Annotated in this window: 195 protein-coding genes, 1 tRNA gene and 7 pseudogenes (1 of these 203 cut by a window edge); 107 read left to right on the top strand and 96 right to left on the bottom strand. The window is 70.7% G+C overall.

Annotation, left to right across the window (positions count from 1 at the left end; translation table 11 throughout):
- Nucleotides 1-672, top strand: partial view of a SpoIIE family protein phosphatase gene (locus tag OG440_RS36935; protein WP_406011115.1) — the 3' end only. It extends 1,041 nt beyond the left edge of the window; only the last 672 of its 1,713 coding nucleotides appear in the window; its start codon lies beyond the left edge, outside the window; its stop codon occupies nt 670-672.
- A 25-nt stretch (nt 673-697) separates the two neighbouring features.
- On the opposite strand, the gene OG440_RS36930 is transcribed toward OG440_RS36935, so the two are convergent.
- The 5 genes from OG440_RS36930 to OG440_RS36910 all read right to left on the bottom strand — a co-directional run bounded on the left by OG440_RS36930 (nt 698) and on the right by OG440_RS36910 (nt 5,073).
- Complete coding sequence (locus tag OG440_RS36930) at nt 698-1,597, bottom strand: alpha/beta fold hydrolase (RefSeq protein WP_406011114.1); 900 nt, start codon at nt 1,595-1,597, stop codon at nt 698-700.
- A gap of 200 nt (nt 1,598-1,797) precedes the next feature.
- Nucleotides 1,798-2,991, bottom strand: coding sequence for a PP2C family protein-serine/threonine phosphatase (locus OG440_RS36925; RefSeq protein ID WP_406011113.1), 1,194 nt, complete (start codon nt 2,989-2,991; stop codon nt 1,798-1,800).
- 341 nt (nt 2,992-3,332) lie between these two features.
- Nucleotides 3,333-3,701 (bottom strand): low affinity iron permease family protein, encoded by a 369-nt coding sequence (locus OG440_RS36920; RefSeq protein ID WP_406011112.1) that lies wholly within the window; start codon nt 3,699-3,701, stop codon nt 3,333-3,335.
- 17 nt (nt 3,702-3,718) lie between these two features.
- A complete protein-coding gene (locus tag OG440_RS36915) occupies nt 3,719-4,141 on the bottom strand; it encodes a hypothetical protein (RefSeq protein ID WP_406011111.1) in 423 nt (140 codons plus the stop codon).
- A gap of 80 nt (nt 4,142-4,221) precedes the next feature.
- Nucleotides 4,222-5,073 (bottom strand): RNA polymerase sigma factor SigF, encoded by an 852-nt coding sequence (locus OG440_RS36910; protein WP_406011110.1) that lies wholly within the window; start codon nt 5,071-5,073, stop codon nt 4,222-4,224.
- A gap of 341 nt (nt 5,074-5,414) precedes the next feature.
- Here OG440_RS36910 and OG440_RS36905 point away from each other — a divergent pair, with 341 nt between their 5' ends.
- The 9 genes from OG440_RS36905 (at nt 5,415) to OG440_RS36865 (ending at nt 17,966) form a co-directional block, all read left to right on the top strand.
- Nucleotides 5,415-6,167 (top strand): hypothetical protein, encoded by a 753-nt coding sequence (locus tag OG440_RS36905; RefSeq protein ID WP_406011109.1) that lies wholly within the window; start codon nt 5,415-5,417, stop codon nt 6,165-6,167.
- A gap of 261 nt (nt 6,168-6,428) precedes the next feature.
- Nucleotides 6,429-7,298 carry a peptidoglycan-binding protein gene (locus tag OG440_RS36900; protein WP_406011108.1) on the top strand — a complete coding sequence of 290 codons (870 nt, stop codon included), beginning with the start codon at nt 6,429-6,431 and terminating at the stop codon, nt 7,296-7,298.
- A gap of 195 nt (nt 7,299-7,493) precedes the next feature.
- Entirely contained in the window at nt 7,494-10,103 is a 2,610-nt protein-coding gene (locus OG440_RS36895) for a glycosyl hydrolase family 65 protein (RefSeq protein WP_406011107.1), read from the top strand.
- Between the two features lie 66 nt (nt 10,104-10,169).
- Nucleotides 10,170-11,867 carry a trypsin-like peptidase domain-containing protein gene (locus tag OG440_RS36890; RefSeq protein ID WP_406011106.1) on the top strand — a complete coding sequence of 566 codons (1,698 nt, stop codon included), beginning with the start codon at nt 10,170-10,172 and terminating at the stop codon, nt 11,865-11,867.
- 9 nt (nt 11,868-11,876) lie between these two features.
- The gene (locus OG440_RS36885) at nt 11,877-14,006 is read left to right on the top strand and encodes a protein kinase domain-containing protein (RefSeq protein WP_406011105.1); all 2,130 of its coding nucleotides are present in this window, start codon (nt 11,877-11,879) and stop codon (nt 14,004-14,006) included.
- A gap of 67 nt (nt 14,007-14,073) precedes the next feature.
- Nucleotides 14,074-15,522: a vWA domain-containing protein gene (locus OG440_RS36880; RefSeq protein WP_406011104.1), complete on the top strand. Its 1,449-nt coding sequence runs from the start codon at nt 14,074-14,076 to the stop codon at nt 15,520-15,522.
- A complete protein-coding gene (locus tag OG440_RS36875; RefSeq protein WP_406011103.1) occupies nt 15,519-16,367 on the top strand; it encodes a hypothetical protein in 849 nt (282 codons plus the stop codon). Before OG440_RS36880 ends, OG440_RS36875 begins: the two co-directional genes overlap by 4 nt.
- The gene (locus OG440_RS36870) at nt 16,364-17,608 is read left to right on the top strand and encodes an ABC transporter substrate-binding protein (RefSeq protein WP_406011102.1); all 1,245 of its coding nucleotides are present in this window, start codon (nt 16,364-16,366) and stop codon (nt 17,606-17,608) included. Before OG440_RS36875 ends, OG440_RS36870 begins: the two co-directional genes overlap by 4 nt.
- A gap of 28 nt (nt 17,609-17,636) precedes the next feature.
- A complete protein-coding gene (locus OG440_RS36865) occupies nt 17,637-17,966 on the top strand; it encodes a CU044_2847 family protein (protein ID WP_406011101.1) in 330 nt (109 codons plus the stop codon).
- Nucleotides 17,967-18,039: 73 nt separating this feature from the next.
- Here the strand turns inward: OG440_RS36865 and OG440_RS36860 are convergent, their stop codons facing one another.
- The 7 genes from OG440_RS36860 to OG440_RS36830 form a co-directional block, all read right to left on the bottom strand.
- Nucleotides 18,040-18,441: a gas vesicle structural protein GvpA gene (locus OG440_RS36860; protein ID WP_406011100.1), complete on the bottom strand. Its 402-nt coding sequence runs from the start codon at nt 18,439-18,441 to the stop codon at nt 18,040-18,042.
- A gap of 139 nt (nt 18,442-18,580) precedes the next feature.
- Complete coding sequence (locus OG440_RS36855) at nt 18,581-19,051, bottom strand: hypothetical protein (RefSeq protein ID WP_406011099.1); 471 nt, start codon at nt 19,049-19,051, stop codon at nt 18,581-18,583.
- A gap of 104 nt (nt 19,052-19,155) precedes the next feature.
- A complete protein-coding gene (locus tag OG440_RS36850; RefSeq protein WP_406011098.1) occupies nt 19,156-19,464 on the bottom strand; it encodes a hypothetical protein in 309 nt (102 codons plus the stop codon).
- Between the two features lie 313 nt (nt 19,465-19,777).
- On the bottom strand, nt 19,778-22,057 hold the full coding sequence (locus OG440_RS36845; protein ID WP_406011097.1) for an MMPL family transporter: 2,280 nt from the start codon (nt 22,055-22,057) through the stop codon (nt 19,778-19,780).
- Nucleotides 22,058-22,225: 168 nt separating this feature from the next.
- Entirely contained in the window at nt 22,226-23,275 is a 1,050-nt protein-coding gene (locus OG440_RS36840) for a hypothetical protein (protein WP_406011096.1), read from the bottom strand.
- Between the two features lie 983 nt (nt 23,276-24,258).
- On the bottom strand, nt 24,259-24,480 hold the full coding sequence (locus OG440_RS36835; RefSeq protein ID WP_406011563.1) for a hypothetical protein: 222 nt from the start codon (nt 24,478-24,480) through the stop codon (nt 24,259-24,261).
- A 375-nt stretch (nt 24,481-24,855) separates the two neighbouring features.
- Nucleotides 24,856-25,017 (bottom strand): hypothetical protein, encoded by a 162-nt coding sequence (locus OG440_RS36830; RefSeq protein WP_406011095.1) that lies wholly within the window; start codon nt 25,015-25,017, stop codon nt 24,856-24,858.
- Nucleotides 25,018-25,238: 221 nt separating this feature from the next.
- Between OG440_RS36830 and OG440_RS36825 the strand changes: the two genes are divergently transcribed.
- Nucleotides 25,239-25,676 (top strand): Tat pathway signal protein, encoded by a 438-nt coding sequence (locus OG440_RS36825; RefSeq protein ID WP_406011094.1) that lies wholly within the window; start codon nt 25,239-25,241, stop codon nt 25,674-25,676.
- Here OG440_RS36825 and OG440_RS36820 read toward each other — a convergent pair.
- The 6 genes from OG440_RS36820 to OG440_RS36795 all read right to left on the bottom strand — a co-directional run bounded on the left by OG440_RS36820 (nt 25,673) and on the right by OG440_RS36795 (nt 32,165).
- Nucleotides 25,673-26,656, bottom strand: a complete 984-nt coding sequence (locus tag OG440_RS36820; protein ID WP_406011093.1) for a helix-turn-helix domain-containing protein — start codon at nt 26,654-26,656, stop codon at nt 25,673-25,675. The genes OG440_RS36825 and OG440_RS36820 overlap by 4 nt on opposite strands.
- A gap of 524 nt (nt 26,657-27,180) precedes the next feature.
- A complete protein-coding gene (locus tag OG440_RS36815) occupies nt 27,181-27,702 on the bottom strand; it encodes a flavin reductase family protein (RefSeq protein WP_406011092.1) in 522 nt (173 codons plus the stop codon).
- A 217-nt stretch (nt 27,703-27,919) separates the two neighbouring features.
- Nucleotides 27,920-28,903, bottom strand: coding sequence for an alpha/beta hydrolase (locus tag OG440_RS36810; protein WP_406011091.1), 984 nt, complete (start codon nt 28,901-28,903; stop codon nt 27,920-27,922).
- On the bottom strand, nt 28,900-30,030 hold the full coding sequence (locus OG440_RS36805) for an LLM class flavin-dependent oxidoreductase (RefSeq protein WP_406011090.1): 1,131 nt from the start codon (nt 30,028-30,030) through the stop codon (nt 28,900-28,902). The genes OG440_RS36810 and OG440_RS36805 overlap by 4 nt, the downstream gene beginning before the upstream one ends.
- Nucleotides 30,031-30,169: 139 nt before the next feature.
- Nucleotides 30,170-30,397 carry an SDR family NAD(P)-dependent oxidoreductase gene (locus OG440_RS36800; RefSeq protein ID WP_406011089.1) on the bottom strand — a complete coding sequence of 76 codons (228 nt, stop codon included), beginning with the start codon at nt 30,395-30,397 and terminating at the stop codon, nt 30,170-30,172.
- 703 nt (nt 30,398-31,100) lie between these two features.
- Nucleotides 31,101-32,165, bottom strand: a complete 1,065-nt coding sequence (locus tag OG440_RS36795) for an alpha/beta hydrolase (RefSeq protein ID WP_406011088.1) — start codon at nt 32,163-32,165, stop codon at nt 31,101-31,103.
- Between the two features lie 682 nt (nt 32,166-32,847).
- Here OG440_RS36795 and OG440_RS36790 point away from each other — a divergent pair.
- Nucleotides 32,848-33,117, top strand: coding sequence for a hypothetical protein (locus OG440_RS36790; protein ID WP_406011087.1), 270 nt, complete (start codon nt 32,848-32,850; stop codon nt 33,115-33,117).
- Entirely contained in the window at nt 33,114-34,793 is a 1,680-nt protein-coding gene (locus tag OG440_RS36785; RefSeq protein ID WP_406011086.1) for a sodium:solute symporter family transporter, read from the top strand. The genes OG440_RS36790 and OG440_RS36785 overlap by 4 nt, the downstream gene beginning before the upstream one ends.
- Nucleotides 34,794-34,872: 79 nt before the next feature.
- On the opposite strand, the gene OG440_RS36780 is transcribed toward OG440_RS36785, so the two are convergent.
- The 6 genes from OG440_RS36780 to OG440_RS36755 all read right to left on the bottom strand — a co-directional run bounded on the left by OG440_RS36780 (nt 34,873) and on the right by OG440_RS36755 (nt 44,054).
- Nucleotides 34,873-36,408 carry a sensor histidine kinase gene (locus OG440_RS36780; protein WP_406011085.1) on the bottom strand — a complete coding sequence of 512 codons (1,536 nt, stop codon included), beginning with the start codon at nt 36,406-36,408 and terminating at the stop codon, nt 34,873-34,875.
- Nucleotides 36,405-37,148: a response regulator transcription factor gene (locus tag OG440_RS36775; protein ID WP_406011084.1), complete on the bottom strand. Its 744-nt coding sequence runs from the start codon at nt 37,146-37,148 to the stop codon at nt 36,405-36,407. Before OG440_RS36775 ends, OG440_RS36780 begins: the two co-directional genes overlap by 4 nt.
- Before the next feature lie 28 nt (nt 37,149-37,176).
- Nucleotides 37,177-39,495, bottom strand: coding sequence for an ArnT family glycosyltransferase (locus OG440_RS36770; protein ID WP_406011083.1), 2,319 nt, complete (start codon nt 39,493-39,495; stop codon nt 37,177-37,179).
- Nucleotides 39,496-39,541: 46 nt separating this feature from the next.
- Nucleotides 39,542-40,825 (bottom strand): glycosyltransferase, encoded by a 1,284-nt coding sequence (locus OG440_RS36765; RefSeq protein ID WP_406011082.1) that lies wholly within the window; start codon nt 40,823-40,825, stop codon nt 39,542-39,544.
- Between the two features lie 768 nt (nt 40,826-41,593).
- Entirely contained in the window at nt 41,594-41,896 is a 303-nt protein-coding gene (locus OG440_RS36760) for a hypothetical protein (RefSeq protein WP_406011081.1), read from the bottom strand.
- A gap of 718 nt (nt 41,897-42,614) precedes the next feature.
- The gene (locus tag OG440_RS36755; protein WP_406011080.1) at nt 42,615-44,054 is read right to left on the bottom strand and encodes a carotenoid oxygenase family protein; all 1,440 of its coding nucleotides are present in this window, start codon (nt 44,052-44,054) and stop codon (nt 42,615-42,617) included.
- A 251-nt stretch (nt 44,055-44,305) separates the two neighbouring features.
- Between OG440_RS36755 and OG440_RS36750 the strand changes: the two genes are divergently transcribed.
- The 8 genes and pseudogenes from OG440_RS36750 to OG440_RS36715 all read left to right on the top strand — a co-directional run bounded on the left by OG440_RS36750 (nt 44,306) and on the right by OG440_RS36715 (nt 53,114).
- Nucleotides 44,306-45,538: an aromatic ring-hydroxylating dioxygenase subunit alpha gene (locus OG440_RS36750; protein ID WP_406011079.1), complete on the top strand. Its 1,233-nt coding sequence runs from the start codon at nt 44,306-44,308 to the stop codon at nt 45,536-45,538.
- The gene (locus OG440_RS36745; RefSeq protein WP_152772607.1) at nt 45,538-45,891 is read left to right on the top strand and encodes a hypothetical protein; all 354 of its coding nucleotides are present in this window, start codon (nt 45,538-45,540) and stop codon (nt 45,889-45,891) included. Before OG440_RS36750 ends, OG440_RS36745 begins: the two co-directional genes overlap by 1 nt.
- 41 nt (nt 45,892-45,932) lie before the next feature.
- A complete protein-coding gene (locus OG440_RS36740) occupies nt 45,933-47,282 on the top strand; it encodes a Rieske 2Fe-2S domain-containing protein (RefSeq protein WP_406011078.1) in 1,350 nt (449 codons plus the stop codon).
- Entirely contained in the window at nt 47,279-48,514 is a 1,236-nt protein-coding gene (locus OG440_RS36735; RefSeq protein WP_406011077.1) for a M24 family metallopeptidase, read from the top strand. The genes OG440_RS36740 and OG440_RS36735 overlap by 4 nt, the downstream gene beginning before the upstream one ends.
- A gap of 100 nt (nt 48,515-48,614) precedes the next feature.
- Nucleotides 48,615-50,027: an aldehyde dehydrogenase family protein gene (locus tag OG440_RS36730; RefSeq protein ID WP_406011076.1), complete on the top strand. Its 1,413-nt coding sequence runs from the start codon at nt 48,615-48,617 to the stop codon at nt 50,025-50,027.
- A 255-nt stretch (nt 50,028-50,282) separates the two neighbouring features.
- Nucleotides 50,283-50,555 (top strand): annotated as a pseudogene (locus tag OG440_RS36725) (hypothetical protein); the annotation flags it as partial.
- Nucleotides 50,556-50,665: 110 nt separating this feature from the next.
- On the top strand, nt 50,666-51,868 hold the full coding sequence (locus OG440_RS36720) for an MFS transporter (RefSeq protein WP_406011075.1): 1,203 nt from the start codon (nt 50,666-50,668) through the stop codon (nt 51,866-51,868).
- 418 nt (nt 51,869-52,286) lie between these two features.
- Nucleotides 52,287-53,114, top strand: a complete 828-nt coding sequence (locus OG440_RS36715) for an IclR family transcriptional regulator (RefSeq protein ID WP_406011074.1) — start codon at nt 52,287-52,289, stop codon at nt 53,112-53,114.
- 692 nt (nt 53,115-53,806) lie between these two features.
- Here OG440_RS36715 and OG440_RS36710 read toward each other — a convergent pair.
- Both OG440_RS36710 and OG440_RS36705 read right to left on the bottom strand, forming a co-directional pair.
- On the bottom strand, nt 53,807-56,434 hold the full coding sequence (locus tag OG440_RS36710; protein ID WP_406011073.1) for an MMPL family transporter: 2,628 nt from the start codon (nt 56,432-56,434) through the stop codon (nt 53,807-53,809).
- A gap of 1,008 nt (nt 56,435-57,442) precedes the next feature.
- Nucleotides 57,443-57,529, bottom strand: a pseudogene (locus tag OG440_RS36705) (helix-turn-helix domain-containing protein); the annotation flags it as partial.
- Nucleotides 57,530-57,834: 305 nt separating this feature from the next.
- On the opposite strand from OG440_RS36705, the gene OG440_RS36700 reads away from it, so the two are divergent.
- The 10 genes from OG440_RS36700 to OG440_RS36655 all read left to right on the top strand — a co-directional run bounded on the left by OG440_RS36700 (nt 57,835) and on the right by OG440_RS36655 (nt 70,877).
- Entirely contained in the window at nt 57,835-58,329 is a 495-nt protein-coding gene (locus OG440_RS36700; protein ID WP_406011072.1) for a VOC family protein, read from the top strand.
- A gap of 43 nt (nt 58,330-58,372) precedes the next feature.
- Nucleotides 58,373-60,145 carry a bifunctional 3-(3-hydroxy-phenyl)propionate/3-hydroxycinnamic acid hydroxylase gene (locus OG440_RS36695; RefSeq protein WP_406011071.1) on the top strand — a complete coding sequence of 591 codons (1,773 nt, stop codon included), beginning with the start codon at nt 58,373-58,375 and terminating at the stop codon, nt 60,143-60,145.
- Entirely contained in the window at nt 60,142-60,984 is an 843-nt protein-coding gene (locus OG440_RS36690; protein ID WP_406011070.1) for a fumarylacetoacetate hydrolase family protein, read from the top strand. Before OG440_RS36695 ends, OG440_RS36690 begins: the two co-directional genes overlap by 4 nt.
- A gap of 44 nt (nt 60,985-61,028) precedes the next feature.
- Complete coding sequence (locus OG440_RS36685) at nt 61,029-61,817, top strand: IclR family transcriptional regulator (RefSeq protein ID WP_406011069.1); 789 nt, start codon at nt 61,029-61,031, stop codon at nt 61,815-61,817.
- 617 nt (nt 61,818-62,434) lie between these two features.
- Nucleotides 62,435-63,898 carry an aldehyde dehydrogenase family protein gene (locus tag OG440_RS36680; protein WP_406011068.1) on the top strand — a complete coding sequence of 488 codons (1,464 nt, stop codon included), beginning with the start codon at nt 62,435-62,437 and terminating at the stop codon, nt 63,896-63,898.
- A gap of 85 nt (nt 63,899-63,983) precedes the next feature.
- Nucleotides 63,984-65,543, top strand: coding sequence for a carotenoid oxygenase family protein (locus tag OG440_RS36675; protein ID WP_406011067.1), 1,560 nt, complete (start codon nt 63,984-63,986; stop codon nt 65,541-65,543).
- A 661-nt stretch (nt 65,544-66,204) separates the two neighbouring features.
- Nucleotides 66,205-67,038, top strand: coding sequence for an alpha/beta fold hydrolase (locus tag OG440_RS36670; RefSeq protein WP_406011066.1), 834 nt, complete (start codon nt 66,205-66,207; stop codon nt 67,036-67,038).
- Nucleotides 67,039-67,057: 19 nt separating this feature from the next.
- Nucleotides 67,058-67,963 (top strand): alpha/beta fold hydrolase, encoded by a 906-nt coding sequence (locus tag OG440_RS36665; RefSeq protein WP_406011065.1) that lies wholly within the window; start codon nt 67,058-67,060, stop codon nt 67,961-67,963.
- Entirely contained in the window at nt 67,960-69,492 is a 1,533-nt protein-coding gene (locus OG440_RS36660; protein WP_406011064.1) for an FAD-dependent oxidoreductase, read from the top strand. Before OG440_RS36665 ends, OG440_RS36660 begins: the two co-directional genes overlap by 4 nt.
- 59 nt (nt 69,493-69,551) lie before the next feature.
- Complete coding sequence (locus OG440_RS36655; protein WP_406011063.1) at nt 69,552-70,877, top strand: amidohydrolase family protein; 1,326 nt, start codon at nt 69,552-69,554, stop codon at nt 70,875-70,877.
- Between the two features lie 342 nt (nt 70,878-71,219).
- Here the strand turns inward: OG440_RS36655 and OG440_RS36650 are convergent, their stop codons facing one another.
- Complete coding sequence (locus OG440_RS36650) at nt 71,220-72,728, bottom strand: MFS transporter (protein WP_406011062.1); 1,509 nt, start codon at nt 72,726-72,728, stop codon at nt 71,220-71,222.
- A gap of 241 nt (nt 72,729-72,969) precedes the next feature.
- Between OG440_RS36650 and OG440_RS36645 the strand changes: the two genes are divergently transcribed.
- The gene (locus OG440_RS36645) at nt 72,970-73,575 is read left to right on the top strand and encodes a TetR/AcrR family transcriptional regulator (protein WP_406011061.1); all 606 of its coding nucleotides are present in this window, start codon (nt 72,970-72,972) and stop codon (nt 73,573-73,575) included.
- Between the two features lie 88 nt (nt 73,576-73,663).
- Here the strand turns inward: OG440_RS36645 and OG440_RS36640 are convergent, their stop codons facing one another.
- The 5 genes from OG440_RS36640 to OG440_RS36620 form a co-directional block, all read right to left on the bottom strand.
- Nucleotides 73,664-74,335 carry a response regulator gene (locus tag OG440_RS36640; protein WP_406011060.1) on the bottom strand — a complete coding sequence of 224 codons (672 nt, stop codon included), beginning with the start codon at nt 74,333-74,335 and terminating at the stop codon, nt 73,664-73,666.
- A complete protein-coding gene (locus OG440_RS36635) occupies nt 74,332-75,672 on the bottom strand; it encodes a sensor histidine kinase (RefSeq protein WP_406011059.1) in 1,341 nt (446 codons plus the stop codon). Before OG440_RS36635 ends, OG440_RS36640 begins: the two co-directional genes overlap by 4 nt.
- Nucleotides 75,673-75,697: 25 nt before the next feature.
- The gene (locus tag OG440_RS36630) at nt 75,698-76,579 is read right to left on the bottom strand and encodes an ABC transporter permease (RefSeq protein WP_406011058.1); all 882 of its coding nucleotides are present in this window, start codon (nt 76,577-76,579) and stop codon (nt 75,698-75,700) included.
- Nucleotides 76,579-77,508 (bottom strand): ABC transporter ATP-binding protein, encoded by a 930-nt coding sequence (locus tag OG440_RS36625; RefSeq protein ID WP_406011057.1) that lies wholly within the window; start codon nt 77,506-77,508, stop codon nt 76,579-76,581. Before OG440_RS36625 ends, OG440_RS36630 begins: the two co-directional genes overlap by 1 nt.
- 242 nt (nt 77,509-77,750) lie before the next feature.
- Entirely contained in the window at nt 77,751-78,377 is a 627-nt protein-coding gene (locus OG440_RS36620) for a TetR/AcrR family transcriptional regulator C-terminal domain-containing protein (RefSeq protein ID WP_406011562.1), read from the bottom strand.
- Between the two features lie 410 nt (nt 78,378-78,787).
- Here OG440_RS36620 and OG440_RS36615 point away from each other — a divergent pair, with 410 nt between their 5' ends.
- Both OG440_RS36615 and OG440_RS36610 read left to right on the top strand, forming a co-directional pair.
- Entirely contained in the window at nt 78,788-79,438 is a 651-nt protein-coding gene (locus tag OG440_RS36615; RefSeq protein ID WP_406011056.1) for an alpha/beta hydrolase family protein, read from the top strand.
- A gap of 60 nt (nt 79,439-79,498) precedes the next feature.
- A pseudogene (locus OG440_RS36610) lies at nt 79,499-79,618 on the top strand (IS630 family transposase); the annotation flags it as partial.
- 56 nt (nt 79,619-79,674) lie between these two features.
- On the opposite strand, the gene OG440_RS36605 reads toward OG440_RS36610, so the two are convergent.
- On the bottom strand, nt 79,675-80,883 hold the full coding sequence (locus tag OG440_RS36605; protein ID WP_406011055.1) for a PAS domain S-box protein: 1,209 nt from the start codon (nt 80,881-80,883) through the stop codon (nt 79,675-79,677).
- 362 nt (nt 80,884-81,245) lie between these two features.
- Between OG440_RS36605 and OG440_RS36600 the strand changes: the two genes are divergently transcribed.
- The 3 genes from OG440_RS36600 to OG440_RS36590 are packed head-to-tail and all read left to right on the top strand — an operon-like array spanning nt 81,246 to nt 86,073.
- Complete coding sequence (locus tag OG440_RS36600) at nt 81,246-82,619, top strand: acetyl-CoA carboxylase biotin carboxylase subunit family protein (protein WP_406011054.1); 1,374 nt, start codon at nt 81,246-81,248, stop codon at nt 82,617-82,619.
- Nucleotides 82,616-84,622 carry a PEP/pyruvate-binding domain-containing protein gene (locus OG440_RS36595; protein ID WP_406011053.1) on the top strand — a complete coding sequence of 669 codons (2,007 nt, stop codon included), beginning with the start codon at nt 82,616-82,618 and terminating at the stop codon, nt 84,620-84,622. The genes OG440_RS36600 and OG440_RS36595 overlap by 4 nt, the downstream gene beginning before the upstream one ends.
- Entirely contained in the window at nt 84,619-86,073 is a 1,455-nt protein-coding gene (locus OG440_RS36590) for an MFS transporter (protein WP_406011052.1), read from the top strand. Before OG440_RS36595 ends, OG440_RS36590 begins: the two co-directional genes overlap by 4 nt.
- 217 nt (nt 86,074-86,290) lie before the next feature.
- Here OG440_RS36590 and OG440_RS36585 read toward each other — a convergent pair whose 3' ends face one another.
- Both OG440_RS36585 and OG440_RS36580 read right to left on the bottom strand, forming a co-directional pair.
- Nucleotides 86,291-86,932 carry a hypothetical protein gene (locus tag OG440_RS36585; RefSeq protein ID WP_406011051.1) on the bottom strand — a complete coding sequence of 214 codons (642 nt, stop codon included), beginning with the start codon at nt 86,930-86,932 and terminating at the stop codon, nt 86,291-86,293.
- Between the two features lie 195 nt (nt 86,933-87,127).
- A complete protein-coding gene (locus tag OG440_RS36580) occupies nt 87,128-88,156 on the bottom strand; it encodes an SDR family oxidoreductase (RefSeq protein ID WP_406011050.1) in 1,029 nt (342 codons plus the stop codon).
- Here OG440_RS36580 and OG440_RS36575 point away from each other — a divergent pair.
- On the top strand, nt 88,122-88,355 hold the full coding sequence (locus tag OG440_RS36575) for a hypothetical protein (RefSeq protein WP_406011049.1): 234 nt from the start codon (nt 88,122-88,124) through the stop codon (nt 88,353-88,355). The two genes, OG440_RS36580 and OG440_RS36575, sit on opposite strands and share 35 nt — an antisense overlap.
- A gap of 368 nt (nt 88,356-88,723) precedes the next feature.
- Here OG440_RS36575 and OG440_RS36570 read toward each other — a convergent pair whose 3' ends face one another.
- Nucleotides 88,724-89,359 (bottom strand): hypothetical protein, encoded by a 636-nt coding sequence (locus tag OG440_RS36570; RefSeq protein ID WP_406011048.1) that lies wholly within the window; start codon nt 89,357-89,359, stop codon nt 88,724-88,726.
- A 185-nt stretch (nt 89,360-89,544) separates the two neighbouring features.
- On the opposite strand from OG440_RS36570, the gene OG440_RS36565 reads away from it, so the two are divergent.
- Nucleotides 89,545-89,967, top strand: a complete 423-nt coding sequence (locus OG440_RS36565) for a DUF6924 domain-containing protein (protein WP_406011047.1) — start codon at nt 89,545-89,547, stop codon at nt 89,965-89,967.
- 361 nt (nt 89,968-90,328) lie between these two features.
- On the opposite strand, the gene OG440_RS36560 is transcribed toward OG440_RS36565, so the two are convergent.
- The 7 genes from OG440_RS36560 to OG440_RS36530 form a co-directional block, all read right to left on the bottom strand.
- A complete protein-coding gene (locus OG440_RS36560) occupies nt 90,329-90,811 on the bottom strand; it encodes an iron chaperone (RefSeq protein ID WP_406011046.1) in 483 nt (160 codons plus the stop codon).
- Between the two features lie 58 nt (nt 90,812-90,869).
- On the bottom strand, nt 90,870-91,535 hold the full coding sequence (locus OG440_RS36555; protein WP_406011045.1) for a glyoxalase: 666 nt from the start codon (nt 91,533-91,535) through the stop codon (nt 90,870-90,872).
- A gap of 180 nt (nt 91,536-91,715) precedes the next feature.
- Nucleotides 91,716-92,387, bottom strand: a complete 672-nt coding sequence (locus OG440_RS36550) for a response regulator (RefSeq protein WP_406011044.1) — start codon at nt 92,385-92,387, stop codon at nt 91,716-91,718.
- Nucleotides 92,384-93,751 carry a sensor histidine kinase gene (locus tag OG440_RS36545; RefSeq protein ID WP_406011043.1) on the bottom strand — a complete coding sequence of 456 codons (1,368 nt, stop codon included), beginning with the start codon at nt 93,749-93,751 and terminating at the stop codon, nt 92,384-92,386. Before OG440_RS36545 ends, OG440_RS36550 begins: the two co-directional genes overlap by 4 nt.
- Before the next feature lie 150 nt (nt 93,752-93,901).
- Entirely contained in the window at nt 93,902-96,022 is a 2,121-nt protein-coding gene (locus OG440_RS36540; protein WP_406011042.1) for an MMPL family transporter, read from the bottom strand.
- 649 nt (nt 96,023-96,671) lie between these two features.
- Entirely contained in the window at nt 96,672-97,076 is a 405-nt protein-coding gene (locus OG440_RS36535; protein WP_406011041.1) for an ATP-binding protein, read from the bottom strand.
- Between the two features lie 461 nt (nt 97,077-97,537).
- Entirely contained in the window at nt 97,538-98,203 is a 666-nt protein-coding gene (locus OG440_RS36530) for a nitroreductase (protein WP_406011040.1), read from the bottom strand.
- A 288-nt stretch (nt 98,204-98,491) separates the two neighbouring features.
- Here OG440_RS36530 and OG440_RS36525 point away from each other — a divergent pair, with 288 nt between their 5' ends.
- Entirely contained in the window at nt 98,492-99,781 is a 1,290-nt protein-coding gene (locus OG440_RS36525; RefSeq protein ID WP_406011039.1) for an FAD-dependent monooxygenase, read from the top strand.
- A 174-nt stretch (nt 99,782-99,955) separates the two neighbouring features.
- Here OG440_RS36525 and OG440_RS36520 read toward each other — a convergent pair whose 3' ends face one another.
- Nucleotides 99,956-100,627: a TetR/AcrR family transcriptional regulator gene (locus OG440_RS36520; RefSeq protein ID WP_406011038.1), complete on the bottom strand. Its 672-nt coding sequence runs from the start codon at nt 100,625-100,627 to the stop codon at nt 99,956-99,958.
- Nucleotides 100,628-100,714: 87 nt separating this feature from the next.
- Here OG440_RS36520 and OG440_RS36515 point away from each other — a divergent pair, with 87 nt between their 5' ends.
- The 5 genes from OG440_RS36515 to OG440_RS36495 all read left to right on the top strand — a co-directional run bounded on the left by OG440_RS36515 (nt 100,715) and on the right by OG440_RS36495 (nt 104,250).
- Nucleotides 100,715-101,191: a nuclear transport factor 2 family protein gene (locus OG440_RS36515; protein WP_406011037.1), complete on the top strand. Its 477-nt coding sequence runs from the start codon at nt 100,715-100,717 to the stop codon at nt 101,189-101,191.
- Nucleotides 101,188-101,682 (top strand): DUF3237 domain-containing protein, encoded by a 495-nt coding sequence (locus OG440_RS36510; RefSeq protein WP_406011036.1) that lies wholly within the window; start codon nt 101,188-101,190, stop codon nt 101,680-101,682. Before OG440_RS36515 ends, OG440_RS36510 begins: the two co-directional genes overlap by 4 nt.
- A gap of 270 nt (nt 101,683-101,952) precedes the next feature.
- Complete coding sequence (locus OG440_RS36505; protein ID WP_406011035.1) at nt 101,953-102,342, top strand: hypothetical protein; 390 nt, start codon at nt 101,953-101,955, stop codon at nt 102,340-102,342.
- 331 nt (nt 102,343-102,673) lie between these two features.
- On the top strand, nt 102,674-103,540 hold the full coding sequence (locus OG440_RS36500) for a class I SAM-dependent methyltransferase (RefSeq protein ID WP_406011034.1): 867 nt from the start codon (nt 102,674-102,676) through the stop codon (nt 103,538-103,540).
- On the top strand, nt 103,540-104,250 hold the full coding sequence (locus OG440_RS36495; protein WP_406011033.1) for a GNAT family N-acetyltransferase: 711 nt from the start codon (nt 103,540-103,542) through the stop codon (nt 104,248-104,250). The genes OG440_RS36500 and OG440_RS36495 overlap by 1 nt, the downstream gene beginning before the upstream one ends.
- Before the next feature lie 346 nt (nt 104,251-104,596).
- Here the strand turns inward: OG440_RS36495 and OG440_RS36490 are convergent.
- A pseudogene (locus OG440_RS36490) lies at nt 104,597-105,870 on the bottom strand (M1 family metallopeptidase).
- A 289-nt stretch (nt 105,871-106,159) separates the two neighbouring features.
- Here OG440_RS36490 and OG440_RS36485 point away from each other — a divergent pair.
- The 3 genes from OG440_RS36485 (at nt 106,160) to OG440_RS36475 (ending at nt 112,396) form a co-directional block, all read left to right on the top strand.
- Nucleotides 106,160-109,330 (top strand): NACHT domain-containing protein, encoded by a 3,171-nt coding sequence (locus OG440_RS36485; RefSeq protein ID WP_406011032.1) that lies wholly within the window; start codon nt 106,160-106,162, stop codon nt 109,328-109,330.
- Nucleotides 109,331-109,940: 610 nt separating this feature from the next.
- Nucleotides 109,941-110,387 carry a hypothetical protein gene (locus OG440_RS36480; RefSeq protein ID WP_406011031.1) on the top strand — a complete coding sequence of 149 codons (447 nt, stop codon included), beginning with the start codon at nt 109,941-109,943 and terminating at the stop codon, nt 110,385-110,387.
- Nucleotides 110,384-112,396, top strand: coding sequence for a hypothetical protein (locus OG440_RS36475; RefSeq protein ID WP_406011030.1), 2,013 nt, complete (start codon nt 110,384-110,386; stop codon nt 112,394-112,396). Before OG440_RS36480 ends, OG440_RS36475 begins: the two co-directional genes overlap by 4 nt.
- Here the strand turns inward: OG440_RS36475 and OG440_RS36470 are convergent.
- The 5 genes from OG440_RS36470 to OG440_RS36450 all read right to left on the bottom strand — a co-directional run bounded on the left by OG440_RS36470 (nt 112,329) and on the right by OG440_RS36450 (nt 118,899).
- Nucleotides 112,329-113,624 carry an MFS transporter gene (locus tag OG440_RS36470; RefSeq protein WP_406011029.1) on the bottom strand — a complete coding sequence of 432 codons (1,296 nt, stop codon included), beginning with the start codon at nt 113,622-113,624 and terminating at the stop codon, nt 112,329-112,331. The two genes, OG440_RS36475 and OG440_RS36470, sit on opposite strands and share 68 nt — an antisense overlap.
- Nucleotides 113,625-113,743: 119 nt before the next feature.
- A complete protein-coding gene (locus OG440_RS36465; protein ID WP_406011028.1) occupies nt 113,744-114,949 on the bottom strand; it encodes an acyltransferase family protein in 1,206 nt (401 codons plus the stop codon).
- 99 nt (nt 114,950-115,048) lie between these two features.
- Nucleotides 115,049-116,677: an FAD-dependent oxidoreductase gene (locus OG440_RS36460; protein WP_406011027.1), complete on the bottom strand. Its 1,629-nt coding sequence runs from the start codon at nt 116,675-116,677 to the stop codon at nt 115,049-115,051.
- Between the two features lie 253 nt (nt 116,678-116,930).
- Nucleotides 116,931-117,533, bottom strand: a complete 603-nt coding sequence (locus OG440_RS36455) for a hypothetical protein (protein ID WP_406011026.1) — start codon at nt 117,531-117,533, stop codon at nt 116,931-116,933.
- Nucleotides 117,534-117,816: 283 nt separating this feature from the next.
- On the bottom strand, nt 117,817-118,899 hold the full coding sequence (locus OG440_RS36450; protein WP_406011025.1) for a VOC family protein: 1,083 nt from the start codon (nt 118,897-118,899) through the stop codon (nt 117,817-117,819).
- 426 nt (nt 118,900-119,325) lie between these two features.
- On the opposite strand from OG440_RS36450, the gene OG440_RS36445 reads away from it, so the two are divergent.
- The 6 genes from OG440_RS36445 to OG440_RS36420 all read left to right on the top strand — a co-directional run bounded on the left by OG440_RS36445 (nt 119,326) and on the right by OG440_RS36420 (nt 124,259).
- Nucleotides 119,326-119,769 carry a MarR family winged helix-turn-helix transcriptional regulator gene (locus OG440_RS36445; protein ID WP_406011024.1) on the top strand — a complete coding sequence of 148 codons (444 nt, stop codon included), beginning with the start codon at nt 119,326-119,328 and terminating at the stop codon, nt 119,767-119,769.
- Between the two features lie 417 nt (nt 119,770-120,186).
- A complete protein-coding gene (locus OG440_RS36440; RefSeq protein WP_406011023.1) occupies nt 120,187-121,440 on the top strand; it encodes a sedoheptulose 7-phosphate cyclase in 1,254 nt (417 codons plus the stop codon).
- The gene (locus OG440_RS36435; RefSeq protein WP_406011022.1) at nt 121,437-122,240 is read left to right on the top strand and encodes a cupin domain-containing protein; all 804 of its coding nucleotides are present in this window, start codon (nt 121,437-121,439) and stop codon (nt 122,238-122,240) included. Before OG440_RS36440 ends, OG440_RS36435 begins: the two co-directional genes overlap by 4 nt.
- Entirely contained in the window at nt 122,237-122,623 is a 387-nt protein-coding gene (locus tag OG440_RS36430) for a cupin domain-containing protein (protein ID WP_406011021.1), read from the top strand. Before OG440_RS36435 ends, OG440_RS36430 begins: the two co-directional genes overlap by 4 nt.
- A gap of 154 nt (nt 122,624-122,777) precedes the next feature.
- Nucleotides 122,778-123,695: an NADP-dependent oxidoreductase gene (locus tag OG440_RS36425; RefSeq protein ID WP_406011020.1), complete on the top strand. Its 918-nt coding sequence runs from the start codon at nt 122,778-122,780 to the stop codon at nt 123,693-123,695.
- Between the two features lie 66 nt (nt 123,696-123,761).
- Entirely contained in the window at nt 123,762-124,259 is a 498-nt protein-coding gene (locus tag OG440_RS36420; protein WP_406011019.1) for a MarR family transcriptional regulator, read from the top strand.
- 36 nt (nt 124,260-124,295) lie between these two features.
- Here the strand turns inward: OG440_RS36420 and OG440_RS36415 are convergent, their stop codons facing one another.
- Nucleotides 124,296-124,904 (bottom strand): TetR/AcrR family transcriptional regulator, encoded by a 609-nt coding sequence (locus tag OG440_RS36415; protein WP_406011018.1) that lies wholly within the window; start codon nt 124,902-124,904, stop codon nt 124,296-124,298.
- A 98-nt stretch (nt 124,905-125,002) separates the two neighbouring features.
- Here OG440_RS36415 and OG440_RS36410 point away from each other — a divergent pair, with 98 nt between their 5' ends.
- On the top strand, nt 125,003-125,770 hold the full coding sequence (locus OG440_RS36410) for an SDR family oxidoreductase (protein ID WP_406011017.1): 768 nt from the start codon (nt 125,003-125,005) through the stop codon (nt 125,768-125,770).
- A gap of 100 nt (nt 125,771-125,870) precedes the next feature.
- Nucleotides 125,871-126,224: a hypothetical protein gene (locus tag OG440_RS36405; RefSeq protein WP_406011016.1), complete on the top strand. Its 354-nt coding sequence runs from the start codon at nt 125,871-125,873 to the stop codon at nt 126,222-126,224.
- A 295-nt stretch (nt 126,225-126,519) separates the two neighbouring features.
- On the opposite strand, the gene OG440_RS36400 is transcribed toward OG440_RS36405, so the two are convergent.
- The 5 genes from OG440_RS36400 to OG440_RS36380 form a co-directional block, all read right to left on the bottom strand.
- On the bottom strand, nt 126,520-127,248 hold the full coding sequence (locus OG440_RS36400) for a class I SAM-dependent methyltransferase (protein ID WP_406011561.1): 729 nt from the start codon (nt 127,246-127,248) through the stop codon (nt 126,520-126,522).
- A gap of 375 nt (nt 127,249-127,623) precedes the next feature.
- Nucleotides 127,624-127,935 (bottom strand): type II toxin-antitoxin system PemK/MazF family toxin, encoded by a 312-nt coding sequence (locus tag OG440_RS36395; RefSeq protein WP_406011015.1) that lies wholly within the window; start codon nt 127,933-127,935, stop codon nt 127,624-127,626.
- Nucleotides 127,932-128,117, bottom strand: a complete 186-nt coding sequence (locus tag OG440_RS36390; RefSeq protein WP_406011014.1) for a hypothetical protein — start codon at nt 128,115-128,117, stop codon at nt 127,932-127,934. Before OG440_RS36390 ends, OG440_RS36395 begins: the two co-directional genes overlap by 4 nt.
- Before the next feature lie 276 nt (nt 128,118-128,393).
- A complete protein-coding gene (locus OG440_RS36385; RefSeq protein WP_406011013.1) occupies nt 128,394-129,938 on the bottom strand; it encodes a DUF4038 domain-containing protein in 1,545 nt (514 codons plus the stop codon).
- A 317-nt stretch (nt 129,939-130,255) separates the two neighbouring features.
- On the bottom strand, nt 130,256-131,356 hold the full coding sequence (locus tag OG440_RS36380; protein ID WP_406011560.1) for a LacI family DNA-binding transcriptional regulator: 1,101 nt from the start codon (nt 131,354-131,356) through the stop codon (nt 130,256-130,258).
- A 109-nt stretch (nt 131,357-131,465) separates the two neighbouring features.
- On the opposite strand from OG440_RS36380, the gene OG440_RS36375 reads away from it, so the two are divergent.
- A complete protein-coding gene (locus OG440_RS36375; RefSeq protein ID WP_406011012.1) occupies nt 131,466-133,646 on the top strand; it encodes a glycoside hydrolase family 36 protein in 2,181 nt (726 codons plus the stop codon).
- Between the two features lie 124 nt (nt 133,647-133,770).
- On the opposite strand, the gene OG440_RS36370 is transcribed toward OG440_RS36375, so the two are convergent.
- Nucleotides 133,771-134,784, bottom strand: coding sequence for a hydroxyacid dehydrogenase (locus OG440_RS36370; RefSeq protein ID WP_406011011.1), 1,014 nt, complete (start codon nt 134,782-134,784; stop codon nt 133,771-133,773).
- Nucleotides 134,785-135,140: 356 nt separating this feature from the next.
- Between OG440_RS36370 and OG440_RS36365 the strand changes: the two genes are divergently transcribed.
- The 7 genes from OG440_RS36365 (at nt 135,141) to OG440_RS36335 (ending at nt 144,973) form a co-directional block, all read left to right on the top strand.
- Complete coding sequence (locus OG440_RS36365; RefSeq protein WP_406011010.1) at nt 135,141-136,466, top strand: ABC transporter substrate-binding protein; 1,326 nt, start codon at nt 135,141-135,143, stop codon at nt 136,464-136,466.
- A 39-nt stretch (nt 136,467-136,505) separates the two neighbouring features.
- On the top strand, nt 136,506-137,459 hold the full coding sequence (locus OG440_RS36360; RefSeq protein WP_406011009.1) for a carbohydrate ABC transporter permease: 954 nt from the start codon (nt 136,506-136,508) through the stop codon (nt 137,457-137,459).
- Nucleotides 137,456-138,337 carry a carbohydrate ABC transporter permease gene (locus OG440_RS36355; RefSeq protein ID WP_406011008.1) on the top strand — a complete coding sequence of 294 codons (882 nt, stop codon included), beginning with the start codon at nt 137,456-137,458 and terminating at the stop codon, nt 138,335-138,337. Before OG440_RS36360 ends, OG440_RS36355 begins: the two co-directional genes overlap by 4 nt.
- A gap of 10 nt (nt 138,338-138,347) precedes the next feature.
- Entirely contained in the window at nt 138,348-141,299 is a 2,952-nt protein-coding gene (locus tag OG440_RS36350) for a Tat pathway signal sequence domain protein (protein ID WP_406011007.1), read from the top strand.
- Nucleotides 141,300-141,403: 104 nt separating this feature from the next.
- Nucleotides 141,404-142,585, top strand: a complete 1,182-nt coding sequence (locus OG440_RS36345) for an alginate lyase family protein (RefSeq protein WP_406011006.1) — start codon at nt 141,404-141,406, stop codon at nt 142,583-142,585.
- 25 nt (nt 142,586-142,610) lie between these two features.
- Entirely contained in the window at nt 142,611-144,191 is a 1,581-nt protein-coding gene (locus OG440_RS36340; RefSeq protein ID WP_406011005.1) for a glycoside hydrolase family 43 protein, read from the top strand.
- Nucleotides 144,188-144,973 (top strand): alpha/beta fold hydrolase, encoded by a 786-nt coding sequence (locus OG440_RS36335; protein WP_406011004.1) that lies wholly within the window; start codon nt 144,188-144,190, stop codon nt 144,971-144,973. The genes OG440_RS36340 and OG440_RS36335 overlap by 4 nt, the downstream gene beginning before the upstream one ends.
- A 561-nt stretch (nt 144,974-145,534) precedes the next feature.
- Here OG440_RS36335 and OG440_RS36330 read toward each other — a convergent pair.
- Nucleotides 145,535-146,044: a hypothetical protein gene (locus OG440_RS36330; protein WP_406011003.1), complete on the bottom strand. Its 510-nt coding sequence runs from the start codon at nt 146,042-146,044 to the stop codon at nt 145,535-145,537.
- A gap of 580 nt (nt 146,045-146,624) precedes the next feature.
- Between OG440_RS36330 and OG440_RS36325 the strand changes: the two genes are divergently transcribed.
- The 4 genes from OG440_RS36325 (at nt 146,625) to OG440_RS36310 (ending at nt 150,165) form a co-directional block, all read left to right on the top strand.
- Entirely contained in the window at nt 146,625-147,290 is a 666-nt protein-coding gene (locus OG440_RS36325; protein WP_406011002.1) for a TetR family transcriptional regulator, read from the top strand.
- Nucleotides 147,291-147,525: 235 nt separating this feature from the next.
- Nucleotides 147,526-147,684, top strand: a complete 159-nt coding sequence (locus OG440_RS36320) for a hypothetical protein (protein ID WP_406011001.1) — start codon at nt 147,526-147,528, stop codon at nt 147,682-147,684.
- Nucleotides 147,685-147,993: 309 nt separating this feature from the next.
- Nucleotides 147,994-148,755, top strand: coding sequence for an isocitrate lyase/phosphoenolpyruvate mutase family protein (locus OG440_RS36315; RefSeq protein WP_406011000.1), 762 nt, complete (start codon nt 147,994-147,996; stop codon nt 148,753-148,755).
- Between the two features lie 804 nt (nt 148,756-149,559).
- Complete coding sequence (locus tag OG440_RS36310; protein WP_406010999.1) at nt 149,560-150,165, top strand: DUF4232 domain-containing protein; 606 nt, start codon at nt 149,560-149,562, stop codon at nt 150,163-150,165.
- Between the two features lie 257 nt (nt 150,166-150,422).
- On the opposite strand, the gene OG440_RS36305 is transcribed toward OG440_RS36310, so the two are convergent.
- Together OG440_RS36305 and OG440_RS36300 are read right to left on the bottom strand one after the other, a co-directional pair.
- Nucleotides 150,423-151,169, bottom strand: coding sequence for a hypothetical protein (locus OG440_RS36305; RefSeq protein WP_406011580.1), 747 nt, complete (start codon nt 151,167-151,169; stop codon nt 150,423-150,425).
- Between the two features lie 516 nt (nt 151,170-151,685).
- A pseudogene (locus OG440_RS36300) lies at nt 151,686-151,844 on the bottom strand (helix-turn-helix domain-containing protein); the annotation flags it as partial.
- A gap of 878 nt (nt 151,845-152,722) precedes the next feature.
- Between OG440_RS36300 and OG440_RS36295 the strand changes: the two are divergent.
- Nucleotides 152,723-153,313 carry a TetR/AcrR family transcriptional regulator gene (locus tag OG440_RS36295; RefSeq protein WP_406011559.1) on the top strand — a complete coding sequence of 197 codons (591 nt, stop codon included), beginning with the start codon at nt 152,723-152,725 and terminating at the stop codon, nt 153,311-153,313.
- A gap of 438 nt (nt 153,314-153,751) precedes the next feature.
- Here the strand turns inward: OG440_RS36295 and OG440_RS36290 are convergent.
- The 9 genes and pseudogenes from OG440_RS36290 to OG440_RS36250 all read right to left on the bottom strand — a co-directional run.
- A pseudogene (locus tag OG440_RS36290) lies at nt 153,752-154,007 on the bottom strand (alcohol dehydrogenase catalytic domain-containing protein); the annotation flags it as partial.
- Nucleotides 154,008-154,080: 73 nt separating this feature from the next.
- Nucleotides 154,081-154,992 (bottom strand): alpha/beta hydrolase, encoded by a 912-nt coding sequence (locus OG440_RS36285; protein ID WP_406010998.1) that lies wholly within the window; start codon nt 154,990-154,992, stop codon nt 154,081-154,083.
- A gap of 71 nt (nt 154,993-155,063) precedes the next feature.
- Entirely contained in the window at nt 155,064-155,879 is an 816-nt protein-coding gene (locus OG440_RS36280) for an oxidoreductase (protein WP_406011558.1), read from the bottom strand.
- A gap of 680 nt (nt 155,880-156,559) precedes the next feature.
- On the bottom strand, nt 156,560-157,519 hold the full coding sequence (locus OG440_RS36275; protein WP_406010997.1) for an anti-sigma factor RsbA family regulatory protein: 960 nt from the start codon (nt 157,517-157,519) through the stop codon (nt 156,560-156,562).
- Entirely contained in the window at nt 157,516-158,298 is a 783-nt protein-coding gene (locus OG440_RS36270; RefSeq protein WP_406010996.1) for an MEDS domain-containing protein, read from the bottom strand. The genes OG440_RS36275 and OG440_RS36270 overlap by 4 nt, the downstream gene beginning before the upstream one ends.
- A 273-nt stretch (nt 158,299-158,571) precedes the next feature.
- Nucleotides 158,572-158,922: a hypothetical protein gene (locus OG440_RS36265; RefSeq protein ID WP_406010995.1), complete on the bottom strand. Its 351-nt coding sequence runs from the start codon at nt 158,920-158,922 to the stop codon at nt 158,572-158,574.
- A gap of 158 nt (nt 158,923-159,080) precedes the next feature.
- Nucleotides 159,081-161,639 carry an FtsX-like permease family protein gene (locus OG440_RS36260; protein WP_406010994.1) on the bottom strand — a complete coding sequence of 853 codons (2,559 nt, stop codon included), beginning with the start codon at nt 161,637-161,639 and terminating at the stop codon, nt 159,081-159,083.
- A gap of 3 nt (nt 161,640-161,642) precedes the next feature.
- Nucleotides 161,643-162,398, bottom strand: a complete 756-nt coding sequence (locus OG440_RS36255) for an ABC transporter ATP-binding protein (protein ID WP_406010993.1) — start codon at nt 162,396-162,398, stop codon at nt 161,643-161,645.
- Nucleotides 162,395-162,640 (bottom strand): hypothetical protein, encoded by a 246-nt coding sequence (locus tag OG440_RS36250; protein WP_406010992.1) that lies wholly within the window; start codon nt 162,638-162,640, stop codon nt 162,395-162,397. The genes OG440_RS36255 and OG440_RS36250 overlap by 4 nt, the downstream gene beginning before the upstream one ends.
- A gap of 226 nt (nt 162,641-162,866) precedes the next feature.
- On the opposite strand from OG440_RS36250, the gene OG440_RS36245 reads away from it, so the two are divergent.
- Together OG440_RS36245 and OG440_RS36240 are read left to right on the top strand one after the other, a co-directional pair.
- On the top strand, nt 162,867-164,132 hold the full coding sequence (locus tag OG440_RS36245) for a sensor domain-containing protein (protein WP_406011557.1): 1,266 nt from the start codon (nt 162,867-162,869) through the stop codon (nt 164,130-164,132).
- A gap of 64 nt (nt 164,133-164,196) precedes the next feature.
- Nucleotides 164,197-164,856: a response regulator gene (locus OG440_RS36240; protein ID WP_406010991.1), complete on the top strand. Its 660-nt coding sequence runs from the start codon at nt 164,197-164,199 to the stop codon at nt 164,854-164,856.
- Between the two features lie 187 nt (nt 164,857-165,043).
- Here OG440_RS36240 and OG440_RS36235 read toward each other — a convergent pair whose 3' ends face one another.
- Both OG440_RS36235 and OG440_RS36230 read right to left on the bottom strand, forming a co-directional pair.
- The gene (locus OG440_RS36235) at nt 165,044-165,640 is read right to left on the bottom strand and encodes an NADPH-dependent F420 reductase (RefSeq protein WP_406010990.1); all 597 of its coding nucleotides are present in this window, start codon (nt 165,638-165,640) and stop codon (nt 165,044-165,046) included.
- Between the two features lie 41 nt (nt 165,641-165,681).
- The gene (locus OG440_RS36230; RefSeq protein WP_406010989.1) at nt 165,682-166,500 is read right to left on the bottom strand and encodes an inositol monophosphatase family protein; all 819 of its coding nucleotides are present in this window, start codon (nt 166,498-166,500) and stop codon (nt 165,682-165,684) included.
- Nucleotides 166,501-166,652: 152 nt separating this feature from the next.
- Between OG440_RS36230 and OG440_RS36225 the strand changes: the two genes are divergently transcribed.
- Both OG440_RS36225 and OG440_RS36220 read left to right on the top strand, forming a co-directional pair.
- Nucleotides 166,653-167,546: a LysR family transcriptional regulator gene (locus OG440_RS36225; RefSeq protein WP_406010988.1), complete on the top strand. Its 894-nt coding sequence runs from the start codon at nt 166,653-166,655 to the stop codon at nt 167,544-167,546.
- Between the two features lie 93 nt (nt 167,547-167,639).
- A complete protein-coding gene (locus OG440_RS36220; RefSeq protein ID WP_406010987.1) occupies nt 167,640-167,753 on the top strand; it encodes an LPXTG cell wall anchor domain-containing protein in 114 nt (37 codons plus the stop codon).
- A 167-nt stretch (nt 167,754-167,920) separates the two neighbouring features.
- Here the strand turns inward: OG440_RS36220 and OG440_RS36215 are convergent, their stop codons facing one another.
- The gene (locus OG440_RS36215) at nt 167,921-168,412 is read right to left on the bottom strand and encodes an ATP-binding protein (RefSeq protein WP_406010986.1); all 492 of its coding nucleotides are present in this window, start codon (nt 168,410-168,412) and stop codon (nt 167,921-167,923) included.
- Between the two features lie 157 nt (nt 168,413-168,569).
- On the opposite strand from OG440_RS36215, the gene OG440_RS36210 reads away from it, so the two are divergent.
- Nucleotides 168,570-168,938, top strand: a complete 369-nt coding sequence (locus OG440_RS36210; RefSeq protein WP_406010985.1) for an STAS domain-containing protein — start codon at nt 168,570-168,572, stop codon at nt 168,936-168,938.
- Nucleotides 168,939-169,074: 136 nt separating this feature from the next.
- Here the strand turns inward: OG440_RS36210 and OG440_RS36205 are convergent, their stop codons facing one another.
- The 5 genes from OG440_RS36205 to OG440_RS36185 form a co-directional block, all read right to left on the bottom strand.
- Nucleotides 169,075-169,920 carry a carbohydrate ABC transporter permease gene (locus tag OG440_RS36205; protein ID WP_406010984.1) on the bottom strand — a complete coding sequence of 282 codons (846 nt, stop codon included), beginning with the start codon at nt 169,918-169,920 and terminating at the stop codon, nt 169,075-169,077.
- Nucleotides 169,917-171,275 carry a carbohydrate ABC transporter permease gene (locus OG440_RS36200; RefSeq protein ID WP_406010983.1) on the bottom strand — a complete coding sequence of 453 codons (1,359 nt, stop codon included), beginning with the start codon at nt 171,273-171,275 and terminating at the stop codon, nt 169,917-169,919. The genes OG440_RS36205 and OG440_RS36200 overlap by 4 nt, the downstream gene beginning before the upstream one ends.
- A gap of 6 nt (nt 171,276-171,281) precedes the next feature.
- On the bottom strand, nt 171,282-172,610 hold the full coding sequence (locus OG440_RS36195) for an ABC transporter substrate-binding protein (protein WP_406010982.1): 1,329 nt from the start codon (nt 172,608-172,610) through the stop codon (nt 171,282-171,284).
- A 55-nt stretch (nt 172,611-172,665) separates the two neighbouring features.
- Complete coding sequence (locus OG440_RS36190) at nt 172,666-174,297, bottom strand: glycoside hydrolase family 13 protein (RefSeq protein WP_406011556.1); 1,632 nt, start codon at nt 174,295-174,297, stop codon at nt 172,666-172,668.
- Between the two features lie 225 nt (nt 174,298-174,522).
- Nucleotides 174,523-175,791, bottom strand: coding sequence for an ABC transporter substrate-binding protein (locus OG440_RS36185; RefSeq protein WP_406010981.1), 1,269 nt, complete (start codon nt 175,789-175,791; stop codon nt 174,523-174,525).
- Between the two features lie 124 nt (nt 175,792-175,915).
- Between OG440_RS36185 and OG440_RS36180 the strand changes: the two genes are divergently transcribed.
- From OG440_RS36180 to OG440_RS36165, 4 genes are all read left to right on the top strand, one after another.
- Nucleotides 175,916-176,431 (top strand): PadR family transcriptional regulator, encoded by a 516-nt coding sequence (locus OG440_RS36180; RefSeq protein ID WP_406010980.1) that lies wholly within the window; start codon nt 175,916-175,918, stop codon nt 176,429-176,431.
- Nucleotides 176,428-177,177: an ABC transporter ATP-binding protein gene (locus tag OG440_RS36175; protein ID WP_406010979.1), complete on the top strand. Its 750-nt coding sequence runs from the start codon at nt 176,428-176,430 to the stop codon at nt 177,175-177,177. The genes OG440_RS36180 and OG440_RS36175 overlap by 4 nt, the downstream gene beginning before the upstream one ends.
- 3 nt (nt 177,178-177,180) lie before the next feature.
- On the top strand, nt 177,181-179,475 hold the full coding sequence (locus OG440_RS36170) for an ABC transporter permease (RefSeq protein WP_406010978.1): 2,295 nt from the start codon (nt 177,181-177,183) through the stop codon (nt 179,473-179,475).
- Nucleotides 179,476-179,658: 183 nt separating this feature from the next.
- Nucleotides 179,659-179,979, top strand: a complete 321-nt coding sequence (locus OG440_RS36165; protein WP_406011555.1) for a hypothetical protein — start codon at nt 179,659-179,661, stop codon at nt 179,977-179,979.
- A gap of 68 nt (nt 179,980-180,047) precedes the next feature.
- On the opposite strand, the gene OG440_RS36160 is transcribed toward OG440_RS36165, so the two are convergent.
- The 6 genes from OG440_RS36160 to OG440_RS36135 all read right to left on the bottom strand — a co-directional run bounded on the left by OG440_RS36160 (nt 180,048) and on the right by OG440_RS36135 (nt 186,799).
- Complete coding sequence (locus OG440_RS36160; RefSeq protein ID WP_406010977.1) at nt 180,048-181,037, bottom strand: NAD(P)-dependent alcohol dehydrogenase; 990 nt, start codon at nt 181,035-181,037, stop codon at nt 180,048-180,050.
- Nucleotides 181,038-181,179: 142 nt separating this feature from the next.
- Nucleotides 181,180-181,884 (bottom strand): TetR/AcrR family transcriptional regulator, encoded by a 705-nt coding sequence (locus tag OG440_RS36155; RefSeq protein WP_406010976.1) that lies wholly within the window; start codon nt 181,882-181,884, stop codon nt 181,180-181,182.
- A gap of 23 nt (nt 181,885-181,907) precedes the next feature.
- Nucleotides 181,908-182,723 carry a DUF427 domain-containing protein gene (locus tag OG440_RS36150; protein WP_406010975.1) on the bottom strand — a complete coding sequence of 272 codons (816 nt, stop codon included), beginning with the start codon at nt 182,721-182,723 and terminating at the stop codon, nt 181,908-181,910.
- Between the two features lie 299 nt (nt 182,724-183,022).
- Nucleotides 183,023-183,493: a DUF5959 family protein gene (locus tag OG440_RS36145; RefSeq protein WP_406010974.1), complete on the bottom strand. Its 471-nt coding sequence runs from the start codon at nt 183,491-183,493 to the stop codon at nt 183,023-183,025.
- Between the two features lie 159 nt (nt 183,494-183,652).
- A complete protein-coding gene (locus OG440_RS36140) occupies nt 183,653-185,224 on the bottom strand; it encodes a glycoside hydrolase family 43 protein (RefSeq protein ID WP_406010973.1) in 1,572 nt (523 codons plus the stop codon).
- Between the two features lie 90 nt (nt 185,225-185,314).
- Complete coding sequence (locus OG440_RS36135) at nt 185,315-186,799, bottom strand: MFS transporter (protein ID WP_406010972.1); 1,485 nt, start codon at nt 186,797-186,799, stop codon at nt 185,315-185,317.
- A gap of 249 nt (nt 186,800-187,048) precedes the next feature.
- On the opposite strand from OG440_RS36135, the gene OG440_RS36130 reads away from it, so the two are divergent.
- From OG440_RS36130 to OG440_RS36110, 5 genes are all read left to right on the top strand, one after another.
- Complete coding sequence (locus OG440_RS36130) at nt 187,049-187,672, top strand: TetR/AcrR family transcriptional regulator (protein WP_406010971.1); 624 nt, start codon at nt 187,049-187,051, stop codon at nt 187,670-187,672.
- 356 nt (nt 187,673-188,028) lie between these two features.
- Complete coding sequence (locus tag OG440_RS36125) at nt 188,029-190,332, top strand: family 78 glycoside hydrolase catalytic domain (RefSeq protein WP_406010970.1); 2,304 nt, start codon at nt 188,029-188,031, stop codon at nt 190,330-190,332.
- Between the two features lie 173 nt (nt 190,333-190,505).
- Nucleotides 190,506-192,260, top strand: a complete 1,755-nt coding sequence (locus tag OG440_RS36120) for a glycoside hydrolase family 3 protein (protein WP_406010969.1) — start codon at nt 190,506-190,508, stop codon at nt 192,258-192,260.
- A gap of 114 nt (nt 192,261-192,374) precedes the next feature.
- The gene (locus OG440_RS36115; RefSeq protein ID WP_406010968.1) at nt 192,375-192,794 is read left to right on the top strand and encodes an ATP-binding protein; all 420 of its coding nucleotides are present in this window, start codon (nt 192,375-192,377) and stop codon (nt 192,792-192,794) included.
- A gap of 97 nt (nt 192,795-192,891) precedes the next feature.
- A complete protein-coding gene (locus OG440_RS36110) occupies nt 192,892-193,167 on the top strand; it encodes a DUF3253 domain-containing protein (RefSeq protein ID WP_406010967.1) in 276 nt (91 codons plus the stop codon).
- A 97-nt stretch (nt 193,168-193,264) separates the two neighbouring features.
- On the opposite strand, the gene OG440_RS36105 is transcribed toward OG440_RS36110, so the two are convergent.
- A complete protein-coding gene (locus OG440_RS36105; protein ID WP_406010966.1) occupies nt 193,265-194,845 on the bottom strand; it encodes an acyl-CoA carboxylase subunit beta in 1,581 nt (526 codons plus the stop codon).
- A gap of 415 nt (nt 194,846-195,260) precedes the next feature.
- Between OG440_RS36105 and OG440_RS36100 the strand changes: the two genes are divergently transcribed.
- Nucleotides 195,261-195,788 carry a SigE family RNA polymerase sigma factor gene (locus tag OG440_RS36100; protein WP_406010965.1) on the top strand — a complete coding sequence of 176 codons (528 nt, stop codon included), beginning with the start codon at nt 195,261-195,263 and terminating at the stop codon, nt 195,786-195,788.
- A gap of 160 nt (nt 195,789-195,948) precedes the next feature.
- Entirely contained in the window at nt 195,949-197,145 is a 1,197-nt protein-coding gene (locus OG440_RS36095) for a hypothetical protein (protein WP_406010964.1), read from the top strand.
- A gap of 282 nt (nt 197,146-197,427) precedes the next feature.
- Here the strand turns inward: OG440_RS36095 and OG440_RS36090 are convergent, their stop codons facing one another.
- Nucleotides 197,428-197,805, bottom strand: coding sequence for an amphi-Trp domain-containing protein (locus OG440_RS36090; RefSeq protein ID WP_406010963.1), 378 nt, complete (start codon nt 197,803-197,805; stop codon nt 197,428-197,430).
- A 194-nt stretch (nt 197,806-197,999) separates the two neighbouring features.
- Nucleotides 198,000-198,491 carry a flavin reductase family protein gene (locus OG440_RS36085; protein ID WP_406010962.1) on the bottom strand — a complete coding sequence of 164 codons (492 nt, stop codon included), beginning with the start codon at nt 198,489-198,491 and terminating at the stop codon, nt 198,000-198,002.
- Nucleotides 198,492-198,811: 320 nt separating this feature from the next.
- Here OG440_RS36085 and OG440_RS36080 point away from each other — a divergent pair, with 320 nt between their 5' ends.
- Together OG440_RS36080 and OG440_RS36075 are read left to right on the top strand one after the other, a co-directional pair.
- The gene (locus OG440_RS36080) at nt 198,812-200,341 is read left to right on the top strand and encodes a hypothetical protein (protein ID WP_406010961.1); all 1,530 of its coding nucleotides are present in this window, start codon (nt 198,812-198,814) and stop codon (nt 200,339-200,341) included.
- Nucleotides 200,342-200,483: 142 nt separating this feature from the next.
- Nucleotides 200,484-201,287, top strand: a complete 804-nt coding sequence (locus tag OG440_RS36075; protein WP_406010960.1) for a maleylpyruvate isomerase family mycothiol-dependent enzyme — start codon at nt 200,484-200,486, stop codon at nt 201,285-201,287.
- 64 nt (nt 201,288-201,351) lie between these two features.
- Here OG440_RS36075 and OG440_RS36070 read toward each other — a convergent pair whose 3' ends face one another.
- Complete coding sequence (locus OG440_RS36070; RefSeq protein ID WP_406010959.1) at nt 201,352-202,533, bottom strand: hypothetical protein; 1,182 nt, start codon at nt 202,531-202,533, stop codon at nt 201,352-201,354.
- Nucleotides 202,534-202,673: 140 nt separating this feature from the next.
- Here OG440_RS36070 and OG440_RS36065 point away from each other — a divergent pair, with 140 nt between their 5' ends.
- From OG440_RS36065 to OG440_RS36050, 4 genes are all read left to right on the top strand, one after another.
- Nucleotides 202,674-203,435 (top strand): ZIP family metal transporter, encoded by a 762-nt coding sequence (locus OG440_RS36065; RefSeq protein ID WP_406010958.1) that lies wholly within the window; start codon nt 202,674-202,676, stop codon nt 203,433-203,435.
- A gap of 202 nt (nt 203,436-203,637) precedes the next feature.
- Nucleotides 203,638-205,263, top strand: a complete 1,626-nt coding sequence (locus OG440_RS36060; RefSeq protein ID WP_406010957.1) for a PP2C family protein-serine/threonine phosphatase — start codon at nt 203,638-203,640, stop codon at nt 205,261-205,263.
- Complete coding sequence (locus OG440_RS36055) at nt 205,263-206,369, top strand: B12-binding domain-containing protein (RefSeq protein WP_406010956.1); 1,107 nt, start codon at nt 205,263-205,265, stop codon at nt 206,367-206,369. Before OG440_RS36060 ends, OG440_RS36055 begins: the two co-directional genes overlap by 1 nt.
- Nucleotides 206,366-206,752 carry an STAS domain-containing protein gene (locus tag OG440_RS36050; protein WP_406010955.1) on the top strand — a complete coding sequence of 129 codons (387 nt, stop codon included), beginning with the start codon at nt 206,366-206,368 and terminating at the stop codon, nt 206,750-206,752. The genes OG440_RS36055 and OG440_RS36050 overlap by 4 nt, the downstream gene beginning before the upstream one ends.
- A gap of 46 nt (nt 206,753-206,798) precedes the next feature.
- Here OG440_RS36050 and OG440_RS36045 read toward each other — a convergent pair whose 3' ends face one another.
- From OG440_RS36045 to OG440_RS36035, 3 genes are all read right to left on the bottom strand, one after another.
- Nucleotides 206,799-207,146, bottom strand: coding sequence for a PRC-barrel domain containing protein (locus tag OG440_RS36045; RefSeq protein ID WP_406010954.1), 348 nt, complete (start codon nt 207,144-207,146; stop codon nt 206,799-206,801).
- A gap of 87 nt (nt 207,147-207,233) precedes the next feature.
- A complete protein-coding gene (locus tag OG440_RS36040) occupies nt 207,234-208,292 on the bottom strand; it encodes a dipeptidase (protein ID WP_406011554.1) in 1,059 nt (352 codons plus the stop codon).
- A 5-nt stretch (nt 208,293-208,297) separates the two neighbouring features.
- The gene (locus OG440_RS36035) at nt 208,298-209,686 is read right to left on the bottom strand and encodes an amidohydrolase family protein (protein WP_406010953.1); all 1,389 of its coding nucleotides are present in this window, start codon (nt 209,684-209,686) and stop codon (nt 208,298-208,300) included.
- Nucleotides 209,687-209,822: 136 nt separating this feature from the next.
- Here OG440_RS36035 and OG440_RS36030 point away from each other — a divergent pair, with 136 nt between their 5' ends.
- The 6 genes from OG440_RS36030 (at nt 209,823) to OG440_RS36005 (ending at nt 215,459) form a co-directional block, all read left to right on the top strand.
- Nucleotides 209,823-210,593, top strand: coding sequence for an IclR family transcriptional regulator (locus OG440_RS36030; RefSeq protein WP_406010952.1), 771 nt, complete (start codon nt 209,823-209,825; stop codon nt 210,591-210,593).
- Nucleotides 210,590-211,534 (top strand): ornithine cyclodeaminase family protein, encoded by a 945-nt coding sequence (locus OG440_RS36025; RefSeq protein ID WP_406010951.1) that lies wholly within the window; start codon nt 210,590-210,592, stop codon nt 211,532-211,534. The genes OG440_RS36030 and OG440_RS36025 overlap by 4 nt, the downstream gene beginning before the upstream one ends.
- Nucleotides 211,535-211,823: 289 nt before the next feature.
- A complete protein-coding gene (locus OG440_RS36020; RefSeq protein ID WP_406010950.1) occupies nt 211,824-212,258 on the top strand; it encodes a DUF485 domain-containing protein in 435 nt (144 codons plus the stop codon).
- Nucleotides 212,255-213,865: a cation acetate symporter gene (locus OG440_RS36015; protein ID WP_406010949.1), complete on the top strand. Its 1,611-nt coding sequence runs from the start codon at nt 212,255-212,257 to the stop codon at nt 213,863-213,865. The genes OG440_RS36020 and OG440_RS36015 overlap by 4 nt, the downstream gene beginning before the upstream one ends.
- A gap of 175 nt (nt 213,866-214,040) precedes the next feature.
- Nucleotides 214,041-214,607, top strand: a complete 567-nt coding sequence (locus tag OG440_RS36010) for a hypothetical protein (RefSeq protein WP_406010948.1) — start codon at nt 214,041-214,043, stop codon at nt 214,605-214,607.
- 90 nt (nt 214,608-214,697) lie between these two features.
- A complete protein-coding gene (locus OG440_RS36005; protein WP_406010947.1) occupies nt 214,698-215,459 on the top strand; it encodes a hypothetical protein in 762 nt (253 codons plus the stop codon).
- 28 nt (nt 215,460-215,487) lie between these two features.
- Here the strand turns inward: OG440_RS36005 and OG440_RS36000 are convergent, their stop codons facing one another.
- Nucleotides 215,488-216,378 (bottom strand): LysR family transcriptional regulator, encoded by an 891-nt coding sequence (locus OG440_RS36000; RefSeq protein ID WP_406010946.1) that lies wholly within the window; start codon nt 216,376-216,378, stop codon nt 215,488-215,490.
- Nucleotides 216,379-216,474: 96 nt separating this feature from the next.
- Here OG440_RS36000 and OG440_RS35995 point away from each other — a divergent pair, with 96 nt between their 5' ends.
- Complete coding sequence (locus OG440_RS35995; protein ID WP_406010945.1) at nt 216,475-216,840, top strand: YybH family protein; 366 nt, start codon at nt 216,475-216,477, stop codon at nt 216,838-216,840.
- 18 nt (nt 216,841-216,858) lie between these two features.
- A pseudogene (locus OG440_RS35990) lies at nt 216,859-216,991 on the top strand (SMI1/KNR4 family protein); the annotation flags it as partial.
- Between the two features lie 8 nt (nt 216,992-216,999).
- Here the strand turns inward: OG440_RS35990 and OG440_RS35985 are convergent.
- Nucleotides 217,000-217,809, bottom strand: coding sequence for a GNAT family N-acetyltransferase (locus tag OG440_RS35985; RefSeq protein ID WP_406010944.1), 810 nt, complete (start codon nt 217,807-217,809; stop codon nt 217,000-217,002).
- 59 nt (nt 217,810-217,868) lie between these two features.
- Nucleotides 217,869-218,432, bottom strand: coding sequence for a TetR/AcrR family transcriptional regulator (locus tag OG440_RS35980; RefSeq protein WP_406010943.1), 564 nt, complete (start codon nt 218,430-218,432; stop codon nt 217,869-217,871).
- A 92-nt stretch (nt 218,433-218,524) separates the two neighbouring features.
- Between OG440_RS35980 and OG440_RS35975 the strand changes: the two genes are divergently transcribed.
- Entirely contained in the window at nt 218,525-220,162 is a 1,638-nt protein-coding gene (locus OG440_RS35975) for an MDR family MFS transporter (RefSeq protein WP_406010942.1), read from the top strand.
- Here OG440_RS35975 and OG440_RS35970 read toward each other — a convergent pair.
- Both OG440_RS35970 and OG440_RS35965 read right to left on the bottom strand, forming a co-directional pair.
- Nucleotides 220,144-220,217, bottom strand: a tRNA-Met gene (locus tag OG440_RS35970). The two genes, OG440_RS35975 and OG440_RS35970, sit on opposite strands and share 19 nt — an antisense overlap.
- Nucleotides 220,218-220,273: 56 nt before the next feature.
- Entirely contained in the window at nt 220,274-220,477 is a 204-nt protein-coding gene (locus OG440_RS35965; RefSeq protein ID WP_009192932.1) for a cold-shock protein, read from the bottom strand.
- Between the two features lie 243 nt (nt 220,478-220,720).
- Here OG440_RS35965 and OG440_RS35960 point away from each other — a divergent pair, with 243 nt between their 5' ends.
- The 4 genes from OG440_RS35960 (at nt 220,721) to OG440_RS35945 (ending at nt 225,971) form a co-directional block, all read left to right on the top strand.
- A complete protein-coding gene (locus OG440_RS35960) occupies nt 220,721-221,017 on the top strand; it encodes a hypothetical protein (RefSeq protein ID WP_406010941.1) in 297 nt (98 codons plus the stop codon).
- A 114-nt stretch (nt 221,018-221,131) separates the two neighbouring features.
- Complete coding sequence (locus tag OG440_RS35955) at nt 221,132-222,715, top strand: FMN-binding glutamate synthase family protein (RefSeq protein WP_406010940.1); 1,584 nt, start codon at nt 221,132-221,134, stop codon at nt 222,713-222,715.
- A 13-nt stretch (nt 222,716-222,728) separates the two neighbouring features.
- On the top strand, nt 222,729-224,492 hold the full coding sequence (locus tag OG440_RS35950; protein ID WP_406010939.1) for a thiamine pyrophosphate-dependent enzyme: 1,764 nt from the start codon (nt 222,729-222,731) through the stop codon (nt 224,490-224,492).
- A 216-nt stretch (nt 224,493-224,708) separates the two neighbouring features.
- Nucleotides 224,709-225,971, top strand: coding sequence for an NAD(P)/FAD-dependent oxidoreductase (locus OG440_RS35945; protein ID WP_406010938.1), 1,263 nt, complete (start codon nt 224,709-224,711; stop codon nt 225,969-225,971).
- Between the two features lie 12 nt (nt 225,972-225,983).
- Here OG440_RS35945 and OG440_RS35940 read toward each other — a convergent pair whose 3' ends face one another.
- On the bottom strand, nt 225,984-226,886 hold the full coding sequence (locus OG440_RS35940) for an NAD-dependent protein deacetylase (protein ID WP_406010937.1): 903 nt from the start codon (nt 226,884-226,886) through the stop codon (nt 225,984-225,986).
- A gap of 326 nt (nt 226,887-227,212) precedes the next feature.
- Between OG440_RS35940 and OG440_RS35935 the strand changes: the two genes are divergently transcribed.
- The 3 genes from OG440_RS35935 (at nt 227,213) to OG440_RS35925 (ending at nt 230,488) form a co-directional block, all read left to right on the top strand.
- Nucleotides 227,213-228,580, top strand: a complete 1,368-nt coding sequence (locus OG440_RS35935; protein ID WP_406010936.1) for an MFS transporter — start codon at nt 227,213-227,215, stop codon at nt 228,578-228,580.
- A 312-nt stretch (nt 228,581-228,892) separates the two neighbouring features.
- Nucleotides 228,893-229,171 carry a GlsB/YeaQ/YmgE family stress response membrane protein gene (locus tag OG440_RS35930; protein ID WP_406010935.1) on the top strand — a complete coding sequence of 93 codons (279 nt, stop codon included), beginning with the start codon at nt 228,893-228,895 and terminating at the stop codon, nt 229,169-229,171.
- A gap of 210 nt (nt 229,172-229,381) precedes the next feature.
- Nucleotides 229,382-230,488, top strand: coding sequence for an AI-2E family transporter (locus OG440_RS35925; RefSeq protein WP_406010934.1), 1,107 nt, complete (start codon nt 229,382-229,384; stop codon nt 230,486-230,488).
- The last annotated feature ends 198 nt before the right edge of the window (nt 230,489-230,686 follow it).

Genomic DNA, 230,686 nt, shown 5'->3' with positions numbered 1-230,686 from the left:
GTGTCCGGGCTGCAGATGGCGGTCCGCTACCTGCCCGCGCCGGACGCCTCGCAGGTGGGCGGTGACTGGTACGACGCCTTCTCGCTGTCCGACGGCGCCACCGCGCTGGCCATCGGCGACGTCGTCGGCCACGACCTGGAGGCCGCGGCCGGCATGGCACAGGTGCGCAACATGCTCCGCGCCTACGCCTGGGCCCTGCGGGAGCCGCCCAGCCGGATCGTCGAACGCCTCGACGAGGCGGTCACGCACATCACCGACGTCACCATGGCCACCATGATCCTCGCCCGGGTCGAAGAGGCCGACGAAGGCGGGTGGAAACTGTCCTGGACCAACGCGGGCCACCCGCCGCCCCTGCTCATCAGCCATGACGGCCTGGCCGACTACCTCACCGCCGGGCACGGCATCCTGCTGGGCACCGGAGCCGGCAAGCCCCGCGTCGACGCCACCGCCCTGCTGCCGCCCGGATCCACCCTCTTGCTGTACACGGACGGCCTGATCGAGGAATCCGGCCACAGCCTCGACGAGGGCCTGCACCGACTGCGCCGGCACGCCGCGGCCCTCGCCCATCGCCCCCTGGCGTCCTTCACCGATCAGCTGCTGCGCAGGGTCCGCCCGTCCGCGAACGACGACGACGTCGCCCTCCTCGCCTTGCGGGTGCCCACCCTGACGTGACCACGTACTCCGGCGGCGAATCGCTCTATGCGGGGCCGCTGTCCGGATCCGAGGCCCCGCGCATGGCCGGCCGGAGGAACTCGGTCAGGGCGGAGGCCAGTGCTTCGGGCGCCTGCTCGGCGACGTGGTGTCCGGAATCGATGCCATGGCCGCGGACGTCGTCGGCCCACCGGCTCCAGACCGCGCGCGGATCTCCGTGGAGCTCCTCCAGGTCGTCCCTGAGCGACCAGAGGACCAGCGTCGGGCAGGCGATGCGCGTGCCGGCGGCGCGGTCGGCCTCCTCGTGCCGCCGGTCGACGGTGAGGCCGGCGCGGTAGTCCTCGAGCATCGCGCGTACGACGTCGGGGTCGCGCGTGGCCCGCCGCCACTCCTCGTGGTTCTCCCGCCCCATCACCTCGGGGTCGCCGTGGTACCAGCGGTCGGGGTCGGCGGTGATGACCCGCTCCGGGATGTCCGGCTGCGCGAAGAAGAACCAGTGCCACCACCGGGTGGCGAACTCGGTGGTGATCCGCGACAGGTGCTCCGTCAGCGGCAGACAGTCCAGGAACGCCACCCGGGAGACGCTCCGCGGATGATCGAGGGTGAGGCGCAGCGCCACGCTGCCCCCGCGGTCGTGTCCGGCCAGCGCGAACCGGTGATGCCCGAGGTGGCGCGCCACGGCCACCACGTCCGCAGCGACCGCGCGCTTGGAATAGCCCGTGTGGTCGGCGGTGAAGGCTGGTCCCCTCGACCGGCCGTAGCCGCGCAGGTCCGGGCAGATGACCGTGTGCCCGGCGCGTACGAGCAGCGGGGCGACCTTGTGCCACGTCGCCGAGGTGCGCGGATGGCCGTGCAGGAGCACCACCGGCGGACCGTCCCCGCCGTAGCGCACGAAGACGGAAGCGTCACCGACGTCGATCTGCGCCGTCTCGAACCCTTCGAACACTGCGGTCTCCCTCGGTCTCGGCTCATGCGACGCGTCGTACCGCCGGTGCCGTTCGCGTACCGCCGGAGCGGTTCGTCGTGCCGCCGGAGCGGTACGGGCTTCACTCGTGCCCCGGTCGGGGACGGCCATGTGCGGATGTGGGGGCCGGGTGTGGCCGATCGCCGGCACGGCCACGGGGGCGTGCCGGCGATCGCCGCGGCTCATCGCTGCTGGTCGGGTCTTGTCTCGTCCGGTCGGCGACGGGTGCCGTGCCAGTCCAGTATCAGAACCGTGGCGTCGTCCTTGAGGTTGCCGCGGCAGGCGTCGAGCACCGCGGCCGTCAGGCTCCGGACGGCTTCACGGGGGTGCAGCGCGCGGGTGTCGTGGATGACCGACGCCAGGTCGACGCCCGCGGCACCGCGTTCCTGCATTCCGTCGGTGAGCAGGACCAGGCGGTCTCCGGGATTCAGTTGCAGTTCCTGCAGGCGGTAGCTGGTGGGTGCCACCACTCCGAAGGGCAGGTTGACGGCGAGTCTGACCTCTTCGACGACGCCGTCGCGCAGCCGCAGCGGCCACGGATGGCCGGCGTTGACCAGTTCGCACAGGCCCGTTGCGAGGTCGACGCACAGCAACAGTCCGGTGGCCAGGCCTCGGCTGTGGCTCAGGAGGGCCTGGTGGGCGTGAGCGGCCTGCTTGAGGGCGTCACAGCCGCTGCGGCGTGCCCGGCGCAGCGCGCCGACCAACAGGGTGGCCAGCAGGGCCGAGTTCGTGTCGTGGCCCATGGCGTCGGTGATGGACAGGTGCAGGGTGTCGCGGTCCAGGGTGTAGTCGTAGGTGTCGCCACCGATGTCGTCGGCCGGGACCAGCCCGGCGGCGAGGGTGAACTGGTCCGCCTCGCAGCAGGGGGCCGAGGGAAGCAACTGGTGCTGGATCTCCGCGGCCAGGCTGGTCTCGGTGGTGCGCCGTCCCAGGTGGTACAGATCCGTGAAGCGGCGGTCCGTGACGATGATGTAGGCCAGGGCGTGTGCCGCTTCGCGGACCTGCCGCAGCACGGTGTCGTCGGCGGACTGGAGGGTGAGCTCCAGGACGCCGATGCAGTCGCCTCGGTTGGTGACCGGTGTGATGACGCGCCGTCCGCCCTGCCCGTCCGGTTCCACATGCTGACGCTGGTCGCGCAGAACGGTGTCGTAGACACTGCCCTGCAATTCGATCGGCTCGGCAGCGTCCGCGGCTTCAACGTCGGCCGCGGCGAGGCGTACCAGCCGCTGACCGATGAGGTCCACGAACAGGAACGACACACGCTCGGCACCGAACCGCTTCTGCAGATCGTGTGCCACCACGTCGACGGACTCGCCGGGCGGCGCCGCCTCCGCGGCGGCCAACAGCTCGCCCAGTTCCAGATCTCCACCCTCCACGACAACCTCCTATCGGTTGCCGCAACTTCTTCCCCGAGTCTCCGCAACATCACCTAATTCGACCATTTTGCCTGGTCAGGGCGGTGCAAAGATTTTCCCAGGATCAGATCAGGGGGTCCGGCGTCGAAGCCGTCGGCGGCCCACCATGGAGCCGCTCGCCCCTCGTCCCGGTGCGGCGGCACGGGCAGCCCGGCTTCCGGCGAGCCGGTGACCGGCGACCGCGAACCAGACGAGACATGCGGGGACTTCAGGACCGATGTCGGCACATGTCCCGTCGATGAGGGAGCGCGGTGCCGGCCGCGCCGGCGGCGAAGAAACACCCGTAGCCCGTTCCTACGGGGTCAGATCTGCTTCTCCATCCTGATGGCCTCGCGGAGTTCCTCGCTCGCCGCTCCCGGTTCCTGCCGCTGCATTTCCAGCAGGGCGGCGGCGATCGCGTCGAGCTTGCGCTGAATGGCGTGCTCGGCTCGCCGTTCGGAGTTCTTGAGCAGTGCCAGGAGCAGCAGTGAGACGGCGGACATCGCCTCGCCCACCAGGAGCAGCCACGACGTGGGCAGCTTCAGCACGTGCGCGGTGATCGCGCCGGCGACCAGCACGAGGCACACGCCGAAGAAGGCGGGTGAGCTGGTGAAGTTCGAGGCGTGCTCGGCCAGGCGCGTGAAGCGGCCCGGCCGGTCGCCGTCGCGATGCGCGGGGTGCTGAGGTGCCATCAGGTCACCGGCGGCCTTCACGAGGCCTGCCGGTCGACGGGCGCGCCCAGGGCCCAGCCGGACACATCGGCCAGCCGTCCACGCCACAGCGGGGCGGTCGCCGTCCCGGGCACGGACAGGAACGTGACGTCCACGAGGTGGATGAACCCGTGCAGCCCGTCGCCCGTACCCGGCTCCGACTCGGCCTCCTTCAGGGCGGACCGGACCTCGTGCGCCAGGTGTGCCATGTGGTCGGCCGCGTCGTCCGCTCCGGTGGCCGTCGACACCACGTGCTCCCACCGGTCGGCCCATGCCCGGGACCCGACCAGGTTGCCCGCGACGATTCCACCGGGCGTGGTCAGGCAGATCGTGAGGGTGGCCTCGGGCTGCGCGTCGACCAGCCGCAGCAGGATCTCCAGATGCGCGTCGATCGGCGGGAGCGCGGCACCGTGTTCGCTCACCACAGGTCCTCTCTGGTACGTGCCCGGGCCCGGGGCGGGCGTCCGCGCCCCGGGCCGCGGGTCTCGCCGCGGGTATCGGTTCACTGGGTGGTGAGCATGCCCTTGCGCAGGCGCTTCAGGGTGCCGGAGAGCAGGCGGGAGACATGCATCTGCGAGCAGCCGAGCCGTTCGCCGATCTGTGCCTGGGTCAGTTCCTCGACGAATCGCCAGTGCAGGATGCGCCGTTCACGCTCGTCGAGTTGGGCGAGCAGCGGGGCCAGCGTGTGGAAGTCCTCCACCAGTTCCATGGCGGCGTCGTCGGACCCGATGAAGTCCGCCAGAGCCGTCTCGCCGTCGGGGCCGCTGCCGATGGTGGCGTCCAGGGAGGCGGAGTTGTAGCCGTTGGACGCGAGGCGGGCCTCGATGACCTCTTCCTCGGTCAGGTCCATCAGCTCCGACAGCTCCTTGACCGTGGGGGTCCGGCCCATGCGGCTCTGGAGCTCCTCGGTGGCCTTCGCCAGCTGCACACGCGCCTCCTGCAGGCGGCGCGGCACATGGACCGACCAGGAGGTGTCCCGGAAGAAGCGCTTGATCTCGCCGACGATGTACGGGATGGCGAAGGAGGTGAACTCGACCTCACGCGATATCTCGAACCGGTCGATGGCCTTGATCAGCCCGATGACGCCGACCTGGACGATGTCCTCCATCCCGTCCGCGCCGCCCCGGTTGCGGAACCGCCCGGCCGCGAAGCGGACCAGGGACATGTTCATCTCGATCAGGGTGTTGCGCGCGTACTGGTACTCGGGCGTGCCTTCCTCGAGCACCGACAGCTTCGCGAAGAACAGCTTCGAGAGGGATCGTGCGTCCTTGGGCGCCATCTTGCCCGGTTCCGCGATGGCCGGCAGTGCCGCTGTCGTCTGATCCTCGGCTGCCTGTGCGATCGTCGCCGACATCTTTGTTCTCCCCACCCGGCCGGTACCTGCGTGCGAGCTGCTGCTGTGGCCGCGACTACCCCGTCACCGGAAGAGCATGCACATGCCCCGAGAAGATGCCCGGGCCGGGCGCGCAGACCGAGGCACCGCCCCTTCGTGGCGGGGTCGCGCTGAGGCTGCGGGCACGAGCGACGAATTCGGGCAGCGGATCAGGTCCGCCCTGGTACGACTCGCATCATCACCGAGGATCCCACGCGTAGGGGTGATCGCCGCCGGGCTGCGGCCGGAGGGGGGCGGGGATAGCGTGGACAGCACCTGTCCTGCTCGTCTTCCCATCCCCATGATGTGCTGGGAGCGCTGTGATGAGCCTGTTGCCGGTCGAGATCAAGGTCAATGTCGAAGGTGACGTGGCGGACGCGCTGTCGGCCCTGAGTGGTTCGCATGCTGCCATGACGACGCGTCGGATCTGGTTCGCCGAGGACCGGAACGGCGTCGCGCAGGGGCGGGTGCCGCTGCTCGAAGGCGGCGTGATCGTACGCTTCCGAACCGGTGCGGGCCCGGACGACCTGACCGTCAAGTTGCGTCCCTGTACCCCGCAGGCGCTGCTCGGCCGGTTCTCCGCACCCTTCGAAGCGGAGCCGCTCACCTACCGGATCGAGGAGGACTGGTCCGGCACCGGCCGTTCGCCGGCAGCCTCCCTGGTGCACGCCCACCCGTCGGGGGCGCTGGCCGCCGCGGTGGCGCAAGGAGCCGACCCGTCCGCGCCGATCGACGCGGTGCAGAACCAGTTCGTGCGTGCCTGCGCTCCTACCGTCCCGTTCGACGGGCTGGTCGCGTTGGGGCCGATCCACTCGACGAAGGCCGACGACGTTCCGCTCGACGACCTGGAGGTGGACCTGGAGGCGTGGTCGGTCGCGGGTCTGGAGTTCCTGGAAGCCTCGATCCGGGTGAAGCCCAAGGCCGAGGACGATGCCGAGGAGTTCGCCGCACGGGCGGAGCGCAAACAGCGGAAGCTGGAGGACGCGGTGAGGGATCGCGGGGTGACGCTCTCCGAACACCCCGACAGCAAGACCAAGCGCGTCCTCGAAGCCCTGGCCCGCGCCGAGCAGGACTGAGACGCCCGTCCGGCGCGACACGCGTCGGGACGGATACGTGTCCCGTGGAGGGACGCACCGTCCCCACCTGCTCCGGTGAGCGGTCCGCGCCCCCGGACGAACACGCTCCCCGTTTGCCGCCCGCCCCCATCCGACGCATCGTGGAAAGCGGGAGGGTCTGCTGGAGGGCCCCGTCGCGGGCCCGGCGTCCGGCGTTCCCGCTTCACCCTGCGGCACCCCAGGCCCCGCGGCCTTGTGCGGTGCGAGGAGGGAAGGTTCACCATGCCCGATCCGTGGATGCCCCAAGCCGTGAAGGCGGACCTCGGGGACCATGCGCCGTGCGACCCCACGTTCCCCGCGAGGGCGATCGCGCACATCACGGCGGACGAGGAGGCCACCGCGGAGGAGCCCCTGGATCTGCTCCCCTTCGCCAACCTGAAGAGCTTCTTCACCGGCAGCGGCAAGGGCCACGCTCCGCACATCCTCTGGGATCCCTTCACCGGAGCGTTCGCCCAGTTCTTCCCCGCCACGTCGCGCAGCAAGGCCGTGTTCGATGCCGACGGCGGCTTTCGCACGAACCGGACCGGCAAGGTCGTCCTCCAGGTAGAGGCGCTGTTCTTCCCGCACTGCCGTGTCAACGGCAAGGTGTTCGCCCGGCTGGTCGACACTCCCTGCGAGGGCTGGGCGGTGCTGCACGCGTGGATCGGCTCCTGGGGCGTACCGGACGTCTGGCCCATGGGCCGTCCGACCTCCTTGACCCGTAACACGTGCCCGGCCGACAAGTGGACCTCGCAGGGCGGGTGGTATGCCCATGCCCACGTCCCGGAGAACACCCACGTGGACCCCGGCACCTGGCCGGCGCTCGACTCGCAGCCGCCTGAACCGCTCCCGGTGGGGCCCCGGTTCGAGCCGTTCCCGGGTGCGTCGTTCTTCCGGGCGGGACGAACGTCGCCCGTCATCGCGGCCATGCACGCCCGGCTGGTCGCAGAGGACTGTGACCGCTACACGTCCAGCACCCATGTCGACGTGTGGGGACCGGGCGATGTGCGGTCCTACACCGCGTGGCAGCAGAAGCTGGGTCTCGAGGGCGGCGCCGCCGACGGCGTGCCCGGCCGGTCCAGCTGGGACAGGCTGGGTGTCCCCCACGTCTGACTCCGGGCGGGAACGGCCCGAAAGCCGTGCGGCGGATCGTGGGCGGGGGTGCGGTTGTGGCGGGCGGGGGACGTTCCACGCTCCGGGCGGGCGGAGCACCGACTGACTGTGGAGAGGCGGCCGTCGGCGCCCCGTACGTGGTAATTCCCCGTGTATCTCCCCGCTTCGGCGCCTTGCCGCCTGCATCGTCGACCCGTGAAGAAAGCCCGCCTCATCGCACCCCTCCTGACCTCCGCCCTGCTCCTGCCCCTCCCCCCGGCCCACTCCGCGCCCCGCTCCTCCCCCGCCGACGGGTGCACGGCACCGGGCTGGGCGCCCGCCGCCACCCGCATCGACACGAAGGACTCCCACCACCCGTACGTCGGCAACGGGTACCTCGCCACCCGGGTCCCGCCCGCCGGCGCCGGCTACGCGGCCTCCGGGGAGAAGACCGGCTGGCCTCTGTACACCCCGCGCTACGACGGCACCTTCGTCTCCGGTCTCTACGCACGGGGCCCCGAGACCACCGCCGGTCGCGAGGCGCTCGCCGCGCTCCCCCAGTGGACCGGGCTCGACGTGACGGCCGGCCGCGAGACCTACGGCGCCGGCAGCCGGATCGACCGGTACCGGCAGACGCTCTCGCTGCGCTGCGGCCTCCTGCGGACCAGCCTCACCTGGACCGGCTCCGACGGCCGCCGCACGGACCTCACGTACGACGTCCTCACCTCCCGGGACGACCCGCACACCGGAGCCGTACGGCTGCGCGTCACTCCGCACTGGGACGGACGGCTCACCCTCACCGACCGCATCGACGACCGGGGCGCCCGCCGTGTCGCGCAGACCGCGGCGGGGCCGGTCGACGCGCGCACGATCGGCGTGCCGTTCCGCACGGACGGCACCAGGATCGCCGGCGCGGTGGCGTCCACGTTCGAGGCCCCGGGCCGGCGCGGTGGTCGACACGGCTCCGGCGAGGGCAAGTTGAGTACCCGTCAGTCCGTTTCCCTGCCTGTCCGCTCCGGGCGCACCTACACCGCCACGAAGTACGTCGGCGTCGACACCGCCCTCACCTCCCACGACCCCCGCGCGGCCGCCGGCGCCGCCGCGCACCGGGCCGCCGGGCGTGGCTGGACGGCGTTGTTCCGCTCGCACCAGAAGGCCTGGCGTGCCCTGTGGGACGCCGACATCGCGGTGCCCGGCCACCCCGACGTGCAGCTCTGGGTGCGCTCGGCGCAGTACGGTCTGCTGTCGTCGCTGCGGGCCGGCGGCCGTGACAGCATCGCGCCGACGGGACTGACCAGCGACAACTACGCGGGCATGGTCTTCTGGGACGCGGAGACCTGGATGTTCCCGTCGCTGCTCGCCACCCGCCCCGAGCTGGCCCGCCCGGTGCTGGAGTACCGGTACCGCACCCGTGCGGCCGCCGCCGGGAACGCGGCGAAAACCGCCGTGAAGGGGCTGTTCTATCCCTGGACGAGCGCGAGTCACGGCCGGCTGTGGAGCGAGTGCCAGAGCTGGCGGCCGCCGCACTGCGTCACCCAGAACCACCTCCAGGGCGACATCGCGCTGGCCGCCTGGCAGTACTACCTGTCCACCGGTGACCGGAACTGGCTGCGGGGGCGGGGGTGGTCCCTGCTCGAAGGGCTCGCCCGCTACTGGGCTTCGCGTGTCACACCGAACGCCGACGGCTCCTTCTCCGTCAAGGAGGTCGCCGGTCCCGACGAGTACAGCAACGGCGTCGACGACGGCGCCTACACCAACGCCGTCGCCGCGACCGCGCTCCGCGCCGCGGCCGACGCCGCCCGCGTGCTGGGCAGGACCGCCCCGGCGGACTGGCGGCGCATCGCCGGACGGCTGCGCGTCCCGTACGACGCCCGGCGCAAGGTCTTCCTGCAGTACGAGGGCTACGCCGGTTCGCCGATCAAGCAGGCGGACACCGTGCTGCTCGTGTATCCGCTGGAGTGGCCGATGCCGGACGGCGCCGCGGCCGCCACGCTCGACTACTACACCGCGCGCACCGATCCGGACGGTCCGGCCATGACCGACTCGGTGCACGCGATCGACGCGGCCGCGATCGGCGAGCCGGGCTGTGCCGCGTACACCTTCCTGCGACGCGCCTACCAGCCCTTCGCGCGGGGCCCGTTCGCGCTGTTCTCGGAGTCGCGCGGCGAGAAGGCGGGGGCGGCCGATCCGCTCGCGGGCTCTCCGGCCCAGGACTTCCTCACCGGCAAGGGCGGGTTCCTCCAGGTCTTCACCCACGGCCTGACCGGGCTGCGGCTGCGTCCCGACGCACTGCACCTCGATCCGACACTCCCGCCCCAACTGTCGGACGGGGTAAGCCTGTCGGGGCTGCGGTGGCGAGGGCGGGTGTACGACATCGGGATCGGGCCGGAGACGACCACGGTGCGGCTGCGCTCGGGTGACCCGATCCCCCTGGAGACTCCCGAGGGCCGCTACACGCTCTCCGGCACGGTCACCCTCAAGACCCGCCGCCCCGACCTCTCCCCCACCCCCGACCTGGCGCGCTGCCGCCCGGCGACGGCGACCTCGGCCGAGCCGGGACTGTACCCGGAGGCGGCCGTGGACGGCAGCCCGGCCACCGTCTGGTCACCTGCCAGCGAGCGCGCCGCCCTCACCGTCGACCTGGGACGCGGGGTGCACGTCGGAACGGTCCGGCCGATCTGGCGCAAACAGCCGGCCGGGTTCGTCGTCGAGGTGTCGGCGGACGGCCGGGCCTGGCACCGGGCCGACAAGAGGGCGATCCGGTACGTGCGGGTGAGCGTGCGCGGCACGTCGGTCGCGCTGGCCGAACTCAACGTACAGCAGTGACGGCCGGGACCGACCCCGTCTCGCCAACCCGGCGAAATGTGAGGCTCGTTGCCATACCGTGGGCCTATGGCGCTGCATCACCACAGTGACCGTCCGTGGCGCGTGAGAGTGGACGACGGGGAAGGCACACCCTACGGCGCCGGAGTGCTGCTCGACGACCGGCATGTGCTCACCTGCGCGCACGTGGTCCGGTACGCCGGTGCGGCACCCGGGGGCCCCACGTCTCACGTGCGGATCAGCAGTGTGGCGTGCCGCCCGGAGTGGACGCGCACCGCGCGCGTGGCTCCGGGCACCTGGGTGCACGACCACGAGACGCAGCGCGGCGACGTGGCACTGCTCGAACTCGACGAACCCGCCGGCTGCGGCACCCGGACCACCCTGTGGAAGGCGCCCCTCTCCGGCGCCGTCCAGGTGTACGGCTTCCCCCACGACGAGCCGTTCGGCATGGGGGCGGACGCGCGGCTGGCGGGATCCGGCCACCGGCAGGGCGAGTGGGGGCTGCTGAAGCGGGTGCGCGAGGGCGACCCGTGGATCGAGCGGGGGTACTCGGGTGCCGGGGCGATGGCGGTGGGCGGCGAGTTCGACGGCCGTGTCGTCGGCATCGTGGTGGCCGACTACGTCAACGGCGAGGCGAAGGCGGCCTGGATGCTGCCGACCGAGACGATCCTGACGTACCTGCCCCGGATCGAGGAGTTCACCGGCGGCGACCGCAACAACGAACTGGGTCCCTCCCCGGGCGAGTTGCCCGGGGACGCGCTGGGCGACCCGTTGCGGCTCGCGCTGACACAGGAGCTCACCCGGCTGCTCGACAGCGACTGGGCCGGCACCGTCGTCGTCGGTACCGGCGGCACGACGGCCGTGGGCGACTCCTGGCTCGTCCGGCTGGTGCGCACGGCGGATCCCGCGGCCCGGGCCACCGTCACCGACGCCGAGCTCACCGGCGCTCCCGGGGACACCGTGCTGCGGCTCGGCACCATCGACGCGGCCTACGACGCGCGCGACAGGTCGGTCGCCGACCTCAGCGGCTATCTCACGGGCCGGTTCGGGCTGCCCGGCGGGGACGCCCGGGAGGTGGGGCGGCAACTGCTGCGCCGTCTGCCGCCCGCCTGCCTGGTGGTGGGCCGCGTCGACCGGGCCCGGGATCCGGAGGCCCTGGTGCGGGACCTGCTGGGGCAGTTGGCGGCCCGCGCCCGGTCGCGTGGCGTGCGTCTCGTCCTCGGGTTCGAGGGAACGCCGCCGGCCGACCTCGCCCACGACGTCTGCCTCGACCCCGAACCGTTGCGCGGGGGCGCGGCCCGGGGGGTGACCGCCGCCGAGGTCCACACGGTCGCCGGACGGCTCGCGGCGGAGGAGGACGCCGCGTCCGCGCTGGATCAGGAGTGGGGCGTACGGTTCTTCGCCGCGCCCAGGCTGCCGCCCCGGGCCTCGCCCCGGCTGCGGGTCCGGCTGGCCGTGGCCCGGGTGACGGAACCCAATCCCGAACTCGCCGCGATCCACGACCAGGCGGACAAGGCACGCGCCGACCTGGCGCTGTTCGATCACGACCTGCGCCGCATGATCACGGACTGCCAGGACCTCGGCACCGCACTGGAGTTGCACCGTCTGCGGGCCGCGCGGTACTTCGGCGCCGAGGACCGTCGACTCGCCGAGCGGTACTCCCCCGCCGTGCGTGCGCTGAGGACCGAACCGATCGACCTCGGCACCGCCCGCACGCTGGTCAGGCGCTACATCGACGAGGTCAACCGACGGTTAGAGGAAAGGTGACACACGGGGATGAGCCGTCAGATGTGCAACCGCCCCCCTTGCGGGCTGGGCGAGATCGACGAACAGGGCTTCTGCGAGGTGTGCGACCACCCGCCGCTGCCGCGGGACGGTGCCGCGGCGGGGCACCGCGTCCCGGAACCGCAGGCGCGGGGCGGGGCGAGCGTCGGTGTGGCGCAGGTCCGCCCGGACCCCTGGTACGGCCTCGCACTGGTCGATTCCGACCAGGCCCCGGACATGCCGGTGAGTTCGTCCGGCCCGGTCGCCGAAGAGCACCGCTACTGCCCCAAGCCCGCCTGCGGGAAGCCGGTGGGCCGCGGCCACGACGGCAAGCCGGGCCGGATCGCCGGCTTCTGCGAGGCCTGCGGTACCCGGTTCGACTTCGGCCAGCCCGGCGGCCTCACCATCGCCGGCCGCTACGAGGTGTTACGCGTCTTAGGTTCGGGGGCCTACGGGGCCGCCTACCTCGTCCACGACCGCAATCTCGCGACCGAGGTCGTCCTCAAGGCGCTGCACAAGTCGGTCGCCAAGACGGCCCGGCACGAACGGGACGTCCTGGTCGGGCTGCGACACGACAGCATCGTGCGCATCCTGGGCTACGAGCACGAGGGCCCGCACCTCGTCCTCGAGTACGTGCCGGGGGAACCGCTCAACGCCCGCGAAGGCGACCGCCTCGAAAGCCTCCTCGCGCACGGCGTCCGCGTTCTCCAGGCGCTCGACTACCTGCACGCCCGGGGCCTGTTGCACTGCGACGTCAAGCCCCTGAACATCATCCGCTTCCGGGAGGACGGCCCGACGGGCGCGCTCGACCGGGTGCGGCTCATCGACTTCGGCGCGGTGCGCAGTCACACGAAGGACACCGGTCCGGTCGTGGCGTACACGCGCGCGTACGCGCCGCCGGAGACCGATCCGGAGCATCTGCGCCCCACCCCCGGCTTCGACCTGTACGGGCTGGGCATGACCCTGCGCGAGGTCTGCCGCGCCCGCTGGACGGACCGCTCCGCTCCGGGCGTCGACTCGCTCCACCTGCTGCTGGACCGGGCCACGGACCCCCTGCGGCCATGGGCGCGGTTCGTGTCGGCACGGCAGTTCGCGGAACAGCTCAGCGGTGTCATCCGGCAGGTCGTGGCGGCCCCGCCGACGCGTCGGCAGGTGTCGCGTCCCTCGGCCCTGTTCGGCTCGATGCCCGAACCGCTGCACGGCGGGCTGGGCGCGGCCCGGCCCCTGGCCCACTGGGTCGACGCCCAGCCGGACGAGACGGGGCTGCTACGGATACCCGCGCCGTTCTCCTCGCCCGAGCCCGCCGACATCGCGGCGGCCCTCCCGGCGCCCCTGTCCGATCCCGACGACCCGGGCGTCACGGGAGCGGCGGGCGGCGCGCTCGCCGAGAGCCGGCTCGCCCTGCGCCGAAAGGACCATGCGGCGGCGGCAGGACAGCTCGCGGCGGCGGGCCTGCCCGACTGGCACTGGCTGGCCGACTGGTACTGCGGTCTGATCGCGCTGGCCGACGGGCGCCCGAAGCGCGCATCCGTCGTGCTCACCCAGGTGCGCAGGGCGCTGCCCGGTGAGCTGCTGCCGCCGCTCGCCCTCGGTCTGTGCGCCGAGCTGCGCGGGGACCATACGGTCGCGCGGTCGCACTACGGCACGGCCTTCGGCACCACCCCCGCGCTCGGAGCGGCCGGTTTCGGCCTGGCCCGGGTACTGATGCTGGCCGGCGAGCGGGCGAAGGCGGTGGAGGTCGCCGAACAGCTGGCCGAGGAGTTCCGCTACGAGCGCGAGGCGCGCGTGGCGGCCGTACGTCTGCGCGTCATGGTCCTCGCCGAGCCGGGCCACCCGGCGCCGACCGAGCAGGACGTGGCCAGAGCCAGGGCGGCCCTGCCCGGTCTCGACGTGGACGAGGCGGCGGCGGCCGCGCTGGGTGCCGAGATCCAGTACGCGGAGTTCCTGCGCACCCACGACCGGCTGAAGCTGTCCGAGGCGATCCGTGCCCTCGGCCCGCACGCGCCGACCGAGCGGGAGTACGTCGCACTGGTGGACCAGGCCAACCGCCTTCGCCCGGCGCTGAGTTGGCGGTGGCCGGGAAAGCATGGCAGAACGGGTCATTCACGTGTCGAAGCCACGCCGGGCAGGCTAAGCTCCTGACACGTTCCGTCGAGAACGCTTACACGCTCCGTTAGTCCACACGCAGAGACATGAACGGATGGTGCCGGTGGCGGACAGGTCACCCTTGGGGCTCGGTTTCGCCCTGGAAGTGGACGCACCCTCGGATCTGCCCTACGACGAGCGCCGCGTGGACGCCCTGATCACGGTCACGGCACGCTCCACCGCAGGCTCGGCCGCGCAGACCCCGAGTGCCGAGATCCTCATCATGGACCGCTCGTTGTCCATGACCGGACACAAGCTGGACGAGGCGAAACGCGCGATGTGCGCGGCCATCGACACCCTGCGGGACGGGAGTCTCCTGGGGATCGTCGCGGGCAACCACAAGGCCGACGTGATCTTCCCGACGACGGGCGGCCTGGCCCGTGTCGACGCCCGGACCCGGGCGGACGCCAAACTCCGGGTACTCGGTCAATTCCCGGATGGAGGCACGGCGATAGGCCAGTGGCTGGCTCGCGCCCGCCGCCTCTTCGCGTCGGTGGAGTCCGCCGGCACGGTGCGTCACGCGGTGCTCTACACGGACGGCAAGGACGAGCACGAGACACCCGAACAGCTCGGCGAGATCCTCTCGATGTGCACCGACCACTTCGTCTGCGACGCGAGGGGGCTGGGCGACGACTGGCACTACACCGAACTCCTGCGGGTCACCGAAGCCTTGCACGGCTCGGCCGAGGCCGTCGTCACCATCTCGGACCTGACGGAGGACTTCACCCGCCTGATGCGCGAGGCGCAGCGGATCGTCGTACCCCGGGTGTATCTGGGCCTGCGTCTCAACAGCCGCTTCCAGCTCTCGTTCGTGCGCCAGACCCGTCCCGTCGAGGCAGAACTGACGGCACGTCAACAGCGGGAGAGCGAGACGCACATCCCGCTCGGCTCCTGGCCTCCTGAGAGCCGTCAGTACCAGATCTCCCTCCGTGTGGACCCCGACAGCCTGACCGTCGACGAGGCTCTGCGCGCCGCCCGCATCACACTGCACGCCGAGTTCCCCGACGGGACCAGGCGGCCCTGCTCCGAGACCGCGGCCCTGGTCGTACGCCGCCGCTCGACACCCGACTTCGGCATCGCCCGCTCCCCCGAACTCACCCGCGTCGAGAACGAACGCGAGCTCGGCATGGCCATGCGCGCCTGCGCCGACGCCCACCTGCGCGGAGACCTCGACCGCGCGGACCGCGAACTGCGCCTCGCGATCGGTCTCGCGGAATCCCTCCGGGACGCCACCCGCCTGCGACTGCTGCGCGCGGTGGCGTCCGGTGGCCCCGACGGGCGGATCCGGGTGCGGCAGGACGTCACCCGGGGCCAGATACTCGGAATCGGCGTCGACTCGACCAAGACCGCGAGACGGCCGGTCGACGCGCTCGAACTGCCTCTCCAGAACACCGGGTTGCAGCGTGTGTGCCCGCGGTGCAATACGACGTCCACGTCGTCGACGGCCAAGTTCTGCGAGGAGTGCGGGCATCGCTTCGGGGACGCGGCCGGTGAGCCGGTGGACGCGCTGTGACCGGCGTACGGCTGCGCACGCTGCATCCGATCGTGGTGCTGCGGTGGCTCAGGGTGGGCGTGCTGGGCACGGTGGCGCTGACGACGCTGCTCTACCTGGTGGTGGCGAACCGGGCGGGTGAGCAGACCGCCGCCGCCGAGCGCACGGATCAGGCCATCGTCCACATCCGGAATGCGCACGAACAGGCCCTCAAGGCGAACGAGGCGCTCGAAGCCGTCTCCCAGATCAAGGCGATCAACCTGACCGGCACCGGCGCCGATTTCGCGAACGCCACCGCCCGCATGAGCTCCCATCTCACGTCGGCGACGGAGGGCAACGCGGCCGGGTCCCGGGGGCTGAGCCACATCCAGTTCGTCCAGGGCCAGTTGGCCACCTGGGTGCAACTGGCCGACACGGCGGTGCTGGAGGGGACATCGGGCGTGGAGAGAGCGCGGAAGGCGCTCCTCGCGGAGCCGGCACTCGACGGCCGCACGCCCGTCGCCTTCACCGGAGGCCTCCTGCAATCGCTGGCGGATCTGGAGAAGGTGGAGGAGGAAGCCAAGGAGAAGCAGCTCCGATCGGGCTGGCGCGACCCCGACCTGCTGAAACCCCTGTTCGAAGGGCCGTTGGCCGTCATGCTGCTGCTGGTCTGTGCGAGCGGCTTCATCGTCGCCCGACGCTTCCGGCGGTACCCCAGCCCGGCGCTCGTCGTGGCCCTGCTGGCCACCGCGTCGATCGGGATCCGCATGAGCAGGACCGCCCACCTCACCATGGCGATCGCGCTGCCCGTGCTCGCCGGCGCCGGTGCGCTCGCGTATCTGGCCTACCGTCCCCGGCTCGCGGAGTACAGGTTCCCCCGCTCATGAAGAGACTGACGACACCTCTCGTACGCTGCGCCCTGATCCTCGGGCTGCTGCTGGCACCGGTCGCATGCGGCGAACCCGGGCAGGACAAAGTGACGATCATGATCCCCTGGTCCGAGGACGAGTTCGGGGCGTTCTACACGGTCGTCAAGAACTTCGAGCGGGCCAACCCCGGTATCGACATCGAACCCCAGGTCACCCGCGCCCTGACCCAGCAGCTCGATGCCGCGGTGGCCGCGGACGCGAGGCCCGACCTGGCGGTGCTGCCCAGCGTGGGAGCGATCGCCAAGTACCGGACCGAAGGACCACTGCAAAAACTCGATGTCGACACGAGCGACTACGTGGAGCCGTTCCGCGGGCTGGGCATGGAGGGGGACGACGTCTACGCCGTCCCCGTGAAGGCCGACGTCAAGAGCCTCATCTGGTACGACACCAAGGGCCCCACCAAAGTGTCACGATCGGCGGACTGGGACGATCTCCGGTCCCGTCACTACCGCTGGTGCCTGGGGCTGGAGTCCGGCCCCACCTCCGGCTGGCCGGGCGCCGACTGGATAGCCGACATACTGCTCGCCGAGAAGGGTGTCGACGTGTACACCAACTGGGCCTCGGGTGCCGTCGACCGGCAGAGCAAGGCCGTCTGGAAGAGCGAGGCCGTCCGCGAGGCGTGGACCACCTGGGGCGACCTCGTGGGAGACGCCCGTGAGCATGCGGCCACCTCCCCTTTCCTCGACGCCACCAAGGGGATGGCCGGGCAGAAGTGCTCCCTGAGTCACGGCGCCCTCTCGGTGATGTCCTTCGATCGGGACCAGGTCGACGAGGGCAGGTACTCGTACGTGCCGCCCGCCGACAAGGCCTTGCAGGTCTCGGCGGACTTCGTCGGAAAGTTCACCGGGAACACGAGCGCCGACAAGTTCATCGCCTACCTGGCGGGCACGCCCGCCCAGCAGGCGTGGGTGGACGAACCCGGCTTCGCGCTCTCCGCCAACCGCAAGGTGACGAGCTACGCCATCGGCACGCAGGGCGAGATCGCCGGGCTGCTCCGCGCTCCCGGCCACACGCTCTGCTTCAGCGCCGCCGACGCGATGGATCCCGACGTGTCCGCCGCCTTCTACCGGGCGGTCATGGAGTACGCGAGCGGCAAAGCGGAAGGTCCGCTGCTCACGGCACTCGACGAGGTCCAGAACGCACTCGGACAGGTACGCCCCGAGTCGGAGCCACCCCTTTGCCATCGCCAGAGTCCCTGAACCATCCCGGATTCCCTCAGGAGCCCCCATGCCGGACGCCGTCCAGTTCACCCTCGACGACGGCACCGTCGTCCTCGTGGCCCCACCCGCCCGCACCGGAACCGGAGCGGTGGGTCTGGGAACGCGTCTGGAGAGCGCGGGGAGCAGCCTGCGCGCGGCGCTGACGCCGATCACCACCGCCGCCTCCGAGGTGATCGGCCAGTTCCGCGGCGTCGCCGAGCGGCCCGACGAGGTGGAGGTCACGTTCGGCGTCGTCCTGGACGCCAAGCTCGGCGCGGTGCTGTCGAGTGCCGGCGTGAGCGCCCATCTCGACGTCACACTCCGCTGGAGCGGCACAGCGCCGACACCACCGGAATGATCCGCGAACCGATCCCGGGACGTGTCGCCACGCCCACTGGTCGGCACGATGGCTCCGGTTCACGCGTCCGGGGTCAGTCGGCGGGCCGCCGACGCGGCGACCGGGTGCTCTGACGCTTCTGGCCCTCTTCACGGGCCTGCTGATACGCGCCGAAGATGGTTTCCGCGGCGCCGGACAGAGCGCCCTTGGTCTTGCCTCGGGCGCCCGATTCCATGACCTTCTCCGAGAGCTCGGTCAGCCCGGCCGGCTTGCGTGGCCCCGCCTCCAGGTCGAGCCGGTTGCACGCCTCGGCGAAGCGCAGGTAGGTGTCGACGCTGGCGACCACGATCCGTATGTCGATCTTGAGGATCTCGATGCCGACCAGGGAGACACGCACGAACGCGTCGATCACCAGCCCGCGGTCCAGAATGAGCTCCAGAACGTCGTAGAGGCCACTGGAACCGCCCCCGCCGCCCTGCTGTGTTGCGACGGTCATGACGACCCCCTTGTCCTCTCTCCGTGGTTCTGTCGGCGCTCCCCCTGGCGGGGACGCGGGTTCCCTGTGCAAGTAGCCCGGGCCCGCGGGACCAAACGCGTGTACGAGTCTTCGGTACGGCCGATCCGACGGCGAGCGCTCACATACCGGCGGGGGCGACGACGCCCGGCCGGCCGTGGGAGCAGCTGCCCGCCACGGCCGCCCTGGGGATGCGCATCCGGTGCAGAAGATCGCGCGTGAGCCGGCGGTCGAGCGTGGTGCGCCAGGTGATGTCGGGATGCCTGGAGCGCAGGTGGGACAGCGCCCTGGTGCCCAGCCCGCAGTCGCGGAACGGCTCGTCCAGGACGACGTCGGTGATCACACCCTCGGCGCACTCGGCGCACGCGCGATAGGTGACCCGTCCGACCACCTTGCGGATGTGCACCAGGAGCAGACACTCCTCACCGGCGCCGCCCTCCGGGGAGGAGGACGGCAACAGCTCGACGTCGCGATAGGAGAGCCACCTGCGGTGCCACCGGCCCGCTCGTCGTCCCGCGCGCCGGTGCCGTCCCTCGGTCCGCCGTGGTGAGGCGCCTTCCCGTGATCCAGGCCGGCCGTGCGTGTCGCTCATGGCATACGTCTGGTTTCCCTGCATTCCATCGCGTGTGCCCACTACCCCGGACCCCATGTCACCCCGCCGCGAACGCGTCCCGGTGCGTGCCCGCCGCGCCCGGCTCAGTCGAGTGCCCCGAGCCCCTCACGCCAGCGGTTACGGCGTTCCTGGTCGCTCTGCTCCCACCAGGGGGTGCCGCGCTCGCCCAGGGCGACCTTCGCCAGCTGCACGCGAGCGCGGGCAGCGCTTTCGGCTTCCGGGTCCTGAGCTCGACGTGCGGCCGCGATCGCGCGCCGGGCCGCCATGAGGTGGGAGCGCAGCCGCGAGGCCTCCTCCTCGGGGATGAGCGGATCCGTCGCCCGCCAGCGTCGTCCGCCCACGATCACGAACCGTCCGTCAGGGGTGCGCTCGGGCTGCGCGTCGGGGGTCACGGCACGAGTCTGCCGGTGGGCGACGGCGGTTCGAGGGAGCCACAAGAAGCGCGGCTCCGATTCGTGAATCGACCGTCTCTACGTCGGCATCACTCCGAGTCTTCAGCGCGCCATTCCTCTTCGAGAATGCAGAACCTCAGGGAGTCCCGCCAGCCGTCCCGTATCCATGCCGTGTGTCGAAGGCGCCCCTCGTACGTCATACCGAGCTTGGCCGGCACTCGGGCGGATCTGATGCTGATGGGGCTGTCCGGCTGTTGGTGGATGCCGAGAGAAGTGGTGTGACCCCTGGGGCGGAGGATGGCTTGCGCCTGTCTCATTCCAGGACGCCCGGGTCCGTCCCGTCCTTCGATACCGCCGCGCGCACGCCTGGGTGCACGCCTCCGAACGGCGGTATCTCCAGGTCATGGCCGACCGTCGCCCGTATCCGAGTGATCTGTCCCGGGGACTGCGTGACCTGGTCGGGCCGCACGGCGGTGCGGCCCCTTTGCTTCTCGGTGAACCTCCTCGGCACCCACCAGTTGGCCCGCCCGGCCAGACACATCACGGCCGGCACGAGGACGCCGCGGACGATAGTCGCGTCGACGAGGACGGCGAGGGCCAGGCCGAACCCGAGGACTTTCAGGGAGGTGACGCCGGACACGACGAGCGTGCCCACGCTGGCGGCGACGACCGAGGCGGCGGCGGTGACCAGACGTCCCGTGTGCGCGACTCCGAAGACCACGGCTGCACGGTTGTCTCCGTGCGCGATGTAGTCCTCCTTGATCCGGGAGAGAAGAAGCAGTTCGTAGTCGACGGAGAGCCCGAAGGCGATGCAGAACAGCAGGGGCGGGATGCTGGTGTCCAGTTGTCCGGTGGAGGTGAAGTCGCCGACCAGCCAACCGGCGCGGTCCTCCTGAAAGATCAACACCATCGTGCCGAAACTCGCGGTCAGGCTCAGGAGTCCGACCACGATCGCCTTGACCGGCAGGAGCAGGGACCTGGTGAAGATCAGCAGCAGCACGAACATGCCGGTCAGCGTGATCAGGGCGGCGAGCGGCAGGGCATCGGCCATCGCGTCCACGGTGTCGGCTCCAAGGACGGCCAGGCCGCCGACCAGGCGGGGCGCCGGTGCGGGCACTGCGCGGATGTCCGCCACCAGGTGCACGGCGGCGGCGCTGCCGGGGACCTGGGGCGCGGTGACGGTCAGCAGTGTCGCGTCCTGCCCTCGGTACGCGGCCGACGCGGCCGCGGACGGTCGCGCGACGAGGGTCCCGGCACGGAAGACTCCCGCCGGCGAGCGCACGTCGGTGACGCCGGGGAGGCGGGAGAGCCGTCGCGCGTAGTCGGCCACCGACGCGTCGTCCGCGGCCCTGGTGAGTACCACGGTCAGGCGGCGGTCGGGCGGGGAGGTGAAGGCGGCGTGGACCCGGTCGGCCGTCGTGTACGCGGAGGCCGTGGAGGGCAGGGTCCGTTCGTCGACCAGGCCGAATCTGGCGTGCCCGAAGGGCAGCGCCATCATCACCAGCAGTGTGCAGCACGCGCCGCCGAACAGCGCCGGCCGGCGTGCCACCACGGTCCCGATGCGCCGCCAGGCGAGGCTCTCCGCGGACGCCCCCATGCTGCTCCTGCGCAGCCAGCGCCACACGTCGCCCCGGTCCAGGTGGGGGCCGAGTACGGCGAGCAGTGCCGGCACGACGCACAACGCGGCGACGGCGGAGAGGGTCACCACCACGATCCCGGCCCACGCCAGGTGTGTCAGGAAGGGCTGGGGCAAGGTCATGAGCCCGCTGAAGGCCAGGGCGACGATGGCAGCGGAGAACACCACGGTCCGCCCCGCCGTGCGGGTGGCCTCGGCCACTGCTTCGGTGCTCGGCAGCCCGGCGGCGACGCCCTCCCGGTAGCGCGCCACGATGAACAGGCCGTAGTCGCAGGCCAGTCCGAAGCCGAGCGCGGTGGTGATGTTCACCGCGAACGCGGAGACTTCCGTGAAGGTGCTGAGCACGCGCAGCACGGCGAGGGCGCCGACCATGGCGAGGAGCCCGATCGTCATCGGGACCAGGGTAGCGACGAGCGTGCCGTACACGGAGATGAGCAGCAGCATTACCAGGGGCGCCGCGAGCAGTTCGGCCCGCAGCAGGTCCTCGTGGCTCTGCTCCACCGCCTCCGCGCGCATCCAGGCCGCGCCCGTCGCCGACACCGTCAGCGCGCCCTGTCCTGTGGTGAGCCGGGGCACGATGCGGGCTGCCGTGCGCACCCTGTCCGACTCGCTGCCCCGCAGTTCGGCGATGATGAGCGCTGAGCGGCCGTCGCGTGAGCGCAGTGTCGGATCGCCCGCCGTCCAGTAGGACGCCGCCCGGCGCACGCCGTCCAAGCCGGCGACACGTTGGGTCAAAGCGGCCCCGGCCGTGCGGGAGGAGATGTCGTCGGTCGTGAGCGGTGTGTCGATCAGGAGCACCAGATCGCCGTCAGGAACGGTGAACCGGCGGGATACCAGCTGCTCGACGCGTTCGGCCTCGGTGTTCCCCGGGGTGTAGCCACCCTGGCCGAGCCGGTCGAAGGAACCGGCGGCGAGGACCGCACAGACCGCGGCGACCAGGGCAGCGGCACATAGCACTCGCAAGGGCGAGCGCACAGCGATACGCGATCCGCGCATCCGGGAGTGACGCGTCCGCGACAGAATCACTCATATCTCCAGTGCCACGGCCGGCGGGTAGGGGCTCGTGGCTGTGGGTGAGGCGACAGGCCGGCCCGAGTCGCTTGAGCACCCAGCGCGGCCAGAACTTCAGGGGGGGGTGAGTTCCGTGCGCTCAGGTTGAGAGCAGGAGCGTTCGGTCGGGCTGCAACAGCATGCGGAGGGCAGAGTCCCGTCCCACGCGTGGCCCTTGCCGTTGAAACGCGGAGTGGACATCGTCCAGGCGAAATGGCCTCCGACGTTGGCCTTCATCGTGTCCGTGTAGAGACGCATCGTCTGCGCGTGGGCATCGTCGCCTTCGGACAGTGTCCGGGCGTGGTGGGCCAGATCGCGCTCAGCGTCTCGAATGCGATCGCACACCTGGTCCACAGCGCCCTGCAGGGAGATTCCCCGGCCCCGGCGCAGAAGGTTCAAGGCGTTCGCGACGTCGGCGTCCCCGGCCTCCTTGCGGTAGGAGAAAAGGTCGTTGACCAGCGACATGTGGACGCCGCAAGCAGCGTCGAAAGCTTCCAGGTCAGGCGAGGGCGGTACGAGGCTCATATCGATGTCGAGGGCGTATTCCACGAATCCCCGCAGGCAGTCGAAGCCGAGGTTGCAGCGTCGGTACTCCAGGTAGGAGTCCACATCGTCGAACGCCTGAGGGGGGCTTTCGAGGCTGCGGAGCCACTGCTCGAAGAATCCGGTCAGGCGCTGGAACACTCCGTCCGAAGTCCGCGACCGCAAGTGCTCCATCGCCTGCTGCCAGAGCACGAGTTCGCTGGACATGCCCGCTACGGGGGCACCGTGCATGACCTCGATGAAGTCACCGACGTCGTTGCCTGCCGCCTCGGTGCTGTCGAAGACGTCGTCGACCACGATCGCCGCGGACAGCGAGATCGCCGTATTCGCCACCTTCTCCACAGGCGCACGAGGGGAGACGAACGAGGCGAGACGAAAGAGATCGTGCCGGTTCACACTCTCCAGAACCACCTCCCGCCGCAGATCACGGAGAACGGGGAGGAACCACTGATCGTGCAGGGCACGTGCGGCCGCACTCTCAGGATGCTCAACTCCCAAGGGGAGGACGCCGTCCGGCAGAGAAAGAGCGAGGTCGATAGCGATCACATCGAGAGCGAACCAGAAACGGACCGTCAGCCACACGCCGAGACCAGTGAAGTCACCTGTCCGGCGTAACCGTGGCAATAGCCGTTCGCGACCACGGGGCGGGCAGGGCGCGAGCTGCGTCGGCGGTGAGAACTCCTGGGCTGGATCCGACGACGCGTGAGGTGAGAACCACCCACGCGGGCTCGTGGACGTCGGCGAACGCGGCGACCTGCCGGGCCGCCTCGGCACGCCGGGCCGGGTCGAAGATCTCATCCAGGCCGTCGAAGACAACCAGCGCCGGCCGGTGAGCGTGCTTCAACAGATATTCGAAGACATCCCGAGGCGAGCCCATCCGTCCGGTGGTGTAGTTGTGGCTCGGCGACGAAGAAGGCCACCACGCGGTGTGCAGGGAGCGCCGGCTGACCGCTCCAGGAGGCCCGAACGGCCGCCTACGAGAAGTTCTCAAGCCTTCGGAGCCGTGGAAATGGAGCTACGCGAAGCGTTCGTGGACAGACACCCGCGGTCGTCTGGGCACCGTTCAATGCCGCTCTTCAGTCGATGTCTCTGGTGGCAAGCCAGGAGGCCATGGCCGCCGCTGAGCAGATCTGCGACGCCATCGAGGAGTTCACGATCCTGTTCCACGGCCGCCAGCCGGCGGATCTCGAAGAGCTCCGCCCCATTCACGGCGGGTTGTACGAAGCGCACGTGAAGTTCGTCAACGCGGCCCGCCGCTCACTCGACTCCTCGCGGGAACACCTCGTGCGGGCCCTGGGCGGACCTTCACCGTGGCACGGCGTCGAGTCGGCTTGGGCGCCAGGAGACAGGCGGCCTGCGGGACAGGGCCTCCTGCCCTCAGGGCTCAGTGGTAGGGCGTCAGCACTGAACGGACAGGTCGCGGCCAAGCGTGCCAGGCCCTGGCCCGCTCCTCAAAGGTCGCCATCCGCCGCGCTGCTGATCACCGCTACAGGTGACGGGCACGCCCGCGCCTACGAATCCGCGCACGTCGTTGGGCAGACGCCGATGTCAACTAGGAGGCAGCATCAGTCCTCATCCTCAGGCAGGTGGAAGTAAACGGTGCCCGACCGCCAGGGGCCGTGCTCGGTCACCTCGGACGCAATCACCACGTCCTGGATCTCGGCGGGGCCCAGCGCCTCGATGGAATCCGCCAGCCGCCGCAAGAGGGCTGGAACGCTGTCGCAGCCGGGACCGGCGGGGTTGGCCTGCGAGAAATGGCGCACGGTCCAATGCGTAGGGGTATCCATCACGGACCGATGGTAAGGCCTGTCATCGCCCGGTCAGCAAGCGATGGCGTGGCCAGGCAACGCATGCGGAACAGTAGAGACGGTGATCGCCCGGACAAGTTCCGGGCGGAGACAGCAACTCCCTGGACGCCTTTGTCTCCTTCACAGCCGACCATCCGGAGGACGGCGCCCTCCACGTCGGCCCGCTGACTCAGCTGAAACCCGAGACCGCAGCCGAGTCACTCATCCGCCTCCCCGCCGAAGCGGTACGAGTACTCGACGCGAGGGAACACTACGCTTCGGCCCGGAGCCGCCCCATCCATGTGCGACGAGGATTTTCCGTGGGCGCAGAGGAGAGATGGTCGGCACCAAGATCAATGGTCGGCGGCGATCACCTCATTCGTCGATGACGGCGCAGGCGAGGCGGATGCCGCCCAGGTAGTCGGAGATGCAGTCATCGCCGCGCATGTGGGGAGCGTCCTCGAACCGGCCTTCGCCGGACTCGGGGCAGCCGTTGCCCGGTTGCGACAACTCGAGGTGCGTCAACTCAAGGGTCACTCATATGCCGACGGTGACGTCCGTGCCCGAAGGATCAGGTCAACTCCAAGTTTCCCGGCCGCACCGGCCAGTTCCCGCGCGTCGAATGGGGACGGGAGCGGCGCAAACACAAGTGGGCAGGAATCGTCAATGCGTTGGCGCACACTGTCAACGGATCGCCGGGTGAGCGTCGGCATACTCGTGCTGTTCCTGCTCATACTCCGACCCTTGAGGAGACGACGATGGCACGACGCCTCTCGTTCGGCGGTACGTGGAAGAAGCTGGCGGTGGCGGCCGCCTCAGCCGGCCTTGTGATCGGCCTGTCCGGCCAGGCGCAGGCTGCAACTTACTGGCAGTCGACCTGGGACGGCTGTGCCTCCGTGGACGGCGACTACTCATACTGGAAGGTCTCGAACGACGGCGGCGGCGTCTACAACACGAGCTGGAACTTCACCATCTGGGACAACTGCGCCGACGGCAAGGGCGCGGGGCTTTACACCACCTTCTCCAAGTGGGACAACAACACCTGGACGCCCCACGGCTACACCAAGCTCGGCTCCGACAGCGACGGCGCCAACGGCACTCCCGGCTACGCCAGTGGCAACGGGTACAGCCTCAAGGACGTCCGCCTGTACGTCTGCTTCGTGGGCGACCCCGGATCGTGCCGCGCGCTGTTCTAGGCGCTGAGGTCGGAGGTGGAGGAACGTTCCCGGCATTCACTGGGCGACATGCCGTAGGCGGCGCGGAAGACCCGGCTGAAGTGCGCAGGGTCGCCGAATCCGTAGCGTGTGGCAATGGAATGTACGGTGCGTGACCGGAGGCGCGAGTCCGTCAGATCGCGGCGGCAGCGGTCTAGCCGCTGCCGCCGAATCCAAGCAGCCACCGTCATACCTTGGGCCTTGAAAAGCCGGTGCAGATGGCGGTCGGAGACCTTGTGGGCCGCCGCAATCGCGGCCGGGGACAACCCGGGGTCACCCAGGTTCGCATCGATGTACGCCAGGACGCACAGGACCAGGGCGTGCTCGCGGGTCTGCAACGGTGTCTCGCCCTCGACATCGAGTTCGCGGGCGAGAGTTACGGTGATCAGATCGACCAAAATGCCGGCCAGTCGGACAGCGTCCGACGGCCGGTAGTCGACGGTTTCGTCGGCCAGCCCGGTGAGCACCTTGGCCAGCATGGCACCCACCCCCTGCCGTCCGGACAGCCGAGCGCCCAGCAGTCGGTCGAAGGTGCGCGCCGGCAGCAAGGCCTTGGGGAACTGCGCGACGACCGACCGCGCCTGTGAACTCCCCTGAGGGGCCACCTGTGCGTCGAAGGGGTGTGACGTGTCGAAGAAGGTCAGGTCTTGAGCATTGGCCAGGCTCACGTGGTCAGCCTGAGAGATACGCTGGTTGCCGCCCAAGATCAGCGCGACGCTGTAGCGCTCCGGGTCGCTGCTCCGGATCATCCTTGGCGTGCGCGCCGACCGCAGTGCCGAATAGGCCATAGAGACCAACTGCACGGTGCCCAAGTCCAGGTGGCTCATCCTCGCCTGAAAAGTCACGGGATCGTCGACTCTGATGACCGTCGGCGCCAGCGCCAGCCTGGCCGTCTCCTGCCAGCGGTCGAGGCGCTCGCACGACGGGTGTTCCGCGCTGTCGAAAGCCGTTCGCATCTTCATCCCGCCCCCGTCCACCAGCAGTGAGCGTGCTCGCCCGCTCCGGCTTTCTTATGACGCTACATTGACGCTGGTCAGCAGAAAGAGGCCTTACCGATGCGCGGCGAGAATGGCCGGAACCTGCCGGATCTGCCGCACGATCGGGCTGACATCCAAACTGGCTTGCCCTGTGGGGCGGGTGAGAAGGATGTCGCTGTACCCAAGCCTTATCCGATGGAGTGCCGCCAGGGTGGCGTGCGGATTGCGAGGAACCGCGGTCCATGTGACGGTCGAGCAGGTGGCCACCGACTTCGCAGTCCATCCGATGACGTTGTGGAAGTGGAAGCGCCCGGCGGACGTCGACGCACGGACGCAGGGGTGCCGTCCTGCTTCGCGGTCCAGGACAGACGGCCCGGTACGCCGTCGGCCGGGGCCTGGAACTCGGTGACGAGCGCGGCCAGGGGCGGGAAGCCAAAGGTCCCGAGCCGAAGACGAACCGAGCCGCCTTTCGCGCCGTCCGGGCGGAGTTCACCCCGGTTCCTCCACGATCACGGGTCGCCGTCCAGCACCGTGTGGGTGCCGAAGCTTCGCGCGTGGTAAGTCAAGGGCGTGCCGTCGCGATGGTCGGCGTGCAGGACCTTGCCCAGTAGCAACATATGGTCCCCGCCGTCGACCATCGACTCGATCTCACACGCCAGCCAGCCGAGCGCGTTCGGCAGTCGCGGCAGTCTGTGGTCGAGCAGCCACCGGGTGTCCGCGAACTTGGCGGCCCCGCCCTTGCGGGCGAAGCGCAGGGCGACATCCGAGTGCGCCGAGCCCAGCACGTTGACTCCGAACCGGCCGGACCGACCCACGATACTCAAGAGCTCACTCGTCCGGTCCAGGGAGACGAGAACCATCGGAGGGGAAAGCGACAGGGACGCGAACGCGCTGACCGTTGTACCGTGTGGAAACCCCTCCTGGATTCCCGTCACGACCGTTACCGGCGTGACGACTTGGGCCATCGCGTCGCGGAACATCCGTGACAGGTAGCCCGGATCAGAGCTGCTCGCCGTGGAAATCGCCGTCATCACCACACCTCCGAGTGTCCGTTTCCCCGCCCCGTCGCGGGCTCCCCCGAGGGCCGCACCCTGCAACTGAGCCCGGGGCCGGTCCCGCGTCAGCGGCCCGGCCAGGCAGCCACTGCCGCTCTCCACTGTCATCGACGAGCAGAAGGGCGACTTCGCCCGAACAGCCTGCCCAGGGCGCTCGTCGTGGGCTGCCCTGGGCTCGTCGACAGCGATGTGGTCACTGCCGACGGACTTCGGTGGGAGGCGCCTCCGGCCCGCGCCCGACCTGGCGGAGAAAGGCATCGATGCGGTCGTTCGCCTGGTCCGCGAGGGGGATGGGGGCTCCGGTGAAGACATGCCCGCCGCCGGGATAAACAGCTATTTCGGCCTCGTTGCCGGCCGCGATCCAGCGGGCGTGCATGAACAACGAGTCGTCCAGGAACGGATCCAGAGTGCCCACCGTGAACAACGCCGTCGGAAGATCCCGCAGATCCGCGAACAAGGGCGACAGATCCGGATCCTGGCGTTGTTCGCTCAGGGGCGCGACCGCGCTCGTACATGCTCGGATCATGTCCACCGAAACCGGCACCGCATCGGCGCCGAGCAGGGTCTGGCTCGGGGTCATCGAGAGGTCGAAATTCCCGAAGACCAGGTTCGCCGCCTGGAACCCGGTGGACCCAAGTCGCTCGCGCAGCCGGACCAGGACGGAGGCCGCGAGTGTCGCGCCCGCCGACTGGCCACCGATCGCGAGCGCATCGGTGCCGAACTCCGACTTCGCATTCTCGATCAGCCACAGCGCCGCGGATTCGGCGTCATCCCAGGCCGCGGGGTGAGGGTGCGCGGGCGCCAGCCGGTAGTCCACGTCGATGCAGGCGAGCCCGGTGTTCCGCGCGATCCGCTCCAGCTCCTGATCCGACTGTGCCGCACTGCCACTGACGAACCCGCCGCCGTGGAAGTTCAGGTAGACGCCCTTGGGGCAGTCCGGAGCGATGATCCGCAAAGCCAGTTCGTGACCGCCCCGCCCCGCTATCCGAAGGGTGCGTGCCGGCTCCGAAGGCTGCGTGGGAGGCATCGGAATGCCGCCCCCCGCCTCGGGACCTGGCCGGCCCTTCACCAGCTCGCGAAGCCGCAGGTTGAACTCGGCCGTTTCGGGCGCGATCGCTTCCGCTCGGAACAACGTCCCGTCAAGCCCGCTCACCCGGACCGGTTCGGATGTCGTCATCGCGAACCGGCCTCACACGCGTCGGCCGAGGACTCCGTGGCATCCCCGCCGATGCTGCTGGACGCCGGCCAGCTCTTGATCTCCGGCACGCAGTGCTCGGCGAAGCACCGCATGTTGCGCACCGCCTCGTCGTGAGGCATCCCGCCGAAGAACAGCTGCGGGAACATTCCCTGCGGATGGATCTGGTCGCACGTCTCCTCCAGACGTTTCAGCACCTGGTCCGGAGTACCCGCGATGATCTGCGAGACGAAGCCGTCCACCATGCGCTCCACTTCCTCGTCGGTCTCGATCGCCGGGATGGGCCCGTAGGCCGGACGGCCACGCATCTGGTAATGCCAGATGCCGACGCGCTGCGCGTTGCCCCCGTACAGGCGGGCGATCTCCTGCGCACGGTCTGCGCTCTCGTCCACCACGATGATGCTTGAGGCGAAAGGCGCCGGAGGCTTGTTGTCGGGGCCGTGCGCTTCCCGCCAAGCGTTCAGGTAGCTCTCGATCGGCAGCCCGCCTTCGGGCACCTTGAACGGAAGTGTGGTGGTCGTCAGCTGCCCCAGTCCCAGCCGGCCGGCCTGGCGCTGGCTGTCGGGAGAGCCGAGGGCCGCGAACAACCGCCCCTTGAACGAACGGCCCGGTCGCGGGCGCAGCTCCACCCGCGGCTGCTGGAAGAACTCGCCGCCCTCCATCACGCCGGTCTCCAGTCCGTCCACGAGGAGCTGCAGCATCTCGTCGTAGCGCTGTCGCGCCGCCTCCGGGTCGATGCGCAGGCCCTTGTACTCGCGCGGCGCCATGCCACGCCCGAGCCCGATGATCGCCCGGCCGTTGGACACCTCGTCGAGGGTGATGATCTGTTCGGCCAGGCGGACCGGGTCGTGCCAGGGCAGGACGAGCACCTGGGTACCCAACCGGATCCGCCGCGTGCGGCCGGCGAGGTAGGACAGGAACATCAGAGGGTCCGGAGCGAGGGAGTGGCGGGTGAAGTGGTGCTCGGTGAGCCAGACGGAGTCCAGACCTAGTTCCTCCGCGAGCACCCACCGTTCGACCTCCTCGCGTACGAACTGCCCGTCCGGGTAGTCGGCCTCCTCGCCGTCCGGACCGTAGTGCTGAAGACCTGTGGCTATTCCTACGTGCATGCTGCTGCCTCCGAGCAATCGATTACTGGTTGTCGCACGTGTAAGCCCGACACGAGGAGACGGAGAGCAGGGTCGGCAAGAACGGACCGTGCTTCAGCCAAGCAATCCGGTGAAGGCGGGCCCGAACACGTGCTCAGCCTCATCCGCCGCCCGCTGCCAATCGTTTGCGATCGGTTACGTCCAGAGGGATGAAGCGGAAGGAGCCGCCGTCCTGCGTCAGCAGGTCGCGGGCCTCGGCAAGGTGATCCTCACTTTCGCCGGTGACGACGACCTGCATGCCGCTTGCCGCGAAGGATCGGGCTATTCCCGGACTGGTGCCACTGGCCGCTCCGGCAACGAACGCGACCTTGCCTGCAACGTCTCTCATCGTGCATGACCTCCTCACCAAGCAGTTCGCGTCCTGAATAGTCGGACTGCAATATCGCTCGATAGGACAAGTGAAGTCGAGAGAGGTCGGCAAGTCAAGCGCGGGTGACCATCAAGCGGGACAGGTGCGTCCCGCACAGCGGTCACTCCCTGGCGAGCGCCCCCGCGCCGCGCGCACGAAATCCGCCTCACGACAGGCCGGTGGCGGCGACGCCGAGATCAAGATCACCGAGCGGTCACCGCGATACTCCGGCCCCTCGCCGGACAAGGTGTCGCTTCGCTGGGACGCGTGGAACTCGCACAGGCCGCGTTGTCCGCGTGGGCGCCGACCGTACCCATCGCCCCTGCTCGGTGGAGGCGCGGCAGGACCGCGGCGAAGCAGGAGCCGTCGGGCAGCGGGCGCCGTACAGTCGGGCGCCGCTTGCGGCCGTAGCGCGGCACGGAACGGCCCCCAGTGCCCTGCACGACCCGAAAGACAGGGGGTACCGTCCACGGCGAGCAGGCGTAGGCCCTGGTAGAAGACTTTCAGCGGCGGCCGCGACCGTAAGGCGTACCTCCGACGATCAGTTCGCGAGTTCGGCTGGGCGTGTCAGGAACGGCGCGTGGTCCGTGGGCCACTCGATGACCTCGGATGCGTGCGCTGCCATCTTGCGTTGCGACATAGACCGAGCCGGGCCACCGGAAGGCCGGTCGCAGCCTGCACGTCACCTGCGCACGGACGAAGACTGGTGGCGGTCGATCCATTCGAACATCAACCCAAGTACCTGGGGCATCTTGGAAGCGGCGCAGTGCCCGGTGTCCGAAAGCAAGTGGACTTCCGTGTCCCGGCGGCCGACGAAGACAAGGGTGTCCCGCTGTGGAACATGGACGTCACCGGCACCGTTGATGACCAGCATCGGCACGTTCGTGTCGAGGTCGAGCAGCGGACGCAGATCGAACGGCCGCCAGATCCGGGCCAGTTGCGCATCGCTCGGTTCATGGTCGAATCCCAACGCATTGCCGACGCTGCCTTCCGTGCCATACGCGAAGGTCCGGTCCTGGGCGAATGCCGCTTCGATGGGACCGCCGATGACGATCGCCGCGTCGACATCCCCCGCCAGGCCCGAGCAGGCCGAGAAGTGACCGCCCATCGATATGCCCAGATGCAGGACGCGCCCATTGCCCAGCGCCCGCGCCTCGATGGCCAGGGCGCGCACCAGGTCAGCGCCGTCCTCCGAGTCCATGGGGCCGGCACATTCGCCCGTGCCGGGAATGTCGAAGGCCAGCACTCCCATACCGGTTCGCAGGGCGACCGCCTCGAAGAGCCCGTGGAGATCCATTTTCCAGGTGTCCACTCCGCCGCTGGCGAGCAGGACGGGGGTATCGCCTGACCAGCCCGGCGGAGTGAGAAAGTGCACGGGTACAGCGGTGACCCCCTCGCCGCAGGGCACCTGGACGGCCCGGCGCTCAAGCCCGACCTTGAATCCGGGAGCGGCGAGCAGGTATTGCTCGAGCTGCCGCTCCGACGCCGTGCGTTTGGCGTCGTCGGCCAGCGTGGGAAACTTCGCCCAACCGTAGGCCAGCGCCGCTGGGCGATGCTGACCAAGCTCCGCGTATCCGGCGGCCAGTCGTGACCACTCGTACACCCAGCCCCCCGGCTCGTCGAGCCACATGTCCGTGACCGCCGATCGGACGGTGTCGACGTCCGCGATGGGCAAACCGCTGATCACCATCTGCCAGTACCGCTCGACGAACAGGTCCTCGGGGGCGACCTTCCACCGGTAAGGCATGCGGATACCTACTTCCCAAACAGCGCTGATACGGGATTTTCGCTTTGGATGCCGCAGGGAGCACACCACCGGCCCTGTGGGGACCACGACATCGAGCCGGCTGAACCGTCGGCCGGTCGGCGACCGAGACACACGGGTGAGGGGCGGCCTCCTGACGGAGGAACACGTACGCGCGTGACCGCACCGGACGAAAGCTGCCGCTCTGTCACACAGGTCCTCCTCACCCCGGCCACGGGCTGGTTCCACGCATCCGACCGGCTCACCGGTCCTCGACAGAAGTGCTCAGCGCTCATCGCTCGTGATACATCCACTCCACCCCACCGACACTATTGTCCCGCTTAATAGAACTCAAGTTTCGCATCAGAGGACACCGGCTAACGCTTCCGGTATTGTCTGCGCCTGCGTCGACACCCCGCCGGCGGCTCTCGGCCGCGTTTGCCGCCACCCCGGCCGCTCGACGACGACAGCCTTCCTCATGTCCGGACGCCAGAAGCCGCTGCCCGTTGTCCAAGAGCTGCCCTGCGGCTCGGGGTCGGCTCCCAGAGCGGCCGCCGTCCGACCCACACCCGACCAGCACGTGAAGGTAGCGATGCGACTCTCAGCTCGGCCACCGAAGCACCACAGGTTCCCCGATCACCCCGCCCCGTCGCCGCTGTCTCAAGCACGTCGACAGGCAGTACAGGTGGACTTGGCTTACCTCGTACCCAACGCCCTGTGCTTCGGCACCGCGGTCACCCTGATCGCGCTCCCTGGCGATCTGCTCGCCGTGCGACTGTTCAGCACCGACATGACCGCGGGCCTGTCGCTGTATCTGCTCCAGGCAGTGGCCCTGCTGGCAACGGCCCGCCGCTTCGACCGTCGCAGTGCCCGGCTGCTGGATCCGCTGCAGCACGCAACCGCCGAGGCGATCGCAACCGCCGTGCCCGTCCACCAGATCGGAGGGTTCAGATGAAGCACAGCAGCACCTTCCTCGCGGCGACGGCCGATGATCCTTACGCCTTGGTCCTCAGCTCCTTCATGCTCTTCATGGTCCTCGCCCTCTTCGGCTCGGTCTTCGCGGGCCTGCGCGGAGACTCTCCGTCCGAGTTCTACATCGGTGACCGGCAGGGTTCGGCATGGAAGAACGGCCTGGCCTTGGCGGGATGCTACGTCTCCACATCTTTGCTGCTCAGCGTGACCGGTGTGGTGGCAACCGTCGGCTTCGACGGCATCACGGCCGCGACCGGCGTGCTTCTGTCGATGGGTGTCCTCCTCCTGCTGGCACGCCCTCTGCAGCTCAGCGGCTCCCTCACACTCGGCGACCTCTTCTCGCTCCGGGCGCCGGGCACCGCGCCCCGGGTGGCCGCGGCGGCCGCCACCCTCGCGGTCACCGCTCCGTACCTCGTGGCTCAGCTCATGGCCGCCGGAAACGTCACCGCGGCACTCCTCGGGTTCTCCGGCATCGGGGTGCAGCAGATGTGCACCGTGCTCATCGGAGGCCTGGTGGTCACCTGCGGCATGCTCAGCGGCGCCAAGGGGCTCACCGTCATACAGGTGATCGCCGCTGCCGTCACGCTCGCGGCCATGATCTTCGCGTCCCTCGCCGTGCTCCGCCTCTTCCACGGAGATGTCGGATCCCTGCTCAGCGCCGCGGACGCGCACAGCACCCGTCCCGGCCGGTACCTGAGTACCGGTGGCCTCCTCAACGTCGGACCGACACCACGTCTGGACATCGCCGCGGGCCAGGTCATGACCGTCCTGGGCGGCGTCTGCATGCCTCACGTCCTCAGCCGCGTCTCAGCGGCCAAGGACACCGCCACAGCACGACGCTCCGTCCGGTACGCGACCGGTGTCGTCGCGCTCGTGTGTGTCACCGTGGTCATTCTGGGCATGGGGGCAGCGGCCCGCGTCGGTGCCGACACCATTCTCTCCGGACACTCCCATGCGGACGACTCGCTGATGCTCGTGGCCGGCAGTCTGGACGACGGGCTGGGAAGTGGCACGAACCGTCTGCTTTTCACCGCGCTGGCCTGTGCGATCTTTCTCAGCGTGCTCGCCGTCGTGGGCGCCGCCACGCTGGCAGCGGCCGCCGCCCTGGCCCGGGACACGTACCGCCATCTCGTTCAGCGAAGGCAGTCCGACCCCACGCATGAACTGATGGTGGCGCGCATAGCCGTCCTGCTCTTCGGCGTCCTCGGCATCCTGCTCGCCGTATTGGCGCAGGGACGCTCCGCCGCTTTCCTGGCTCAGCTCGCCACGGCAGTGGCCGCGTCGACCGTGGCCCCGGTTCTGCTCTACACGTTCTACTGGGACCGCTTCAACCGGACGGGCCTGCTGTGGGCCGTGTACGGCGGCATCATCCTGAGTGGCGGCCTGGCGGTGTTCTCGCCTTCCGCCTCAGGCAGTTCTCAGGCCTTCTTGCCGAACGCCGACTTCGCCTGGTTCGACCACAGCACCCCGGTTCTGGTCTCCGTCCCGGCCGCCTTCCTGCTGGGATGGGCGGGCAGCCTCGTGGGGCACCGTCGAGCCCGCGGACACCAGGCAGAGGACGCATCGGTGACCAGCGCTGTCCTGCTCGTCGGGCGGACGGCCGCCACAGCGGTGGCAGCTGGGCGCACAGCTGGGCGGCGACCCGAGCGAAGTGACTGAGCAGGGGCCTGGATACCTCAGGGTCACCCTCCTCGCCACCCACCTGCGTGCCGGCGCACAGTGGCCGGACCGGCGGCGATCAGCCGGAGACGCCACTGGATCGCCCGTCCGAACGCCCCGCGGGGAGGACGAGGCGGAAGGTACATCCCCTGCCCGGCACGGTGTCGAGTTCGAGGCGGCCACCGTGGCCTTCCGCGACCGCGGCGGCAATGGAGAGGCCCAGGCCACTGCCACCGTGGGTGCGAGAGCGGGAAGGGTCAGCACGGTAGAAGCGCTCGAAGACGTGCTTGGCGTCCTGGGCCGTGAGCCCAGGCCCTTCGTCCGCCACTTCCACCACGCTGACGGGCGCACCGTCCGGCAAGGGCGGTGACGCGCCAACGACCCCCGGGCGGTCGGATCCGCAGGTGTCCACGGCCACCCGGGTCCCGCCCACCCTGACGTGGACCGCAGTGCCAGCCGGGGTGTGGACGCGGGCGTTGGACAGCAGATTGTCGAGGATCTGTCTCAGCCGATGAGGGTCGCCGACGACCTCGACCACATCCAGGTCGCCATTGCCCGCGGGGTCCGACAGGGGGCCCAGATCGACCGGATGGCTCGCCCCGTGCAGGGCGGCGGTCCGCACGGCGTCCGCCGCCAGGGAGAGCAGGTCCACCGGGTTCCTGTCGTACGACGGTTCCCTGTCCAGCTGGGCGAGAAGTTGGAGGTCGTCGACGAGGAGGCCCATCCGCTCCGCGTTCTGGGCGATCAGCTGGTGGGCCTCGTTCTGCTCATGGGCCGACAGACGCTCCCTGCGCAGTGCGAGCTGTGCGTAGCCCTGGATGGCGGTGAGCGGAGTGCGCAGTTCGTGACCGGCGTCGGCGACGAAACGCCGCATGCGGGCCTCCGATGCCTCCCGTTCGCGGAGCGCCGACTGCAGCCTCTCCAGCATGGAGTTCAGCACCCGGCCGAGCCGGCCGATCTCGGTGCGCGCGTCGATGTCGGGGAGTCGCAGATCCAGTTGCCCCGCTCCGATGCGCTCGGCGGTGTGCTCCATACGAGTCAGCGGGAGCAGGCCCAGTCGTACCACCCAGCGGCCCAGCGCGAGCAGGGCGGCGACGGTGACGACCAGCAACACCGCGTTCAGCCAGAGAATGCTGGACGTGGTGGCGTCGACGGTGTCAAGCGGCAGAGCCACGACGGCGTGCATGTCCTCCGGACCGGAACTCAGCAGAACTCTCCAGCGGCCGTCGCCGCTGACGGATTCCACCGTTTCCGGACGGCCGCCGTGCAGACCGAGCCTCGCCACCGAATTCCCGATCCGTGGGCCCGGCTTGCCGTCGGCACCGAGCGACATGGCCATCCGCCGACCGGAGACGTCGTAGAAGTAGACACGGAAGTCCGAGGGCAGGACGCCTGGCCGGTCCCCGGGGTCGTTCTCCTCGAGAGCCTCGAGGTAGGCCGGTCCGGGTGGGTGGAAGTCCGCCAGTTGCTGGTCGACCCGGTCCAACAGCCATGAGCGCAGCACCACGAACCCGATGAGCTGGGAGACGACGACGGCGACCGTCGCCAGCAGTGCCGCACCCAGGATCAGGCGCCGCCGCAGGGACCCGGGGATTCGTGGCAGCAGCCGACTCACGGCTCCGCCGTCCCACCCGGCTGGCGTGGCAACCGCAGGCAGTAGCCGATGCCGCGCACCGTGTGGATGAGTGGCGGCCCGAGGCGGTCGACCTTCTTGCGCACGTACCTCACGTACGTCTCGACGATCCGGGCATCTCCGGCGAAGTCGTAGCTCCACACGTGATCGAGGATCTGGGCCCTGGTCAGGACCCGGCCCGGGTTGGCCAGCAGATAGGCGAGCAGCTTGAACTCGGTCGGCGACAACGGAACGTAGTGCCCGGCGCGGTGCACCTCGTGAGCACTCTCGTCGAGCTCGAGGTCGGCGTAACGCAGCACGGTCTCCGCGATGAGCGGTGCCGAACCCTGGACGACCGTGCGGCGCAGGATGGCCTCGATGCGGAGCAGCACTTCGTCGATGTGGAACGGCTTCGTGACATAGTCGTCGCCGCCGGAGCTCAGCCCCTTGATGCGGTCGTCGACGTCGATGCGGGCGGTGAGGAACAGCACGGGTACGTCGTTCCCGGCCGCCCGCAATCGTTGTGTGACCTCGAAGCCGTCCAGGTCGGGGAGCATCACGTCGAGCAGCACCAGGTGCGGCTCCCGTCGCTGGATCTCGACCAGGGCGGACTGGCCGTTCTCCGCGGCGCTCACCTCGTATCCGGTGAGCCGGAGCGTGGACTCCAACAGGGTGCGGATGCTGGGTTCGTCCTCGACCACGAGGAGCCTGTATCGCGCCCTGTCCGCGGGCTGCTCTGTCATCGTGCTGTGCGGTCCGTTCTGTTGCCGGTCACCGAGCGGCGCAGTCGTAGAGCACCGAGGCGCCGAAGATCGCCGCACTGCCCGTCTTCTGCTGAGACGTCCTGCTGCCTCCGTACGCCGACGCCGAGACCTTGGTGCAGTTCTTGGAGATCCACTCCGAGCGGTCAGTGGCGTTCTCCTGCGACATGCCGGGCCTCGTCATCGCTCCACCGCCGGCGTCGTCCGATCCAACGATGTAGCGCAGCTCACCGTTCCCGGTCCATTGCTTCAGCTGGTCGACCGAGGGCGCGTCGTCGGCGCCCATGAAGCCGCCCATGCCGATCACCGTCTCGTCACTGTTCAGGAGGAACGCGTTGGCGGCGCTGGCGCCGCCTGACACAGCGAGCTTGATCCGGGCCTTCGGTGAGTGCTTCACGGCGTAGTCGAGCATCTTGCGCTGGTCGTCGGTGAGTGCCGAGCCGCCGAATCCGCCGGACATCGCCGCTGATCCACCGGGGAAGGCGGGCAGACCACCGGAGGCCGAGCCTGAGCCACCGGACGCACCGGGCAACCCGCTGGGGAGGCCGCTCGGCAGACCGCCCTGGTCACCACTCGGCAGACCGCCCTGGTCACCACCGGGCATCCCCGACGGCATCGCTGACGGCATTTCGGTGGGCATTCCGGAGGGCATCCCACCCGACGGCTGCCCGCTCTGCTGCCCCGAGCCGGAACCCCCGCCGGGGAAACCCTCCATGTCCGAGGGCATCCCGGAAGGCATTCCCGACGCCCCTTGGTCCCCGGACGAGCCCTGCCCGGGTATGCCGGACATTCCGAAGGCCGACAGCGAACCCCCCGGACCCGCTGTCGGGTTGGCGCCGCCCATGAGACTCGACGAGCCCGAAGAAGCCGACACGTTGGCCGCCCACGCCCCCGGCGCCACGAGCATCGACACCACCGCGGCAGCCGCCCCGGCCAGGAGCAGGTTCCCACCGCGCCGGGACAGAAGGAGTGCGATCGCCGCGCAGCCGATCAGCAGCACGGGCCAGATCAGCCACCCGTTCCAGTCCGGCGTACGGCGGACGAGAACCATCGCCCAGCCAGCCGTCACCGCCACGGCCGCCGCGCCGGCCCAGGGAGCCCACGTCACGCCGGCCCGGTGGACACGGATCAAAGTGGCCAGCATCCCACCGCACAGCGCGGCGATCGCCGGGGCCAACTGGGTGGTGTAGTACGGGTGGAAGATGCCCTTCTGCGTGGAGAACACGGCCACGCACACGATCAGCCAGCTCCCCCACAGCAGCCAACCCGAGGCGGGCAGCACGCCGGACCGGTCCAGTCGTCCGCGGCGGCACAGCACGGTGCACCCCACTGCGAGTGCCAGGGCTACGGCACAGGTCGGCAGCAGCCAGCTGATCTGTCCGCCGACCTGGGTGTTGAACATCCGGCCGAGACCCGCCTCGCCGCCGAATCCCCCACCCATGCCGGCCATGGCCTGCGACGAGCCGTCGCTGGAGCCGAAGACCCGGCCGAGTCCGTTGTAGCCGACCACCAGGTCCCAGGCCGAGCCGTCCGTGCTTCCGCCGATGTAGGGCCGGTCCCCCGGCCAGAGCGCCACCATCGCGACCCACCACAGTGAGGACACTGCCAGCACGGCACCCGCGGTCAGCAGCCTCCACACCCGTGCGGCCCATGTTCCGCCTCCGCCCACGAGCCAGGCGAGGGCGAACGCGGGGACGACCATCCAGGCCGCGAGCATCTTGGCGAGGAACCCGCACCCGATCAGGAACCCGCTCGCGCACAGCCACCAGGTCGCCGCCCGGCCCTCGGTCTGCAGGGCACGGGTGAGCGCGTACGCCGCGGACACCAGCAGCAGGACGAGAAGGGTGTCGGGATTGTTGTCCCGGTTGATGGCCACGGTGATGGGAGTGAGGGTGAGCACCACGGCGGCCGGCAGTGCGGCCTGCTCCCCCGCCCAGCGGCGCACGGTGCGATGCAGCACGAACACCGCGGCCACGCCCTCGATCACCTGCGGAAGGATCAATGCCCACCCGTGCAGCCCGAAGATCTTGCTGTTGATGACCTGGGGCCACAGGGCGGCGGGCGGCTTGTCGATGGTGACGACCCCGGCCGGGTCGTAGGAGCCGAAGAGGAAGTAGGTCCAGCTCTTCCCCATCGACTTCACGGCCGCGGAGTAGTAGCTGTTGCCCCAGCCCAACGAGCCGAGTGCCCAGCCGTACAGCACGGCTGCGACGAGCAGGATCGCGCCGAGAGCGGCCGGCGCCGCCCAGGCGGGCAGGGAGCGAGGAGGAGTTTCCGAGGGACCGTCGGACACCGGCGCGACGGACAGGGTCCGGTGGGACTCGTTCATGGAAGGGAATCAGCTCTCGTCAGAATTCTCGGTGGCGGGGCTTGGGTCAGGCGGTGGTGTTGCGGCGGAAGACAGCGAGCCGCAGCACGGCGAAGCGGACGGCGGTGACCGCGACGGACGCGGCGGCCAGGACGGCGGTCTCGGCGGCCGCGGAGGCCCCGGGGTCGGTGTGCTTGAACCACAGCACCGCTCCGGAGGTGACCAGGTAGCCGAGTACGAACAGGGCGCCCGCGCCCAGATGGGCCCGCGCGGGCCGGGTTTCGGCCTGCCGGAAGGTGAGACGGCGGTTGGCCTCGGTGTTCAGCACCGTCAGGATCAGCAGTGACACCAGGCTGGCGGCAGCGGGCTGCCACCAGCCGCGCAACAGCCAGTACAGCAGCGCCTGCCCGATGGTGGAGACGATGCCGATCGCGATGAAGCAGCCGATCTCCCACGACAGCACGCCCCGCCCGGTGGGCGGCGCCAGGACGGCGTCCGGGTGCTCGGCGGCCGGTGCGGGGCGGCGGGGCAGTTCGACGCGAGCGGCGCCGGACGCCTTCAGCCGCGCCATCCGCCACAGCCCCTTGAGGTCATCGGTGGCCGTGCTCACCACGTCGACCCTCGTGTCGACGTCCTCCACCCAGTCGACCGGCACCTCGTGGACGCGCAGCCCGTTGTGCTCGGCGAGCAGCAGCAGTTCGGTGTCGAAGAACCAGTCGTCGTCCCGGGTCACCTTCAGCAGAGGGCCCAGCACCTCCGTACGGGCGGCCTTGAATCCGCACTGGGCGTCGGTGAAGCGGACGCCGTGGGTGAGCCGGATGATTCCGTTGTAGCAGCGGGAGACGAACTCACGGCGCGGCCCGCGCACGGTACGCGCACCCGGCGCCAGCCGACTGCCGATCGCGATGTCGGAGTGCCCCGTGGCGAGCGGGGCGACGAGCGGCAGCAGCCCGTCGAGGCCGGTGGACAGGTCCACGTCCATGTAGGCCACGATGTCCGCGTCACTGCACCCCCACACGCTGCGCAGGGCGAGACCCCGGCCTTTGCGTTCCAGGTGCACGGCGTCAACGCCAGGCAGTTCCTCCGCGAGGCGGCGGGCGACGGTCAGCGTGCCGTCCGTGCTGGCGTTGTCGGCGACGGTGATGCGCCAGGGGAACGGAAAGCCCTCGGTCAGCCGTGTGTGCAGGGTACGCAGGCAGCCCGGCAGAGCGCGTTCCTCGTTGTAGACGGGCACGACGATCTCCACGCTCGCCGTCCCGGAGCCGGCGTGGGTGGGCCCGCCAAGGCATTGGAAGGCGACGGTCCGGTCGGGGCTGTGCGTGAAAGCCGTGCTGTGGGGGGTGGGTGACATGGCTTCCTCAGGCGAGACGGGACATGCGGGGCGGCTGCGCAGGACTGATCGCGAACAGAGCCCGACTCTCACCCACTCCACTGGGAGACCCGGGAGAGGAATGCGAGAACTGACAGAGAGTCAGGAAACCGTGGCCGGATCACAGCGCTGCGTCAGGCATGCGCAGCCCGGTCGGCGCTGCCTCCACCCCCCTTGCTGCCCTACAGGGTCCGCCGCAGCCCAGGGCCCGGCGCCTGACCGCCAGTGGCTGGAATGTTTTGCCGGTCCTTGCTCTGGGGATGTCGCGGCAGGGCGGCGAACCTCGGCTGGAGGCGGCAGCGGATCCCGGACCACGCCAGTCCTCGTCTCGGCACGAATCCGATACGGCCGCCATTCCGCCTCTCGGCCAACTCCCACGGATCTCCCGGTGAACGCCCAGCAGCAGCTGCCACTGTCGGCTGTCACTCCGGTACCGCCTCGTCCATCCGGACGACGGTGCCCTGCACGACCTCGATGAGTCCCGGCCTGTCAAGCGCCGTTCGGCATGGTCACGAGCCGGTCCCCAGTGGGTGGTTAGTGGGTGGTTCTCGTCGTCGGGATCGGCTGCCTCGCGGCCCGGCGAACGACGCTTCCTCGCCCTCCTGCCCTCAGCCGCCTTCGTCTGACCGCCGGGATCGGTCCAGTGACGATCAACCCCGAGGCGGTCAGTGCTCGCGCGCGGAATCGATTGTCGGCCACCGCTACGGGCCGGGCGGTAGCGGTGGCCGACAATCGGACTGCTGCATGCCGCTACGCGGCCGCCCGGCGGCCGCTGAACGACGTTTTGGGAAAGAATCCGGCCTTGGCATGGCCGGAGATCTCGTCTCCGTCGACCTTCGCGGTGAACGACACTTTCACGGCCACCGGTTTGGTCGCGTCGACCTTCCACGTCGCCTCGTCGCCGTCGACCGTGCCGTCCTGGATCTCGGTGGTCTCGCCCATGGACGACTGTGTGCCGGTCAACGTTTGACCGTCAGACCGCAGTTCCAGCTGAAGCACCTGGGCTCCCATCGGGGTCTTCATGGTGATTTCCCAGCTTCCGTTGACGCTCAATGCCGGCAACCTTTCTCAATATTCACTGGATGACGCGAACGATGGTTCGCATATGAGCACTCGGATTCACAGCTCGCCGTGGCTGGTGTCCGAAGCCGCCTGGTTGAGTCGGCATGCACACTCAGCTCCGATGAAGCGCGGTTTCCCTCGGTGACCCTCCGCGGATGGCGTGCAGGACCTTGGAGTTGGTGGGGCCCGTCCGTGTCGCCGCGGCCCGGACCGTCCCTGGGTCCTCGCACGAGCTGGCGCAGGCCGCAGCGGCCGAAGGGAACTACACCAAGCTCCACGGGGCAGGCCTCGTCGGCGTTCCGGTCAGACCCGCGAGCAGCCCGACGTAGACCCATACTCTATTTCTGCAAAACAGGACTACTGTCTTGCCAAAAAGGACAGTAATGCTCCGGCGGTTCGAGGTCAACAAGCCGCCGGCAGCTCAACCGCCGCCCCTGGGGCCGGGGCGGCCGGCCGCGGGATCCCGGCCGAGGCCGAGCCAGGTTTGTTCACCCGGCATCGGCCGTAGTCGACGACGTCGCCGCTACCTGCCCGCTTGTCCCGCACGAAACGAAGAGTCGGGCATCAAGTCATACCGACCTCTGAAGTGCGTGCCGGACGACATGCCGAACCTTCAGATGGCCCTGCGAGCGAGTCGCCGGGCCGAGTGCGGGCATGCGATGGTCGGCGGGGAGCCGTGGCACCCCGCCGACCAGGGATCACCGATGACTCAGGCGCCGCGCACCGCGGCGTCGAGCTCGGCTGCGTCGGACCAGCTGCCGTGGAAGCCCATGGGGACCCGGTGGTTGAGCTTGATCCGGGCGATGGGCGTGCCGGTGAAGTCCTGGGCTTCCTGGACGATGACCTCGCTGCGGTCGGTGGTCGGGTCCCACCAGACCGACAGCAGCCAGCCGTCGTCCTCGGCCTGGGCGCCGGGGCGGGGCACGAAGACGGGCTCGCCCGGGGAGGTCAGGACACCGTCGAGTGTCTGGATCGACGTCTCGCCCGTGCGGTAGTCGTGCTTGGCCAGGCCGTCGGTGAACCAGTCGCCGGCTCCGCGTGTCGTCGTGTAGTAGCCGTACTGGTGGGACAGCCCGGTTCGCTGGTCGTTGATCCTGGGGAACTCGCCCTGGATATCGGTGACCTCGATGTCCCTGCTCTTCCCCGTGGCGAGGTCGAGTTCCCAGCGCCAGGGGGTGGTGATGATCTCCTTGAACCACCAGTTCCAGTCCCCGCCGGGCGGCGGTGACTCCAGGTCCTTCAGGGTGGGACCGAACTGGCCGACGCGGTGCCCGTCGACGACGATCTTCGTGCCGTCCTGGTAGGCGTTGAGGAAGTGTGACGTGGAGAAGGCGTCGGAGGCTTCTATCGTCGTCACCTCGCCTGTCCTGCGATGCAGGACGACCCAGCGGCATGCGCCTAGCTTCTCCGGCTCCCAGACCGTCGAAGGCTGACCGCTGAAGATGCGCTCGAAGCGGGCCGTCGCCGGGCTGACCAGCCAGATCGCGTAATCGGTGGTGACGGCGTAGTCATGAGTGAGGGCGGGGAACCCCAGGTCGACCGAGTGACGGTCGAGGATGTTCCCGTCGCGGTCGGCTCGGTACCACGTGACCGCGCCGTCCATGTTGCCGAAGGTGAGGAAGTCGCCGTTCGTCGGATCGACCTTGTGGTGCGCGGTCAGGGGACCGACGAGTCCGCCGCGGAAGTTGTACTGCTCGCTGACCGTCTCCAGGGTGTCCGGTCGCAGCTCGCGCGGAGGGTAGCCCTCACAGAAGGCCAGCAGACGGCTGCCGTACAGCTGCACGTGCGTGTTGGCGGGGTTGTTCGGGAACTTGCCGGGCGGCAGGGGGGTGTCCCTGCCGTTCATGAAACCGCCGTAGATCGACCGGCCCAGCTCCATCTCCTCCTTCAGGCCCGCGGTCTGCACGTAGCGGTTGCGGTAGGTCGCCCGGCCGTCGCGCAGGAAGATGCCGTGAACCATGCCGTCGCCGTCGAACCAGTGGTACCTGCTCGGATTCTGCGGGCGGTGGAGCGGGCTGGGGCCGACCCGGAACAGGGCACCGCTCAGCCCGTCGGGGAGCCGGCCCTCGATCTCCAGGTCGAAGGCCTCGCCCTCCTCGCGCCAGGGTGCGTACGGCCCGTTGAGAAACATGTTGCTGGGGTCCCACATGGACGCCTCCTCTTGCCATGTACCTGAGCGTGTCCTGATAGTCAGGAATTTAATCTGCATTCTTAGGACACAATGGGGACGGTATAGCCGCGCCAAGAAGAGGTCAAGTCGGACCGGAGTGCAGTCCGGATGCCAGACACAGTCAACCTGCCTGCAGAAAACGTGTCCCGGGCCGCCTCTCTTGCCACGCGGGCTCCCTTTCCCATACGGTCCCATGTGACAGGACTAGCGTCCTAACTTATGGAGTTCATATGTCTGAAGCCGCTGTCAGCCCTGCTTCCCCACTCACCGGCGGGACCCCGTCACCGCCCAACCCGTTCGCCGGCCTGCGTGACGTCGTGTCCGTCAAGGACAAATTGACGCAGGAGTATCACGACGCGGTCGTCGAGAAGGTCTTCCGTCCGTCATGGTTCCTGATCGGAAACCTCAACGACCTGCCGAAGCCGGGGAGTTACTACGTCCTGGACGTGCCCACCTTCAACATCTCGGTGCTGGTCCAGCGGGGCCGGGACGGGGAGGTGCGAGCGTTCCACAACGTGTGCCGCCACCGCGGCAAGAAGGTGATCCCGACGGACTGCGGATTCGCCGAGGGGACGTCGTCCGCGCACACCTGCTGGCTCCACGGCTGGTCGTACACCGGCGACGGGAAGCTGCGCTCGGTTCCGGACGAGCAGCAGTTCCGCTCCGTCGACAAGTCCCGCCTCGGGCTGGTGCCGATCCGCATCGAGGTCCGGTACGGCCTCATCTACGCCAACTTCAGCGACAACCCCGAGCCGCTCGACGACTGGCTGGGGGAGCTCGCCGAGGGCTTCGACGGCTACTACAGCGAGATGGAGAAGGTCAGCTGCTGGTCCATCGACGTCCGGGCCAACTGGAACATCGCCATGGACGCCTTCTCGGAGGGGTACCACACCGTCTTCCTGCACCGGCGCACCCAGCCGAAGCTGGCCGGCAAGAGCAACCCGATGCGGCACAAGCCCGTGGTCGACATGTACGACCGACACATCCGCTCCAGCAACCCGTCCAACCCCGACTACGTCAGCCCGCCCGTCGAGGGTGCCCTGTACGACCTCGGGTACAAGCAGACACCGGCGGTCGAGACCGACTTCTCCATGCTGCCGCCGGCGGTGAACCGCACCCGCTACCACCCCTGGTTCTTCGACATCGTGTGGCAGTTCCCCAACGTGGCCGTCCTCAACGGCTCGCACTGGTACAGCACCGTCACGGTCTGGCCGATCGACCGCAACCACTCCCGCGTCGTCTTCGACGTCTACGGCCGCAAGGCCCGGCACGCCGGCGACCGCCTGGCCCAGGCGTACAGCCGGGCCCTGCAGTACACGGTGTCCCGGGAGGACCTGGCCGCCATGGAGGACGTGCAGCGCGGCCTCGAGTCGGGTGCCATCAGCGACATCTACCTCTCCCTGCAGGAGTTCGCGCTCCAGCACCGCTACGGACTCATCGACGAACTGATCGGAGCCAAGTGATGGAGCTCTCCGCAGAAGCCGGACTTCCCGAAGGATTCGCCGACCTGGAGCGCTTCCTGGAGCGGTGGCGCCTGCGCGACGCGCAGGAGCGGATGGAGGCGATGGTCGCTGCCGACATCGAGGAGCTGCGTGACCTGTGCGCCACCATGCTCCCCCGTATCGAAGCGGTGGTGAACCATCTCAACGCCTTCCCCCTCGACGACATGCCCCCGCGGGAGCAGGCCCTCTTCGAGCTAGCCCTGACCTTCGCCGAGGTCACTCACCCGGTCGACCTCGGATGGGCAACCCCAGAGGTCAGCGACCTGTATCCGCTGGACGGGATGAACCTGGTCGGGCCCGCGCGCGCCTGGTGATCCGGATGAACCATCGACCTCGTACAGAGATGGATCGCTCCATGACCGACCCCTTCGCCAAGCTGACACAAGTCGGCCCCGGCAGTCCGACCGGAGAGTTCTTCCGCCAGTTCTGGCTGCCGATAGCCCGGTCCTCCGAGTTCGAGGCCGATGGTGCCCCGATCCGCCTGATGGCGCTGGGCGAGCGCCTCGTCGGCTTCCGCGACAGCGACGGCCGGATGGGCATCTTCGACCACCGCTGTCCGCACCGCTGCGCCTCCCTGTTCTTCGGCCGCAACGAGAACGGCGGGCTGCGCTGCTCCTATCACGGCTGGATGTTCGACGTGGAGGGCCGCGTCACCGACATTCCGAGCAGTGCGGGAGGACGTGTGCCCACCCGTGTGCGCGCCAAGGCCTACTCGGTGCGGGAACGCAACGGCCTCGTCTGGATCTACATGGGGTCGCGCGAGACCCCGCCGCCGCTGCCCGTGATCGGCGTGGTCGCCGACGACGAGGAGCTGGAGATCCAGATGTGGCTGCGCGAGTGCAACTGGCTCCAGGGCATGGAGGGGGACATCGACGCGGCCCATCTCGCCTTCCTCCACCACGGCGGCCATGACCCCGAGGACGTCGGCGAGCACTTCGTCCTCAAGTGGGTCACCAGTGGCAGGGCAGTGGAGACCAAGGTCGTCAACACGGCCGGGGGGACCATGGAGGCCCACCGCAGGCCGGAGAGCTTCGCCCCCGACTACTGGCACTACACCCAGCAGCTGCTGCCGTCCTGGACCATCCCCGGCCAGAACCCCTTCGAGGTCGAGGAGCCCGTCGTGCGGTTCTGGCTGCCGATGGACGACACCCACTCCATGATCTTCCAGCTCAGCCGGCCACGGGCGCTGGTGGACGGCAGGTCGGCGTTCCTCTCCACCGTCGGGGAGCTGCCGGGTGTCAAGGTCCGCATGGCGGACCTGCTCCAGCCCGACAACGACCAGGACTGGTACGGCAGATGGCGGCTCACCCCCTCCGAGGAGAACAACTATTTCCTCGACCGGGACGCCCAGGCGAAGGGCAACTACACCGGAGTGCAAGGTATCCAGATCCAGGACAAGATGATCACTGAAAGCATGGGACCAGTCGTGGACCGAACCCACGAGCACCTGTCCGCCTCGGACCTGATGGTCAGCCGGACGCGCCGGCGCCTCCTGAAGGCCGTCGACGCGTACGCAACAGCCGGGGACCTCCCGGCCACCCTGGACGACACCGAGCTCACCCGCGGCCTCATGGCCGGCGGCGGTCACGTCCCCGAGGGCACCGACTGGGTGCAGTACTACCGGGACGTGGCAGAGGCGGCGGGCGCCGATCCGAGGATCCTGGAGAGCGATCTCGTCGAGGCGACCGAGGGGGTAGGGGCATGACCGCGAAACAGTACCCCGTCCTTCCCTTCGCCGCCCGCGAACTGCGCTGGCAACGCACGCGTGACTTCATGCGGGACAAGGACCTCGACTGTCTGCTCGTCTTCGGGCTCAAGGGCCGCGAACGGTACGAGGGTTACCTCGCCAACGAGGTTCTCGACGGCGTCGTCGTCTTCTTCGCCGAACGCGACCCCGTTCACCTCACCTGGACCCACCACCGCTACACCCGCCGCCTGGCCGCGAACATGCGGGATGTGCGCTTCTGGATCGACGATGTACGCGTCGGTCCGTTCGGCCGCGGGGTGGTCCAGGCCCTCACCGAAGAGGGACTGACGTCCAGTCGTATCGGTGTGGTCGGCATGACCGGGAGCTCGGCAGGGGAAATGGAGGGCCTCATCACCCACATGATGTGGGACTACGTCCTCAACAACCTGCCTGAGGCCGAATTCGAGGACATGTCCCTCGACTTCGCCCAGACGATGCTGCCCAAGACGCCACAGGAACTGGAACTGGTCCGCTTCGCCGCACAGGCGGCCGAGGAAGCCTGCCAGACCATGTTGGAGATGATCCGGCCCGGTGTGCGCGAGGCCGAGATCTACGCGGCAGCCGTGGAGGTCCTCCACCGCAACTCGTGCACCACCACTTACCCCCACGTCATCATGAGTGTCGGCGCGGACGACCCGGGTTGGGCGCCGCCCTACTGGACCTACGCCGGCGGCGTCTCCCGGACGGTACAGCCCGGCGACCTGGTCCAGGCCGAGATCATGTCCTGCTACGGCGGGTTCGAGACACAGGTCCAGATGTCCGTCGCGGTCGAGCCGGTACCGAAGGTGCTGCACACGCTCCACGACGTCGCCCGTGACTGCTACGACGCCGGCCTCCGGGCCCTGCGTCCGGGAGCCGCGTTCCTCGACGTCGCCCGGGCCATGAGCGAGCCGCTCCTGAAGGCCGGCCACTACAACATGACCCCCCTGGTGCACAGTCTCACTCCCGCGGCCTTCGCGGGGCACATCGCGCTGAACGCCGAACAGATCCCCGGCCAGGACAGCCGTCGTGTCTTCCGTACCGTCGAGCCGATCTCCGACCTGGAACTCGTCCCCGGCATGGCGTTCGCTTTCGAACCCAACGCCTGTACGGGACAGCACCGCGTCAACATCGGCGGCACCGTCGTCGTGGGCGAGAACGGACCGGACGAGCTCAACACCGTTCCCTGCCGCATGCACGTCGTGTCCTGACGGAACTCCGACCCCGTTCCGTCCGCGGTACTCGCTGATCTCACCGCCACGTTCCCCACCTTCCTGACGGCTCCGGCCGCCCCTCACTCCAGGAGACACCGTGTCCGAGCACAGCCACCCGATGACAGTGGGCGGCAAGGACGTCCACACTGTCGATACCTTCGGGGTGCACAACCCCGCCACCGGCCGGGTGTTCGCCCAGGCGCCCGACTGCTCACCGGCCCAGCTGGACGACGCGGTGCAAGCGGCCGCCGACGCCTTCCCGCTCTGGCGCGACGACATGGACGCTCGCCGCAGCGCGCTGCTGGCCGCGGCCGCACGCATCGAGGAGAGCGCCGAGGAACTCGCCACCTTGCTCACACTGGAGCAGGGCAAGCCTCTGGCCGACGCCCAGTTCGAGGTGATGGTGGCCGCGATGACCCTGCGGGGCACGGCCGCCCTCGACGTGCCCCGGGAGGTGATCCGGGACGACGACCAGGAGCGCATCGAGGTGCTGCACCAGCCCATGGGCGTGGTCGCGGCGATCACTCCGTGGAATGTCCCGCTGATCCAGGCCGCGATGAAACTTGCGCCGGCCCTGCTGGCGGGCAACACGGTGGTACTGAAACCGTCTCCTTTCACGCCGCTGTCCTCGCTCGCACTCGGAGTCGTTCTGCGTGACGTGCTGCCGCCGGGCGTGCTGAACGTCATCAGCGGCCGGGACCCGCTGGGTGCGCAGCTCGCCGAACACCCCCTGGTCCGCAAGGTGACGTTCACGGGTTCGGTCGCCACCGGAAAGCATGTGGCGGCGTCGGCTGCGCCCGACCTCAAGCGCATCACCCTGGAGCTGGGCGGCAACGACGCGGGCATCCTCCTCGACGACGTCGACCTCGGCGCCATGGCCGACAAGTTGTTCTGGGGCGCGTTCGTCAACTGCGGGCAGATCTGCATGGCGCTGAAACGTCTCTACGTACCACGCGCCCGGTACACCGAGGTGGTCGACGCCCTGGCGGACCGGGCACGGTCGGTCGAAGTCGGTGACGGCATGCTCCCCGGCGTCCAGATGGGCCCGCTCGCCACCGCGCCGCAGTTCGCCAGGGTCCAGGAGCTGGTGTCGGACGCGCTGGCCGGCGGTGCCACCGCGGTCGCCGGAGGCCGGCGCCTGGACGGTGACGGCTACTTCTTCGCGCCGACCATCCTGAGGGATCTCGAGGACGGCGTGCGCGTCGTCGACGAGGAACAGTTCGGGCCCGTTCTGCCGGTGATCCCGTACGACGACGTCGAAGAGGCGGTGGCCCGGGCCAACAGTACGCACTTCGGGCTCGACGGCTCGGTGTGGAGCGCGGACCCGGAGCGGGCCGCGGCGGTGGCGGCCCGGCTGGAATGCGGGACCTCCTGGGTCAACACGCACGGCATGCCGGCACCGGGCGTGTCTTTCAGCGGGCACAAGTGGAGTGGCCTCGGCGTGGCGGGCGGACTGGCCGGCCTGCTGTCCTACACCGAGGCCAAGGTGCTGCACGTCGTGCGCGGTTGATGAGCGCAGGCGTCCGCGTACATGCTCGATGAGCAGCCGGCGTCTGTCGATCCCCTCGAAGTGTGGAGCCCTTCCTTTGCGGCCAGCCCCACGGTGGGTCCGGCCCAGTACTCGTTCCCGTAGTCGATCCGGCTCGTGAACCCGCACATGCTCTGTAGGTGACGGGTGGTGTGGACAGCCGCTTGCGAAACCGCCTGACGCCCGGGCGGAACACGCCCCAAGCGGCCGGCCGCCCGTCACCGAAGGACTCTTCCCATGCCCACCACGCCTTCCTCCGCCACTCCTGCACCGGCGCCGTCCCTACGCTCCGTGCCCCGCCGGGCCGCCGCCGCGGGATGGCTGATCGCGGGCACCGTGGCCGCGATCATCGCCGACGCGCTGATCGCCGTGGTCTCCCGGGCGGCCGGAGCCTCCGACGACTTCGAGCCCCTCCAGCCCGGGCCATACGTCACCTTCACCGTCCTGGGCGTCACCATCGGCGCAGTCGGATGGGCGGTGATCCGCCGGTGGTCGGCCCGGCCGCGCGCCCTGCTGTCCTGGCTGGTCCCGGGCGTCGTGGTCATCTCCTTCGACCCCGACCTGCTGATGCTCGTCAGCAACGCTGGTCCCTTCCTTCCGTTTCCCATCTGGAGGCCGGCATGCCGTCCGACACCGTCACACCCCCTGTTGGCCGCAGTCTGGTTCCACTCGGACTGTTTCTCCTGGCCGCACAGAGTTACCAGCTCGTCGCGTTCCCCAACTTCCTCGATTCCCTGCAGACCGAGCCCGGCTGGCACCTGTCACCGAGCGCTGCGGGACTGATCGGGAGCACAGCTTTTCTGGGCGTTCTGGCAGGCGTCCACGCCGCAGTGGCGCTGGCCCGGCGCCTCGGGCTCCGGCAGGCGACGCTCGCCGCACTCCTGTGGCTCACGCTCTGGTCCGGGGCTTGCGCACTCGCAACCGCCCCTTGGCAACTGGGACTTCTCAGCATGCTCGCCGGAATCGGCACAGGCGTCGCGTTTCCACTGACCCTGAGTCTCGTCAAGGACTCCGCCACCAGGATCGGGGCCGCGCGCCGAAACGCCGCCCCCGAAGGCAGGCGCGCCCGCGCGGACGCTGCCACCCGCGCCAGGCGTTCACTCGCCATAGTTCCGCTGGGAATACCCATCGCGGGATTCGTCGCCCAGAACACGGCGGGCGCGCTGCCGGTCGAGAACGCGTGGCGCCTGATCACTGCCATGGGAGCGGGCCTGGGGATCATCGCCGTTGCCCTGTGCCTGTGGCTACTGCCGCGCGGCACCGACGTGCCCGTCCTGGCCCCTGGCCAGAACGGACACCGCGAGCCGGGCCGGCGGGTCATCGTGTGGACGGGCGCCCTCGTGATCGGAGCGAACCTGATCGCCTGGTCAGGCCTCACCGGACTCGCCTCCGTCGACCTGCGCTTCAACGCCGCGCTGAGCGCGGGCGCGGTCGTGGCGATCTTCGTCGTGGCGTGCACGGCGATCCATCGGAACGAGACGTCCACCTCCCGCTCGGAGACCGCCCGGGCCACCATGGCTTTCATCCTGCTCTATCCGCCGGTCACGGTACTGACCGCGGCTGTGGTGCTGAGCCTCCTCGCAGGCCAGCCCCTCTCCTTCGTCATGCCGCTGATCGGTGTGTGGATCGCCGACGGCTACCTTCGGTCGCTGACGCTCTGTGCGGCGCCGCGCGTGCTCGATGGCCGTCCCCACCCCGCCCTTCGGGAGCACGTCGGCACCGTCGCGGACGCCGGGCACATCACCCCGCTGCCACCACCGTTTCACCCGGGCCCGAAATGTGACGGCGAGTTCACCACACCACCCCGCCCGAACCTGCCGTAGTCGATCGAGACGCTCCCCGCCGTGACGCGCGGCCGGGCGTACGCGGACACTCTCGACCTGGCGCTGTTCGAGGCGCCGTTCTGCTTCGGCCGCCAGGAATTCCGGATGCGGGGAACCGCCGTGCCACGCGCACCGGCCAAGCAGTTCTTCGACGCGGGTGCCCCGCAGGCGCACACCCTCCTGGCCCTCTTGGGCGAGGCGGCACCGTCGCCGGTCGGCCCCAGTCACTCGACAGGTGGCTCATCCGGTACAGAGACGAGAACATACCGATCGCCGTACGGTCCTGATCCCCGCGTCGTTCGCCAGGACGTGGGCATGCCCGAACGCAACAGGTGAACGAAAAAGGCCGAGCCCGTCAACCGGCAGTGCCCGCTACGCGAGACGCCGTTGTCCCGCGCGGCAGTCGCATACTGGGCGAGTGACACCTGACGCTACACACAAGGAAGCCGCCGCACAGGACGGTGGCGAAGCCGGAATCAAGATCATCGGGCGGGCTGTCGCGGTACTCCGCGCTCTCGCCGGCGAGCGGGAGGGACTCAGCCTCTCCCAGCTCGCTGAACGCACCGGGCTCCCGCGCTCGACGATTCACCGGCTGGTGTCCGCACTGGAGGTCGAGGGCGTGCTGGTCGCAGCCTCCGCTACGGGTCGCGTCCGCATCGGTCCCGAATTGGTGCGACTGGCCGAGGCCGGCCGACCGGAGATTCGCGCCCTCCTCCGGCCGGCGATGGAGCATCTCGCCCAGACCCTGGAGGAAACGGTCGACCTCGCGGTCCTGGAATCCGGCCGACTGAGGATCACCGATTCGATACAGGGGCAGCACACATTGCGTGCCGTGTCGGTGGTAGGAAGCACCTTGCCGCTGCACTGCACCGCCAACGGCAAAGCCGTCCTCGCGAAGTTGAGCGATGCCGAGATCGCGCGCCTGCTCCCGGCACGACTGACTCGGCTCACCCCCTCCACGATCACGCGACGGGCCGCTCTCGCGGAAGAACTCACGCAGGTTCGGCGGACAGGCACGGCCTTCGATCTGGAGGAGAGCACTCCCGGCGTGTGTGCCATCGCCATCGCCGTCCAGGACACCTACGGCACGCTGGCGGCGCTCTCCGTGCCGATCCCCGCCATTCGCTTTCATGGCCGCGAGCAAGACATCGTCGCCGCCCTCAACACGGCACGGGAGCGGCTCTCGTCGGTGCCGTCCGACACGCTGTCCCCATCCGACACATACGACGCACCCCCTCCCTCATGACCGCGAACAGCGCCTACCGACCCGGCAGTCACCAGCCGGCACAGCGATCCGCGCCTGGGTCCAGAACCAGGGGGACAGCACTACGGCGCAAGTGGAGAGCGTGATGACCTTGCTGCGGACCGTCCTCGGCCCCTGACCCCCACGTGGCCTCATCGGTTCGCCCTGCCTCGCCCCTCCACCACGGCCCCCCTCCATCTTGGAGCACGTGATGGCGGATACACCTTCTTGCTCGGCGCCGGCGTCGGTCTGGCCGTGCAGAACCTGGTCCTGACCGTGCAGGACGCGTTCCCAGCAGGTGGAGAAGAGCGGCAAGACAGCAACCCGCACCTGAGGCCTCTCGTCGGCCACCTGGCTGGTTGGTCCGCCTCGCCTCCTCCAAGCGTCTTCGTGCACGGCTTCGTCGATGTGAGATTACGACCGGGTAATCCGACAGCCGGTCAGTTTCGGCGGAGGCATGACCGAGCAGCGCACCGTCCCACCTCCGCCGCATCGACCGATAGCGCCCAGTGGTGCAGCCAGGTGCAGCGGTAAGCCACTTCACCCGGGGGCCGGTCCCCGGGTGAAGTGGCCTTTCGACGATCAGCGAGTGGCGTGCGGTGGGGTCACTGCCGCCGGTTCGCCGACGGAGCATGCAACCTGGGGAACGGACCTGACCGTCGCCGGCACATCTCCGCGCACATCGGTGACAACCATCAACGCGCCCTCGGCAGGCCCGCGTCGTCCGGCCCGCCGGTCCCGGCAAGCAGCACGTCGTACGCCAGCGGCTCCTCGCCCACCTCCAAGGTGGCCGACCGCGGTTGATGGCCGTCGGCCGCGGCGGTCAGGACGTACGAACCGGAGCCCGGCGTCGGCATCGAGTATCGGCCGTCCGGCCGGGTGGTGGTACGGCCAAGTTGACGTCCGGTCAAGGAGATGAGTTTCATCGTGGCGCCGTCGACGCCCGTGCCCTCCGCGTCGCGCACCTGACCCTCGATGGACGGCCCGCTCGTCGCGGGAACCGGGGCGGGCGCGCTCTCGATGGAGCCGTACGCCGCCTGTGGCTCGGCCTCCGTCGACTTCCGCAGGGCACCGGCGCCCACCAGCGCCGGCTGCCGCTCCGACTGCGGGTCCGTGGACGGGGCCTGCGTGTTCCCGCTCTGGTGCTGGTCCTGTGCCCGGAGCCGCTCGCCCTCGACGTCCACGTTGGGCAGGGCGCGGTCCAGCCACCCGGGGAGCCACCAGGCGCTCTTTCCGAGCAGCGTGAGGACGGCCGGGACGATGGCCATGCGGACGATGAACGCGTCGAAGAAGACCGCGGACGCCAGCCCGACGCCCATCATTTTGATCATGGACTCGCTGGAGCTGATGAAGCCGGCGAAGACGGCCATCATGATGATCGCGGCGGCCGTGACCACGCGGGCGCTGTGCCTGAAGCCGGTCACCACCGCCTTCTTGGGCTCCTCACCGTGGACGTAGGCCTCACGCATCCGGGTCACGAGGAACACCTCGTAGTCCATCGCCAGGCCGAAGATCACGCCGATCATAAAGATCGGCACCAACGACATGATCGGGCCGGATTCCTCGACACCGAGCAGACCCGCCAGCCAGCCCCACTGGAAGACCGCGACCACGGCGCCCAGCGCCGCCAGCACCGACAGCAGGAAACCGAGGGCCGCCTTCAGCGGGACGAGGATCGAGCGGAAGACCACCATCAAGAGCAGGAAGGCGAGGCCGACCACCAGCGCCAGGTAGGGGATCAGCGCGTTGGTCAGCTTTTGCGAGAAGTCGATGTTCATCGCAGTCGTGCCGGTGACCAGCACCCGGGCGTCCGTGTCGGCCTTGATGCCGTCGGCCTTGTCACGGATGGCGTGCACCAGGTCCTCGGTCTGCGTCGAGGACGGCTTGGAGTCCGGGATGACGGTGATCGTCGCCGTGTCGCCGGCCTTGTTGAACAGCGCGGGGGTGACCGTCGCGACGTCCTTCAGGCCCTCGATCTCGTCGGTCACCGTGCCGGCGGCCGCCTTCGGGTCACTGCTCTCCTTCGTGTCGACGACGATCATCAGCGGGCCGTTGAAGCCGGGGCCGAAGCCTTCCGAGAGGAGGTCGTAGGCCTTTCGCTGCGTCGTGGACTCCGGCTTCGTGCTGTCGTCGCCCAGCCCGAGCTGCAGCTGGGTCACCGGGAGGGCCATGACCCCCAGGGCGACCACGCCCAGCACCAGGACGGCGGCGGGACGGCGGACGACGAAGCTTCCCCAGCGGGTGCCCATGTTGGGCTTGCCCTCGGTGTTCTGCCGCGCCTTCCTGCCGACGGACCGCTTGCTCTTCCGGCCTGTCGGCTGGATCTTCCGGCCCACGTAGCCGATCATCGCGGGGATCATCGTGAGGGCGATCAGCACCGCGAGCACGACCGTGCACGCCGCAGCGATACCCATCTTGGTCAGCACCGGGACGTCGACGACCGAGAGCCCGACGAGTGCGATCACGACCGTCAGCCCGGCGAAGACCACTGCCGAGCCCGCCGTACCCGTGGCCCGTCCGACCGCGTCCTCGCGTTCGCGGCCCTCGGCCAGTTCACCCCGGTAGCGGGAGAGGATGAACAGGGCGTAGTCGATACCGACGGCGAGGCCGATCATCATGGCCAGGATGGAGGTGGTGTCGCCGAGGTCGAGCGCGTTGGCGAGGGCCGTGATGCCCGCGACGCCGATACCCACCCCGATGAGGGCGGTCAGCAGTGGCAGTCCGGCCGCGACGAGCGAGCCCAGTGTGACGACGAGGACGACCGCGGCGACGGCGACACCGATGACCTCTCCGATCCCGGTCGCGGGCGACTCGTCGAGCACGTCACCGCCTATCTCGGCGGTCACCCCGGAGTGCCGGGACTCCTCCACCGTCTTCTCCAGGAAGTCCTTGGTGGAGTCCTTCAGTTCCTTGGCCGGGGCGGTGTACTTCACCTGCGCGTAGGCGATCGTCCCGTCCTTGCTCACCGCGTTGTGCTGGGTGAACGGGTCGGTGACGGAATCGACCTCGGGCCCCTTGCCGAGGTCCTTGACGGTCTGCTCGACGAGGGCCTTGTTGTCGGCGTCTGTCATCTTCTCGCCCGCGGGAGCCTTGAAGACGACGTTCGCGTTCCCTCCGTCGGCGCTCGAGCCAGGCGACCGCTGCGCCAGCAGGTCGTAGGCCTTCTGGGACTCGATGCCGGGGATCGAGAAGGACGATGAGCCTGCGGCGGGCGCGTTGAAGGCCGCGACGCAGGCGGCGGCCAGCAGGGCGGCCCAGAACAGGACGATGTAGTGCCGTCGCCGGAAGGCGAATCGGCCGAGTTTGTACAGGAAGGTAGCCACGGGACGTGCTCCGGGTCAGTCGTGGATGGTTCAGGGCAACGAGCAGGCCCGACGACGATGGGGGCCGTCACAGGCCCTGGAGGTAGGGGGGAGGTTGCGCCAAGTACGGCTGGAGAGCGGCTTACTGCCGGGGACTGGAGGAAGGGGAGAGCCGGACGCCGAGGGCGGGGAAAGCACGGCGTCGGCATACTCGGCCGGGAACGCCCGCGTCGGCGGGCGATCGTCGATCAGGTCGATCAGAGTGCGGGCGAAGCAGCCGCCGATGAGCATCTGCGCCACATATTCCAACTCCTGCCTCGGACGTGGACTCGGCGCGGATGCTCCGCGGCGTCGTTCTTCGAAGCTAGGAGCGCACCAGGCCAAAACCCTGGGACCGGAGGGGAATCTTCGGTGCCCGAGTGGTACCGCGGTACCACTCAGCCGACCGCGCCGAGGGGCCCCAGCGAGGACTCGGCTGACTCTCGGCGCATTCCCGTGTCGCCTCTTCGGACGAGGAATCCATGCCCCAGACCTCCAGCGGCCTGGGCATCACAGGCGGCTTCCGGCGCGGTGATGCGTCGTTCGAAGCGGTTGAATTCGGCCTGTTCCGGGTGGGTCGATGAGCAATGCCCGGAACGCCCGCCCGAGGTCAGGACTGTGGTGTACCTCCATGGCCAGGCCGCCATCGGCACGGAGTTCCGTGCCATGACGGAGTCGTCCTCGACGGACAGCTCAGCCGGGGACGTCTCCCCGCAGCGCCCGGTGTCAACGCCCCTGACGCCGGCGGGCTGTTGTGACGCATCGCCTTGACGATCAGCTCGGCCCGGCCGACAACTGTCGGTAGAGCGTCGCCTTGCTGCAGCGGGTGCGTGCGGCCAGGCGTCTGGAAGCGTCCGAGCAGGCAACCAACGACGCCATGTTCATCTGCGTGTCCCGGACGGCCTGTCCCAGGCTGCTGCTCGACCTGTGAGGGCAAAGAGAAGACTCGTCGCACACGATCGAGGCAGCCTGGACGTGTTCCTACCCCCTACGCGTCCCTAGCTGCCCGGCCGGCCCCGCTCCACAGGGCCGGTGATCCAGCACGGCCTGGCGGACCGCCTGTTGCTCGGCCCGACTACCTCGGTCCGTCAAACGGCAGGCAGGCGTCCGCGACCTCCTGGACCACGGTCTGCGCCGCGAGCCGCCGGTCGAGACTGGCCATCAACAGAACTACGGCGCCAAGCATGTCCTGAACATGACCTTTTCTGGCACCTCGATCGCGAGAGACGCGGGGTCGGGACACGCGCCCTCCCAGTCCGCACCCCTCCACAGCATCAGCGCCACACACCGCGCACATCCCCCGGTCGACGGTTGACGTCTAGCTCAGCATCCACCTATTGTCCTGTAAAACAAAACTCTGATCCTGAAAAAGGAGACACGCCATGGCGATTACCGGTCTCGGCCACACCGGTTTCTGGGTTCACGACCTCGACGCGATGCGCGACTTCTACACGCGGGTCCTTGGTCTGACCGTGACCGACGAGGACGAGGAGTTGGGCATCGTCTTCCTCTCCTCCTGCCCTGAGCGGGAGCACCACGAGTTCGTCCTGCAGCGCGGGCGGACCGCTCACGACGGCGCCAAGCTCACGCATCAGGTGTCGTGGCGGGTGGACTCACTGGAGGCGGTCATCGAGTTCCACCACCGGTTCCGCGCCGAGGGCATCGAGGTGCAGCAGGAAGTCACCCACGGCAACGCGATCGGTATCTACTTCTTCGACCCCGAGGGCAACCGCAACGAGGTGTATCTGCGGGTGGAGCGCGACGTGCGGCAGCCGTTCCGCAAGACCCTCAACCTCGACCAGGAGCCCGCCGACGTGATGGCGGACGTGGAACGGCTGCTGACCGAGGGCGGCCGGGCGTACCAGCCGGTCCAGTAGCCCACCGCACCCTCACACGCAGCCGATCGATGGAGTTCCGCCCATGAGCAATCCCCAGACACCGCATCCGGAACCGGAGCGAAGACTCGCTTCGGCCACCTTGGTGCAAGCCGACGTACTCGTGGTCGGCGCCGGTCCGACGGGGCTCACGGCCGCCCATTTGCTCGGCTCGTTGGGCATACGCGTCCTGCTCGTCGAGCGCAATCCGACAACGAGCAACGACGCCAAGGCGATCAGCCTGGACGACGAGTCGCTGCGCACGCTACAAGCGGCCGGCATCGACGGGGCGGTGTACCCGATCATCGTGCCCGGCACGGGAACGAAGTACTACGGCGTCGGCAACCGACCCCTCGTGCACGCCCGCGGCCTCGGCGACCAGCGGTTCGGGCACCCGTTCAAGAACCCCTTCGCCCAACCCGACCTGGAGCGGGTGCTGGTTGAGGAGTTGCGTGGCCGCCCCGACGTCGAAACCCGTTTCCACACACGGCTGTTCTCGCTGGAACAGCACTCCGACCGGGTACGGGTCGGAGTCGGACCGAGTGATGGCACGGGACCGGTCGAGCACTTCGACGTCTCGTACGTCCTCGGATGCGACGGCGGACGCAGCACCGTCCGTGAACTGCTGTCCATCCCCATGCGGGGGCGCAGCTTTCCCGACGTGTGGCTGGTCGCCGACACAGTGGGAGATCCCCACGACCAGCGCTACGGCATGCACCTGGGCGACCCCAGCCGCCCCACGGTCGTCGTGCCGGGCCGCGACGGTCGGTGCCGCTACGAGTTCCTGCTGCACCCCGGGGAGGGCCTGCCCGGCGACCCCCCACCGTTCGAACTGGTGCGCGATCTGTTGCGACCGTACCGCGAGATCGACCCGGACCAGGTCGAGCGCGCCGTGTCGTACACCTTCCACGCCCTGCTGGCCGACCGCCTGCGCGACGGACGCTGCTTTCTTCTGGGCGACGCCGCCCACATGATGCCGCCTTTCGCGGGCCAGGGACTCAACTCCGGCGTGCGAGACGCGGCCAACCTCTGCTGGAAGCTCGCCGACGTCCTGGCCGGACGGGCGGGAGACACCCTGCTCGACACCTACGACACCGAACGCCGCCCACACGCCCAGGCCGTCATCGACCTCTCGGTCCGGCTCGGCCGCATCGTCATGACGACGAGTCGCAGCCGGGCGCGGCTGCGCGATCTGCTGGTGCGTACCGCCATGCACACCCCGCAGGGGCGCCGGTACCTCACCGAGATGCGCTACCGGCCGAACACCCGCGTCCGCTCGGGCGCCGTCGTCCCCTTCGACGGCAAGAACAGGTCGCCGGTGGGCACCGCTCTTCCGCAACCATCCGTCCTGCACGGTCCTCGCCTTCAGGTCACCCGGCTCGACCATGTGCTCGGTCGCGGCTGGAGCCTGCTGGGCGTGGGCGTCACCGACGCCGACTGGAACACCGCCGCACACGCCGGTCTGCCCGCAGGCAAGCGGGTCTCCGTCGTCCTCGGCGACCGCTACCCGCACGAGCGCCCGGGGCGCACCGCCGTAGCCGACGCCGACGGCCGGCTCCAGGCCCTGTTCGGCGGCCTCGAAGGACGCTTCGTGCTGGTACGCCCCGACCGGCTGATCGCGGCCGTGTTCCGACCCGACCAAGCAGAGCGTGTCTCGCACAGCCTGCGCCGCTTCGCGCCCGGTCCAGGGCGCGATGTCCCCGTTCCCGTGTCAGACGGCCCGGCACAGATCGACCACGAGGCCGTCCCACCGCGGCCCGCACCGGTCGCGCACCCCGTCATCAAGAGCGCTGCCAAGACCCAAGGAGGGCCCCGATGAGGCTCAGCACCGTCCGGCTGTACGACGAGCGCGGCACAGCCGCTGCCCGCCAGGAAGGGGACGAGCTCGTTGTGCTGCCCTACTCCGACATCGGCGAACTGCTGTCGAGCGGCGACGACTGGCCTGAACGCGCGGCCGCCGAGGACGGCGACCGCATCTCCCTGTCGACCGCGTCCCTCGCTCCCGTCGTCCCTCACCCGAACAAGATCGTGTGCCTGGGCCTCAACTACGCCACCCACATCAAGGAGATGGGCCGTGCGACCCCAGCCCATCCGACACTGTTCGCCAAGTACGACGGCTCTCTCGTCGGAGCCTACGACGACGTGCACATCCCGCCGGTGAGCGATGACCTGGACTGGGAGGCCGAGCTGGGTGTGGTGATCGGACACCGCGCGCGTCACGTGTCACCGGACCAGGCGCTGTCGCATGTCGCGGGCTACACCGTCCTCAACGACGTCACCGTCCGGGACTGGCAGCATCGCACCCGTGAGTTCCTGTCCGGCAAGACCTTCGAGGCCACCACCCCCGTGGGACCCTCGCTCGTCACACCGGACGAACTGCCGCGCGGTGCGTCCGGGCTGACGATCAGCTGCCTCGTGGACGGCTCCACGATGCAGAAGTCCAACACAGCGGACCTGCTCTTCGACGTCGCCGCGGTCATCGCGTACGTCAGCACCATCATCACGCTGCTGCCCGGCGACCTGATCGCCACGGGCACGCCGGGAGGCGTGGGTGCCGGCCGCGATCCCAAGATCTTTCTCCAGCCGGGGCAGGAACTAGTCACGGTCGTCGAGGGAATCGGCGAACTGCGCAATACAGTGGTCAAGGACCGATGGTGACGCCTGGTGCCCACGACCCCCCGACACCCGTTACGATGTCTCGCATGTCAGGAGCAGCGTCCACCAGCTATCGCGAGCGTAACTCCACGGCCGACCGGGCCCTGGACATCCTGCTCATGTTCACCGACACTCACCTCGTCGTCTCCGGCACCGCTGTGGCCGAGCGACTCGGCGTGGCCCGCTCGACCGCGTACCGGTACCTCCAGAGCCTCGTGAGCAGCCGCTTCCTCGAAGAGGCGCCGGGTGGAGGCTTCCGGCTGGGGCTGCGCGTCATGGAGATCGCCCGGCTGGCACGCCGCAGCTACGGCCTGTCCGAAGTCGCCCTCCCGGCGATGACGACGCTCGCCGAGGACGTGCGCGAGACGGTCCTGCTCACCAGGCGGACCGGAGAGCTGGTCGTGTGCGTCGACCGGGCCGAAGCGGGGACGGGCGCCGTGCGTATCTCCTACGAGAGAGGCAGCACCCTCCCCCTCAACGCGGGTGCCGCGGCACTCGTCCTGCTGGCCTGGATTCCCGACGAGGAAGCCCGACGGCTTCTTGAATCAGCAGACCTGCGCCGTTTCACTCCCGCGACCCTCACGGACGTCGACACTCTCATGCAGCGACTGGCCCACATCCGGCGCGCCGGCTACTCGGTCACTCGTGGCGAACTCGACGCGGACGTGATGGGTGTCGCAGCTCCCGTCCGCGACGAGCAGCAGCAGGTGGTGGCAGCGGTAAGCATCGCGGCCTTGGCCTCTCGTGTGTTCCCCGAGGCGGAGGCGGAGCTGGCCGGGAAGGTTCAGGAGACGGCGCGGGAGATCAGCGAGCGCCTGGCAGCCGTCGGGGGCTGACACCCGGGCGGTGCCGAACGAGGCGTACCTGAAGGAAGGGTTCCGCTCACGACGTATACCGGGCCGCCGGCAGCGGTCCCGGTATCCGGCGGTTGTCTCCGGTCCGAGGCGTCGACCGTGGCACGCCGTCGGGGAGTCCCCGTCCAGGGCGCAGTCCCAGGCCGCCATCCCATGGCGCCGGGCACCCTGTCGCTCCTGGCAGGCATGGAAGAAGGGCGTCGGGGCGGAGCCGTCGGACGCCTCGATCCAGGCGTGGGCCCCTGACCCACCTTCGCCATCGCGCGATTCGCCACATGCATGCACCTGTGCTTGCCGCAGGCTTGCCGCGTCCCGGGGCTCCTCCGGAACCGACACTGCGGCACTACGGCACTGCGGCACCCCGGGCATGCCGGCGCGGCGACCCGTCGTCGACACCTTCGGCATACCTCTTGACATTCAGCGGCAACGTCCTGTTAATCAAGATGCGAGTCCTACTCAACGGGACATCCCAGTCTTCCCGAGCGGGCCGCGGCCGGGTTCCGACCGACTGATCGGCGGTGCCGGGCGCGATGCCTCCGGGACCGAGGGGCGGCGCTGACGGTGTGGCTTCCCATGTCACCTACGCAGAACGGAACACCATGACCCTTCTCGATGCAGCCGACTGGCAGGAGCGGATCTTCTCGGGAGGATGGGTCAAGGGCTCGGGTGAGCCGTACGACTCCACCGAGCCGGCGACCGGAAAGACGCTGGGCCGCGTGGGCGCAGCCTCTCCCGCCGATCTGGACCGGGCCGTGGCGCACGCGCAGCAGGCCCAACGCGCATGGGCGGCGGTGCCGTACGTGGAGCGTGCGCAGGTGCTGCGGCGCGCGGCGGCCCTGTTCGAGCGGCACCAGGAGGAGATAGCCGAGTGGATCGTGCGCGAGTCGGGCGCCCCGCGGCCGTTCGCGGACACTCAGGCGACCGATGGCGGGGCCGAGGAGTGCTACGAAGCCGCCGCACTCGCTGCGGCTCCCTACGGTGAAGTGCTCCGGTCAGCCCAGGACCGTCTGTCGTTCTCGCGGCGGCGCCCGGTGGGCGTGGTCGGTGTCATCTCCCCGTTCAACGCGCCGATGTTGCTGGCCATGCGTGCGGTGGCCCCGGCGCTGGCCCTGGGCAACGCGGTCGTCCTCAAGCCCGACCCGCGCACCGCGATCTGCGGCGGTGTCACCATCGCGCGGGTCTTCGAGGAGGCAGGGCTTCCCGAGGGCGTCCTGCACGTCCTGCCCGGTGGCGCCGCCGTCGGCGCGGCGCTGGTGGACCACCCGCGCGTGCCCGTCATCGCCTTCACCGGGTCCACCCGGGCGGGGAAGGCCATCGCGGCGGCAGCCGCGCAGCGGCTCAAGCGGGTCCACCTGGAGCTGGGCGGCAACTCGGCGCTGGTCGTCCTCGACGACGCCGACCTCGACAAGGCCGTGTCCGCGGGCGCTTTCGGCTCCTTCTTCAACGCCGGGCAGGTCTGCATGGCCGCCGGCCGTCATCTCGTGCACTCCTCGATCGCCGACGAGTACACAGCCCGTCTCGCCGAGCACGCCGACGCGACACCCGTGGGTGATCCGATGACGGGCACGGTCCTCATGGGCCCCATGATCGACGAGGGTCAGCTGCGGGCCGCCCATGCCGTGGTCTCCGACAGTGTCACCGCGGGAGCACGGCTCGCTGCCGGTGGTACCCATGAAGGACTGTTCTACCGGCCCACCGTCCTGGCCGACGTCCCGCTCACCGCCCGCGCCTACGCGGAGGAGATCTTCGGCCCTGTCGCGCCCGTAGTGACCTTCCAGGATCTCGACGAGGCCGCTCGGCTGGCCTCCGACAGCGAGTACGGGCTCTCGCTCGGCATCCTGACCCGCGATGTGGCCAAGGGCTTGGCGCTGGCCGACCGCATCCCGACCGGCCTTGTACACATCAACGACCAGACCGTGAACGACGAATCGACCATCCCGTTCGGCGGCGTCGGCGACTCGGGCAACGGCTCCCGCCACGGAGGCGCCGCCGCCAACCTCGAGGCCTTCACCGAGCAGCAGTGGGTCACCGTCCGCCGGGAGATCCCCTGCTACCCGTTCTGACCATGGCCTCCCGGACAAGGCGGCCCGGCAAGGGCCGCTCCCGCTCCCGCTGATCAACTCTCCCACCCGCACCTGGAGCACTCCGATGACCTCAGGCACCTCCGGCCCGGGCCTGGTCCCACCCGACCCGATGACGATCGCGCCGCGTGCCGTGCTCCCGCCGTCGGTCCCACGGCTCGCACAGGACGCCGCCGGTTGGGCGCACCACAACAAGTTCCTCGACGGCCCCTTCACCCCCTGGACGGAGGAGACCGAGGCCTACGACTTGGAGGTGGACGGGGAGATCCCGGCCGACCTCGCTGGGGCTCTGTTCCGGGTCTCGTCCAATCCCCGTTTCCCGCCTCGCGATCCCGGCCGCTATCACTGGTGGGAGGGCGACGGCATGGTGTGCGGAATCTATCTGCGCGAGGGCCGGGCCGCGTTCCGCACCCGCTGGGTGATGACCGATTCCATGAAGTTCGAGGTCGAGCAGGGCAAGGCCGTCTACAGCGGATTCGCCAACGGCGGCACCCCCGGTCCGCTCCCCCAGGGCGCTCCACCCGCGAAGAACGTGGCGAACACCAACGTCGGTGTCTTCGGTGACCACCTGCTCGTCTATTACGAGGGCGGTCTGCCGTACGCGATGCACCCCGAGACCCTGGAGACGTACGGCAGCCACGATTTCCACGGCGGCATCGACGTACTGTGCACCGCGCACTACAAGATCGACCCCGACAGCGGCGACATGCTCTTTTTCGCCGCGACCGGGCCGGTCATCACCTGGTACCGGGCGGACGTGAAGACCGGGCAGGTCGTGGAAAGCCACAGCCTCGACATCGAAGTGCCCGTGCTGATGCACGACTTCGCCGTCAGCGAGAACTACGCGATCTTCTTCGTCACCCCGGCACAGTTCCGGCTGGACCACATCATGCAGGGAAAGCCGGGAGTCGTATGGGACGAGGCATCGCTCCCCCACGGCGTACAGATCGTGCTGATGGACCGCCGCACCCACACCGCCACCTGGCACGAGGTGGGCGGCCACTGGGCCAACACCCACTTCTACAACGCCTACGAGTGCAATGGGCAGGTCATCGTCGACGGGCACCGCATCACCCGCCTGGGCACTCCTGCCGACCGCCTCGACACCCCCGTCACCTCCCACTCCTGGTTCCCGCCGTCCCTGCCTCACCGCTGGCGCGTCGACCTGGCCAGCGGCTCGGCAACGGAGGAGATGACCAGCGGTGTCGCCGGTGAGTTCCCGCGGATCAACGACGCGTACACCGGCCGGGAGCACCGCTACGGCTACTTCGTCACCACGCGCGCGTTGGCCGAGGACACCATGAGCGACGGCCTGGCCAAGCACGACTTCCTGCGCGACGCCACGACCGTGATCGAGGGTCCTGAGGCGCTGACCAGCCCTGGTGAACCCGTCTTCGTGGCCCGCCAGAACGCCACCTCGGAGGATGATGGTTACCTGCTGACCCTGTGGTGGAACCGCCTCACCGGGTTGTCCGAGTTGCTCGTCCATGATGCCGCCGACCTGCGCCGTACTCCTCTGGCAAGGGTCAAGCTCCCGAGTCGCGTTCCCTTCGGCTTCCATGGCAACTGGGCCGATCGCGCAACCCTGGACCGTGCCGTCTCGGCCTCGCGCGGCGGCACTGACTGAAACTCTCGAAAGCGGCCGGCCGCATCCGTCGCCGGGCGCTCGGCTTCCGGGGAACGGCACGTCCCGGCCACGGTGAAGCTCGGGACGATCGGTGTGAAGGAGAGTTGCACGCCCGGCATCACGTGAGATCGGGCCGCGTGCCGTGACCCACTCCGTGCTGCGGACGATCACCTCCCTCCCCGAGCCTCGTCTCGTCGGCGCGCAGGGGCTGCCGTCACCGGTGGCGCACACACCCGGCTCCACGGTGGCGCAGGTGTGGTCGCTGCCGACGCCCGTCCGATCGGCGAGGCCCGTTGCCGGCCGGCCCGTCCGTACTCGGTGCTCCCCCTCCCAGGTCACCACGAGGTCGGCGGTGAGCTCGCTGTCACCTCGGGCACCAGACGCCTTCCGGCAGACTGCGGGCGCCTACGCCTTTCACGATCGTCAGAGCCACCGCGGGCGGACTGCCGCCCCCGGCGGCGACCTCGAGCCGCCGAACATGCCGGTCGACCGCCGACCGACCCAGCCCGAGGACATGCCGGGACGGGCGTCGCACACGGCTCCGGACGCCACGCCGGCGAGGCGCCCCCGAAGCGGGCGCTCGACGTCGCGGGCCGCGAAGCCGCGACTTCCGAGGACTTGCACTTGACACGATCACCTTATCGGCAACAGTGTATCCATTATGACTACCTGGTCTGAGCCGCAGCCCGATTCCCGGTTCGTCGTGGTGGGTGGACTGCGGATCCACTACAAACGCGCCGGCGGCGGCCCGGCACTCGTCCTGCTGCACGGCAGCGCGTCGTCGCTCCAGCACTTCGACCGAGCGGCGGACCTGCTGTCGGAGTCGTTCGACGTCATCCGCCCCGACCTGCCGGGGTTCGGCCTGACAGGCCCTCGCATGGACCGCGACTACCGCATCCCGGCCTATGGCGTGACGGTGACGGACTTCCTGGAGGCCCTGGGCGTGCCGCGCTACGCGGTGGCCGGCAATTCGCTGGGCGGCAACATCGCCTGGAACCTCGCGCTGGACCACCCGGAGCGGCTGACCGGCCTGGTGCTGGTCAATGCCACCGGATACCCGCAGAAAGAGATACCGGCAGGCATGCGCCTGACACGCAACCCACTACTGCGTCCCCTGTTGCGGCGGGTGATGCCGCGCGGGGCCATCGAGCGCAGCCTGCGCTCGAACGTCGGCTCGCACTCGACGATCGTGGACGACGCCATGGTGGACCGCGCCCACCAGCTCATGAACCTGCCCGGGAACCGCTCGGCCTTCGTCGACTTCTGCAACACGGACCAGCCCGACCGCAGCACGCAGATCCCCCGCATCACCACACCCACGCTCGTACTGCGCAGCGCGGGCATCGATGGCCAGCACTTCACCCGTGACATCCCCGGCGCCGCAGAGCTGGTGCACCCCCGCGGCGGCCACCTGCTGCCCGAAGAGGAGCCCCACTGGGTCTCGGACGCCATCGCGGAGTTCCTGCGCTCCTCCACCGACACCCCCACGCACTGAGGCCAAGGAGGCCCGTTCCATGAAGTACTTCGTCGCACAGGGCGAGGACCGACAGCTCACCGCCGAATCGCGGCAAGCCCTGCGCGGCAGTTTCGTCGAACTCTCCGACGGCGTCACGCACTACGAACTGAAGGGCCCCGAGGACGGCGAGATGGTCGTGATGGCGGGCGGCCTGACCATCCCGCTCTTCTACTGGGACGGCCTCGTCACCGAGCTCAACGCCCGCGGGCTGCGGACTCTGACCTGCAGCGCGTACGGCCGCGGCTACTCGGACCGGGTGCGGGCGCGATACGACGAAACCCTCTTCGCGCGGCAGCTGACCGAGCTGACCGAACGGCTCGGCCTGACCACGCGCCCGCTGCATCTCGTGGGCACCTCCATGGGCGCGCTCGTCGCCATGACCTACGCCGCCCGGCACCGCTCGTCGGTGTCCACCCTGACCATCGTCGGCCCCGCCGGTCTCGCGAAACCGCGGCCGGCCTCCCCTCACCGGATACTGCGCAACGATCTGCTGGCCGGTATCGTCGCCCGGCGGCGCGGCCGCCGGATACTCCAGGAGCACCTCGGCCACAACGTCCGCGACCCCGAACTCGGCGCGAAACTGACGGACATGGTCCTCGACACCTTTCGCTTCGAGGGTTCGCTGTACGCGGTCTTCGACACGCTGCAACACCTGCCGGTCTCCGGCCGTGACGACCTCTTCCGGCAGACGGGCGCACTGGGCATTCCCACGCTGCTCCTGTGGGGCGCCGAGGACGACGTCACGCCCCTGAGCCACCTCGACACGGCTCGCGCCCTGCTGAAGCCCCGGCATCGTCATGTCATTCCCCACTGTGGGCACATGGCCCCATTCGAACGCCCGCGCCACGTCGCCGATCAGATCGTCCCGTTCGTGGCCGCACCCGCCGAAAGGCTCGACTCATGAACAACCCGCAGCAGGTCATCGACGTACTGGTCATCGGTGCGGGCCCTTCGGGCTCCGCCGTGGCGATCGACCTCGTACGGCGGGGACTCGACGTACGGATCATCGACAGGTCTCCCCATGCCTTCGAGGGGTCCCGCGCCAAGGGCGTCCAGCCCCGCAGCCTCGAAGTCCTCGAAGACCTCGGTGCCCTGGACGAAGTGCTGGCCGGCGGCAGCACCTATCCCAAGCTCGGGATCCATGCGGGCCCCCTCGCCGTGCCCTGGAAGATGTTCACCCACAGGGACGCGACCCCGGACGTCCCCTACCCGAACACCTGGCTGATCCCTCAGTTCCGCACGGACCGCGCACTGCACGCCCGGCTCGGCGAACTCGGCCGTGAGATCGAGTTCGGCAGGGAACTGACCGAGCTGACTCAGGACGAGGACACGGTGGTCGCCAAGGTGGCGGGCGCGGACGGCGCCGAGGAGATCGTCGCCCGGTACGTCGTAGGCGCTGACGGCGGTTCCAGCGCGGTGCGCAAGCAACTCGGCATCGGTTTCGTCGGGACGACGCACGAGAGCGACCGGATGCTCATCGTCGATGCCACCGTGACCGGGCTGGCCCGCAACCGGTGGCACATGTGGCCCGGCCGCGGCGGCAAGCGCGTCGGCGCCTGTCCGCTCCCCGGCAGCGACATGTTCCAGTGGATGATCAGCCTCGGGCCCGACGAGGAAGCGCCCTCGGACAAGGACGACATCCTCCAGCGGATCCGCTCCCACACCCGCGACCGGCGCATTCAGCTGCACGACATCCACTGGACGTCGGTGTTCCGACCGAACATCCGCCTGGCGGAGAACTATGGCCGAGGACGAGTCTTCCTTGTCGGCGACGCCGCCCACGTCCACACCCCGGCCGGTGCCCAGGGCCTGAACACCGGCATCCAGGACGGCTACAACCTAGGCTGGAAAATCAGTCAGACCCTCGCCGGGGCGAGCGCGGCACTGCTGGACACCTACCAGGCGGAACGGCAGCCGATCGCCGCCGGGGTCCTGGGCCTTTCCACGGAGAAGTGGGGCGGCATCGCCAAGCTCGACCCGTCGAGCATGAGACGAGGCAAGGACGAGCAGCAACTCGCCCTGACCTACTACGGCGGTCCGCTCGCTCCCGCCGACGGCATGCGTACCTCGACGCTGCGCGGCGGTGACCGCGCCCCGGACGCCCGGCTTCTCCGCGCCGACGGCACCGGGACCCGGCTGTTCGACGTCTGCCGCGGGCCTCATTTCACCGCCATCGCCTACGGCGCGGGTGCCGCCCGCGACCTCGCGGTGCTCCCCTGGCCGACAGTCGGCGCTCAGCTGAAGCGGCTGGCGGTCGGGGCGCGTGCCGCCGAACACCTCACCCTTTCCGACCCTGAGAACGCGCTGAAGGACGCTTACGGCCTGGACGGCGACACGCTGGTGCTGATCCGTCCCGACGGCTACATCGGGCACATCGCCACCCGGGACTTCCTCACCACCACACAATCCGCCGCGCGGGCAATGACGCCATAAGCAAGGAGCCGCACCATGTCCCAGCAGAGCCACACCTCCCCCGGCCGGCGGTTCATCGCATGAGCCGCGTACTGCTGCGCGGGGCGCAGGTCATCACGATGGTGCCGGGCCGTCCGGACGCCGAGCACGCCGATGTCCTCGTCGACGGTGACCGTATCGCCGCCGTCGGCGAGAACATCGAGGCGCCCGACACCGAAATCGTCGACTTCTCCGGCCGCATCGTCATCCCCGGCCTGGTCAACGCCCACCTGCACACCTGGCAGACCGCGCTGCGCTCCGTGGGCGCCGACTGGACACTGATGGAGTACCTCACCCACCTCCACGGCGAGTGCGTCGGGCACTACACCCCGGCCGACATGCACATCGGCAATCTCGCCGGCGCACTGAACCAGCTCAACTGCGGTACGACCACCCTTGGCGACTGGTGTCACAACGCCCTGTCGCCCGAACACGCCGACGCCGCCGTCGAAGGCCTGGCCCAGGCAGGGATCCGCGCCGTCTTCCTGCACGGCACGCCCTACCGTGCCCCGGCCACCCCCCACCCCCTCACCGAGATCGACCGGCTTCTCGACGGCCCCGTCCGCGACCACGCCCTCGTCACCCTGGGCATGGCCCTCCAGGGGCCGCAGTACTCCTCGCCCGAGACGGCGGTGGCCGATTTCCGAGCCGGCTCGGAACGCGGCCTCGTCGTTTCCCTGCACCAGAGCGGCGGAGAACCCGCACCCGGCTGGGAAGCCGTGCGCGCCGCCGGACTGTTCAGCCCTCTGACCAACGTCGTGCACGGGACCGACCTGCCCGCCGACTGGCTCAAGACGCTTCTCGAAGCGGGCGTCACCTTCACCACCACCCCGGAGAACGAACTGGGCCAAGGACACGGCACACCCATCACCGGGTCCCTGCTGCGCCTGCACGCGGCGCCCTCCCTGGGCACCGACATCGACACCGCCGTTCCCGGCAAGCTCCTCACCGCAGCCCGCATCGCCCTGGCCCACCAGCGCGGCCTGGATCACGCCCGACACCGACAGGAGACCGGCATGCACGCCGACACCGCTTCGGTCACCTCCAAACAGGCACTGGCCTGGGCCACGGTCGAAGGGGCAAAGGCGCTGGGCCTGGCCGACCGGGTGGGCCGGATCGAGGTGGGCATGCAAGCCGACCTGGTCGCCGTCGACGCCCGGGCGTTCAACCTGTGGCCGGCACACGACCCGGTCGCCACGGTCCTGCACGCCGACATCGCCAACATCGAAGCGGTGATGGTCGCCGGCACCTGGCGCAAACGCGATCACGCCCTGCTCACGTCGCGACTCGACGACGTCAAAGACCGGCTCCGCGAGTCCGGAGAGCGGCTGCTGCGCAGCATCGGGCCCGCAGGCCCTCAGGCCTGACACCCTCGACAGGCTCAAAGCAGGAACCGCGTGCCGGGCGGGCACGGCACTCCGTCCTCGCCGGCACGACGGCCGCCGTCCCCAGCCCTCGGATCCGCCGCCGCACACAGCAGAGGGTGACGTGAACAGGCCCACGACGGCGACGGCAGGCACGACCCGCGATGCTCTGCGTCAGGAACGGATCGTCGAGGCCGCCGTCGTCCTTCTCGACGCCCCGCATGACACGCGCGCCCTGGCGCCGGCCCGTCCTGTCGCTCACCGGTCCGGCCGGCGTCGGCCCGCCGGACTCCCACCGGCCCTCGCCGACGAGGCCCGGCCGCGCTCCCCACGGGTGAGGGGACCTCACATGTGCACCACGGGTGCGGCATCCGCGTCCACCTCGGGCGCCCCACGCCGGTACAGCAGCACGCTGACAACCAGCCCCGCCACGAAGAACGCGGCCGACCACCCGTAGGCAGTGGAGTAGGCCTCCAGACCGGCCTGGGCGACGACAGCGGGGTCCTTGGGGTTCCTGCCGGCCAGATAGTCCGTGGCGGCGCTGGTGGAGAGGGTGTTCAGCAGGGCGGTACCGAGGGAGCCGCCCACTTGCTGCATGGTGTTGACGGCGGCCGAGGCGACACCGGCGTCCTCCGCGCCCACGCCTGCCGTGGCCAGGCTCATGGACGGGGCCATCACCAGACCGAGACCGAGGCCCGCCACGACCAGCGGGGGCAGGACGTCCGTGGCGTAGCCGCTGCCCAGATCCAGCGCGGTGAGCCAGGCCATGCCGGCCGCGGCCATACCCATCCCCAGCGGCACCACCGGCTTGGGCCCGAACCGGGGGATCAGAGCGGTGGAGGCGAGGGTGGAGGCGAGCATGAGCCCGGCGACCATCGGCAGGAAGGCCAGCCCGGTCTCGACGGGGGTGTAGGCCAGGCTCTGCTGCAGGTAGTAGGTGAGGAAGAGGAAGACACCGAACATGCCGGCGCCGATGATGAGCACGGAGATGAACGAGGCGCCCCGGTTGCGGTCGAGCAGGATCCGCAGCGGCAGCAGCGGGTGGGCCGAGCGTGTCTGCCACCAGGTGAATGCGGCGAGCAGCACGGCTCCGGCGAGCAGGAAGCCCCAGGTGGCCGAGGAGTCCCAGTCGTGGCTCTCGGCGTTGGAGAGGCCGTAGACCAGGCAGAACAGACCGCCGGAGACCAGAACGGCACCAGGGATGTCGATCGTCACGCTCTTGTCGCGCCGGGCACGCTGGAGCAGCAGCGCACCGCCGACGAAGGCGACCCCTGCGAAGGCGAGGTTGACGTAGAGGGTCCAGCGCCAGTCGAGGTACTCGGTCAGCACGCCGCCGAGGAGCAGCCCGATGGCACCGCCCGCACCGGCGATGGCACCGTAGACGCCGAAGGCCTTGGCTCGTTCCTTGGCGTCGGTGAAGGTCGTGGTCAGCAGGGACAGGGCGGCCGGGGCGAGCAGCGCGCCGAACAGACCCTGCGCGGCCCGGGCGACGATGAGCATCTCGAAGCTGCTCGCGGCCCCGCCGAGTGCGGAGGCACCGGCGAAGCCCACAAGGCCGACCAGGAAGGTCATCTTGCGGCCGAAGAGGTCGGCTATCCGACCGCCGAGCAGCAGAAGGCTGCCGAAGGCGAGCGCGTAGGCGGTGACGACCCACTGCCGGTCCCCGTCGGAGAATCCCAGGTCTTTCTGGGCGGACGGCAGAGCGATGTTCACGATCGTCGCGTCCAGCACGACCATCAGCTGGGCGACGCCGATGACGGCGAGGATCCACCAGCGGCGGCGGTGGGACGGATGGCCTGACGGCAAGGCGGTGACGGCCGGACCGGCGGCCGTGTCGGTGGGCGTCCTGGGCATGGCGAGAACTCCGAAGCGTGGGCGAGGGGAGTGCACTACGTGCTCGGCGCACTGGGCCGACACACATCCTGACATCTGTCAGATTAAAGATAACCTGACAGATGTCAAGTAATCATCCGAGGCCTCCTAAGATGGCCTTTCACAGTCCGGGTCAGGGTCACAGAAGGAATCGGAGGCATCGGTGGGCGCACGAGACGAATCCACTCGACGCCCGGGACGCCCCGGCGCGGACACTCCCGCGGTGCCCGACGAGGAGAACATCCTGCTGCGCGGCTTGGAGGCCTTCGCGGAGCTCGGGTACGACCGCGCCTCCGCGCGCGAGTTGGCCCGCCGTCTGGGCGTGAGCCACAACTTCATCAACGACCGGTACGGGTCCAAGGCCGCGTTCTGGCGGGCGGTGATGGACGCCGCCATGGGGGCTCAGCTGGAGAGCCTGCCCCGGGTGGACGCATCGGTCGACGACGCCGAGTACCTGCGGCGAGTCATCACCGGCTTCTACCGGTCCGCCGTGGACACCCCCCTGATCGGACGGGTCGTCGTCGTCGAGTTCTCCCAGGACACCGACCGGCTGGACTACCTGTACGAGCGCTACATCACTCCGACCCTGCGGCTCATGACCCCCAGCATCGAGCGGCTCGTGGCCGCCGGGCGTATGGCACCCGTCCCGATGGACGTGCTGTTCTTCGCCGTCGTCCCGCCCGTCTCGGGCATGGTCGACACCCCGCTGGCAAGGCGCCTCGGCAGGCCGGAATCCGCCTCGCCGGAGCAACTCACGGCCACGGCGGAGTCGTTGGCGGCCCTGGTGGTCAACGGCCTGCTCGCGACGGGGACGGCGGACCCCTCCTGAGGGGGTACGGAGACCGTGTCTGTCTCCTCTCTGGTGGCGATGGGAGCCACCCCGGTCATGGCTCAGGCAAGGGCTCGTACGTGAACGGCTACCGGGGCTTCGCCCGGACCAGCCCGACGTCGTAGGCCATGATCACGGCCTGGATCCGGTCACGGGCGCCGAGCTTGGCCAGGACCCGTCCGACGTGCTTCTTCACCGTGGACTCGCTGAGCACGAGCCGCTCGGCGATCTCCGTGTTGGTCCAGCCGTTGCCGATGGCGACCAGTACCTCTTGTTCGCGGTCGCTGAGGGCTCGCAGGCGCGGATCCCGAGGCTCGGGGGCGTGGGCCGGGGCGAGGACCTGGTGGGCGTAGGCGTCGAGCAGGCGCCGGGTCAGGCGGGGGGCCACGACGGCATCGCCGGTCGCGACCGCGTGAATGCCGGCGACGAGTTCCTCGGGGCGGGCGTCCTTGAGCAGGAAGCCGCTGGCGCCGGCCCGCAGCCCCTCGTAGGCGTACTCGTCCAGGTCGAAGGTGGTCACGATGAGGACGCGGGTGCGGCCGCCGGACGCGACGATGCGGCGGGTGGCCTCGATGCCGTCCACGCCGGGCATCCGGACGTCCATGAGGACGACATCGGGGCGGAGTTCGGCGGCCATGCGGACGGCCTCGGCGCCGTGTTCGGCCTCGCCGACCGGTTCCAGACCCGGCGTGCCTTGCAGGAGCATGCGGACGCCCATGCGCTGGAGGGGCTGGTCGTCGGCGATGAGGACGGTGGTCATGACAGGCGCTCTCCCGGCGGTACGTCGAGCACGACGTCCACGAGCCAGCCGTGGCCGGTGTCGCGCGGTCCCATGGTGACGGTCCCGCCGTACATGGCGGCCCGCTGGCGGATGCCGACCAGCCCGTGGCCGGGGTCGTCCTCCTCCGTCGTCGGCTCCGCCCGCGGGAGTGCCCCGGGCGGGATGCCGGTGTCGGTGACCCGGATCCGTACCTCGCTCCCCTCCGCGGCGAGGGTGACGTCGGCGGACGTGCCGGTCCCGGCGTGCTTGAGGGCGTTGGTCAGCGATTCCTGAACCACCCGGTACACGGTGAGCTGCACCCCGTCGCCCAGGCCGTCGAGATCGCCCACGGTCCGGTAGGTCACCGCCACTCCCGCCGCACGGACCCGCGCCAGCAGGGCGTCCAGATCCCGGATGCCGGGCTGCGGGCCGAGCAGCCGTTCGTCGTCCTGTTCCTCGCGCAGCACGCCCAGCATGCGGCGCAGTTCACTCATGGCCTGTCGGCCGGTGTCACCGAGGACGCGCAGGGCCTCGGTGGACTGCTCGTTCCGGTTGGCGGCGAGGGTCGCGGCACCGTCGGCGACCGTGACCATGACCGAGAGGTTGTGGCCGACGATGTCGTGCATCTCGCGGGCGACCCGGGCGCGTTCGGCGGCGGCGGTGAGCCGGACGCGCTGGTCGCGTTCGACCTCCAGACGCTGGGCGCGGTCCTCCAACGCCGCCAGATACATCCGGCGGATCCGCAGGGTCAGCCCGACGGCCACGGCCGCCGTCGCCGTTCCCAGCAGGAAGAACAGGCCGCGCACCGGGTTCCCGATGTCCACCAGGAAGCAGACCGCCACCGTCGTCTCGGCGACCGTCACCGCCGCTGCCCAGCCCAGCGCCCGCAACGAGCCGTGCAGGGCCAGGGAATACAGCGCGACGAGCGTGCTGACACCGGCTTGCTGCCACACCCCGAAGGACCACTGGACGAGCGACACGGACGCGATCACGAAAAAGGTCACGGCCGGGGCCCTGCGCCGCCACCACAGCGGCACGACGAGCCCCGCGGTGAAGAGGTACAGGAGGCCGTCCGGCACCTCATTACGGCGCACCGCCTCTCCGAAGGGGCCGTGGCTGACCCCGGAGAGCAGGTCGGGCAGGCCGATCAGGACAACGGCCAGTACCACCGCCGTGTCGAACAGCCACGGATGGCGGCGGTCCAGCCGCTGCCGGTCCTGCTGACCGCGCCACATGTGCCCCAGGACGGGGTGCGCCCAGTCGGCGTCGAACCCGGGTGGCGGGAGCGCCGCCCCCCGGGCGGTGTCCGCGGCCGCTGCCGCGCGTTCCGCGCTCATGGACACCATTGTCCTCACGCCCTGGTCAGGCGTCGGTCTTGCGGAGCCGGAACGCCGCACCGACGAGGGTGATCGCCACCCAGCCGGCGAAGACCGCGAGCCCCGCGCCCGGTGAGAGGGAGTCGGAGGACTCGTGCAGGGCGTAGACGGCCGACCCGGCGTTGCTGGGGAAGTAGGGGCTGAGCGTGTCGTACCAGGAGTCTGGCAACAGCGATGCCAGACCGGGCAGGACGAGTAGGATCCCGACGAGGGCCGCGATGGCACCGGCGGAGGAGCGGATCAGCATGCCCAGGGCCACGCCGAACACGGCGACCAGGCCGAGGTAGACACCGGCGCCGGCCAGGCTGCGCAGGACACCGTCGTCGCCCAGGGAGAGCGCGATCTTCTCGCCGTCCAGGCCCGGGGCGCCCAGCAGGAACGCGGCCAGCGCACCGACGGTGGTGAGGATCAGGGCGATGGGCCCGATCACGGCCGCCTTGGACCACAGCACCGGCAGCCGGCGAGGCACCGCGGCGAGGGTGGAGCGGATCATGCCGGTGGTGTACTCGCCCGCGGCCAGCAGTACCCCGAGGACGCCGATGGCGAGCTGTGCCAAGGAGACTCCGCTCAGGGCCAGGCTGACCGCGTCGCTGTCACCGCTGGAGCCCGGTCCTGGTGGCCCTGCGGTCGCGACCGCGTCGGGACTGTAGGTGTAGCTGGCGATCGCCCCGAAAAGGACGAGCAGGAAGGCGGCGACGCCCAGGGTGATCCAGCTGGAGCGCAGCGACCAGAACTTGGCCCACTCCGAGCGCAGGACCCGGATGCCGGTCACCTGGTAGGACCTCTTGCGGGCGGAGGGCGTGTCGGGATCGGGCACTGCGGACACCGGTGGGCGCTTTCCTGGACGGCGGAGTGCGGTCGTAGGCATCAGGCGGCCTTTCGTTCCGTGTCGACCGGAGCACTCTGGTACTCGACGACGTCGCGGGTGAGCTCCATGAACGCCGCCTCCAGGGACACGGCCTGCGGGGTCAGTTCGTACAGCGGTATTCCGTGCTGCGCGGAGATGGCGCCGATCTCACGAGCATCACGCCCGGTGACCAGCAGTTCCTCGGCGGAGGAGGAGCTGATCGTGACGTCCGGGCCGGCCAGCAGCGAACGCAGCCTGACGGCCTCGTCGGTCACGACCTTCACGCCGCCACCGCTTGCCTCCCGGGTGAAGTCGTCGACCGTGGTGTCGGCGAGCAGCCGACCGCGCCCGATGATCACGAGGTGGTCGGCGATCAGCGCGGTCTCGCTCATCAGGTGCGAGGAGAGCATCACGGCCCGCCCCTCGTCGGCCAGCCGGCGCAGGAGGTTGCGCACCCACAGCACGCCCTCGGGGTCAAGGCCGTTGACCGGTTCGTCGAGCATGACGATCGCAGGGTCGCCGAGGAGCGCCGCGGCGATGCCGAGCCGCTGTCCCATGCCGAGCGAGAAGGCGCCTACCCGCTTACCGGCCACGCTGGTCAGTCCCGCCAGCTCGATCACCTCGTCCACCCGGCGGCGCGGAATACCGTGGGTGTACGCGAGCGCCATCAGGTGGTTGAACGCGCTGCGCCCGGGGTGGACGGACTTGGCCTCCAGCAGCGTGCCGATCTCGTGCAGGGGCGCGGCCTGGCTGGCGTAGGAACGGCCGCCCACGGTGACCGAGCCCCTGGTGGGGGCGTCCAGACCGACGATCATGCGCATGGTCGTCGACTTGCCCGCTCCGTTGGGGCCAAGGAAGCCGGTCACCTCACCGGGCTTGACGGTGAAGCTCAGGTTGTCGACGACCGTCTTGTCGCCGTACCGCTTCGTCAGCTCACGCGCTTCGATCATGGGAGTGGGCCTTTCCTGCCTCGGACGCGGACTCGGCGCGGATGTGCCCCGGCGTCTTTCTTCGAAGCTAGGAGCGCACGAGGCCGGAACACTGGGACCGAAGGGGAATCTTCGGTGCCCGAGTGGTACTGCGGTACCACTCGGCCTGCTCACCTCCGTGGAGCTGCCACTGACCGCGGAGCGCGATCCACCCGAAGGAGCGGTCCGTTTCCAGAACTCGTCCGAGTGATCACGTCGCTCGGTCAGGCCTCGTCGCGCAGGCGGGCAAGCCCGCTGAGAAGCAGGTCGAGGCCGAATGAGAACTCGTCCTCGATCGGAACGGGCATCACCCCGGCAACGGCGACGGTGGCCGGGAACAGTTCCGGATCCACGCTCTGAAAGGCGGCCTCCGCCCGTGTGTCGTCGGATCGTCCTGCGCCGTCATGTCCGTTGACCTGTACGGCGAACCCGAGGACGTAGCGGGACAGCGTCGCGTAGGCGTACGCGGCAACTCGCGGCGGGAAACCGCTGTCGAGCAATACAGCGACGCAGCTCTCCCGCAGCGCCATGGCGTTCGGCCCCAGCGGAATCTGCTCGACGATCAGGCGCGCCGCGTTCCGGTGCCGGGCCAAGGCGTCGAACATGGTGTGCGCGACCGTCCGCAGCGCCCGCTCCCAGCCCATCGCGAGGAGCTCGTCGCCGTTCAGCTCCACGACGCCGAACATGCGGTCCACGACATGTGCGATCAGGGCCGCCCGGTTGTCGAAGTGCCGATACAGCGTCGCCGTGCCCGAGCCCAGACGCTGGGCCAGCGTCCGCATCGACAGAGCGTCGGAGCCCTCCTCGTCCACGATCAGCAGTGCTGTAGCGACGATGCGCTCCAAGGGCACCGGCGGCCGGCCAGGAGAACGCCGAGCCGACGCCGCGCCCGCCCGCGCAGGAACAGGTTCTGACACGGAACGTCCCACCTCCTCGAACAGCCATAACAGCAACACCGTAACCGATATGAAGACCAACGATCCGACGAGGAGTCTGGTCGGTCAGCAGCCGGTCGACGAACACCGGCTGGTGGCGGGCTCCGGCGCCCTCTGACCGGCGCTGTACCAAAGTGCCCACCATCTCTCCGATTCCGGGCTCCGGTCGCTGAAGCCGGTGCCGTATCAGGCAACGTCTGCCCCTGCTGACGCAACGCGAGCCGTTCGAATGCCGCGATCCACGGCGCGCTAACCTGAGGCCGTAAATGAGCGAGGCGTGACCCGCGGGCCGGCTTCGGGGAGCGGCATTGCGGTGAAGGAACGAGATGCAGGCACTGAGACTTGGTCCCACGAACCGTGAGCGTGTTGTTCTCTTCGCGGCTGGGGCAGGCGGCGACCCTGAGCGTCACCGGCCCCTCTTGGAGCACTTGGCAGCCCATGGCTGCCACGTCATTGCGCCCTGCTTCGAGCGCTTCGTCGCCCGAGAGGCGACCACCGCTGAGCTTCTCGCCCGCCCGGTGGGGCTGGTCGAGGCCCTCCACCGGTGGGCGCCCGAGGACGCGCCTGTCGTGGTGGTCGGCCACTCCATCGGCGGATGGGCCGGCCTCTGTCTCGCCGGTGCGACGCCCTGGGGGCGGGACGGCAGGCCGCTGGATGTCCCATGTGAGCCACGCGTCAGCCGTCTCGTCCTGTACGCTCCCGCGGCCGGCTGGTTCGCCGCTCCGGGCGCCTTGGACGCGGTGAAGGCACCGATGCTCGTCTACGCGGGAGAGCTGGACAACGTCACGCCCGTCGAGCAGACCGTCCGCCTGAAGGGCGCGTCGGCCCGGGTCGACCTTCGTGTCGTGCCGGGGGCCGTTCACTTCAGCTTCATGAATACGCCTCCGCCGGGCATGGCCGAAGCCGAGGGCTTCGACCATGCCCGGTTCCTCACCGACCTCGCGCAAGCGACCCTGGAGTTTGTCATCGCGCCCTGACAGGACGTGACACACCGTCCGGACGCTGTCCGGACGGCGCGGTATTGCCAGGCTGTGCGGGTGGCAGAACAAGTGCAGGTCCGCGAGATCGATGACGACGAGGGGCAGCGCCTGTTGCGGATCATCCGCAGCGGCACGGGCTCGGTGGTGACCTGGCGGCGTGCGCAGATGGTGCTGCTTGTCCGCGCAGGGCATGCAACGAGACTGCCCGGGCGAGTCTTCCCGAACCGCGGAGGTCATGCGGTGCTGAGGGGATGGGCCGCCGTGGCCGAGCGTGGGGGCCAGGTGTGGGGGGCGAGTATGCCGAGGACGTAGGCGCGGGCCACGAGGGCCGGGCGGGTGGCGGCGCCCAGCAGGTGCCGCAGGCGGCTGAGGTGGTAGTCGAGTGTCTGCCGTGACAGTTTCAGCGAGGCGGCTATGTCGCCGTTGCTGCTGCCCTGCGCCAGCAGCGACAGGATGCGGATCTGCGCTGCGGTCAGCGGCGGATGCGCCTCGTGGGCAAGGCTCTGATGGGTGATCACGGCCCACACGTGCCGTGCCCGGCTGGCGGAATGGCCGATAGTCGTCAGGTGGACCTCCGCCCGCCGGTGCAGTCCTCGGGTATCGACGAGCACGGCGGTGGTCTCGACCCGTCGGGTGCGGCGGGCTATCAAACTGTTCCAGCGGCGGTGCAACCGGTCGAGATCGGGCCCCGGTTCGGGGGCGAGCAGCGTGTGGGCGCGGCGGCCCACGAGGTCGGTCAGGCCGAGGTGGAAGAGTTCGGCGGCCGCCACGCTCGCCTCGAGCACCCGCCCGCTCGCCGACAACAGGGCACAGGGCAGCCCGCTGTGGTCACGCAGGGCGCTGAGGTTCTCCTCGGCCTCCTGGCGCTGCGCCGTCGCCCGCAGGTGGTCGGTGATGTCCACGTAGATGCCGGCGATGCACGTACGCGACTGTTCCCGCACCGGGAAGCGGTGGCCGACGGCGCGGCCCGTGGTGCCGTCCGGACGGCGGTAGCGGAGGGTGTGACGGACGGGCGTGCCTCGGGTGAGTATCTGCTGGTCCAGGGCCCGGAACCGGTCGGCCTCGGCCGGGGCGTCGAAGTCCTCGATGTATCTGCCGACCAGTTGCTGCGGCACGGTGCCGTACAGGTGTGCGTAGGCGTGGTTGGCCCACAGGTAGCGCCCGTCGCGATCCCGGATGAAGGCGGCCGCCGGAGCGAGATCCACCAGGTCCGCGAAGGCGGCGTGGCCGGGGGGCGCCGCGAGCCCCGCTCCCCGCTGGCGCCGGTCCGGGGCGCGCTGTGAGCTGCCCGGGTCGGCGGCGCCGCCGGGGTCGTCCGACTCGTCTGTCTGCTTGGGCCCGTCGGCGTTCCCCTCCCCCGCCTGCCACGGCTCGTCGACTTCGGCTTCCCTCCAGAACACGGGAAGGTTCTCGAGCAGTGTCTCGAGGCTTGGGTCGCCCACAACGGTCTCCGTCCGTATACGACCGGCTGACGCACAGTCACATGACGTGGATAGCCCGCGTGGTACAGCACAAGCTCCATTCCCGGCCGAGTTGCCGAAAGGGGGCGGGGGACCCCGCCGCCCCGCCCGCCATACCGCTCGGGCCGGGCTTCGGGGACGAATTTCCGCGAATCCCGTCTGCGACTCAGGCGTTTGCCTGAGTCTCGAGCGCCCTCCGCGGCGATATGGACGGGTACAGCCTGGTCCCCTGGAGTGTGCGGGCGGGACGCCGGACGCCGTCCCGCACGCGCCCCCGGGCCCGTCGCCGCACCAGTGGTGCCGAGGACGGCCCCTACCGACCAGATGAATGGAGACGAATTTCTGTGAGCACGGTGCTGTTGGTGCATGCCAAGGGTGGTCCGCCGCTCGGCCATGTCCTGTCCCGGACGGCTGCGAGGGCGGACGTGCACCTGCTGGCGCTCAGCGCTCTTCCCGCCGCCGTGGCGGGTTCTGCCGCCGGACTGTGCGCCTCGGTCACGACGCCGGACGACGCGGGCCGCGGCGACCTGGTCTCCCTGATCGTCTCGCGGTCCCAGGAGGTGGGCGCGGACGCCGTGATCACCTTTTCCGAGTACGCGGTCGTGGCCGTCGCCGAAGCCTGCGAGAAGCTCGGCCTGCCGGGCGCGGGCGCGGCCGCCGCACTCGCGCGCGACAAGCGGCTGATGCGCGGCACCTGGCAGCGAAGCGGCCTGCCGCAGCCCGCGTTCCGCCCCGTCGCCACGGAGGCGGATCTGCAGGCGGCGGTGAACTCCCTGTCCTGTCCGCTGCTGCTGAAGGCGGCCTGGAGCGCGGGGTCCACCGCCCACCAGATCATCACCTCTGCCGGCGAGGCGTCCGCCGCCTGGGCCCGCTCCCGGCAGGTCATGGCGGAGTCCGCCCGGTTGGGATACGCGGAGCTGCATGTCGCCGAGGCGAACGCCGACTTCGTGGTCGAGGAGATCGTCAGCGGCACGGCGGCGGACTGGTTCGACGAGCCCGGCTGGGGCGACTACCTCAGCGTCGAGGGCGTCGTGGCGGACGGTGTGTTCCACCCCGTCTGTCTCAGCGGCCGGATGCCCACCGTCGAGCCCTTCACCGAGCGCGCCGGCATCACCCCCGCCCTGCTCTCCCGGGACGCGCAGGACCGCGTCGTGGACCTTGCGCGCCGCGCGGTCGACGCGCTGGGCCTGCGCGACTGCGGGACGCACACGGAGATCAAGCTCGGCCCCGACGGGAGCATGTGGCTCATCGAGACCGCTGCCCGGTTCGGCGGTGCGATGACGGTGCCGCAGATCGAGGAGGTCTTCGCACTGGACCTGGTGGGCATGCTCGTCGACCACCTCCTGGGACGCCCTGTCGCCTGGCCGGAGCAGGCTCTGACACCGGCGCAGGGCCGGGGTGCTGCCGGCTCCCTCGTCGTCCTCGCGGTCGACGGCCGCGGCGAGGCATGGCGGGACCGCAGGGTCTGGGACTTCCCCGTGGTCGCGTCGGACGTGCCGCTGAGCCCGGACAGCGAGCTGTCGGTGGTGGCGGAGAGCTCCCTGCCCGACGGCAGTGTCGTGCCGGTCTACGACCCCGCCGCGGGTGCCAACACCATGGCGGCCCTGTGCCTGCTCTCCGCCGCCGACCCGCGGACGGTGCTGCGGGACTTCGAGACCCTGGTGGACGCCCTGCCCCGGGTGCTGCCCGCCGCGCAGTCCGAGGAGGTCCCCTCGTGAGCGTCCACCTGACCACCGGTGCCGCCGAACCCGCCACGGACCGCACGGTCGTCGGCGAGAACCTCTCCCTGCCGCTCTTCCGGACGCTGTCGGGAGTCCTGGCGGGTCACCCTTACCTCAAGGTCGTCGTCGACCGCGCGCGGAACACCTGGCACCTGCTCGACACCGGCGCGCACCCCTTCCACGTCAACTACGTCGCCACTCGCGTACTGGGCATGGACCTGGCCACGCTCGACGCGCAGCTGGACGCGTTCAACGCCTCTGTCTACACCGATCCCGAGCGCCGGTTCCTGCTCGGTGTGCTGTCCCTGCACACCGAGCAGGAGGAGGGGAGGGAGCGGCCCTTCCTCGTCCTGGAGACGACCGAGGCCGACACCATGCACGGCGAACTGCTCGCGTTCTTCCACGCGTTCGTGCGGGCCCGGGTCGACAGCAGGCTGCCGCTGCTGCTCAAGCCCGCCAACCACGGGCAGGAGGAGGAGCTGTCGGCGATCAGCGAACAGCGTGTGCCCCGCATCCTGAGCCACGAGCTGTTCGGTTCCCGGGAGCGCACACCGCTCAACCCCGGCGAGGCCACCGGTCGACTGCGGTTCTTCCGGACCGCCGAGGAGTACACGGCGGCGGAGACCGGGCTGGGCTGGGCGGACATCGTGGCGATGCCCTGCCTGCCCGACGACGTGCCGCGTGTCGCCGGGTTCATCAACACCGCGCCGATCACGCCCCTTTCGCACACCAATGTCCTCGCCTCCGGGTGGGGCATCCCCAACGCGATCGTCCGCGACCTGGAGCAACTCGTCGACAAGGACGGTCTCGACGACGCGTGGGTGCGCTACCGGGTCGACGAGGACGACATCTCCCTGCAGCGCCTCGACCACGAACCCGACCTGCGGGCGCCGGCCTGGCACCAGCAACGCATACGCCTCGAACCGCCACTGCTCGAAGACGCGCCCGTGCTGTCCCTGCACCGGCTGCGCAGTGCCGACCGCGACCGCTACGGCACGAAGGCGGCCCACCTCGGCGAACTGCACCACGTCCTCGACAGCCGCACGGTGGACCTGACCTCCTTCTACGGCCGGCCCCGTCCGCCGCGTGAGGACCTCTACGGCCACCTCGCCGCCCGCCTCGGCCTCACCTCCGCCACAGCCGAGCAACTCCGCCACAAGGCAGCCGAGTTCGTCGCCGAGGCGGTCGGCGCCCCGGAGGGCGTCGCACTCCCCTTCGCACTCCAGCAGCGGTTCCTCGCCTCCTCCCCCGCCCTCCAGCAGGGCATCGGCAAGCTGAAGATGGCCCTCGAACTCGACGCCACCGACGTCCTGGACTCGCTGTGCCTGCACCTGCAGCACCTGATCCGGCACACCCCCGTCCCCGAGGCGGTCACCCGGCAGATCGACCAGGCCTTCCCCGCCGCGGCGGCCTCGCGCGGACGGCTGGTGGTGCGATCCTCCTCCAACGCCGAGGACCTCCCCGGTTTCTCCGCGGCGGGCGTCTACGACTCCGTCACCACCGTCCACGGCACGGGCGAACTCCTCGACGCCGTACGCCAGGTATGGGCCTCCCTCGTATCGCCCCGCAGCGTGCGGCTGCGCCACCAGGTCGGCATCTCCCTCGACGACACCTACATGGGTGTGATCATCCAGGAGTACGTGCCCGCCTCCCTGGGCGGCGTCCTCGTGACCTGCAACCCGACCCGCCGGGAGGACTTCCGCAACGTCTACCTCAACTGTTCCCCGGGCTCGCCCGAGCAGGTGGTCGACGGGACGGTGCTGCCGCAGCAGTACCTGTACAACACCGTGGAGGGCGGCGGCCGTACCGTCGCGCTGGGCTCGTCGGGCCAGAAGCTGTCCGCCGACGTCCGCGCCCGGCTCGCCGACCTGTCCCTGACCGGACGGCTCCTGCAGTCCCACTTCAGCGCGACCGACGTGGACAAACCCCTCGACATCGAGTGGCTGATGACCGAGCAGGGCGACTTCCGGCTGGTCCAGATCCGCCCCTACGCGCTGTGAGGGTGCGTGCCGGCCGGCCGCGCCCCGGCATCGGAGCGGCCACTGGCCCGACCGACACCGCCCGCCGGATCATCCGGCTCAACTACGGCTTCCAGCTGCTGTTCAACCTGCTGTGGTGGATGCCGGTGTTCTACGCCTACCAGAAGGCGGCCGGCCTCTCGGACGGACAGATCTTCGGCATCCAGAGCATCTACTACGTGGCCTTCTGCCTGCTCGAGATTCCGACCGGGCTGATCGCCGACCGGATCGGAACCCGCAACTGCCTGCGGGCCGGCGCGGTGGTGATGACGGCCGCGAACCTGGCCCCGGTGGTCAGCGCCTCGTACACGGGGTTCCTCCTCCACTTCCTGGCCATCGCCGCCGGCCGGTCGCTCACCTCGGGCGCGGCGAGCGCCTACCTGTACGACGGGCTGCGGTCGCAAGGGTGCGACGAGCAATACCTGCGGGCGGAGGGCACCGCGCGGGCCCTGGGGCTGGCGGCGAAGGTGGTGTGCTGGCCGCTGGTCGGGCCCTTGATGGCTCTCGCGCACCCGGCCCCGTACCTGCTCAGCGCCGCGAGCGCGGCAGGCTCCCTCGTCTGCGCCATGCTGCTGCCCCGCCTCGCCGGAGCGGAAGCCGGAGCGGACACGGGCCGGCGTGACGGCGGGCGCCGGGGTGGCGCCTTCCTGCGGGACGCGGGGACCGCGCTGCGCTGCGTCGCCTCCTCGCCATGGCTGGCGCTGGTGATGGTGCAGGGCGTGGCGGTCTTCACGCTGTCGCGCATCTGCCAGGTCAATCTCTTCCAGCCGATCCTGCTGGACCACGGCATCGGCGAGGCCTCGCACGGTGGGGTACTGGCCGCGATGACCGTGGCGGAGGCGGTGGCGTCCGCGCGGCCCCAAGGGCTCAGCCGCAGACTGCCGCCGGTCGCCTGGGTGTCCGTCCTCAGTCTCGCGCTGGCGGGCACCCTGGCGGCCATGACCCTCGGCGGGCCGTGGGTCGTCGTCGTGCTGCTCTGCCTGTTCGCCGCCGCCACCGGGTTCGCGTTCCCGGTCCAGCGCAAACTGGTCAACGACGCGGTTCCCGCGCACGCACCGCGGGCCACCCTCCTGTCGGTGGAGAGCATCGTGGACCGCGCGGTGTGCGCCCTGGCCGCGATCGCCGCGGGCGCGTACCTGTCGGCCGGGCATCTCGACGCCCTGCTGTGGCACAGCGCACTGGCCACGGCGGTGCTGCTCGGAGCCTTCCAACTGCTGCTGCGCAGCGGGGTGGTCTCCTACGGGGGCCGGGATGGGGATCGGGCGGTGCCACAGCGGGCGGGCGCCCGCGCCGGAGCCGGTGGCCTCGCGTCGGCGGAGGTGGACGACGGTGCGCCCGACCTGGCGGACGCAGGGGACGCCGACCGCAAGGAGGCCCTCGAACCGAACCAGACTCCCGGATACCACGAACGACCCGACGACCTGACGCCCTGACGCCCTGACGCCCTGACGCCCTGACGCCCTGACGCCCCGAGGGCAGGGTCTGACTCGTCGGCCGTGTCGGGTCACCTAGACCGTCGGGCCACCGGCGGATCAGCCTGGCAAGCGGCGCCGGCACGGTAGCCGTGGCGCAGGCGCCGATCCGTCGTCGTACGCCCCGGGACCAAGGGCGTACGACGACGGGCGGTCCCGGCTGCGGCTGCGGCTTCGGTCAAGCGAGGCGACGTCCGAGGAGTTCGACCAGTCCCGCCGGCAGGAACGCGGGCCGCTGCGGCAGACCGATCTGGTACGCCACGTAGCCCAGCGAGGAGGCGACGGACACCTCCTGGGCAGTCTCCGCCTGGTAGACGACCCGGCAGCCGGCCGAGTCCTCCTTGGCACGCTGCCACAGGACCGGGGACGGCTTGCGTTCGGCCTCGGTGCGCGGTGTACGGATCCGGTCGCCGAAGTCCGCCCACGCAAAGGCCGCCGGGCCCCGCCACGTCGCGTCCACCTCCCTCCGGAGCCGTGCGGCACGCTCCGCGTCGGTCGTGCCCCAGGAGGCCGGGACATTGGTGATCAGGCCGACCTTGATGTGGCGTGCCCGCAGGGTCCGCAGGTACGAGGACGCCCCGGGCAGGTAGGTGGTGCTGCCGTCTTCGGCGGTGTGCACCAGGGTCTCTCCCAGGTCGAAGTACACGACGGGACAAGCCCGTTCGCCGTGCGCGGGCTTGGCGACGGCCGCACCCGGGCCCTCGTCGGCCTCCTCGGGGGCTGCCGCGATCGCCGGCGTACAGAGCAGCGTCGTCGACATCAGGGCCGCGCCCAGTGCGAGGCCCACACGGGCCGAACTGCTGAAGGCGGATCCGTTCATGCACACCGTCCCTTTATTGCTCTGGACATGACATGTTAATGCCTCTGCGCGGCAGGAGCCCGTGCCGCTGCTCCAAGGATTCGGGTGTGCGATGGCGGCAGCGCCAACGCGTCGACGAGGGCGGCCGACCCGCCGGAACGGCCGATCCGGTGCGGGGTCCACCGGCGTGCCTCGGCCGTCAGTGGGCTCCGGGGCTCAGCCCACCTTGCGCCCTCGCATCGGCTCGGTGGCCTCGCCCTCACCGGCCCGCAGTCCCAGCAGAAATTCTTCCAGCACCTCCGGCGCCGTGTGCTGTGGATGCCAGCCCAGCTCGACGCGGGCACGCGTGCAGTCCATCAGAGGGAGCCTGAGCACCGCGTCGAAGAGGTGCGGGGAGGCCGGGAGGAGGCGCAGACCCCAGGCGGCTGCGATCGCCGATCGGGCCGCCGTCCGGGGCAGGCGCACCGGGCGGGCGTCGAACATCTCGCCGAGCAGCTCCGCGTCGAGGGCCGGCTCGGCGGCCAGGTTGAAGGCGCCGCGCACTTCGGTACGCAGCGCGAGCCGGTACGCCTCGGCTGCGTCGTCGGTGTGCAGTGCCTGGACGCGCAGTCCCGGAATGTCCGGCAGGAACGGCAGCAGTTCGGGGCGTGCGACCGGGCCGGGCAGGAACCGGCCGCCGAAGATGCGCCGCTGCTCGCTCGCCGACTGCCGCTTGAACAGGAACGCCGGCCGCATCCGCACCACCCGGATCCCGGGATGATCGCGCTCGAAGGTGTCCAGGGTCCGCTCGAGGTAGGCCTTCTCCCGGCAGTAGGCGGCGTCCGGCCAGCCGTGCGTGGGCCAGGACTCGTCCACCGCGTGGTCCTTCGGTCCCGGCGAGTACGCGCCCACCGAGGACGCGTGCACCAGGACGGGCACCCGCGCGGCGGCCACGGCCTCGAAGACCCGGATGCTGCCCAGGACGTTCGTACGCCAGGTCTCCGCCGGATCGTGTGTGGGCTGGAACGCCCAGGCCAGGTGCACGACCGCGTCCGCATCGACGAAGGCGGCGGCGAGATCGACCCGGTCCGAGGCCAGGTCGACGGCCGTCCACTCGGTCTTGCGCGGCGACCAGTCCGGGATCCGCCGGGACAGACCCCTTATCGAGGCCACGTCCGGGTCCTCCGAGAGAAGCCGCACCACGCTCGTGCCGACATTTCCGGTGGCACCCGTGACGACGACCTTGCTGCCCGTTGCGCTGCTCACCTTCGACTCCTCTCGCCGGTCCTCGCAGGCACCGGCCGAGTACCCGGCCCCGCCGGGCGCACGCGGTGCCCCGGTTCACCGGCCGAACGCGGTCCGCTACGCCGAGCCGGCACAGCACCGGCCGGCCGATGTCCTGGACGCGGCCCGCCTGCTGCGGCCCGTCGACCGGCGCCGGCCGGCCCTGGCGAGCGGTGGCTGAAGGACCTGTCCACCATGACGGCGGTGGCCGAGCGGATCGCCCAGGCTGTGGGGGACGACACGACCCGGGCCGGACGGCTGCCGGCCGAGACCCATGCCCCGGCCAGTCGTGCACGCGCACCCCGGCAGGCCTGGGGCTGGGACGGCCGCCCTTCCCCGAACCGTCCATCGTCGACGCCACCGGCGAGCGGGGCTCAGCAACGCGGCTGCTGCGACAGCGATGCGAGACCGGCATGGTCGCCCGCGGCCTGGATCGCGACGATCGCTCGCTACGGCAGCTCGACTACGAGCTGGCCGTCCTCGGCCTCCTGGGCTTCGAGGGGTACTTCCTGGCCGTGGCCCACGCGGTGATCCCTCCAGTCCCTGGCGTCACTGCTTCCGCTGTCCCGGCACGAACGGGCCGGTCGCGGGAGCCACACACATGTCGACGACCGTCTCGGTGCCCGCCGCAGAGCCGGCCATACAGAGCCGCCCGCCACGGTCGCGCAGATCGAGGGAGAACCGTGTGGCAGTGCCCGACTGCTCAAGGCCATGGATGCGCCCGTCGGTGTAGCCGAGATCGTTCAGTATCGTCCTGACGTCGGTGGGCGTGGGATTCTCCAGCTCCCAGAAGGCCTGGGTCACACGCTCCTCATGGAGGTTCCCCGCGCACCATTCACGGGCGCTCAGCTCCACCTCCGGCCCGGCCGTGGGGGCGATCGGCTCGACCGCGTCGCTCGACAGTGTGGCGCCGGACGGCAAGCCGTTCGCAGGTCCGGACGGCGGCCCCTGCGGCGGGCCGTCGGCGGGGCAGGGCGCCGCGACCTCGTCCAGCATCTTCGAGAAGGCCGTACTGGGCCGGTCCTTCGCTCCGCCTGCGGGAGTGCTCAGGCCGGCGGTGGTGCCGGCGTGCTCGGTGCCGCACGCGGCGAGTCCCACGGTGGCCACAACTGCCGTCACAAGTGTGATGCACGAGCGGCGCAAGGCGGGGGCGGCAGTGCTGACCAGCTGGGAAGTTCGTCTCATGAGCCCAGTATCGAAGCGAGCCACGACGTCGGCATGAGTGCGTCTACTCAGGTGAGCAGGGGCATCACACTCAGCCCGGGTACGGCGGGAAGCCTGCCGCCCGGTTCATGCAGGGGTGCCTTGCTCCGGACGAGGTGGCGTGCCGGCAGCACCGGCCAACGGGCGTCGGGTGAGACGATCACGGGATGCCACTGCCTCAGCCCGATGATCTGACCTCGCTGGTGCTGCGTGCCGACTTTGATGACGACGGAGCCTGGGACACGGTTCGAGCTGCCCTCGACACGGCCGCTGAGTACCCGCATGCCACGTATGTCAGCGAGCTTCGCTTCGCCGACGTGGGGGTCCAGGCCTTGATGGATGAAGAGGCCGCTGCGGATGAAGATGCCCAGATCATGCACGTCTTCCTGGCAGACACGACCACCATGAGGGATCCAGCCCGTCCGCTTCTGGCCGTGGATCTCTCGGACGAGCCCGGGCGAACATTCAGGCTCCCCGCTCAGTGGTTTCCAGACGTCTCCGCCAACCTAAGCATCGCCAACATGGACTTCGCCGAGTTCGCCGACGCCGTGGACGGAACAGGAACCTTTCGCGGCTTCGACGGGAGCTGACACTTTCGCCGGAGTCCTGTCCCGACCAGCGATCCGCGGCGACCGACCCATTTCGCCTCGGCATCGATCATGACCTGCACGTTCGCCGAGACCAGGCTTTCGCGTGAGCAATGTTGCCGGGCAGCGGGCGGGTACCTGTGGTTGCGTGAAGTCGCTCGAACTGCCGCATCCGCAGTCCCGTAGCAGGGATACGGCCTTCCGGCGCGTTCGCTGTGCAGCGAGTCCGCCTCAGGACTGCCGAGCTGAACGCGAGGGTGGAGGGCCAGAACTGACGTCGGCCGTGGCGACGCACCGCATCCAGGCGCAGGAACGTCTTCCGCGGGTCGATCACTTTCGCGGCCGGTCCCGCTCCCGGGCGGCCTCAGCCCGCTGCCTTCTTCACAAGGGCGCTGATGAGCTGTTCGTCGGCCGCGGTCAGCTCCTTCAGGGCGTAGGCGGTCGGCCACATCGCGCCCTCGTCGAGTGCCGCCTGGTCGCTGAAGCCGAGGGTGGCGTACCGCGACTTGAACTTCTCCGCGCTCTGGAAGTGGCAGACGACCTTGCCGTCCCTGGCGTACGCGGGCATCCCGTACCAGAGCTTGGGCGCGAGGCCGGGAGCGACGGTCTTGACGATCTCGTGGATCCGCTCGGCGAGAACCCGGTCCGCTTCCGGCATCTCGGCGATCTTCGCGAGCACGTCCTGCTCTGCCGCCGCCTCCTTCTCCGCCCGGGAACCACGCCGCGCCGCCGTCTGCTTCTGCTCGTGTGCGTGCTCCTTCATCGCGGCCCGCTCCTCGGCGGTGAATCCGTTGTACGTCTCGGCGGCCGTGCCGGAGTTCTCGGCGGGCGACTTCGTGGAGGGCATGGCAGGTTTCCTCTCGTACAAGGTGAGACAGGGCGGTGCGAAAGTACAGGATCGGAAGTCAGGACGGTGTGGAGGCGGGCGGCGCGGCGGCCTCCCAGGCGAAGCCGTCCGGGTCGGTGAAGGCGTCGGCGGTGCCGCCGAGGACGATGCGGTGCGAGCCGGTGCCGTCGGCGGGGACGCCGAGGTCCTTGGCCAGCGCGGGGCGCTTGTACAGCGCCAGCTTGACGGGGCTGGACTGGCCGGGGGCGAACTCGGCGTACTTGCCGCCGAAGCTCTTGGCCACGGTCAGGCCCCGGCCTACGTAGAACTGCTTGGTGGCCTTCACGTCCTCGACACCGAGCAGCAGGACGACCTCGTCGATTTCGCGGGTGGCGGGGCCGGTGTCCTTCTTCGCCGAGGTCGCGATCTTCCAGATCGTCCCGTCCGGGGCCTGGACGACGCCGCCGTAGCCCCACAGCGACTTCGTGGCGGGCTTCAGCACCGCGGCACCGGCGTCCACGGCGGCGGCGACGAAGCCGTCGACGGTGGCCGGTCCGGACACCGTGAGCGCCAGGGTGAAGCCGCGAAATCCAGTCGAGTGCGCCTCGGACGCCCGCAGGCGTATGTACGTGTCCACGCCGAAAGCGCTGTGGAAGCGGCGGGCGGCCTCGGGGTCGGCCACCTCGAGGGTGACGGACGCGAGGATCGTGTGGGCTGCGGTGGAAGTGGTGGTTGCCATGTCCATCACGCTAAGGGCTGGGCAGTGGCCGGGGCTTCTCCATTCCTGACCGGTCTCGCCGGCCACCGGCCTCGGCGCTGGTGGGCTCGGGGACAGAGCCATGCTCGTGCAACCACAGGGAGCTGAGGAACTGTACAACCGACCCCCCGGAACGCAACCTGAACCCGGCCCGAAGGCGGCCCGAACTCAGACAGTCCCAGGTATCACCAGGCCCGACTCGTACGCCACGATCACCAGCTGTGCCCGGTCCCGCGCCCCCAACTTGCCCATGATCCGGCTGACATGGGTCTTCGCGGTCAGCGGGCTGAGTCCCAACGCGTCGGCGATCTCGGGGTTGTTGAGACCGCGCGCGACCAGCGCGAGCACCTGCCGTTCCCGTTCGGACAGCCCGCTCGGGCCGCCTACCGCGGATGTCGTCCCGGTGTTCGGCGCGCGCAGAAAGCGGGCGATCAGCCGCGAGGTGGGACCGGGCGAGAGGAGGGACTCCCCCGCGGCCACCGTCCGGATGGCGTCGAGGAGTTCGGTCGGCCTGACGTCCTTCACGAGGAAGCCGGACGCCCCGGCCCGCAGTGCCTCGACGATGTTCTCGTCGGTCTCGTACGTCGTCAGGACGAGCACCTTCACCTCCGCGAGATCCTCGTCGGCGGCGATGAGCCGGGTCGCCTGGATCCCGTCGAGGTCGGGCATGCGGATGTCCATCACGATGAGATCGGCCCGCGCCGACCGGGCCAGCACCACGGCCTCCCGCCCGGTGCCCGCCTCGGCGACGACCTCCATGTCGCCTGCCGACGAGACGAGCATCGCGAAGGAGGCCCGTACGAGGGTCTGGTCGTCGGCCAGCAGTACGCGGATGGTCATCGAACCTCGTCCTCCCGGGACAGCGGCAGTGTGGCGGTCACCTCGAAGCCCTCGGCGGTCCCCGGACCGGCGTCCAGTGTGCCGCCCACGCTACGGGCCCGCTCCCGCATTCCGATGAGCCCGAACCCCGGCGTGCCGTCGGACGGGCCCACCCCGCCGCCCGAGCCGTCGTCCCCGCCCGTCCCGTCGTCCCTGACACTCACCCGCAGTGCGCCGTCCGCGGTCCATAGACCCACTCGCACGGTGAGGTCCTCGCGGCCGCCGTGACGTACGGCGTTGGTGAGCGCCTCCTGCACGATCCGGTACGCGGCGGCGCCTACGGAGGGCGGGACGCCGTCCGCGCGGACGGACAGTTCCACCTTGGCCCCGGCCACCCGGCCGGTCTCCGCGAGATCGGCCAGCCCGTCGATCCCGGGCAGCGGCCCCCGCATGTCCTCGGCCCCGGAAACAGAACCGGACACGGAACCGGGCCCCGCTCCCGGATCCGCGCCCGCTCCCACGACCGTGTCAGGCGCCCGCAGCACCTCCAGCGTCGTACGCACTTCCGCCCGGGCGGTCCGGCAGGTCCCCGCGATGTCGTCCAGTGCCTGGGCGACGGCCTTGCGGTCGAGGCGCTCGGGGTCGGCGGCGAGGACGTGGGCCGCCACGGACGTCTGCACGCCGATGAGTGTGATGCTGTGGGCGAGCAGGTCGTGCAGGTCACGGGCTATTCGCAGCCGTTCCTCGGCGACACGGCGCCTGGCCTCCTCCTCCCGGGTGTGTTCGGCCCGTTCGGCCCGCTCGACGATGGAGGCGACGTACCGGCGGTAGTAGCGGACGTCGATACCGATGAACAGGACCGCGATGACCCAGCCGGAGATCTCCAGGGACTCCGGTGCTCCCTCGGGGTTGGTGAGGCCGTTGCCGATCGCTGTCAGGCCGAGGACGGCGGCACCGGTGAGCAGCGTGCGGCGTACGGCACCGGTCGCCGCGACGGTGTAGAGCGCCAGGACGGTCGCGGGGATGGGCGGGGCGGGGTTGTAGTCGAGGGCCTGGTACGGAGCCACGCAGGCCACCGCCCCGAGCAGGGCCACCACCGGACGGCGGCGCCGCCATACGAGGGGCACATGCCCGGCGAGCAGCAGCGTCCAGCCAAGATGGTCGGGCCGGATCCCTTCGCCGCCCATCAGGGCGATGGCTACGGCGAGCACGGCGACGCACAGGGCGAGGACCGCGTCGTTGCGGGTGCGGTGCGGTGCGGTCAGCGGTTCGCGGTTGATGGCGGACATGATGCGCTCGACGCGACGGGACCGCCCGCCGCGACCGGCCGCCGTCTCCGCCGCCGACCGGTCGCGTACCCCTGTGGTCGTTCCCCGTTCTTCCACGGCTCCATCTTCCGGTACTCGTGCGGGAACCCGGGCGCCCCTACGGAAGGAGGGGCGCCCGGGCGGGCCCGCCGAATCAAGGTGCTCGATCGGCGTGCCGGATCAGAGCGTTCGATCAGAGTGCTCGATCGAGGCGTTCGATCAGCGTGCTCAGGGTGCGCCGACGGTTTCCGCCTGCCGCGGCGGCTCGGCCGGTCCGGCCGGTGCGGTCCGTTCGGCCGGGTCGGGCTCCCGTGAGAGCACGCCCGGCCACCACACCTTCCGGCGCAGGGCGACGCTGGCGCTGGTCACCAGGTACGTCCGTACCAGGAAGGTGTCGAGCAGGACGCCGACGGCGATCACGAAGCCGAGCTGGACCAGCTGCACCAGGCCCATGTTCGTCAGCACGGCGAAGGTCGCGGCGAGGACCAGTCCGGCGGAGGCGATGACGCCGCCGGTGGTGCGCAGCGCGGTGAGTGCCGCCGCGGTCGGTTCCGCTCCCGCGAGGGACTCCTCCCTCATCCGATGCATGAGGAAGATGCCGTAATCGACGCCGAGGGCGACCAGGAACACGAAGGACAGCAGTCCGAGCCCCGGATCGGTGCCCTTGAGGCCGAGGAGCGGTTCGAAGACCAGTCCGCCGATCCCGAGGGAGGCGCCCCACACCGCGACGACCGCGACCACCAGGAGCAGCGGTGCGACCAGACTCCGCAGCAGCCCGATCAGGATGAGCATCACGGAGACGAGGACGAGCGGTACGACGATCTTCGTGTCCCGGGCGTTGGTGACCTCCAGGTCGATCTGCTGGGCACTGTCCCCGCCGACGTAGGAGCCCTTCAGTTCGTCCCGCAGGGACTTGATGGTGGCGGTCTCCCCCGCCGACTGGGGTGCGCTCTTCGCGAAGACGGAGATCTCGGTCCAGCCGTCTCCCGTGCGCCCCTTCTCCGCGCTGCCGACGCCCGGTGTGCCACGGACGGTCGCGAGGGTCTCGTCGGCGCGCCCCTGCGGGGTGATCACGTCGATGGGCCGGCTGCCCTGCCCGGGATAGGACTTGGCAAGGGTCTCCATCGCGACGACGGACTCCGGCTTGTCGACGAAGGCGTCCTCCTGCTTGAGCGGTCCCGGCAGGTTGAGCGAGCCCAGCGCGAGGGCGCCGAGCAGTAGGGCACCGCTCGCGAGTACGGTCAGCGGCCTGCGTCCGGCAGAGCTGCCCATCACCGAGAACAGGCTCCGCCGCTGCTTGGGCGTGCTCCCGAAGACGGGCACGAGCGGCCAGAACACACGCCGTCCGACCACTACGAGGATGGCGGGGAGCAGGGTCATCATCGCGATCAGCGCGCACAGCACACCGACGGTGCCGAGCGGGCCCATGCCCCGGCTGCTGTTGAGGTCGGCGGCGAGCAGGCACAGCAGTCCGGCGGCGACGGTGCCTGAGGAGGCGAGCACGGCGGGCCCGCAGCCGCGCAGGGCGGCGACCATGGCCTCGTACGGTCGCTCGAAGCGCCGCAGCTCCTCCCGGTAGCGCGAGACGAGCAGCAGCGCGTAGTCCGTGCCCGCCCCGAACACGAGGATCGTCATCACACCCGAACTCTGCCCCGAGACGGTCGTGCCGAAGGCCTGGTTGAGGCCGTAGGCGACACCCATCGACATGTAGTCGGCGATCCCGGCGACGACGAGGGGCACGAGCCACAGCACGGGGCTGCGGTAGATCAGGATCAGCAGTACGGCGACGACGGCGACGGTGGTGTAGAGCAGCGGTCCGCCGAGCGAGTCGTAGACCGCGCCGGAGTCGGTGGCCAGCGCGCCGGTGCCGCCCACGTCGACGCTCAACCCGCCTTCGCCCCGGGCGACTTCGCGGACGTCGTTGACGAGCTTGTCCCGCCGCTCCTCGTTCGCCCCGGGCTCATTGCTGGCGACCGGGTACATCAGGGTCGTGCCGTCCTTGGACGGAATCCCCTTGGGAGCACCGCCGATCAGCTCGTGCTGCCGGGTGATCTCCGCGACCTGCCCGGCCGCGGTCTTCCGGTCGGCGGCGCTGAGCCCGCCGTCCCGGTGGTAGACGAGCACCATCTCGGTGGTCTCGCCACCGGGCAACTTGTCCTCGATCTTCGCCGCTCGCGTCGAGTCCGCGCTCGCCGGCAGGTAGTCGGTGGCCTTGTCGTGCTGCACGTCGGCGAGCTTCGCCGCGAACGGCCCGACGAGCGCGATCACGGCAATCCACAGCCCGAGCACCGCCCATGGAACGGCTCGCCTGCGTCCCGTCCTCGTCGTGGTTGTCTCTGCGGCCCTCATTGACCGGTCTCCCTCCGGGTGACGTCTGCTTCGGTCCCCAGACTTCCGGTGCGAAGCACGGCTTTCGTCGGGCGGGAGGGCGAGGTGACGCGTACTGCCGGGGGTGACGGCAGGTGGGGATTACTCCCTGGGGAGTAATCCGCGGACGGCGCCGCCCCGGAAGGGGCGCGGGGAACCGCGCGATCAGCCCTCATCGACCCACAGCGGAAATGGACTGTCGTGGCCGCCGCTTCATCGCACCGCTCCAGCGCACGGCCCCGGCGCCGCAGGCCCACGCGCGTGCCCCGGTGGACCCCCTCGGGCGGCCCTGCTGTCCCGCTGCGGGCGGCGGGACAGCAGCTCCTGGGCCAGAGTGCCCGGCGAGGCCATCGACCTGCACGCGATGCACTGGTCCGACGAGTTCTAGGGGGTGAGGAGCCCAACGGCGAAGCGCCCCTCGAGAGGGGCGGGCGGGCCGACGATGGCGGGAGCCGGGAGCCCTGGAAGGGGGCAACGCCCAGAACCCGAGGACCGGCACCCGCAGTGCCGGCCGGTCTCTTGTCACCTGCCCGTCACACAGCGACACCTATGTGATCAGCGTGCGGTAGCCGTGATCGACATTCGGGGCGCCGGGACTTTCCGGTGCCGGGTCCGCGGCTCGACAGCTGGGTCAGGCGTCCAGGCTGAGTTCGGCCCAGACCGTTTTGCCAGGGTGGCGCGCGCTGACGCCCCAGCATTGGGCGAGTCGTTCGAGGAGCTGCATGCCGAAGCCGCCGGGCTCGGTGTTCTTGGCGGCACGTATGCGCGGACGAAGGTCGCTGTCATCGCTGACCGCGATGCGCAGCAAGCGGCCGTTCCAGGTAAGCCGGATCAGGGGTGGGCCTGCGCCGTGGCGGATGGCGTTCGTGATCAATTCCGAGACGAGCAGTTCGGCGGTCTGGATCATCCCGTGCCGGCGCAGCGGCTCGCCGAAACCTTCCACGCAGTCGCGGACCCAGTGCCGGGCGGCCGCGATGCTCGCCGCGACCGCGGGGAAACGTGACTCGCATGATGAGGTGGTCGGTTCGCCGTTCACGAAGTTTCTCCAGCTTCGGTGGCCGGTTGCCGCTGCTCCTGACGCTGCACAACCGGTGGCAGTGCCATCTTTCGGGTACCCCGGCTTGCCTGGTGAACCATCCAGGTCTGCCAAACGACTGGCAGATCCTGTGAAGGGCCGTGCACGGGGAGATCGACGGGACCGGTGGTGGCGAGCCGTAGGGCGCCGGCGGAATCAGATTCCGTCACAGCGGGGGATCGGCGTGAGTCTCTCCGAGGGCCGGGCGTTGGGCGCGCTGTCCCGACGGTTGCTCCGGTATGTGCGCCGCCTGGGACAGGCGTGGGGCTTCGTCGGTGGCGCAGCCGCATCGCCTTCACCGCCGCCGTCACCCCCATCCGGCCCGTCGCCGGCGCGCTGTGCGCAGTGCCGGCCAGCCTGATGAATGAGCGGAGCGGCGCCGACTGACCACCCGTCTGCTGGGATGATCACCGGTCAGCGGGTCACGCTCCGACGAAGCTCACCGTTTCTGTCATGTCCGCCCGCCCCGTACGCAGCCGGGGCACGCCTACTTTCTCGAATCCCACCGAGACACCGCAGAACAGCACGAGATCGTCATCGGCTCCGACCATCCGGCTGACGGTCTCGCGATACATCGTCCACATCACCTGCGGGCAGCTGTGCAACCCTTCCGCCCTCAGCAACAGCATGACCGTCTGCAAGTACATCCCTGCGTCCCCCCACTGCCCCGGCCCCATCGTCCGGTCGAGGTAGCAGAACAGCACGACCGGCGCCCCGAACGCCTGAGAGTTCAAGGCAGCGATCTTCACGGGCCGGGCGGGATCGTCACGCTCGATCCCCAGTGCCTCGTATCGCTGGGCGGCCGCAGCGGAAAATCGCTCCAGGTACGGTGACGCCAGTCCGGCCGGGTACATCGGATACTCCCGCTCATCACCCGGGTCTCCCGCCAGTGCCCTGACCGTCGCACGCTTCTTCAGCTCGGCCAAAGGCTCGCCGGTCACGACATACACATGCCACGGCTGAAGATTCCCGCTCGACGGAGCCCGCGTCGCTGCCGCCAGCACTCGTTCGAGAACCTTCCTGGACACCGGCTCATCGCTGAACGCCCGCACAGCCCTGCGACTGTCCACGGCTTCATACACATCCACGTCTTCTCCGTCCTCCGAGGAAGATCCAGACGACGACGCTTCATTCATCGCCCCGGACTTGCTGCTGAGCTTCTGGCGTCCGTTCGCAGCCGGCGATGAGCCGGAAGAAGAACGGGGCTACGACTTCGCGTGCTCATGCCGAGTTCAGGGTGCTTGCGGGAGCGGACGCGATTTCGGCCGTACCGATGAGTGTGGTGCGGATCCGCAGTCGATACCTCTGGATCCACCGCCAGCGGTGGGCCTGTGCGGGAAACGTTCCAGCACAGGAGGAAGCACAGGGAGAAAGTGATGAGCGTCGACGACTCCGAGCAGGAGCACACCATCCGGACCGGCGTGCGGGGGACCCGGGTGAGTGGTCCCAGGGTGTTGGTGGCGGGGGCGAGTATCGCGGGACCCGCGCTGGCCCATTGGCTGCGCCGGCGGGGGGCCGAGGTGACCGTGGTGGAGCGGACTCCCGAGCTGCGTCCCGGCGGGCAGGCGGTGGACGCGCGCGGGGTCGCCAAGGAGGTCATCGGGCGTATGGGGCTGGACTCGGCGGTGCGCGCGGCGTGCACCGACACCGCCGGCGCGCACACTGTGGACGCGGACGGGCAGGTGCTGGAGACCTTCCGCGCGGACGACGACGGTGGCGACGGGTTCATCGCTGACATCGAGATCCTGCGCGGGGACCTGTCCCAGGTGCTCTACGACGACACCCGCGACGGCGTCGAGTACATCTTCGGCGACCGGATCGCCGAGCTCGCCCAGGATGCGGACGGGGTCGACGTGGTCTTCGCGGGCGGCGACCGGCGGCGCTTCGACCTGGTGATCGGGGCCGACGGGCTGCACTCGGAGCTGCGCGCGATGATCTTCGGACCGCATGAGCGGTTCCTCCGCCACCTCGGGCACGTACTGGCCTTCTACAGTGTGCCCAACGAGTTCGGGCTGGAGCGCTGGCTGCTCGAGTACCAGGACCACGAGTCCGGGCGCTCAGCCCTCCTGCGCCCCATCCAGGACGCCACCCGGGCGATGGCCATGTTCTACCTCCCCTCGGCTGACTTCGACGTCGACTACCGTGACGTCGCGGCCCAGAAGCGCTGGCTGCGTGAGCGGATGGCGGGCCTGGGCTGGCTGACCCCGGGCATCCTCGCGCACCTGGACGACACCCCGGACTTCTACCTCGACCAGGTCGCCCAGGTGGTGATGGACCGCTGGTCGCGCGGACGGGTGGGGCTGCTCGGGGACGCGGCGTTCAGCTCGTCGCCGATGTCCGGGCAGGGCACCGGGCTGGCCCTGGTCGGCGCCTACCTGCTGGCCGGAGAGCTGGCCGCCGCCGGATGGGACCCCCACACCGGTTTCACCCGCTACGAGGCGCGGATGCGCTCGTTCGTCGAGGCCAACCAGGAGATCGGCCGATTGAACGCCCGCAGCCGCGACGTCCCCGGGCCAGACGCCGAGCCACGCCCCGATTTCGCCGGCGAATGGTTCACCGAGCTGGTCGGGCGCGCGATCAACGGCATCGAACTGCCCGATTACGCAGGGACGCCGGACTCCGCGACCCCGGCCGGATCGCCGATCACCTCGTCAGCCAAGCCGTAGGCGCAAGGCCGGCCACTCGCCGACCTTTCCGCCGCGCGTCCATCGCGTGCAAGCCCCGAGTGCGCTGGATCGCGCGTCGACGGCGGAGGCGATGAACACCTCGGGATCGGCAGCGAGCGCCGTCTGCCAGTCGCGCCTCGGTGGTCCGGTCCACCCGTGCTCCGCGGCCTCGTATCAGCCTGGCGGAGTCAGAAACCCCTCAGCCACACGACGGACCTTGCTCACCACCCCTTCGGCTTCCTCGGCGCCGAGGCGCAACGCCGTGTTCGCCGCGATGAGGACCGCATCGAGCTGAAAAGCCGTGAGGTCCGCGTCGAGGGCGGCGATCCCCCCGGAGGCGGAGGCGTGGCGCAGTTCCCCGGCCAGAAGAGCGCGCCAGTCCCGTTGACAGCGGAACAGATCGTCGCGGACCCGTCCGGGCCGGCTGTCGAAGTCGGCCAGATTCGCCGCCCAGAAGCAGCCTCCCGGGAACAGCGGCGCCGCGGCGTACTCGATCCAGGACTCGATCAGGGCGCGGAGCCGCGGCGCGCCGCGCGGCGCGCTCTCCGCGGGGCGTACGACGGCTTCGTCGAACAGCTGACGCGCGTACGCGACCGTGGCGGTCTGGAGGTTTTCCTTGGTGCCGAAGAGAGTCTGCACGCCGCTCTTGCTGATGCGGAGATCGCCGGCGAGCCGGCCGAGGCTCAGCCCGGCCAGCCCTTCCAGCGATGCCACGTCCACGGCATGGCGCAGGATCGTCTGCCTGGACCGTGCGCCCTTGAGCAGGCGCCGATCCGTGGTCGCCACGTCGATGCCGTCACGGTCGACGTCTTCGTCTTCCACCGGCCGTTGTCCGCCTTCGCTCATCACGTCATTTTGCCAGAGCCCTTGATTCAACGTACGTACGGTCGTACGTTTACTTTCTCAACGGACAAGACACGGGGGTGTGCACACTTGGACGGGCATCGGATGCTCGAACTGGCGCAGGCGTTGGCCGTCGCGAAGAGCAGGCAGGACGTGCCTGCGGCCATGGAACTCTTCCACCGGGACATGGTGCTGGAGGCACCGGCTCTCGCGACCACGGCCCGCGGTGCGGCCGAGAACGAGAAGGCACTGCTCCGGTTCTTCGCGTCTTTCCCGGACTACGCGGTGTCCTTGGAAGGCCACGCCGCGAACCGCGACACCCTCGTCTGCTGGGGTACGGCCCGGATGACCCTGACGGGCGAGCGCTTCGGCGTGACAGCCAACGGCCGACGCGCCGCGCTGCCGGTGGACATCCGATTCACCTTCAGGGACGACCTGATCGCGGGTGAGCGGTTCTCCTTCGATCTGTCGGAGCTGTGTTCCCAGTCGGGGGTTTCCACCGACGCGGTCAGGCGCACCCTGTTCCGCGGCCTCTCACGTCCCGCCACCGAGGGCGAGGGCACATGACAGCGGATCCCCGCGTGAAAGACGTCGGCACAATCACCACTCTCCCCCTCTTCGACATGGTCGTCGACCTCCACCCACGGTTGGACGTCGGTGAGGGCCCGCTCGGCCGCAGGGTCTACTTCGGGGCCGCCGGTGGCACTTTCGAGGGGCCGAGGTTACGAGGGGAGGTGATGCCGGGCGGCGGCGACTGGGCCCTGTTCCGCCGTGACGGGGTGATGGCACTGGATGTCCGGCTGACCCTGCGCACGCACGACGGCAACCTGCTGCACATGACGTACGGCGGCCGATGGGTCACCCGGCCCGAACTGCGCGGTGACCTCGCCGACGGTGCGAAGCGGCATGAGGTCGACCCCGCGAGCTACTACTTCCGTACGAATCCGCTCTTCGAAACAGGAGCACCTCGGTACGCCTGGCTCAACGACATCGTCTGCGTGGGGTCGGGATACCTCGTCGAGGGCGGCATCGCCTACCGGGTCTCGGAAGTCACATGACCGACCGCCCATCCCAGAACCCGACGCCGGACCGACGAAGTTCGAGCGTCGCTCATCTCTGACACGAACGGGGAAACAGTAAGCGTGCGTGACATACGGGCCGCTGCCCGCACGGTAGGCCGCCGAACCGCCCTTCGCTACCTCGCCATCGGTGTGGGAGCCTCCCTGCTCGCTGCGTGCAAGGCAGGGAACAGTGAGCAGGAGGACAACCGAGGCCAGGGGGCTGACGGGGGCACATCCGGTCCCGCCGGCAAGGCGTTCGCTGCCTTCGTGCGTGGCCGGTGGAACGTCGAGTCGACGTCGGTCGGCGGTGAGAAGGGCACCTACACCGTGACGGTCGGCGCCGGGGTGTGGACCATCGACTGGCCAGGCCAGGACGCATGGCGCGGGACATGGGCGCTGCAGGGCGGTCGGCTGGCGTTGCAGGTGCCCGAGTCACCGAACAGTCCCGAAGACCTGACCGACGCCGCGGCCACCGACGTGCCTGAGACGGTGAGCGACTCCATCAGTCTGGCCTTGCCGTGGCAACCGCCCGGACAGTCCGACACCGGAGAAGGGCAGAAGCTGGACGTGGACTACACGAGCAAGGCAGGCGTACTGCGCATCCGGCACATCGAAACCAGCGGCAGCACCACCATCCACACCTGCACCCGCGTCTGAACAGCCAGACCCTCTCGGGCTGCATCCCCAGGCCCTTCCGCCGTGCGGGCGCTCGGCGGCCCCCTCGGAACCCGCGGTGGCTCACGGCCGACCCGACGGCGGACATTCCGCATCCGCATCATCAGGCAAGAACAGGAGCCCGAGGTGATCGATGCGCTCACTTCTCCGGGCCGGGCGCCAAGCCGGACAACATGCCCTCTTCCTTGACCAGTCGAGGAGCGACTCAACCTTCCATCCGTTCGGGTGGTTTACGTCCTGTCCCGAGTTATCCGTGGTCGGCCCACAGGCGGTGCGGCATGTTGAGGCCGTGGATTTCTTGGGGCGGGAACCGATGACCGATTCGGTGGGTGAGACGGCGCTGTGGACGCTGTACCACCGCTCCCTGGCAGCCCGCGATCCCGAATGCGGCCTCGCCGATCCCAAGGCCATCGAACTGGTCGAGGCCCTGGACTACCCGTTCGCGCAGCGTTTCGGCACGGACAACCGCGGATGGGCCCGGGGCATGGCGGTGCGGGCGCGGTGTTACGACCGGGAGGTGCGCGCCTTCCTGGCCCGGCATCCACGCGGCACGGTGGTCTGTCTGGGCGAGGGGCTGGAGACTCAGTTCTGGCGAGTGGACAACGGCCTGGTGCGGTGGCTGGGGGTCGAACTCGCCGAGTCGGCCACACTGCGTCGCCGGTTGCTGCCGGACACCGACCGGTGCCGGACTTTGACCGGTTGCCTCCTGGACGAGCGGTGGACGGGGGAGGTCGACGCCTCGGAAGGTGTCCTCGTTCTGGCACAGGGTGTGCTGATGTATATGGCCTGGGACCGTGTGCGAGCTCTGGTGGAGGCGTGCGCGGTGCGTCTGCCGCGGGCACGGTTGGTGTTCGACACCCCACCGGCATGGTTCGCCGCAGGCACCGTCCATGGCTGGTTCCGGTATCCGGCCGGGTACCGGCCGCCGCCGATGTCGTGGGGTATGACACCCGCGCGCCTGCGCGAACTGCGGGCCTGTCCGGGGGTGGCCGCCGCGTTACCGGTGCGCGTGCCCCGCGGAGCCGGCCTGTGGTGGGGCGTGGTGGCACCTGTGATCGACCGTGTGCCCGGACTGCGCTCGTACGGGCCCCTGTCCGTGACCCGGCTGCTCTTCGCACCCGTCCCCCACCCTGGCCGGCCCGCCGCCGCCCAGCCATCACACACCCGCGAGGAGCCCTGATGACCACCCCTCCCGACAAGGCCGAGAACAGCTGCGTGAACACGCCCCGATCCGAGGCGCCGCCCCGGCCACCGACGTCCGTCCCGAAGCCTCCCCTCGTGCCGGTGGAGGGAACCGTCCTGCGCCTGCGCGAGTTGGAACACGCTGACGCCGACGCCGTGCTGGACATCTTCGGCGACCCCCGCACCACCCGCTGCTACGGCTCCCACCCATTGACCGCCGCCGACGCACGTGCCGTGATCGACCACGCCTGCACGCAAGCCCGGCAGGCCCCCCGTACCTTCTACCGGCTGGGCGTCGTCATCCGTGACACCGACGAACTCATCGGCACCGCCAAGCTCTCCCTCACCCCACCCTCCGCCGACCAATTCGTCGCCTGCAACCACCGCGCCGCCGAGTTCGGCATCGCCCTGAGCCCCGACCACACCAACACCGGCCTCGGTGCGGAGGTCGGCTCGCTCCTCGCTGTCCTGGCCTTCGACCGCCTCGCCCTGCACCGCATGTGGTGCCTCCTGATGCCCACCAACACCGCGGCGATCCGCGCCCTGGACAAGAGCGGTGTATTCATCAGAGAAGCGCGACTACGGCACTTCGCGCACGTCGATGGCATCTGGCACGACATGCTCCAGTACTCCATCCTCGAGGACGACTGGAAAGCACTGCGCCAGAACAGGCCGATCCGCGCGACATGCAGCCCCACCGCGAACTGATGACGGTCGTGCCGGCCCCCGGGCCTCCGTGGGGTGTCTGGGCGTGTCAGCCGGCCGCGGAACCACCTCCGGCACGGACTCGCCGCCGCTGTCCGGCGCCCCGTGCGCGATCCGGAGCACCGGGTCGGCCGGATGGACCCACCAGCGCCGTAGACGGTGTGCAGGGGGCGATTGCGCACCTGCTCGTGGGTCCAGCAGCCCGGACCCGCGGAAGCCGACGCGCGGCCCCGCCCGCCCGCGAGGACATACCAGGCGCCCCCTCCGCAGCATGCCTCGGCCCCGGACCCGCCGCCCACGTGCCCCCCGTCGAAGATCCGACGCGGCTCGGCCTGCGGCGAACCCGCCATCACCGGATGCGGTGGGACTCCCAGAAGGGGCCGAGGTCCTCGTCCGTCATGGACTGGGCGGCCTTCTTGAAGTCGGCGGTGCTGGAGACGCCGCCCCAGTGGTCCTGGGCGTACCGCTTGAGGAGCCGTGCCATGGTGTCGGCGCCGAGGGTGTGTTCCAGGTCGGCGCCATCGAGGCGGTGAGCGAGGCGTTGTCGTCGGGCCAGTAGACCTCCGACCAGCAGTCGCCGGTCTCCCAGCCGTAGAAGCGGGCGTTGGCGTATTGGGCGAAGCTCTCGTCCAGCCACGGTGAGGCGTACTCGTCGTTGCCGACGATGCCGTACCACCACTGGTGCGCCACCTCGTGGACGACGGCGCTCCCTTCCTCGGTGGTGCCGAGCAGGACGAGACCGGGGTACTCCATGCCGCCACCGAACCCCGGGGTCATCACGAGGTCGATCTCGCCGTACGGGTAGCGGCCGAACTCCCGGCCGAACCGGTCGATCGCGGCCTCGGCGTCCGTACGGTTGAGGCGCACGCCCCCGGGCGTGGTCCGGGCCGCCGTGCGGAACGGGCCGGCGGCCCAAGCGAAGTCCCGCACCCGGTCCGCGACGCTGAGGGTGACCGTGCGGCCGGGGCCGCCGGGGAGGGTCCGGGTGTGACCGGTCGCGGGCACCTTCAGGGCCGACGGGTGGTCGAGACGGACTCGGAAGTCGCTCGTCAGGGCGTAGAAGCTCTCACCGAGCGCCACGTACGGGTCGAGGTGCCACCCCTTCGCGTCGTGCACGGCGAGCACCGGCAACGCGTTGCCGAGGAAGCGGTAGGCGTCCTCACGGCCGAAGCGGGCATTGCGGTCGGGCACGGCGATGGAGACGTCGAACGCGACGGACGTCCGCTCGCCGCGCACGAGCGGTTTCGGCAAGGCGATGCGCAGGGCCGTGCAGTCCACGGCGGGCCGCTCCGGTGTGCCGCCTTCCACCCTCGACACGATGACGGGGGAAGGCACACCGGGCGTGCCGCACTTGTCCTCGCCGTTGCCCCACAGCCGTAGGTACAGCTCGCGCAGAGGCCGATCGGACGCGTTGCGAAACGAGACCCGCTGCCGTCCGGTCCAGTGGCTGCCGTCGGCGTCGGAGCGCAGCACGACGTCGTAGCGGGCGCGGTCGGGCGTGGCCGCGGCCCTGGACACCCCCGGCCCGGCTGCCGCGCCGGCCTCGCTCACACAGGCTCCGACCGCCGCGAGCAGCACGAGCAGCAGGACGAACAGCACCACGAAGAGACGACGACCGGGCATGAGCGACCACACGGCTGACGGCGACACGCCAGCCGATACTGCCACAACACACGGGACACGTAACCGACTTGGGCAGACCTTCCTCCCATGTCGTCCCGCAGTCCCTCGTGGCCGAACGCGCGGTTGCCGAACGCTTCGCGCGGTGGTCTTGAGAGATCCGGTGCGACACGGACGCCTCAGCCGGCGTTGAGCACGCCGTCTCGCGATCCTCCGCATGCGGCCGACGGGCCTACCCACGCGCGGTAGCGTCGGTCTTGGCCGAGCCTGTACACATGCGGGAGTGAGGGACATGGTGGCACGCAGACTCCTGGCGTTCGCCGATGCGTTGGTGCTTCTCGGTGCCGAGCCGCCGCGGCTGGCGGCGTTGGATCGGGCGCTCGGTGGGGCGTTGAATCTGGCGACCGCCGGGGTCAGCGGCACGGTGATCGGCATGGCCGACGCCAACGGACGCCTCCTGGGCCTCGGACGTGACGCGATCCGCGGTGTCGGCGCCCGTCTGGACCGTACCCAGGGGCGTGCCGAGCGGACCGATGTGCTGCGCGCGGCGCACACGGTCATCGTCGTGGTGGCCTTCTTCGAGGCGATGGAGGAAATGGAGCTTCCGTTCACCCTCGCCGAGGTGCGACTGACCCGGGACGAGCAACTTGCCGTCGCTCGAACGGAATCGGGCTCGACCCCGCAGACGTCGGACCTGGTGTCATTGCTGCTCGCCACGGACCTGCCCTGCCCGGCACCGCACATACGGGCCTCTGCGCTCACCGCGATGCTGCTCGGGAGTTACGCGGACTACGCCCGCAGGTTCTGCGGCTTCCTGCAAGGTCTTGCTCTGTGGGAGCACCTGGACGCGGTGCGGCGCGTTCGGGCCCATGCGGCTCTCATGGATGACCTGCCGCGCGCAGCTGTCGACCGGTACCAGAGTCTGTACGTCGAGCTCGCCAGGGCGGCGCCCGAATTCGGCTTCTGGGTCACGCATGTGGCGCAGCAGGCGATCCACACAGACGTCGGCCGTGCCCTGTCCGGGATCGAGACGCTCCTCACCCGCACCGCCGAGGCGCTGCGCCCGCCGGTCGACGTGGCCTCCGCGCTGGCGCGCGCTCACCGGGCGGCGTTCGCTCACCCGGTGCTGGACGCCGCGTCGGCGCCGGACGGCATCAGGATCCCCACCCTTCAGGACCTCTACCTCGACCCGGACTTCCGTGTCAGTGCCGTTTCCGGGCAGGCCGCACCGGCCGACCACGAGTGGTGGAGCCGCCTGCCCCTCCGCCGGGACCTCACCCGCTACCTGGCGGGAGCGCTCACCTCTCCTCATCTCGCCGAGGCTCCCCTGCTGATCCTGGGCCAGCCCGGTGCCGGCAAATCCGCCCTCACCCGGGTGCTCGCCGCACGGCTCCCCTCCGTCGGCTTCCTCCCCGTGCGCGTACCGCTGCGGGACGTCCGGGTGGAGGACGAACTGCAGGACCAGATCGAACAGGCGATCCGCGCCTCCACCGGCGAACGGGTCAGCTGGCCGGAGTTGGTGCGCGCGGCGGGCGGCAGTACTCCTGTCCTGCTCCTGGACGGCTTCGACGAGTTGCTGCAGACGACCGGCGTCCACCAGACCAACTTCCTGGAGCGCGTGTCCCAGTTCCAGCGGCGTGAGGCGGATCAGGGGCGGCCCGTGCTGGCGTTGGTGACGAGCCGGACCTCCGTGGCCGACCGCGCCAGATACCCCACCGGCATGGTCGTCCTGCGCCTGGAGCCCTTCCGCGCCGAGCAGATCACGACGTGGCTGGCCGTGTGGAACGAGGCCAACACGGTCGGATCCTCGGCGCACGGCCGCGGCCCGCTCACCTGGCAGCATCTGGAACGGCACGCCGAACTCGCGGTCCAGCCGCTGCTGTTGACGATGCTCGCGCTGTATGACGCCGCCGAGGGCGCTCTGCGGCGCGCCGACGACTTCGACGTCACCGAGCTGTACGAGCAGCTGCTCTCCGCATTCGCCCGGCGCGAGGTCGGCAAGACCACCCTCCATGCCCTTCCCGATGAGGACACGGCCGCCCTCGTCGAGCAGGAGCTGCAACGTCTGTCGCTCGTGGCCTTCGCCCAGCTGAACCGGGGCCGCCAGTGGGTGTCGGCCGACGAACTCGAGCAGGACCTCACCGCCGTACTGGGCAGACAGCCCGTGCGACCTCCGGGATTCCGCACCCCGCTCACCGCCGCCGAAACGGCGCTCGGCCGCTTCTTCTTCGTCCAGCGAGCCCAGTCTGTACGCGACGGCCAGGTACTGGCCACCTACGAGTTCCTGCACGCGACCTTCGGCGAGTATCTGGCCGTGCGCCTCACCCTGCACCTGCTCACCGACCTGCTCGCACCCCGCCCCGCGCTTTCCCTCGGGGACACCCGCATCGACGACGACCTCGCCTACGCACTGCTGTCCTACACCTCCCTGGCGTCCCGGCAGATGCTGCGCTTCGCGCGGTCGCTGACCGGCAGGCTGCCCGCGGCGGAACGGCGCCGGCTGACCCGGACCCTCATCCAGGTCCTGACCCAGCACGCGACGCGCACCGGAGACCAGCACCCGACCTACCGGCCCGCCCTCCTGCGCACCACGACACGCCACGGCCTGTACGGCTCCAACCTCGTGCTCCTGACGGTGCTGTTCGCCGAGCGCTGCTCCGCCGCCGAGCTGTTCCCGGGCTCCGCGGACCCGCCGGGTGCCTGGCACCGGCACTGCCTGCTGTGGCGTTCGGCGATGAACGAGAGCCAGTGGACGGACTTCGCTCTGTCCGTCGACGTGCGTCACACGTGGGACGACGAGGGCCGGGGCCTGGAGATATCGCTGCGCTCCGAGCCGGGCGTCCCACCGCAGCCGCTCGACATGAACTGGCATTTCCGCTATCCGCGAGGGAGCGGAGGCCCAGGCTGGTCACGGTCGTACTGGGACGAGCTGTGGCACAAGACGGCCGTGTCCGGCGGAACCAACGACTCGGTGATGCGGCATGCCCTGGACCCGGTGTTCCGGTGGCTCGGCCAGGCCGTGACCGTGTTCAGTCCGGTCGACGGTGCTCCGGCCTCTTCGCTCGCCCACGACCTGCTCGAACTGCTGCTGGCCGATCGCACGACCATGAGCGGCAGGGAGCTCGGCGATCTCTACGACCGGGCGCTCCGGGGATCGCGACTGCTGATGGACATGCGCCACCCCCAGCTGGTGTCGGCCGTGCACGCCCTTCTCACGGCCTTCGGCCAGGACAGGGAGCGAATCCCCGGCGACGCACACACCGACGTCCGGCTGTTTCTGGAACGACTCGTTCAGCTCGTGTTCGGTGACAGCGAGAGGACACAGCCATTGCCGGTGACGGTCTTCGACGCACTGTCCCACGCGCTGGCGTCCCACCGCCCCCTGGTGCACGCCCTCATATCGGCGGAAGACCAGGCCCTGATCGCGCGCCATCGTGCTCCGACCACCGGCTCGCCCGAGTGAGCAGGCGGGCCGGCGGACAGCGAGGCAGTCGCCTGACGACCATGTTCGTCGGGGAGCCGTGGAAACGACCCGGGCTGCTCCACTCCTCCCCCCACTTGACCCGGATCTCGAGGGAGAGGAAGCCCGTCAGGATCTCGTGATGGACCACTTCAACGTCCTCGGTTCGCCGGCATGAGGGCTTTGAGGGTGCGTTCCGTCCGGCTGGAGATGCTCGACCCCCCAGGCGCGGAAGGGTGATGCCCGAAGCGGCCACCCCCGCCGGATCGTCCGCTCGCTGCTGCCCGAGTGAGGCGTACCGGAGCCGGCCTTCGCCGTCGAGTTGAGCGTGAGCGAGCTCGTGACCGACGTCGTCCGGCACGTGCCCGACCGCTGCTGCACGGTGCTGCCGGTACGTCGGACGGCGAGCGTGCGAGCCGGGGTGTCCGACGGCTTCACATACCTCGGTTTCGTAACAGGGCGTATCCCACTCGAAAGCGGAGAGTGGCCGTGGGCTTAGTCTGGTCGATGCCGTGGTCGACAAGTAGGGAGTTTCTGCGGGGATCGACGGCGGCAAGACCATCGGTTCGAATGCGGGAGGGAGACCCGCATGTGATGGGGGGTACACATGTCCATGGATTGGCTGAACGATGTCCCGGAGTTGGCGGCGTTCTGCGGCACCACGGTGCTCGCAGCGGCGCTGAACCACAGCTACGACGCCGGCGTGCTCCGGGTCACCCGGCTTCTCGGCCGGGGCGGCACCGAGCGGCAGAGCGAGGTGGAGGCGAGCTGGGAGGAGACCGTCGCCGCACTGGACGCAGCCCCGGACGATGACGAGCGGGAGCGGGTGCGCGCGGAGCACACCCGGAGGTGGACGGCGGAGTTCGCCGAGATGCTGGAGAGCATGGAACCCGCCGAGCGGCTCCGGGTGGCGATCGAGGCGCGGGCGCTGGCGCGGGAGTTCGCCTCCGACGGTGCCTCCGGAGGATCGGGCGTGGTCAACAACTTCCACGGTGGTTCCCCCGTGGTCCTGAACGGCGCGCGCAGCCATGCGGTGGTCAACTTCGGGACGGCCGGGTGATCAACAACTTTTTCAGGCCCGCGGTCGTCCTGAACGGCCATGGCAGCCACGCCGAAATCTGCCACACGACCGTCATGATCACCGAGAGCGAGCTGGACCGGGCCGCCAACCAGCTGGCCGATGCCGTGGACAGACATTGGCACAGGGAGGCGGGCAGCCGGGGACTGCTCAAAAGTCAGGTGCCCGTGCACTGGCAGGTGAGCCTGCACCGGCTCACGACGAGGGTCGCCGCGGCCGTGGCCGAGCGGGGCACGCCGAGATTTCCACCGCTGCCCGGGGTGGCCCCGGTGACCGAGATGAGCCTGCGTGCGGGCGGCGACCTGACCGATCTGCACCGGGTGTACGGCGGCCTGGCCTCGGGACGTTTGATGATCGTCGGGCCCGCTGCGGCCGGCAAGACGTCGGCCGCGGTCGTGCTGCTTCGAGCTGCTCTGCACCACCGCGCGGACCCGGCGAGGGCGGCGCACAGGTCTGGAATCCCGGTACCGGTGCTGATGACGCTGGACGGCTGGGCGCCGGGCGACGGGAGGAGGGACGTGGTCGACTGGGCGGTCGAACGGCTGTCCCGTATGCACAAGGGGCACAGGTATCTCCGCCCATTACTGGCCACGGGCCGGATCGCGTTGTTCCTCGACGGTTTCGACGAGGCCGGTGAGGAGGTCCGGGCCCTGGCGCTGGCCGCGTTGGAGTCCGCGCCGTTCCGTTTCGTCCTGCTCTCCCGCACCGAGGAGGCCGCGGACACGGCCAAGCGGGAGCTGCCGACCGGTGCCGTCGCCCTGGAGCTCAAACCGGTGCGGCCCGCCGACGCCGCCGAGTACCTGCTCGACTCGCTGAGCGAGCCGGCACCCGCGGCGTGGCAGGAGCTCGTCCGGCAGCTCTTGGAGGAGCCGGACAGCGCAGTGGCCCGGGCGCTGGCCGATCCCCTGACGGTGAGTCTCCTGACGGAGGTCTACGCGCCCGACGGGCCGGTCGAGGAGCTGTTCGGCCTGGACGGCCCCGACGCCGTCCGGGACCACCTGCTCGATCAAGCGGTCGCTGCGGCCTACACAAGGAAGCCGCGGCCCCACGGATGCCGCCCCTACTCCCCCGAGACGGCCGAACGGACGCTTCGGCATCTTGCCGCGCGGCTCACCGAGGAGGGCACCTGGGCACTGAACTGGTGGCGGATTCCGTCCTGGCCGGGGCGGCGGTCAAGGACGTGGATCACGGGGACCGCCGTCACCGCGGTGTACCTGACGGTCGTCGTCCTCGCCCTCGCACCGTGGATCGGACCGCTCTGGGCCGCGGGCGCCGCCCTGTCGGGGTGGACCCTGGGCACTCTCGACGCCGGTATCCGCGTGTCCCGGCTCCACTATGAGCAGCGGCTGACCAGCGCCGGCTGGCGGGATGTCCTTCCCCTCCCGGCGATCACGGGCGGGCTGTTCGACTGGATCACGGTGACCGGGCTGACCTGGCTCGTGCTGCGTCTCGCCGGCCATCCGCAGGGCCTGCTTCAGTGCTGCCTGCTGGGGCTGCCGTACGGATTCGGCGGCATACTGCTGCGGGGGCGTGCCGCGGACCTGGTGGCCAGGACCATCGTGGCGCCCTTCCCCCTGGCACGGTTCGCGCGCGACATGATCCCGGAACTGGAGACCGCGACGAGGGTCCTCGGCCCCAGGGACGTCTGGCGTCATCACACGCGCATGCTGTTCCCCCTCGGGCTGCTGGCCGGCGGCGCCGTGGGCCTCTACACCGGAGGGGTGGCGGCGATGTCGAACGGAACGGGATTCGGTCTCGCCCTCGGCGTGGCCGTAGGCAGCGGCCACGCCCTCGTGGCCGGCGTTCTCGGTAACGCGGCCGTCGCCACCGCCCTGACCGCCGTACAACTCTCCGTTCGCGAGGGCACACCCCTGCGCCTGATGGCCTTCCTGGACGACGCGCACCGGCGCGGTCTGCTGCGGGCTAGCGGGCCTGCGTACGAGTTCCGGCATGTCCGGCTCCAGGAGCGGCTGGCCCGTCGGCCGGAGTGATCAGCCGGGAGCCGCGTCCTTCGGTCGTGTCCGCCACTCGGGCCGTGGGTGGGGTGGTGGTCGCGGGGCTGTTACGCCGGCCGGGGCAGGCGGTCGCGAGCAGGACGGCCGCAGCGGTCAGCGTCGCCCCTGCTCCGGCCACCGAAGGCAGTGAGTGGCCGTGGGCCAGCAGGAAGCCCCCGAGCCAGCTCCCGAGCGCGATCCCCACGCAGAAGGCCGAGTTGTTGATGGTCAGGGCCATCGTCGGTGACGTCGGGCCGGCGGTCGTCACGGTCTGGGTGTTGAGCGCCGGGATCGTGCCGAAGTAGGCGGCTCCGAGGAGGCAGAAGAGGACGGCCACGGCCCATCGGTCGCCGGGCAGCAGGGCGAGCAGCAGAAGGCCCGTCGTGGACGCGCCCAGGGTGACGAGCACGGTCGCGTAGGGGGAGCGGTCGGCTGCCCGGCCTCCCACCGTGTTGCCCACGATGCCGCCCGCGCCGTAGATCAGTAGCAGCACGGTGACGCTCTGCGGGCCGAACCCCGCGGCCTGCGTGAGGTAGGGCGACGCGTAGGTGTAGAGGGTGAACACCCCTCCGGTGCCGAGCACGATGACCAGGGCGACGAGCAGCAGCGGGCCGGGGATGACGAACCGGGCCCGGGCGACGCCGGGGGCCGGCCGCCGGTGGTCGGGTGTCACCGGCGGGGCCTCGGGCACTGCGCGCCGTACGAGCAGGAGGGTGGCTGCCAGACTCAGCGCCGCGAGCGCCCAGAACGTCGCGCGCCAGCCGAACAGGTCGCCGATCAGAGTGCCGGCGGGGACGCCGACGACACTGGACAGACCGATGCCGAGGGTGATCTTGGCCCCCCACGCGGACCGTTGGTCGGCGGGCGCCATGTCCCGTGCCGTCGCCACGAAGGCGGCGATCAGGGTGGAGTGCGCCAGTGCGCTCAACACCCGGCCGACGACCAGCCAGTGGAAGTCCGGGGCGAGTGCGGCCAGTACGTTGCCGAGGATGAACACGGCCATCATGCCCGGCATGAGCAGCGTCCGGCGGAACCGGCCGGTGGCCGCCGTGAGCAACGGACCGACGAGGACGACCGCGACGGCGTACACGCTGATCAGCATGCCGACGGAGGTGAGTGAGACGCCGACGTCGTGCCCGATGGCCGGCAGGATGCCGGCGATGACGCTCTCGGCGGTTCCGATGCAGAAGGTGCAGAGCATCATCGCGAAGACGGGAAGCGGCATGGGATCTCCTTGGTGGCCGTCACCGCGCGGCGCGGCCGCCGTCCGGCACGGAAGCAGACGTTTCCGCGCCGGACGGGGACGCACCGCGCATTCGGCGGGTGCGACGGGAGCGTGAGGTCTCAGGTGGTGCCGACGGTGACGGGCCGGTCGCTGTCGTCGCGGGGGGAACGGACGGCTGTCGGCGCCCCGGGCGACCGGGCCGCCCGCGCGCGGCGCGCCCAGGCCCGCACCGCGGGTCGCTCGACGCCGACGTACAGCAGCCAGGCCAGCAGCAGGCTCACCGTGGCGACGAGCGCGGCCACGCCGATGGCGGCCGCGAGCGAGTCCGCCTCCCTGAAGCCCAGCCGTTCCTGGGTGAAGGACAGCAGGACCTGGTGGATCAGGTAGAAGGCGAAGGACACTTCGCCCAGCCACACCCACACACGTCCGGCCACCGCGGTTCCCCGCCCCGACGCGTCCCGTGCCGCCGCGGCGGCGATGAGCAGGGCGAACGGAATCACGACGACCGCGTTCAGCGAGAAGAGGAACGGAACGCGCAGGCTCAGCGCGTACGCGGCCACCGTGAAGGCCAGTGCGGGCAGCACGCCGAGGCCGATCCAGCGGCGGGTCAGCACGATCCGGGCCATCAGGATGCCGAGCAGGAAGTCCAGCACCCGCAGCGGCGGGAAGATGTAGACGAGCCACATCTGGGTGATCGAGTGACCGTACAGCGGGGAGTTGGCGTGGCTCGGCCCGAACGTCTCCCCCGTGGGCAGCAGCTGGACGAGCAGCGGCAACAGCACGATCGCCGTGGCGGTCCCGGCCGCCCACCACCACAGCCGCTCGGCGCGGATCCGCAGCACCGAGCGGTGCAGGAGCGGGAACAGCAGATAGAAGAGCAGCTCGCAGGAGAGCGACCAACTGGGGTTGTTGACGCTGAAGAACACGTCGGCCTTCGGTATCCACGCCTGGAGCAGCAGGAAGTTGGGCACGCCGCGTCCCCAGGTCGCCGAGGCGTAGGCGTACATGGCGAGGGCGAAGAAGAAGGTGACGACGTGGTTGGGGTAGACCTTGGCCAGGCGGCGCCCCCAGAAGGCGCGGGTGGTGTCGTTGTCCCGGGCGGACCAGGCCAGGACGAAGCCGCTGAGGATGAAGAAGAAGGTGACGCCCGCCCAGCCTCCGTTCTTCAGGGCGGAGGCGAAGGGGCCGTGGCCCTGGCCGGAGGTGGAGTAGGCGTCGAGCAGCGACAGGTGGAACAGGAACACCAGGAAGGCGGCGAAGAACCGCATCCCGGTGAGCGAGGGCAGCCGGGACGAGCGCCCGGGCACGGCGGAGTCAACGGACACGAGGGTCACCTCGAGGTGTGAGAGCGGGAGGGTGGAAGGGCGCCGGCGGGTGCGCGGGGCGCCGGCGGGCGGCCTGGTGGCGCCCGCCGGCCGACGTGATCAGGCGGGCCGGATCGACTGGGCGTGCCGGAACAGGCCGGTGGGATCCCAGGCGGCCTTGGCCTTCTGGAGCCGCCGGTAGCCGTTCTTGTAGTAGAGGTCGTGCCACGGCACGCCGGAGGTGTTCCACCGGGGGTCACCGAGGTCGACGTCGGCGTAGTTGACGAAGCATCCGTCGTTGGTCTCGTTCGGCACCGGCACACCGCCGGTGGCGGCGAACATGTCGCGGTAGCACTCCCGGACCCAGGCGATGTTGGCGTCGTCGTCCGCCGCGTCGTTCCACAGGGAGACGACCTGGTACTTGAGAACGGAGTCCCGCTGCGGCACGGCGGTGTCGGCGGAGGCGACACGGTTCACCGCGCCCCCGTACGACGCGATCATGAGCAGCGCGCTCGGGTTGTGGAAGTCGTCGCGGGTCAGGTGGTGGTGGGCCGCGGTGATCTGGACGTCCGTGTACGTGCGCCGCGCGTACACCGACTTGCCCTTGAACCTGACCGTGGGATCCGGGCCGGTGAAACCGGGCCACTGGGTGGCGTGCAGCCAGGGCACCCGCCGGTACTGGCGGACCTCGGGCTGGACGCCGAGACCGGAACCGACCTCGGATATGTAGTTCTGGAGCATGCGCTCGGCGCCGGGGGCACCGGCGTCGACCAGCGAGTCGAGCACCACCGCTCCGTTCGACTTGTGGAACGGCTTGAGCTGGCTGAACAGCGCGGTGTACGGGGAGTCGGGGGCGCTGTTGTGGGTGTGCCACTCGCCGTGGTTCCACATCAGCCGACTGAAGCGGGCCTCGGTCAGCTGCTCCCACGGCCAGGCCACCTCGCTCAGCCACACCTCGCGCGGCGGGGTGGGCAGTTGTGCGGTCGGATCGTCGCCCTCGGCGTCGTGGGAGCGCAGCCAGTAGCGGGTCACCACGCCGAAGTTGCCGCCGCCGCCTCCCGTGTGGGCCCACCACAGCTCGCGGTGGGGGTCGTCGGGCTCGCGCGTGGCGGTGACGGCGCGGGCGACGCCGTCCGCCTGCACGACCACGATCTCGATGCCGTACAGGTGGTCGACCGCGAGCCCGTCCCGCCGGCTCATGGAGCCGTAGCCCCCGCCCTGGATGTGCCCGCCCGCCGCGACGGTGGGGCAGTTGCCGGCCGGGAGGTAGACGCCCCAGCCCTTGTAGAGGCGGTCGTAGACCCGGCCGAGGGCGGCGCCGGGCTGCACGGAGAACGCCCGGCGCCGTGCGTCGTAGGAGATGTCGTCCATGCGGGACAGGTCCAGGACGACCGCGATCTCCCGGCTGGTGGTGAAGTCCTCGTAGCAGTGGCCGCCGCTGCGTACGGCCAGCCGCCGGCCGGAGTCGACCGCCTGCTGCACCGCCCGTACGACGTCACCGGTGGAGGTGGCCAGGACGATCCGGTCGGGGCTGCCGACCCAGCGCTGGTTGGTGCCGCGCCGAAGGTCCGCGTAGCGCCGGTCCGAGGGACCTACGGTGACGGCGGGCACCGCCGCGGGAGCGTCCGCGCGGCTCGCCGTGGCGGCCGCGGTGGCGGGACCGATTCCGGCGGCACCGACCGCGAGGGCGCCACCCGCGACGGCCGTGCCGGACAGGAACGTCCGCCGCCGGTGCAGGGGCTTTCGCACGGTGGTGGGTGTACCGGCGCGCCGCGCGGGGGCGGCCGGAGCCGGGGCCCTGTCGGTCGCGTCGGACGGTGTGCGGGCGGAGGGAGGGGCGGGGGGTCCGGCGGGCGAGGACATGGGTGAAGACATGAAGGAAGACATGGGTGAGTCCTTGGAATGGTGGGACGACGTAGGAGCGGAGGGCGCGCCCGATCGCCGCGGCCGCGCGGGTGCGCGGGGTGCGCGGGGCGGGGGGGGCGGGCGCGTTCCGGTGGTGTCAGCCGGTCGTCGGGGCCTGGCCGCCGGCGAGTGTGTCGAGGCGGATGCCGAACCAGTCGAGGATGCGGACGACGCGACGCGCCTCCACGAGGTCGAGCGCGGTGGGTCCGGTGACGGCACCGCGCTCCACGAACGTCCGCAGGGCCTCGGGCGAGAGCGCCACGGCCGTCCCGGGGAACAGGCACCGCTCCGCGTACTCCGCGCCCTGGTCGGGGCCTGCGCCGGGCGTGGTGGACCACAGCAGGTACGGCGCCGGGATGCCGCGCGCCACGGCGCGGGTCCAGCCCGGGGAACGCAGGTCGCGTCGCAGCATGTCGTACAGGAGGTGGGCTCCGGCGATGCCGGCGCGGAACCGCATGGCCTTGGCCTCGCAGCCGCCCATCCGGTCCAGGCCGGCGTTGACCAGGGCGTCGACGGCCGGGACGGAGTACTCGACGGCGACGGGGCGGCCCTCCGGGCCGGGGGCGGGCGCGGCCGAGGCCTGCGCGAGCAGCTCGCGCATCAGACGTCGGAATGCGGCGGGCCCGTGCGCGGGACCGGCGACGACCGTGCCGTTCGCGCTCAGGCGGCCGGCCGGCGCGCCCTCGACGACCGGTGGCAACAGGTCACGGACTGTCGGCCGGGCTTCGGCCCGAGACGGGGCGACCGCCTCCGGGAGTGTGCGTCGGCAGTCGAGCCAGAGCGCCACGTCGGCCGCCGCTCTGAACGACGGCCCGGGCGGGCGGGTGGGTAACGGTGCGAGCGGTCCCATGCGGATTCCCCCTGGGTGGATGGTCGAGTGTTCTCGAGGTGTGCGTGGGTGCGTGGAGGCCGGTGCGACGTGTGCCGGTGTGTGGTCGGGCGCGCCGGACAGGACCCGTTGCCGGACGGGAACACGCCTTCGGTCAGGGGCGGTCGTGCCAGCGCAGGTCACCGGGCGTCGCGCGGCGTGCCGAGGTGAGCGCCTCGTACGGCAGGGAGCCGTCCGGCATGTTGATGATCTCCATCTGGATGCCGATCGGGGTGCTGAAGTAGAGCCAGCGGTCGCCGGCGATCGGACCCCGCGTGATCGTCTCCGGCTCGCCCATCAGCGCCACGCCCTCCTGCTCGCGCAGATAGGCGGCGGCCGCGTCCACGTCGTCGACGTAGATGGCCAGGTGATGGCCGCCGACGTCGCTGTTGCGCGGGGGGCGTGTCCGCAGGGCGCCTGTTCCGCTCTGGATCAGTTCGCAGTTGGCGGTGGGACCGGTGCGCAGCAGTGTCCTGCGGGATTGCTCGGCACCGGGCGGCCAGTGCCCGCCCGGCCGGTCCGCCGGGCGCTGCGCGCTCTCCACCGGTTCCGCTCCGAGGACGTCCGTGAAGAAGGCGGTGGCGGCGGCGAGATCGGCGACGGTGTAACTCACGTGCTCCACGCCGAGCAGGCCCAGTGAACGCTCCACGGTGTTGGACCCGGCGTCCGTGTACGGCGTCGCCGCAGGTACGAAGCCACAGTCGTCCCGTCGGCCCGGACCGCGCAGCGAGAGCAGCATGCCCCACGGCGTCAGAAACCATCGCCTGGTCCCGGCGAAGCCGTCCGCCGGGCCGAGCCGGACGGTGGCCGACCGGCGCAGATGCTCCTCCGCCGTGTCCAAGTCCGCGACCATCAGGGCCAGGTGATGACCGCCGACGTCGTTCGGGCCGGGCGGCGAGGTGATCTGCCCCGGCGCGGTGTACTCGAAGAGTTCCAGATTGCTGTACGGTCCGAGCCGGACCAGGGCGACCTGGGCCCGCGCCCGTGCGTGGACGCCCAGCTTCCGGGTCATCCAGTCGCCGTCGGCGTCCTCGACCGGGCCCTCCCGGTAACAGAGTTCGCCGCCCAGCACGCCGGTGAAGAAGGCGATGGCCTCGTCGAGGTCCGGGACGGTGAAGGCGTAGTGGTCCACGGCCCGCGCGGTGGGCAGACCGGTGAGCACCGGCGTGGACGAGGCCGCCGTGGATAGGTTGAGCACGATTCCCCCTTGGACGAGTGCGCTCGGTGCCGGGCACCGCGCGGCACACGAATGCTCGAACTCCGGCACCTGATCGTGACCAGGTGCCGGACCGATGGCGACAGTAGGGGAATGTCATTGCGTGCGCAAGGAGTATCTCTCCGCTCACACGGGGGAACGCTATGCGATTCACCCCGTCCGACCTGCACTGATACGGATCGAAGGTGAACCGCCGAACGGTCACCGAGTCATGGAGTCATGCGTCTCCATGTGCAGACATGAAAAAGCCTGCGTGCGGGAGGGTTTCCTTGGCTGCCGGTGCCTCGTACTCTGGGTACGGCTCGGCCGCCATGGGACGTGGCGCACCTCCTCCTCCCCCCGCAAGGCGCCCGGAAGGGCTTTTCGGCGGCGGGATGATCCTTCGAGCACCCTGAAGAAGGCGACATCATGCGAACGCGCAAGGAAGACAGCGTCGAGCTGTGGAGTCAACTGTCCGTTCTCGTCGCGGAAGTCGGTACCGCACTGGACCGGCGACTCTCCGAGGACTTCGAGCTGGGCCTCACGGACTTCCTCTCCCTGCGCGCGCTGAGCAACGGCGACCCGGCCGGCATCCGGATGAGCGAACTCGCCCAGCTCCTCGGCCTCAACCAGTCCTCGGCCACGCGCGCCGTCCAGCGGCTGGAGGGCCGCGGGCTGGTCGAGAGGGAGGCTCACGCGACGGATCGCAGAGGCGTGGTCGTGCGGGTCACGGAGGCCGGCCGGACCATGGTCGCGGACATAGGAAATCTCTTCCGCCGCGAGGTCGGCATGGCGCTGGAAGTCGCGTCCATGGACAGCAGGACCAGTTCGGTCGTCGCCAGGCTGCGCTACGCCCCGACCCGCGACCGCTGAGCCGTCCGGCTTCATCACGCCCCCTGCCGAAGGCCGGCAGGGGGCACTTCGCCGTCCGGCCGCTCGGGCGGCGCGTTCCGAGCGACGGGTTTCTTGCGACGGCAAGCACTAGCTGCATGCTTCCGGCCATCCCGATCTGTTTTCCGTTCCGGAAAAGACCAGTTCACCGCTGATGCATCGCGGCTCGACAGACCTTTCCTGGCCGGATATCAACTGGCCGGAGCCGACTAATCCTTGCGTGCGCAATGAACTCTGTGTCAGGGTCGGTGACGGCGACGGGGGGCAGGCCACGGTGCAGTGGCCGGATCTCGCGCAGGCGGCCCGGAGGGCTTCGCCGCGCGGACACCAGAACACACTGCCCCGCCCAGATTCGCGACGAACCCGAACCGAGAACTCTTCGTCGGAGGCGGAAGCCTGATGCAGCAAGAAACGCAGACCACACGGAACAACGACGGTCTCTTCGCGGTGGGGAGCCCGGTCACCCACTGGTCGGTCAAGACCAGCAACCCGGTCCAGTACGAGATACGCGCCTGTGAGAACCTGCTCGATCCCGGGAACTCCACCATCCTCGAGGACGCCCCGGGCACTGGACGACGTCGCTTCGTCGTCACCGACCGCGTGGTCGACTCCCTCTACGGCGAACGTATCCGCGCCTACTTCGAACACCACGGTGTCGACCACCAGGTGCTGGTCCTGGACGACGGTGAGACGCACAAGTCGGTCGGGGCCGTACTCAAGGTCACCGAGGCCCTCGACGCGTTCGGCGTCGACCGTCGGCGTGAGCCCGTCATCGCCATCGGCGGTGGCGTCCTCATGGACATCGTCGGTTTCGCCGCCAGCCTGTACCGCCGCTCCACGCCGTTCATCCGCATCCCCACCACCCTGATCGGCCTGGTGGACGCCGGAGTCGGCGCCAAGACCGGCGTCAACCACAACGGGCACAAGAACCGGCTCGGCACCTACTTCCCGGCGGACCGCACGCTGCTCGACCGCTCGTTCCTGGCCACGCTCGACGAACGGCACATCAGCAACGGTCTGGCCGAGATCCTCAAGATCGCCCTGATCAAGGACGCCCGCCTGTTCGACCTCCTGGAGCAGCACGGCGCCGACATCCTGCACACCAAGCTGCAGAGCGCGGCGGCCAGCGGCCCCACCCCGGCCGACGTCCCGGTCGACCAGCGTCTGGCGGCCCGCGGGCTGCACCTCGACCCCGCGACCGAGGTCGTCGAGCGCGCAATCCAGGGCATGTTGGAGGAACTCCAGCCCAACCTCTGGGAGAAGGTGCTGGAACGGGTCGTCGACTACGGCCACACCTTCAGCCCCACCATCGAGATGCACGCCCTTCCCGCCCTGCTGCACGGCGAAGCCGTGGCCATCGACATGGCTCTGACCACCGTGATGGCCGAGCACCGCGGACTCGTCAGCGCCTACCAGCGGGACCGCATCCTCGACGTGATGGCACGGCTCGGCCTGCCGGCCTGGCACCCGCTGTGCACCCCGGAGCGGCTCGGCGAGGCTCTGCGGGACACCGTCCGGCACCGTGACGGAAAGCAGCGGCTGCCACTGCCGGTCGGCATCGGCAGCGCGGTCTTCGTCAACGACGTCACCGAGGCCGAACTCGGGGCGGCGGCAAAGGCCCTCGCGGGGCTGGTGGCGGGTGTGTCCCGGTGACGACCGCCCCCGGCACCCGGCACGGTGAGGCCGACGTCCGGGCGGCGGCCCCGCCCGACTCCCGTCGGCACGCCTTCCGTTCGATCGGGACCGTGGCGGGCGCCGCGACCGTCCACGGTGTCCACGGCGCCGCCGGGCGCACGCACTGGAAGTGCTTCGCGGGCCGCCGTCAGCTCGACTCCCCCACCGAGGCCGTCGAGTGGGCCTCCATCCCTCCGGGCGGACTGAGCGGCGAACACCGCCACACCCGTACCGAGGAGATCTACCTGATCCTGAACGGACACGGGGAGTTCCTGTTCAACGGCGTAACCCATCGCGTCGGACCCGGCTCAATGGCCCTGACCGCGCCCGGAAACGTGCACGGACTGCGCAACACGGGGGACGCCGACCTCGACTGGTGGGTCATCGAGACCCTCTCGCCCGGCACCGACGCGGTCCTGTCCGGAGCCGATCTCACAATGGGAGTACCCGCCATGGGCGACGCAGTGATCCATGATCTCTTCAAGGAGCGCACCGTCTCCACCGACGGTGTCTTCACCGGCCCCCTGCGCCAGATAGACGCGGTCGACCTCGACACCGGTCAGCGCACCACCCTGGGCAGGGCCGACGCGGAACTCGCGGTGTTCGTGCACAGCGGCGAGGGCCGGGCCACGGGCGCCGACGGCGCCGCGGCGGACCTCGTATCGGACACCTGCGTCACCCTGGGCGCGGGCACGCTCACCCGCTTCGAGGCGCGCACTCCGCTGCGGCTGCTGGTCGTCACACTGGCGCTGCCCCGGCTCTCCGCGGAGGCGTTGTGATCATCACCACGACGGGTGAGGCGGTTCGCACGGCCGTGGACACCGCCGCGGAAGCCGACTGGACGTGTCTGGTGCGCCGGGGGATGTTGCACAGCGAGTGCGAGGCGGTGGAGCACTGGCGGCTCGCGCCCGGCGCCGTTCTGGCGGCGACCCCGCGGCACGGGGTGGAGGAGGCCGTCCTGGTGCTCGAGGGCGAGCTCGGCGTGAGCGCCGCGTCCGGTGAACACAGCCTCGGAGCAGGGCAGTTGGTGCTGTTCCCACACGGCTGCGCGGCACGCCTCACGGCGGGGTCCGACCCGGTGCGACTGATCAGCGTGCGGACCCTGGCCGCCGCCGTCACCGACCGGCTGCCACCCCGCGTTCCCGAGCTGCTCCGGTCCTGACCGGCCCCCTCCCTCGGCCCGCTCTCCTTCAGCCCCTCTCCTTCAGTCCCTCGCGGCCCCGATCCGGTGGCAATCCGGTCGGGGCCGCTCCCGTCCGGCGGCGAGACCCGGCCGGCCCCCGGACCCCGAACCTCGAACCCCGAAAGCGAGCATCATGCGTGCGGTAGTCCTCACGACGTACGGCGGTCCCGAGCAGTTGGTGGTCTCCGACCTCCCGGAACCGGCCGTCCCGGACCCGGACGGCGTTCTCGTCCGCACCGCCGCGGCCGCGGTCAATCCCGTCGACCTCCAGACCCGCGCCGGTCTGCACAGCGCGCACGGCGCGTTCCACCCGCCGATGATCCTCGGCTGGGACGTGGCGGGCACGGTCACCGCGGTGGGCGACCAGGTCACCGGCTTCAGCGCAGGCGACCGGGTCGTGGCGATGTCCGCCCAGATGGCCACCGGCCGTGGGACCTACGCCGAGACCGTCGCCCTGCCCGCCGGCATCGTGGCCCCGGCACCCGCATCCGTCCCGCTGACCGCCGCCGCGGCACTGCCGCTGGCCGGCCTCACCGCGTGGCAGGCACTCGACGCCCTCGCTCTCCCCGAGGGCGCCACGCTGCTGGTCACCGGTGCCGTCGGCTCGGTCGGCGGGCTCACCGTGCAGCTCGCCCGGCTACGCGGACTGACCGTGGTGGCCCATGTCCGCACGGCCGAGGACAGCGAGCGGGCCCGTGCGCTGGGCGCGGCTCGTGTGGTGGTGGGAGAGGACGCGGCGGTGCTTCCGTCCGGCACCGTCGACGGTCTGCTGGAGACGGCGGGCCTGCCCCGGGCCGTCGCCGCGGTACGGGACGGCGGACGCGCGGTCTCCGTCGTGCCCACCCGGGTGCCGGAGGCGGAACGGGGTGTCCACGTGACCGTCTCGTACGTGCAGCAGGACGGCCAGGGACTTGCCGCGCTCGGCGCCCTCGTGGACCGGGGCGATCTGGACGTGCGCTCCGCGAAGGAACTGGGCTTCGAGGAGGCGGGCGAAGCGCACCGCCTCCTGGAGGCCGGCGGCGTCCGGGGCAAGCTCCTGCTGCTGCCCTGACCGCGACGCCGGCCGCCCCCGCCGGGACGGGCAGGACACGGACGGAAGACCGAGGAAGACGAAGCTGTGACTGAGCCGCACGACAGCGACGGCCGTGAGACCGCCACGGAGGACGTCGCCCGGCTGTGGGAACGGGTCGCGACGATGTTCTCGTGGCTGGAGGGACAGCTGGACCGCACCCTGACCCAACGTCATGGTGTGGGTCTGGCTCCACTGATGGCGCTCGGGGTGCTGGCCTGCGAACACCCCGGATCGGTGACGGTCGGTGACGTCGCCCGGCGGCTGGGCGTCAGCGCCTCGGCGGCGAGCCGGATACTGACGCGACTGGAGCGCTCGGGCTGGGCGACCAGGGTGGCGTGGCCCTGCGACCGGAGGATCAGCCGGATGGCGGCCACCGAGGCGGGTCGGCACGTGTGGACCCGGGCCGGCCGGACGCTCGACCGCGAACTCGACTTCTCCTTCAGGACGTTGCGGTTCGACGAACGGTACGCGCACGTGGTGGCGCGACTGTGCCGGGGCGAGGACGACCCGCCCGGCCACCCGCGTCTCCACGAACCGCTCTAGCGGACCACCCGGGCGACGGGGCTCGCCGTCGGCCTCTCAGGAGGCCGTCTCCGGCCAGACGGCCATGGCGAGCTCGGCAACCCGCTGAAGCTCCGCGGTACTGGCGCCGTCCCGGGCCTGCTGGGACATGCCCTGGACGACCGCGGCGAAGTACACGGCCAGGGCTCGCGTGTCCGTTCCCTCGGGGAGCGCACCGCCGGCCCTGGCCGCGTTCAGTCGCCCCTCGAAGGACCGCACGTTCGCCACTCGGCGCTCACGCAGATCCTCGTTGATGTCGGCCGTCTGGGTGGAGTAGTTGGTCGCCGCGGTGATGACCAGACATCCGGCGGGGTGGTGCGGGTCCGTGTAGGACACCGCCGCCGCGTCCAGCATGCCGGCGAACCCCGTGCGCGTGTCGCTCGCGTCGTCGAGCGCCTGGTTCATGAACGCGCCGAAGGTGTCGCCGTAGCGGTCGACGACCTCGACGAAGAGCGTGCGCTTGTCCCCGAACGCCGCGTACAGGCTCGGCGGCGAGATCCCCATGGCGGCGGTCAGGTCGGAGACGGACGTGCCCTCGTAGCCGTGCTGCCAGAAGAGCAACGTGGCCTGGACGAGTGCCGCGTCCCGGTCGAAACTCCGCGGTCGCCCGCGCTTCGTCGTCGTCATGAAGGAATTTTACAACGATCGCTACGGAATTCGTGCTACAGTCAAAACGTAGTCATCGCTACAGAATTCCGAAGCGGAGAGAAGGCAGAGAGAAGGTCATGGGAACGCTGACGGGTAAGAAGGCGTTGGTCACGGGCGGCAGCCGGGGAATCGGGCGCGCGATCGCCGAACGGCTCGGACGGGACGGCGCACTCGTCGCCGTCCACTACGGCCGTGACCAGGCGGCCGCCGACGAGGTGGTCGCCGCTATCCGCGCCCAGGGCGGTGCCGCGTTCGCGGTCCACGCCGAACTGGGCGTCGCCGGGGATGTGGAGACCCTTTGGGCGGCCTACGACCGCCAGGCCCAGGAGCACTCCGACGGGGCCGACCTCGACATCCTGGTCAACAACGCGGGCATCACGCCGCGCGGCGAGATCGAGGAGACCACCGTCGAGGCGTTCGACGAGGCCGTCGCGGTCAACATGCGCGCGCCGTTCTTCCTCGCGCAGCAGGGGCTCAAGCGCCTGCGGAACGGCGGCCGGATCATCAACGTCTCCTCCGGAGCGACCCGGATAGCGCTCACCGACATCATCGCCTACGCCATGACCAAGGGGGCCATCGACGCCTTCACCCTGACCCTCGCCAAGTCGCTCGGCGGTCGCGGCATCACGGTCAACTCGGTGGCCCCCGGCATCATCGACACCGACATGAACGCCTCCTGGCTGCGGGGCAACGACGCCGCCGAGCAGTCGGCCGCGGAACTCTCCGCCCTCGGCCGCGTGGGACGCCCGGAGGACGTCGCCGACGTGGTCGCCTTCCTCGCCTCCGACGACGGGCGCTGGGTGACCGGCCAGGTCGTCGACGCCACCGGCGGTTCTCAGCTCTGACCCGGTGACCGGCCCGCCCGGCCGGAACCGGAGCCACGCACGGGTGTCAACGGGGACACCGCGACATCGCGCACGACAGACACTCTGCACAGGAGGCCCCATGCACGTCGTCATCGCCTGGTGGGACGGGACACGCGGCGCCGCATCCGACACCGCCCGGACGGACCGGTCCGGAGCAGCCGGCTTCGGTCCGGAGGCCGCGGCCTCACTCGCCGCCGCGTACCCCGGCCTGAGGAGCGGTCAGTGGATCGACGAACCCGTGGCGGGCCGGGAGGGACTGGCGCTGATCTGGGACTGCGCGGACAGCGCCGACCTCTTCCTCCCGGTCATCTCCGAGCGGACGTTCGGCTGCCCCCCTTCGCACCGGTGGGCCTTCGAACTGGACGACGCGCCGAGCACCCCCGGAGACCCCGACATGCGACCGGCCGAACTGGAGCTGCTGCTGCGCGCCTGAAGCCCTGACACCCGAACGCCGCGCAGCCCTCCGTCTTCCGCGCCCCCGGGCCACCCCCGCCCCGGGGGCGCGGAGCGGTGCACAGCCACGCTCCCGCCGGCGACGCGGCAAGAGCGCCCGGCGGCCGCTGACGCGAACGGGGCGGCGCCCCTTTCGCGTCAGCGGGGCGGCGCGCCCTTCGTAGGCTGTTTCTGCTCAGGGCCTGTAGCGGAGGCCAGTCATGCCCAGAACCATGGGATCCCGTGCCCTCGGCTTCGGCCTGCTCACTTCTCTGAACTAAGGCCTGTCTCTTTGGTCAGCTGCTGGCACCTCCCTTTACGGCGACCACCGTGTAGTTTTCTGCGTCCGGGTCGAAGGTGTTGGACTCCACCCCAAGTCCGACCGCATGCAGCTGCGAGACGAGCTCCTCCTGCCGGAACGGCCAGCACGACAGCCTCTCGGAACATGTCAGTACCGACCCATCCGGCGCCACCTGCGCCACAGCGATCTCCAGATGGTGCTGTTCGTCCCAGCGCTGCTCGATCTGCCAGTTGTAGACGACGACCGCATCGCGTCCTTGGCGACGGACGAGTCGATGACCCACGTCCAGACGAGATCCGCGCGCTCGTACGAGCTCCCAGGTGCGGGAGGTGAGGACGAGGCGTCCGTCGCGGCTCAAGAGCCGCGACATGGCCGTGAGTGCATCGAACCGAGCAGAGGCACCCTCGGCATGGGCGAGCGAGTTGCCCACGCAGAAGACCACATCGAAGGGCGGGGACCCATCGAGACGATCGGACAGCTCATCCCAGCTGACGCTCAACGTGCGCAGCGGGACACCATGTTGCTCCGCGAGTTGACGGGTCCGGCGCACCATCGCAGCGCTCGCGTCCGTCGCCGTCACGTCCAGGCCGAGCGCAGCCAGACCCACCGCGAGTTGCCCGGTGCCACACGCGCAGTCGAGAACGCGCGCTTTGGGGGGAAGCCGTTTGACCAGGTCACCGAAAGCAGCGACAGAGCCTGCGGGAGTCAGCTTCCCTTCTGGCATCAGCCACTCATAAACATCCGAGAGGGCCCCGTAACCGGCCACAGCCATACACCCCAACCAAACTCGACAACGCCCCAGGGCACGTGCTCGCCCCAGAGAATCACTCCAACCCTTCGACACACCACAGGTTTGGAGCTCGACCACGCCCGACGTGCAGGGATTCCGCTTCGATTCCACCTCGATCCCCTTGGCCCGCTACACCAAGGTTCGCTCGACGTCTTGAGCGCTGCTTTTCTGCTGGCTCAGCACGGCGATGGCCGCACCATGGGCGAATACCTCGTCGTCGGCATGCGCCGTCAGCAGAGGGTCGTTGATCCCCTGCCCGGATGGCGCGTACGAAGTCGGCGACGTAGATCTCCCGGGCGGCTGCGTCCGCTACAGGTCGAGGACCGCGCGAAGGGCGTTGTCGACGCGCTCTTGCTGCTCGGGGCCGATGTTGCCGTGAGGCGTGCCCGCTTCGAAGCGGATGGCGGAGAGCTGGAGGAGATTGACAGCCACGAGGGAGGCGTCGACCGGGGTGTTCAGATGCACACTCATCGCCGTGTCGGGGTGCTGGGCCGGAGCGTGGAGCACCACGGCGACGACGGCGTTGTAGGCCTCGGCGAGGCCGTCGAGACTGACGACGAGGACAGTGCGCGTGCCCTTGCCCGTGTCGACGTCCCAGACGTCACCCTTGCGGATGATCACAGGGCGTCGCCCTCGCCTGCGAGGTCGAGGGGCTCGATGGAGGAGAGCTTGCGCGCGGCGTCGAGCGTCATCTGCCGGCGTACTGCGCGCACGATGTAGTCGTTCAGCGACGGGGCTCCGGCGGCCGCGGCACGCAGAGTTTTGTCCATGGCGTCGGGGATCCGCAGAGTGATGGCAGTCATGACACCAAATATAGTGGCACAGGTGCCATCATGGAAGTGATCGGTCCAGCGCCCGCCGGGTGCCCTTCGTCAATGCCGCCTGAGCTGATCACTCTGTGCGAGCCCTCCCAGGACAAGGGGTGCAGGCATCTGGACGGGCGCGGGGATGGAGGGCTGAGTTCCCGGCACGAGCCCCGGCAGCGATGCCCGTCGCGCACGCGACCCCTGTACCTCTTGGGCGGACCTTCGTGGGCAGCGCCCCCGGTCCCCCGCGGTCCGTCTCTCCTCCCCCGTCCGTCAGCCGTCGTGGCAGACGAAGACGCGTGGCGCGCCGCCGGAGTCCGGGATGCTCAGTTCGCCGGCTCGGCGCGTGCCCCGGGACACCGTTTCCCCCGTTCGCGGGTCGACGACCCTGTAGGACAGGGGGAACGTCGCGGCGGATGCGGGGTTCAGCCGCAGCGGACCGCCGTGTTCGAGATAGGCGATGTAGAGAGAGCCGTCCGGGGCGCTCAGGGCCCTGGCGGCCATGGCACGGTCCCAGTCCGGGCACATGTCGGTGGTCGGCAGTCCGTGCAGGATGCCGCCGACCAGACCCACGTAGCGGGAACCCTCGAAGGCCAGCGCTTCCGTCCAGCCACAATCCGGAGCCAGGAAGTACGGCTCGTGGCCGGGTTCCTCCCTGTGCAGCCGCCACTGCCAGAGGATGCCGGCGCCGTAGACCACACCCATGGTGCCGCCCGCGCACAGGTCGGCCCAGGCCTCGTGGCCCTGCCACCAGCCGGCGCTCTTGCCCGCGACTCCCGAGTTCTCGTACGTGGGCTCTCCGTTGGCGACTCCCTTGGCCGGTTCGTTGCGCCACATGTCGGCGACCCGCTCGGGGATGTGCTCGCCCGCGTGCCCGGTCTGGCACCACTGGAAGTCGAGCCAGACGGCCCCCTGGTGGGCTCTGCTGCGGCCGTGCGGCCGGTAGTGGACGCCGCAGGGCCGGCCGTACGCGTCCCACGCCTCGATCTCCTCACCGCCCGCGGCGATCTGCGGCTCCTCGCCCGACCCGTCCGCCCCGACCAGGTATATGACGGGACGGGCGCCGTACCGGGCCACCAGATAGCGGCAGTAACGCGCGTACTCCTCGGGCGGCACCACCGTCCCCGCCACCGGTCCGCCCTTCCAGCCGAATCCCTGGAAGACGGGCTGCAGGACGGGAACGATGCCATGGTCGCCAAGGATGTCCAACAGCTGATCCAGATACTGGAAGTAGGCCGGATCGAGGCGTGTCAGGCGACCTTCCTTCAGATCCTCGAAGCCGACGTCGAAACCTTCGTCCTCGGTGCGGTCGCGAGGGCCCCGGGCCTCCATGTCGGGCTGCACGCTCATCAGCAGGGCGGCGTTGAAACCCTTCGCGGCGCGGTCGGCGGCGTAGACGCGCGCGTCGTCGAGCGTGGCCCGCCAGGGCAGCGCCCATGCCGTGTCGGCCACCAGCAGGGCGGGGGTTCCGTCGGCGTGCACCAGGCTGCGAGCGCCCGGGGACATGCGCAAGAAGCCGTGCTGTTCGAAGCGGTGGGCGGACTCGGGCGGAAGCACGGTGAGTTCACCCGTGCGACCGACGAGTCCGGGGTCGTCGACGTCGCCGTCGGTGCGCCAGCTCCAGGCTCCCGTGGCCGCGGGCGCGGCGAACCGCAAGCGCCAGGTGGAGCCACCGTCCCAGAAGGCGGGGCGGCGCAGGACGGTTCCGGTGGGCACATGAGTGAAGTCGGCCCACAGCTCGATACCCGTGTACGGGTCGCGGTGGACGCGTTCGGCGACGAACGACAGCTCGGTCCGGCACCAGGCGCGGATGTTCATGGAAGGCGGGTCCTCGATGTGCGGGAAGCTCGCGGGCAGGGCTGCCGCGAGCGGCGGGGGTGCCGTGGTGATGCCTTGCCGTGCGCGGTGATCACGCCGGTCGAGGTCGACCGGTCGGTGAGCGCTGTCATGTGACCCTCGCACGCAACCGGACGTCGACCGTCAGAGCTGATGTGCCACTTCAGGTGCCCGCACCGAACCGGGCGATGATGCGCTCCCTTGTCGTTGTGCCCGGCTCTTCGCCGCACAGGGCGGTCGACTCGGAAACCAGGAGGCCGAGGGGGATCGACGGAGTGCGGGAGGGCGGTCGCCGTCGGTCATTTCCTTGGCCGCATCGACTCCCGGATCACCAGCTGGGTGCTGAGAACCACGTGATCGTCGCCCATGCTCTCCTCGCGGTCGAGCGCCAGACGTACGGCGGTCCGTCCCAGCTCCTCGTACGGGACACGGACCGTGGTGAGGGACGGCGTCAGATCCGCTGCGTAGGGGACGTCGTCGAAACCGATGAGCGACACGTCACGGGGAACCCGAAGGCCCGCCTCGCGCAGGGCGGCCAGCACGCCGACGGCGATCGCGTCGGTTCCGGCGAAGACGGCGGTGAACTCCAGGCCGGCGCTCAGGGCATCCCGCACCCGGCGGTAGCCGGAGGCGCGGGTGTACAAGCCCGGGACGTCCAGTTCCGCCTCGTAGGGAACCGAGTGGGCGCGCAGCGCGGTCAGATGACCTTCGCGGCGCTGTTCGGAACTGCTGAACCCGGGCTCGCCACCGAGGAAGAGGATGCGCCGGTGTCCGGCGGCGAGGAAGTGCGAGGTGGCTTGGAACGCGCCGCCCCGGTTGTCGTAGTCCACCACGGTCGCCGGGATGCCGACGGGCAGAGCGGGACGGCCGACCAGGACCAGGCGGGAGCCGGCGGCCTCGAGGGCGTCGGCGTACTCGGACATGCGGCGGTGGTAGGCGTCGTCCGGGACCACACCGCCGACAAGGACGACCGCTGCGGCGTGCTGCTCCCGCATGAGCTGAACCAGGTCGTCCTCCCGATCGGTGTCGCCATGGGTGGAGCAGACCAGGCTCAGCCTGCCCCTGTTGATGGCCTCCTGTTCCACACCGGCGGCGACATGGGCCAACGAGGGGCCGGTGATGTCCGGGATGACCAGGGCGACGGGACCCGCGACGGCACCGGATAGAGCCTTCGCGTGGACGTTCACCACGTAGTGCAGCGAGCGCACCGCCGCCATGACGCGGGCTCGGGTTTCCGCCGACACCGGATAGTTGCCGGCCAAGGTGCGGGAAACGGTTGCTACCGAGACGTCCGCCTTCGCCGCGACGTCGCGAATCGTACTCGGCCTGTCCGACCTCGTACTCTTCCGGTTGCTCTTACTGACTGCGGGGCTCCTGCGGGCGCCGTTCCCGTTGTCCATCACCAGACTGACGTTACTGCATCGGTAACCCTTGCGGCCCGGTCGAGACAGAAACTACGGTGCCCGGACAGTAAACGATTACTATGATCTCGCTCCGGGAGCCGCCACCATGCCCGCCACCCACCTGCGCTGGGGACAGGACGAACTGTCACTCCTCCTTGCCTGGGAATCGACAGGACCGGTGAGGCTCCTGGCCGCCGGCGAGGCATCCGCCCTGCCCGACCCCGGACGGGAGCCGGAGCGGTGCGCCGCGCTCGCCGGGCGGGCACTGCCCGTAGTGGAGATACAGACCACGCACGGCGGGCGGCTGGGCACCTCGGGCAAGCGCCACGTGGACGGAGCGATGACGCGCGGCATGCGGTACGCCGGACACGAGGAGAGCGTGACCGGCGATGTCCGCAGGCTGCGCGTACACATGACCGACGACGCCACCGGTCTGCTGGCCACCACCGTCTTCACCCTGCGTGCGGACATACCGGTCCTGCACGCCGAGGCGCGGGTGGAGAACACCGGTGACCGCGCTGTCGGGCTGGAGTACGTCTCCTCCCTCACCCTGTCCCATCTGGCGTGCCACCTGCCGGACGGCGAACGCTGGGAGGACGGCCTGTCCCTGTGGCTGGCCGCCAACCCGTGGAGCGGGGAGTTCCGCTGGTCCCGGGCGAACCTGGCCGAACGCGGCCTGTACGACGTCGGCATGGTCGCCTACGGCCAGACCGGCTCGAAGAACCGGATCGCCGTCACCAGCACCGGCTCCTGGTCCTCCTCCGAACATCTGCCGATGGGCTGCCTGGAGACGTCCGCCGACCGCGCGTTGCTGTGGCAGATCGAGCACAACGGCTCCTGGCACGCGGAACTCGGTGACCGCTTCGACGACGTGTACCTGGCCCTGTCCGGCCCCACGGACCGGGAGCACCAATGGCGCCGCCGGCTCGCGCCCGGTGACTCCTTCCGCACGGTCGCGGTCGCGGTCGCCTTGGTCCCCGAAGGCGGTTTCGAGGCCGCCGTCGCCGCGATGACCGCGCACCGCCGAGCGACCCGGCGCCCGCACCCGGATCACCAACGGCTCCCGGTGGTCTTCAACGACTTCATGAACAGCCTGATGGGCGAGCCGTCCACCGCCGCCCTGCTGCCCCTGGTGGACGCGGCGGCGGCAGCGGGGGCCGAGGTCTTCTGCGTCGACGCCGGTTGGTTCGACCCCGAGCCGCCCGGCAGCGTCGGTCCCGGCGGGGTTCCCGGCTGGTGGGACGCGGTGGGCGAATGGCGGGAGGCGGCGTCCCGGTTCCCGGGCGGTCTGCGCGAGGTGATCGGGCGGATTCGCGGCGCGGGCATGGTGCCGGGACTGTGGCTGGAGCCCGAGGTCGTCGGTGTACGCAGTCCGATCGCCGCCGAGTTGCCCGACGAGGCGTTCTTCCGCCGCGACGGCGTCCGGGTGGCGGAGTGGGGCCGTCACCAGCTCGACCTGCGGCACCCTGCGGCCCGCGCGCACCTGGACGCCGTCGTGGACCGGCTGGTCCGCGACTACGCCGTGGGCTACCTCAAGCTCGACTACAACATCGACATCGGTGCGGGCACCGACGGCCCGGACGGCGGTGACAGCCCCGGCGACGGGCTTCTCGGCCACAACCGGGCCTACCTGGACTGGCTCGACGGCGTCGCCGCCCGGCACCCGGACCTGGTACTCGAAAGCTGCGCGGCCGGCGGCAGCCGTACGGACCACGCGATCCTCTCGCGGCTGCCGATCCACTCCGTCACCGACCAGCAGGACTTCCGACTGCTGCCCGCCATCGCCGCCGCCGCGCCCACCGCCGTCCCCCCGGAACAGGGCGCGATGTGGGCCTGTCCGCTGCCCGGGCACACCGATGCCGACCTCGGCACGATGATGGTCTCGGCCCTCCTCGGCCGGGTCCACCTCAGCGGCCGTCCCGACCTGCTGACCGAGGATCAGCTCGCCTCCGTACGAGCGGCGTTGGACGCATACAAGTCGTATCGCCATCTTCTGCCGACCGCCCGCCCGCGCTGGCCGCTCGGCCTGCCGGGCTGGCGGGACGGCTGGATCGCACTCGCGCTGACCGCCTCGGACGACGCCACCACCCTGCTGGCACTGTGGCGCCGCGCGGGAGCTCCCGGGAGCGTGACGGTGCCGCTGCCCTGGATACCCGATGGAGCGCGGCCCCGCGTGCTGTTCGAGTGCGGATCCGGTGCCGACCTCGACTGGGACACCCGAGCAGGTGCCCTGCGGGTCGGCATCGCGACCGCTTCGGCTGTGCTGGTCGCCTTCGACGGGCGGTGAGCGCGCACGGAAGTCCGCCTCCAGCCCGGTCGAGGGCGGGGGGCGGGCTTGCGAGCCGAGGCGAGGGCGCCGGCAGCGGGCCGCCGCCGTCGGTCGCGACCGCGCTCCGGCCGCGACCGACGGATCAGGCGCTGGTGACCATGTCGGCCTGGCGCACGGCGTGCGCGAGCGGCGCGCCCGCGCCGAGCAGTGCCAGCTCGTCCACGACCGTGCGGCCCAGCCGCTCCAGCTCGTTGCCGAGAGAACCGGCGATGTGCGGGGTCAGGAAGACGTTGGGCAGCCGGTACAACGGGGAGTCCGCGGGCAGCGGCTCCGGCTCGGTCACGTCGAGGACCGCGCCGATCCGTCCGCGGACCAGTTCGTCGGTGAGCGCGTCGGGATCGACGAGTGCGCCCCGGGACGTGTTGACCAGCACGGAACCGTCCGGCATCAGCGACAGCCGCCGACGGTCGAGCATGCGATAGGTCTCCGGGATGTCCGGCGCGTGCAGGCTGACGATGTCGCTGGTGCGCATCAGTTCGTCGAGCGGTACGAGCTCCACGCCCAACGCGGCGGCCTCGACGGCGTCGACACAGGGGTCGTACAGCGTCACCGCGAAGTCGAAGGGCCGCAGCAGTTCGAACAGGCGGCGGCCGACACGGGACGCGCCGATGATCCCGACGCGTCTGCCCAGGTTGCCGACCGCGGCGTGATCGGCGGACGGCGGGTACACGTGCTCGGCGCGGAAGCGCTCCCGCAGCCCGAAGGCGTCCTTGCCGGACAAGAGGATTGCGGCGAGCGCGAACTCGGCCACCGGCAGTGCGTTGGCCTGCACGGCGTTGGACACCGCTACGCCCCGGTCCCAGACCTCGGGCGCGATCAGGTCGCGCACACTTCCCGCCGCGTGCAGAACGGCCCGCAGCCGGGGCGCCGCGACCAGGACGGCCTCGTCGATGCGTGGGCAGCCCCAGCCGGTGATCAGCACCTCGGTCTCTGCCAGCATCCCGGCCACCGCGGGATCGCCGAAGTCCCGTACGACCAGGGCGGGGTCGATCCGGGCCAGGGCCGTCAGCCGTGTCATGAGCCGGGGCGGGAAGAGCTCGGGAAGGTGCACCGGGTGCATGGCGAACAAGGCACGTGGCAGCTCTGACGTGGGCATGGATCTCCGCTTCCGCTGCGAGGAGGATGATGAGAACTGGATAGTAAACGTATTCCACGCTAGGCCTCATCAGGGGCACCGGTCAACGTTGCTCGACGGAAGACCTGCTGGGGGACGATCGCAGCTCCGATGTGAGGCGGCCATGAAAACCGCAGGCCAAGGTCACTCTCCGGGCAACTTTCCCGCAAGATCAACGAAACAAACGGGTCCATCCCTCTTGCGGCGTCACCTTCGAAGGTCCTACCGTCCACGGGAAACGGTTACTGAAACTTCGTAGCCATCCCCTCTCGCCCCACCTTCAGCCGCCCGCGCCCCTCCCCCCGCCGCAGGCGCTGTCCGCCATTCCCGGAGGACCGATGAGCACCATCCGTACGAGAGCTTCCGCCGGCGCGGCCGCCGCCCTATCCCTGTCCCTCGTCCTGAGCGCCTGCGGTGGCGGCGACGACACCGACTCGGCAGCCAAAACCACCCAGGGCAAGGTGCAGTTGGAGTTCTGGAGCTGGACCGAGGGCATCCAGCAGCAGGTCGCGGTGTGGAACAAGGCGCACCCCGAAACCCAGGTGACGTACGTCAACGCCGCCGGCGACACCGTCTACCAGAAACTGCGCGCGGCGGTGACCTCCGGCAACGCACCCTGCCTTTCGAAGATGGACGGGATGAACCTCGCGAACTTCGCCGCCGACGGACTGCTCACCGACATCACCAAGGTCGCCGCACCGTACAAGTCCCTCTACACCACGCCTGCCTGGAACGCGGTAAGCCCCGGCGGCGCCACCTATGGCATCCCCACCGGATCGTCCCCGCTGTTCACCGCCTACCGGGCCGATCTGTTCGAGAAGTACGGCATCACGGCCCCCACCACCTGGGCCGATGTGATCGCCGCGGGCAAGGCGGTGCAGAAGAAGGACAAGAACGTCAAGATCTTCAACATGGCGGGCGAGGACCCGAGCACCCTCGTCGACCTGTCCTGGGAGGCCGGCGCGGCCTGGTACAAGGTCGTCGGCGACCACTGGGAGATCGGTCTCGACTCACCGGACGCGCTGAAGGCCGGCGACGTCGTCCAGCAGCTGGTCGACAACAACCTCGCCTCCGACGCCTCCTACGCCGACCCCGGTGTCTTCAAGACCTGGGACCTCGGCAAGACGATCCTGATGACCACCTCCACCTGGCAGCTGCCGATCTACGACACCAACTTCCCCAAGTCCAAGGGCAAGTGGCAGCTCGCCGACGCGCCGGTCTTCGACACCGCGCACCCGCAGACGTCCAGCAACTTCGACGTGACGGCCGTACTGAAGGGCTGCAAGTACCCCGACCGCGCCGCCGAGTTCGCGTCCTGGCTGTCCAGCAGCAAGGAGTCGCTGACCGCGCTCACCGACCCCGCGTCCAAGTCGGGGCTCTTCCCCGCGGTCAAGAATGTCTCCCCGTACGTCGACAAGATCATCCCGACGGAGATGTTCAACGGAAAGTCCGACAGCGCCCAGGTGATCGAGACCGCCGCGTCCCGGGTCGGTGACCAGTGGCAGTACGGCCCCGACTACGCGGCCATGTACTCCGAGATGCAGAAGCAGTGGGGCAAGGTCGTGAACAAGCAGATGACCGTGAAGGACATGCTGACCCACCTGCAGAGCTGGGTGCTCGCCGACCTGAAGAAGAAGGGCGTCAAGGCCGTCGCCGCGAGCTGACGGCCAACGACCCTCAGCACATCTCACCTGGAGACATCCGTGTCCACCCTCACACGACCCCCCGAGGTCGCGGGCGACTCCCCGGCCCGGCGGACCTCCCCCCGCCGGGCCGGGAGGCGGGGAGCCTACAAGGGCCTGCTGTTCATGGTGCCCTTCCTCGCCGGCTTCGTCCTCACCTACGTCGTGCCGATCGGCTACGCGCTCAGCCAGAGCCTGCAGGAGAAGAAGAGCAGCGGGATCGGCTTCGGCCCGACGAAGGTCGTCTTCGCCGGCTTCGCCAACTTCGCCTCGATCCTCGCGGACGGCTCCTTCTGGGTCGGCATGCTGCGCACCCTGCTCTTCGGCGCCGCCCAGATCACCGTCATGCTGGGCATCTCGCTGCTGCTGGCCCTGCTGCTCGACGGCGTCGCGGCCCGCGCGGTCCGCTTCTTCCGCGCCGGACTGCTCATCCCGTACGTCATCCCGGGCGTGGTGTCGACGCTGATCTGGCTGTTCCTCTACAGCCCGACGGCCTCCCCGATCATCGACATCGGGGACAAGGTGGGCCTGAACGTCAGCTTCTTCGGCGGCATCAACACCTACCTCTCGCTGGGCAACCTGCTCACCTGGCAGGGCATCGGCTTCAACATGATCCTGATCTCCGCCTCGCTTCAGGCGCTGCCCCGCGAGCTGTTCGAGGCGGCCCGTCTCGACGGTGCGAAGGAGTGGCGGATCGCCTGGTCGATCAAGGTGCCCAACATCACCGGCATCCTGATCCTGACCGGCATGTTCTCCCTGATCGGCCGGCTCCAACTGTTCACCGAGCCGCTGTTCCTGCGCTATGTGGCGCCGCAGTCCATCAGCACCAACTTCACCCCGATGCTGGAGATCTTCGACCGGGCGTTCAAGACCGGCGACTACCAGTACGCCGCCGCCGAATCCCTGGTCCTGGCCACCGTCACCGGTGTGCTCGCCTTCGTCTTCTACCGCGTCACGAACAGGAAAGTGTCATGAGCAGCGCCTCGTCCGCGGCCTCCGCCCCCGGCGGCGGAGCACGCCCGACCCGCCGCGCGGTGGTCCTCACCACCGGCCTGCTTGTCGTCTTCCTGCTCTACTCGCTGGCGCCCACCTGGTTCCTGCTGGTGGCGTCGACGAAGAACCAGACCGACCTGTACTCCACCTTCGGCCTGTGGTTCTCCGCCAACCACATCGCCGACAACTTCCAGGCCGTCTGGACCTACCACGACGGGGTCTTCGGCCGCTGGATCGCCAACTCGGTCCTGTACTCCACGGTCGGCGCCGCGGGCTCCACGTTCATCTCGCTCGCCGCCGGCTACGGCCTGGCGAAGTTCGAATTCCGGGGCCGGGGCGTCCTGTTCGGGGTCATCGTCGGCGCCTCGCTGCTCCCGAGCACGCTCCTCGCCTTCCCGCTCTACCTCGTCTTCGCGGACATCCATCTGACCAACACCGTGTGGGCGGTGCTGATCCCGTACTTCATCAACCCCTTCGGGGTGTACCTCGGCAAGGTCTACGCCGAGACCTCGATGCCCACCGAGCTGATGGAAGCGGCCCGCATCGACGGGGCGAGCGAGACACGGATCTTCTTCTCGGTCGCGCTCCGGCTGATGACCACCGGCGGCATCACCATCTTCATGCTCGACTTCGTCAACATCTGGAACAACTTCTTCCTCCCGCTGTTCATGCTCAACGGCGAGCGCTCCTTCCCCGTGACCCTGGGTCTCTTCTCCTGGGTGCAACAGGCGCAGCAGTCCCGTGACATGAACACCCTCGTCCTCACCGGGTCACTGCTGTCGATCATTCCGCTGGCGGTCTTCATGTTCGCCCTCCAGAAGTACTGGCGCAGCGGAATCCTCATGGGCAGCCTCAAGTAAAGGAACCACCGTGCCCGACGCACCCAGAACAGCCGTGCCCAGCGCACCCGCCAGACGTGACGTGCTCAAGTACGCCGGAGCCACCGGTGTCGCCGCCGCCGTCATCGGCCTGCCGGTCGCCGCCGGCACACCCGCCTTCGCGGCCGAGCAGAACACCTCAGCCGCGCGAGGCAGCGCCCCGCTCGACGTCCTCGTCTTCGGCGACGCGCGCTCCGAGACGGCGCACCGGCTCACCGCCACCCTCTCCGACACGGTCACCGGCGGCCTCGGCCAGCGTGCCCGCGTCCTCAACCCGACCGAGCCGGTCTCGTACGCGGGCGGCACCCTGAAGTTCGAGGTCGCGGTCAACCCGACCGGCACCACGTACGTCACCGTCCGCCTGTGGGGCGACGACTACGACGACACCTCGCCCGAGGCCGCCTCCGGCACGAACATGTGGCGCCTCCAGCTCTTCTGCGAGGGCAAGCAGGTCGGCCACCAGGATCAGGGCGCCGTCGACAGCCTCGACATCCTCGACACCGCGCCGCGCACCCCGGGCCGCTTCTTCTTCCACACCCTGCCGCTGCCGGAGAAGCTGACGGCCGGCAGGAAGAAGGTGTCGCTGGAGATCCGCGCGCTGGGCCGCATCTGGTCCTACGGCCAGAACCAGGACCAGCTCTACTACAACATGACCACGCCCTCGCGTGGCATCTACCGTCTCTACACCCACACCGAGCCCCGTTTCGTCCCGCCGAAGGGCGAGGTCCAGGGCCCCGCGCCCACCCCGAAGACCCGCACCGGCGGCGAGGAGATCCTCGACTCCATCAAGGCCCGGGTGCAGAAGGACCAGGCGTATCTCCTCACCGGCGCGACCCCGGCCACCCTGGACGGCTGGGCGATGCAGTCCCTCGCCGAGGGCTATCTCTGGTCCGGCAGCCCCGCCTACCGGCAGGACGCCGCCGTGGACCGGGTCCTCCAGGCGATCGACGGCCGCTATCTGGCGTGGAAGGCCGACGCCACCGTCCTCACCGGCTCCGACCAGCAGTGGCAGGGCTTCGGCCGGGTCGGCCTCGTACTGGCCCTGCTCTGGGAGCATTTGGGCGACCGTCTCGACGCCCAGGTGACCGGTTCGCCGTACGCGATAGCCAACCCCGGCTTCGAGGACGGCGCCGACACCCCCACCGGCTGGGAGAAGCCGAGCTGGGCGCCCGGCGGCACGTGGGCCCGCGACACCACGGTGGGCCGCTCCGGCTCGGCCTCCCTCAAGCTGACGGCTACCGGTGCGGACGACTACAGCTACGTCTACTCGGCGCCCAGGACCCGTGTGGGTGCGGGCACCTACACCTACGGTGCCTGGATCAAGACGGACGGGGTCACCGGCCTCGGCGCGCACATCGACCCGCTGTTCTTCGACGCGAGCGGCACTCTGGTCGGCAGCGACCACAAGGTGTACGCGAGCACGGGCACGCACGACTGGGAGTACGTGTCGGTCGACCTGGCCACTCCGGCCGGCGCCACCCGGATCGAGCTGCACCTGCGCCTGACCGGCCCCGGCAGCGCCTGGTTCGACGACGTCACCCTCGTCGCGCCCACCGCCACCGACACCCCGGTGCCGCCGGTGCGCAAGGACGCGTACATCGACATGCTCAAGTCCAGCCGGGACTACTGGCGCCGGCACTTCCCGCACTACAGCAACCAGTCGCAGATCTGCGCCATCGGCCTCTATCAGACCAACCGCGGCCTCGGACTCCTCGCCCCGAGCCTGGCCCTGTCCGAGGCCAAGGCGCGCGACTACCTGTACCAGTCGCTCGGCATGACGCCCTACCTCGGCCCGGAGGACGCCGACGGCAACCCGACCAAGCCGCTCGGCGAGAGCTACTACCAGGTGACCAAGGCGGGCCTGACCCGCGAGCTGGGCTTCGTCGGCAACTACGGCGAGGTCATGGACTGGCTCGTGATGATGTACGAGTCCGTCACGCGCGGCCACGGCGGCCAGGAGGCGCCCGAACTCCGCGAGCAGATGGTGAAGATGACCAAGGCGCGCGGCGCGTTCCGGGTGATCGACGTCGACGGCGACGGCTGTCGCATCTCTCGCATCGAGACCGTCATCGGCTGGCGCAACGAGGTCTACCCCGGCGAGATCGGCTACGCCTCCCGCACCGCCTGGGACTCCAACCCGCTCATGACGGCGGTCGCCTTCAAGGACCCCGACATCGTCGGCTGGACCCAGGAGATGATCGCCGACGGCCAGCTCTACCCCCAGCTCAGCCTCCAGGCCGAGCACACCTGGACCCGCGTCGGACTCAACGCCCTGCGGTTCGTCTCGCGCGACTGGGACGCCTTCCAGTCGCTGGCGGCCCGGCCCGCCCGTATCCCGACCGGCTGGGACCGGCCCGACTTCGTCGTGACCGACGAGGACAACGGCTGCGTGGCCATCAAGAACGGCGAGGAACTCCTCTTCGCCTCGCTGTACTGGCGGGCGCGCCAGGGCGTCAACAACTACGCCCGCGTCCACCAGGTCACCCCCACCGACCAGCGCTCCGCCACCATCCGGCAGCGCACCGCGGGCACCACCTCCGACACGTTCACCGCCCGCGACTGGATCCTGTGGGACTACGCCATCAACGACCCCGGCGCGGCGGGAATCCCGCCCGGCGGCTTCCCGCCCCCCGGCGACACGCTCCACCAGGCACTCGCGGGCGACGTCTACCGCCTCGCCCCGATCCCGGCCGACGTCCCCGACCCGACCTTGGGCGTCCACTTCGAGGGTGTGGAGACCATGCTCGTGGGCCGGGCGCCCTTCTATCTCTGCGAGTACGGCGACTACCTGATCGCCATGAACACCAGCGACGACAAGGTGTTCACCCTGCCGGCGCGCACCGACTTCGGACCGGCCCGTGACCTGGCCACCGGCAAGAAGATCGGCGCCGGCCACTGTCCCAAGATCGGCCCGCACAGCACGCTCGTGCTGTACCGGGGCTGAGCCTTCCCCGTGCGGGCCGGCGCGGTACAGGGAATCCGCGCCGGCCCGCCTTTTCCCCTCCCCTTCTTCACCACTCGATGCCGAGTGCGAGAGAGGACCACCCTGTGCACGAGCCGCAGTCCGTCCCCGCCACCCCGCCCACCCGCCGCCGCTTCCTCAAGCTCACCGCCGTCGGCGCGGGGGCCGCGGGCCTCGCGGGCGCGGGCGCCCTGACCGGCGCGAACCAGGCCGCCGCCGTCACCTCCGGCCTGAGCACCCTGACCCACCCCGGCGTCCTGCACAGCCTCACCGACCTGAACCGCATACGCAGCAGGGTCGCGGCGGGCACTGCCCCCTGGACCGGGGCCTACACCGCCTTCGCCGCCGACTTCTTCTCCTCGTCCTCGTACGTCGTCGCCGGCGGCCGGGCCACCGTCACCCGAGGCACCAGCCCCGAGAGCGGCAACGGGGAACTCTGGTACGACTGCAACGCGGCCTACCAGAACGCCCTCATGTGGTACATCACCCAGGACACCGCACACGCCTACAAGGCCCTGGAGATCATCAAGTCCTGGACCAACGCGCTGCGGACCATCAACGGCGCCGACGCCGAACTGGCCGCCGGCATCTACGGCGCCAAACTGGCCGCGGCCGTAGAGATCATGCACTACACGGGTCCGGCCGGCAGTTGGTCGCAGTCCGAACTCGACGCCACCGTCGCGATGTTCCAGAACGTCTTCGTGCCGCTCGTCAACATCTACGGCGATGGCGGTTACGGCCTGATGGGCCTCAAGGGCATGATGCAGATCGCGGTCGCCTGCAACGACCTCACCCTGTTCAACGACGCCTACAACGCGTTCTACACCCACAACTGCTGCGCGCTGACCAAGCTCGTCCAGTCCGGCACCGGACAGTGCTGCGAGTCCGGCCGCGACCAGGGCCACACCCAGCTGATCCTGGGCTCGCTCGCGGAGATCTGCCAGACCGGCTGGATCCAGGGACTCGACCTGTACGGCGCGTCCGGTTCCCTGCTGCTGTCCGGGTTCGAGTACACGGCCAAGTACAACCTCGGCAACACCGTCGCGTACGACGCCTCCTTCGGCCGCTGCGACTGGCACTGGTCGTCGATCGGTTCGGACGGGCGTGGCTCGTTCAAGCCCATCTACGAGATGGCCTACAACCACTACGTGAAACGAGCCGGCAAGTCCGCCCCCTACACCGCGCAGGTCGCGAGCAACCTGCGGCCCGAGGGCGCGCCCACCCAGTGCGACCAGCCTGGCTTCGGCACCCTCCTGTTCTCACTCTGAGCCCCGAGTTCCGAATGGACCCCACGTGATCCACAACCCCGTCCTGCGCGGCTTCGAACCCGACCCGGTGATCCTGCGCGTCGGCGACGACTTCTACATCGCCACCTCGACCTTCGAGTGGTATCCGGGCGTACGCATCCACCACTCCCGGGACCTGGTCGACTGGCGTGCGCTGGGCGGGGCCCTGGACAACCGACGCCTGCTCGACCTGAGCGGCGTACCCGACTCCGGAGGCGTCTGGGCGCCCGGACTGTCCTACGCCGACGGCCTGTTCCACCTGGTCTTCACCGTCGTCGACACCTACGCGGAGGGCTGGAAGGACCTGGCCAACCACGTCACGTCGGCGCCGTCGATCGAGGGCCCCTGGTCCGACCCGGTGCCGCTGCACGGCCGCGGCTTCGACGTCTCCCTCTTCCACGACGACGACGGGCGCAGCTGGCTGCTGAACATGCGGTTCGACTGGCGGCCGGACAAGGAGTCGTTCGCCGGGATCGAGATCCAGGAGTACGACCGATCGGCGCGGAGACTGCTCGGCGCACCACAGACGATCTCGGTCGGCACCGCGGCGGGCGTGGCCGAGGGCCCGCACCTCTACAAGAGGGACGGCTGGTACTACCTCGTGCACGCCGAGGGCGGCACCGGGTACGAGCACGGGGCGGCCGTCGCCCGCTCGCGCGACCTCCTCGGCCCCTACGAACCCGACCCGCACGGCCCCTTGTTGACGTCCCGGGGCCATACCTCCCTGGAACTCCAGAAGGCCGGCCACTGCTCGTTCGTGGAGACGGCGAAGGGCGAATGGTACGCCGCCCACATCACCGCCCGCCCCTACTCCGAGCGCGGCCGGTGTGTGCTGGGCGGGGAGACCGCCCTGCAACCGGTCACGTGGACCGAGGACGGCTGGCCGCGTATCGAGGGCGGCGTACCCGCCGTCACCGTGCCCGCCCCCGCACTCGCCGCCGCGCCGGTGCCGCCCGAGCCCGTCACCGACCGCTTCGACACTCTCGGACCGCAGTGGTCCACGCTGCGCCGACCGCCCACCCGCGACTGGGCCGAGCCCGCTCCGGGACGCCTTCGCCTGCACGGCGGCCAGTCACCCGCCGGCCGTCGCTCTCCGAGCCTGGTCGCCCGCCGGGTCACCGCGGCACGATGCTCGTTCGAGACCCGGCTGACGTTCGTCCCCCGCACCCCCGACCACCTGGCCGGACTGACCGCGTACTACAACACCCGTAACTGGCACTACCTGTACGTGACGGCGGAGGACGACGGATCTCCCGTGCTGTCGGCCCTGAGCTGCGCGGCCGGACGGCTCACCGCACACCCGGTACGGATCCCGCTCGCATCCGGGCTCCCTGTCACGCTGCGCGCCGAACTGGACGGTCCCGCCCTGCGTTTCTCCTGCGACACCGACGGCACCGGCCCGCGCCCCCTGCCGCTCGCACTCGACGCAACCGTCCTGTCGGACGAGCACGCGGACGAGTTCCACGACGGGCAGCTGCGCGTCCTCGGCTTCACCGGCGCGATGCTGGGACTATGGGTGCAGGACCTGGACGGCGCGGGAGTGCGCGCCGACTTCGCGTACGCCACCTACCAGGAGGGCCACGCGTGATCGACCTCGGACACGTCGGGCTGTTCTGCACGAGCCCGGGTCGTACCGACGGCGCCGCCCTGCTGCTGGTGCACGGGTGGGGCGGTGACGGCCGGGAATGGTCGGTGCACGCGGAGACCCTGGCCGACCGGTTCCGGGTGATCGTGCCCGACCTGCGCGGCCACGGCCGCTCCGACGTGCCGGGGACGGGCAACACGCCGGCGGCCATGGCGGACGATCTGGCCGCCCTGGTCGAGGCGCTCGGCTGCGGCCCGGTGGTGGCCGTCGGCCACTCCATGGGCGGCCAGGTGGTCAACCTGCTCGCCGTACGGCACCCGGTGCTCGTGCGGTCCGTCGTCGCCCTCGACCCGGCCCACGGCGCGCACGGCGCCGAAGTGCGCGGCATCCCCGGACGGTTGGCCGCGTACCGGGAGCGGGGGGCCCGTGCGGCGGCCGACTTCGTCGCGGGAGCGTTCTCCGACGAGGCGCCGCCAGGGCTGCGCACCGCGCATGTCCGCACGATGCTCGGTACCCCGGACCACGTCATCGCCCAGGCGTACGCGGGCATGTACACCGATTCGGAAGCGGTCGGCGTCCGCCCGCAGAGCGAGGCGTACCTGCGCCGTCGCACCCAGCCTGCGCTGACGGTGTGGACGGCCGCGCAGGCCGCCGCCTGGGAGAGGAGCACCCTGCACGTGACCGGCTCGCGTGTGGAGCACTGGCCGGGCGTCGGACACTATCTGCACGAGGAACGGCCCGAGAACACCATCCGGCTCATCCGGGAGTGGGCGGACACCCCGTAGCCAGTGCGGCGACCCGGTCGGCGGTGAGCGCGTCCGGTCCGTGCACCAGACTTGCCGTGCCCGAGTCCTCTGGCGAGGCACTGTCGGGTTCGACGGCGATCAGGGCGCGCGTGGCTCGCTTCTTCGCCGCTTCCTGTACAGCTCGGGGCCGCAGCCCCGGACACACGGATCGTCCGACGGTGCAGCCGCCGGGGCGAAGCAGGTCGGTGACGGAACCAAACAGTCCCCCGCCGCCGGCCGGGTCGGCACGCGGCCTGGGCCATGGTGCCGGCGGAAGTCAGCGGGCCGGGAGAACGGGTGCGGGGCCGCCCGAGACGGGGCGGCCCCATGGGTGATCGCGGGGGTGGGGTCCCCAGAGCGATCACCACGGTGACCGTTGGCGGGCCGAGGGGCGACACAAGCAGCGCGGGACCATGTGCGAGCTTGCCCCAGTAGCCCGTTGTTGCCGCTTTTGCTCCCCCTGCCGCGCATGCAGACGACGCGGAAGGTGGCGCCGTTTCAGTGCAGCCCCAGGGAGGTGTCGGAGGTACACGACCTGGGGCCGGGAGGAAGAGGGGGGGGTCAGACGCTGGGGGATCCGGTGAACCCGTAGTTCCGGTAGCCCTTGCCGTCGCTGTCCCAGTCAAGCCGCAGTGTGGTGTCGGCGTAGACACGCTTGCCGGTCTTGAACTTGATGGTCGGCGTCGTCCAAGAGCCGTTTCCGGAGGAGTTGGAGTGCTCCAGCTTGTACTCGATGTCGTACGTCGCGGTCTTCACCGTGGCGCCGCTGTCGGGCCGGACGAGGACGAGGCGGAGCTGCGCGCCGTCGAAGGTGGTGTCGACTCCGGAGTAGTAGGGCGGGGCGTCCCAGCTGATGGTCGCCTTGCCGTAGCCGTAGCCGCCGGACCGCGCGGCGCAGACCTTGATCTTGAAGTCCCAGTTGTCCGCCCAGGGTCCGTTGTATCCGGCGTCGTCGATCGACCTGCTGCTCGTCTTGCAGCTCCAGGACAGCGCCGAGGCGGGCGTGGCCATCGCGACGGTCGCGCCGAGGACGGACACCGCCACGGCGGAGGCAGCGAGGGTCTTGCGCATACTCACATTGATTCCGATCTGTACGTTCGTGCTGGTGAGAGGTGGTCTGTGAAGGTGGGCGGCGGGGTGCGCCACACGCGTGATCGCGGGCGGCTTGCGGGGCACGGCCGGGGACATGAGGTGCGCATGACAGTCCCTCGCTCGCTTCGGTCTACGGTCCAGAGGTTCGGTACCGGATCGCGGTCTCCAGGGCGCGCGGATGCCGCAGTGACCCCGTCGATTCGCCTCGCACCGCCGACGAGGGCGATCCCGTGGCCTTGACCGTATCAGTAACAAACACCGCGCTTGGAAAGTCCGTTGAGAGATGGCCTTGCGTATGCTTTTCCTACCGGGATCTGCACGACGCCGCCACAAAATAGACACCATGCATGTTCCCGGCCGAGACTCATCCCTGGCAGTGAGGAAGGTCGACGGCCGGGCCGGACCGATGGCCGCACCAGCGATGTGGATAACGTCTGACGTGATCCGCGTCGGGCGGTGGCTTCGACGCCGGTACCGGGACCGCTTGGGCCGACATGGATTGTGGATCCTCACGGCGCAGACCGGGCGGTACGCCCGGCGGACAACAGGAGGCATAAGGGTGGTGCTGCGACAACCGGTCCAGCAGCGTGGCAAGGACACACGGGACAAGATCCTCGACGTCGCAGCGCGCCTCTTCGCGGAGAACGGCTACTCCCTCACCGAGGTCATGGACATCGTGAAGGCCGGGGAGGTGAGCCGGGGCGCCGTCTACCACTACTTCAAGGGCGGCAAACAGGACGTGGCCCACGCGGTGGCCACCGAGTCGTTCGTCATGGACGACCTCCCGTCGACCGATGGGCCTCGCCTGCAAAGCGTGGTCGACGCCTCGATCCTGCTCGCGGTGGCCGCACCACAGGTGACCGTGGTCCGGGCAGCGATGCGGATCGCCCTGGAGCAGGGGCATCCGCTCTACGGTTTCCTGTGGGACACGTACATTCCGCTGGTGGAGGGCTGGCTGACGGAGGCCCGCGACCGGGGCGAGCTCATGCCGGGGGTGGTCCCGCACCAGGCCGCCACCGGTTGGGTCGACGGGTACACGGGCCGCGACGCGCGGTACCGGCACCGGTACGAGGAGCTGCCGGAGGCGGTCGCCCAGCTGAACATGCTGATGGTCCGGGCGATCGCCACACCCGAGACGATGATGAAAGTGGATCTCTCCGTCGAGCGCGGCCGCCGGCTCTTCACGCACTCCCGGTGGGCCTCGCAGGCACATCCGATCAGCTGAACGGAAGACGGCGGGTCGCGGCGCAGGTTCGCCACGACCCGCCTCCGGTCGCGTCCGGCGTCAGGCGGGCCTGGAGGGCCCGTAGCCGCTCGAGATGCGGGGCGGCAGCGGCACCCGCACCCGGGCGGGTGGAAGGTAACCGGGCCGAAAAACCGCTGCCGGCGTGATGACATGCGGCAATCGCCGATTCCATACCCAAGGTTCAAAAAACAAACGCGACGTATAGTTTGGTCAGGTGGCGAGGTATTTCGCCCTGCGGACCGGGGCCGCGCACCCTCCCGCGACGGCCGGGCGGGGATCGCAGCTCGCCAGGTGGAGCCAGCACGGCGAACCCGCCATGGCAGGCGTGAGCACCGCGCTGCACCGCGACGGCCGGCTCGCCGACGTCATGTGAGTACAGCTCCCGATCGGGGGCAGCAGACGAATACGAGCTCGACAGAGCGCCGTCCCCCCGGCCGGTCGAGCGCTGTGCCGGCCCCACCCCCATCCCCCCGGGCAGTGGGGCCGGCACACCACCTCATCGGCACAGGCCACTCCCAGGCAGCATCTGGCATCGGAGCGACGTCGCGTACCCGTTGGGAAAGGACATGGGGTAGCGGTCCGTGTGCACCCGGACCGGCAGGCAACCGGACCGCCCTTCCCGCGGCCGGACGGTGCTCCGTGGACACGTGGTTCGTGGCGAGCCGGAGGTAGCGTTCTCGACATGGACTTTCGAACCACTGTCGAGCGTGCCCAGCGCCTCAGGCAACTGCACGCCGAGTACAAGCCGTTGGTACTACCCACCGTGTGGGACGCCTGGTCCGCGCGGACGGCAGCCGGCGCCGGGTTCCCCGCGCTGACGGTCGGCAGTCATCCGCTCGCCGACTCCCGTGGAGCCGACGACCACGAGGGGCAGACCTTCGAGGAGGTACTCGCCGCCGTCAGGCCCATCATCGCGGCGGTCGACGTGCCCGTGTCCGTGGACATGGAGGCCGGGTACGGGCAAAAGCCCGCAGACCTCATCGCGGGACTGACCGAAGTCGGCGGCGTCGGTCTCAACATCGAGGACACCGTCCACTCGGACGGCGGACGCGTGCGCACCACGCAAGAGCACGCGGGCTACCTCGCCGGCCTGCGCGCCGCGGCTGACGACGCAGGGATCCCGGTCTGGGTCAACGGGCGCACCGACCTCTTCCTGCACGCCGAGGACGCCTTCGCCGTCCTCGACGAGGCGGTCGAGCGACTGCGTGCCCTGGAGCAGGCCGGCGCCGACAGTGTCTACCCGGTGGGTATCCAGGACGACGACGACCTGCTGACGGCCGTGACCAGCGCCGTCACCATCCCGGTGAACTCCACGGCCCATCCTGTCAAGCACGATCTCGAGCGCTTCCGCCGCCTCGGTGTCGGCCGGATCACCTACGGCCCGCTGCTGCAGTTCGCGTTGACGGATGCGATGAAGGACATGCTCGGTCCGTGGGCGCCCTGACACGTTCGTGCACGGCCGACGGGGAGACGTCGAGCTCCTGAACGTCGGTCATGGTCGGGTGCCGGGAAGGTGTCTTGCACGGGTCACCGGCAGTCGAAGGATCACGGATCTGTCGGCCCGACGTCATCGCTGAACCGTAGTTGAGCTGGGCCCGTTGCGGCATGAGCGGCACCGGGCCCCGCTCACACCCAGGTCGCGAAAGCGGCTGTGGACGCCGGGGCAAGGCACCGGCTCGCGTTTGTCGACCGCCTCCCGCCCACCCCTCGTCCGCCGCCGGCTCACCCAGTCGACCCATCCCAGCGTCACGCCCCCAGCCGGACGCACCGGCAATCTCGTAGCTGCCCTGCGTCGGCCTCGCAAGCCGAAACGCCCCACGGGGTGGGCAGCCGAGCGCCGCTGCCCCGTCACGCACGCATGACCGTGTGCAGGGCTTGGCCGCTGCCTGGCTGTCCGGCGCCAGCAGTAGCCCTCGCCGATCCGGATCGGTTGATCGGAGTCCACCGGCACCCGGGGCTTCGGCCGGGGGTGTCCCATCCCGGGGCGGCATCCCAGGATGCGTTGTTCCTGCAGGTCGTAGGGGTGGGATCGTTCCAGCGTTGCGTGTTGGGCGGCGGACGTTGTCCCACGTCCACAGGGCATCCGATGCTTTGGCTGTCGCACCGGCCGAAGGGGCCGACCGCCCTGTACCGCCGCTTCACCGCACCTCGCCCACCGCCGGGACACCCATGACTTCGGGCGCCCGGGGAGGGGATGCCGAGCGGCGGGTGGGTGCGGCTTCATACCGAGCAGAGAAGGAACACGCATATGAACCTGAAGTCTCTTGCGGACCGTCGTGTGGCCGTGGCCGCAGGTCTCGTCCTGGCGCTCGTGGGTGGTGTGTCGGCACAGGCCTCCGCCGCCCGGCCGCAGACCATCAGCGGGAAGGCCGATGCGGCGAGCCACCGCTCGGGCGGCGGCGCCAAGGGAACCGTCGCCGCCTGCTCCCAGGAGGTCCTGGGGGTGTCCGCCGTGAAGGAGCCCGCGGACAGCGAGGACGCCAGGCACCTCCTCCTCACCGTCCAGAACGCCGGCGACGAGAAGTGCAGCCTCTACCGCTACCCTCTCGTGCGGCTCGGTGACGGCCGGACCACGGCTCCCGTGATCAGGGAAAGCGACGTGACCCCGGGGGTTCCCGTCACCCTCGCTCCGGGTGAGGAGGCCTATGCCGCTCTGCTCGTCAACGGCCCCATGGACGAGTACGAGGCGAAGAGCATCACCCTCCGCCTCCAGGGTCGCAAGCCCGGCAGCAGCGCGGGCAAGCCGATCGATGTCCCCATGCCTGTCGAGACGCTGTACGCCAACGACGGTCAGCGTGTCACCTACTGGACGACCGCTTCCGGCGTCGCTCTGGACTTCATCATGTCGAAGTGACGGATCGATCGGGAAGCCCTCCCCGGCGGCTGACCAGAACGCTCCACACAGCGCGCTGAACAGCGGCGGAAGTCGGCCGGCGGCCGGCGGCCGGCGGCGCCACGACGCTCGGTCCGCCGAAGCGTGTGGTGCGACAGAGCCGTCCTGTCCCCGTTCCCACCGGGTCCCCATGGAGTTCTCACCGACGGCAGATCCGGCCGGTACAGGGGTCCGGCCGGATCTGCCGTCGGAGGCGCCGCGCGGGGCCTGGTGCTTCGTCAGCCGCCTGCCTCCTCCTCGTCCTTCTCCTCGTAGGCGGCGGTCATGGGGACCCAGCCGGCGGGGTTGCGATACCAGTAGCGCGGCAGCCCGTTGATGCTGGTGGTGCGGAACGGGCGGCCGTGGTCGTCGATGCGCAGCGTGCCGGACCGGCCCTGTGAGGACCAGTCGAGGTCGAGATACCAGTCGCAGGTGCAGGATTCGGTGCGTGCGGAGAGCAGCAGGACCTCCGGCTCGCGCAAGGACACCTGGTAGGGGAAGTCGATCGCGGGGGCGGGTCTGTCCGGGTCGTTGCCGGGCATGGAACGGGCCAGGGCCCGGGGCGCGTCGAGGTCAACGGAGAAGTAGCGGGGGATCAGGACGGCGCCGCAGCCTTCGTACATGGAGTAGGCGGTACCCCGGTGGGCGGCGGGGGTCGCGCGGTTGACCACTCGCACATGCAGCGCCTCCAGGACGACGGCCGCGGAACCGCTTCCCTGCACCGTGATCCGCAGGTCGGTGGTGCGTCCATGCACCGCTCCCTGGGATGTGGCCCACGCGGCGGCGTCCTGCGGGGTCGGCGGCGGCGGCACCTGCTGGGGTGGCTTCGCGATGACGTAGTCGTGGTCGCATTCGAGGCGCCACAGGTGGGAGTTGGCCGTCCAGGTCAGCGGGACCGGCGGTGAGGCCGTGCCGACGCTCGGCGGGTCGTTCCGCGCGCCGCCGCCACCGCGCGTGGACGACGGTGCTGATGGTGCCGGCTTCACGGGCGCGAGGGCGGAGGCCGACGCCCCGTTGCCACCGGGCAAAGGCCCGGCAGCGCGTCGCGGGCTGCCGCCGCCGGGCGTGGCCGACGCCGCTGGTTTCGAGGTGGCGACGGACACGGACGGCCAGTCGCCACCGAAGGGGGGACCCGCAGAGGATGCGGTGAGGCCTGCGAGCACGACAGTGAGCGAAGCAACCAGTGCCGTCGATCGCATGGGCTGCCGTCGAGTGCGCCCGGCGCGGGGCCTCCGGTCGGCCGGCGAGTCCGGCTCCAGGGGCATGCTGACCAGGGGCACGTTGACCGGCGAGATCTGCCCGGGTGCCTCGTCCCGCGCGATGCCGTGGCTCGTGGATGCGGCCGACTGCGCAGTACGGGCGTCATGGGGCGCCGGTGGCCGCCGCGTACCGGTTGGGCGTGACCGTTGCCGCGCCGCGACGGCCAGGATCCACCGGCGGTGCAACTCCACGCGTTCCTCCGGAGAAGCTCCGCACAGTACGGCGAACCGCTCGATCCTGGTGAAGTCCGGGGGAACTGCCTCTCCGGCGCAGTAGCGGTGCAGCGTGGAAGCATTCATGGCCAGACGGCGACCGAGCGCCGCGTAACTGCGGTCTGTGCGCTCCTTGAGACGCGTCAGCAGCAACGCGAACTCCGCTACGTCATCGTGCGTGGCATCCATCTGGTCCTTGCTCACATCCATTCGTCGGCCTGGGTGCCCACGCCCCCGATCCGGGACGGCGTCCCCGGCGCTCCCCCATACCTGCACGTCAAGATGGCCGGGATGGTTCCGAGGTTGCGGAGCCTGATCGTGCACGCCACCGGCCGAACCCCCGTAAGGTGGACCTCGTTGCCGCCGTCGACCGCATGGCGCGACGTCCGGGCCCTACCGCTGCGCGACCCGGCCCCCGGCCTCGTGGCGGTATATCCGGTCCGCCCCGCGCCGAAATCCCCTGAGGCCGCCGGTCGCAGAGTTCAGCACCCAGGCTGGTTGTCCGACCGATGAGAAGGCGCCGGCGGCGCACTGCCCGGCGCTGCTGCCGAAGACGGCGTCGGAGGTCGATGCGAGCTACCCGGCCGACACCGACATACGCCTGGAGAGTGGACGGCCGACCTACGCGATTCGGTGATGGGGTTGATGCCGAGGAGGTCGTGGCCATGCTGGTCGTGACCGATGCCTGTCGGCCGAGGATGCTCGCGGCCGCGGGTAGATCGTTGTCGGGGTCGTCGAGGGGTGGAACACGTCCTCGACCCGGCATCAGGCTCGGGCCCTTGCCCTGACGGCGAATCGACGTCGGCCCGGGTGCCGTGACGGCGGCCCTGACCCGATGGCGTGGTGTCGTGTTGCCGACGTCGGTGCTGATGGTGAGCGACTGACCGGGCGAGCCCCGGATCGTCATTGAAGTGCGTACATAATGCTATGCGTGAAGAGGGGGCTGCGCGCCTGCGGGGGTGGCGCCTTGAGGCGAGGCGAGATCCCCTCATTGAATTACGTTCGAAATACCATACACTGAGGTGTCGGCGAAGGGCACGCGGGCCCTTCCGGCAGTGAAGGAGCGCGTGGTGCGGTACGGGAGTGAGCACAAACGGGAGACGCGGCAGCGGATCATCGAGACGGCCGGCCGACGGCTCAAGCGAGACGGCATCGACGGCTCGGGGGTTGCCACGCTCATGAAGGACGCCGGGCTGACCAACGGCGCCTTCTACGCCCACTTCGCGTCCAAGGACGATCTGATCGCCACGACCATCGCCGACCAACTGCGCACGCTGACCGCGAACATCATCGCGCAGGCGGAGCCCGGCCCGGCGGGACTCGAACAGATTGTGCGCTGGTATCTGTCGGCCGACCACCGCGACAACCCCGGCGACGGTTGCCCCAATGCCGCCCTGCTCGACGAGATAGGGCGCTGTGCGGACGCCACCAAGCAGGTGTACACCGATGGCCTGCTGGTCGCCATCGAGGGCATGGCCGCCCGTATGGCACCCCATGATCCGTCGTCGGCTCGAGTGAAGGCGCTCAGCCTCCTCGGCATGATGGCCGGGACACTCCAGCTCTCCCGTGCTCTGACCGATCGGCGGCTCTCCGACGACCTTTTGGAGCAGGGCGTCCGCAATGCCTTGGCTCTGCTGGGCGCCGAGCAGCACATCTGAGGCAACGCCGGCTGAGGCCTGGACGCAGTGTCCTGGCGGCGCGTCCACCACGCTCCCGCGGCGGGCCTCGACGACCAGGCGGGGTTGCATTTCACGTGTGGGAACCGACGCCCATGCCTTGCTCGGTGATCTCTCGTGGGCTGTCTCCCCCCCGAGCGGATGACATGGTTGATGTCCCCCTCCAGGCTTGCGCGGCGAGGCAGTACGAGGACATCGCCGTACCGGCATCGATGACGTTGTCCGACCATGTAGCGGCCGTCGTGGATTTCTTCGAGCGCGGCCTTGATCCGGCCGAGGTCAAGTCGCGTCGCCATCGAATTCGCCCGCCGACTCGCTCGGCACGCAGGACCGATCAGTGAGCTCCTTACGGACGGCGCGCTATCAGGTGCCGAGCTGCTGAACGCCGAGTACTACGCCCCGCGTGCGGGTCTTCTTCGGGCGTACGGCGGAGCCGACCCGTGTCACGACGCAGGCCACGTCGTGGCCGAGCACGAACGGGGGGCCTTGTACTTCAGGATCTGCTTGAACTCCCCGTCATCTGCTTGGACTCCCCGTCGCGGACCATCTTGTCCAGGGGGTTGGTGCTGGTGGCGCTCACTTTGACCAGGACGTCGCGGTCCCCGACGGTGGGCTCGGGTACCTCGGCGGCACGCAGGCCGTCCTCGCCGTATTTCTCGACGACGAATGCCTCCATGTGAGTCAGCCTTCCGCGTGTTCTTCTCGGCGTTTCCCGGGTCGCTGGAGGTGGGGATCGGGTGGTCTTCTGCTCAGTGGCCGAGGTGGGTGCGGAGCCAGTGGCCCATCTGCTGAATGGCCTGGTCGACTTCGGGGACACGCCCTGCTCCGAGGATGAAGGAGTGCTGGCCCTCCGGCATGGGGTGGACCTCGGTGGTGATCTTGAAGTCGGCCAGACGCCGGGCGAGCCGGGCCCCGTCGTCGGCGAGGGTCTCGTACTCGCCGTAGTGGACCTGGGTGGGCGGCAGGCCGGTCAGATCGGCTTTGTCGAGGCTGATCTTGGGGTCGGCGAAGTCCAGACCGGGGTCCTGGAGCCAGGCGCTGCGGAAGAGTTCGAGGGTGGCGCGGCTGAGCATCTTGTCGGTGTCCTCGTTGGCATCCACCGACGGGTTCCGGATGGTGAGGTCGGTCCAGGGCGAGATGCTGACGACGGCACCGGGAGTGGCCTCGCCCTTCACGAGCAGACGCAGAGGCAGCATGACGGCGAGGGTGCCGCCGATGGAGTGACCGGTGCTGCCGATGTTGCGCGGCTCGTAGCCCTGCGAGAGCAGCCAGCGGTAGGCGGTCTCCGCGTCGTCGAGCTGCGCCGGGTAGGGGTGCTCGGGCGCCAGGCGGAAATCCACGACGAGGGAGCGGGCGCCGGCTGCCTTGGCTATGTGGCCGGCGGCCTTGCGGTCGGAGTGCATGGAGGCGACGACGGATCCACCGAAGTGGAAGTGGAGCAGCGCCTTGTCGGGCTCGGCGCCCTCGGGGATGACCCACAGAGCGGGGACGCCGCCCGCGTCGACCTCGGCGTAGGTGACACCTTCCGGTTCGGTCGACGCCTTGTGGTGGCCGTCGGCGAGGTCACGCACGATGGCCAGGTCCAGGTCCGGCGTCGAAATCTTCGCGTTCGTGCTCGCCAGGAACTCCGCGAACTGCTGCGCCTGGGGGCTGACTCCCATGGTGATTCTCCTTTTCGATTCGGTACTGCGCCCGGGTCTCGCGCGCAGTGGTCGAACCTGCGACGGTGTCGTCAGGCGGGCATGCGGTTGAACGTGCGGATGCCTTTGTCGAAGGTTCTCGCGGGGGCGAGGCGGCGCAGGATGCTCATGCGTTTGGCGAGAGGGCCGGCGGCGTGGCGCAGCTTCGGCTTGGCGGCGGTGGCCGTGGCGACGACGGTCTTGGCGACGGCGGCGGGATCGTCGCCGTCCTTCATGGCCTCCTCGATGACCTCGTCGAAGATGCGCCGGCGCTCGGCGTAGAGGGGCAGGGGGGTGTCGGGCTGGGCGGCGTTGGTGTCGAAGCTGGTCTTGGTGTACGCCGGTTCGACGAGCAGAACGCGGACGCCGTGCTCGCGGACCTCGTGGTCCAAAGACTCCGAGTAGCCCTCGATGGCGTGCTTGGCCGCGACGTACAGGGCCATGTAGGGCTGCGGGATCAGGCCGAGCACGGAGGAGATGTTGACGATGCGCCCGCTGCGCCGGGCACGCATATGCGGCAGGACCGCCTTGGTCATCCGCATCACGCCGAAGACGTTGATGTCGAAGATGTTCCGGACCTGGGCGAGGGAGTTCTCCTCGACGGCGCCGGCCGAGCCGATGCCGGCGTTGTTGACCAGGACGTCGATCCGGCCGAACCGCTCGATCACCTGCCGGACCGCGGCCTCGGCCGATTCGTCAGCGGCCACGTCGAGGTCGAGGAAGCTCACGCCAGCCGGCGGGGTGAGCCCGCCTGTCTTGCGGCCGGTCCCGACCACCTCGAAACCCGCCCCGGCGAACGCGATCGCCGTTGCTCTTCCGATGCCGGCAGTCGCGCCCGTCACGAGCGCCACCGGCCGTGTCGTCACCATCATGAGCCTCCCGAATCATTGTATTACAATCATCATTCTTACGGTCGTAATGCTATGAGGAGGTGTGGCGGATGGCAAGTGCTTCCGGGCATCGAAGACCGCATGTGGGCGGGGGAAACGGACCGGCGGCAACACCGGCGCCCCCGGATCCGGGGCGATGTCCACGGTCGCCGGCAAACTTCACTCGGCCGGATGGACCTCGCACGCCTGTGGGGCGTCCGGTGCGAAGCTGGGATCACGTCCCGCGCCGGCGGGGTCCACACACCATCCTTCGCGTTGGCCGTGCGGGCTGTGACCCGGCGCCCGGCGACACCAGGAGCCCGATCGCTCTCGATCGGGGTCCTTCGCGCGCCCACCCGCTCGTCGTCCCCGGTCCGGGAGATCCCCCTCGTGGCCTACGCCGAGAACCTGCCGATCGTCCGACGCCGCCGGCAGACCGTCGATCCGCAAGAGCCGCCCATCGACACGGTCTGCCTGACCGAGCGGTCCACCGACGACACGCATCCCGACATCACCCGCGTCCGCGACGCGAACGTCTCCTGGACGCCGCCCGCGCCTGGTGACACGAAGCGTGGCGCGCAGGGCACCGACGGCAACCCGCTCCTGGCCGGAACGGCGGCCGCGGGAGGCGCGCATGACGGGTCCAGGGCAGGCACCGGCCGCGCGGGGCCCCCTGTGTGTCAGTACGCCAGCTCGGTGTGCAGGCGGATCGTGGTTCCCTCGACCGGGGTGGAGCGGATTTCGACCAGGTCGCACAGCTGGTGCACGAGCCAGAGGCCGCGGCCGCCGATCTGGGTGCGGGTGGGTCGTGAACGGCCCTTGAGAGGGTCGTCGATGTATCCGGTGTCGCGGAACTCGCACACCAGGCGGTGCTCCTCGCTCCACGTCCGCAACACGCCCTGACCTCCGCCGTGCCGGATGCTGTTGGCGGCGACCTCGGTGGCCGCCAGGTGCAGCTCGCGCAGCCGGCGGTCGTCCAGCCCGAGCTGTTCGGCGCAGGTGGCGATCTTCTCCCGTAGCGCGGGCAGATCACCGCTGGTGTAGACGAACTCCTCGTAGGGGTCGCAGGGATGACTCAGCGGGATGAAGTCGAACGGAGCCTGTGGGTCGTAGGTGCCGTTCGCTTCGCTGCGGCCCGCGGTGCGGATCGTGGGGTGGCAGCTGGACATGCGCTCCAGCGCGGCCCCTTCGCCGGCAGTGTCGTACGGGCACAACAGCCACCAGGCCGGGCCGGCGGAGAACGCCTTGTTGAGCAGCCACTCGTGGGAGCGCAGTTCCTCCGCCTCCGCAGAGCTGCGCACCTCGCCCCACGGGGATTCGCCGATTCCGCGTACAGGGCGGCCCTCGGCGGTGTGTGCCTGGATCCATTCCTGCCAGGCTCCGATGAGCCGGCCCGGGCGGTGCGCCACGGAGCTGTTCTCCACGTAGCGGAGGGTGTCGTCGTCGGGAATCTCTGCGCGCAGCAGAGCGGTTTTTTCCTCCGGGACGGCGACGACGACTGCCTCTCCACCGTCTCGGGCCTCGCGGATGAAGCCCAGGGTGCCCTCGAGGAACTGCTCGCTGCCCTGGTAGGGGTAGAGCTCGTGCTTGTAATCCTCTTGGGACGGTGAAGGCGTCGCACGGGTTTCGGAGGAGGTCATGGCGTCATCACCACTGGGAGGGAAGGGTCTGCGAAGCCGGAGAGCTCCCAGGCCAGACGTACGGTCTCATTGGTCCCCTCCAGCACTACCTTGCGGTTGGGCATCTGTCCGGCGGCGTCGGCGAGAGCGCTCATCCCGGCCGCATCGAAGAAGTCCAGGGCGTGGCACAGCAACCGCACCGTGGTCGTGCGCCGCAGCAGCGTGAGCAGGATGGCGCCGAAGGCCAGGGCACCGTCGATATCGATGACCCCCTTCACCGTCCACCCGTCGTTGCCGGTCCGGTAAAGCCGAAACGAGGGCGGCATCGGACGGTTGCCCAGATAATGGGGGTGCACGCACCTGATCCGCTCCAGGACGGCGGCGTCCCAGTCTCCGCCCTGATAGGCGCAGACCACCAGCGCGCCGCTGTCGGCCGCGAACTCCTCCAGTTCCAGCTCGCTGCGCAGCAAACGGTCCGCACCCCCGGCAACGGCCTCATCCGTCACGTGATGGAGCACACGCAACGAGCGGAAGCCCTCGCTCTCGGCACTGGCCGCCTCCCGCCGCACCGCGGTGAGAAGGGAGTCCTGCATCCGGGTGGGATCGAGCACCATGCTGGCGACATCGGTCGGCGCCTGCGCGTAAGGCGAGACGATCACCACCTTGTCCCCGAACAGGGCCCCGTCCGCGACAAAGGCCCGGCTTCGGACCATGACGTCGTCCGCGGCATCGAGAAGCTGACACACATGGTCACCAGCGCCGACGTCATCAAGTGTCGCCACCGCGCGTGTCGCTCTCACCGCTTCCTCCCTCACTCCCGCGTTCCCACCTTATCGATTCGCACACCCCACTGAACACGCCCGACCGGACAGTCGGCATCGGGCGCCCGAGCCACAGAGAGAGCACCGCAGCGTGAGTCGACACGGCGCGAGAGCATGGCGGGGGGCGCCACCCGGTCCGCCATGATCAGGGCGACCTGAAACCCTTGGCAGGACACGACAGGACAGTGGCCGCCTGCGACCCCGACCTGCTGTGGGTACAGCCCGACTGTTGCCGGGCCGTGTATGCGGCCTCTACTGGTAGGCCTGGTTCAACGCCCAGATCGCCCAGACGATCACGGCCAGCGACAGCACGAGGGTCATCGCGCCGAGTGCGACTCCTGCCCGCGCCCGGGAGGGAGGCTCCTCCTCCCGGCCCCGCGCCCTGTGCAGCGCGACGAGGCCGGAGACGACCGCACCGATCCCCGCGGGCAGGATGAAGTACAGGGGAAAGAAGCGGAACCAGGGAGGGACGTAGGCAGGCAGAAACGGGCACATCATCATCGCGACGGCGGCAACGCCCAGCACGAGCGATGTCGTGCCACGCCCCTGCTGACGTACCGTCAGCTGTTCTCTCGACCCTGCTGTCTGCTGAACAGAACTCATGCTCCGGATGCTAGGCAGCGGGTATCGCCCTCCGCTTGGGCGCGCGTACCCAGATCGTCCTGAGTACCACCGACGATGCCCGGTCCCGGCCGCACCGGCATGCGCGCGGGCCTGCTCGTCCGCAGAGTGCGTCGGCGGTGGCGGTGCCGGGTGGATCCTCACGTCGCCCGGATCGCGTCCGCCGGGGCCGTGCGCAGGGCCTGGCGGGTGGGGAGTTCGATCGTGAGGAAGGCCGTCGTCACGATCGTCGCCGCGACGGCGGGGAGCAGCCAGGCCGGGCCGGCCGGCCAGGGGCGGTGGAGGAAGCTCTGGCCGAGGAGGGCGAGAGGGAGGGCGGAGAGGAGCAGGCCGCAGACGAGCGCCGCCGCGGCGATCACGGCCGCCTCGCGGCGCATCATCGCCCGGATCTGCCGCGGCGTCGTGCCGACCAGCCGCAGCGCGGCGATCTCCGTACGGCGCTGTGCCGTGGCCGCGACCAGCTTGTTGGCGATGCTGAGGAGGAGGTAGCCGAGGAGTACGACGATCGTCGCGAGGTTGATCCACACCTCGGGTGGGGTGTCCTGCTTGCCGCCGGAGGCCGTTCCGGACGTGTTCTCCAGGGCCAGGCCCGGGCGTGACGCCGTCAGATCGGCCAGTGCGCGTGCCGCCGTCTCCGTGCCGTCCGTGCGGACGAGGAGGCTCTGGGTGAGTCCGGAGGTGGTGTGGCCGGCCACGAGGTCCCCGGAGACGATCAGTGGGCCGAAGCCGAGGCCCCGGTCGTACACGGCCGCAACCCGCGCCTCGGTCCGCGTGCCGTCGCCGAGGACCAGCGTGATCCGCCGGCCGAGTGCGGCGTCCCGCGAACCGGCGACGTCGCGGCTCACGGCGACCGTGGCGCCGGTCAGGCCGGCCAGCCCGCCCTCCCGCACCCCGGGGTCGAGGACCGCGGCCGCGTCCGGCGTGGCGATCAGCGCCGGTACCGACTCCACATCGGGTTCGCCGAACATCTCGTACGGCCAGACGACGGTCGTCGAGCCGACCGGTGCGGCGGACCGTACGCCGCGCAGCTTGCGTACGGCGTCCCGGGTGCCGGCCGGCAGGCCGCCGAGGGCCGGTGCGCTCAGCCGGTACTGGGCGAGGGTGCCGGTGCGGGTCTCCTGCGCGGTCGCCGCGAGGACGGTGGTCTGCGCGAGCGTGTAGGTCAGGACGAACACGACCGCCATCGCCAGCGGGCTGACCACGGCGGCGACCCGCAGCGCGTACGCCCGTACGTTGGCGAGCGCGAGCCAGGTCGGCGCGGGCGTCCCGGGCCGCAGCCGACGCACGGCGGCCGCCCCGGCCGTGCGGACCAGGGCCGGGCCGCACAGGGCCAGGCCGATCGCGGCGACGATCCCGGCGATGGAGGTGGCCGAGGCGCCGATCACCGTGCGGATCAGCAGCGGGGTGACGGACAGCACGCACGCGGCGGCGATCAGCAGAACCCCGGCGAGGGTACGGCCCCTCGACGGCTTGCGCGGTTCGCTGCGGGACTCGGCGACGGCCTCCGTCGCGGGCATCCGGGAGGTACGCCAGGCCGCGCCCCGGGCGGAGATCTGCACGGTCAGCGCGAGCAGGAGGAAAGTGGCGAGGGCGGGCAACGGGCTGACGGTCAGCGGGAGTTCGGCGGGCAGGACGCCTCGGTCGGCGAGCATGTCGTGGAAGCGGCCCGCGAGGAGGTAGCCGAGGGCCACTCCGGGGGCCAGGGTCACGGCGGCCACGACGGAGGACTGCGCGGCGGCCAGCCGGCGGATCTGACGTGGGGTCGCCCCGACCGCCCGCATCAGCGCCAGGTCGCGGCGCTGCCCGGCGATCGACACACCCAGCGCGCCCGCCGTGACGAACCCGGTGATCAGCAGCACGATCCCGCCGAGCGAACCGGCGAGCAGGATCAGCAGCGAGCGGGCCGTGCCGACGCCCGGCGCCACGGTCTCGCCGATGTCCGCGCCGGTGCGGACGGTCAGCCCGGTACCGGCCAGCCGGTCGCGCACCGCGTCGGCGACCCGCTCGCCGGTTCCGGGCGCGGTGCGCAGGCCGATCAGGTCGTAGCGGTGCGCGCCGTCGCGGCCCGCGAGGCGTACGGCCGTGGCGTCGGCGAAGTACACGCCCGCGCCCGGTGCGTCGACTGTCGCGGCGACGCGATAGCGCACAGCGGGGCGGCCGCCCGCCACGACCTGGACCCGGTCCCCGGTGCGCAGTCCGGTCGCGGCGGCGACGGCGATCTCGTCCGCGCCGGCCGGCGGGCGGCCCGTGACACGCGGGCGGGCCAGCAGTTCGGTGGAGGACCAGCCGTGTCCGGCCGCCGCGGGGTCGTCGGCGGTCTGTACGACCCCTCCCCGGGTGTCGACCAGCGCGGCCGGGAAGCCGAGGTCGCCGACCACGGCCGTCACCCCGGGCAGGCCCGAGAGCCGGTCGATCAGCGACGACGGGACCCGGGCGCGCTCGGGGAGGGCGAGCGGCAGGTCGCCGTCCGGGTGATACTCCTGGTCGGCCGCGACGACGATGTCCGCGCCGCCGAGTCGGCCCGGCGGCAGCTGTGAGCGCAGCCCGGACTCGGCCAGCACACCGGTGCCGGTGATCAGGGCGGCCCCGCCCAGTACCGCGCACACCACGGCGAGCAGCGCGGTGATCCGGTGCGCGGCCATACGCAGGGCGATCGGGAAGAGGGGGAGGCGGGAAGGGGTGCGGAAGTGCTCGGACATGGGTCAGCGGTCTCCCAACGAGATCAGCTGCTCGGCCAGTTGGGGTGCGGTGGGGTGGTCGAGGGCCTCGACCACCCGGCCGTCGGCCATCACCAGCGCCTTGTGGGCGCGGGCCGCGGCGGCCGGGTCGTGGGTCACCATCACCACCGTCTGGCCCAGTTCGTCGACCAGGGCGCGCAGCAACTCCAGCACCTCGTGCGCGCTGCGCAGATCGAGCGCTCCGGTCGGCTCGTCGGCGAACACGACGGCCGGTCGCGCCGCCAACGCCCGCACCACGGCTGCGCGTTGCTGCTGTCCACCGGAGAGTTCGGCGGGGCGTCGGCCGAGGTGGGCGGACAGGCCGACGCGTTCCACCAGCGCCGCGATCCACTCCCGGTCCGGGGCTCGGCCGGCCAGCCGCAGCGGCAGCGTGATGTTGTCCTCGATGGTGAGCGACGGAATCAGGTTGTAGGCCTGGAACACGAACCCGACGCGCTCGCGCCGCAGTTCGGTACGGCGGGTCTCGTTCAGGCCGGCGATCTCGTGGCCATCGATGCGGACGCTGCCCGAGGTCGGCGAGTCCAGCCCGGCCGCGCAGTGCATCAGGGTGCTCTTGCCGGAGCCCGAGGGGCCCATCACGGCGAGGAAGGTGCCGGGCCGGACAGTCAGGGACACCTCGTCGAGGGCCTTCACACCGCCCGGGTAGGTCTTGGTGAGGCGCTCCAGCGCGATGGCGGGAGCGGGCACGGTGGTCCGTACGGCGGTCGTCGCGAGGTTCACCGGCGGTCGCCCTTCAGACGGCGTACGACGAGGGCGGTGGCCGCGAGGGCGGTGACCGCGCCGCAGGCGAGGTTCACGGCGACACCGACGGCGGCGTAGGAGGCGACCATGTTGGCGACCGCGCTGATCAGAAGGGTCAGCCAGAGGAGGAAGCGGGTGACCTCGCCGCGAGTGATGTCCGGGGCGGGGGTGTCGTGGTGCGCGTCGTGGACGCGCAGTCGGTAGGGATCGGTGGTCGCCATCGCGAGCTCCTTGGGCCGGGTCTGGGCTGCGGTTTCCGCCGGCGTCCCGGCTGATGTCTGCGACGCTACGGACCGCGACCCCCCTCGGCCGATCCCACCAGCCGCCGGATTGGTGGTACAGCCTGCTGTACTTCACGACCGGGTGAGCCTGCCCCTAGGGTCGATGGCGCACCTCAGGAGCGGAGTGAGCATGACGACCACCGACCCCGCCGGCACCGCGGATCCCATGGACACCGCTGACGCCGGCCCCACCGCCGAGCGTCCGCGGGAGATCGTCGTCCAGGCCCTGCGGACCTCCGGTGCCGCGCTCGGGCAGCTCGTCGGCGGGCTCGGGACGGCGGCGATGGCGCTGGGCGTGCTGGTGCTGGCGGCCGTCGCCGCAGTGACCGCGCCGGTCGGGGTGGGCCTGCTGCTGGTGCCGGCCGTCGTCCGGGCCCTGCACGCGCTGGCCGACCGGGAACGGGAACGGCTGGCCCGCTGGGGACCCGAGATCGTCGCCCCGGACCCGCCGCCGGCCGCGCTGCGGGCCGCCCTCGCCGACCCCACCACCCGGCGCGAGCTGCGCTGGGCGCTGCGCCACGGCAGCCTCGGGTTCCTGCTGGGGCTGCTCGGCGTGTGGCTGCCGCCGGCCGCGTTCCGCGACACCCTCTACCCGCTGGTGTGGCCGTTCGTGCCGCCGGACACCACCAGCACGTCCTTCGGCTTCGGCGTGGCGCACACCTGGCCGGAGGCGTTGGCGGTGAGCCTGGTCGGCGTCGGCTGGATCGCCGTGATCCTTGGTCTGACGCCCGGTATGGCCTCCCTCCAGGCCCGCCCCGGACGGACGCTGCTGATGGCCGGCCCGGACACCGACCTGTCCCTGCGGGTGGCCGAGCTGACCGCGACCCGGGCCGCCGCGCTCGACGCCCATGCCACCGAACTGCGGCGCATCGAGCGGTCCTTGCACGACGGGACGCAGAACCGGGTCGTCACGGTGACGGTCCTGCTCGGCGCCGCCCGGCGGATGGTCGCCCGGGATCCGGAGCGCGCCGACGAACTCCTCGAACGCGCCCAGAGCGCCGCCGAGCAGGCACTGGCCGAACTGCGCGCGGTCTCCCGCTCGATCCTCCCGCCGGTGCTGTCCGACCGGGGGCTGGCGGGGGCGCTGTCGGGCCTCGCGGCCGAGTGCGCGGTGCCGTGCCGGACGGACGTGGAGGCACCGCAGCGGTGTGCGGCGTCCGTGGAGGCCACAGCGTACTTCGTGGTCGCGGAGGCGCTGACGAACATCGCCAAGCACAGCGGGGCGAGCGGGGCGGCGGTCACCGTGCGGGCGCGGGACGGGCGGCTCCATCTGCGGATCCAGGACGACGGGCGGGGCGGGGCCGACGAGGAGGGCGGCTCCGGGCTGACCGGCATGCGCCGCAGGGTGGCGGCCCATGACGGTACGCTCCGCGTGACCAGCCCGGCGGGCGGGCCGACGGTGCTCGACGTCGACCTGCCCTGCGGCACGTGACGTTCCGAAAGCCGCGGGCCGGTCCACCGAACCGCCCTGTACGACAGATGAGTTGGTTGCTTACATGCGCATAGTCATGGCCGAGGACGACCCGTTGCTGCGCGAGGGGCTCGCCCTGCTGCTGGGTGCCGAGGGCCTCGACGTGGTGGCGAAGACCGGGACGGCCGACGAGGCCCTGGACGCCATCGAGGAGCACAGACCCGACGTCGCGATCCTCGACGTACGGATGCCGCCCACGCACACCGACGAGGGCATCCGCGCGGCGGTGCAGGCCCGGCGCCGCCGCCCCGACCTCGCCGTGCTCGTCCTCTCCGCCTACGTCGAGCAGAGCTTCGCCACCGAACTGCTCACGGGCGGGGTGGGCGGACTCGGCTATCTGCTCAAGGAACGCGTCGGCCGTGTCGAGGAGTTCCTCGACGCGCTGCACCGGGTGGCGTCCGGCGGTACCGCGATCGACCCCGAGGTGGTCGCCCAGCTGTTCACCCGCTCCCGCCAGGACACCCGGCTGGAACGGCTCAGCCCGCGCGAACGGGACGTCCTCGCCCTGATGGCCGAGGGTCTCGGCAACACCGCGATCGCGGAGCGCCTCGTCGTCACGGACGGCGCGGTCCACAAGCACATCCGCAGCATCTTCGCCAAGCTCGACCTGTCCCCGGCCGACCAGACGGACCGCCGGGTGGCCGCGGTCCTGCACTACCTGGAAGATGCGAGGCGACGGGGGTAGCGCGGGGTGTACGGCATCCGCGATGTCCCGACGTCACGCCGCAGCTGGGTCGACGTCAACTCCGCCCCCGGGTCGGACGGTACCTGCCGCGATCGTGTCCCACCGGAACCCCTCCATGCGAGCCGGCTCCGGCCGCCTCCATGCCACGAGCCGGCTCCGGGTGCCTCCGGCCGACGCGGCTCGGCAGTCAGCGGGCGATCGAGATCGCGAAGGGAGTGAATCCGGTGGCGCGGATGACGTGCGGTACGAACAGGATCGCGGCCTCGGTGGCGCGGGCGGTCCGGATACCGCCGAGGTCGGTGATCCAGTCCTTGTGCCAGCCGAGGTCGGTGAGCAGTTCGCGGACGGTCTGCTTGGCCTGCGGGTCCTCGCCGGAGAGGAACACGGTCGGTGTCTCGGCGAGCGTGGCCGGCGCGGTCATCACCGGGTAGAGCATGGTGTTGAGCGTCTTGACGACGTTCGTTTCGGGGAGCGCTTCCTGGAGTTGCTCGGCGAGGCTCGAGCCGGGGTAGACCAGGTCGGCGGGCAGTCCGTCCGGTCCGTCGGTGGTGGCGTTGGAGACGTCGACGAGGATCTTGTCCCGGAGTTCTTCACGCAGAGCGGCGAGCCGGTCCAGCGAGCCGGCGCCCGGGGTGGCGTTGATGACGATCCGGGCGGTCCGGGCGGCGTCGGCGGCGGCGCCCGGCGTGCGGTCCGCCATGGTCACTTCGTGTCCTGCCCGGGCGAGGGCTGCGGCCAGGTTGCCGCCGACGCGGCCGTTTCCGAGAACTGCGATGGTGGTCATGCTGATCTGGACCTTCCGTGGGTGCGGGTTGTGGTGTGCGGTCAGCGGGAGAGCGTGGACACGGCCTCGGCGTGGACGCCGGGCGCGGCAGCCAGGAAGCTCTGGCTCTGCGGGGTCCAGGGGCGGCCCTCGGCGTCGGAGATCCGTCCGCCGGCCTCGGTGACGAGCAGCGCTCCGGGGAGCAGATCCGCGCGGGCACCGGCGAACTGCCAGAAGCCGTCGATCCGGCCGGCGGCCACGTTCAGCAGGTGCAGGGTCGCGGGCACGGCGACGCGGACGACGAGCGCGTCGAAGAGCATCGCGGTGGTCGAGGAGCCGACCTGCCGCACGACCTTCTCGTCCTCGTCCGGCCGGGCCTGGCTGGTGGCCACGATGCTCAGGTCGAGGTCGGCGGTCTGGGAGACGTGCAGCGGGCGGCCGTCGAGGTGGGCGCCCGCGCCGGTCAGCGCGGTGTAGGTCTCGCCGGTCAACGGCAGGTGCACTGCGGTGAGCACCGGCTGGTTCTCCCGCACGAGGGTGGCGGTCACCGCCCACTCCGGCAGGGCGTGCAGGTGGTTGACGTTGCCCTCGGCCGGATCCACGACCCACCACTCGCCGGCCGGCAGCGCCCCGCCGTCCAGCTCGTCCTCCACCCAGCCGGCCTGCGGGCGCAGGCCCGTCAGGCGAGGGCGCAGGATGTCGAGAGCCATGTCGTCGTTGACTGCCAGCGCGCGCATCAGTTCTTCGCGGCTCTCGTAGCGGACCACCTCGCCGAAACGCTCGCGCAGCGCCGAACCCGCCTCACGCACGGCGATGGCGGTCTGGGCGAGCAGGTCGGCGTCGGAGGCGGCGACATCGGTGGTCTGAAGCGTTTCGGACATGGTGGTGTTCCCGTCTGAGTGGGGGTGCGAGGACCGGGTGGTGAGGCCCGTCGAGGGTCGAACCGCGCTGTGTTCCCTGCGCTTTCGCCTCAACGGTAGGCACCCCGATGATTAACTTCAAATGCATGTCAGGCACGTCTAGGATTACTCGCATGCAACTGGATTTGAATCTGCTCGCCGCGCTCGACGCACTGCTGGAGGAGGGCAGTGTGGCCGGGGCGGCGGCGCGCCTGCATGTCACCGCCCCCGCGATGAGCCGGAGTCTGGGCCGGATCCGGCGCACGACCGGGGATCAGATCCTCGTGCGCACCGGCCGCACGATGACCCCGACGCCGTATGCGATCGCCGTCCGGGAACAGGTGCACGGGCTGCTGCACCAGGTCCAGGGGGTGCTGGCACCGAGCCGTGAACTCGATCTGGCAACGCTGGAGCGCACGTTCACACTCCGCTGGCACGATTCCCTCGTCGCTCTGAGCGGCCCCGCACTGCTCGCGGCCGTGCGCGGACAGGCGCCGGGCGTGCGACTGCGCTTCGTCGCGGAGTCGAGCATCGACACCCCCGAGTTGCGGCGCGGCGAGGTCGACCTGGAGGCGAACGCCAACCACCCCGGCGCACCGGACATCCGTGCCGAGAACGTGGGCGAGACCCGCCTCGTCATCGTCGCGAGGCAGGGGCACCCCCTCACCCGCGTCGGAACCCTCACCGCGCAGCACTACGCCGCCGCTGAACACGTCACCGTCTCGCGACGCGGAAACCTCACCAACGCCATCGACGACGCCCTCGCCGGGCTCGGCCTCACCCGCCGTGTGGTGGCGACCGCCCCCACGGAAGCGGCCGCGCTGGAGTTCGCGCGCGACTCCGACATCCTGATCAGCGTCCCCGAGGTCACCACCCGGTCAGCGGTCGCCGACCTCGGCCTGGTCGTGCTCCCCCTCCCCCTCGAACTGCCGTCGGCACCGATATACCTGTCCTGGCATCAGCGCTACGACACCGACCACGCCCACGCCTGGCTGCGCGGACTGGCACGAACCGCGCTGACCATGTGAGAAGCGCCGTAGTCGGCGCCGTCCGGCCGCGTCGAGCGGATCGGTCTGCTCGGCCGCAGGCTGAAGCCACACACCCGGGGTATCCGCCTGAGCATGCTTGCTCTGACTGCCTACCGCTCGTACCACGGCGCAACGACCGTGTGGGCCTTCGTGGTCGCCATCCTCATCGTGCTGGCGGCGGCCTGGTACGTCCGACGCCGAAGGTAGACGTGACACCCGCCGGCCCGGCTTCACGGGACCATGTGGCCGCAGGGGGCACACCGACCTCTACGAGGCGTTTCCCACCCACCACCACCGCGAACACGCCGTTCGGGAGTTGCGGGACACCCCCGCCATCTGAGCCTCGGGGAGGGTGGCACGCATGACAGGACACTTCAGTCCGGTGACGGACCGGTGGTGCCGCTGGAGCGGGCGGCCAGGGCGATACGGGCCGTGATGCGCTTGCCGACCGACTCCTGCTCGATGAACAAGTCCTCGGCGACGGCTTGGACGATCTCCAGGCCGTGCTGACCGATCCGGTCCGGATCAGCGGTCCGGACCGCGGGTACGGTCGGCTCGCTGTCCCACACGACGATGTCCACGGCCCGGGTGTTGATGCGCAGTTCCACCAGGACCGGCCCGGGGGCGTATTTGCAGGCGTTGGTGACCAGCTCACTGACCACCAGCTGGGTCAGGTCCCGCGTGCGGGCGGATACCGACAGGGGGTAGTCGGCTTCGGCCTGGTCGAGGAAGGCGAGGGCGTGCCGGCGGGCGTCGGCGATGCAGCCGTCGTCACCGCCGAGGGCGTAGCCGGCGCGGATCAGGTGCTCTTCCGGCGCCGGGCAGCCGTCACCGTCGTCATGGGATGCCTCGGGCGTCGCCCTCATTCGCCGTTCACGAGCGCGCCACTACCCTTGATCCCGTCATCCATGTCACCAGCACCTTATTCGGCGCGCTCCCCTGCGTGCATGAGGTCCCCGCGGTGGGGCAGAATCGTCCGTGCACGCCCCTCCCGGGGCAGGCTCAAGCGCAGTCGAGGAGACGGTGAGCGACATCGAGCAAGCGGACCGGAAAGGCCGGTTCTCCGTCGTACATCGCACGGTCGACGGCATGCGGATCGTGACCGTGAAGGGCGAGATCGACCACGACGTCAGGGAGCTGCTCAGCGCGGCCCTGCTGTCCGAGGACGGCGCCGCGCCGCCGTCACGGATCGTGGTGGACCTCGGCGACGTGACCTTCATGGACTCCAGCGGCATCAATGTCTTCGTCACAGCCCACCAGGCCGTCAGCGGCACGCAAGGGTGGGTGCGGATCGCCGGCGCGCAGAAACCCGTCCTGCACGTCCTGCGACTGGTCGGTCTCGACGACCTCATCACCTGCCACCCCACCCTCGAGCAGGCCCTGAACGCCTGATGCCGACGGCGGCCGGTCGGGGGCGCCCTCCTCGCCCGAGTGCCGCCGCGGATCCTGGTGCCTCTCGCGGAGCTCCAGGTCCTCGACCGACGCCGGTCGACAGGCGACAGCGGCGTCGCGCCACCGTGCGTACGGCCTACTTCACCGACCCCGCCATGACGCCCTGCACGAAGTGCCGCTGGAAGGCGAAGAACACGGCCACGGGCACGATCAGGGACAGGAACGCGCCCGGTGCGAGTACGTCGATGTTGCTGCCGAACTGCCTGATCTGGGACTGGAGTTCCACGGTCAGGGGTTGTGACGAGCTGTCGGCGAAGAGCAGCGCCACCAGCATGTCGTTCCACACCCACAGGAACTGGAAGATGGCCAGGCTCGCCAGCGCGGGCCGTCCCACCGGCAGCACGAGCCGGGTGAAGATCCGCCACTCGTTGCCCCCGTCCATGCGGGCCGCCTCCAGCATCTCCCGCGGTATCTCGGCGAAGTAGTTCCGCAGCAGGAAGATCGCGAACGGCAGTCCGTAGGACACGTGGAAGAGGACGACGCCCGGAATCGTGCCGAACAGTCCGAGCTGGCCGAAGAGTTTCGCCACGGGCAGCAGGCCGATCTGCACGGGCACCACCAGGAGCGCGACCACCAGCAGGAAGAGGGCGTCACGGCCGGGGAACTCCAGCCAGGCGAAGGCGTACCCCGCCAGGGCGGCGATCACCACGACGAGGACCGTCGTCGGCACCGAGATCAGCACGGTGTTCCAGAACGCCCGGGTCATCCCGGCGTTGCCCAGGAGCGACGTGTAGTTGTCGAAGGACAGCCGGCCCGGACTGGAGATCGCCGTCCACCAGCCGCCCGTGGCCGTGTCCTGCGCCGACCGCAGGGACGACACGAACAGTCCGGCGAGCGGTGTCAGCCAGAGCAGTCCGACGACCACGAGGACGGCCTGTACCAGGCTGTTGCCGAGCCCGCGCCGAAGCGCACTGAGGTTCATCGCTGACTCCCTCGGAAACGACGGACGTTGAAGACCATGGCGGGGATCACCAGCAGCAGGAGCAGAACGCCGAGGGCGCTGCCCAGCCCCTGGTCGTTGCCGCCGCCGAAGGACACCAGCCACATCTGGGTGGCCAGCACGGTGGCGTCCTCCTGCACCGGGCCCGGCGCGATGATGTAGACGAGGTCGAAGACCTTCATCACGTTGATGACGAGGGTCACGAAGACCACCGTCAGCACGGGCGCCAGCAGGGGCACGGTGATCCGGCGGAACACCTGCCACTCGTTGGCGCCGTCCATCCGCGCCGCCTCGAGTGAGTCGCGCGGCAGTGCGGACAGTCCCGCGCCGATCAGCACCATCGCGAAGCCGGTCCAGATCCACAGGTAGGCGCCGATGATCGCCGGGGTGACCAGCGCGGGACCGAGCCAGGAGATGCCGTCGTAGGGCTGGGCGAAGTTCGCACCGGGCAGGGCGACGGTGTACGAGCCCGCCTTCAGGCCGGGGAAGCGGAAGGAACCGTCGGCCGCGGTGGTGGTGCTCGCGACCGTGGCGCCGTCGCGCTCGGCCTCGACCCTCATCTTCGGCAGCCCGCTCTCCCGGCGGTCCACCGCGCCCTGTTTCCCTCCCCCGCCGGGGGTGAAGTCCAGGTAGACGACTCCGCGCAGTTCGTCGGGGCCCGCCGTGCGGGCGGCCGCCGGGTAGGCCGGTCGCGCGCCGGCCGGGAGCTCCTTGGGTGCGACGCCGACCAGGCCGAGGGCGATCGTGTCGCCCGGTGACACGGTCGCGCCCGTGCGGTACGAGCCGCCGGCACCCCGGGTCAGGCCCTGGCCTTCGCGGGCGCGGGCGGTCGGGTAGGTGGCGGTGTCCTGGAAGGCGTCGTGGACGCCGACGGCCGCCGCGTTCAGGACGCCCTTGTCGGGGTCCTCGTCGTAGGCGAGCCGGAAGATGATGCCCGCGGCCAGGAAGGAGACGGCCATGGGCATGAAGAGCAGCAGCTTGAACGCCGTGGCCCAGCGGACCTTCTCGACCAGCACGGCGAGGATCAGGCCCAGGCCGGTCAGCAGGGTCGGGGCCACGACCACCCAGATCGCGGTGTTGCGTACGGCTTTGAGGGTGGCCGGGTCGCGGAACATCTCGGTGTAGTTGTCGCCGCCCACGAACCGTGTGCCGGAGGCGTCGAAGAAGCTGCGGCCGACGGAGAACAGCACGGGGTAGACGACGAGGGCGCCGAGCAGGAGCAGCGCGGGGAGGACGAAGAGCAGGGCGACGGTCCTGCCGCGCCGCCGGGCGCGTCGTTTGCGGTCGACGGTGTCGGTGGCGGGTGGTGCGGCCGTCTTCGTGAGGGTGGCGGTCATCGCCGGTCAGCCCTTGTAGGCCTTGGCCGCGGCGGTCTCCAGCTGTGCCGCGGTGGCCTTCGGGTCGGACGGGTCGCGCAGGAAGTCCTGGAGGATCTTCCACTCGCCGGCGCCCTTCGTCCCGCCGAACGCGGCCGGGGCCTGGTCGGACATGTCGAAGCGGACCGAGTCCCCGGCGGCGATGAGCGACTTGGCGGTGGTGCGGGTGACGTCGTCGCCGTAGGAGGCGAGGTCGAGCTTCTTGTTCGGGGAGAGGAAGCCGCCCGTCTCGGCCCACACGGCGGCGGCCTCCGGGGTGGCGAGGTACTCCAGGAGCGCCATGCCGGCCTTGGTGTTCTTGCCGTCCTTGAGAACGACGGCCGCGTCACCGCCGCTGACCACGGGTGCCGCTCCGCCACCGACCGGGGGGAACGCGAAGAAATCGGCGTCCTGGCCTATCTTCCGGCCGAACTGGTCCTTGGCGACGCCTGCGACGAAGTCGCCCTCGTAGACCATGCCCGCCTCGGGTTCGGGTCCGAAGACCTTCTCGACCGAGCCCGGGAAGTCGGTGTTGAGGGCGCCCTTCCGGCCGCCCGCGAGGAGCTGCTTGTCCTGGAAGAGCTTGGCGAGGGTGGTGAGGACGTCGACCACGCTCTGGTCGGTCCACTTCAGTTCGTGGGCGGCGAGGGCGTCGTACTTCTCGGGGCCGGCCTGGGAGAGGTAGACGTTCTCGAACCAGTCGGTGAGCGTCCAGCCGTCCTGGCCCGCGACGGAGAAGGCGGCGAGGCCCGAGTCGGACACGGTCCGCCCGGCCTTCAGCATCTCGTCGTAGGTCTTGGGCGGCTGGACGCCGGCCTGGTCGAGGGCGGCGGGGCTGTACCAGACGGTCGACTTGTGGGCGGCCTTGAAGTAGAGGCCGTAGAGGGTGCCCTTGACGCTGCCGTAGTCCTTCCAGACCGTCGCGTAGTTGGCGGCGACCGACTTCCGGGTGGTCGACGACAGCGGCTTGAGCCAGCCGTTCCCGGCGAACTGCTGGAGCACGCCGACCTGCGGGACCATGACCACGTCGGGGGCGTTGCCGCCTTCGATCTTGCTGCCGACGACGGTGGAGACGTTGTCGCCGGTGGAGACGAACCGGGTCTCGGCGCCGGTCTTCTCGGTGAAGGCGTCCAGCACCTTCTGGAAGTTCTTCTGCTCGGCGCCGGACCAGACGCCTGCCACGGTGACGGTCTGGCCGTCCAGCGACTTGTCGCCGCCGCCCGCGGAGACGGGGTCGCCGCCTCCGCAGGCGGTCGCGCCGAGCGTCAGGGCGAGCGCGGTGCAGCCGGTGAGCAGAGTGGTACGTCGTCGCATCATCGTCGATGTCCGTTCGTGGAAGGAGAGTTGGCGGTGGGTTCAGAGGTGGTCGTGCTCAGGAGTCGGTGTCGTCACCGATCCACCAGGCGGCCGTGGAGCCGGGGAGCACCCCGGCCTGGCAGGGGCCGCTGGACAGCAGGGGGATGCCGGGGACGGGCGCCGGGGCGGGCGCCGTTCCGAAGTTGACGGCGCAGACCAGGCCGTCGCCGCGGGCGAACGCGAGGACGCCGGGCTGGGCGTCCAGCCAGCGCAGCGTGCCCTCGCCCAGCTGGGGCAGCGTGGCGCGCAGGTGCAGGCCGTCGCGGTACAGGTGCCAGAAGGAGCGGGTGTCGGCGAGGGCGCGGTCGGTGGCGTACTCGGCGAAGTACTCGGGCTGTGGCAGCCAGGGTTTGGTGCCGTCGACGCCGGAGGTGAACCCGAACGGCGAGGCCTGTCCGGACCACGGCAGCGGTACCCGGCAGCCGTCCCGGATGCGGGCGCGGCTGCCGGTCCGGCGGAAGATCGGGTCGGTGAGCACGTCGTCGGGCAGGTCGACCACCTCGGGCAGGCCCAGTTCCTCGCCCTGGTAGATGTAGGCGGCGCCGGGCAGGGCCAGCAGCAGGAGGGCCGCGGCGCGGGCGCGGGCTGCGCCGAGGCCGCTGCCCTCGACGGCGGGCTCGCCGTAGCGGGTGACCGTGCGCACCTGGTCGTGGTTGTTGAGGACCCAGGTGACGGTCGACCCCGTTCCCGCGATGTCCTGCATGGCCTCGGCGATGACCTTGCGGAAGGCGTCGGCGTCCCAGGAGGCGCTCAGCAGGTCGAAGAAGAAGGCCTGGTGCAGTTCGTCGGGGCGGACGTACATCGCGTGTTCGCGGGCGGTCGGGACCGAGACCTCGCCGACGAGGAGCCGTTCACGGCCGTCGTGCGCCGTGTACTGCTCGCACACCGCCCGCCAGCGCCGCCACACGTCGTGCACCTCGGGCTGGTTCCAGGCGAGGGGGTTGACGGAGTCGCGGGTACGGGCGTCGGCCTCGGGGTCCTGCGAGTCGGGCAGCTCGGGGTGCTTGAAGAGGCCGGCGGCGACGTCGATGCGGAAGCCGTCGACGCCCCGGTCGAGCCAGAAACGCACGACGCGGTCGAAGTACGCGCCGACGTCGGGGTCACGCCAGTTCCAGTCGGGCTGCTCGGGCGTGAACATGTGCAGGTACCACTGGCCCGGGCGGCCGTCCGCCTCGGTCACCCGGCTCCAGGCCGGTCCGCCGAACATGGCGTGCCAGTTGTTGGGCGGCTCGGCGCCGTCCGCTCCCCGCCCGTCGGCGAAGTGGAAGCGGGCCCGGGCGGGGCTGCCCGGTGCCGAGTCCAGCGCCTCGCGGAACCAGGGGTGCTCGCTGGAGCAGTGGTTGGGGACGATGTCGAGGAGCACCTTGACGCCCAGTCGCCGGGCGGCCCCGACCAGCCGGTCGAACTCGGCGAGGTCGCCGAAGAGCGGGTCGACGTCGCAGTAGTCGGCCACGTCGTAACCGTGGTCGGCCTGCGGGGAGGGGTAGAAGGGGCTCAGCCAGATCCCGTCGACACCGAGCTTCTTCAGATACGGCAGTCCGGCGCGGACTCCGGCGAGATCGCCGACGCCGTCACCGGTGCTGTCCAGGAAGCTGCGGACGTACACCTGGTAGATCACTGCCTCACGCCACCAGTGGTGCGTGTCGATGCGTGTGCCGATGTGCTGGGAGCTCACCCGTTGGCCTGTCTGTGCGGGCTGACTGTTATGCATGCATGTTATGTAGGCGTTTCCGCAGGGTGTCAACGAACAGGGGGCAGTCATCTGAAAGGCAGGGATGGCATAGCTGTACCAACCGTGATAAATCGCAGTCGGTTGATACGCCGACGTTACCTAACATGTAAGTAGGAGGTTCTTCGTGCCGACTGCGGAACGTCAGCCGCGGCGGGAGATGGCCGCGAGTTCCCGGGCCAGCCGCCGCACCGCCGCCTCGGGCGTCGAGTGCCCGGACATCGCGTCGTGCACGACCGCCTGCACCACCATGCTGACCTGGTCGTAGCGGGGGCTCTTGGGACGCGGTGCGGCCGTCAGCACGCTCGCGCGCAGGGTCGGCAGGTACGGGAACCGGCGCACCAGCTCCGGGTCCTCGTACAGATCCGCGCGCACGGGCGGCAGCGCGCCCTTGGTGAGCACCTGCCGCTGGACGCCCTCGCTCGTGAGGTAGGCGATCAGGCGCGCGGCGGTGTCGGGGTGTTCGGCGTGCGTGTTGACGGCCAGGTTGGAGCCGCCGAGCACGCTGGTCCCGGGCCCGTCGCGCCCCGGCAGCGGCACGGCGCCGACCTTGCCGGCGAGCGCGGACCCCGCGGCGGAGGCGCTGACGTACGCGTAGGGCCAGTTGCGCAGGAAGAGGAGGTGGCCGTTCTGGAAGGCCTGCCGGGACTCCTCTTCCGTGTAGGTCAGAGCTGCCTTCGGTACCCATCCGTCGCGGACGCCGCGCGCGAGGAACCCGATGCCCTCTCTGGCGGCGGAGTCGACGGTGACGCGATCGCCCTCGTCGCCGAGGATCGTGCCGCCCGCCGAGTACACGGCCTCGGCCGCGTTGACGGTGAGACCCTCGTAGGGCAGGAACTGACCCGCGTAGCCGTCGAGGCCGTGCCGGGGCGCGATGGTCTTCGCGGCCCGCTCCAGTTCGGCCCAGGTGCGCGGCGGTGGCACGCCCTCCTCGGCGAGGACGTCCTTGCGGTAGAGGAGCAGCCCGGCGTTGGTGACGTACGGGACGGCGTACAGCCGCCCGTCGTACGTCGCCGTGTTCACGACCGGGCGCAGGAAACTGCCCAGCGGGAAGCGGTCTCGCGGCAGCGGGCGGATCCAGCCGGCGGCGGCGAACTCCGAGGTCCAGGCCACGTCGATGTTGAGGACGTCGAACCGGCTGTGTGTGCCGCCGCGCAGATCGGTGATCATCTGGGCCCGCGACTCGTCCGCCGAGTCCGGCAGTTCGACGAGCGTGACCTTCTCGCCGGGGTGCGCCCGGTTCCAGCCCTGGAGCAGCGGGCCGAGGTACCCGGTGAGGTCGCCCGCGGTGGCGAGGGTGAGGGGTCCGCGGCCCTCCAGGCCGCCGGCCGCCCGGGCGCCGGACGCGCCGTAACCGGCCAGGACGACGGCGAGAACGAGGAGGCCCCTACCGGCGGCGCGTATCCACCGCATAGGTTCCTCCCTGTACACCGGCGCCGGGCACCCTCGCCCGGAGTCAGAGGCTATGTATACCCGTTAGGTATGGGCGATACTAGGGCCTGGACCACAATACGAGGCTGCGAGGAGGACAGCACGAGTGCGCCTGCCCCTCCTGGCCCTGCTGGCGCGCGGCCCGGCCCACGGCTACGAGCTCAAGCAGGACCTTGAGCGACTGTTGGGCGCCGCGTACCCTCAGCCGAACATCGGCCAGATCTATGTGACGCTGGGCCGCCTCGAGAAGACGGGACTGATCGAGGGCGAGGAGGTCGAGCAGTCCAGTCGGCCGAACAAGAAGATCTACCACCTCACCGACGCCGGGCAGGAAGCGCTGCGCGTCTGGTACGAGGAGACGGCGGACGAGCCGCGGTTGCGGGACGAGTTCTTCATGAAGCTCGTGCTCGCCCCGCAGACCGGTCTCGCCGACCAGATCGCCCTGATCAACAAGCAACGACGCCACTACCTGAACACCATGCGCACCCTGTCGAAGCTCGTCACGGGCGAGCACCACGACAACCGGACGGCCCGGCTGCTCGTCGAGGGCGCCATGCTGCACCTTCAGGCCGACCTCGACTGGCTGGAGCGCTGCCAGGAAGAACTGGAGGAGCCGCGGTGAAAGACGCCCCCACGCCTGCGCTGCGGGCCGAGAGCCTCGTGAAGACCCACCACGGCGAGGGAGCACCCGCCCATGCCGTACGCGGGGTGGACCTGTGCGTACGGCAGGGCGAGTTCGTGGCGGTCACCGGTCCCTCCGGCGCCGGGAAGTCGACGCTGCTGCATCTGCTCGGCGGCCTCCAGCGACCGGACAGCGGCAGCATCTGGCTGGACGGCGTGTGCACGGACGGCTACAGCGAGGCGCAGTGGGCCGTGGCGCGCCGGCGCCGTATCGGTGTCGTCTTCCAGTTCTTCAACCTGGTCTCCAACCTGTCCGTCGCCGACAACGTCGAACTGCCCGCGCTGCTGGCCGGGGTCTCCCCCAAGCGGGCCCGCGCGGAGCGGGAGGAGTTGCTGGCCGAGCTCGGCCTGACGGGCAAGGAGCGGAGCATGCCCGGCGAGCTGTCCGGCGGCGAACAGCAGCGGGTGGCGCTGGCCCGGGCCCTGGTGAACCACCCTCCCCTGCTGCTCGCGGACGAGCCCGCGGGCAGCCTGGACAGCAAGGGCACCCGCGAGGTGACCCGGCTGCTGTCCCGGTTCCACCAGCGTGGCCAGACCATCGTGCTCGTCACTCATGACGCGCGCATGGCGAGCACGGCCGACCGGGTGATCAGCTTCTTCGACGGCCGGATCGCCGACGACGCGGCGCTCGACGCCACGCCCTCCCCCGGCAAGGGGATATCCGCGGTGCTGGAACTGAAGGACTGACCCATGCGAGCCACGTTGCGCTGGGCGCATTCGGACCTGCGGACACATCGCGGCGAAGCACTGTTCCTGGTGCTCGCCACCGTCGGCGTCGTCACCTCCCTGCTGCTGGCGGCGGCACTCTTCGGCTACGCGACGAACCCCTGGGAGCGGGTCTTCACCCAGTCCCGGGGCGCACACGTGTCGATCCACACCGGCCCCTCGGCCGCGACGGACAGACTCGCCGGGCTGGACGGCGTCGAGTCCGTCGCCGGCCCCTACCCCACCGCTTCCACCACGGTCGCCGGCCGCGGCGCCCGCGCCTCCGTCGAGCTGCGCGGCACCGCCGAACGGCCCGCCGTCGGACGTCCGCTGCTCGTCTCCGGCCGCTGGCTCGACCCGGCTGCGCCCGACGGCGTCGTGCTGGAGAGCAGCCTGGCCCGGGCGCTGCTGGCCGAGCCCGGAGACGTGCTCACGCTGCCCGGCGGCGCCTCGACGCTGACCGTGCTCGGCGTCGCCGACAGCCCAGAGCCTCGCTACCGCCAGGGCGAGCGGCCGGGACTGGCCTGGGCGCTGCCGTCGGCCGTGCCGCGGACCGGCTCCGACCGCGGCCAGGTGATCGGGCTGCGCCTCACGGATCCCGGGGACACGGACTACGCCGTCCAGCGCGCCGTCACCGTGCTCGGCGCCGGCTCCGTGCGCGAGGTCTCCACCTGGCAGCAGGCGCGAGCCGAGGCGCAGGGCGACGACCGGCTGCTCGGCCAGATACTGGGCCTGTTCGGACTCGGCGCGCTCGTCGCCGCAGGTCTCGCCGTGCACGGGGCCATCGGCACCCGTATCCGGGGCCACCTGCGGGACATCTCGATCCTCAAGGCGATCGGGTTCACACCGGGCCAGGTCATGCGGGTGTTCCTGCTCCAGCATCTCGCCTACGCGCTGCTCGGCGCCGTGGGCGCGGCGGCGCTGATCCAGGCGTTGGGCAGCCGGTTGCCGGGGCGGCTGGGAGACGCGGTCGGGGTGTGGCAGGGACTGCCGGGTCACGCGGCGACGCTCATCGTGGTGCCGGTGGCGGCGGTGCTGTTCATCGGCGCGACCACCGGGCTCGCGGCCTGGCGGGCGGGACGGGTGCCGCCGGTTCCGGTGCCCCGGGCCGGAGCCCCCGCCGGGGGGCGCCTGTCGGGCGTGGCGCGCCGTGCGCTCGGCCTGCGGCTGCCGCCCGGGCTGGTCCTCGGCTGGCACAAGGCGTTCACGCGCCGCCCGCGCTCACTGGCCACGATCGCCCGCCTCGCGCTGCCGCTGACGCTGATCGTGGTGGCGATGAGCGCGTGGACGACCATCGACCGCTTCCACAGCACCCCGCAGGAGATGGGGCTGGCGGCCGCGCTCACCGTCCGCGCCGACGACGGCCTGAGCGACGCCGCGACCCGGACGCTTCTGTCCGGGCGGCCCGAGGTCGCCGCCGCCTATCCGGGCGTCGAGGTGGCCGCCCTGGTGCCGGGCCAGACGGCGACGATCGCCCTGCGCGGCCTCGGCACCCGCGCGGACCCGTACCCGTACACGCTGGCCGAGGGGCGACCCGCCCACGGCTCCGACGAGGCGTTGGCCGGACAGGGACTGCTGGACCTGCTGGACGTACGGGTCGGTGACTGGGTCCGTATGACCGTCGGCGGCCGGCCCCAGATCCTGCACATCGTGGGACGCAGCATCGAGCCGGAGAACGCCGGGCGGGTCATCTCCACGTCGCTCGACACCCTCCGGGAGAACGACGCGGAGCTCCGGCCGACGCTGTACCAGGTCCGGCTGCGCGACGGCGCGGATCCGCACCGCGTCGCCGCCGAGCTGAGCGCCGCGGCCGGGCCCGGGCAACTGGACGTGCACACCGTGACGAACCCCGCCGACGGTCTGTCGCCGCTGCGCAGTGTCGTCGTCGGCCTGCTCGGTGTCCTCGCGCTCATCGGACTCCTCGATCTGCTGACCGCCATCGGCGGCACGCTGCGCGAGAGCGAACGGGATCTGCTCGCCTTCAAGGCGATCGGCCTGTCGCCGCGGCAGATCACCGCGATCACGGTCACGGCCACCGGCTGCACCGTGGGGGCCGCGGTCGCCGTCGCCATGGCCCTGGGCGTGCCCCTCTCCCACTGGCTGATCGACGCCCAGGGCCGGTCGAGCGGTATCGGGGCCGGCATCGCACGGGCTCCGTCGCCCGTCGCGCTGTGCGCGTTCGGCGCGGCGGCGCTGCTGGGCGCGACGGCACTCGCCATGCTCCCCGCGACCCGCGCCTCGCGGCGCCGGCTCGCGGACACGATGAGCGCGGTGGCGTGACCCGCCGCAAGCCCGCCGTATGCGGCCGGACTTCTTCGGGTTCGACCCGACCCACAAGCCGCGTTCTCCTCGGGCGGTCGGTCCGTCGCCCGCGCCCACATCGTGTTGTGGGTCCAGGGGCGCCGCCGTAGGGTCACCGGCATGTCTCTACGTCTTCGTATGCGTCAAGCACTGCCGGAAGCGATGCGCGCCCGCGACAAGGCCGCGGTGAGCGCCCTGCGCGCGACACTCGGTGCGCTGGACAACGCCGAGGCGGTGCCCGTGGACGAAGCCGACCTCCGTGGCCTGGCCCTGGAACAGTCGCCGGTCGGTGCCGGCGCCACCGAAGCGGCGCGACGGGAGCTCAGCGAGCAGGGCGTGGAGGCGGTGGTGCGCGCCGAGGCCGACGAACGCCTGGAGGCCGCGGCGCAGTTGACCGCGCCCGCACACGCCGACCGGGCCGCGCGGCTGCGCGCGGAGGCCGCCGTGCTGCATCGACTCCTGGACACTCCCGACCCCGCCTGACGTCGTTCACGAGCGTCGAACCGCCGGACGGATCAAGGTCGTCGCCCCAGCGCCTTCCTGACGCCCGCTCACGCCACCGTGATCACGGCCTTGCCCCGCGTATGCCCCTGCTCCAGCTGCCTCAGGCCCTCGGCCGTGTCGGCCAGGGCGTAGCTCTGGCCGACCACCGGAGTCAGCCCGCCTGCCTCGATGAGCGAGGTGACCGCGAGCAGGTCCTCCTGGGTCGGTCCGGCAGGGGCCGACGGGAGGATGGTGCGGAGCCGCTGCCGGACGAACCCGTCGACCGCGATCACTCCGAGCATGGAACCCACCGCCCCGAACAAGCGACCGGGTGAGCCGCCGCCGTTGGCCACCAGCGTCCCCGCCGGGGCGAGGACCCGGCGCAGCCGGCTCAGCGGATGGTTGCCGACGTTGTCCAGGATCACGTCGTAGCGCTCGGGCCCGGCGGTGAAGTCCTCCCGGGTGTGATCGACGACGTGCGCGGCGCCGAGCGAGCGCACCAGATCGAGGTTGCGCGTCCCGCACACCCCGGTGACCTCCGCGTTCAGGCCTGTCGCGATCTGCACGGCGAACGTGCCCACCCCGCCGGCCGCTCCATTGACCAGCACCCGCCGCCCTGCCCGCACCCCACCCACCGTTCGGATGCCGCGCAGGGCGGTCACCGCCGCCATCGGTACCGCCGCGGCCTGCTCGAAGGTCAGGCCGGCGGGCTTTCGCACCAGCAGATCCTCGGTGGTGCGCGCGTACTCGGCGAACGAGCCGTGACAGAAGCCCAGTACCTCGTCGCCCGGCCGCAGCCCCCGGACGTCGGGGCCGACCGACTCGACGTGTCCGGCGACGTCGATACCGGCCACCCGGCACTTCGGCCGCGTCAGGCCTACGCCTCCCATCAGCCGCGCCACGTAGGGGTCGCCCCGCATCATGTGCCAGTCGTAGGGGTTCAGCGCGGCGGCACGCACCCGCACCAGCACCTCGCCGGCCGAGACCTCGGGCCGGTCGATGTCCACCAGTTCCAGGACATCCGGCGGGCCGAACCGCTCCTGCACGATCCCCTTCATGGCGCGTCCCCCTCTTCTCGGCCTTTCGGCACCGCCGGCCGAGGCGTTCACGGATCCCCTCCGCCGCGGCCGGTGTACGGCGTACACCTCTCTCGGGCAAGGTAGGTGTACGCCGTACACCCGTCAAGAGTGCGGACGGCGGTCAGGTCGCGTTCAGAAGCCGATCGAGGCCGTCCAGCGTCAGGTCCAGAGCGAACTCGAACTCGAACTGGTCGTCGCAGCCCGAGCCGACGACGGACTCCGGGTCGTGGGTCACCGCCATGGCCAGTTCGGTGATGTGCGGGTAGCGCGCGGCCATCTCCTCGGGCGGCAGCGCTTCCGGGTCGGGCTCACGGTCGCCGGCACGGTCCTCGAACAGCTCCTGGGAGAAGCCCAACAGGCGGCTGCCCATGACGTGCATCGCGTGATGGACCAGGTGGATCGAGAACCCCCCGGCCCGGAAGATCCCGATCATCGAATCCAGGTACGCCATCACCGCGGGGGTCGGCGTGGCCCGCGCCTTCGTCCGCGATTCGATGACCGCGGGCGCCCACGGGTGACGCAGCAGCATGCCGCGGGCCGACAGCACCCGACGGCGCACGGTCGTCTTCCAGTCGGTGTCGTCCGCCGGCGGATCGATCTCGTCCACCAGGACGTCGATCATGCCGTCCAGCAGCTCGTTCTTGTTGGCCACGTGCTTGTACAGCGCCATCGGCACGACGCCCAGCGCCTGCGCGATGTTGCGCATGCTGAGCGCGTCGACCCCGCCCTCGTCGGCCAGCGCGACGGCTGCTTCCAGCACCCGCCTCTTGCTCAGCGGCGGCCTGGACCGCGCCGCGACGCCCGCCTCGGTCGTCATCTCCACCATCTCCTCCCCCGTCGACGACGCCGTCAGTGTGCCGGACGGGACCACAGCGTATGCGTGAAGGGAGTGACCGGGCGTTCGAGGCTCTCGCCGTCCACCGTGAGGTCGACCGCCTCGTTGTAGAAGGCGAGCAGCCCGGCGATGGCGGCCACGGCGGGCAGCGGGGCGGGGTAGCTCCACACGACGTGGGGCGGGACGTCCGCCGCCCCGGTCCAGGACCAGTAGGTGGCGGTGCCTTTGTAGGGGCAGCCGGTGCGATGGTCGGTGGGCCTGAACAGGTCGAGGCGGACGTCCTCGCGGGGGATGTAGTAGCGGGTGGGAAGTCCGGTCTCGAAGAGGAGGACCGGACGGCGGGTGTCGGCGACGACCGTGCCGTCGATCGCGACCTGGACATGCCGGCTGCCGGGCAGGGCGTCCACGCGTTTGTGGGGGTCGCGGGGGTGGACGAAGATCTCCTCCTCTTCCTCGTACCAGTGGTCGAGACCCCTGCCCGTGCGGGTGAACCACTCGAAGGCGATGTGACCGGCCAGGTCCTCGGCGGGGAAGGTCCAGGCCGCGTTCTCCAGCAACTCGCCCTCCACCGCGAGGTCGTAGAAGACGCGCGAACCCGTGTGCGTGCCGACCGGCGGGTTCACGGCCGGCCGCAGCAGGTCCTCACGCACCTCTCGGCGCGGGAAGGCGTACAACGGCACCGGCACCCCCGGCTCCCACACGAGGACGGGATGCCGACTGTCGACGACGGTCGACTCGCCTCTGCGGCCCCGGACCCAACGCGGGCTCGGCTCCCAGAGGAGACCCTCCGGGGTGGCACGTACGGAGTGTGCGGTGATGAGCTCGGCCATGCCCGTTGTATCGGGCGGACGCTCGAGAACTTGAGCCGACCGGAACGCGGCGAGCGCGGCGAGCGCGGCCCGCTGCGCCCCGGCGGGGCTTCCGAAGCTTCCCCGCTTGGCGTTCCGACTGCTCGCCGCCGCGCAGGGGGACCGGCGCACCGGCCGCCCGAGCGCCGACCGCCGACCGCCGACCGCCGACCGCCGACCGCCGACCGCCGACCGCCGACGATCACTGATCCGGTACGTCACCTCGCGCGTCGGTCATCGGGTCGGCACCCCTCCGTGAGGGCATTGCTGGGAACGGTTGGTCACCGTTTGCGATCGGGGCTCCACTCGTAAGCTCCTGGTGCCGTTTCGACAACTTCGCGAGGCCAGGTCAGCCGGACCTGTTCCAAGCGCCTGCGGTGCTCGGCGATCCAGTCTTCCCGGGCTCGGGTTCCCAGGGCTGCCGTGAGGCGGTCCGGGTCGTCGACCTGGATCGACAGCCAGCCGTCTTCGTGCACGTGGATGTCGAGACTGAGGCCGCGGTCTCCGCCGAGGGCGGCCGTCCGGCCTGGTCCCAGATCGGACAGCTCCTGTTCCCAGGAGTCCAGGTCATGCTGGAAGAGGTATAGGTCGAGCCGGGCGTCCACGAAGCTCGCGGAGACGAGCACGTCCGCGTGCAGAATGTCGTGGCCCGTCAGCACGCCCGGCTGGGACCGTCCCCTGACCCGCACGACGCAACGGTTGCCCTCCGCGTCGGCGAGGTGGATCAGGTCCGTCGGAGCGGGTTCCGTCATTGCTTTGCTCGCTTTCGTGCGTCGGCGTGGGCTGCATCGTCTCCTATCGCCGGACGCCTGTCTCGAAGTCGCTCCCCAGCCCGACCGGCAGTCGCACCCTGCGCGTTGCTCTCCCTCGAAGGGTCCGTTCGTCCTCCACATCCCCTCGGGGAAACGCTGTCACTGTGCGTCCAGTGTCAGTGGGTCGTCGGCGCCGCTGTAGGTGAACGACCGGAACAGCACCTCGCCCTCGGAACAGGTCAGTCCGATCGTCCGGCCGGTCATGCCCGCGGCGACCTCGGTCGAGAAGTAGCGGCCGTCGATGCGGCCGAGTTCGTGGAATCCGTCCGGGCCGGACGTGCCGGCCACGATCTCGTCGGGTCCCATGTCGGTGCCGAAGGGCGTGGCCGCGCTGTGCGGTACGACGCGCAGTTCGAGAGTCGTCTGCCCGGTGGCGGCGGCTTCGCCCAGGACCGCGTGCGCCGGGCCGATCCGGGCGACGGCGCGCACGCGGTCACCTGTCGCTTCGACGCGCACGGCGTGGCGGGCGTCGATCCGCAGTTCCAGACCTCCGGTTCCGGCCGTTCCGCCAGATCCGACAGGTCCGCCAAGTCCGCCGGATCCGCCAGGTCGACTGGATCCGCCAGGTCCGCCGGACTCGTCCGGCCCATGGGCCTTCGCATCCGCGGCCACCACTGCCCGCGCCCGCACATAGAGGTGTTCCTGACGGCGGCCGACGAAGGCCGGGCCGGCTGTCGCGGTCAGTCGTCGGCCGTTGTCCATCGCCTTCAGCACGTCGGTGGGGAACGCGCCCGGCGCCAGCCAGGACGGCGGCAGAGGACCGCCCGTCGCCGCCAGGTGCTCGGTGAGGTCCGGTACCGCCTTCGGCTGGATCGGTTCGGCCGGGCCCGGCCAGCCCTCGTCCCAGCGCACCTCACAGGCGAAGGTCTCGCGGCCGAGCACGTGCCACTCGGGGCTGCTGCCGCGCGGCCGTACGCCCAGGTAGACCATCGCCCATGTGCCGTCGGGACGTTGTACGAGGTCCGCGTGACCGGTGCTCTGCACGGGAGCGTCGGTACCGCGCGCGGTGAGGATCGGATTGGCGGGGTACGCCTCGAAAGGGCCCGACGGCGAGGGGCCCCGGGCGATGGTGACGGCGTGGCCGCGCTCGGTGCCGCCCTCCGCGATGAGCAGGTACCAGAGCGCGCCGACGCGGTACAGGTGGGGGCCCTCGGGGAACTTGCCGCCGGTCCCCTGCCACAGCCGTCGTCGTTCGGTGAGCAGGACGCCGGTCCGCGCATCCAGCTCGGCCTGCACGATCCCCTCGCCGAAGCGGGTCCAGGTCAGCAGGCAGGTGCCGTCCTCGTCCCAGGCGAGGTCCGGGTCGATGCCCCGTGCGTCGGGTATCCACACCGGGTCCGACCAGGGGCCGGCCGCGTTCTCGGCGGTGACCAGGAACATCCTCGGCTCATCCACCAGGAGGGTGGTGATCATCCAGAAGCGTCCGTCGTGATGACGAAGGGTCGGCGCCAGGATCCCGCCCGACGGGGCCACACCCTCCAGCGGCAACTGCGAGGGCCGGTCGAGCGCGTGGCCGATGTGCTCCCACGTGCACAGATCGGTCGACCGGTGGATCGGTACGCCCGGCGCGTATTCGAAACTGGAGTTGGCGAGGTAGTACACGTCTCCCACGCGGCAGACGCTGGGGTCGGGGTGGAATCCGGGGACGACCGGGCGGACGGGAAGCTGCACGGCATGACTTTCTGGTGGTCGGTCGGGGTCGGTGTGGGGCGGGGGCGGGCGGGATGAGGGGCGACGGATCACGGGCGGGAGTCGGTAACGTCAGGTGGCCACTTCGAGCCCGGCCACCGCGTCGTCGGTCTCGGGGTCACGCAGCGGCGGGATGAACAGGGAGAGCACCAGGGCGAGGAGCGTGACGAGGGCGCCGAGCCAGAAGACCCAGGCGTAACCGGCGTCCTGGTAGAAGGCGGTGCCGTCGACCACGGTGCTGTGGGCGCTGAGGAGGGCGTACGCGCCGGCCGTGACGATGGCACCGAACAGGCTGATCAGCATGTTGAGCATGCCGCTGCCCAGCCCCTGTTCGTCACGGGAGACGACGCCGACGACGAGCACCGGCGCTCCCGCCACCACGACACCGGCGCCGATGTTGGCGACACAGGACGTCAGGGAGAGCTCCAGCTCGCCACCGTGGAAGAAGCCGACGAGGGTGTAGCCGACGGCCATCACCGTCAGCCCGGCGATCCACACCTTGCGGGGGTCCAGCCGGCGCAGGAAGCGGCTGACGAGGATGCCGGTCGCGAACATCACCAGGTTCCAGCTGACGCTGACGACGGCGTTGTGCTGCGCCGTCCAGCCCAGCCCGGCCGAGACGCCGGGGATGTGCGGAAAGAGGGCCAGCAGAATGGCCAGCCCAGGCATCGTGAACGCGACCGTCTGGGCGAGACCGCCGGCGGTGAGCGCCAGAGCCACGGGGCGTCGGCGCAGCACCGTCAGGTCGAGGATGGGGTGGGCGCTGGCCCGCTCGACGAACAGGAACGCGATCAGGGCGGCAGCGCCGGCACCGAGCCAGCCGAGCGTCCTGACGTCCGCCCAGCCCCAGCTCTGGCCCTGTCCGACGGCGTAGATCACGGCGGTGAGACCGCCGCCGAGGACCAGTCCGCCCGGCCAGTCGAAGCCGGAGTCGAAGGAGTGCCTCGGCGTCTCCGGCACCAGCAGGGCGACCAGCGCGAACGCGACGGCGGTGGCGGCCGCGAGGAACCACAGGGCGCCGCGGTAGCCCCACTGGTCGACGAGCCGGCCGGCGAGGAACGGCGTGCCCAGAGCGACCAGTCCGAGGCTGCTGCCGATCATCGCGCTGGCCGGCTTGACGAGCCGGCGCGGGAAGATGTCGCGCACCGCGGCGAAGGAGAGGGCGCCGAACGGGCCGTAGAACCCGGCGATCGCCCGGCCGACCAGCACCAGCCAGAAGTCTCCGGCCAGGGCGGCCAGCGCCTCGCCGCTCGCCCCCAGCGCCATCATGGCGAGCATGACGCGCTTCCTGCCGTACAGGTCCCCGAGTTTGATGGCGAAGGGCGTCAGCAGGGTGGAGACCAGGGTGAGCGTGAGCCCGAACCACGCCACCTGGGTGGTGTGGAAGCTCTGCGCGACGCTCGCGGTGGCGTTCGCGCCGAGGATGCCGCCCGCGGCCAGCAACTGGGTGGGCCAGGCGAGGGCGATCAGCACCGCGACCAGGCGGAGGTTCCAGCCTCCGCCGGTCTCGGCGGACGGCGCGATGTCGAGTGAGGGGCTTGGCGACGTCGGTGTCATGCCAGCCCTCCTTTCACGGAGGTGCCGAAGGGAGTGAGAGGAGCTGTGGGGGTGCGCGGAGGATCGAGCCCGCCGTGACACGTCGCTCACCGGGAGGTGACAGCGTGGCAATCCGTCGTCGCGTGACGTCGATGATGACCTGAACACCTAGTGCTTACTAGGTGTTCGGACAGTGACCCACGTCACACCCGCACACCGTCGCTCTCCACCCGCCGCGGGCGCCCGCCGACCCCCCGGTACCGTTCTTCCATGGCGACACCCAGGGGACCGCGCGGCGGCTACACGGCAGGCCGGGCCCGGCGTACTCAGATCCTCGAGGCGGCACTGCTGCGCTTCGGACAGGACGGCTACCGCAAGACCTCCCTCGCCCGTATCGCCCGGGACGCCGAGATCACCGACGCCGGGCTGTTGCACCACTTCCGCGACAAGCAGCAGCTCCTGCTGGCCGTGGTCGAGCACTGGCACGACCGCATGGACACCCAGTGGCAGCGGGTCTCGGAGTCGGTGCGGGACGCGTTCCGCTGCCACGTGGAGGACACCGCGGAGACGCTCACCATGCCGGGCATGGTGGAGCTCGCCGTCGTGGTCTCCGCCGAGGCGACCGCGCCGGACCATCCGGCCCACGACTTCTTCGCCCACTGGCAGGAGAAGGGCGTGAAGGAGCTCGCGGAGCGCCTGCACGCCGGCAGTCGCAACGGCGAGCTCCTGCCCGATCTGGACCACGACGGCATCGCGCGCGAGTGCGCGGCCCTCGACGCCGGCCTGCGGCAGCAATGGCTCGCCTCCGGCCGCTCCTTCGACCTCATCCCGGTGATGCACGCCCACCTGGACCGCCTGATGCGCTCCATTTCCGCCGACGGGCAGGGACTGTAGGGCGACACCGGCGCCCGCGATCACCCGCGTTCCACGCTCCGCGATCGGGCAGCCCCGCGAACCTCGGCTCCACACCAGGGACGATGCCGATCCCACCTCGGCGAGAACACCCGGCGGTGGCCCGTTCGGGCCGCAAAGCTTGTCATGGGCATGTCTTTCGCCGCCATGTAACTCACGTCACACCGGCTAACACCTAGCATTCACTAGGTATTGGCGCGCATGATCGAGCCTGCTCCGCCCCGTCCCCCGTCCCCCGTCCCCCGTCCCCGTCCCCCGTCCCATCCCCCGGGCCCCACCCACCCGACGTCGCACGCCACACCACCCGACACCAACGCCCACGCCGCCGAGGAATCGACATGCCCCACCCCTGGACCGCCCGCGTCATCTCCCCGTCCCGACCGGAGCGGCCGTCTGTCACCGAGGCCCGCCCGGCCGCCCTGCTGCGCGGCGAGTTCACCGTGCGGGCGGCGGTCGCCGCGGCCCGGCTCTCCGTCACCGCGCTCGGCGTGTACGAACTGGAACTCAACGGCGTGGTGGTGGGCGACCACGTCCTCGCCCCCGGCTGGACGAGCTACCGCCACCGCCACCGCTACCAGGTCTTCGACGTCACGGACCTGGTCCGCCAGGGGGCCAACGCCTTGGGCGCCCACCTGGCGGACGGCTGGTACCGGGGCCTGCTCGGCTTCAACGGCGGCACCCGGAACGTCTACGGCGAGCACACGGGCCTGCTCGCCGAGCTGCGGATCGAGTACGTCGACGGTGCCACCCACACCGTCAGCACGGGCGAGGACTGGCGCTGGAGTCCCGGGCCGGTGACCGCGGCCGGACTGTACGAGGGCGAGGAGTACGACGCCCGCCGCGAACAGGACGGGTGGAGCGAGCCCGGCTTCGACGACTCGGCCTGGGAGCCGGTGCGGCTCCTGCCGTTCGACACCTCCGTGCTCTTCGAGGCCGACAGCCCACCGGTGCGCCGCATCGAGACCGTCGCCCCCGTCGCCGTCACCGCCTCCCCCACCGGCCGGGTCCTCGTCGACTTCGGCCAGAACCTGGTCGGGCGGCTGCGCATCCGCGTCCGGGGCGAGGCGGGCCGGACCGTCACCCTGCGGCACGCGGAGGTTCTGGAGGACGGCGAGCTGTGCACCCGTCCGCTCCGGCACGCCACCGCCACCGACCGCTACACCCTGCGCGGTGACGCGGACGGCGAGGTGTGGGAACCGCGCTTCACCTTCCACGGCTTCCGTTACGCCGAGATCGACGCCTGGCACGGCGAGCCTTCCCCGGACGACGTCACCGCCGTGGTCCTGCACAGCGACCTGCGCCCCACCGGCTGGTTCTCCTGCTCCGACGCCTCGCTGAACCGGCTGCACGAGAACGTGGTGTGGGGGATGCGCGGCAACTTCCTCGACGTGCCGACCGACTGTCCGCAGCGCGACGAGCGGCTCGGCTGGACCGGTGACGTGCAGGTATTCGCTCCCACCGCGGCCTTCCTGTACGACGTCCGGGACTTCCTGCGTTCCTGGCTGCGCGACCTCGCCGCCGACCAGCGCGACGACGAGCGGGGCATCCCGCCGGTGTTCAGCCCCGCCATCCCGGTGATCACCCCCGTCCCGCTCCCGCCGGGCAATCCGCCGATGGCCGGATGGTGCGACGCGGCAGTGATCGTCCCCTGGGTCCTGTACGAGCGCTACGGCGACGCCGAGGTGCTGCGCGCCCAGTACGCCTCCATGCGCGGCTGGGTCGACGCGGTCGACCGTCTCGCCGGGGACGGCCTGATCCGGGGCGAGGGCTTCCAGTTCGGTGACTGGCTGGACCCGGCCGCGCCGGCGGACGACCCCGGGCGGTCGACGACCTCCTCCAGCCTGGTCGCCACCGCCTACTTCGCGCACTCCGCCCGGCTGCTGGCCCGCACCGCCCGGGTACTGGACGAGAAGGACGACGCCGCGCACTACGACGCCCTGGCCGACTCGGTCCGCGACGCCTTCCGCGGCCGTTTCCACACCGGGGGCGGGCAACTGACGCAGGAGACCCAGACCGCCTACGCCCTCGCCCTGTGTTTCCGGCTGCTGGAGGACGACGTCGAGCGCGCCGAGGCCGGACGCCGGCTGACGGACCTCGTGGCCTCGGGCGACCACCGCATCGGCACCGGGTTCCTCGGCACCCCGCTGGTGTGCGACGCGCTGACCGACACCGGTCACCTGGACACCGCCTTCGCGCTGCTGACCCAGCGCTCCTGCCCTTCCTGGCTGTACCAGGTCGACCTGGGTGCCACGACCGTCTGGGAGCGCTGGGACAGCTTGCTTCCCGACGGCGGCGTCAATCCCGGCGAGATGACCTCCTTCAACCACTACGCGCTCGGAGCCGTCGCCGACTGGATCCACCGCACCGTCGCCGGTCTGGCACCCGCCGAGCCCGGCTACCGCCGGCTCCTGATCCGTCCCCGCCCGGGCGGCGGCCTCACCTGGGCCCGGGCCGCGCACGAGACTCCGTACGGCCGGGCCGAGACCGGCTGGCGCGTCGAGGGCGCTCTGCTGCTGGTGGACCTGCTCGTGCCGCCGAACACCTCCGCCCTCGTCGACCTGCCGGGCGCCGAACCCGTGACCGTGGGACCCGGACGGCACACCTTCCACACCCCGACGGGGCAGGCGCGGCCACGGAAATAGGCATCGCCGCAGGGTCACCGTGCACGCCCGTTCGCACGCCTGCCCCTTCTCCCCACTTCCTCGGCCGGCCGCCGGCCCCGGCCCTGCGCCGACGCCGTCGCCGCCCGCACTCCCCCACCCTCGATCCCACACCCCCGATCCCCACCTCTGATCCCCTCCCTCGATCCCCTCCCATGGAGCAAGCAGTGATCCACCCGTACCAGGACCCCCGGCACAGCGTCACCGAGCGCGTGGCCGACCTGTTGGCGCGTATGACCGTCCAGGAGAAGGCCGGACTGCTCTTCCACCACGTCATCGGCATCGGCGACCGGCCCGCCCCCGCGGGGCTGACCGTCGAGCAGATGATGTCCGAGAGCCTGATGTCCCACTTCAACCTGCTCGGCGCCGGCAGTCCCCGCCAGATGGCCGACCTGCACAACCACGTCCAGCGCCTGGCCGCCGACACCCGCCTCGGCATTCCGGTCACCCTCTCCACCGACCCCCGCCACGCCTTCACCGACAACCCCGGCACCGCGATGCTGGCCGGACCCTTCTCCCAGTGGCCGGAGTCGCTGGGCCTCGCCGCGACCGGCGACGCCGACCTCGTACGGCGTTACGCGGACACCGTGCGCCGTGAGTACCTGGCCGTCGGCCTGCGTGTCGCCCTGCACCCGCAGATCGACCTGGCGACCGAGCCTCGCTGGGCACGCGGCTCGGGCACGTTCGGCGAGGACGCCGACCTGACGTCACAGCTCGTCGCCGCCTACATCCAGGGCCTGAGCGGACCGGGCGGCGGACTCGGCCCGGACAGCGTCGCCGCGATGGTCAAGCACTTCCCCGGCGGCGGACCGCAGAAGGACGGCGAGGACCCGCACTTCCCCTACGGCAAGGAGCAGATCTACCCCGGCGGCCTCTTCGACTACCACCTGGAGCCCTTCAAGGCCGCCATCGCCGCCGGCGCCACCCAGGTCATGCCGTACTACGGTAAGCCCGTGGGCACCGAGCACGAGGAGGTCGGCTTCGGTTTCAACCGCGGCATCATCACCGGGCTGCTGCGCGAGAAGCTGGGCTTCGACGGCATCGTCTGCACCGACTGGGGCCTCGTCACCGACCAGTTGGTCATGGGCGAACCGCACCTGGCCAGGGCCTGGGGCGTGGAGGAGCTGTCCCCCGCCGAACGGCTGCTGAAGATCCTGCACGCGGGTGCCGACCAGGTCGGCGGCGAGTCCTGCTCCGAACTGATCGTGGACCTGGTGCGCACGGGGCAGCTCGAGGAGTCGCGTCTCGACGCCTCCGTGGTCCGGCTGCTGGGCGAGAAGTTCCGCCTGGGCCTGTTCGACGACCGGCGCTACGTCGATCCCGACGCCGCCGAGGAGACGGTGGGCCACGCCGACTTCCACGCCGCGGGCGAGGTCGCCCAGCGCCGCTCGGCCACCCTGCTCAAGAACGGCCCGCTGCCCCTGGCCGGGAGGCCCCGCCTGTACGTCGAGGGCGTCGATCCGGCGGCGGCCGCCGAATACGCCGACATCGTCGCCGACCCCGCCGACGCCGACCTCGCGGTGCTCCGCCTGACCACGCCGTACGAACCCCGGCCCGGCCTGTTCGAGTCGTTCTTCCACGCCGGCCGTCTCGACTTCCCCGAGGATCGGCTCAAGGAGATCCTCCGCCTGCTCGACGCCGTACCCACCGTCGTGGCGATCCACCTGGAACGTCCGGCCGTCATCCCCGAGATCGCCGACCGCTCGGCGGCACTGCTCGCCGTGTACGGCACCGACGACCGCGCCCTCCTCGACCTCCTGTTCGGCCGGGCGGTGCCGGAGGGCTCGCTGCCCTTCCAGCTCCCCCGCTCCATGACCGAGGTCGAGGCCGGACGCCCCGACGTGCCCCAGGAGAGCGCCGACCCGCTCTACCCCTTCGGTCACGGCCTGCGCTACGCCGCCGACGCGTAGCGCCTTCGCCCCCTGCCGCCGTACGGATACCCCCGGGCAGCTTCCCGCGTCCGGCTTGGACCTGGGGGTTCTGGGCACCCGGGACGAACCCGGCTGGTCGGGCAAGGAGAGAGAATGGCGAAGGACTCACCGTTGAAGGCTGTGGGATGGGCGCGCTCGCTGCCGGTGAGCAGCGGGGTGAAAGTGGCCAGGGAGTGGACCCGTGAGCACGTGGCCGCGCTCGGCTGGTCGCAGACCGCGCCGGAGCTGGTGGATGCGATCCTGCTCGCGGTGTCCGAGCTGGTCACCAACGCCCATGTGCACGCCCGCAGTGCGGCGCAGCTGATCCTCACCTGGGACGAGGAGTGCTTGCACGTCACCGTGCATGACGACTCACCCCGGCTGCCCGAGCCACGCGACCCGGGCGACAGCGCACCAGGGGGTCGCGGCCTGCTGCTCGTCGACGCCCTCGCCGACCGGTGGGAGGCCTATCGCTGCCCCCGCGGCAAGAGCGTCACCGCCTGCTTCCAGGCGCCCTCGTCCGCCACGCCCTGAGCGGTCGGCTCGGCAGGAGAGGCCCTGCCACCGACGAAAGCACCGACAGCAGGCTTACCGGCCGGCGACCGTCGACTCACAGAGAGGAGGCTCACCGATGGCATCGGACGACGGCGAGGACGAGGTCGAGCAGCTCGAACGCGCCATCCTCGACCTTCTGGGACGGCGGCGTCCGGACGCTTCGGTGTGCCCTTCCGAGGTCGCTCGGTCGGTCCACCGCGATGCGGGCGACGGATGGCGGCGGCTGATGGAGCCCACGCGCGCGGCGGCACGACGGCTCTCCCGAGCCGGTCTGGTGGAGATCACCCAGGGCGGTGAGCCCGTCGACCCGGCGACGGCCCACGGCCCGATCAGGATCCGCCGGACACGCTGACGGCGTCCGAGGGTGGCTCGCAGCCGTCACCCTCCCGAACGGGTCGCCGTCGCTTCGGCCGTCCCTTCGGTGGTCGTCGCGGCCGTCGCCGCCGTCGTCACTGCGGGGGATTGCCGTGTTTGCGCGACGGCAGGTCGGCGTGTTTGGTGCGCAGCATCGCGAGAGCGCGGATGAGCGTCTCACGGGTGGCGGCAGGGTCGATCACGTCGTCCACCAGACCGCGTTCGGCCGCGTAGTACGGGTGCATCAGTTCCGCCCGGTACTCCTTGACCATCCGCTCCCGCATCGCCTCCGGCTCGTCCGCCTCCGCGATCTGCCGCCGGAAGATGACGTTCGCGGCACCCTCGGCGCCCATCACCGCGATCTCGTTCGTCGGCCAGGCATAGGTGACATCCGCGCCGATGGACTGCGAGTCCATGACGATATAGGCGCCGCCGTACGCCTTGCGCAGTATCAGGGAGATGCGCGGCACGGTCGCGTTGCAGTAGGCGTACAGCAGTTTCGCGCCGTGCCGGATGACGCCGCCGTGCTCCTGATCCACCCCCGGCAGGAATCCCGGCACATCCACCAGCGTCACCAACGGGATGTTGAAGGCATCACACATCTGAACGAATCTGGCGCCTTTTTCGCTCGCCTCGATGTCCAGGACACCCGCGAGGACCCGTGGCTGACTCGCCACGATCCCCACGACCTCGCCGTCCAGCCGCGCCAGCGCACAGACGAGGTTGCGGGCCCAGTTCTCGTGGATCTCCAGGAACTCCCCGTCGTCCACGAGGTGGCCGATCACCTCGGTCATGTCGTAGGGCTGGCTGCCGTCGGCGGGAACGAGGTCGACCAGTGCCTCCGACCGACGGTCCGGCGGATCCGTCACCGGTCCCCGCGGCGAGCAATCGCGGTTGTTCTGCGGCAGCAGCGACAGCAGATACCGCACCTCCGCGATGCAGGTCTCCTCGTCGTCGTAGGCGAAATGGCACACCCCCGACGCCTCCGCGTGCACATCCGCCCCGCCCAGACCGTCACGGGTGACCTCCTCACCCGTCACCGTCCTCACCACGTCCGGCCCCGTCAGGAACATCTGTGACGTCCCGCGCACCATGAAGACGAAATCCGTCAGCGCCGGACTGTAGGCGGCGCCTCCCGCGCACGGCCCCAGCACCACCGAAATCTGCGGGATGACCCCCGACGCCCGCACGTTACGGCGGAAGATCCCGCCGTAACCCGCCAACGCCACCACGCCCTCCTGGATACGCGCACCCGCGCCGTCGTTGAGGGACACCAGCGGCGCACCCGCCGCCAGAGCCATGTCCATCACCTTGTGGATCTTCTCCGCGTGCGCCTCACCCAACGCGCCCCCGAACACCCGGAAATCATGCGCGTACACGAAGACCTGCCGGCCCTCGACCGTGCCCCACCCCGTCACCACACCATCCGTGTAAGGGCGCCGTGTCTCCAACCCGAACCCACTCGCCCGGTGCCGTCGCAACAACCCGACCTCGACGAACGACCCCTCGTCCAGCAACAGGCCGACCCGCTCCCGCGCCGACAGCCTCCTGCCGCCGCCCGCTGCACCGCCCGCCCCGCCGCTCGGTCCCGCCAGCGCCTCCCCGCGCACCTCCCGCAACTCCGCCACCGCCACACGGCTACCAGGAACGTGGGAAAACTCGTCTACACCGCTCACGGCACATCCCTCCGTCGTAACGAACCCAGCACCCCCGAAGCCCCCCACCACGACGAACCGCCGACGCGGTTCACATGGCAGGGGGAAACAACACCAGGCCTGATCCTCCGACGCCCACGAACCACCGCCCGACCCCTGGCCCATGAGCCCTGGCCACGGGCCAGGATCGACGACTCACACGTCACGACCCGCGGCCTGCGGCACACGACCCCGCAACCGTCGGCGCTCCCTCTGTCCCCTCACCCTCCACCACGCCGCTCGAAACCAACCGGGGCCTTGCTCGAAACCCACTCGCCCCTCCCCCATCCCCCACCACGCGCAACCGACCGGACTCTCCCCGAACTCATCTGAAACATTTCCCCGGTCCACCGCGTCGGTGTGGTGTAGGCCGACGGAAAGGCGCCGAGGGGTGGGAATGAGAAGGTCCAGGACATCGTCCCGGACAGATGAGTTCATGGAGTTCGCCACGGGACGGGCCGGGCACCTGCACCGCTCAGCGTGCCTGCTCACCAGCGGAGACACGCACCTCGCCGAGAATCTGGTGCAGGAGACGCTCAGCCGGATGTACACCATGTGGGGTCGGATCTCCCGGATCGACAACCCTGCGGCGTATGCCCAGACCGTTCTCGTCCGTACCTTCCTGACGCACCGACGGCGGTACTCCGCGGCCGAGCGCCCTCTGGCGAACCTGCCGGACGTCCCGCCGACCCGGAGCGCGGACGACCCCGCTCTGCGGCTCGCGCTGCTCCAGGCACTGCGGGAGCTGCCGCCCAAGGACCGGGTGGTGGTGGTACTGCGGTACTGGGAGGACCGCAGCGTGGAGGAGACGGCCGGCGCGATGAACGTGAGCTCCGCAGCCGTACGCACCCGCTCGACCCGGGCGCTGGCGAAGCTCCGGGAACGCCTCGGGGGCAGCCTCGCCGAACTGATCACCCCGGCCTGATACCGGGCCCCATCTCCGGGCCGATCTCCGGCTTGATCACCCTGCCCGACCTCCCTCCGTACGTCTCCCCACTGCTGCGAACAACCGGGCCGGCCAGGGCCCGCCCCGTTCACCGATCCGCACTCCCGTCCGCACCAACACAGGAACTGGTGGTTCCGTAATGCCCTTCGAAGACGAGCTCGGGAAGGTGCTCCGCGACACAGCGGGCACGTTCGCCGCCGACCGGCGGTCGCTGGCGGAAGGCAGCCTGGTGCGCGGCCGCCGCAGGCTGGCCCGCCTCCGCGCCTCCGCCGTGGCCGGGAGTGCGCTGGCCGTCGCTCTCGTGGCCACGGCCGGTGTCCAACTGGGCGGCGGGCAGGACGGCGAGGGCAAGGTCGGCGACCTGGCCTCGACACCACCACCGGGGAGTGCCTACGGACACTTCGCGGTCACGGCCGAGGACATGGAGAACATCCTCCAGAACGGCATGGGGAACGCGGGGATCGCCGTCGGGCACCCGAAGCTCCGGGCGACGGGCAGTACCGAGGCGAGCCGGCCCGCGACGGCCTCGATCGACTTCGAGGACGGCTTCGGCGCGGCGCGGGTCACCCTGTCGGTGCGCCGCGTCGACCCGGCCGAGCAGGACCTCGAGGATCTGATCGCCTGCCCGCCCGAAGCGGACTCCCCGTACGAGGAGTGCACCACGGAGCCCGACAACCGGGCCGTGAAGGGGTACACCGAGGCGGGCAAGGCGGGCGGGATCAAGAAGTGGGCGGTCACGATGCTCTCGCCCGGCGGGTATGTCATCGAGCTCGCCACCACCAACGTGACGTCCACGATCAACCCGGTCAGTGAGCCCGTGACACGCAACCCCCGCATGACCCCGGGCAAGCTGCGCCATCTGGCGATGTTCGTCGACGGCTCGTTCACCCCGGCGGGGGAGCCCAACTCCCTGGGGACGCTGGAGCCCGGCACCCCGGCCGAGCCGGGCGACATCCTGCCCCTGCTCAAGGACCTGTTGCCCAAGCGGTTCCACATCTACTCGGAGGGCGGCGACGGAGTGGAGGGCCATGTCGTGGTCACCGACACGAGCGGCAAGCGGACCTACATCGAGGCCGTCCGGATCGCCGGGGACAAGGAATCATGGAACGAGACCCTGTCCGACGGAACCAAGGTGGGCACCCGGCAGCTGCCCGGCGAGCAGCCGGGGGTCGTACAGCTCCGGGTCGACGCCCTGCGGGTGAACGGGCTGTGGATGTCCGTGTCCGCCTACAACGCTCCGACTCCGAAGTCCAAGAAGAGCGGCGCCGCCCCTTTGATCACCACCGAGGAACTCAGGACCATCGCCATCAGCCGGTCCTGGCTGCTCGCCCGGTAGCGTCGGCACGGCGACGAGACGTTCCGCCCGTCGCGGTCGTCATGCCATGCACAGGGGGGACGCCGGGCGGTAGACCCTGCGCGGGAGCCACTGTCGGCCGAGGGCCGCCGGCGGCCGACAGGCTGATCGGCAGGGTGCTTCCTCGGCGCGCGTCGCGGTGCCCGCCCGCCTGGCCGCTCGACCGCCACTCGGCTCACTCGGCCGTACCCGGCGCGCGGAACCGGGCAGGCCGAACCGGGCGGGCCGAACCGGCGGACCGGCCGGTGAAGCCCTCGCCACGGCTCAGGACGTCTTCGCCGCGACCTTCTTCGCGCTTCTGCTCCTACCGGTGCCCGTGCCGCTCCGAGCGGGTTTGGCGGGCGCCCGCTTCCGGCTCGCGGCCTGGCCGGTGCTCGGGGCCTGCCCGCTGCTCTCGGCCTGGCCGGTGCTCTCGGTCTGCTTCGGGCTCTCGGCCTGTTTCGGGCTCGCGGCTCGTTTGGTGGCCTCGGCGCGCCCGCTGCTCGCGGCCGCCCGCGGTGGCGCTGCCCGGGTCGATGCGGTCGGCCACTTGAACTCGAGCTCCAGCTCGATCTCCCCGTCCCCGACCTCGACCTCGATCTCGGTACGCAGGTCGTCCGGGATCCGCAGGCTCAGCATCCCGGGACCGAACTCCAGCTCCACGTCCCCGCCCTCCCTCAGCGCGGCGCGAGCGCCGTGAGCTGGTCGGCCGCCTCCAGACGTGACAGCGAACGCTTCTGCTCGAACTTGAGGTCCTTCATGAACGCCTCCGAATCCGGGATGAACAACACATACCGCCAATTCTGGCGTCACGCGCGGCATCGGACATCCGGTGCGCGGTCGGCTCCGCCCGCGGGTCAGTCCACCGGGTGCCCCGGTTCGATCGAGAGAGCGTCCGCGAGCCTCAGCAGCGGACGGCCGTCGGGCTCGCCCCGCGCGCCGGACCGTACCGGGTCCAGGACGAAACCGACGTGGTCGCCCCCGTCGATCCGCTGCTCGACCCTGCCCACGCACCACGCGTAGGCGTCCTCCAGGACCGGAGCCCCGCCGTGCCCCTCCCTCCAGCGCGTCCGCGCGAACTTGTCCACCCGGTCGCCGGTCTCGCCGCCGAACAGGGCGGCCAGTCCGGATTGTTCCGGCGTCAGCAGATGTACGGCCAGGAACTCGGCGGCGCGGGCCACCTCGTAGGTCCGGTTCACCTTCGACAGCCACACCACGAACCGCACCGGCCGCATGGAGCACTGGGAGGCGAAACCCACGAGGCACCCCGCGCGCTCACCGCCCGCCTCGGCCGTCACGACGCACATATCGGGATTGAGCCGGTCGGTGAACGTGTCCATGTCCGTCATGCTCATGCTCCTTCGTCGACCATCCGGTGTCCGGCCTCGCGACGGGTGAGACCCCGGTCCTCGCCGGTCGCCCCTCCACACGAACGGCACAACACGCCGCGGCTTCGGCCATTCGTGTCCGCCGGCCGTTCCACCCGCCCGTCAGGAACGGCGCGGCTGCGCGAAAGGCCCCCCGGCTCTTCCCCGTTGGTTGCCCCGAAGCCCTTGAGGCATGCGGCCCGACCGGTCCACGCTGATCGGTACGACGCCGACGGGCACCCCGGACCACGGGACATGCCACGTGAAAGGCACCCGGACAGGAAACACACGGACAGACGGACATGGTGCGCAGAGCAGAACAGGACCCGATGTCCGCCCAGGCCGGGCAGCCGTACGCCCGGCGTTCGACGGTGCCCGCGTCACCCGGCGCGGCGGCCCGCGTGTGGGCCGACCTTTCCGGTCGAGGGCTCGCCACCCGAGCCGGCGCGGACACCATCACCGCCCTGCAGCGGAGTGCGGGCAACGCCGCGCTCGGCCGGACGATGGGCGCCGCGGACGCGCGGCACGTCGGCCCGACCGGCTCCGCGCGCCCGGTCGTCCAGCGGATCAGCACCGTTCCCGGCGGCAGCTACGCGGCGGAGCGCGAGGCAGGGGACAGGGGCCCGCACTTCATGGAGCAGGAGCAGGAAGCCCGGGTCGTGGCCGGCAGCGGTGCGACCCTGGGCCCTCCCGGTGTCCCCGAGCGCATCCGCTACCCCGCCCGCGAGGTGAAGCCGGCCGAAGCGGGGCTGCGCGTCGCGAACGACGGCACGCTCGCCGTGCTCGACAAGGACGAGCCGAAGGAGTTCTACGCCGTCCAGCAGGTCGTCGACAGCGCCAACCTCTCCCTGGACGCCGCGGGTAGCATCGTCCGCCTCGCCCTCCAGGGCCGGAGTATCACCGTCGGCGGCCAACGGCTCCACCGGGTGCAGCCCACTCTCGCGCAGCAGGCGCAGGAGACGCAGCAGTCGGCGAGCGAGGAGTTCGTCTCGCTGGTGCGCAGCACCTGCATCACGGTGGCCTGCAAGCTGATGGGCTCCCCACGGGACAAGACGAGCCGCGTGGTGCTCGGCGGCGGCGCGGAAGGCTTCGACATCACCCCCGGCTCCGACAGCGATCCGCGGATGAGCAGCCTCGCCGGGCAGATCGCCTCCTCACCGGACGGCGGCCTGGACGTGCCCGGGGCCGTCGAAGCGGCCGGGGCCAGGAACCGCGCGGCGCCGGACAACGGGAAGGTGTACGGCGAGGCCGTCAGGAACGGCGGACGGGACGGGACCGCCGCCCGGCTGGGGGTCAATCAGCACGCGTCGCCCCACGTCGGAGAGGGGTTCGCGATCTTCAGCATGGCCGCCCAGGACGAGCGGGACCACTCCGTGCAGCCGCCTACGGCGCGCGGTGACAACGTCTGGGGGTATCACTTCGCGGCCGTGGTCGCCTCCTCCCTGGACGGCAGCTGCCGGGTGACGCTGGAGAACTACGCCCGCAACGACTTCGACAGGGTGGCGCGTGAGGAGCTGTACGACAAGCTCTACCAACGGGCGAAGAAGTCCGACGGCTGGTTCAGCGCTGTCAGCGCGCTGGAGGAGAGCGACGACCAGCAGGCGTTCAAGAAGAAGTTCGACGAGGTGATGCGCAGGCTGTGCACGGACCCGGAGATCAAGAACGTCCAGGGACGCCCGCGGCGCAGGCTTCAGGAGGACTTCGAGGACCACACCGGCCGTGCCTGGTTCTTCCGCGTCTACGGCGGCGGCCCGGGCGAGAGCTTCCACGAACAGCAGGCCGCCTCCGGCTACTTCAACAATCCGCTCACCGTGCGGGTCACCAGGCCCTGAGGTGCGCGATGCGCAGGGGGCCGGGCGGGCGGGGGCCGGCCCTCTCGGGAGGCGGCGTGCGTCGCGGCCCGTCTCGGTGCGAGCGACCGGTGCGGTGGCCGGTCCTGACGCGGACTCGGTCCGTTCGTCCTACGGTGTCCGGGTGAATGACGTGAGCCACGACGCCTACTGCTCCGACATCAGCTCCCGGACCGACGAGTTGCGCGCCGCCGTGCGGCGCGCCCCGGCAGGCCCTGCGGGCACCCCCGTTCCCACCTGTCCCGGCTGGTCCCTCACCCAGCTCGCCCGGCATGTCGGAGGTACCCACCGCTGGGCGGCACGCATCGTCCGCACCCGGGCCGCCGGGCCGGTGCCGCACGACCTGGTCGACGACGTGTTCTCGCCCGGTCCCGAGACCCCCGCCGCTCTGGACGACTGGCTCGCCGACGGCGCCGCGGAGCTGATCGGTGCTCTGCTCGACGCCGGTCCGGACGCCCCGGTGTGGACGGTCGCCCCGGGCGGCACCGCCCGCTTCTGGGCCCGGCGGATGACCCACGAGACGACCCTGCACGCCGCCGACGCCGCCTTCGTCACGGGTGCGCCCTTCGCCGTGCGCGAGGATCTGGCCCGGGACGCCCTGGACGAGTGGATGGACTTCGGGTCGCTCCCCCGGGTCCTCGCGGCGGCGGGGCCGGACGCCCCGCCGCTCACCGGCCCGGGCCACACCCTGCACCTGCACGCGACGGACGTCCTTCATGCCGAGTGGCTGGTGGACCTCACGGAGGAGCCGATCACGTGGGGCCACACGCATGCGAAGGCGGCTGTGGCGGTACGCGCCCCGCTCACCGACCTCGTGCTGCTCCTGTACGGCCGCCGCACTCCGGCCGACGCGTCGCTCGAGGTGTTCGGGGACGGGGCCCTGCTGACCCTGTGGCTGGAACGGACCGGTTTCTGGCTCCGCAAGTAGCGCGGGCCGGTGCCGCACCCGGCCGCCTGTGGCGCCGGCGCATCGGAGCGGCGCGGGCGCCTGACTACGTGCCGCTGTTGCTGTTCGGCACCGGCGACGCGGCTTGTGCCGTGTCCGCCGCCTCGGGGGGCTCACCGGCGTCGGGGACCCCGGCCAGCCGCAGGGTCGCCCAGGCCGCCAGTCCCGCCAGGACGCCGAAGGTGAGGGCGGCCGGTACCCCGTTGCCCAGCTTCGAGAACAGGTACACCGGCCCCCACACGTCGACGGTGTCGTCGATCGCCATGTGCAGCACCTGACTCGCCAGCAGGCCCAGCACGGTGGCGCAGACCCCGCCCACCGCCATCACCGGCGCCGTGGTCCGGGTCAGCAGGCCGGGCAGCAGCCGCAGGGACCACCAGACAACGCCGAGCACGAGCACGTCGGCGGCCCGGTACAGCAGCCAGTCGCCGAGGGAGCCGGTCGCCGGGCCCGCCCACACCCCGAGCAGCAGCCACTCGCGCAGCAGGTCGCCGGGCTCGGACAGCAGGCCCCCGCCGCCGAACGACGTCTGGAGCCAGGCGGCCACCGACTGGTACGAGAGGACCACCACCGAGAACGCGACCACCCCGGTTCCGGCGCTCGCGGCCAGGCGGGCGGCGAGCGGCGGCACACTGCGCCGGGGCACCGGTTCCGTGCCCTTGACGGTGAGATGCGCGACGAGCACCGTGAGCAGGGCGGTCAGCAGTCCCGCGAACACGGCGACCGGTCCGCTCGACGCGATCACGCTCGCCAGTTGCGGCAGGACCCGGTAGCTGCCGCGGCCCCGGGACGCGATCAGCCACGGCGCGGAGACCGTCACGGCCAGCGTCGCGGCCACGGGACCCCAGGCCCACAGCGCGAGGAGCGTGGCGGGCGTACGGCGCCGCGTCGGCGGCAGCCTGCGGATCAGCGGCAACGCGCCTGCCAGGAAGAACACGAAGACGGCCACGAACCTGATCTGCATCGCGGTGCTGTACAGATCGGTGTAACGGGCGGCCGCGGACAAGTCCGTGCCCCCGCCCGCGGTCCCGTCGGACAGCGACCCGGTCGGAGGGTCGTACGACCAGGGTGCGAGCCATCGCCGGAGTTCGCTCACGGACTCGATGTCGAACACGCTCGTGGTGCCGCGCAGCCGGAGCGCCTGTTCGCTCGCCCCCGCCCACCAGAGCAACAGCGTGATCAGCAGGCCGCCGACCAGTGCCGGTATCACCGCGCGCCGGTATGTCATGGTGCCGTCCCCCGTCAGGATCCTCGATCGGTGAAGTTCCGATCAGCCGAAGCGTAGGGGGTGGTGATCGTCTGTCACATCCGCCGGTCGTATCCACCGGTCACCTGTTGATCGACAACCGGAGTGGGTACCGGGTCGGCATGGCTGAAGTGGTACAGGCTGGACTGTGGGGACTGGTGGCGGGCTCCGCGCTGTTGCTCGGCGCCGCGCTGGGATACGAGCTGCGGATACCGCAGAAGGTGATCGCGACCGTGATGGCCTTCGGGGCCGGGGTGCTGATCTCGGCGGTCTCCTTCGAGCTGGTCGGGGAGGCGTACGACGAGGCGGGGCTCGCTCCCACCGTCGTCGGCACCCTCATCGGCGCCCTTGCCTACACCGGGGGCAACGTATGGCTGGCCCGCCGGGGTGCCCGCCACCGCAAGCGGTCGGGGCACGCGCGGGCTCAGGCGCAGCCCTCGGAGGCCGAGCAGGGCGGGTCGGGGACCGCGCTCGCGCTCGGCGCCCTGCTCGACGGGGTGCCGGAGTCCGCGGTGATCGGCGTCAGCCTGCTCGACGGCGGCGCGGTCAGTCTGGTGACGGTGGCGGCGGTGTTCATCAGCAACGTGCCCGAGGGGCTGTCCAGTTCGGCGGGGATGAAGAAGGCCGGCCGGCACAAGGGGTACGTCTTCGGCCTCTGGGCGGCCATCGCGGCGGCCAGTACGGTGTCGGCCGTCCTCGGATACTCGGTGGTGGGTTCCTTCTCCCCCGCCGTGATCGCCGCGGTGACCGCGGTGGCGGCCGGGGCCATCCTCGCCATGATCGCCGACACCATGATCCCGGAAGCGTTCGAGGACGCCCATCTGGCCATCGGGCTGATCACCGTCAGCGGCTTCCTCGTCTCCTTCGCCCTCTCCCACGCCTGACCGCCGCGACGGGCGTGGTCGGTGGCCGGCACGCGGGTGCGTGGTGACGTCGTGGAGGACGGGACCGGGCGTTGCGCAGGTCCGGTGGATGCGAGATGGTTGCCTGACGGCAATTATTTCGATCGACAGAGAGGTGGTGGGGTACGCGCGATGCGTTCCCCCGCTTGTGACTCCTTCTCCAGGTACCACCGGCAGTTCACGTGTGGGCGTCGGCACGGCGTGGAGTGACGCTCCCTGTCCCGTGCTCGTCGTCGACCGCGGCGGGGACGTCGTCGGCACGAACGAAGCCGCGCGCAGCCTGCTCTTCGATCAGAGCCGGGAGAGTGTCCCGGCGCAAGGCCTCCCCCGCTGGCTCGCGGAGGCGCACAGCCGTCTGAGGACGACCGGAACACCGGCGGACGCCGTCTCGGGCGCGGTGGCCGGCCGTACGTTCGAAGCGCACCCCTCGCCCGAGGAGGGCGGGGACGTGGTGTGGTGGCTGGTGGAGAACACCGATCTCCGCCTGGCCGAGCAGGCGTTGCACGGCGAACGGGAGCGAGCCGCGCTGCTGGCGGAGATCTCCGGCGCGTTGTTGTCGTCGCTGAACGTGGATCGGTGCACGGAGGTGACGGCGCGCATGGCCGCCGATCATCTCGCGGACGCGGCGGTCATCGTCGCCCCCGCTCAGGGGCGCCGCCATGCGCTGACCTTCGCGCGGGCGGGCGGGGAAGTCAGCCAGATCATGGTGCCGATCGACGCGGGGTCGGTGCCAGGACTGACCGAAGCGCTCCAGGGTTTCCCGCCGGTCCCGACGCGGTGGATCGACCCGGAGGATCTCCCGGGCTGGGTGGTCCCACCGGGTTTCGACCGTTCGATCGGGTCGGTGATCGTCACTCCGCTGCCCGGGCACGGAATGCCGGCCGGGGTGCTGATCCTGCTGCGGTCCAGCACGCACCGCGCGTTCACGGACGGCGAGGAGGTCTTCGCCCGGCTGTTCGCCGCGCGGGCCGGAGCCGCGCTGTCGGCGGCGCGCCTGTACGCCGAGCAGGCGTCGATCACGGCCACGCTGCTGCGGGAGCTGCTGCCGCCGCGGCTGGAGCGCGTGCACGGTGTCGAATACGCCGGGACCTACCGCGCGTCGCAGGACCATGAGCGGGTCGGCGGGGACTTCTACGACGTGCACCCCGGTGCGGATCCCGCCGAGGAGACGTTCGTCATCCTGGGAGACGTGGCCGGCAAGGGGCTGGAAGCCGCCGTCCTGACCGGGAAGATCCGCAGCGTGCTGCACGCGCTGCTGCCCCTGTCCGGCGACCACCAGCAGGTGCTCGGCCTCCTCAACGGCGCGCTGCTCAACTCCCACCACACCCGGTTCGCGACGCTGGTGCTGGCCTCCGTGCGACGGCGCTCGCGGGAGGTGCTGCTGCGGCTGACCAGCGCCGGGCATCTGCCGCCGCTCATCGTCCGCGCTGACGGCCGGGTGGAGGAGGCCGCCACCGGCGGCACGCTCGTGGGAGCGCTGCCGGAGGTCCAGACGCGCAGCGTCGATGTGGTGCTGGCACCCGGCGAGACATGCCTGCTGTACACGGACGGCATCACCGAAGCCCGCGGCGGCCCGCTGGGCGAAGAGCTCTACGGCGAGGCGAGGCTGCGCGAAGCCCTGCGCGAGTGTGCGCGGATGCCCGCGGAGGCGGTGGTCGAGCGCGTGCAGATGCTGGCCGCGCAGTGGCTGGAGAGCGACCGCCATGACGACATGGCGACGCTCGCGATCACCAATCCTGTCGGCGGCGCCGGCGCGCCGCACCTCGTGGACGGGCTCGAGGGCCGCCATCCGCACCGGACGGGGCTGTGATGGCGGACGGCGGAGTCGACACGGCCCTGCGGGGGCTGTCGGATCGGTTGTGGACGGCGGTGATCGGCCGGGACGAGCCGGCCGCGCTGCGCCTGGTGGCCGCGGCGGCCGACGCGGGAGCCGACGGCGAGGCGCTGCTGCTGGACGTCGTCGCCGGCGTACAGCATCGCGTCGGCATGGAGTGGGCCGCCAACCGCATCAGCGTGGCCGAGGAGCACGCGGCCAGCGCCATCACCGACCGGGTCATCGCCGCGCTCGCCCACCGCCACCCCACGCCGCCGCCCGGCTCGCAGGGGCGGGGGCGGGTCACGGTGGCCTGTGTGGACGGCGAATGGCATGCCCTTCCCGCCCGGTTCCTGGCCGAACTCCTCTCCCTGCGCGGCTGGCGGGTGGACTTCCTCGGCGCCCACACACCCACCCCGCGGCTGATCGCGCACCTGCACCGGACGAACCCCGTCGCGGTGCTGCTGTCGGCCTCGATCCCCACCCATCTGCCCACCGCCCACCAGGCGGTCACCGCCGTGCAGTCCCTCGGCGTTCCCGTCATGGTCGGCGGCGCCGCCTTCGCCGCGGACGGCCGCTACGCCGGCCTCATCCAGGCCGACGCCTGGGCCCCCGACGCGCGCACCGCCGCGGACCTCCTGGCTCAGGGCCTGACCAGCCGTCTGGCGCGGCAGCGCCGGCAGGTCGACGACCTGCCCCATCTCGCCGATCAGGAATACACCTTCGTCAGACGGAGCCGTACCGTCCTGGTCCGGCAGTCCCTGGCCGCCATGGAGGACCGCTGGCCCGCCATGGGGTCCTACAGCACGGCGCAGCGCGAACGGACCGCCGAGGATCTCGCCCACATCGTGGACTTCCTGGCCACCGCTCTCTACGTCGACGACGGGGCCCTGTTCACGAGGTTCACCAGCTGGACCGCGGACATCCTCACCGCCCGCCGCGTGCCCGCCGCCGGCCTGGGCCTGGGGCTGGACATCCTGGCCGATCAGCTGCGCGACTACCCGCGTGCCCTCGGCTTCCTCAAGGCGGCCGCCGACACCCTGCCCGCCATGCCCACAGGTCCCGGCCCCGGTGCCGGCTCCGGCCAGGGAACCACCGCATGACCACGCGACTGCCGGCCGGGTTCTCGACGACCGTCCAGGCAGCCGACGCGCACGCGCTGCGCCTGGCAGTCCACGGATACCTCGACCACGACACCTGCGACGAGTTCGCCTCCACGGTGGCCACGCTGCTGGACGCGCACGCCGCACGGCACGGGCCGGCGCTGCGCCATCTGCATCTGGACTGGACGGATCTGACCGCGTTCGACTCCAGCGGACTGGCCGCCCTGCTCGGCCTGCGCCGCCGTACCCACCCCGCCGGCATCACCCTGCACCTGCATCACCGGCCGGCCCACTTCACCCGCCTGCTCGAAGTCACCGGCGTCATGGGCCACCTGACAGAGCGCGCGCGGGGCGCGGACTCCCCCGAAGCCGTGATCTCCTGAACAGCGAGCGGCCCCGCACCCCTCGAGGGGTACGGGGCCGCTGCGGTCAGTGCCCTGATCCGTGCCGTCCGCCGAGTTGGTCGCGGTGGCGCGGGTCGCCCAGGTAGGTGTCCGCGTCGAAGACGGGAGCCGACTTGGCCTGCGCCTTCGTGCGGGACAGCTGCACGATGCGGGCGTCGTGGTCGATGCCCAGGACGGCGCCCGACGGGAGCACCACGTCCTTGCCGAGGACCCACAGGCCGGTGTGCACCACCAGGAACCGCGGACCGAGGTCCCTGGAGTACTTGCTGACCTTGCCGACGTGCCCGTCCGTGGCGTCGACCTGGTATCCGGTCAGGTCGTCGTCCGGGGTGTGGCCGGCGGTCGGCACCTGGTGTGCGCGGTATTGGCTCACGATGTCCTCCCTGTCGTCCTGCTCCTGCTAGTGCCCGCTCAGGCGCGGGACAGACGTGCGGGAAACATCACGGCGCACGTCGCGGGACTACGTCGTCCACACGCGTCCGGCGTAGTCGACGAAGTTGCGTCCCATGATCTTCTCGATGCGGCCGGAGGAGTAGCCGCGCCGTTCCAGCAGCCGGATCAGCTCACGGAACTGGTCCACGCCCCGCAGGTCGACCACGAAGGGGTAGGTGTCCGCCCGTTCGCCGGCCGCGGAGACCCCGGCCTCCTGGCGCTGCGCCACGTGCTCGGCCAGCCGGGTCCGGTAGGCGTCGAGGTCGTCGATCGCGGTGACGGGGCCGTCGGTGCCGATGCCGACGTGGTCCTCGCCGCAGACGTCCACGGCGTGCACGATGTGCTCGACGACGTCGGCGGCGCGCGCGTGCCCGGTGGGGCTGAGGAACGGCATGAAGTAGATGCCGACGAAGCCGCCGCGCGAGGCCACCAGGCGCAGTTCCTCGTCGGTCTTGTTGCGGGGCAGGTCCGTGATGGCGCGGCACCCCGTGTGGTTGACGGACACGGGGACGCGGGAGTGCGTGGCCGCGTCCAGGCAGGTCCGCTCGCCGCTGTGCGAGAGGTCGACCATGAGGTGGTGGTCGTTGAGCGCGTCGACCACCTCGCGCCCGAACGCGGTCAGCCCCGTGCCGGACGGTGCCATCGAGCCGCCGCCGAGGTGGTTGGCCTGGTTGTAGGTCAACTGGACCACGCGCACGCCGCGTTCGGCGAAGGTGGCGACCCGGCCGACGTCGTCACCGACGGCCACCGCGTTCTGGAAACCGTAGATGACCCCGACCCGGCCGTCGCGGGCTGCCGTACGGATGTCCGCGACGCCGGTGACCTTCAGCAGGTCGTCCGGGTGCCGTTCGATGATGCCGTCCCAGACGTCGATCTCGTGCAGGGTGTGCTCGTAGGGCGGCAGGTCGCCCATCACATAGCCCAGGGTGATGTTGACGGCGGTCAGGCCGGAGGCTCGCGCGTCGGCCAGCGTCCGGGCGTCGACGGTGTACTGCTCACTGGCCGGGTTGAGGTCCGCGGCCGCGTCCATCGACTGCGGGGCGTTGGGGTTGTCGAGCTGTCCGAGCGCGTTGACGATCAGGGGCATGGCGGTCAACGGGTCTCCCGGGACGGGGTGGTGAGGTAGGCGGCGCGCGGGAAGCGGCGGCCTCGCTTGACGGTCAGGGTGATGGTCCGCAGGTGGTCGATGTCGGCCAGCGGGTCCTGCGCGAAGACCGCGAAGTCGGCCAGTTTGCCCGGCTCGACGCTGCCCGACAGGTGTGCGGTGCCGGCGCTGCGGGCGCCGACGAGCGTCGCGGAACGCAGCACGTCGCTGGTGGGGATGCCGCACCGCTTCACGAGGAAGGCGAGTTCCTCGTACAGGGCGGGGAACGGCTCGCCGGGAGCGGTCTCGTAGTCGGTGCCGGTGGCCAGCGCGACGCCGGCCCGGTGTGCCTGCGCCGTGAGGGCGACGGCCAACTCGGTCTGGCGGCGGGCGCGTTCGACGCTCTCCGGGTCGTCGCCCGCGAGCTCGTCGCTCGCCCACATGCCGGCGGTCGCGTCCAGGACGACGTCCTGCTCCCGCATCCGCGCGAAGAGCGCGTCGAGGCGGGCGTCCTCGCCGGTGACCAGGCTCTCGTGATCGACGGCCGGCTTGTCCTTGTAGCTGGTCAGCGGCTCCTTGGCGGCCTCGTGTGCCAGCAGGGTCACATGCGAGACGGTGTCCACGCCGGCCGCGACGACCTCGCCGGGCGTGGCGGGGAACACGGCCGCGTGCGCCCACACCGGGATGCCCTGCCGGTGCGCCTCGGCGGTGACGGCGGCGACCAGGCCTGCCTCCAGGTCGGCGTAGACCTTGATGGCGGACGCGTAGGTGCCCCGGGCCATGGCCACGGCCAGGGGCAGGTCGGTCGTGTCGGTGACGGCCTGCATCCAGGGCACGTGTCCGGGCACGGCTCCCTGCGTCACCTGGTGGGTGCGGGGGTCGTCGAAGAAGCCGGGGCCGGCCATGAGCGCCGCGTAGTGGATGTCCGGGGCGGCGATCTCGCCGACCAGTGCGGCCCGCGCGAGGTCGCCGACCTGACGCAGGTCGTCCGCCATGTCCCGGACGGCCGTGACCCCACTGTGGACGAGACGGCGCAGGATCGCCTCGGCCGCCGGGCGGTCGGGCGGCGTGGCGAGGTGCTGGTGCGCGTCGACGAGGCCGGGCGTGACGAACCGACCGGTGAGGTCGACGACTTCGGCCCCCTCGGCGAGGGCGGCCGCCGCGTCGGTCTCGTCCGCGACGGACCGGATCACGGAGCCGTCCACGACGATGGACACGGCGGGCCGGGGAGCCCTGCCGGTCCCGTCGAACAGCGTGAGGCCGCGGTAGACCACCACCTCGCCGGCTTCGGGCGGCGCGAAGGGACGCGCCCCTCCCGGACCCACGTCCGCCGTCCCGCAACGGTCGTCCGTCGCTTCGGAACGTTCGTCGGTCCCCTCGGAACTCTCGCCCGTCAAGGTCACACCACCTCGATCTGTTACGCTCTACGTAACAACTCTCTCGCCACACGAAACACGGGGTACCCTACCCCCGATCCCCGGCGCCGGACACGCCTCGCCGGGACGGTCTCTTCGTAGTCCGGGAAGGGTTTCGATGCCGCAGGCGACGCAGACGACGCGCACGGCCGTGGACAAGGCGCTGGACCTGGTCGAGGCCGTCGCCCGGGCTCCCCGGCCGCCCCGGCTGACCGATCTCGCCGACGAGGTGGGACTGCACCGGGCCACCGCCTACCGCGTCCTCGTCGACCTGGTCCGCCGCGGCTGGGTCCTGCGCGTGGACGACCGCTATCTGCCGGGCACGGCCGTCCTGCGCCTGTCGGCCCGGGCGGCCCACAACTCGCTGCCCTCGCTGGCCCGCCCGGTGCTGGAGGACCTCTCCACGCGCACCGGCATGATGGTCAACCTCCAGGTCTTGGAGAACGACGGCTCGCGGGTGGTGGACGTGATCCGCCCCGACCGGCTGGCGATGATCAGCACGCTGCGGGACGAGGCGCTGCCCGTCCACCGCTTCGCCGGCCCCCTGGCCCTGGTCGCCGCCCTGCCGCCGGAAGCGCGCGGCCCCTACCTCGACGTGGCCCGCAGGGCCGGACATCCCCTGGCCGGCGAGACGGGTCTGCTCGCAGACCTCGAACGGACCGAGGCCGACGGGTTCGCCGTCGAGCACGGCCGCAACGAGCAGTTCGTCGCCTCCCTGAGCCGCGCCGTCGTCCCGGTCCCCGGGGCGCCGGTGTGCGCCGTCACCGTGGTCGGCCCGGCCGCCGAGATCGACGAGGTCCGCCTGCGCCGGCTGCGGGAGGACCTCGCCTCGGCGGTGGACACCCTCCGCGCCCTGCTGTCCGGCCCGGGCCCGGCGAGCGGCGCGTGAACGACGTCCTCGTCCTCGACCGGGCGGCCACCGCGGCGGCTCTGGACCCGCGCGGCCTGATGGCCGCCGTCTCCGACGCGCTCGTCGCCGTGGCACGGGACGCGGTGTCCGCGCCGCCCCGGATAGCGGCCTTCGCGCCCGCCGGCCTGCTGGGCGCCATGCCCGGATACGTGCCGGGTCTCGGCCTCGCGGCGAAGCTCGTGTCCGTGTTCGCCGACCCCGCCCGCCCCGGACGCAGCACGCACCGGGGCATCGTGGCCTTCTTCGACCCCGAGGACGGCCGCCCCCTGGCCGTCATGGACGCCGAACCCGTGACGGCCTGGCGCACGGCGGCGGCCGCCACGCACAGTGCCCGGGCCCTGGCCCGGCCGGGGCCCGTCGTGGTCGTCGGCACCGGCGCCCAGGCCCGGGCCCAGGTCTGCCTCCTCGCCGCGCTCCGACCGGCCGAACCCGTCACCGTCGCGGGCCGCGACCCCGTGGCGGCCCGCGCGCTGGCCGCGCTGCACCCGGCCGGCCGCGCGACCGACCGCATCGAGGCCGCCGTGCGCGAGGCGGCCACCGTGTACTGCTGCACCGGCGCGACCCGCCCCGTCCTGCGCCGCGCATGGCTCGCCCCGGGCGCCCACGTCAGCTCGGTCGGCGGCTCCCACGGACCCGAACTCGACGACGACACCATCCGGGACGCCGCACTCTTCACGGAGTGGCACGGCGCCGCCACGACTCCCCCGCCTTCCGGCGCCCACGAGTTGCAGAGACTGCCCGACGACCGCCAAGTCCGCCTGCTCGGCTCCGTCCTGTGCGGCGAGTCCCCCGGCCGGACCTCCGCGCGTCAGCTCACCGTCTTCAAGTCCACCGGCCACGCCGCCCTGGACGTGGCCGCCGCGCACGTCGTCCACCGCACGGCGACCGGCCACGGTACGGACGGCCCGCCCAGCCCCTAGCGGGGCCTCACCGAGCACCCCAGGATGCTCACGCGGCTCTCCCGGTAGCCGTTCGAACGATTCGACCCGCGCCGTCCGCACAGCATCGCCGCGCCCTCCCACCACACGCGCCACTTCCACAACATCCGAGGTCAGAGCGCCACAGCGGCCCTCACCAGGGAGTTCACGGAAGTCTCTGCGCGCGGTCCGACACGCGCATAGCGTGCGGTCACCCGAACACACGCACCGCTGCCCCACGTTCGCGCGGTCCGCACCTCTTGGGGCCCACGACCCAGTAGGAGACCTTGGGATGTCCTCCGACAGCTCCGACTTATACCCGGCGCGGCACCGGCCCGCACGGCACGCCTCCCCCGCCGCGACCCCGCGGTGGGCCGCCCCGCACGACGGGACACCGCTGCCGGACCGTACCCGGCAGTGGACCGGCGGGCACCGCGACCTCCGCCGGCTGCGCCGGGCCTGCCGCTGGCAGCGGCGCGTCGCCACGTTCGCCGCGCTCGGCTACTTCGCCGTCTTCCTCACCCTCACCGTCCAAGCCCCCTCCGTCATGGCCCGCCTCGCACCGGGCGGCCTCCCCACCGGACTCCTCCTCGCCCTGGTGCAACTGCCCGTCACCTGGCTGGCCGTCCTTCTCTACGAGTTCACGGCGCGCCGGTACGTCGACCCGCTTGCCCGGCGTGTGCACCGCCGACCCGAGCCCGTCCCGGTCGAGGAGCCAGGGTCGTGACGGACTTCGACGGCTCCGCTCAGTCCTGGTCCCTGGTGGCGTTCTCCAGTGTCGTGGCCCTGACGCTCATGCTGTGCGTGCTCACCGGTCCCGACCGCGACGACCTCGCCGAGTTCTACACCGGCTACCGCTCGTTGTCCCCGCTGCGCAACGGCCTGGCCATCGCAGGCGACTACATCTCCGCCGCCACCGTCCTCACCATCGGCGGGGTCATCGCGCTGTGCGGCTACGACGGCGTCGTACTGGCCCTGAGCACCGTGCTGTCCCTGCTGCTCCTGATGGTCCTGCTGGCCGAACCCCTGCACCACACCGGCCGGTTCACCATGGCCGACGCGCTCGGCAGACGGCTGCCCGGCCGCGCGGTGCGCGTCACCGCGTGTGTGGTGACCCTCGCCTCGCTCGTCCCGATGATGGTCGTCCAGCTGGCCGGGGTGGGCCAGTTGCTGGCGTACGTGCTCGGATTCTCCGACGGCGCGATGCGGACGGGCTGCATCGTCGGAGCGGGCACCCTGATGATCAGCTACGCGGCCATCGGGGGCATGCGGGGCACCGCTCTGATCCAGATCCTCAAGACGGTGATCCTGCTCGGGTCCGGGCTGATCGTCGCCGGGCTCATCCTGCACACCTTCGGCTGGAGCCCCCGCACGCTGTTCCGGTCCGCGGCCCACGGCAGCGGCGCCGAGCAGAACTTCCTGCGCTACGGCCTCCAGTTCGCCGACGGGCCGCACCGCGGACTCGACATGGTGAGCACCCAGTGCGCCATCGTGCTGGGCGGCGCCTGTCTGCCGCACGTCACCATGCGGATGTACACCGCCGGCAGCGCCCCCCAGGTGCGGCGCGCGATGTCCTGGGCGATCTCGACGGTCACCCTGTTCATCGCCGTGATAACCGTCGTCGGCGTGGGCGCCACGGCGCTCATCGGGCGCGCGGGGGTCGCCGGAGCCGATCCCCGTGGCAACACCGCCTACCTGCTCGGTTCGCGAGCCGCGTTCGGGATGCATCTCTCCCGTCCGGAGAGCCTGCTGTTCGCCACCGTCACGACGGCGATCTTCCTGACCCTGCTGGCGTCCGTGGCCAGCATGACTCTGGCCTGCGCCAACTCCCTGGCCCACGACATCGCCGCCGCGCGCCCGAACGTCCCGCCGCTGCGTGAGATGGCCCTCGCGCGGCTGGCCGCCCTGGCCGTGGGCCTCCCGGTGATCCTGCTCGCCGTCCTCGCCCAGCACCGCAGCCTCCAGCCGCTGGCCACCGTCTCCTTCTGCCTCGGCGCGTCGGCCATCGCCCCCGCCCTGGTCTACAGCCTCTTCTGGCGTCGCTTCACCCGCGCCGGCCTGCTGTGCACGCTCATCGGCGGATCGGTCAGCGTCCTCGTCCTGATGACCGGCACCAACCTCGTCTCCGGCTCTCCCGGATCGGCGTTCCCGGAAGTCGACTTCAACTGGTTCCCCTTCACGACCACGGCTCTCGTCTCGGTACCGGCGGGCTTCCTCTGCGGCCTGCTCGGCACCGTCCTGTCCGGCAGGAAGGCGACCGCACGCGAGCGGGAACGCTACGCCTCCCTCGAGCCCGTCCTCCTGGCGGGACCGCCACGTCCCAGGAGCCGCTGACCCGCCCGGCCTCGCGCGACGCGGCGAAGGGCAGGCACGGCCGTGTCCCCGAGCCGAGCATGATCGTTACTCCCGTTGCCGAACGGCCACCGCCCGGTGCGCTCATCGGCGTCCACTCATGTCCTGCGCGTCTCGACCGAGGCGCGCACACCGTCAGCGGAGAGGAACAGCACCGGTGAGCGGCTGGATTTCACTCGGCCTCGGAACCGCCGCCGCGCTCTGCCCCCTTCCGGGCCTCGGCGGACCGGCGGTCGTCGTCGACAACACCCCCACCACCACGCACGTGGTGGTGTGTTCCGCCGACGGCTGGATCGAGATCGGCGCCCCCTCCCCGCAACGGCCGGACGCCCCTTCGTCGGTTCCACCCGCACCACGGCCGCCGCGCGCACCGGTCCCTCCGGCGCCGGAACGACAAGCGGCACAGGCGGCACACACACCTCGCCCTGTCGGCGACGCACCCGCTCCGGCCGCGTCGACGGCCCCGCTCCTCCGGCCCGTCGAACAGCCGGCGTCCGTGCCGGAACCGCCGCAGGAGGCCGACGCCGTCGTGGCCGCCGCACCCGCCTCGGCGCCCCGTGCCGCTCCCTTCCGCTGGGTGCCCCGCTTCCACTACGGCGGCGGTTCGGCACGTCCGGCACCCGCCGGCCTGTCCACCACGATGAGCACCGTCGTGATCACGACACCCGCCATCCTGGCCGCCGCCGCGCTGCGCCCGGGCTCCCGCCGCCGCAACGGCGGCTGACCGCCCGAGGGCGGCCGTCGCCCGTCCGCTCACCTCCTCGTCCGCTCCCCTCTCCTCCCCTTGCTCATCTGCTCATCCTGGAGTCCTGCTGTGCCGGAATGGCTGATCTACACCCTGGCCTGTGCGCTGGTCTGCGCTTTCGTGGTCGCCGCCACCGTGATGCGGCATCGCCGCGTGGCGGACGACGAGGACACCTCGCAGACGCCCGACGTGCTCGAGTACATGGTGATGATGGTCGGCGTCGTCTACGCCATCGTCCTGGGCCTGGCGATCGCCGGCGTCTGGGAGGCGCGCGGCGCGGCCGAGGACACCGTGCAGCGCGAGGCCCAGGCGCTGTACGAGATCGACCAGCGTCTGGACGTCTACCCCGCCGTCTTCCACACCCGGGTCCAGCAGCACATCGACGCCTATGCCCGGCACGCCGTGAGCGCGGAGTGGCCGGCCATGGAGGACGACGCTCCGATCGACGCGACCGGCGGCCGGCTGCTGACCCGCATCCGCAGCGACATCGCGCACCACACGCCCACCGACGAACTGCAGGCACAGGCCTACCAGCCGCTCCTCGACCAGATCGCCGCCGCCGACGACGCGCGCCACCAGCGCCTCGACAGCGCCGGCAGCACCCTGCCGGGGGTGGTCTGGTTCGGCCTGATCGCCGGCGGGATCGTGACGCTCGGCCTGCTCTACGCCCTTCAGATCCGTCGGTCGGCGCGGGAGTTGATGCTGGCCACCGCGTTCAGCGCCCTGGTCGTCTTCCTGCTCTTCATGGTCTGGAGCTTCGACGCCCCCTTCGGCCACTCCGGCACCGACTCGGCTCAGCCGTTGCAGGAGTTGTACGCGAGCACGAGCTGAGGCGGACGGCCTGCATGACAGCACCCCCTCAGGCCGGTTCGCGCCGGGTGAAAGCTTGTCGGCTGTGCACGATCAACTCGCGCACAGCCGGGTTGTGTGTGCTTTTCCAGACCAGGGCGAGCACCGCTGGCAGGTCGACGTCGTCGATGACGAGGGCGGTGAGCCGGTCACGGTAGCTCGCGGCCATCGACTCGCTGAGTACCGCGACACCCAGTCCGCGGGAGGCCAGGTCGGCCATGGCGTCCGCGGCGCCGGCCTGCAGCGCGATCCCGGGGTGAAGGTCCTGCGCGGCGCAGGCACGGTCGAACACCGTGCGCAGGCCGGTGCCGGGGGGCATGCAGACGATCGGGTGGGCGACCAGGTCGCCCAGGGTGAGCCGGCGTCGTCGCGCCAGGGGGTGTTCCGGGGGGACGACGGCGACGAGCCGTTCGCTGATGATCGTCAGCGATTGCAGCCCGTCCGGGGTGGTGCCGGCGGTACCGACAAGGGCCAGGTCGACGGCGTCGGCGCGCACCGCCTCGACGAGTCTGTCGGAGTTGTCCTCCAGCAGCGCGATCTCCACCCCCTGATGAGCCCGGTGAAACGCGGCGAGGGCGTCGAAGAGCGGGGTGAGGGTGCAGCCGACGACCATGCCGACCGTGAGCCGGCCCCGGATCAGATCGGTCACCTGTCCGACCGCCTGGCCCACCGCCTCGGCCGCGGCGAGTGCGGCGCGGGCGTGTTCGAGCGCGGCACTTCCCGCAACGGTCAACGTGACGGTGCGTCCCGACCGGTCGAACAGCTCGGCACCGAGTTCCTGTTCGAGTCGGCGGATCTGGGCGCTGACGCCGGACTGGCTGATGTGCACGCGCCCGGCCGCCCGGGTGAAGTTCCGCTCCTCGGCGACCGCGACGAAGTATTCGAGCTGCCTCAGGTCCATGACGGGAGATTCTAGTTCCCAGCAAATCCATCTGTTGGACTTCTGATCCGTGGGCGACAAGGCTGGGAAGCGTCGAAGCCGACCTCAGGAGGAACCGTGCAGCAGTACGAGAAGGCAGTTCGACCCGAGGACATCACTCGCCTGTTCGTCGAACGCTCCAACGCGGGCGACGCGGCCGGGGTCGCCGCGCTCTACGAGGAAGGGGCGGTGATGGCCTATCCGCCCGGGGAACTGACGGTGGGGCGGGACGCGATCCGCGCGGTGTGGGAGAAGGTACTGGCCCACCGTCCGCACTTCGAGCCGGAACCTCCGCTGCCGACGCTGATCAGCGGCGACCTCGCCCTCACCTCCACCCCGCCGAGGGACGGAGCCGGCGCCCGGGCACAGGTCGTCCGACGCCAGCCCGACGGCAGCTGGCTGCGTGTACTCGACCAGCCCGAGTTCGCCCGACCCGCCCGCTGAGGCCGCACGTCACTGCCTCCCGGGCGCACCGCCCATGCCATCGTGAGCTGCCCCTCGGCTGCGCCCACGAGAGTGGCTGATCATCAGTGGCAGCCATAGAGGGACGGTCTGCTCCGACAGCCGGGGCGACGACGTGGACCTCGCGCCGCTTTCGCGGGCCTACGGCGTCCAGACGTACGGCGTCATCGTGGTGATCGTCCGGAAGCCCAGGCGGCGTAGGACCGGGGCGCTGTCGGGTGAGGCGTCCACGTGCAGATACGGGGTGCCGCGGTCGGCGGCGAGGGCGACGCGGGCGTCCACCAGGGCGCGGTAGATGCCCTTGCCCCGCCACTCGGCGAGGGTCGAGCCGCCGAGCAGGGTGGCGAACTGTGTGCCGGGACGGAAAGCCAGCCAGGCCGCGGAGACCATCTGGCCACCTGCCTCGGCGGCGAGGACGACGGTGTCCCGCGGGGCGGCGCCGATCCGGGCGATCAGGTCGTCGCCGAGGCCGCTCAGGTCCAGGCCCCAGACGGCGGACTGAAGGGCCGCGACGGCGTGCAGGTCGGCGTCGGTGCCGACCTGCCGCAGCGTCACTCCCCCCGGCAGCACGGGTCGGCGTAAGGCCGCCTCCTCGACCGAACCGATCAGCACCTCGGTCGGGGGATCGGGGGTGAAGCCCGACGCCCTCAGCCGGTCGGGGAGGTCGGCCGGGAGGTCGTGCCGGCGCAGGCGCCACTCCACGGCCTCACCGCGTGCCGCGAAGAAGTCGCGCTGCCGGGCTATCAGTTCGTCCAGTTCCCCGCCCCGCAGACCCACGTCCCGGGGAGCGGTCACCAGGGCGCGCAGGGGCCCGGCGATCCGGGTGAGCGGACCATCGGGGGCATGGGTGACCGCACGGGGCGGTGCCCCCCGCAACTGGGCGTCGTAGGCGGCCAGAAGGTCCCGGGTATCCGTCGTACGCCCTGACGTCGGGGCCTGTCCGCCGTTCACGCGTCCGGCTGGGGTGACCGCGTCACAAGAAGCCGTGGGGACCCCCGGCGTCTCCGCGGTCACCGTGTGAGGGGCAGGAAGACCGTGTCGACGATCTCCTCGATGACGTGGTCGGGCACGGGGGCGCAGGTCGTGAGGATCTCGTGGCGCAGCAGGTCGAAGGGGAGCGACTTGACGCGTTCGGTGAGGCGTTCCGCCTTGACCTCTCCGCGGTCGACGGCGCGACCGAAGAGCACGTCGAGAGCTTCCTTGCGACCCGTCGCGAGAGGGTCGCGCAGGTCGCCGGCGCCGGTCTCCTGGTGGTAGCCGGCCAGTTGCACGCTCATGGCGGTGATGAACGGGACCCGGGTCGCGTTGATCTCCCGCATGAGGGTGAGGACGTCCTCCCTCAGGCTTCCCGTGTCGGGGGTGGCGAGGCGGTGCCCCTTCAGCGTGTGGACGATGGCGGCCCTGACCAGTTCATCGCGGTCGGACCAGCGCCGATAGAGGACCGGAGGGCTGGTTCCCGCGCGCCGCACGACGGCGTCCATGGTGAACCTGGCGTAGCCGTGGTCCGTGAGTTCGTCCCAGGCCGCATCGAGGAGCGCCTTCTCCAGTGCCGCCCCGCGGCGTCGCTCGGGCATCCACGCCTCCCTTGGATAGACTTGCCTATCTTACTCTAGCGCTCTACCCTGGCCGCCGTAAGATAGAGCTCTATATCTTAAGGTGGCTGTTCATGCGTCCTTCCGACCGGACCGAACCCGTGCCCTCCGCGGTGGACCCCGACCGGATGGACCCCGCCGTGTGGCGCACGGCGTTCACCCTCATCGTGGGCGCCCTCGCCGTCGTCTTCGACACCACCGTGGTCAGCGTCGCCCTCGACGATCTGGCGAAGAACCTCGATGCCCCGCTGTCCACGATCCAGTGGGTGAGCACCGGTTATCTGCTGGCCCTGTTCGTCACCATCCCGATCGCCGGGTGGGCCCAGTCGCGGTTCGGCGGCAGGCGTCTGTGGATCGCGTCCCTGGGCGTGTTCCTGCTCGGCTCGGTCCTGAGCGCGCTGGCGTGGAACGCGGCCGGCCTCATCGCCTTCCGCGTCGTCCAGGGCATCGCGGGCGGCATCATGATGCCGCTCACGACCACGCTGGTCATGCAGGCGGCCAAGGGCCGCAACATCGGCAAGGTCATGGCCGTCATCACCGTGCCCACCGCGCTCGGCCCGATCCTCGGGCCGGTCCTGGGCGGCCTCATCCTGCATCTGGCCGACTGGCGCTGGCTGTTCTTGGTCAACATCCCCTTCTGTGTCGTCGGTGGCCGGCTCGCCTGGCGCAACCTGCCCCACGACCGTCCCGCCCCCGACCGCCCCCGCGCCCGCCTGGACGTCGTCGGCCTGCTCCTGCTCTCCCCCGGCGTCGCCGCCACCCTCTACGGCCTCTCCCGGGCCGAGGGCAGCGCGGGCTTCACCAGCGCCGCGTTCCTCGTCCCGTTCGTCGGCGGACTCGCCCTGATCGGCGGCTTCGTCGCCTGGGCACTGACGCGCGCCGGGGCGCTTGTCGACCTGCGGCTGTTCCGCCACCGGGCGGTGGCCTCCTCGTCCGCCCTGGTCTTCCTGGCCGGCGTCTCCCTGTACGGGACGATGATGCTGCTGCCCCTGTACTTCCAGCAGGTCCGGGGCGAGGACGCCCTGGGCGCCGGGTTGCTGCTCATCCCGCAGGGCGTCGGCGCGCTCGTCGCACGCGGGCTCGCGGGCAGGTACCTCGACCGCGTCGACCCCCGGTGGGTCGCCTTCGCCGCCTTCGCCTTCCTCACCGCGGCCACCGTGCCGTTCGCCTTCGTCACCGCCGAGACCGGCGAGGTCCCGCTCATGGCCGCGCTGTTCGTCCGCGGCATCGGCCTGGGGGCCGCCATGATCGCGCCCACCGCCGCCGCCTTCGTGGGTCTGCGGCACGAGGAGATCCCCGACGCCGGGATCATCACCCGCGTCGCCCAGCAGATCGGCGGCTCGGTGGGCATCGCCGTCCTCGCCGCGATCCTCCAGCACACCGCCGGGGACGCCCGCACCCCCGGCGCGCAGGCCGACGGCTTCGACGCCGCGTTCTGGTGGTCGGTGGCGCTCACCGCCGTCGCCGTCCCGCTCTGCCTGCTCCTGCCGGGCCGACCCGAGCCGTCCGCCCCCGCCGACGAGGCCAGGACGGACGCCGCCCCCGGCGAGGTGACCGAGGTCCAGGAACCGTCGGGTCGCACGCCCTTCGGCACCCGGCCGTCGGCTCCGTCCCCGGCATCGCGAAGCGCGGCGGTCTCCCCGGCGCGTCACATGCCGAAGGGGCCCGGCGATGCCGGACCCCTTCGTTCTCGTAGCGGGGACAGGATTTGAACCTGCGACCTCTGGGTTATGAGCCCAGCGAGCTACCGAGCTGCTCCACCCCGCGTCGGTGGTGCCACTCTACACAGTGGTGTCGCGCGGGGCGGACGGTGGGCGGCCGCCTCAGCCGCGGACGATGTTCTCGGCCTGCGGGCCCTTCTGCCCCTGGGTCACGTCGAAGGTGACCGGCTCTCCCTCCACCAGTTCCCGGTAGCCGTTGCCGGAGATGTTGGAGTAATGGGCGAAGACGTCCGGTCCGCCGCCGTCCTGGGCGATGAAGCCGAAGCCCTTTTCGGAGTTGAACCACTTCACGGTGCCGCTGGCCATGCTGCTCGTCCTTCGGGTATTGCCGGGAGGCCCGGCTGGTCTGTGTGCGGGGCCGTCCACGACGGAAGGCACCCGGCGTTGGTCCTACCCCGCCGACGGAGCGGTTATACGACTTCTCCGACCATCGCAGCACTCAGGTCGTCCGCTCCGCGTGCCCTGTCCGGCCCAAGCCCCCGCGCAGAGCGCTCGCCGGGCTGCTCAACTGGCCGGACGACGCTCCATCTCATCGCAAGGGAACTCACCATGGCCATCGTCGCAGTACTCGAAATGCCCGGGATGACCCAGGCCCTGTACGAGCAGAGCGCGGAGAAGGTTGCCGGCCGACCCGGCCCGGTCAGGAGCCCCGCCGACTGGCCGGTGGCCGGCCTCGTCTCGCACACCTCCGCCCCCACCGAGAACGGCTGGCTCGTCGTGGACGTCTGGGAGTCCGAGGAGGCGTTCCGGCAGTTCGGCGAGACCCTCCTCCCGATCCTGCGGGAACTCGGTCTCGCGGACGTCCAGCCACGGACCTACCCGGTGTTCAACGTGGTCACCCGGTAGCGGTGGTCACCCGGTGGCGCCGGTGCGGTCGCCGGACGGCACGAGGGGATTTCTTGACGATCTCCGGTAGCGACGGAGAGACATGATCGTCGGCTGTCGGGCAACGCGGGGGAGGTGACACGTATTGGACTGGTTGTTCTCGCTCTGGTCGTCGGGCTCGCGGCAGGCGCGACCGCGGTGGCAGGTTCGCCCTGGTGGTGGTCGGCCGCCGCGCCGGTGCTCGTGCTGGGGCTCCTGGGCGTAGCGGACCTGCTGCAGCGCCGGCACTCCGTGCTGCGCAACTATCCCGTGCTCGGGCACGCCCGCTTCCTCCTGGAGAAGATCCGCCCGGAACTGCAGCAGTACTTCATCGAGCGGAACTTCGACGGCCGTCCCTTCGACCGCGACACCCGCACGATCGTCTACGAGCGGGCCAAGGGGACCGACGCCGAACAGCCGTACGGCACCGAGCGGGACGTCTACCGCCCCGGCTACGAGTACCTGGTGCCGTCGATGGCGCCCTGTGCGGTACCGAAGACGCCACCGCGGGTGCGCATCGGCGGACCCGACTGCGGCCGCCCGTACGACATGGCGCTGCTGAACGTGTCGGCGATGAGTTTCGGCTCGCTCTCCGCGAACGCGATCCTCGCGCTCAACGGGGGCGCCGCGGCCGGGGGCTTCGCCCACGACACCGGCGAGGGCGGCCTGTCGGAGTACCACCTGCGGCCGGGTGGTGACCTCGTCTGGGAGATCGGCACCGGCTACTTCGGCTGCCGGACCGACGACGGCGACTTCGACCCGTCGGAATTCGCCGACAAGGCCGCCCACGAGCACGTGAAGTGCGTGTCGCTCAAGCTCTCCCAGGGCGCGAAACCCGGCATCGGCGGGGTGCTGCCCGGAGCGAAGGTCAACGCGGAGATCGCGCGGGTACGGGACGTGCCGCAAGGCCGGACGGTGATCTCACCGCCCTATCACCGCGTGTTCTCCACACCCCGCGAACTCGTCCGCTTCGTCGCCAGGATGCGGGAACTGTCCGGCGGGAAGCCGACCGGTTTCAAACTCTGCGTGGGGTCGCGCCGCCAGTTCCTCGCCGTGTGCAAGGCGATGCTGGCGGAGGGCACCGCCCCGGACTTCATCGTGGTGGACGGCGCCGAGGGCGGGACCGGGGCCGCGCCTCTGGAGTTCGCCGACCATGTCGGCACCCCGCTCACCGAGGGGCTCCTGACCGTCCACAACGCGCTCGTCGGCGCGGGGCTGCGCGACCGGATCAGGATCGGGGCGAGCGGCAAGATCGCCACCGGTACCGACCTGGTCAAGCGCATGGTGCAGGGCGCCGACTACGGCAACGCCGCACGGGCGATGATGTTCGCCGTCGGCTGTATCCAGGCGCAGCGGTGTCATACGAACACCTGCCCCACCGGCGTCACCACGCAGGACCCCCGGCGTGCCCGCGCCCTGCACGTCGGCGACAAGACGCTCCGGGTCCAGCGCCTGCAGGAGGCGACGGTGGCGAGCGCGCTGCAGATCATGGCGTCCATGGGAGTGACCGATCCCGCGCAGCTGCGGCCGCACATGCTGCGCCGACGCATCGACCCCCGCACCGAACGTTCCTTCGAGGAACTCTACGAATGGCTGGCGCCCGGGCAGTTGCTCGCCGAGCCCCCCGCCTCCTGGGCGGCCGACTGGGACGCCGCCGACCCCGACCGCTTCACCGTGTGATCTGGAGGATCCAGTGGCCCGAACCGTCGCGCGCGTCATCGTGGACGCGCTGAACGAACTTGGCGTACGCCAGGTCTTCGGCGTCGTAGGCGACGCGCTCAACCCGCTGACCGACGCCATCCGCACCACCGAGGGCCTGGAGTGGGTGGGCTGCCGGCACGAGGAGGCCGCGGCCTTCGCCGCGAGCGCCCAGTCGCAGCTCAGCGGCACCCTGGGCGTGTGCATGGGCACCGTCGGCCCCGGTTCCGTGCACCTGCTCAACGGACTTTACGACGCGGCCAAGAGCCATACGCCGGTGCTGGCGATCGCCGGGCAGGTCCCGCTCGCCGAGCTCGGCAGCGACTATTTCCAGGAGGTCGACAACGACGCCCTCTTCAGCGACGTGGCCGTCTTCCGGGCCACGATCACCTCGGGCGACCAGCTGCCGCAGATGCTGGAGACGGCGGTGCGCACCGCGCTGGGCCGCAAGGGCGTCGCCGTGCTGACCATCCCCGGTGACCTGGGGGAACAGGAGCTGAGCGCGGACCGGCCGGCCCGGTTCTCGCTCAACGCCCCGCTGAGCCGGCCGGACGAGTCCGCCGTACGACGGGCCGCCGAACTCCTCGACCGTGCGGAGCGGGTCACGCTGCTCGTCGGCCGCGGCGCCCGCGCCGCACGCGAGGACGTCCTGGCCCTGGCCGACCGGCTGGCCGCGCCGATGGTGCTCACCCTCAAGGCGAAGGAAGGCTTCGAGGGCGACGCCAATCCCTTCCAGGTCGGACAGACCGGGCTGATCGGGAACCCCGCGGCCGCGTCGGCCCTTCAGGACGCGGACACGCTTCTGCTGCTGGGCACCGACTTCCCCTACCGGGACTGGTATCCGGAGGGCCGGACCGTCATCCAGGTGGACACCGAGGCGTCCCACATCGGACGCCGGGTGCCCGTGGAAGTGGGGCTCGTCGGTGACACGGGCGCGACCGTCCGGGACCTCCTGGCCCACCTCGCCGCCGCGCCCGCCGAGAGCGGCGGCGGGCGCGACCGCTCGCATCTGGAGGATGCCCGCAAACGCTTCGAGCGGTGGCGTGAGGGCCAGGCGCGGCTCGCGGACCCGGCGCACGACAAGAGCCTGGTGGGCCGGGTCCGCTCCGCCCTGGACAACCGCTCCGACGACATCCGTCCGGAGGCGTTGGCCGCCGTGGTGGACCGGCTCGCCGACGAGGACGCCATCTTCACCTCGGACACGGGCATGGCCACCGTGTGGCTGTCGCGTTTCGTCGAGATGCGCGGCGAGCGCCGGCTGATCGGCTCCTACAACCTGGGCTCCATGGCCAACGCCATGCCACAGGCCCTCGGCGCCCAGTGTCTGGATCGGGACCGTCAGGTCGTGGCCTTCTGCGGCGACGGCGGGCTGAGCATGCTGCTCGGCGACCTCATGACGCTCAAGACGAGCGGGCTGCCCGTCAAGCTCGTGGTCTTCGACAACCGCCGGCTGGGCATGGTCAAGCTGGAACAGGAACAGGCCGGACTCCCGGAGTTCGGCACCGTGCTGGACAATCCGGACTTCGCGGCCGTCGCCACGGCCATGGGCATCACCGGCATCCGGGTGACCGACCCGGCCGACCTGGAGGAGTCCGTACGCCGGGCCTTCGACACCCCCGGACCCGTGCTGCTCGACGTGCTCACCAACCCGGACGAGATCGCCGTTCCCGCCAAGCCGACCGTGGCACAGGGCTGGGGCTTCGCGGTGGCCAAGGTGAAGGAAGTCGTGCGCAGCCAGGGAGACACGGACGAGCACTGACCGCACGCACCGGCCGGGCCACCGGCCGGTCGGCTCGGCCCCAGGTGATCCGGCAGGCCCTGCGGACCCGGGGGATCGCCTGGGGCAGAGAGCGGCGGTGAAGTGCATCCGCTCCCCCGGTCGGACGCGAAGGGGAAGTGACGGTACGGGGCCGCGGAGCCGTCGCGGCGCCCGGACCGCGTGACCGTGGGCGAGCCGGCGAGGGAAGGGAAGTCCGTGAACGCAACCGAACGATCACCGGACGTCGTGGTGATCGGGGCAGGCGTCGCCGGCCTCGCCTGTGCTCAGGACCTGCTGGCCGCCGGTGTCGGCGTGCGGATCCTGGAGGCCTCCGACGGGGTCGGCGGCCGGATGCGCTCCGACCGTGTGGACGGCTTCGTGATCGACCGCGGCTTCCAGGTCTTCAACCCGTCCTACCCGCAGGTCCGGCGGCGCCTGGCAGCGGACGGGCTGGACCCGCGCCCCTTCGACCGGGGCGTCCTCATCCACACCGACACCGGCAGACGCCGTCTGACCGACCCGTTCGCTCACCCGTCCTCGCTCGTCGACCTGCTGTCGGGGCGCCTGGCGGGACCGCGCGACCTGGCGGCGCTGGGCGCCCTCGCCGCTTCCGACGCGGTGTCGCCGCCGCGCCGGCTGAAGCGGCGGCCGGATCGCAGCACCCGCACGGCGCTCGCCGCCGCGGGCTTCACCGACGCGTTCGTCGAGCGCTTCTTCCTGCCGTTCCTGTCCGGGGTGTTCCTGGAGGACCGTCTGGAGACGTCCGCCCGGGTCTTCCATCTCGTGTGGCGCAGCATGCTGCGCGGCACCCTGAGCCTGCCCGCCGCGGGCATCGGTGCCGCGCCTCTCGCGTTGGCGGCCTCGCTGCCGAACGGCACCGTGCGACGGGAGACCCCGGTCGAACGGCTGACGGACGACGGCGTGGAGACCGCCGCCGGTGAACTCGTCCCGGCGCGTGCCGTGGTGGTGGCCACCGGCCCCGGTGCGGCCCGAAGCCTGCTGCCCGACGTCACCGTGCCGCCGTACCGCGTGACGACGACCTACTACCACGCCATGCCGAAACCGCCGCTGAACGACTCCACTTTGCTGGTGGACACCCGGCGCCGCTTCCTCAACACGTGCGTACCGAGCAACGTGGCCGCCTCCTACGCGCCCCCCGGCCGGGCGCTCGTGGCCACCTCGGTGCTCGGCGCGGACGCCGCCGGCCGGGAACGGGCGCTGCGCGCGACGCTGAGCGAGGTCTACGACACCGATGCCGACCACTGGGACCTGCTGACCGTCCGTACGGTGCCCGACGCGCTGCCCGCGATGGCGCCCCCTCAGGAGCTCAGCCGCACGACCCGAGTGGCCCGGGGTCGATACGTGTGCGGTGACCACCGGGCGACGGGCTCGGTGCAGGGGGCGATGGCGTCGGGCGCCCGCGCCGCCAGGGAGGTGCTGCGCGACCTCGGTGGGCAGCACCCGCGAAAGGACCGTTGAGCAGGGGCGTGGTCAGGCGGACGCCGCCTGGTCGTCGAGCGCGATGCCGAGGCGACCGGCCACCGTGGTGAGGGCCGTGCCCAGCGGGAGCTCGACCCGCGTGACGGCGTGCTGGTCGCCCCGGGTCGGGTCCCGGTTGACGATCAGCACGGGCTTCCCTGCCTGACCCGCCTGGCGGACGAACCGAAGCCCGGACATCACCGTCAGCGATGATCCCAGGACCAGCAGCGAGGCCGCCTCGTCGACCAGCGCGCGGCAGTGCTCGACGCGTGCCGGCGGAACGGTTTCGCCGAAGAACACCACGTCCGGTTTGAGGATGCCGCCGCAGACCGTGCACGAGACCACGCGGAAGTCCCCGACCTGTGCGTCGGTGAGGTCGGCGTCACCGTCCGGGTTGACGGCGGCTGCCACGGGCGCGAAACCCGCGTTGGCCTCCTCCAGCCGCCGGGCGAGCTCGCGGCGCGCGCTGACGGCACCGCAGGACAGGCAGACGACCCGGCTCAGGCTTCCGTGGAGTTCCACGACCTCCTCGCTGCCGGCGGCCTGGTGCAAGCCGTCGACGTTCTGGGTGATCACGCCCGTGAGGAGGCCGTGCCGCGCGAACGCGGCCACGGCCCGGTGACCGGCGTTGGGGCGGGCGCGCCCGAAGGTGCGCCATCCGAGGTGGCTGCGCGCCCAGTACCGGCGCCTGGCCCGGGCGTCGGCGGTGAAGTCCTGGTAGGTCATCGGGGTGTGCCGGCTCAGGCTCCCGCCCTCGCCCCGGTAGTCGGGGATGCCCGACTCCGTCGAGATGCCCGCTCCGCTCAGCACCAGCACGTTGCCCGCGCCCAGCGCGTCGACGACCTGCTGCGGATCGGTCGTGGCCGGCGGCAGGTCCTGGGCCGGGGTCCAGCTCAGAGTGGGGCGCATGCGCATGCCGCCAGAGTACGGAACGGGCGGCTCAGGCCGAAGGACGGACCCCGGGCGCCCCACCCGCCACGAAGTCGACGCACCACGCGCCGGAAACGGGCCCCCTGGTTCGGTTGCGTGCGCGGGAGGCGAGATGGGTCACATCATGATCCGGCGAGGTGCCCCGCGGAGCGGGTCTACGGGCCTGCCCACACCACGTTTACGTGCAGCATGCATTGAAGTGCGTACAGCGCGTAAAGGGCACATGTCGACCTATCGTCGCTCTTTGGCCTGCCGCCGGCGTCGTCGAGCAGACCGTCCCCCGTCCCCGACGAAAGTAGGCGAGCGAAGCTTTGCCGACTGCCACAGTCGCCACTCCCCCGACGCCCCTCCCGACCACCCCGACCGTCCCGGAGAACGCCACCGTCACGGACCCCGCCGTCGTGAAACGCGCCGTGAAGGCCGCCGCGCTGGGCAACGCGATGGAATGGTTCGACTTCGGCGTCTACAGCTACATCGCGGTCACCCTGGGCAAGGTCTTCTTCCCGTCCGGGAACCCGACCACCCAGTTGCTCTCCACCTTCGGCGCCTTCGCGGCCGCCTTCCTGGTCCGACCGCTCGGCGGCATGCTCTTCGGACCGCTCGGCGACCGTGTCGGCCGCCAGAAGGTGCTGGCCGCCACCATGATCCTGATGGCCGCGGGCACGTTCGCCATCGGCCTCATCCCGTCGTACGCCTCGATCGGCGTCGGAGCCCCCCTGCTCCTGCTGGCCGCCCGCCTCGTACAGGGCTTCTCCACCGGCGGCGAGTACGCGGGCGCCTCCACCTTCATCGCCGAGTACGCGCCCGACAAGCGGCGCGGTTTCTTCGGCAGCTGGCTGGAGTTCGGCACGCTCGCCGGTTACATCGGCGGCGCCGGCCTGGTCACGGTGATGACCGCCCTGCTGTCCACGGAGGACCTGCTGAGCTGGGGCTGGCGGATCCCGTTCCTCATCGCCGGCCCGATGGGCATCGTCGGCCTCTACCTGCGGATGCGGCTGGAGGAGACCCCGGCGTTCGCGGCCGAGATGGAGAAGGCCGAGTCGAACCGCCCGAAGGTACCGCTGCGCCGGATGATCGTCGGCCAGTGGCGGGCGCTGCTGCTCTGCGTCGGCCTGGTGCTGGTCTTCAACGTCACCGACTACATGCTGCTGTCGTATATGCCGAGCTATCTGACCAGTGAGCTCGGCTACGACGACACGCACGGCCTGCTCGTCGTACTCGGCGTGATGGCCGTGATGATGATCGTCCAGCCCTTCGCGGGCGCCCTGACCGACCGCGTGGGCCGCCGCCCGGTGATCGCCGCGGGCTGTGCGGGCTTCCTGCTGCTGTCCGTCCCCGCACTGCTGCTGATCCGCCAGGGCAGCCTGTTCGCGGTCGCGCTCGGCATGGGCGCGCTGGGCCTGCTGCTGGTCTGCTTCACGGCGGCGATGCCGGCCGCTCTGCCGGCGCTGTTCCCGACGAAGGTCCGCTACGGATCGCTGTCGATCGGCTTCAACGTCTCCGTCTCGCTCTTCGGCGGCACCACCCCGCTCGTGGTGACGGCCCTGATCGGGGCGACCGGAAACATGATGATGCCCGCTTACTACATGATGGCCGCGGCCGTGATCGGTGGTGTGGCGGTGTGGTTCATGGCCGAGTCGGCGGGACGCCCGCTGCCGGGCTCGGCACCCTCGCTGTAGGGCCGAGGACGTCCGGACCCGCCGCCGACCGCGGCCAAGGGGCGCGAGCCGCCGGGGCCTGACAGTCCGCCAACCTGATCGGTGGACAGTTCGCCCCGGCGGAGGGGCCGTCGGTCCACCTCGCCCCGCTCACCGAGGAGGAGTGGGCGGCGATCGCCCGGCCCCACCCGTGTCTCCCGCCCCACGGCCCCCGCCTCGACGCGACGCTTCGCCTGTCTTGCGATTGAGTATGTGCCAGTGACGTTTGTTCGATCGCGAATGGTGCACACGAGAAGCTGACACTGTCTTTACACGACGAAGCGGAGAGACATCATGGGCATCATCGCGTGGATCATCATCGGCCTCCTTGCCGGCGCCATCGCCAAGGCCTTGATGCCGGGCAAGGACCCCGGTGGCATCATCATCACCATGCTCATCGGTATCGCCGGCGGTCTGCTCGGCGGCTGGCTCGGCAAGGTGATCTTCGGTGTCGACTCCGTCGACGGATTCTTCGACCTCTCCACCTGGATCGCCGCGATCGTGGGCTCCTTCATCCTGCTGGCCCTCTACCGCCTCGTCACGGGCAACCGGCATTCGCACCGCCACGCGTAACCGCCGACGTCGTTGACGGCAGGCATCATCCGGACGGCTCCCACCCGCACAGGGTGGGAGCCGTCGGCGTACCCGCCCTCTCCCCCGTTCGGCGCCGGGCCCGCGATCACGGTCCGGCGCGTGCGGGCCTGACCGACGGCCCTACCGGCCTTCGGGGGAACTTCGGGCCTGCGCCGCTCCCCCGCGGTCGCCCAGTGGTACGGGGATGAGATGCCCACACCCCCCAGACCCGATCAGCCCGCCTCGCCGCTCGAACGCCGAAGCAGCGGGGAGCCGCACGTGCCGGGTCTGCTGCGGACCGCGGCCGCGTACGCATGGCGGATCATCGCCGTCGGCATCGTCGTCCGCGTCGCCTTCTCCGTGCTCGGGCAGTTCCACCGGATCGCCGTCGCCGTCTTCCTGGGGCTCGTCATCACCGCCGTGCTCCGTCCCGTGGCCGGCCTGCTCGCGCGCTTCGTGCCCCGCCCGCTCGCGGTCGCCGCCGCGCTGATCGGCGGCATCGTCCTCGTTCTCGGCGCGCTGGCCCTGGTGGGTGAGACCGCGGCGCATGAGCGCAGTGGACTGGAGAAGGAGTTCGTGGCGGGAATCGACCGGATCGAACGCCGCCTGGAGCAGCCGCCCTTCCGCCTTCCCGCGGACGCGTTCGACGATCTCCAGTCCCGGATCGGCGAGCTCCTGTCGAGCCACCGTTCCACCCTCGTCAGTACGGCGCTCAGTGGCGCGAGCCGGCTGGTCGAGGTGCTGACGGTGCTCGCCCTGGCCGTGTTCTGCGCGGTCTTCTTCACATACTCCGGCGACCGGCAGTGGCAGTGGCTGTGCGACCAGCTCCACGACGGCGCACGGCGACGGGTCACGATCGCGGGCCGGGCGGCCTGGCGGACGTTCACCGGTTACACGCGCGGCATCCTGCTGGTGGCCGCCACCAACGCGGTCCTCGTGGGCATCGCGCTGTTCGCTCTGGGGGTGCCGCTGGCGGTGCCGTTGGCCCTGCTGGAGTTCGTGGCCGCGTTCGTCCCGCTGATCGGCTCGCCCATCGCCCTGGCGATCGCGGCCGTCGTCGCACTGGCGTCGAAGGGACCGGTCACCGCCCTGCTCGTGGTGGCCCTGATCGTGGTCATCGGACAGATCGAGGGCCATCTGCTGCACCCCATCGTGATGAGCTGGGCCGTCCGGTTGCACCCGGTGGTGGTGGCCCTGGCGGTCGTCGGCGGAGCGGTCGCGGCGGGGGTGATCGGCGCCGTCGTCGCCGTACCGCTGGTCGCCGTGGTGTGGGCCGTGTACCAGGCGCTGGGCGCTCCTGCCGAGGATCCGGGCTGAGGCGGCGACGCCAGGCGACCGCGCGCGCCGAGGCACGCCGTCCCGGGTGGTCGTGCCCAGCTCCAGCACCATCCCCGACCACGACCTCGCGGGCATCCAGGGCGCAAGGCAAGGCGTTTCGCCGCCCGCGGCCGGGGCGGGCGTGCGTAGAGGCCCGGGCTTGCCGGCAGTCGGCGAGCCCAGGCCTCTCTGGCTTCC

The sequence above is a fragment of the Streptomyces sp. NBC_00637 genome, from assembly GCF_045161545.1.
In the GTDB taxonomy this organism is placed as follows: domain Bacteria; phylum Actinomycetota; class Actinomycetes; order Streptomycetales; family Streptomycetaceae; genus Streptomyces.
The sequence above is the reverse complement of the archived record's forward strand: the minus strand, read 5'-3'. Positions and strand labels throughout refer to the sequence as shown.

Coding starts and splice junctions, on each gene's coding strand:
- OG440_RS36920 (WP_406011112.1), bottom strand. CDS start 3,701: ATGGCACCTCAGCACCCCGCGCATCGCGACGGCGACCGGCCGGGCCGC.
- OG440_RS36910 (WP_406011110.1), bottom strand. CDS start 5,073: ATGTCGGCGACGATCGCACAGGCAGCCGAGGATCAGACGACAGCGGCA.
- OG440_RS36905 (WP_406011109.1), top strand. CDS start 5,415: ATGAGCCTGTTGCCGGTCGAGATCAAGGTCAATGTCGAAGGTGACGTG.
- OG440_RS36900 (WP_406011108.1), top strand. CDS start 6,429: ATGCCCGATCCGTGGATGCCCCAAGCCGTGAAGGCGGACCTCGGGGAC.
- OG440_RS36890 (WP_406011106.1), top strand. CDS start 10,170: ATGGCGCTGCATCACCACAGTGACCGTCCGTGGCGCGTGAGAGTGGAC.
- OG440_RS36885 (WP_406011105.1), top strand. CDS start 11,877: ATGAGCCGTCAGATGTGCAACCGCCCCCCTTGCGGGCTGGGCGAGATC.
- OG440_RS36870 (WP_406011102.1), top strand. CDS start 16,364: ATGAAGAGACTGACGACACCTCTCGTACGCTGCGCCCTGATCCTCGGG.
- OG440_RS36865 (WP_406011101.1), top strand. CDS start 17,637: ATGCCGGACGCCGTCCAGTTCACCCTCGACGACGGCACCGTCGTCCTC.
- OG440_RS36860 (WP_406011100.1), bottom strand. CDS start 18,441: ATGACCGTCGCAACACAGCAGGGCGGCGGGGGCGGTTCCAGTGGCCTC.
- OG440_RS36855 (WP_406011099.1), bottom strand. CDS start 19,051: ATGAGCGACACGCACGGCCGGCCTGGATCACGGGAAGGCGCCTCACCA.
- OG440_RS36835 (WP_406011563.1), bottom strand. CDS start 24,480: ATGGATACCCCTACGCATTGGACCGTGCGCCATTTCTCGCAGGCCAAC.
- OG440_RS36825 (WP_406011094.1), top strand. CDS start 25,239: ATGGCACGACGCCTCTCGTTCGGCGGTACGTGGAAGAAGCTGGCGGTG.
- OG440_RS36820 (WP_406011093.1), bottom strand. CDS start 26,656: ATGAAGATGCGAACGGCTTTCGACAGCGCGGAACACCCGTCGTGCGAG.
- OG440_RS36815 (WP_406011092.1), bottom strand. CDS start 27,702: ATGACGGCGATTTCCACGGCGAGCAGCTCTGATCCGGGCTACCTGTCA.
- OG440_RS36810 (WP_406011091.1), bottom strand. CDS start 28,903: ATGACGACATCCGAACCGGTCCGGGTGAGCGGGCTTGACGGGACGTTG.
- OG440_RS36805 (WP_406011090.1), bottom strand. CDS start 30,030: ATGCACGTAGGAATAGCCACAGGTCTTCAGCACTACGGTCCGGACGGC.
- OG440_RS36800 (WP_406011089.1), bottom strand. CDS start 30,397: ATGAGAGACGTTGCAGGCAAGGTCGCGTTCGTTGCCGGAGCGGCCAGT.
- OG440_RS36795 (WP_406011088.1), bottom strand. CDS start 32,165: ATGCCTTACCGGTGGAAGGTCGCCCCCGAGGACCTGTTCGTCGAGCGG.
- OG440_RS36785 (WP_406011086.1), top strand. CDS start 33,114: ATGAAGCACAGCAGCACCTTCCTCGCGGCGACGGCCGATGATCCTTAC.
- OG440_RS36775 (WP_406011084.1), bottom strand. CDS start 37,148: ATGACAGAGCAGCCCGCGGACAGGGCGCGATACAGGCTCCTCGTGGTC.
- OG440_RS36770 (WP_406011083.1), bottom strand. CDS start 39,495: ATGAACGAGTCCCACCGGACCCTGTCCGTCGCGCCGGTGTCCGACGGT.
- OG440_RS36765 (WP_406011082.1), bottom strand. CDS start 40,825: ATGTCACCCACCCCCCACAGCACGGCTTTCACGCACAGCCCCGACCGG.
- OG440_RS36755 (WP_406011080.1), bottom strand. CDS start 44,054: ATGTGGGACCCCAGCAACATGTTTCTCAACGGGCCGTACGCACCCTGG.
- OG440_RS36750 (WP_406011079.1), top strand. CDS start 44,306: ATGTCTGAAGCCGCTGTCAGCCCTGCTTCCCCACTCACCGGCGGGACC.
- OG440_RS36745 (WP_152772607.1), top strand. CDS start 45,538: ATGGAGCTCTCCGCAGAAGCCGGACTTCCCGAAGGATTCGCCGACCTG.
- OG440_RS36740 (WP_406011078.1), top strand. CDS start 45,933: ATGACCGACCCCTTCGCCAAGCTGACACAAGTCGGCCCCGGCAGTCCG.
- OG440_RS36735 (WP_406011077.1), top strand. CDS start 47,279: ATGACCGCGAAACAGTACCCCGTCCTTCCCTTCGCCGCCCGCGAACTG.
- OG440_RS36720 (WP_406011075.1), top strand. CDS start 50,666: ATGCCGTCCGACACCGTCACACCCCCTGTTGGCCGCAGTCTGGTTCCA.
- OG440_RS36700 (WP_406011072.1), top strand. CDS start 57,835: ATGGCGATTACCGGTCTCGGCCACACCGGTTTCTGGGTTCACGACCTC.
- OG440_RS36695 (WP_406011071.1), top strand. CDS start 58,373: ATGAGCAATCCCCAGACACCGCATCCGGAACCGGAGCGAAGACTCGCT.
- OG440_RS36690 (WP_406011070.1), top strand. CDS start 60,142: ATGAGGCTCAGCACCGTCCGGCTGTACGACGAGCGCGGCACAGCCGCT.
- OG440_RS36685 (WP_406011069.1), top strand. CDS start 61,029: ATGTCAGGAGCAGCGTCCACCAGCTATCGCGAGCGTAACTCCACGGCC.
- OG440_RS36680 (WP_406011068.1), top strand. CDS start 62,435: ATGACCCTTCTCGATGCAGCCGACTGGCAGGAGCGGATCTTCTCGGGA.
- OG440_RS36675 (WP_406011067.1), top strand. CDS start 63,984: ATGACCTCAGGCACCTCCGGCCCGGGCCTGGTCCCACCCGACCCGATG.
- OG440_RS36670 (WP_406011066.1), top strand. CDS start 66,205: ATGACTACCTGGTCTGAGCCGCAGCCCGATTCCCGGTTCGTCGTGGTG.
- OG440_RS36665 (WP_406011065.1), top strand. CDS start 67,058: ATGAAGTACTTCGTCGCACAGGGCGAGGACCGACAGCTCACCGCCGAA.
- OG440_RS36660 (WP_406011064.1), top strand. CDS start 67,960: ATGAACAACCCGCAGCAGGTCATCGACGTACTGGTCATCGGTGCGGGC.
- OG440_RS36655 (WP_406011063.1), top strand. CDS start 69,552: ATGAGCCGCGTACTGCTGCGCGGGGCGCAGGTCATCACGATGGTGCCG.
- OG440_RS36650 (WP_406011062.1), bottom strand. CDS start 72,728: ATGCCCAGGACGCCCACCGACACGGCCGCCGGTCCGGCCGTCACCGCC.
- OG440_RS36640 (WP_406011060.1), bottom strand. CDS start 74,335: ATGACCACCGTCCTCATCGCCGACGACCAGCCCCTCCAGCGCATGGGC.
- OG440_RS36635 (WP_406011059.1), bottom strand. CDS start 75,672: ATGAGCGCGGAACGCGCGGCAGCGGCCGCGGACACCGCCCGGGGGGCG.
- OG440_RS36630 (WP_406011058.1), bottom strand. CDS start 76,579: ATGCCTACGACCGCACTCCGCCGTCCAGGAAAGCGCCCACCGGTGTCC.
- OG440_RS36625 (WP_406011057.1), bottom strand. CDS start 77,508: ATGATCGAAGCGCGTGAGCTGACGAAGCGGTACGGCGACAAGACGGTC.
- OG440_RS36615 (WP_406011056.1), top strand. CDS start 78,788: ATGCAGGCACTGAGACTTGGTCCCACGAACCGTGAGCGTGTTGTTCTC.
- OG440_RS36585 (WP_406011051.1), bottom strand. CDS start 86,932: ATGAACGGATCCGCCTTCAGCAGTTCGGCCCGTGTGGGCCTCGCACTG.
- OG440_RS36570 (WP_406011048.1), bottom strand. CDS start 89,359: ATGAGACGAACTTCCCAGCTGGTCAGCACTGCCGCCCCCGCCTTGCGC.
- OG440_RS36565 (WP_406011047.1), top strand. CDS start 89,545: ATGCCACTGCCTCAGCCCGATGATCTGACCTCGCTGGTGCTGCGTGCC.
- OG440_RS36560 (WP_406011046.1), bottom strand. CDS start 90,811: ATGCCCTCCACGAAGTCGCCCGCCGAGAACTCCGGCACGGCCGCCGAG.
- OG440_RS36555 (WP_406011045.1), bottom strand. CDS start 91,535: ATGGACATGGCAACCACCACTTCCACCGCAGCCCACACGATCCTCGCG.
- OG440_RS36550 (WP_406011044.1), bottom strand. CDS start 92,387: ATGACCATCCGCGTACTGCTGGCCGACGACCAGACCCTCGTACGGGCC.
- OG440_RS36540 (WP_406011042.1), bottom strand. CDS start 96,022: ATGAGGGCCGCAGAGACAACCACGACGAGGACGGGACGCAGGCGAGCC.
- OG440_RS36525 (WP_406011039.1), top strand. CDS start 98,492: ATGAGCGTCGACGACTCCGAGCAGGAGCACACCATCCGGACCGGCGTG.
- OG440_RS36520 (WP_406011038.1), bottom strand. CDS start 100,627: ATGAGCGAAGGCGGACAACGGCCGGTGGAAGACGAAGACGTCGACCGT.
- OG440_RS36510 (WP_406011036.1), top strand. CDS start 101,188: ATGACAGCGGATCCCCGCGTGAAAGACGTCGGCACAATCACCACTCTC.
- OG440_RS36500 (WP_406011034.1), top strand. CDS start 102,674: ATGACCGATTCGGTGGGTGAGACGGCGCTGTGGACGCTGTACCACCGC.
- OG440_RS36495 (WP_406011033.1), top strand. CDS start 103,540: ATGACCACCCCTCCCGACAAGGCCGAGAACAGCTGCGTGAACACGCCC.
- OG440_RS36485 (WP_406011032.1), top strand. CDS start 106,160: ATGGTGGCACGCAGACTCCTGGCGTTCGCCGATGCGTTGGTGCTTCTC.
- OG440_RS36480 (WP_406011031.1), top strand. CDS start 109,941: ATGGATTGGCTGAACGATGTCCCGGAGTTGGCGGCGTTCTGCGGCACC.
- OG440_RS36470 (WP_406011029.1), bottom strand. CDS start 113,624: ATGCCGCTTCCCGTCTTCGCGATGATGCTCTGCACCTTCTGCATCGGA.
- OG440_RS36445 (WP_406011024.1), top strand. CDS start 119,326: ATGCGAACGCGCAAGGAAGACAGCGTCGAGCTGTGGAGTCAACTGTCC.
- OG440_RS36440 (WP_406011023.1), top strand. CDS start 120,187: ATGCAGCAAGAAACGCAGACCACACGGAACAACGACGGTCTCTTCGCG.
- OG440_RS36425 (WP_406011020.1), top strand. CDS start 122,778: ATGCGTGCGGTAGTCCTCACGACGTACGGCGGTCCCGAGCAGTTGGTG.
- OG440_RS36415 (WP_406011018.1), bottom strand. CDS start 124,904: ATGACGACGACGAAGCGCGGGCGACCGCGGAGTTTCGACCGGGACGCG.
- OG440_RS36410 (WP_406011017.1), top strand. CDS start 125,003: ATGGGAACGCTGACGGGTAAGAAGGCGTTGGTCACGGGCGGCAGCCGG.
- OG440_RS36405 (WP_406011016.1), top strand. CDS start 125,871: ATGCACGTCGTCATCGCCTGGTGGGACGGGACACGCGGCGCCGCATCC.
- OG440_RS36400 (WP_406011561.1), bottom strand. CDS start 127,248: ATGCCAGAAGGGAAGCTGACTCCCGCAGGCTCTGTCGCTGCTTTCGGT.
- OG440_RS36390 (WP_406011014.1), bottom strand. CDS start 128,117: ATGACTGCCATCACTCTGCGGATCCCCGACGCCATGGACAAAACTCTG.
- OG440_RS36385 (WP_406011013.1), bottom strand. CDS start 129,938: ATGAACATCCGCGCCTGGTGCCGGACCGAGCTGTCGTTCGTCGCCGAA.
- OG440_RS36380 (WP_406011560.1), bottom strand. CDS start 131,356: ATGGACAACGGGAACGGCGCCCGCAGGAGCCCCGCAGTCAGTAAGAGC.
- OG440_RS36375 (WP_406011012.1), top strand. CDS start 131,466: ATGCCCGCCACCCACCTGCGCTGGGGACAGGACGAACTGTCACTCCTC.
- OG440_RS36370 (WP_406011011.1), bottom strand. CDS start 134,784: ATGCCCACGTCAGAGCTGCCACGTGCCTTGTTCGCCATGCACCCGGTG.
- OG440_RS36365 (WP_406011010.1), top strand. CDS start 135,141: ATGAGCACCATCCGTACGAGAGCTTCCGCCGGCGCGGCCGCCGCCCTA.
- OG440_RS36355 (WP_406011008.1), top strand. CDS start 137,456: ATGAGCAGCGCCTCGTCCGCGGCCTCCGCCCCCGGCGGCGGAGCACGC.
- OG440_RS36330 (WP_406011003.1), bottom strand. CDS start 146,044: ATGCGCAAGACCCTCGCTGCCTCCGCCGTGGCGGTGTCCGTCCTCGGC.
- OG440_RS36315 (WP_406011000.1), top strand. CDS start 147,994: ATGGACTTTCGAACCACTGTCGAGCGTGCCCAGCGCCTCAGGCAACTG.
- OG440_RS36310 (WP_406010999.1), top strand. CDS start 149,560: ATGAACCTGAAGTCTCTTGCGGACCGTCGTGTGGCCGTGGCCGCAGGT.
- OG440_RS36285 (WP_406010998.1), bottom strand. CDS start 154,992: ATGGGAGTCAGCCCCCAGGCGCAGCAGTTCGCGGAGTTCCTGGCGAGC.
- OG440_RS36280 (WP_406011558.1), bottom strand. CDS start 155,879: ATGGTGACGACACGGCCGGTGGCGCTCGTGACGGGCGCGACTGCCGGC.
- OG440_RS36275 (WP_406010997.1), bottom strand. CDS start 157,519: ATGACCTCCTCCGAAACCCGTGCGACGCCTTCACCGTCCCAAGAGGAT.
- OG440_RS36265 (WP_406010995.1), bottom strand. CDS start 158,922: ATGAGTTCTGTTCAGCAGACAGCAGGGTCGAGAGAACAGCTGACGGTA.
- OG440_RS36260 (WP_406010994.1), bottom strand. CDS start 161,639: ATGTCCGAGCACTTCCGCACCCCTTCCCGCCTCCCCCTCTTCCCGATC.
- OG440_RS36250 (WP_406010992.1), bottom strand. CDS start 162,640: ATGGCGACCACCGATCCCTACCGACTGCGCGTCCACGACGCGCACCAC.
- OG440_RS36245 (WP_406011557.1), top strand. CDS start 162,867: ATGGACACCGCTGACGCCGGCCCCACCGCCGAGCGTCCGCGGGAGATC.
- OG440_RS36240 (WP_406010991.1), top strand. CDS start 164,197: ATGCGCATAGTCATGGCCGAGGACGACCCGTTGCTGCGCGAGGGGCTC.
- OG440_RS36235 (WP_406010990.1), bottom strand. CDS start 165,640: ATGACCACCATCGCAGTTCTCGGAAACGGCCGCGTCGGCGGCAACCTG.
- OG440_RS36230 (WP_406010989.1), bottom strand. CDS start 166,500: ATGTCCGAAACGCTTCAGACCACCGATGTCGCCGCCTCCGACGCCGAC.
- OG440_RS36225 (WP_406010988.1), top strand. CDS start 166,653: ATGCAACTGGATTTGAATCTGCTCGCCGCGCTCGACGCACTGCTGGAG.
- OG440_RS36220 (WP_406010987.1), top strand. CDS start 167,640: ATGCTTGCTCTGACTGCCTACCGCTCGTACCACGGCGCAACGACCGTG.
- OG440_RS36215 (WP_406010986.1), bottom strand. CDS start 168,412: ATGAGGGCGACGCCCGAGGCATCCCATGACGACGGTGACGGCTGCCCG.
- OG440_RS36205 (WP_406010984.1), bottom strand. CDS start 169,920: ATGAACCTCAGTGCGCTTCGGCGCGGGCTCGGCAACAGCCTGGTACAG.
- OG440_RS36200 (WP_406010983.1), bottom strand. CDS start 171,275: ATGACCGCCACCCTCACGAAGACGGCCGCACCACCCGCCACCGACACC.
- OG440_RS36195 (WP_406010982.1), bottom strand. CDS start 172,610: ATGATGCGACGACGTACCACTCTGCTCACCGGCTGCACCGCGCTCGCC.
- OG440_RS36185 (WP_406010981.1), bottom strand. CDS start 175,791: ATGCGGTGGATACGCGCCGCCGGTAGGGGCCTCCTCGTTCTCGCCGTC.
- OG440_RS36170 (WP_406010978.1), top strand. CDS start 177,181: ATGCGAGCCACGTTGCGCTGGGCGCATTCGGACCTGCGGACACATCGC.
- OG440_RS36165 (WP_406011555.1), top strand. CDS start 179,659: ATGCGCGCCCGCGACAAGGCCGCGGTGAGCGCCCTGCGCGCGACACTC.
- OG440_RS36160 (WP_406010977.1), bottom strand. CDS start 181,037: ATGAAGGGGATCGTGCAGGAGCGGTTCGGCCCGCCGGATGTCCTGGAA.
- OG440_RS36155 (WP_406010976.1), bottom strand. CDS start 181,884: ATGGTGGAGATGACGACCGAGGCGGGCGTCGCGGCGCGGTCCAGGCCG.
- OG440_RS36150 (WP_406010975.1), bottom strand. CDS start 182,723: ATGGCCGAGCTCATCACCGCACACTCCGTACGTGCCACCCCGGAGGGT.
- OG440_RS36145 (WP_406010974.1), bottom strand. CDS start 183,493: ATGACGGAACCCGCTCCGACGGACCTGATCCACCTCGCCGACGCGGAG.
- OG440_RS36135 (WP_406010972.1), bottom strand. CDS start 186,799: ATGACACCGACGTCGCCAAGCCCCTCACTCGACATCGCGCCGTCCGCC.
- OG440_RS36130 (WP_406010971.1), top strand. CDS start 187,049: ATGGCGACACCCAGGGGACCGCGCGGCGGCTACACGGCAGGCCGGGCC.
- OG440_RS36125 (WP_406010970.1), top strand. CDS start 188,029: ATGCCCCACCCCTGGACCGCCCGCGTCATCTCCCCGTCCCGACCGGAG.
- OG440_RS36120 (WP_406010969.1), top strand. CDS start 190,506: ATGGAGCAAGCAGTGATCCACCCGTACCAGGACCCCCGGCACAGCGTC.
- OG440_RS36115 (WP_406010968.1), top strand. CDS start 192,375: ATGGCGAAGGACTCACCGTTGAAGGCTGTGGGATGGGCGCGCTCGCTG.
- OG440_RS36110 (WP_406010967.1), top strand. CDS start 192,892: ATGGCATCGGACGACGGCGAGGACGAGGTCGAGCAGCTCGAACGCGCC.
- OG440_RS36100 (WP_406010965.1), top strand. CDS start 195,261: ATGAGAAGGTCCAGGACATCGTCCCGGACAGATGAGTTCATGGAGTTC.
- OG440_RS36095 (WP_406010964.1), top strand. CDS start 195,949: ATGCCCTTCGAAGACGAGCTCGGGAAGGTGCTCCGCGACACAGCGGGC.
- OG440_RS36085 (WP_406010962.1), bottom strand. CDS start 198,491: ATGACGGACATGGACACGTTCACCGACCGGCTCAATCCCGATATGTGC.
- OG440_RS36080 (WP_406010961.1), top strand. CDS start 198,812: ATGGTGCGCAGAGCAGAACAGGACCCGATGTCCGCCCAGGCCGGGCAG.
- OG440_RS36070 (WP_406010959.1), bottom strand. CDS start 202,533: ATGACATACCGGCGCGCGGTGATACCGGCACTGGTCGGCGGCCTGCTG.
- OG440_RS36065 (WP_406010958.1), top strand. CDS start 202,674: ATGGCTGAAGTGGTACAGGCTGGACTGTGGGGACTGGTGGCGGGCTCC.
- OG440_RS36055 (WP_406010956.1), top strand. CDS start 205,263: ATGGCGGACGGCGGAGTCGACACGGCCCTGCGGGGGCTGTCGGATCGG.
- OG440_RS36050 (WP_406010955.1), top strand. CDS start 206,366: ATGACCACGCGACTGCCGGCCGGGTTCTCGACGACCGTCCAGGCAGCC.
- OG440_RS36040 (WP_406011554.1), bottom strand. CDS start 208,292: ATGCCCCTGATCGTCAACGCGCTCGGACAGCTCGACAACCCCAACGCC.
- OG440_RS36030 (WP_406010952.1), top strand. CDS start 209,823: ATGCCGCAGGCGACGCAGACGACGCGCACGGCCGTGGACAAGGCGCTG.
- OG440_RS36020 (WP_406010950.1), top strand. CDS start 211,824: ATGTCCTCCGACAGCTCCGACTTATACCCGGCGCGGCACCGGCCCGCA.
- OG440_RS36000 (WP_406010946.1), bottom strand. CDS start 216,378: ATGGACCTGAGGCAGCTCGAATACTTCGTCGCGGTCGCCGAGGAGCGG.
- OG440_RS35980 (WP_406010943.1), bottom strand. CDS start 218,432: ATGCCCGAGCGACGCCGCGGGGCGGCACTGGAGAAGGCGCTCCTCGAT.
- OG440_RS35975 (WP_406010942.1), top strand. CDS start 218,525: ATGCGTCCTTCCGACCGGACCGAACCCGTGCCCTCCGCGGTGGACCCC.
- OG440_RS35965 (WP_009192932.1), bottom strand. CDS start 220,477: ATGGCCAGCGGCACCGTGAAGTGGTTCAACTCCGAAAAGGGCTTCGGC.
- OG440_RS35960 (WP_406010941.1), top strand. CDS start 220,721: ATGGCCATCGTCGCAGTACTCGAAATGCCCGGGATGACCCAGGCCCTG.
- OG440_RS35940 (WP_406010937.1), bottom strand. CDS start 226,886: ATGCGCATGCGCCCCACTCTGAGCTGGACCCCGGCCCAGGACCTGCCG.
- OG440_RS35930 (WP_406010935.1), top strand. CDS start 228,893: ATGGGCATCATCGCGTGGATCATCATCGGCCTCCTTGCCGGCGCCATC.
- OG440_RS35925 (WP_406010934.1), top strand. CDS start 229,382: ATGCCCACACCCCCCAGACCCGATCAGCCCGCCTCGCCGCTCGAACGC.